General features: G+C 53.3%; 247 protein-coding genes, 3 pseudogenes and 1 riboswitch (2 of these 251 running past the window's edge). Of the genes and pseudogenes, 30 read left to right on the forward strand and 220 right to left on the reverse strand.

Annotated features, from left to right (window positions below):
* Positions 1-843: the 5' portion of a GTP-binding protein gene (locus MKY58_RS16655; RefSeq protein ID WP_339321271.1), read on the reverse strand. It extends 180 nt beyond the left edge of the window; only the first 843 of its 1,023 coding nucleotides appear in the window; the start codon lies at positions 841-843; its stop codon lies beyond the left edge, outside the window.
* 179 nt (positions 844-1,022) lie between these two features.
* Between MKY58_RS16655 and MKY58_RS16660 the strand changes: the two genes are divergently transcribed.
* Positions 1,023-1,538 carry a MogA/MoaB family molybdenum cofactor biosynthesis protein gene (locus MKY58_RS16660; RefSeq protein ID WP_339321272.1) on the forward strand — a complete coding sequence of 172 codons (516 nt, stop codon included), beginning with the start codon at positions 1,023-1,025 and terminating at the stop codon, positions 1,536-1,538.
* Between the two features lie 39 nt (positions 1,539-1,577).
* Here the strand turns inward: MKY58_RS16660 and MKY58_RS16665 are convergent, their stop codons facing one another.
* The 27 genes from MKY58_RS16665 to MKY58_RS16795 form a co-directional block, all read right to left on the reverse strand.
* The gene (locus MKY58_RS16665) at positions 1,578-2,087 is read right to left on the reverse strand and encodes a hypothetical protein (RefSeq protein WP_339321273.1); all 510 of its coding nucleotides are present in this window, start codon (positions 2,085-2,087) and stop codon (positions 1,578-1,580) included.
* Positions 2,088-2,223: 136 nt separating this feature from the next.
* A complete protein-coding gene (locus MKY58_RS16670; RefSeq protein ID WP_339321274.1) occupies positions 2,224-3,216 on the reverse strand; it encodes an acryloyl-CoA reductase in 993 nt (330 codons plus the stop codon).
* A 102-nt stretch (positions 3,217-3,318) separates the two neighbouring features.
* Positions 3,319-4,764, reverse strand: a complete 1,446-nt coding sequence (locus MKY58_RS16675; protein WP_036707051.1) for a nicotinate phosphoribosyltransferase — start codon at positions 4,762-4,764, stop codon at positions 3,319-3,321.
* Positions 4,765-4,903: 139 nt separating this feature from the next.
* A complete protein-coding gene (locus tag MKY58_RS16680; protein WP_036707046.1) occupies positions 4,904-5,698 on the reverse strand; it encodes an NUDIX domain-containing protein in 795 nt (264 codons plus the stop codon).
* 104 nt (positions 5,699-5,802) lie between these two features.
* The gene (locus tag MKY58_RS16685) at positions 5,803-6,204 is read right to left on the reverse strand and encodes a PaaI family thioesterase (RefSeq protein ID WP_339321275.1); all 402 of its coding nucleotides are present in this window, start codon (positions 6,202-6,204) and stop codon (positions 5,803-5,805) included.
* A 35-nt stretch (positions 6,205-6,239) separates the two neighbouring features.
* Positions 6,240-6,701, reverse strand: coding sequence for a GNAT family N-acetyltransferase (locus MKY58_RS16690; RefSeq protein ID WP_339321276.1), 462 nt, complete (start codon positions 6,699-6,701; stop codon positions 6,240-6,242).
* 126 nt (positions 6,702-6,827) lie between these two features.
* Positions 6,828-7,241 carry a YlbF family regulator gene (locus MKY58_RS16695; protein ID WP_052146784.1) on the reverse strand — a complete coding sequence of 138 codons (414 nt, stop codon included), beginning with the start codon at positions 7,239-7,241 and terminating at the stop codon, positions 6,828-6,830.
* A 65-nt stretch (positions 7,242-7,306) separates the two neighbouring features.
* The gene (miaB, locus tag MKY58_RS16700) at positions 7,307-8,869 is read right to left on the reverse strand and encodes a tRNA (N6-isopentenyl adenosine(37)-C2)-methylthiotransferase MiaB (RefSeq protein ID WP_339321277.1); all 1,563 of its coding nucleotides are present in this window, start codon (positions 8,867-8,869) and stop codon (positions 7,307-7,309) included.
* A gap of 245 nt (positions 8,870-9,114) precedes the next feature.
* Positions 9,115-9,687 (reverse strand): phosphate propanoyltransferase, encoded by a 573-nt coding sequence (locus MKY58_RS16705; RefSeq protein WP_212948991.1) that lies wholly within the window; start codon positions 9,685-9,687, stop codon positions 9,115-9,117.
* A gap of 267 nt (positions 9,688-9,954) precedes the next feature.
* Positions 9,955-10,977, reverse strand: a complete 1,023-nt coding sequence (locus tag MKY58_RS16710; protein ID WP_339321278.1) for a dipeptidase — start codon at positions 10,975-10,977, stop codon at positions 9,955-9,957.
* A gap of 150 nt (positions 10,978-11,127) precedes the next feature.
* A complete protein-coding gene (locus MKY58_RS16715; protein WP_006286829.1) occupies positions 11,128-11,388 on the reverse strand; it encodes a stage V sporulation protein S in 261 nt (86 codons plus the stop codon).
* Positions 11,389-11,546: 158 nt separating this feature from the next.
* Positions 11,547-12,341 (reverse strand): TIGR00282 family metallophosphoesterase, encoded by a 795-nt coding sequence (locus MKY58_RS16720; RefSeq protein WP_339325183.1) that lies wholly within the window; start codon positions 12,339-12,341, stop codon positions 11,547-11,549.
* Positions 12,342-12,427: 86 nt separating this feature from the next.
* On the reverse strand, positions 12,428-13,975 hold the full coding sequence (rny, locus tag MKY58_RS16725) for a ribonuclease Y (RefSeq protein WP_197069915.1): 1,548 nt from the start codon (positions 13,973-13,975) through the stop codon (positions 12,428-12,430).
* A 274-nt stretch (positions 13,976-14,249) separates the two neighbouring features.
* Positions 14,250-14,945, reverse strand: a complete 696-nt coding sequence (locus tag MKY58_RS16730) for a RecX family transcriptional regulator (protein ID WP_339325184.1) — start codon at positions 14,943-14,945, stop codon at positions 14,250-14,252.
* 145 nt (positions 14,946-15,090) lie between these two features.
* Complete coding sequence (gene recA, locus MKY58_RS16735; RefSeq protein ID WP_339321279.1) at positions 15,091-16,152, reverse strand: recombinase RecA; 1,062 nt, start codon at positions 16,150-16,152, stop codon at positions 15,091-15,093.
* 242 nt (positions 16,153-16,394) lie between these two features.
* Entirely contained in the window at positions 16,395-17,648 is a 1,254-nt protein-coding gene (locus MKY58_RS16740; protein WP_339321280.1) for a competence/damage-inducible protein A, read from the reverse strand.
* 174 nt (positions 17,649-17,822) lie between these two features.
* The gene (gene pgsA, locus MKY58_RS16745) at positions 17,823-18,410 is read right to left on the reverse strand and encodes a CDP-diacylglycerol--glycerol-3-phosphate 3-phosphatidyltransferase (RefSeq protein ID WP_036707035.1); all 588 of its coding nucleotides are present in this window, start codon (positions 18,408-18,410) and stop codon (positions 17,823-17,825) included.
* 195 nt (positions 18,411-18,605) lie between these two features.
* Complete coding sequence (locus MKY58_RS16750) at positions 18,606-19,097, reverse strand: YajQ family cyclic di-GMP-binding protein (protein WP_036707032.1); 492 nt, start codon at positions 19,095-19,097, stop codon at positions 18,606-18,608.
* Positions 19,098-19,273: 176 nt separating this feature from the next.
* Complete coding sequence (locus MKY58_RS16755) at positions 19,274-19,444, reverse strand: hypothetical protein (RefSeq protein WP_197069909.1); 171 nt, start codon at positions 19,442-19,444, stop codon at positions 19,274-19,276.
* 98 nt (positions 19,445-19,542) lie between these two features.
* The gene (locus MKY58_RS16760; RefSeq protein WP_339321281.1) at positions 19,543-20,673 is read right to left on the reverse strand and encodes a RodZ domain-containing protein; all 1,131 of its coding nucleotides are present in this window, start codon (positions 20,671-20,673) and stop codon (positions 19,543-19,545) included.
* 28 nt (positions 20,674-20,701) lie between these two features.
* Positions 20,702-21,490 carry a DUF3388 domain-containing protein gene (locus MKY58_RS16765; protein WP_339321282.1) on the reverse strand — a complete coding sequence of 263 codons (789 nt, stop codon included), beginning with the start codon at positions 21,488-21,490 and terminating at the stop codon, positions 20,702-20,704.
* 234 nt (positions 21,491-21,724) lie between these two features.
* Complete coding sequence (locus tag MKY58_RS16770) at positions 21,725-21,976, reverse strand: DUF3243 domain-containing protein (protein WP_036707022.1); 252 nt, start codon at positions 21,974-21,976, stop codon at positions 21,725-21,727.
* A 110-nt stretch (positions 21,977-22,086) separates the two neighbouring features.
* Complete coding sequence (gene fabG, locus MKY58_RS16775) at positions 22,087-22,860, reverse strand: 3-oxoacyl-ACP reductase FabG (protein WP_212948982.1); 774 nt, start codon at positions 22,858-22,860, stop codon at positions 22,087-22,089.
* Positions 22,860-24,140, reverse strand: a complete 1,281-nt coding sequence (locus MKY58_RS16780) for a pitrilysin family protein (RefSeq protein WP_339321283.1) — start codon at positions 24,138-24,140, stop codon at positions 22,860-22,862. Before MKY58_RS16780 ends, fabG (MKY58_RS16775) begins: the two co-directional genes overlap by 1 nt.
* A gap of 3 nt (positions 24,141-24,143) precedes the next feature.
* Complete coding sequence (locus tag MKY58_RS16785; protein ID WP_339321284.1) at positions 24,144-25,424, reverse strand: pitrilysin family protein; 1,281 nt, start codon at positions 25,422-25,424, stop codon at positions 24,144-24,146.
* Between the two features lie 133 nt (positions 25,425-25,557).
* On the reverse strand, positions 25,558-26,373 hold the full coding sequence (sleB, locus tag MKY58_RS16790; protein WP_339321285.1) for a spore cortex-lytic enzyme: 816 nt from the start codon (positions 26,371-26,373) through the stop codon (positions 25,558-25,560).
* A gap of 219 nt (positions 26,374-26,592) precedes the next feature.
* Complete coding sequence (locus tag MKY58_RS16795; protein ID WP_339321286.1) at positions 26,593-26,967, reverse strand: helix-turn-helix domain-containing protein; 375 nt, start codon at positions 26,965-26,967, stop codon at positions 26,593-26,595.
* 133 nt (positions 26,968-27,100) lie between these two features.
* On the opposite strand from MKY58_RS16795, the gene MKY58_RS16800 reads away from it, so the two are divergent.
* Together MKY58_RS16800 and MKY58_RS16805 are read left to right on the forward strand one after the other, a co-directional pair.
* The gene (locus MKY58_RS16800; protein ID WP_339321287.1) at positions 27,101-28,366 is read left to right on the forward strand and encodes an MFS transporter; all 1,266 of its coding nucleotides are present in this window, start codon (positions 27,101-27,103) and stop codon (positions 28,364-28,366) included.
* On the forward strand, positions 28,329-29,171 hold the full coding sequence (locus tag MKY58_RS16805; RefSeq protein ID WP_339321288.1) for an aldo/keto reductase: 843 nt from the start codon (positions 28,329-28,331) through the stop codon (positions 29,169-29,171). Before MKY58_RS16800 ends, MKY58_RS16805 begins: the two co-directional genes overlap by 38 nt.
* A 108-nt stretch (positions 29,172-29,279) precedes the next feature.
* On the opposite strand, the gene MKY58_RS16810 is transcribed toward MKY58_RS16805, so the two are convergent.
* From MKY58_RS16810 to sucC, 77 genes are all read right to left on the reverse strand, one after another.
* Positions 29,280-31,934 carry a DNA translocase FtsK gene (locus MKY58_RS16810; RefSeq protein ID WP_339321289.1) on the reverse strand — a complete coding sequence of 885 codons (2,655 nt, stop codon included), beginning with the start codon at positions 31,932-31,934 and terminating at the stop codon, positions 29,280-29,282.
* 77 nt (positions 31,935-32,011) lie between these two features.
* On the reverse strand, positions 32,012-32,230 hold the full coding sequence (locus MKY58_RS16815) for a YlzJ-like family protein (RefSeq protein ID WP_339321290.1): 219 nt from the start codon (positions 32,228-32,230) through the stop codon (positions 32,012-32,014).
* A complete protein-coding gene (locus MKY58_RS16820) occupies positions 32,227-32,955 on the reverse strand; it encodes an ATP-dependent Clp protease proteolytic subunit (protein WP_339325185.1) in 729 nt (242 codons plus the stop codon). Before MKY58_RS16820 ends, MKY58_RS16815 begins: the two co-directional genes overlap by 4 nt.
* 199 nt (positions 32,956-33,154) lie before the next feature.
* Positions 33,155-33,583 carry a CBS domain-containing protein gene (locus MKY58_RS16825; RefSeq protein WP_339321291.1) on the reverse strand — a complete coding sequence of 143 codons (429 nt, stop codon included), beginning with the start codon at positions 33,581-33,583 and terminating at the stop codon, positions 33,155-33,157.
* 281 nt (positions 33,584-33,864) lie between these two features.
* Entirely contained in the window at positions 33,865-35,544 is a 1,680-nt protein-coding gene (locus MKY58_RS16830; RefSeq protein ID WP_212948975.1) for a ribonuclease J, read from the reverse strand.
* 235 nt (positions 35,545-35,779) lie between these two features.
* Positions 35,780-36,667, reverse strand: coding sequence for a 4-hydroxy-tetrahydrodipicolinate synthase (dapA, locus tag MKY58_RS16835; RefSeq protein WP_339321292.1), 888 nt, complete (start codon positions 36,665-36,667; stop codon positions 35,780-35,782).
* A 153-nt stretch (positions 36,668-36,820) separates the two neighbouring features.
* The gene (dapG, locus tag MKY58_RS16840; protein ID WP_339321293.1) at positions 36,821-38,038 is read right to left on the reverse strand and encodes an aspartate kinase; all 1,218 of its coding nucleotides are present in this window, start codon (positions 38,036-38,038) and stop codon (positions 36,821-36,823) included.
* A gap of 440 nt (positions 38,039-38,478) precedes the next feature.
* Complete coding sequence (locus tag MKY58_RS16845) at positions 38,479-39,075, reverse strand: dipicolinate synthase subunit B (RefSeq protein ID WP_036706994.1); 597 nt, start codon at positions 39,073-39,075, stop codon at positions 38,479-38,481.
* Positions 39,072-39,971, reverse strand: a complete 900-nt coding sequence (gene dpsA / locus MKY58_RS16850; RefSeq protein ID WP_339321294.1) for a dipicolinate synthase subunit DpsA — start codon at positions 39,969-39,971, stop codon at positions 39,072-39,074. Before dpsA ends, MKY58_RS16845 begins: the two co-directional genes overlap by 4 nt.
* Before the next feature lie 219 nt (positions 39,972-40,190).
* Positions 40,191-40,634, reverse strand: a complete 444-nt coding sequence (dut, locus tag MKY58_RS16855; RefSeq protein WP_339321295.1) for a dUTP diphosphatase — start codon at positions 40,632-40,634, stop codon at positions 40,191-40,193.
* Positions 40,612-41,880 carry a pitrilysin family protein gene (locus MKY58_RS16860; RefSeq protein ID WP_339321296.1) on the reverse strand — a complete coding sequence of 423 codons (1,269 nt, stop codon included), beginning with the start codon at positions 41,878-41,880 and terminating at the stop codon, positions 40,612-40,614. Before MKY58_RS16860 ends, dut begins: the two co-directional genes overlap by 23 nt.
* A gap of 77 nt (positions 41,881-41,957) precedes the next feature.
* On the reverse strand, positions 41,958-42,944 hold the full coding sequence (locus MKY58_RS16865; RefSeq protein ID WP_339321297.1) for a polysaccharide deacetylase family protein: 987 nt from the start codon (positions 42,942-42,944) through the stop codon (positions 41,958-41,960).
* Between the two features lie 168 nt (positions 42,945-43,112).
* The gene (pnp, locus tag MKY58_RS16870; protein WP_212948960.1) at positions 43,113-45,218 is read right to left on the reverse strand and encodes a polyribonucleotide nucleotidyltransferase; all 2,106 of its coding nucleotides are present in this window, start codon (positions 45,216-45,218) and stop codon (positions 43,113-43,115) included.
* 146 nt (positions 45,219-45,364) lie between these two features.
* Positions 45,365-45,634: a 30S ribosomal protein S15 gene (gene rpsO / locus MKY58_RS16875; RefSeq protein WP_036706983.1), complete on the reverse strand. Its 270-nt coding sequence runs from the start codon at positions 45,632-45,634 to the stop codon at positions 45,365-45,367.
* Between the two features lie 150 nt (positions 45,635-45,784).
* A complete protein-coding gene (locus MKY58_RS16880; RefSeq protein WP_339321298.1) occupies positions 45,785-46,732 on the reverse strand; it encodes a bifunctional riboflavin kinase/FAD synthetase in 948 nt (315 codons plus the stop codon).
* Positions 46,733-46,778: 46 nt separating this feature from the next.
* Positions 46,779-47,696, reverse strand: coding sequence for a tRNA pseudouridine(55) synthase TruB (gene truB, locus MKY58_RS16885; RefSeq protein ID WP_339321299.1), 918 nt, complete (start codon positions 47,694-47,696; stop codon positions 46,779-46,781).
* Positions 47,693-48,670 (reverse strand): bifunctional oligoribonuclease/PAP phosphatase NrnA, encoded by a 978-nt coding sequence (locus tag MKY58_RS16890; protein ID WP_339321300.1) that lies wholly within the window; start codon positions 48,668-48,670, stop codon positions 47,693-47,695. The genes truB and MKY58_RS16890 overlap by 4 nt, the downstream gene beginning before the upstream one ends.
* Before the next feature lie 21 nt (positions 48,671-48,691).
* The gene (gene rbfA / locus MKY58_RS16895; RefSeq protein WP_036706978.1) at positions 48,692-49,045 is read right to left on the reverse strand and encodes a 30S ribosome-binding factor RbfA; all 354 of its coding nucleotides are present in this window, start codon (positions 49,043-49,045) and stop codon (positions 48,692-48,694) included.
* Between the two features lie 18 nt (positions 49,046-49,063).
* Positions 49,064-51,658 (reverse strand): translation initiation factor IF-2, encoded by a 2,595-nt coding sequence (gene infB, locus MKY58_RS16900; RefSeq protein WP_339321301.1) that lies wholly within the window; start codon positions 51,656-51,658, stop codon positions 49,064-49,066.
* A complete protein-coding gene (locus MKY58_RS16905) occupies positions 51,651-51,974 on the reverse strand; it encodes a YlxQ family RNA-binding protein (protein WP_036706976.1) in 324 nt (107 codons plus the stop codon). The genes infB and MKY58_RS16905 overlap by 8 nt, the downstream gene beginning before the upstream one ends.
* Entirely contained in the window at positions 51,967-52,275 is a 309-nt protein-coding gene (locus MKY58_RS16910; protein ID WP_036707201.1) for a YlxR family protein, read from the reverse strand. Before MKY58_RS16910 ends, MKY58_RS16905 begins: the two co-directional genes overlap by 8 nt.
* Positions 52,276-52,312: 37 nt before the next feature.
* Complete coding sequence (gene nusA / locus MKY58_RS16915; protein WP_036706975.1) at positions 52,313-53,410, reverse strand: transcription termination factor NusA; 1,098 nt, start codon at positions 53,408-53,410, stop codon at positions 52,313-52,315.
* Between the two features lie 135 nt (positions 53,411-53,545).
* The gene (rimP, locus tag MKY58_RS16920) at positions 53,546-54,007 is read right to left on the reverse strand and encodes a ribosome maturation factor RimP (protein WP_036706972.1); all 462 of its coding nucleotides are present in this window, start codon (positions 54,005-54,007) and stop codon (positions 53,546-53,548) included.
* A gap of 230 nt (positions 54,008-54,237) precedes the next feature.
* Positions 54,238-58,554, reverse strand: coding sequence for a PolC-type DNA polymerase III (locus MKY58_RS16925; protein WP_339321302.1), 4,317 nt, complete (start codon positions 58,552-58,554; stop codon positions 54,238-54,240).
* A 168-nt stretch (positions 58,555-58,722) separates the two neighbouring features.
* Positions 58,723-60,171: a proline--tRNA ligase gene (proS, locus tag MKY58_RS16930; protein ID WP_339321303.1), complete on the reverse strand. Its 1,449-nt coding sequence runs from the start codon at positions 60,169-60,171 to the stop codon at positions 58,723-58,725.
* A 31-nt stretch (positions 60,172-60,202) separates the two neighbouring features.
* Complete coding sequence (gene rseP / locus MKY58_RS16935) at positions 60,203-61,474, reverse strand: RIP metalloprotease RseP (protein WP_339325186.1); 1,272 nt, start codon at positions 61,472-61,474, stop codon at positions 60,203-60,205.
* Between the two features lie 268 nt (positions 61,475-61,742).
* Positions 61,743-62,882 carry a 1-deoxy-D-xylulose-5-phosphate reductoisomerase gene (locus tag MKY58_RS16940; protein ID WP_339321304.1) on the reverse strand — a complete coding sequence of 380 codons (1,140 nt, stop codon included), beginning with the start codon at positions 62,880-62,882 and terminating at the stop codon, positions 61,743-61,745.
* Between the two features lie 19 nt (positions 62,883-62,901).
* Entirely contained in the window at positions 62,902-63,702 is an 801-nt protein-coding gene (locus MKY58_RS16945) for a phosphatidate cytidylyltransferase (protein WP_339321305.1), read from the reverse strand.
* Positions 63,703-63,725: 23 nt separating this feature from the next.
* Entirely contained in the window at positions 63,726-64,493 is a 768-nt protein-coding gene (locus MKY58_RS16950) for an isoprenyl transferase (protein ID WP_339321306.1), read from the reverse strand.
* A 72-nt stretch (positions 64,494-64,565) separates the two neighbouring features.
* Positions 64,566-65,120: a ribosome recycling factor gene (frr, locus tag MKY58_RS16955; RefSeq protein ID WP_036706962.1), complete on the reverse strand. Its 555-nt coding sequence runs from the start codon at positions 65,118-65,120 to the stop codon at positions 64,566-64,568.
* A complete protein-coding gene (pyrH, locus tag MKY58_RS16960; RefSeq protein ID WP_036706960.1) occupies positions 65,120-65,848 on the reverse strand; it encodes a UMP kinase in 729 nt (242 codons plus the stop codon). The genes frr and pyrH overlap by 1 nt, the downstream gene beginning before the upstream one ends.
* 297 nt (positions 65,849-66,145) lie before the next feature.
* A complete protein-coding gene (tsf, locus tag MKY58_RS16965) occupies positions 66,146-66,796 on the reverse strand; it encodes a translation elongation factor Ts (protein WP_036706956.1) in 651 nt (216 codons plus the stop codon).
* Between the two features lie 166 nt (positions 66,797-66,962).
* A complete protein-coding gene (gene rpsB / locus MKY58_RS16970) occupies positions 66,963-67,661 on the reverse strand; it encodes a 30S ribosomal protein S2 (RefSeq protein ID WP_036706955.1) in 699 nt (232 codons plus the stop codon).
* Between the two features lie 320 nt (positions 67,662-67,981).
* Positions 67,982-68,599 (reverse strand): hypothetical protein, encoded by a 618-nt coding sequence (locus MKY58_RS16975; RefSeq protein ID WP_339321307.1) that lies wholly within the window; start codon positions 68,597-68,599, stop codon positions 67,982-67,984.
* Positions 68,596-69,240, reverse strand: coding sequence for a hypothetical protein (locus tag MKY58_RS16980; protein WP_339321308.1), 645 nt, complete (start codon positions 69,238-69,240; stop codon positions 68,596-68,598). Before MKY58_RS16980 ends, MKY58_RS16975 begins: the two co-directional genes overlap by 4 nt.
* On the reverse strand, positions 69,237-69,548 hold the full coding sequence (locus MKY58_RS16985) for a hypothetical protein (RefSeq protein WP_339325187.1): 312 nt from the start codon (positions 69,546-69,548) through the stop codon (positions 69,237-69,239). The genes MKY58_RS16980 and MKY58_RS16985 overlap by 4 nt, the downstream gene beginning before the upstream one ends.
* A 67-nt stretch (positions 69,549-69,615) precedes the next feature.
* Positions 69,616-71,025 carry a FapA family protein gene (locus MKY58_RS16990; protein ID WP_339321309.1) on the reverse strand — a complete coding sequence of 470 codons (1,410 nt, stop codon included), beginning with the start codon at positions 71,023-71,025 and terminating at the stop codon, positions 69,616-69,618.
* Positions 71,026-71,055: 30 nt separating this feature from the next.
* Positions 71,056-71,844, reverse strand: a complete 789-nt coding sequence (locus MKY58_RS16995; protein WP_036706949.1) for a FliA/WhiG family RNA polymerase sigma factor — start codon at positions 71,842-71,844, stop codon at positions 71,056-71,058.
* 15 nt (positions 71,845-71,859) lie between these two features.
* Positions 71,860-72,273, reverse strand: coding sequence for a hypothetical protein (locus tag MKY58_RS17000; RefSeq protein WP_339321310.1), 414 nt, complete (start codon positions 72,271-72,273; stop codon positions 71,860-71,862).
* Between the two features lie 2 nt (positions 72,274-72,275).
* Positions 72,276-72,773, reverse strand: coding sequence for a chemotaxis protein CheD (locus tag MKY58_RS17005; protein WP_339321311.1), 498 nt, complete (start codon positions 72,771-72,773; stop codon positions 72,276-72,278).
* The gene (locus tag MKY58_RS17010; protein WP_339321312.1) at positions 72,766-73,392 is read right to left on the reverse strand and encodes a chemotaxis protein CheC; all 627 of its coding nucleotides are present in this window, start codon (positions 73,390-73,392) and stop codon (positions 72,766-72,768) included. Before MKY58_RS17010 ends, MKY58_RS17005 begins: the two co-directional genes overlap by 8 nt.
* A gap of 4 nt (positions 73,393-73,396) precedes the next feature.
* Positions 73,397-73,858 (reverse strand): chemotaxis protein CheW, encoded by a 462-nt coding sequence (locus tag MKY58_RS17015; RefSeq protein ID WP_036706945.1) that lies wholly within the window; start codon positions 73,856-73,858, stop codon positions 73,397-73,399.
* A 31-nt stretch (positions 73,859-73,889) separates the two neighbouring features.
* Complete coding sequence (locus MKY58_RS17020; RefSeq protein WP_339321313.1) at positions 73,890-75,977, reverse strand: chemotaxis protein CheA; 2,088 nt, start codon at positions 75,975-75,977, stop codon at positions 73,890-73,892.
* Positions 75,978-76,000: 23 nt separating this feature from the next.
* Positions 76,001-77,344: a chemotaxis response regulator protein-glutamate methylesterase gene (locus tag MKY58_RS17025; protein WP_339321314.1), complete on the reverse strand. Its 1,344-nt coding sequence runs from the start codon at positions 77,342-77,344 to the stop codon at positions 76,001-76,003.
* A 35-nt stretch (positions 77,345-77,379) separates the two neighbouring features.
* Positions 77,380-78,279, reverse strand: a complete 900-nt coding sequence (locus MKY58_RS17030; RefSeq protein WP_339321315.1) for a MinD/ParA family protein — start codon at positions 78,277-78,279, stop codon at positions 77,380-77,382.
* Positions 78,276-79,691, reverse strand: coding sequence for a flagellar biosynthesis protein FlhF (gene flhF / locus MKY58_RS17035; protein WP_339321316.1), 1,416 nt, complete (start codon positions 79,689-79,691; stop codon positions 78,276-78,278). Before flhF ends, MKY58_RS17030 begins: the two co-directional genes overlap by 4 nt.
* Positions 79,688-81,721 (reverse strand): flagellar biosynthesis protein FlhA, encoded by a 2,034-nt coding sequence (gene flhA / locus MKY58_RS17040; RefSeq protein ID WP_036706939.1) that lies wholly within the window; start codon positions 81,719-81,721, stop codon positions 79,688-79,690. Before flhA ends, flhF begins: the two co-directional genes overlap by 4 nt.
* Positions 81,722-81,748: 27 nt before the next feature.
* Positions 81,749-82,837 (reverse strand): flagellar biosynthesis protein FlhB, encoded by a 1,089-nt coding sequence (flhB, locus tag MKY58_RS17045; RefSeq protein WP_339321317.1) that lies wholly within the window; start codon positions 82,835-82,837, stop codon positions 81,749-81,751.
* Positions 82,838-82,860: 23 nt separating this feature from the next.
* Positions 82,861-83,649 (reverse strand): flagellar biosynthetic protein FliR, encoded by a 789-nt coding sequence (gene fliR, locus MKY58_RS17050; protein WP_339321318.1) that lies wholly within the window; start codon positions 83,647-83,649, stop codon positions 82,861-82,863.
* Between the two features lie 13 nt (positions 83,650-83,662).
* Positions 83,663-83,932 (reverse strand): flagellar biosynthesis protein FliQ, encoded by a 270-nt coding sequence (fliQ, locus tag MKY58_RS17055; protein ID WP_212948930.1) that lies wholly within the window; start codon positions 83,930-83,932, stop codon positions 83,663-83,665.
* Between the two features lie 28 nt (positions 83,933-83,960).
* The gene (fliP, locus tag MKY58_RS17060; RefSeq protein WP_339321319.1) at positions 83,961-84,713 is read right to left on the reverse strand and encodes a flagellar type III secretion system pore protein FliP; all 753 of its coding nucleotides are present in this window, start codon (positions 84,711-84,713) and stop codon (positions 83,961-83,963) included.
* A complete protein-coding gene (locus tag MKY58_RS17065; RefSeq protein WP_339321320.1) occupies positions 84,710-85,246 on the reverse strand; it encodes a flagellar biosynthetic protein FliO in 537 nt (178 codons plus the stop codon). Before MKY58_RS17065 ends, fliP begins: the two co-directional genes overlap by 4 nt.
* Positions 85,247-85,252: 6 nt before the next feature.
* Complete coding sequence (locus MKY58_RS17070; protein ID WP_212948929.1) at positions 85,253-85,618, reverse strand: response regulator; 366 nt, start codon at positions 85,616-85,618, stop codon at positions 85,253-85,255.
* Positions 85,619-85,644: 26 nt separating this feature from the next.
* On the reverse strand, positions 85,645-86,910 hold the full coding sequence (gene fliY, locus MKY58_RS17075; RefSeq protein ID WP_339321321.1) for a flagellar motor switch phosphatase FliY: 1,266 nt from the start codon (positions 86,908-86,910) through the stop codon (positions 85,645-85,647).
* On the reverse strand, positions 86,900-87,898 hold the full coding sequence (gene fliM, locus MKY58_RS17080) for a flagellar motor switch protein FliM (protein WP_339321322.1): 999 nt from the start codon (positions 87,896-87,898) through the stop codon (positions 86,900-86,902). Before fliM ends, fliY begins: the two co-directional genes overlap by 11 nt.
* A 63-nt stretch (positions 87,899-87,961) precedes the next feature.
* On the reverse strand, positions 87,962-88,423 hold the full coding sequence (locus tag MKY58_RS17085) for a flagellar basal body-associated FliL family protein (RefSeq protein WP_339321323.1): 462 nt from the start codon (positions 88,421-88,423) through the stop codon (positions 87,962-87,964).
* Positions 88,420-88,644, reverse strand: coding sequence for a flagellar FlbD family protein (locus MKY58_RS17090; RefSeq protein ID WP_036706922.1), 225 nt, complete (start codon positions 88,642-88,644; stop codon positions 88,420-88,422). Before MKY58_RS17090 ends, MKY58_RS17085 begins: the two co-directional genes overlap by 4 nt.
* Positions 88,645-88,702: 58 nt before the next feature.
* A complete protein-coding gene (locus MKY58_RS17095) occupies positions 88,703-89,524 on the reverse strand; it encodes a flagellar hook-basal body complex protein (protein ID WP_212948925.1) in 822 nt (273 codons plus the stop codon).
* Between the two features lie 78 nt (positions 89,525-89,602).
* Positions 89,603-89,986, reverse strand: coding sequence for a TIGR02530 family flagellar biosynthesis protein (locus MKY58_RS17100; RefSeq protein WP_339321324.1), 384 nt, complete (start codon positions 89,984-89,986; stop codon positions 89,603-89,605).
* A complete protein-coding gene (locus MKY58_RS17105; protein WP_339321325.1) occupies positions 89,983-90,546 on the reverse strand; it encodes a flagellar hook capping FlgD N-terminal domain-containing protein in 564 nt (187 codons plus the stop codon). The genes MKY58_RS17100 and MKY58_RS17105 overlap by 4 nt, the downstream gene beginning before the upstream one ends.
* A gap of 20 nt (positions 90,547-90,566) precedes the next feature.
* Complete coding sequence (locus MKY58_RS17110) at positions 90,567-91,883, reverse strand: flagellar hook-length control protein FliK (protein ID WP_339321326.1); 1,317 nt, start codon at positions 91,881-91,883, stop codon at positions 90,567-90,569.
* Between the two features lie 39 nt (positions 91,884-91,922).
* Complete coding sequence (locus MKY58_RS17115) at positions 91,923-92,849, reverse strand: kinesin (protein WP_339321327.1); 927 nt, start codon at positions 92,847-92,849, stop codon at positions 91,923-91,925.
* Positions 92,850-92,895: 46 nt separating this feature from the next.
* Positions 92,896-93,339, reverse strand: coding sequence for a flagellar export protein FliJ (fliJ, locus tag MKY58_RS17120; protein WP_036706910.1), 444 nt, complete (start codon positions 93,337-93,339; stop codon positions 92,896-92,898).
* 9 nt (positions 93,340-93,348) lie between these two features.
* Entirely contained in the window at positions 93,349-94,668 is a 1,320-nt protein-coding gene (gene fliI / locus MKY58_RS17125) for a flagellar protein export ATPase FliI (protein WP_212948921.1), read from the reverse strand.
* Positions 94,655-95,503, reverse strand: a complete 849-nt coding sequence (locus tag MKY58_RS17130; RefSeq protein ID WP_339321328.1) for a FliH/SctL family protein — start codon at positions 95,501-95,503, stop codon at positions 94,655-94,657. The genes fliI and MKY58_RS17130 overlap by 14 nt, the downstream gene beginning before the upstream one ends.
* Positions 95,496-96,512, reverse strand: coding sequence for a flagellar motor switch protein FliG (gene fliG, locus MKY58_RS17135; protein WP_036706899.1), 1,017 nt, complete (start codon positions 96,510-96,512; stop codon positions 95,496-95,498). The genes MKY58_RS17130 and fliG overlap by 8 nt, the downstream gene beginning before the upstream one ends.
* Positions 96,513-96,524: 12 nt before the next feature.
* Positions 96,525-98,105 carry a flagellar basal-body MS-ring/collar protein FliF gene (gene fliF / locus MKY58_RS17140; RefSeq protein WP_339321329.1) on the reverse strand — a complete coding sequence of 527 codons (1,581 nt, stop codon included), beginning with the start codon at positions 98,103-98,105 and terminating at the stop codon, positions 96,525-96,527.
* Between the two features lie 38 nt (positions 98,106-98,143).
* Positions 98,144-98,455, reverse strand: a complete 312-nt coding sequence (gene fliE / locus MKY58_RS17145) for a flagellar hook-basal body complex protein FliE (protein WP_339321330.1) — start codon at positions 98,453-98,455, stop codon at positions 98,144-98,146.
* A gap of 37 nt (positions 98,456-98,492) precedes the next feature.
* Complete coding sequence (gene flgC / locus MKY58_RS17150; RefSeq protein ID WP_339321331.1) at positions 98,493-98,945, reverse strand: flagellar basal body rod protein FlgC; 453 nt, start codon at positions 98,943-98,945, stop codon at positions 98,493-98,495.
* A 6-nt stretch (positions 98,946-98,951) separates the two neighbouring features.
* On the reverse strand, positions 98,952-99,362 hold the full coding sequence (gene flgB / locus MKY58_RS17155; protein ID WP_339321332.1) for a flagellar basal body rod protein FlgB: 411 nt from the start codon (positions 99,360-99,362) through the stop codon (positions 98,952-98,954).
* A 470-nt stretch (positions 99,363-99,832) separates the two neighbouring features.
* The gene (gene hslU, locus MKY58_RS17160; RefSeq protein ID WP_339321333.1) at positions 99,833-101,236 is read right to left on the reverse strand and encodes an ATP-dependent protease ATPase subunit HslU; all 1,404 of its coding nucleotides are present in this window, start codon (positions 101,234-101,236) and stop codon (positions 99,833-99,835) included.
* A 16-nt stretch (positions 101,237-101,252) separates the two neighbouring features.
* Positions 101,253-101,795, reverse strand: coding sequence for an ATP-dependent protease subunit HslV (gene hslV / locus MKY58_RS17165; protein WP_212948919.1), 543 nt, complete (start codon positions 101,793-101,795; stop codon positions 101,253-101,255).
* A gap of 14 nt (positions 101,796-101,809) precedes the next feature.
* Entirely contained in the window at positions 101,810-103,156 is a 1,347-nt protein-coding gene (trmFO, locus tag MKY58_RS17170; protein ID WP_339321334.1) for an FADH(2)-oxidizing methylenetetrahydrofolate--tRNA-(uracil(54)-C(5))-methyltransferase TrmFO, read from the reverse strand.
* A gap of 34 nt (positions 103,157-103,190) precedes the next feature.
* Positions 103,191-105,287, reverse strand: coding sequence for a type I DNA topoisomerase (gene topA, locus MKY58_RS17175; RefSeq protein WP_339321335.1), 2,097 nt, complete (start codon positions 105,285-105,287; stop codon positions 103,191-103,193).
* A gap of 66 nt (positions 105,288-105,353) precedes the next feature.
* Entirely contained in the window at positions 105,354-106,469 is a 1,116-nt protein-coding gene (dprA, locus tag MKY58_RS17180; protein ID WP_339321336.1) for a DNA-processing protein DprA, read from the reverse strand.
* 110 nt (positions 106,470-106,579) lie between these two features.
* Complete coding sequence (gene sucD / locus MKY58_RS17185; protein WP_212948912.1) at positions 106,580-107,509, reverse strand: succinate--CoA ligase subunit alpha; 930 nt, start codon at positions 107,507-107,509, stop codon at positions 106,580-106,582.
* Between the two features lie 36 nt (positions 107,510-107,545).
* On the reverse strand, positions 107,546-108,706 hold the full coding sequence (gene sucC / locus MKY58_RS17190; protein WP_036706887.1) for an ADP-forming succinate--CoA ligase subunit beta: 1,161 nt from the start codon (positions 108,704-108,706) through the stop codon (positions 107,546-107,548).
* A gap of 538 nt (positions 108,707-109,244) precedes the next feature.
* On the opposite strand from sucC, the gene MKY58_RS17195 reads away from it, so the two are divergent.
* On the forward strand, positions 109,245-110,822 hold the full coding sequence (locus tag MKY58_RS17195; RefSeq protein WP_339321337.1) for a YifB family Mg chelatase-like AAA ATPase: 1,578 nt from the start codon (positions 109,245-109,247) through the stop codon (positions 110,820-110,822).
* A gap of 155 nt (positions 110,823-110,977) precedes the next feature.
* Here MKY58_RS17195 and MKY58_RS17200 read toward each other — a convergent pair whose 3' ends face one another.
* The 11 genes and pseudogenes from MKY58_RS17200 to MKY58_RS17250 all read right to left on the reverse strand — a co-directional run bounded on the left by MKY58_RS17200 (position 110,978) and on the right by MKY58_RS17250 (position 119,435).
* Positions 110,978-111,361, reverse strand: coding sequence for a YraN family protein (locus tag MKY58_RS17200; protein ID WP_339321338.1), 384 nt, complete (start codon positions 111,359-111,361; stop codon positions 110,978-110,980).
* Positions 111,346-111,660, reverse strand: a complete 315-nt coding sequence (locus MKY58_RS17205; protein ID WP_339321339.1) for an EscU/YscU/HrcU family type III secretion system export apparatus switch protein — start codon at positions 111,658-111,660, stop codon at positions 111,346-111,348. The genes MKY58_RS17200 and MKY58_RS17205 overlap by 16 nt, the downstream gene beginning before the upstream one ends.
* The gene (locus MKY58_RS17210; protein WP_339321340.1) at positions 111,657-112,478 is read right to left on the reverse strand and encodes a hypothetical protein; all 822 of its coding nucleotides are present in this window, start codon (positions 112,476-112,478) and stop codon (positions 111,657-111,659) included. The genes MKY58_RS17205 and MKY58_RS17210 overlap by 4 nt, the downstream gene beginning before the upstream one ends.
* Before the next feature lie 561 nt (positions 112,479-113,039).
* Positions 113,040-113,243: a hypothetical protein gene (locus MKY58_RS17215; RefSeq protein ID WP_339321341.1), complete on the reverse strand. Its 204-nt coding sequence runs from the start codon at positions 113,241-113,243 to the stop codon at positions 113,040-113,042.
* The gene (locus MKY58_RS17220) at positions 113,237-113,542 is read right to left on the reverse strand and encodes a hypothetical protein (RefSeq protein ID WP_339321342.1); all 306 of its coding nucleotides are present in this window, start codon (positions 113,540-113,542) and stop codon (positions 113,237-113,239) included. Before MKY58_RS17220 ends, MKY58_RS17215 begins: the two co-directional genes overlap by 7 nt.
* 75 nt (positions 113,543-113,617) lie before the next feature.
* Positions 113,618-114,238, reverse strand: a complete 621-nt coding sequence (locus tag MKY58_RS17225) for a ribonuclease HII (RefSeq protein WP_339321343.1) — start codon at positions 114,236-114,238, stop codon at positions 113,618-113,620.
* A 314-nt stretch (positions 114,239-114,552) separates the two neighbouring features.
* Positions 114,553-115,506, reverse strand: a complete 954-nt coding sequence (locus MKY58_RS17230; RefSeq protein WP_339321344.1) for a polysaccharide deacetylase family protein — start codon at positions 115,504-115,506, stop codon at positions 114,553-114,555.
* A gap of 274 nt (positions 115,507-115,780) precedes the next feature.
* Positions 115,781-116,646 (reverse strand): annotated as a pseudogene (gene ylqF, locus MKY58_RS17235) (ribosome biogenesis GTPase YlqF).
* Between the two features lie 49 nt (positions 116,647-116,695).
* A pseudogene (gene lepB, locus MKY58_RS17240) lies at positions 116,696-117,315 on the reverse strand (signal peptidase I).
* Between the two features lie 148 nt (positions 117,316-117,463).
* Positions 117,464-117,808, reverse strand: coding sequence for a 50S ribosomal protein L19 (rplS, locus tag MKY58_RS17245; protein WP_036714491.1), 345 nt, complete (start codon positions 117,806-117,808; stop codon positions 117,464-117,466).
* Positions 117,809-118,090: 282 nt separating this feature from the next.
* Positions 118,091-119,435, reverse strand: a pseudogene (locus MKY58_RS17250) (ISLre2-like element ISTco1 family transposase).
* Positions 119,436-119,778: 343 nt separating this feature from the next.
* Between MKY58_RS17250 and MKY58_RS17255 the strand changes: the two are divergent.
* Together MKY58_RS17255 and MKY58_RS17260 are read left to right on the forward strand one after the other, a co-directional pair.
* Positions 119,779-121,059 carry an MFS transporter gene (locus MKY58_RS17255; protein WP_339321345.1) on the forward strand — a complete coding sequence of 427 codons (1,281 nt, stop codon included), beginning with the start codon at positions 119,779-119,781 and terminating at the stop codon, positions 121,057-121,059.
* 112 nt (positions 121,060-121,171) lie between these two features.
* Positions 121,172-121,723 (forward strand): helix-turn-helix domain-containing protein, encoded by a 552-nt coding sequence (locus tag MKY58_RS17260; RefSeq protein ID WP_212948901.1) that lies wholly within the window; start codon positions 121,172-121,174, stop codon positions 121,721-121,723.
* Between the two features lie 163 nt (positions 121,724-121,886).
* Here MKY58_RS17260 and MKY58_RS17265 read toward each other — a convergent pair whose 3' ends face one another.
* Positions 121,887-122,843: a GNAT family N-acetyltransferase gene (locus MKY58_RS17265; RefSeq protein ID WP_339321346.1), complete on the reverse strand. Its 957-nt coding sequence runs from the start codon at positions 122,841-122,843 to the stop codon at positions 121,887-121,889.
* Between the two features lie 380 nt (positions 122,844-123,223).
* On the opposite strand from MKY58_RS17265, the gene MKY58_RS17270 reads away from it, so the two are divergent.
* Entirely contained in the window at positions 123,224-124,180 is a 957-nt protein-coding gene (locus MKY58_RS17270; protein WP_339321347.1) for a YafY family protein, read from the forward strand.
* Between the two features lie 67 nt (positions 124,181-124,247).
* Here MKY58_RS17270 and MKY58_RS17275 read toward each other — a convergent pair whose 3' ends face one another.
* From MKY58_RS17275 to MKY58_RS17375, 21 genes are all read right to left on the reverse strand, one after another.
* Positions 124,248-125,603 carry a dipeptidase gene (locus tag MKY58_RS17275; RefSeq protein ID WP_212948899.1) on the reverse strand — a complete coding sequence of 452 codons (1,356 nt, stop codon included), beginning with the start codon at positions 125,601-125,603 and terminating at the stop codon, positions 124,248-124,250.
* Between the two features lie 67 nt (positions 125,604-125,670).
* The gene (trmD, locus tag MKY58_RS17280) at positions 125,671-126,417 is read right to left on the reverse strand and encodes a tRNA (guanosine(37)-N1)-methyltransferase TrmD (protein WP_339325188.1); all 747 of its coding nucleotides are present in this window, start codon (positions 126,415-126,417) and stop codon (positions 125,671-125,673) included.
* A 4-nt stretch (positions 126,418-126,421) separates the two neighbouring features.
* Positions 126,422-126,940, reverse strand: coding sequence for a ribosome maturation factor RimM (gene rimM / locus MKY58_RS17285; RefSeq protein WP_339321348.1), 519 nt, complete (start codon positions 126,938-126,940; stop codon positions 126,422-126,424).
* A gap of 278 nt (positions 126,941-127,218) precedes the next feature.
* Positions 127,219-127,449 (reverse strand): KH domain-containing protein, encoded by a 231-nt coding sequence (locus MKY58_RS17290; RefSeq protein ID WP_036714484.1) that lies wholly within the window; start codon positions 127,447-127,449, stop codon positions 127,219-127,221.
* A gap of 22 nt (positions 127,450-127,471) precedes the next feature.
* Positions 127,472-127,744, reverse strand: coding sequence for a 30S ribosomal protein S16 (gene rpsP / locus MKY58_RS17295; protein ID WP_036714483.1), 273 nt, complete (start codon positions 127,742-127,744; stop codon positions 127,472-127,474).
* Between the two features lie 38 nt (positions 127,745-127,782).
* Positions 127,783-129,165 (reverse strand): signal recognition particle protein, encoded by a 1,383-nt coding sequence (ffh, locus tag MKY58_RS17300; RefSeq protein WP_339321349.1) that lies wholly within the window; start codon positions 129,163-129,165, stop codon positions 127,783-127,785.
* A 24-nt stretch (positions 129,166-129,189) separates the two neighbouring features.
* Positions 129,190-129,546 (reverse strand): putative DNA-binding protein, encoded by a 357-nt coding sequence (locus tag MKY58_RS17305; RefSeq protein ID WP_339321350.1) that lies wholly within the window; start codon positions 129,544-129,546, stop codon positions 129,190-129,192.
* 160 nt (positions 129,547-129,706) lie between these two features.
* Positions 129,707-130,354 (reverse strand): hemolysin III family protein, encoded by a 648-nt coding sequence (locus tag MKY58_RS17310; protein WP_339325189.1) that lies wholly within the window; start codon positions 130,352-130,354, stop codon positions 129,707-129,709.
* Between the two features lie 452 nt (positions 130,355-130,806).
* Entirely contained in the window at positions 130,807-131,640 is an 834-nt protein-coding gene (locus tag MKY58_RS17315; RefSeq protein WP_339321351.1) for a hypothetical protein, read from the reverse strand.
* A 304-nt stretch (positions 131,641-131,944) separates the two neighbouring features.
* Positions 131,945-132,949, reverse strand: a complete 1,005-nt coding sequence (gene ftsY / locus MKY58_RS17320) for a signal recognition particle-docking protein FtsY (protein WP_339321352.1) — start codon at positions 132,947-132,949, stop codon at positions 131,945-131,947.
* A 34-nt stretch (positions 132,950-132,983) separates the two neighbouring features.
* The gene (gene smc, locus MKY58_RS17325; protein ID WP_339321353.1) at positions 132,984-136,553 is read right to left on the reverse strand and encodes a chromosome segregation protein SMC; all 3,570 of its coding nucleotides are present in this window, start codon (positions 136,551-136,553) and stop codon (positions 132,984-132,986) included.
* Between the two features lie 156 nt (positions 136,554-136,709).
* Positions 136,710-137,420, reverse strand: a complete 711-nt coding sequence (gene rnc, locus MKY58_RS17330; RefSeq protein ID WP_036714478.1) for a ribonuclease III — start codon at positions 137,418-137,420, stop codon at positions 136,710-136,712.
* A gap of 12 nt (positions 137,421-137,432) precedes the next feature.
* Positions 137,433-138,671: a beta-ketoacyl-ACP synthase II gene (gene fabF / locus MKY58_RS17335; RefSeq protein ID WP_339321354.1), complete on the reverse strand. Its 1,239-nt coding sequence runs from the start codon at positions 138,669-138,671 to the stop codon at positions 137,433-137,435.
* A gap of 133 nt (positions 138,672-138,804) precedes the next feature.
* On the reverse strand, positions 138,805-139,038 hold the full coding sequence (gene acpP / locus MKY58_RS17340) for an acyl carrier protein (RefSeq protein ID WP_019638123.1): 234 nt from the start codon (positions 139,036-139,038) through the stop codon (positions 138,805-138,807).
* 102 nt (positions 139,039-139,140) lie between these two features.
* Entirely contained in the window at positions 139,141-139,890 is a 750-nt protein-coding gene (fabG, locus tag MKY58_RS17345) for a 3-oxoacyl-[acyl-carrier-protein] reductase (protein ID WP_212948892.1), read from the reverse strand.
* Between the two features lie 51 nt (positions 139,891-139,941).
* Positions 139,942-140,865: an ACP S-malonyltransferase gene (gene fabD / locus MKY58_RS17350; RefSeq protein ID WP_339321355.1), complete on the reverse strand. Its 924-nt coding sequence runs from the start codon at positions 140,863-140,865 to the stop codon at positions 139,942-139,944.
* A 146-nt stretch (positions 140,866-141,011) separates the two neighbouring features.
* The gene (locus tag MKY58_RS17355) at positions 141,012-142,001 is read right to left on the reverse strand and encodes a beta-ketoacyl-ACP synthase III (protein WP_339321356.1); all 990 of its coding nucleotides are present in this window, start codon (positions 141,999-142,001) and stop codon (positions 141,012-141,014) included.
* The gene (plsX, locus tag MKY58_RS17360) at positions 141,998-143,008 is read right to left on the reverse strand and encodes a phosphate acyltransferase PlsX (RefSeq protein WP_339321357.1); all 1,011 of its coding nucleotides are present in this window, start codon (positions 143,006-143,008) and stop codon (positions 141,998-142,000) included. The genes MKY58_RS17355 and plsX overlap by 4 nt, the downstream gene beginning before the upstream one ends.
* Before the next feature lies 1 nt (position 143,009).
* Entirely contained in the window at positions 143,010-143,588 is a 579-nt protein-coding gene (gene fapR / locus MKY58_RS17365) for a transcription factor FapR (protein WP_036714465.1), read from the reverse strand.
* Positions 143,589-143,788: 200 nt separating this feature from the next.
* On the reverse strand, positions 143,789-143,962 hold the full coding sequence (gene rpmF / locus MKY58_RS17370) for a 50S ribosomal protein L32 (RefSeq protein ID WP_036645943.1): 174 nt from the start codon (positions 143,960-143,962) through the stop codon (positions 143,789-143,791).
* A 59-nt stretch (positions 143,963-144,021) separates the two neighbouring features.
* Positions 144,022-144,531, reverse strand: coding sequence for a DUF177 domain-containing protein (locus MKY58_RS17375; protein ID WP_339321358.1), 510 nt, complete (start codon positions 144,529-144,531; stop codon positions 144,022-144,024).
* A gap of 203 nt (positions 144,532-144,734) precedes the next feature.
* Here MKY58_RS17375 and MKY58_RS17380 point away from each other — a divergent pair, with 203 nt between their 5' ends.
* The gene (locus tag MKY58_RS17380) at positions 144,735-145,997 is read left to right on the forward strand and encodes a nucleotidyltransferase (protein WP_339321359.1); all 1,263 of its coding nucleotides are present in this window, start codon (positions 144,735-144,737) and stop codon (positions 145,995-145,997) included.
* Here MKY58_RS17380 and MKY58_RS17385 read toward each other — a convergent pair.
* On the reverse strand, positions 145,994-147,052 hold the full coding sequence (locus MKY58_RS17385) for a SepM family pheromone-processing serine protease (protein ID WP_339321360.1): 1,059 nt from the start codon (positions 147,050-147,052) through the stop codon (positions 145,994-145,996). The genes MKY58_RS17380 and MKY58_RS17385 overlap by 4 nt on opposite strands.
* An 83-nt stretch (positions 147,053-147,135) precedes the next feature.
* Between MKY58_RS17385 and MKY58_RS17390 the strand changes: the two genes are divergently transcribed.
* A complete protein-coding gene (locus MKY58_RS17390; RefSeq protein ID WP_339321361.1) occupies positions 147,136-148,353 on the forward strand; it encodes a nucleoside recognition domain-containing protein in 1,218 nt (405 codons plus the stop codon).
* On the opposite strand, the gene coaD is transcribed toward MKY58_RS17390, so the two are convergent.
* Together coaD and rsmD are read right to left on the reverse strand one after the other, a co-directional pair.
* Entirely contained in the window at positions 148,350-148,844 is a 495-nt protein-coding gene (gene coaD / locus MKY58_RS17395; RefSeq protein ID WP_036714462.1) for a pantetheine-phosphate adenylyltransferase, read from the reverse strand. The two genes, MKY58_RS17390 and coaD, sit on opposite strands and share 4 nt — an antisense overlap.
* Positions 148,828-149,442 (reverse strand): 16S rRNA (guanine(966)-N(2))-methyltransferase RsmD, encoded by a 615-nt coding sequence (gene rsmD, locus MKY58_RS17400; protein WP_339321362.1) that lies wholly within the window; start codon positions 149,440-149,442, stop codon positions 148,828-148,830. The genes coaD and rsmD overlap by 17 nt, the downstream gene beginning before the upstream one ends.
* Positions 149,443-149,906: 464 nt before the next feature.
* Between rsmD and MKY58_RS17405 the strand changes: the two genes are divergently transcribed.
* Positions 149,907-150,329, forward strand: a complete 423-nt coding sequence (locus tag MKY58_RS17405) for a hypothetical protein (RefSeq protein ID WP_339321363.1) — start codon at positions 149,907-149,909, stop codon at positions 150,327-150,329.
* A 343-nt stretch (positions 150,330-150,672) separates the two neighbouring features.
* Positions 150,673-151,095, forward strand: a complete 423-nt coding sequence (locus MKY58_RS17410; protein ID WP_339321364.1) for a hypothetical protein — start codon at positions 150,673-150,675, stop codon at positions 151,093-151,095.
* A 43-nt stretch (positions 151,096-151,138) separates the two neighbouring features.
* Here MKY58_RS17410 and MKY58_RS17415 read toward each other — a convergent pair whose 3' ends face one another.
* Positions 151,139-151,471, reverse strand: coding sequence for a YolD-like family protein (locus MKY58_RS17415; protein ID WP_160037334.1), 333 nt, complete (start codon positions 151,469-151,471; stop codon positions 151,139-151,141).
* Between the two features lie 115 nt (positions 151,472-151,586).
* Positions 151,587-151,811 carry a helix-turn-helix transcriptional regulator gene (locus MKY58_RS17420; protein WP_160037333.1) on the reverse strand — a complete coding sequence of 75 codons (225 nt, stop codon included), beginning with the start codon at positions 151,809-151,811 and terminating at the stop codon, positions 151,587-151,589.
* Positions 151,812-151,953: 142 nt separating this feature from the next.
* On the opposite strand from MKY58_RS17420, the gene MKY58_RS17425 reads away from it, so the two are divergent.
* From MKY58_RS17425 to MKY58_RS17435, 3 genes are all read left to right on the forward strand, one after another.
* Positions 151,954-152,358 (forward strand): hypothetical protein, encoded by a 405-nt coding sequence (locus MKY58_RS17425; protein WP_160037332.1) that lies wholly within the window; start codon positions 151,954-151,956, stop codon positions 152,356-152,358.
* A 72-nt stretch (positions 152,359-152,430) separates the two neighbouring features.
* A complete protein-coding gene (locus MKY58_RS17430) occupies positions 152,431-152,766 on the forward strand; it encodes a hypothetical protein (RefSeq protein ID WP_339321365.1) in 336 nt (111 codons plus the stop codon).
* 101 nt (positions 152,767-152,867) lie between these two features.
* Positions 152,868-153,140 carry a hypothetical protein gene (locus MKY58_RS17435; RefSeq protein WP_160037330.1) on the forward strand — a complete coding sequence of 91 codons (273 nt, stop codon included), beginning with the start codon at positions 152,868-152,870 and terminating at the stop codon, positions 153,138-153,140.
* A 450-nt stretch (positions 153,141-153,590) separates the two neighbouring features.
* On the opposite strand, the gene MKY58_RS17440 is transcribed toward MKY58_RS17435, so the two are convergent.
* The 46 genes from MKY58_RS17440 to MKY58_RS17665 form a co-directional block, all read right to left on the reverse strand.
* Positions 153,591-153,869, reverse strand: coding sequence for a holin (locus MKY58_RS17440; RefSeq protein ID WP_339321366.1), 279 nt, complete (start codon positions 153,867-153,869; stop codon positions 153,591-153,593).
* Between the two features lie 17 nt (positions 153,870-153,886).
* Positions 153,887-154,798: an N-acetylmuramoyl-L-alanine amidase gene (locus MKY58_RS17445; RefSeq protein WP_339321367.1), complete on the reverse strand. Its 912-nt coding sequence runs from the start codon at positions 154,796-154,798 to the stop codon at positions 153,887-153,889.
* Positions 154,799-154,815: 17 nt separating this feature from the next.
* Positions 154,816-155,064 carry a hemolysin XhlA family protein gene (locus MKY58_RS17450; RefSeq protein ID WP_339325190.1) on the reverse strand — a complete coding sequence of 83 codons (249 nt, stop codon included), beginning with the start codon at positions 155,062-155,064 and terminating at the stop codon, positions 154,816-154,818.
* A gap of 283 nt (positions 155,065-155,347) precedes the next feature.
* Positions 155,348-155,641 (reverse strand): hypothetical protein, encoded by a 294-nt coding sequence (locus MKY58_RS17455; protein WP_339321368.1) that lies wholly within the window; start codon positions 155,639-155,641, stop codon positions 155,348-155,350.
* A gap of 21 nt (positions 155,642-155,662) precedes the next feature.
* Entirely contained in the window at positions 155,663-157,426 is a 1,764-nt protein-coding gene (locus tag MKY58_RS17460) for a tail fiber protein (RefSeq protein ID WP_339321369.1), read from the reverse strand.
* Positions 157,427-157,439: 13 nt separating this feature from the next.
* On the reverse strand, positions 157,440-158,081 hold the full coding sequence (locus MKY58_RS17465) for a hypothetical protein (RefSeq protein WP_339321370.1): 642 nt from the start codon (positions 158,079-158,081) through the stop codon (positions 157,440-157,442).
* A complete protein-coding gene (locus MKY58_RS17470; protein ID WP_339325191.1) occupies positions 158,074-159,252 on the reverse strand; it encodes a baseplate J/gp47 family protein in 1,179 nt (392 codons plus the stop codon). Before MKY58_RS17470 ends, MKY58_RS17465 begins: the two co-directional genes overlap by 8 nt.
* On the reverse strand, positions 159,242-159,589 hold the full coding sequence (locus tag MKY58_RS17475; protein ID WP_339321371.1) for a DUF2634 domain-containing protein: 348 nt from the start codon (positions 159,587-159,589) through the stop codon (positions 159,242-159,244). Before MKY58_RS17475 ends, MKY58_RS17470 begins: the two co-directional genes overlap by 11 nt.
* Positions 159,586-159,981, reverse strand: a complete 396-nt coding sequence (locus MKY58_RS17480) for a Gp138 family membrane-puncturing spike protein (protein WP_339321372.1) — start codon at positions 159,979-159,981, stop codon at positions 159,586-159,588. The genes MKY58_RS17475 and MKY58_RS17480 overlap by 4 nt, the downstream gene beginning before the upstream one ends.
* The gene (locus tag MKY58_RS17485; protein WP_160037322.1) at positions 159,978-160,766 is read right to left on the reverse strand and encodes a hypothetical protein; all 789 of its coding nucleotides are present in this window, start codon (positions 160,764-160,766) and stop codon (positions 159,978-159,980) included. Before MKY58_RS17485 ends, MKY58_RS17480 begins: the two co-directional genes overlap by 4 nt.
* On the reverse strand, positions 160,759-161,085 hold the full coding sequence (locus MKY58_RS17490) for a hypothetical protein (protein ID WP_160037321.1): 327 nt from the start codon (positions 161,083-161,085) through the stop codon (positions 160,759-160,761). The genes MKY58_RS17485 and MKY58_RS17490 overlap by 8 nt, the downstream gene beginning before the upstream one ends.
* A 10-nt stretch (positions 161,086-161,095) precedes the next feature.
* A complete protein-coding gene (locus MKY58_RS17495) occupies positions 161,096-161,647 on the reverse strand; it encodes a phage baseplate protein (protein ID WP_339321373.1) in 552 nt (183 codons plus the stop codon).
* Complete coding sequence (locus MKY58_RS17500) at positions 161,648-163,846, reverse strand: phage tail tape measure protein (protein WP_339321374.1); 2,199 nt, start codon at positions 163,844-163,846, stop codon at positions 161,648-161,650.
* 43 nt (positions 163,847-163,889) lie between these two features.
* Positions 163,890-164,087, reverse strand: a complete 198-nt coding sequence (locus tag MKY58_RS17505; RefSeq protein WP_160037318.1) for a hypothetical protein — start codon at positions 164,085-164,087, stop codon at positions 163,890-163,892.
* Positions 164,047-164,352 (reverse strand): hypothetical protein, encoded by a 306-nt coding sequence (locus MKY58_RS17510; protein ID WP_339321375.1) that lies wholly within the window; start codon positions 164,350-164,352, stop codon positions 164,047-164,049. Before MKY58_RS17510 ends, MKY58_RS17505 begins: the two co-directional genes overlap by 41 nt.
* A 37-nt stretch (positions 164,353-164,389) precedes the next feature.
* A complete protein-coding gene (locus MKY58_RS17515; RefSeq protein ID WP_160037317.1) occupies positions 164,390-164,776 on the reverse strand; it encodes a phage protein in 387 nt (128 codons plus the stop codon).
* A gap of 14 nt (positions 164,777-164,790) precedes the next feature.
* Positions 164,791-165,792, reverse strand: a complete 1,002-nt coding sequence (locus MKY58_RS17520; protein WP_339321376.1) for a DUF3383 family protein — start codon at positions 165,790-165,792, stop codon at positions 164,791-164,793.
* A gap of 5 nt (positions 165,793-165,797) precedes the next feature.
* Positions 165,798-166,268, reverse strand: a complete 471-nt coding sequence (locus MKY58_RS17525; RefSeq protein WP_339321377.1) for a hypothetical protein — start codon at positions 166,266-166,268, stop codon at positions 165,798-165,800.
* Positions 166,252-166,605, reverse strand: coding sequence for a hypothetical protein (locus MKY58_RS17530; RefSeq protein WP_339321378.1), 354 nt, complete (start codon positions 166,603-166,605; stop codon positions 166,252-166,254). Before MKY58_RS17530 ends, MKY58_RS17525 begins: the two co-directional genes overlap by 17 nt.
* Positions 166,606-166,611: 6 nt before the next feature.
* Positions 166,612-167,088 carry a hypothetical protein gene (locus tag MKY58_RS17535; protein ID WP_160037313.1) on the reverse strand — a complete coding sequence of 159 codons (477 nt, stop codon included), beginning with the start codon at positions 167,086-167,088 and terminating at the stop codon, positions 166,612-166,614.
* A gap of 1 nt (position 167,089) precedes the next feature.
* Complete coding sequence (locus MKY58_RS17540; protein WP_339321379.1) at positions 167,090-167,632, reverse strand: phage gp6-like head-tail connector protein; 543 nt, start codon at positions 167,630-167,632, stop codon at positions 167,090-167,092.
* Positions 167,632-168,018 carry a hypothetical protein gene (locus MKY58_RS17545; protein ID WP_339321380.1) on the reverse strand — a complete coding sequence of 129 codons (387 nt, stop codon included), beginning with the start codon at positions 168,016-168,018 and terminating at the stop codon, positions 167,632-167,634. Before MKY58_RS17545 ends, MKY58_RS17540 begins: the two co-directional genes overlap by 1 nt.
* A gap of 36 nt (positions 168,019-168,054) precedes the next feature.
* Complete coding sequence (locus MKY58_RS17550; RefSeq protein WP_160037311.1) at positions 168,055-169,224, reverse strand: phage major capsid protein; 1,170 nt, start codon at positions 169,222-169,224, stop codon at positions 168,055-168,057.
* Between the two features lie 44 nt (positions 169,225-169,268).
* Entirely contained in the window at positions 169,269-169,862 is a 594-nt protein-coding gene (locus MKY58_RS17555; protein ID WP_339321381.1) for an HK97 family phage prohead protease, read from the reverse strand.
* Position 169,863: 1 nt separating this feature from the next.
* Complete coding sequence (locus tag MKY58_RS17560) at positions 169,864-171,138, reverse strand: phage portal protein (protein ID WP_339321382.1); 1,275 nt, start codon at positions 171,136-171,138, stop codon at positions 169,864-169,866.
* A 20-nt stretch (positions 171,139-171,158) separates the two neighbouring features.
* Positions 171,159-172,952 carry a terminase TerL endonuclease subunit gene (locus tag MKY58_RS17565; RefSeq protein ID WP_339321383.1) on the reverse strand — a complete coding sequence of 598 codons (1,794 nt, stop codon included), beginning with the start codon at positions 172,950-172,952 and terminating at the stop codon, positions 171,159-171,161.
* The gene (locus MKY58_RS17570; protein ID WP_339321384.1) at positions 172,933-173,418 is read right to left on the reverse strand and encodes a phage terminase small subunit P27 family; all 486 of its coding nucleotides are present in this window, start codon (positions 173,416-173,418) and stop codon (positions 172,933-172,935) included. The genes MKY58_RS17565 and MKY58_RS17570 overlap by 20 nt, the downstream gene beginning before the upstream one ends.
* Before the next feature lie 82 nt (positions 173,419-173,500).
* The gene (locus MKY58_RS17575; RefSeq protein WP_339321385.1) at positions 173,501-173,686 is read right to left on the reverse strand and encodes a hypothetical protein; all 186 of its coding nucleotides are present in this window, start codon (positions 173,684-173,686) and stop codon (positions 173,501-173,503) included.
* Positions 173,679-174,038 (reverse strand): HNH endonuclease, encoded by a 360-nt coding sequence (locus tag MKY58_RS17580; RefSeq protein ID WP_339321386.1) that lies wholly within the window; start codon positions 174,036-174,038, stop codon positions 173,679-173,681. The genes MKY58_RS17575 and MKY58_RS17580 overlap by 8 nt, the downstream gene beginning before the upstream one ends.
* A gap of 158 nt (positions 174,039-174,196) precedes the next feature.
* Positions 174,197-174,748 (reverse strand): site-specific integrase, encoded by a 552-nt coding sequence (locus tag MKY58_RS17585; protein ID WP_339321387.1) that lies wholly within the window; start codon positions 174,746-174,748, stop codon positions 174,197-174,199.
* Positions 174,749-175,249: 501 nt separating this feature from the next.
* A complete protein-coding gene (locus tag MKY58_RS17590) occupies positions 175,250-175,642 on the reverse strand; it encodes a hypothetical protein (protein ID WP_339321388.1) in 393 nt (130 codons plus the stop codon).
* 102 nt (positions 175,643-175,744) lie between these two features.
* A complete protein-coding gene (locus tag MKY58_RS17595) occupies positions 175,745-176,005 on the reverse strand; it encodes a hypothetical protein (RefSeq protein ID WP_339321389.1) in 261 nt (86 codons plus the stop codon).
* Positions 176,006-176,040: 35 nt separating this feature from the next.
* Positions 176,041-176,397 (reverse strand): hypothetical protein, encoded by a 357-nt coding sequence (locus tag MKY58_RS17600; protein WP_339321390.1) that lies wholly within the window; start codon positions 176,395-176,397, stop codon positions 176,041-176,043.
* 310 nt (positions 176,398-176,707) lie between these two features.
* On the reverse strand, positions 176,708-177,625 hold the full coding sequence (locus MKY58_RS17605; protein ID WP_339321391.1) for a DUF3102 domain-containing protein: 918 nt from the start codon (positions 177,623-177,625) through the stop codon (positions 176,708-176,710).
* Positions 177,622-179,157 carry a PcfJ domain-containing protein gene (locus MKY58_RS17610; RefSeq protein WP_339321392.1) on the reverse strand — a complete coding sequence of 512 codons (1,536 nt, stop codon included), beginning with the start codon at positions 179,155-179,157 and terminating at the stop codon, positions 177,622-177,624. The genes MKY58_RS17605 and MKY58_RS17610 overlap by 4 nt, the downstream gene beginning before the upstream one ends.
* A gap of 10 nt (positions 179,158-179,167) precedes the next feature.
* Entirely contained in the window at positions 179,168-179,515 is a 348-nt protein-coding gene (locus MKY58_RS17615; RefSeq protein ID WP_310862483.1) for a Cas9 inhibitor AcrIIA9 family protein, read from the reverse strand.
* A complete protein-coding gene (locus MKY58_RS17620) occupies positions 179,499-179,834 on the reverse strand; it encodes a hypothetical protein (RefSeq protein WP_310862482.1) in 336 nt (111 codons plus the stop codon). The genes MKY58_RS17615 and MKY58_RS17620 overlap by 17 nt, the downstream gene beginning before the upstream one ends.
* Positions 179,824-180,009, reverse strand: a complete 186-nt coding sequence (locus MKY58_RS17625; RefSeq protein WP_339321393.1) for a hypothetical protein — start codon at positions 180,007-180,009, stop codon at positions 179,824-179,826. Before MKY58_RS17625 ends, MKY58_RS17620 begins: the two co-directional genes overlap by 11 nt.
* Before the next feature lie 21 nt (positions 180,010-180,030).
* Positions 180,031-180,390, reverse strand: coding sequence for a hypothetical protein (locus tag MKY58_RS17630; protein WP_310862480.1), 360 nt, complete (start codon positions 180,388-180,390; stop codon positions 180,031-180,033).
* Positions 180,383-181,393, reverse strand: a complete 1,011-nt coding sequence (locus MKY58_RS17635) for a DUF4373 domain-containing protein (protein ID WP_310862479.1) — start codon at positions 181,391-181,393, stop codon at positions 180,383-180,385. The genes MKY58_RS17630 and MKY58_RS17635 overlap by 8 nt, the downstream gene beginning before the upstream one ends.
* A 71-nt stretch (positions 181,394-181,464) precedes the next feature.
* Positions 181,465-181,686 (reverse strand): hypothetical protein, encoded by a 222-nt coding sequence (locus MKY58_RS17640; protein WP_339321394.1) that lies wholly within the window; start codon positions 181,684-181,686, stop codon positions 181,465-181,467.
* A gap of 6 nt (positions 181,687-181,692) precedes the next feature.
* The gene (locus tag MKY58_RS17645; RefSeq protein ID WP_236575974.1) at positions 181,693-182,004 is read right to left on the reverse strand and encodes a hypothetical protein; all 312 of its coding nucleotides are present in this window, start codon (positions 182,002-182,004) and stop codon (positions 181,693-181,695) included.
* Positions 182,005-182,133: 129 nt separating this feature from the next.
* A complete protein-coding gene (locus MKY58_RS17650) occupies positions 182,134-182,406 on the reverse strand; it encodes a hypothetical protein (protein ID WP_339321395.1) in 273 nt (90 codons plus the stop codon).
* Between the two features lie 10 nt (positions 182,407-182,416).
* A complete protein-coding gene (locus MKY58_RS17655) occupies positions 182,417-182,932 on the reverse strand; it encodes an XRE family transcriptional regulator (RefSeq protein ID WP_339321396.1) in 516 nt (171 codons plus the stop codon).
* Positions 182,933-183,079: 147 nt separating this feature from the next.
* Positions 183,080-183,268, reverse strand: a complete 189-nt coding sequence (locus tag MKY58_RS17660; protein ID WP_339321397.1) for a helix-turn-helix domain-containing protein — start codon at positions 183,266-183,268, stop codon at positions 183,080-183,082.
* A gap of 44 nt (positions 183,269-183,312) precedes the next feature.
* A complete protein-coding gene (locus MKY58_RS17665; protein ID WP_339321398.1) occupies positions 183,313-183,528 on the reverse strand; it encodes a helix-turn-helix transcriptional regulator in 216 nt (71 codons plus the stop codon).
* A gap of 166 nt (positions 183,529-183,694) precedes the next feature.
* Between MKY58_RS17665 and MKY58_RS17670 the strand changes: the two genes are divergently transcribed.
* From MKY58_RS17670 to MKY58_RS17680, 3 genes are all read left to right on the forward strand, one after another.
* The gene (locus MKY58_RS17670) at positions 183,695-184,318 is read left to right on the forward strand and encodes a helix-turn-helix transcriptional regulator (RefSeq protein ID WP_339321399.1); all 624 of its coding nucleotides are present in this window, start codon (positions 183,695-183,697) and stop codon (positions 184,316-184,318) included.
* A gap of 174 nt (positions 184,319-184,492) precedes the next feature.
* On the forward strand, positions 184,493-184,717 hold the full coding sequence (locus tag MKY58_RS17675; protein WP_160045646.1) for a helix-turn-helix transcriptional regulator: 225 nt from the start codon (positions 184,493-184,495) through the stop codon (positions 184,715-184,717).
* A gap of 605 nt (positions 184,718-185,322) precedes the next feature.
* Entirely contained in the window at positions 185,323-186,504 is a 1,182-nt protein-coding gene (locus MKY58_RS17680; RefSeq protein WP_339321400.1) for a site-specific integrase, read from the forward strand.
* 420 nt (positions 186,505-186,924) lie between these two features.
* On the opposite strand, the gene ribD is transcribed toward MKY58_RS17680, so the two are convergent.
* Both ribD and MKY58_RS17690 read right to left on the reverse strand, forming a co-directional pair.
* Positions 186,925-188,022: a bifunctional diaminohydroxyphosphoribosylaminopyrimidine deaminase/5-amino-6-(5-phosphoribosylamino)uracil reductase RibD gene (ribD, locus tag MKY58_RS17685; RefSeq protein ID WP_339321401.1), complete on the reverse strand. Its 1,098-nt coding sequence runs from the start codon at positions 188,020-188,022 to the stop codon at positions 186,925-186,927.
* An 11-nt stretch (positions 188,023-188,033) separates the two neighbouring features.
* Positions 188,034-188,789, reverse strand: a complete 756-nt coding sequence (locus tag MKY58_RS17690) for a GTP cyclohydrolase II (RefSeq protein WP_339325192.1) — start codon at positions 188,787-188,789, stop codon at positions 188,034-188,036.
* Between the two features lie 183 nt (positions 188,790-188,972).
* Positions 188,973-189,062: riboswitch (cyclic di-GMP riboswitch) on the reverse strand.
* 299 nt (positions 189,063-189,361) lie between these two features.
* Here MKY58_RS17690 and MKY58_RS17695 point away from each other — a divergent pair.
* From MKY58_RS17695 to MKY58_RS17715, 5 genes are all read left to right on the forward strand, one after another.
* Positions 189,362-190,111: a DUF1963 domain-containing protein gene (locus MKY58_RS17695; protein WP_339321402.1), complete on the forward strand. Its 750-nt coding sequence runs from the start codon at positions 189,362-189,364 to the stop codon at positions 190,109-190,111.
* Between the two features lie 72 nt (positions 190,112-190,183).
* On the forward strand, positions 190,184-191,032 hold the full coding sequence (locus MKY58_RS17700) for a prolyl oligopeptidase family serine peptidase (protein ID WP_339321403.1): 849 nt from the start codon (positions 190,184-190,186) through the stop codon (positions 191,030-191,032).
* Positions 191,033-191,229: 197 nt separating this feature from the next.
* The gene (locus tag MKY58_RS17705) at positions 191,230-191,823 is read left to right on the forward strand and encodes a hypothetical protein (protein WP_339321404.1); all 594 of its coding nucleotides are present in this window, start codon (positions 191,230-191,232) and stop codon (positions 191,821-191,823) included.
* 462 nt (positions 191,824-192,285) lie between these two features.
* Positions 192,286-192,483, forward strand: a complete 198-nt coding sequence (locus MKY58_RS17710; RefSeq protein ID WP_339321405.1) for a hypothetical protein — start codon at positions 192,286-192,288, stop codon at positions 192,481-192,483.
* 184 nt (positions 192,484-192,667) lie between these two features.
* The gene (locus tag MKY58_RS17715; protein WP_036711775.1) at positions 192,668-192,994 is read left to right on the forward strand and encodes an SPW repeat protein; all 327 of its coding nucleotides are present in this window, start codon (positions 192,668-192,670) and stop codon (positions 192,992-192,994) included.
* Positions 192,995-193,231: 237 nt separating this feature from the next.
* Here MKY58_RS17715 and MKY58_RS17720 read toward each other — a convergent pair whose 3' ends face one another.
* The 4 genes from MKY58_RS17720 to MKY58_RS17735 all read right to left on the reverse strand — a co-directional run bounded on the left by MKY58_RS17720 (position 193,232) and on the right by MKY58_RS17735 (position 195,453).
* Positions 193,232-193,342 (reverse strand): sporulation protein YjcZ, encoded by a 111-nt coding sequence (locus tag MKY58_RS17720; protein WP_197069988.1) that lies wholly within the window; start codon positions 193,340-193,342, stop codon positions 193,232-193,234.
* 135 nt (positions 193,343-193,477) lie between these two features.
* Positions 193,478-194,278 (reverse strand): glycoside hydrolase family 25 protein, encoded by an 801-nt coding sequence (locus tag MKY58_RS17725; RefSeq protein ID WP_339321406.1) that lies wholly within the window; start codon positions 194,276-194,278, stop codon positions 193,478-193,480.
* A gap of 212 nt (positions 194,279-194,490) precedes the next feature.
* Positions 194,491-194,757: a helix-turn-helix domain-containing protein gene (locus MKY58_RS17730; protein ID WP_339321407.1), complete on the reverse strand. Its 267-nt coding sequence runs from the start codon at positions 194,755-194,757 to the stop codon at positions 194,491-194,493.
* A gap of 105 nt (positions 194,758-194,862) precedes the next feature.
* Complete coding sequence (locus tag MKY58_RS17735) at positions 194,863-195,453, reverse strand: HD domain-containing protein (protein ID WP_339321408.1); 591 nt, start codon at positions 195,451-195,453, stop codon at positions 194,863-194,865.
* Positions 195,454-195,870: 417 nt separating this feature from the next.
* Between MKY58_RS17735 and MKY58_RS17740 the strand changes: the two genes are divergently transcribed.
* A complete protein-coding gene (locus tag MKY58_RS17740) occupies positions 195,871-196,536 on the forward strand; it encodes a tetratricopeptide repeat protein (RefSeq protein WP_339321409.1) in 666 nt (221 codons plus the stop codon).
* A 46-nt stretch (positions 196,537-196,582) separates the two neighbouring features.
* On the opposite strand, the gene MKY58_RS17745 is transcribed toward MKY58_RS17740, so the two are convergent.
* From MKY58_RS17745 to MKY58_RS17760, 4 genes are all read right to left on the reverse strand, one after another.
* Positions 196,583-197,215 (reverse strand): SGNH/GDSL hydrolase family protein, encoded by a 633-nt coding sequence (locus tag MKY58_RS17745; protein WP_339321410.1) that lies wholly within the window; start codon positions 197,213-197,215, stop codon positions 196,583-196,585.
* A 128-nt stretch (positions 197,216-197,343) separates the two neighbouring features.
* Positions 197,344-198,324: a hypothetical protein gene (locus MKY58_RS17750; RefSeq protein ID WP_339321411.1), complete on the reverse strand. Its 981-nt coding sequence runs from the start codon at positions 198,322-198,324 to the stop codon at positions 197,344-197,346.
* 64 nt (positions 198,325-198,388) lie between these two features.
* On the reverse strand, positions 198,389-199,000 hold the full coding sequence (locus MKY58_RS17755) for a sigma-70 family RNA polymerase sigma factor (protein WP_339321412.1): 612 nt from the start codon (positions 198,998-199,000) through the stop codon (positions 198,389-198,391).
* 128 nt (positions 199,001-199,128) lie between these two features.
* Positions 199,129-199,563 (reverse strand): GNAT family N-acetyltransferase, encoded by a 435-nt coding sequence (locus tag MKY58_RS17760; protein ID WP_339321413.1) that lies wholly within the window; start codon positions 199,561-199,563, stop codon positions 199,129-199,131.
* Between the two features lie 238 nt (positions 199,564-199,801).
* On the opposite strand from MKY58_RS17760, the gene MKY58_RS17765 reads away from it, so the two are divergent.
* Positions 199,802-200,998, forward strand: coding sequence for an MFS transporter (locus tag MKY58_RS17765; RefSeq protein WP_339321414.1), 1,197 nt, complete (start codon positions 199,802-199,804; stop codon positions 200,996-200,998).
* Positions 200,999-201,225: 227 nt separating this feature from the next.
* Here the strand turns inward: MKY58_RS17765 and fabF (MKY58_RS17770) are convergent, their stop codons facing one another.
* Positions 201,226-202,464, reverse strand: a complete 1,239-nt coding sequence (fabF, locus tag MKY58_RS17770) for a beta-ketoacyl-ACP synthase II (protein WP_339321415.1) — start codon at positions 202,462-202,464, stop codon at positions 201,226-201,228.
* Between the two features lie 144 nt (positions 202,465-202,608).
* Here fabF (MKY58_RS17770) and MKY58_RS17775 point away from each other — a divergent pair, with 144 nt between their 5' ends.
* Complete coding sequence (locus MKY58_RS17775; protein WP_339321416.1) at positions 202,609-203,454, forward strand: helix-turn-helix transcriptional regulator; 846 nt, start codon at positions 202,609-202,611, stop codon at positions 203,452-203,454.
* Positions 203,455-203,483: 29 nt separating this feature from the next.
* Entirely contained in the window at positions 203,484-203,783 is a 300-nt protein-coding gene (locus tag MKY58_RS17780) for a hypothetical protein (protein WP_339321417.1), read from the forward strand.
* A gap of 117 nt (positions 203,784-203,900) precedes the next feature.
* Here the strand turns inward: MKY58_RS17780 and MKY58_RS17785 are convergent, their stop codons facing one another.
* Both MKY58_RS17785 and rpiA read right to left on the reverse strand, forming a co-directional pair.
* Positions 203,901-204,371, reverse strand: coding sequence for a MarR family transcriptional regulator (locus MKY58_RS17785; RefSeq protein ID WP_339321418.1), 471 nt, complete (start codon positions 204,369-204,371; stop codon positions 203,901-203,903).
* Between the two features lie 69 nt (positions 204,372-204,440).
* Positions 204,441-205,115: a ribose-5-phosphate isomerase RpiA gene (gene rpiA, locus MKY58_RS17790; protein ID WP_339321419.1), complete on the reverse strand. Its 675-nt coding sequence runs from the start codon at positions 205,113-205,115 to the stop codon at positions 204,441-204,443.
* Positions 205,116-205,214: 99 nt separating this feature from the next.
* On the opposite strand from rpiA, the gene MKY58_RS17795 reads away from it, so the two are divergent.
* On the forward strand, positions 205,215-205,412 hold the full coding sequence (locus tag MKY58_RS17795) for a hypothetical protein (protein WP_339321420.1): 198 nt from the start codon (positions 205,215-205,217) through the stop codon (positions 205,410-205,412).
* Positions 205,413-205,430: 18 nt separating this feature from the next.
* Here MKY58_RS17795 and MKY58_RS17800 read toward each other — a convergent pair whose 3' ends face one another.
* The 10 genes from MKY58_RS17800 to MKY58_RS17845 form a co-directional block, all read right to left on the reverse strand.
* On the reverse strand, positions 205,431-206,303 hold the full coding sequence (locus MKY58_RS17800) for a GNAT family N-acetyltransferase (RefSeq protein ID WP_339321421.1): 873 nt from the start codon (positions 206,301-206,303) through the stop codon (positions 205,431-205,433).
* 27 nt (positions 206,304-206,330) lie between these two features.
* Complete coding sequence (locus MKY58_RS17805; RefSeq protein WP_339321422.1) at positions 206,331-206,771, reverse strand: hypothetical protein; 441 nt, start codon at positions 206,769-206,771, stop codon at positions 206,331-206,333.
* A gap of 40 nt (positions 206,772-206,811) precedes the next feature.
* Entirely contained in the window at positions 206,812-207,336 is a 525-nt protein-coding gene (locus MKY58_RS17810) for a GNAT family N-acetyltransferase (RefSeq protein ID WP_339321423.1), read from the reverse strand.
* Between the two features lie 225 nt (positions 207,337-207,561).
* Positions 207,562-208,479 carry an EamA family transporter gene (locus MKY58_RS17815; protein WP_339321424.1) on the reverse strand — a complete coding sequence of 306 codons (918 nt, stop codon included), beginning with the start codon at positions 208,477-208,479 and terminating at the stop codon, positions 207,562-207,564.
* Positions 208,480-208,701: 222 nt separating this feature from the next.
* Positions 208,702-209,271: an anaerobic ribonucleoside-triphosphate reductase activating protein gene (gene nrdG, locus MKY58_RS17820; RefSeq protein ID WP_339325193.1), complete on the reverse strand. Its 570-nt coding sequence runs from the start codon at positions 209,269-209,271 to the stop codon at positions 208,702-208,704.
* A gap of 17 nt (positions 209,272-209,288) precedes the next feature.
* The gene (locus MKY58_RS17825; protein ID WP_339321425.1) at positions 209,289-211,145 is read right to left on the reverse strand and encodes an anaerobic ribonucleoside triphosphate reductase; all 1,857 of its coding nucleotides are present in this window, start codon (positions 211,143-211,145) and stop codon (positions 209,289-209,291) included.
* Positions 211,146-211,267: 122 nt separating this feature from the next.
* Positions 211,268-212,206: a GNAT family N-acetyltransferase gene (locus MKY58_RS17830; protein WP_339321426.1), complete on the reverse strand. Its 939-nt coding sequence runs from the start codon at positions 212,204-212,206 to the stop codon at positions 211,268-211,270.
* A 197-nt stretch (positions 212,207-212,403) separates the two neighbouring features.
* A complete protein-coding gene (locus MKY58_RS17835; RefSeq protein ID WP_339321427.1) occupies positions 212,404-212,865 on the reverse strand; it encodes a DinB family protein in 462 nt (153 codons plus the stop codon).
* A gap of 242 nt (positions 212,866-213,107) precedes the next feature.
* Complete coding sequence (locus MKY58_RS17840) at positions 213,108-213,920, reverse strand: ABC transporter permease subunit (protein ID WP_339321428.1); 813 nt, start codon at positions 213,918-213,920, stop codon at positions 213,108-213,110.
* Position 213,921: 1 nt separating this feature from the next.
* Positions 213,922-214,806 (reverse strand): ABC transporter ATP-binding protein, encoded by an 885-nt coding sequence (locus tag MKY58_RS17845; RefSeq protein ID WP_339321429.1) that lies wholly within the window; start codon positions 214,804-214,806, stop codon positions 213,922-213,924.
* Between the two features lie 167 nt (positions 214,807-214,973).
* Between MKY58_RS17845 and MKY58_RS17850 the strand changes: the two genes are divergently transcribed.
* Both MKY58_RS17850 and MKY58_RS17855 read left to right on the forward strand, forming a co-directional pair.
* Entirely contained in the window at positions 214,974-215,576 is a 603-nt protein-coding gene (locus MKY58_RS17850; RefSeq protein WP_339321430.1) for a TetR/AcrR family transcriptional regulator, read from the forward strand.
* 131 nt (positions 215,577-215,707) lie between these two features.
* A complete protein-coding gene (locus MKY58_RS17855) occupies positions 215,708-217,570 on the forward strand; it encodes an LTA synthase family protein (RefSeq protein WP_339321431.1) in 1,863 nt (620 codons plus the stop codon).
* Between the two features lie 157 nt (positions 217,571-217,727).
* Here MKY58_RS17855 and MKY58_RS17860 read toward each other — a convergent pair whose 3' ends face one another.
* From MKY58_RS17860 to MKY58_RS17895, 8 genes are all read right to left on the reverse strand, one after another.
* Positions 217,728-218,489: a DeoR/GlpR family DNA-binding transcription regulator gene (locus MKY58_RS17860; RefSeq protein ID WP_339321432.1), complete on the reverse strand. Its 762-nt coding sequence runs from the start codon at positions 218,487-218,489 to the stop codon at positions 217,728-217,730.
* Positions 218,490-218,606: 117 nt separating this feature from the next.
* Positions 218,607-219,332 (reverse strand): LUD domain-containing protein, encoded by a 726-nt coding sequence (locus MKY58_RS17865; protein WP_339321433.1) that lies wholly within the window; start codon positions 219,330-219,332, stop codon positions 218,607-218,609.
* Positions 219,333-219,334: 2 nt separating this feature from the next.
* Entirely contained in the window at positions 219,335-220,834 is a 1,500-nt protein-coding gene (locus tag MKY58_RS17870; protein WP_339321434.1) for a LutB/LldF family L-lactate oxidation iron-sulfur protein, read from the reverse strand.
* Positions 220,812-221,561, reverse strand: coding sequence for a (Fe-S)-binding protein (locus MKY58_RS17875; RefSeq protein ID WP_339321435.1), 750 nt, complete (start codon positions 221,559-221,561; stop codon positions 220,812-220,814). The genes MKY58_RS17870 and MKY58_RS17875 overlap by 23 nt, the downstream gene beginning before the upstream one ends.
* A 176-nt stretch (positions 221,562-221,737) precedes the next feature.
* Positions 221,738-223,804 (reverse strand): bifunctional aldolase/short-chain dehydrogenase, encoded by a 2,067-nt coding sequence (locus tag MKY58_RS17880; RefSeq protein WP_339321436.1) that lies wholly within the window; start codon positions 223,802-223,804, stop codon positions 221,738-221,740.
* Between the two features lie 591 nt (positions 223,805-224,395).
* Complete coding sequence (locus MKY58_RS17885) at positions 224,396-225,667, reverse strand: MFS transporter (RefSeq protein ID WP_339321437.1); 1,272 nt, start codon at positions 225,665-225,667, stop codon at positions 224,396-224,398.
* Positions 225,668-225,790: 123 nt separating this feature from the next.
* On the reverse strand, positions 225,791-228,145 hold the full coding sequence (gene helD, locus MKY58_RS17890) for an RNA polymerase recycling motor HelD (RefSeq protein WP_339321438.1): 2,355 nt from the start codon (positions 228,143-228,145) through the stop codon (positions 225,791-225,793).
* A gap of 202 nt (positions 228,146-228,347) precedes the next feature.
* The gene (locus tag MKY58_RS17895; protein ID WP_339321439.1) at positions 228,348-230,165 is read right to left on the reverse strand and encodes an adenine deaminase C-terminal domain-containing protein; all 1,818 of its coding nucleotides are present in this window, start codon (positions 230,163-230,165) and stop codon (positions 228,348-228,350) included.
* Positions 230,166-230,359: 194 nt separating this feature from the next.
* Here MKY58_RS17895 and MKY58_RS17900 point away from each other — a divergent pair, with 194 nt between their 5' ends.
* Positions 230,360-230,686 carry the 5' portion of a D-alanyl-D-alanine carboxypeptidase family protein gene (locus tag MKY58_RS17900; protein ID WP_339321440.1) on the forward strand. 609 nt of this gene lie beyond the right edge of the window, so 327 of the gene's 936 nt are visible here — the first part of the coding sequence; the start codon lies at positions 230,360-230,362; its stop codon lies beyond the right edge, outside the window.

Here is a 230,686-nt window from a genome sequence, read left to right on the forward strand (position 1 = left end):
CAAAACGCCTTTGGCACGGTATACCTCCCGCGGCAGACCTGCCACAAAACGTTCGAACTCCCCGCTGTCCACCGGCCCGCGCAAATAATGGGTATACACCATCACATGGTCGTGATGCGTATGATGATGCCCTGCTGCCGAATGGGAATGATGCTCGTCATCCTCCGCTTCAAGACCGCTCGAAGCTGCCCCATCGGGTTTCTCCGATTCAGGCAGACCCGTTTTGCCGCCAAGCGAGGCCAAGACTTCGGCGACGTCCACCTCGCAGCGGACGGCCGGAAGGATGGGGGCATACCCGTTCCAACGGGAAATGACCGACTCCAGTTCTTCCCGCTCGCCTGCCGTGACGCGGTCCGTTTTATTCAGAATCAGGCAGGAGGCCGCGCGGATCTGTTCTTGCATTAGCCTGAAGGTTTTCCCTTTTTGCTCGCGGTACAGCTCCAGCAAATGAGCCGAATCGACGACGGTCAATACCCCTTTCAAATCGATTTTCATGTATAACGCAGCTTCGGTTACTCCGTCCAAAATCTCCATCGGGTTCGCGATGCCCGTCGCTTCGACGACGATCACGTCGGGATGTTCCCTTTCGATCAGGCCTGCCATCTCCACGCTCAAATCGCCGCGGATCGAGCAGCAAATGCAGCCGCTGAGCATCTCGGTCATCGGGACCCGCTCTTCCACCAGCAGCCCGTCCAGATTGACGTCCCCGATTTCGTTCATGATCACGGCCGGACGTAATCCCCGCTCCTGCCAGTGGTTGACGAGGCGCTGAAGGAACGTCGTTTTCCCGCTTCCCAAAAAACCGGACAATATGTAAATGGGTGTCGTTGTTTGATTTGGCATGTTCGTTTTCCCCTTGCGTTATTGGATTTTGCGTTTTACGCAAAGTGTACTACACGCCGGGGCCGGACCGCAACCGCTTCGAATGTTTTGCACTTTTTGCCGTTCGCGGCCATTTGCAAGTTTGTCCCGAAAGGTCTATCCTAAAAAGACATTCCAAAAAAGAGAGAGGAGAATGGAAGATGAGATCCGTGGACGAACATCGCAGTCAAGCGCCAGACACCGTCTCCTGCATGGTCGTGACCGTATCCGATACGCGCACGCCGGAGACGGACGCAGGGGGAAAGCTGATGAAGTCCCTTTTGGAGGATGCGGGATACCGTGTGGTGCGCTACGAAATCGTCAAAGACGATTATGAAGGCATTCGGGAGCTTATTCATGAAGCGGCGGGAAATCCGGAGGTGGAAGCCGTCCTATTAACGGGCGGAACGGGCATTTCCCCGCGCGACACGACGTACGAGGCGGTAGCCTCGCTGCTCGACAAGAAGCTGCCGGGCTTCGGCGAAATATTCAGGTATCTCAGTTTCACGGAAGATATCGGACCTGCCGCGATTTTAAGCCGCGCGATCGCCGGAACGGTCGGCGGCACCGCCGTGTTTTCCATCCCGGGTTCGACGGGAGCCGTCAAACTCGCTTTGGAGCGGATCATCGTGCCGGAGCTGCGGCATGTCATGCGCGAAATATACAAAAAAAATTAAAAACAAGCCGGGAACGTTGCGTCCCGGCTTGTTTTACGATTAAAAATCCATTCTGTCGATCAGCGAATTGAATATTTCATGAACCTGCGTTTCGTATTGCCCCTTGTTTTTTCCGGAAGACGTATAAATCAAAGCAACCCTGTTATGGCCGTAAATAAGCGTTCTGGACGTCGGGGTTTCCACCCGTTTTTGGTCGCCGTACCAATTTTGAATCCGCGCAATCCGTTCCTTTTCGTCGGTAAACACATGGAGTTTGACATACTGCTGCGGATTTCCCCGGATAAAATACTGGTAGCTGATATTGCCGCGCCCGTCCTCGGCATGCGTGTGATGGGTCAATGGAATGTTCTTCTCGCCGAAAGCAAGCTGCAGCTGATTCAGAAGCTGGCCGTTCAGCCCGCTGCCCTGCGATTGTGCCCGGATGTTGCCTTCGGAATAGGAATCGAAATTATACAGTTTGACTTCTTTTTTGATGACGGTATGCTTGTCGCAGCCGACCGTAACAGCCAGCAGCACGCAAGCGAGCAGCCATGCGAACCGTTTGTTCATGTTGATTCATCCCTTCCCCTGATACCGCTTCAAGCGGAAGACAGCCTAATATGGGCTTAGAATGCCATCATTTCAAACGGTTTATGCAGCATCGGCTGCTGTGAAATCTTAACAAGCGTTAACCTGCGGATCGGCATTATGCCAATCGGATGACCGTTCTTCCCACCGCTTTTCCCTGCAAAATGGACTGCAATACTTCGGGCAATTCTTCAAGCGAAGCTTCCTTAATTCCCGCGCTTAACGCCCTTTCGGGCTTCCATTCTTGACCGAGCTTATTCCAAACACGCGTTCTCCAATCTTTCGGGCAAAACACCGAATCGATGCCCAGCAGCTGTACCCCGCGCAAAATAAAGGGATGCACCGTCGAGTTGAACGCCGTCCCGCCCGTTAATCCGGAAAGCGCGACCGCTCCCCCGTAACGGATGTTTTTTAAAATATCCTCCAGTCCCGGCCCGCCTACCGGATCCACCGCTCCCGCCCATCGTTGTTTGCCGAGCGGGCCGGCGCCCGAACCGGCAACGTCCTCCCGGCCGATGACATCGGCTGCGCCAAGGCGTTTCAACCATGCTTCCTGGCTGGTTTTGCCGGTGCTGGCCGTCACTTCAAAACCGGACCGCGCCAAAATATCGACCGCAAAGCTGCCGACGCCTCCGGTTGCCCCCGTCACAAGCACCGTCCCTGCTTCCGGAGTGACCCCGCAATGCATGAGGCGATCGACCGACAGGGCAGCCGTGAATCCGGCCGTTCCGATTCCCATGGCCTCGCGCAAGCTTAAGCCCGCCGGCAGGGGAAGCAGCCAATCGGCCGGGATGCGGGCATATTCGCTGAACCCGCCGTGATGGGCGGTTCCAAGACCGTAACCGGTGCACAAAACCGGATCTCCTTCGCGAAAATCCGGGTGGCTTGAGCTGACAACCTCGCCGGCCAGGTCGATCCCCGGAATGATCGGATACTCCTTGACGACTTTCCCTTCAGGCACGCTGGCGAGTCCGTCCTTGAAGTTCACTCCTGAATAATGCACTTTCACAAGCACATCGCCTCCCGGAAGAGCGTCCAGGCTCATTTCTTCGATTTGTCCGGCCAGACTTTCGCCGCTGCGCCGGATGACATAGGCTTTAAACGTTTCCATTCGTCTTTCCCTCCTTCAGAAATCGTTTGTCCGTTTGTAAAAAAGATTCGGCAAGGAGCGATCCCGTTCCTTTGCCGAATCTCGATGATCCGAATATTCCGTTTATTCTTCCGTTTGCATGAATTCGGCCATCAGCTTTTGCTTCAGGTCCCAGACTTTTTCGCTCAAATTGACGCGGTAAATTTCCGGATTCAGCTTGCGCAAATATTCCGGCCAAAACAGCTCCATTTGCGCGCGGTGGTAACTGCGGATTTCCTCCAGGGAAGGGAGCTCGTACACCAGCTTGCCGTTTTCGAAAATTTGGTGCAGCATCGGGACGGCCTCGTAGTTTTTGACGTATTTTTGCAAATACGGGTGCTGCGGATTAAACAGCTTCAGCCTGTCGCGCGGCTTTTCTTCGTCCGGGAACACGATGTAGTCCGCTGTCGCTTTGCCGGTGACCCGGTCCACGATGCGGTAGACGTCCTTTTTGCCCGGCGTGGACACCTTTTCCGGGTTGCCCGAAATTTTGATTGTCGGGACCATTTCGCCGTTCACTTCGCGTTCCACGAGCTTGTATACGCCCCCGAGCGCAGGCTGGTCCGCGGCGGTAATGAGCTGGGTGCCGACGCCCCACGTGTCGATGCGGGCTCCCTGCGCCTTCAGGTTCAGAATCGTGTTTTCGTCCAGATCGTTCGAGGCAACGATTTTAATATAGGATAATCCGGCGTCGTCCAGCATTTTGCGGGCTTGGATCGACAAATAGGCCAGGTCCCCGCTGTCGAGGCGGATCGCGGACATTTTTTTGCCGGCGGCTTCAAGCTTTTTGGCCGTCTCGATCGCATGCGGCACGCCGCTTTTTAACGTGTCGAACGTGTCCACGAGCAGCGTCACTTCGTCCGGCATTACCTTCGCGTACGTGTCAAAGGCCTCCTGTTCGGAGGAAAAGCTTTGCACCCACGAATGGGCATGCGTTCCTTTCGTCGGGATGCCGAATTTTTGCCCTGCAAGCATGTTGGAGGTGGCGTGGAACCCCGCAATGTATGCGGCACGAGCGCCCCAGACGGCTGCATCGGCTTCCTGGGCGCGCCGCGTTCCGAACTCGAGCAATATGTCGTCCCCCGCGACCTGCTTCACGCGCGACGCTTTCGTGGCGATCAGCGTCTGGAAGTTCATGAAGTTGAGCAGCGCCGTTTCCACCAGTTGGGTTTCCATGATGGTTCCTTCCACCCGGATGAGCGGCTCGTTCGGGAACACCAGCGCCCCTTCCTTCATGGAATAGATATTCCCGCAGAACCGGAACTGCTTCAGCTCCTCCAAAAACGCGGTGTCGTAGTTTTCTTCCTGCTCCGACAAATATTTAAGGTCTTCGTCCGAAAAACGCAAGTTTGCGATGTAATGAACGATCCTCTCCAGACCGGCGAAGACGGCATACCCGTTGCCGAACGGAAGTTTGCGGAAATACGCTTCGAAAACCGCCTTTTGCTGATGCGACCGGTTCACCCAATGCGCATACATCATATTGATTTGGTACTTGTCTGTATGTAATGCCAGACCTGCTGTTTGCATGCAGGCTTCCTCCTTTGTATTCCAGCCCTGCAGGGTCCATGACTCTTCAAGCCTTCGTTTCTTCTTGTTCCCTATTTTCGTGGGCAGCCCTCAGCGGGCAGCGCCATTGCCGCGAGGTCTGCTTGCCTTTTCCTGCAGCTCACGTGTAGATGGACAACAGCGGCACGTAGTCGGTAAACCGGTACAGCTGTGCCGGACGCTGCGAATATTGGTTCGAACTGAGCGGCTTCCCGTTTTCGTCCCGGACTTCCTCCAAAATCCCTTGCCTGCTGCGGGTAGAGGTGATTTTGCGGATAAAATTCGGTTCGCTGAATTCGGGCACGACGGTCTGGATGACCTGGTAAAGCTCGCTGAGCGTAAACTGCTCGGGCAGGAACTGGCGGGCGATCGTCGAATGCAGCATTTGCTTTTGAATCCGCATGTAAGCGTCCCGGATAATGTCCCGATGGTCGAATGCCAGTTCCAAGTCGCTGAGCGCCTCTTCAATGCCAAACAGCCCCACTTCGCCCGCGTCATCGGCGGCCTGCCTGCTTTCAAGCATCCATTCTTCCACCAAAGCAAAAAAAGCATGGCTGATGATCCAGCCCCGCGGATCCCTTCCCGGCGTGCTGTATACCCCGAGGTATTCCAAATGCCCTCCGTCTACCCCGGTTTCTTCCTTCAATTCCCGCTTGGCCGCATCATAGATCGATTCGCTTTCCCGGCAAAATCCTCCGGGCAAAGCCCACATGCCCGCACACGGCCACGATTTTCGCCTGACCAGCATCACCTTCAGTTCGCGGATCGGCAGCGTTTTGGTCACTGTTTTCCGTTCCCTTTTGGTCAGGGTGAACATGACGATATCCGCCGGCACGCCGTCTGGCGTCCGGTATTTTTTGGCCGAGTAGGCCCGTGCTTCAGGTGAAGTGTCCTGTTCTTTCCGATGTTCGTTCATATCATCACCACATAGAGTATCTTTTTGATACTTTCATTATGATTTACTGATAACAAATGTCAAGTCCCTTTTTGTTCAATGGATGGGTTTACGTGCCCGATAACCTATTTGCGATTCACGATTCGAAAGGTTGCCGTTGCCAGACAGCCCAGCGTCCCTTCGCTGTTATGGATACGCGCTTCGGTCGTCATGGATCTACCCGCGCGGTGAATGACCTTTGCCGTTACGATGAGTTTTCCCGTCTTCATGGCAGACATAAAATGCACGTTGAGGTTTGTCGTGACGCAGCTGTCCTGCTCCGCCGCAGCCGTTGCCGCCATCCCCATCGCCTGGTCCATCAGGGACGTCAGCACGCCTCCATGGATGATGCCCATCGAATTGGTATGATGTTCCTTGGCATCCAAAGCGATCACGATTTTCTCCTCGTCTGCCGATACGAACTCGCAGCCCAAATAAGACCAAAACGTGTTTTCGCCTCTGGCGATCATTTCCTCCAATGCGTTCATCTGTATTCCCCCCATGCTGTCTTGAATGTCCGTTATTATTCCATGCGGAGCATAAGCTCCAGAACGATTTGATCCCGGCACGGAATGCCGTTTTCAAATATTGGCTCAGGATAGTTGTTCACAAAATAGTCCCGCTCTATCCGAATCATCCGGAATCCGCATTTTTGATACAATCCCAGCTGGTTTAAGCTGGAATTCCCGGTCCGTACGATCACCTTTTGATAACCTTGGCCTTGAGCCTGCTCCAAGGCGCTGGCGATCAGCCGTTTGCCAAGCCCTTTCCCCTGCCAATCCGGGTCGACCGCCAAATTCATGATTTCCGCGGAAGCCTGATCCAAAGGCATCAAGCCGCATACGCCGATCAAATTTCCATTCTCCTCGGCCACCGTCCAGCTGGATTTGTCCACATATTTCTCCACCTGGGACCAGTCCGGATCGGCAAGCAGCAACAAAGATGCCGGAAGCTTCTCCCCCGGCCGCGTCGGTCTGATATTCACCTGCCGCCACCTCCCTCATGCATAAAGAATCGCTTACGGCTTATAAAGCCTTAATTAAATCCGATTTTAAAGCCTATATCCTAAAAAAAGGCGCGGATGCATGATCCGCCGCCTTTCTTATCCATCTTACCCGCAGCTTGCAGGAGGTTCGTCCGATCCCGCTTCCACGTTGATTTTCTCCGAAACGGTATCCCGGATGACCGACATGACCAGCTGCAACAGGTAGTTGATGTCGCTTTGGCTTTGCTGGAATTCGACGACGAGCGGGATGCTGTCGATCTCGTCCTGCAGTTCTTCCATTTCCTTTTCGATTTTCGCAACCATTTGCGGATTTTGGAACGATTCGAACGCCACAAGTTCCTTTTGCCGCTTTTTGAGCGTTGCGATCAGCTTTTGCACATGCTCATGATTGCGGATTTTTTCTTCCGCCTTCTGGTACTGTTTGACTTCTTCGCTGCCAGAGATCAGTTCCGCGAGTTCTTTGGCTTTTGCCATAATATCGTCGCGGATGATCAAATCCCTGGTATCGTATGACATCATGCCCAAACTATTGATACGACCCTTTTCTGTCACCTTACATTACCCCTATTCCGTTAAATTGACTCTTAATGAGCGAGTGCAGGAGCTTCGTTTGTTTCTGTCACGATTTCGCCTTTGATGTACCAGGTCATCGCATCGGTTATTTTGACGTTGACGAAGCTGCCTATGAGCTCCTTGCCGCCTTCAAAATGAACCAGCTTGTTGGTGCGGGTCCGTCCGGCCAATACGGAGGCGTTGTTTTTGCTTTCGCCTTCGACCAGAACTTCGACGATCTGTCCGCGCAGGTTTTCGTGGCTCTTGCGGCTGTGCACTTCGATGGCGCGGTTCAGCCGCTGCAGGCGTTCGCTTTTAACCTCCATCGGGACGTTGTCCTCCATGACGGCGGCCGGCGTGCCCTCGCGCGGCGAATAAATGAACGTGTACGCGGAGTCGAATCCGACCTCATTGACAAGCGACAACGTCTCTTCAAACTGCTCTTCGGTTTCGCCCGGGAACCCGACGATGATATCCGTCGTCAGGACGACGCCCGGAACGGCTTCTTTGATTTTCCGGACCAGCTCCAGATAGATTTCCCGGGTGTATTTCCGGCCCATGATTTTGAGGATTTCGTTGCTTCCCGACTGCACCGGCAGATGGATATGCTCCACCAGGTTGCCGCCTTTGCTGAGAACTTCGACCAAATGGTCGTCAAAATCCCGCGGATGGGACGTCGTAAACCGGATGCGCGGAATATCGATTTTGCGGATATCGTCCATCAGGTCGGCGAAGCTGTAGCTGATATCGGTGAAATCCTTGCCATAAGCGTTTACGTTCTGCCCGAGCAGCGTAATTTCCTTAAAGCCTTGGCGGGCCAAATCGCGCACTTCGGCGATGACGTCCTCCGGACGGCGGCTGCGTTCCTTGCCGCGGGTCATCGGCACGATGCAGTACGTGCAGAACTTATCGCATCCGTACATGATGTTGACCCATGCGCGCAGTCCTTCCCGTTTTTTCGGCAGGTTTTCGATGATGTCGCCTTCTTTGGACCAGACCTCGACGACCATCTCCTTGCTGAATAACGCTTCTTTCACCAAATGAGGCAGTCTGTGCAAGTTATGCGTTCCGAAGATGATATCGACGAACCCGTGTTTTTGCATGATGCGGTTGACGACGTTTTCCTCTTGGGACATGCAGCCGCAGACGCCGAGCAGCAGCCCGGGTTTTTCTTTTTTCAGATGTTTCAGATGGCCGAGTTCGCCGAACACCTTGTCCTCCGCATTTTCGCGGATCGCGCAGGTGTTGAGCAAAATGATGTCGGCTTCCTTGCGGTCTTCCGTCGGCGTGTATCCCATTTCCTCCAGCATGCCTTTGATCGTTTCCGAATCATGCTCGTTCATCTGGCAGCCGTACGTATACACGATGTAATGCTTTCCGTTTCCGATCCCGCGAAGCTCCTCGGGCACGGCCGTTTCATACAGAACCTGGACTTCCTCACGGCGGCGCTTCTTGCTTTGTCTATGGTTAGGCTCCGAAATAATATGAATTTCCCGACCTTTGATGCGAATGGTTTTGCCGTGTTCATCCTCTGACAGAACCTTGGCGTCGGAAAAATCAAAATATTTGGAGTAATCCTTCGTTTCCTTGGCCATGCTTTCGATCACTCCTTCAATTCCCTTGGGGACAAACCTTCAAGCCTAAAAGGCATTCCAATAAATTATAGCATGAACATCCATCGTTAGCCACTTTCCTCCAACCAGAAAATCGTAGCTTTTACGAGCTGGCGGGTGCCAAAAACCAAGGTATATGTAGGCAAGACGGTCGGTACGGCTTCGCGAATAAAAAAACGGGAGATGGCTCTCCCGTTTTATCAACCCTATGCATGTAAAGCTGGCAATTAGTCAATGATTTCAGCGGTATCCCCGGTTTTGACGCCGGCCGCGTTTCCTTCATCGGTATCGATATGCATGTCCAGCGCAAAGGAATCGGACACGCGGGCAATGACGTTCTCGAATACGAGACCGCGTTCGCCGCCGACGCGAACCTTCAACATTTGTTTGTCGGCGATTCCCCATTTTTCCGCATCGGATGTATGAAAGTGAATGTGGCGGGCTGCAACGATCACGCCCCGCTCCAGTTCGATTTCGCCTTTAGGGCCTTTCACTTTGATGCCGGGTGTTCCTTCGATGTTGCCCGATTCGCGCACAGGCGCTTTGACGCCGATCGCAAAAGAATCGGTCCGGGAAATTTCGAGCTGGCTGTCTTTGCGGGCAGGGCCCAAAATTCTCACTTTCTCGAACCCGCCTTTCGGCCCCATCACGGCAACCGTTTCATTGGCCGCAAATTGGCCCGGCTGGGACAAAGGTTTAAACTCGGTCAATTGATATCCTTCTCCGAACAGCACCTCGATGTGCTCTTGGGTCAAATGAATATGTCTGGCGGAAACGCCAACAGGTACAGTTTTACTCACGTGGATCACTCCTTATTTTTTCTCTATGATCTGTACGCCAAACCATTATACCTCCATTTACCCAAAAATAAAAAGGCGCTGCCGGTGAAGCAAGCCCCTTCTGCGCCGATTATTTGCGTTTCGCTACAAGATTGTCAAAATATGAAGGGGCCCGCAGCCCTTCCAATTGGCAGGATGCCGGCTTCTTGGGGCAGCTGGACGGACGTTGGATTCTGATGCGGTAAACGCCGAACAGCCCCAACATTTGGCAAACGGACACGTTAACCATTATCCGGCACTTGCGTTATCCCGTTCCGGCAGATGGCTCGTCAAATACGAAAGCGCATTCCCCGACATCCATTTCCGGACCGAGGCTTCGGGAAAATGCCGGGACAGCAGCTCCGCGAATGCAGGGTACTTTCCGGGATGCTCAAGCCCCTCGATCCACGAGTCGATCCCGTCGAAATCGGACCCGAACATCAGGTGGTCATCCCCTCCAAGCGCGCAAATATGCTCGATATGGCGCAGCAGCTCCACCGGTTTGACGGCCCCTTCGCCGCCATCGCGCACGAACCACGGCACAAAGGTCAAACCGATCCGCCCGTTCATGGCGATGATCGCCCGAATCTGGTCATCGTTCAAATTCCGCGGATGCGCACAGACGGCTTTGGCGTTGGAATGGGAAGCGATAAAGGGACGTGCGGTCCGTTCCGCGAGCTCCCAGAATCCGGTTTCGGACAAATGCGAGACATCCAGGAGGAGTCCCGTTTCATTGGCCAATTCAATCAGCTTTTTGCCTTTTTCCGTAAATCCGCCGTTCCTTTGCTCAAGCACGCCGTCCGCCGCCCAATTGGCGTAATTCCAGGTGATGCCGAGAAAACGGACCCCAAGCTCATAACACATCCGGACATAATACAGGTTGCCTTCGAAGCCGTCGGCGCCTTCCACCGACAACAGTCCCCACGGAAGGTGACGGGACCCGCCCGATGCCGCCGTTTTGATCGTTCGGCCAAGCTCCTCCGCGTCCTCCTTCCATTTTAACCACCGGACGCCTTCCCCGGTCCGCATCACTCTCGTTTTAAACGCGTCGATCTGATCCAAAATGAATTCATAACGCGGAATTCCCCAGCTCTCGGGCAAATACATGGCAAAACATTGCAGCATGACTTCCCCTTCCAGCATCCGGTCATACGTTACGTCAAGCTGAGCCCCGTCTTTAAAAGACAATCCGTAGTCCTCTCTCATTTTGCTCAGTACGTCGCAATGAAAATCAATCACCGGAAAAGTCACTTTTGTTAACTCCCTTCTCATGCCTCGCAAGGTCATCTTTTTTCCAAAATGCAAAAAAACCTGTCTATCCCATATAAACTGAATGCCAGCCACGGACGTCGGCTCCTAAATCCCCGGCTTCATTCAGCTTATATCAATAAACAGGTTTCAACAACGTATCGGCGACCGGATTCATCTCGGTTCCACGATGAGCTTTATCGCGGTCCGGTCTTCCCCGTCGATCACGATATCCGTAAAAGCTGGAATGCAGATCAAATCAACACCGCTTGGCGCGACGAATCCCCGGGCGATGGCAACCGCTTTAATGGCTTGGTTTAGCGCCCCCGCTCCGATTGCCTGCAGTTCAGCAGCACCACGTTCACGAAGCACGCCAGCTAGAGCACCGGCAACAGAATTTGGATTGGACTTTGCTGAAACTTTTAATACTTCCATGGTAAGAACCTCCCCTGGGAATGTTGATGGTTAGCTTCCACATAATAGATGTTATTCGTGAGCGGGAAAATAATTCCTTCTTTTTGTCAATTTCCCCTTCAAAAACACATCGATAGTCTCAGGCATCCCATTTCCCATTTCCTAGAGGCTGGTTTGGTTCAGCTCATGATCCATTCGTCTTCGAGCAGCCGGATTTTTTCCATCTTTTTGGCTTTTCCCGTGGAATCGTCAAGCTGCACGAACAGCCCGTGGAACTGCCATTTTCCTTTATCCACCTCAAAGCGGACCGGCAGCTGGGTCTTGAATTTGCGCAAAACAGCTTCCCGCTCCATGCCGAGTATGCCGTCTTTCGGGCCCACCATGCCGGCGTCTGTCAAATAGGCCGTGCCTCCGGGCAAAATCGTATCGTCATTGCTTTGCACATGCGTGTGCGTGCCGACGACAATCGAAGCGCGACCGTCCAGGTGCCATCCCATCGCGATTTTCTCCGACGTCGCTTCGGCGTGAAAATCAACCAGGATGCATTTATGTTTTTTGCGCAGTTGATCGATGATTTCATCGCTTGTACGGAACGGGCAGTCGATCGCCGGCAAAAACGTCCGGCCCTGCAGGTTGACGATGGCAAGCTCTTTCCCGTTCGCCTTAATGACCGCAGCCCCGCGTCCCGGCGTTCCCGGCGGAAAATTCGCCGGACGGATCATGCGCGGTTCGTCATCGATAAAATCGAAAATGTCCTTGTTGTCCCACGTATGGTTGCCCATCGTGATGCCGTGGACGCCCCATTCGAAAAAATCTTTGGCGATCGACTGGGTAATTCCTCGGCCTGATGCGGCGTTTTCGCCGTTGACGATAATGACATGCGGGTTATATTTCGCTTTCAGGGAAGGCAGCGTATCCTTTAATGCCTTTCTGCCCACGCTTCCGACGATGTCCCCTATAAATAAAACGTTAATAACGTTCCCCTCCTTAAGTACAGACCTCCAAACGGGCCTAAAAAGATGAAAAGTGGCCTCTAACGCGGCCACTTTTCCATACATCATTATTTTGCGTATTCAACCGCCCGGGTCTCGCGAATAACGGTAACTTTAATATGCCCCGGATAGTCCAGTTCATTTTCGATCGTTTTCGTGATGTCCCGTGCTAAGCGGAATGCTTCCGCATCATCGATTTTCTCAGGCTGCACCATGACGCGAACCTCGCGTCCGGCTTGAATCGCAAACGATTTTTCGACGCCCTCGAAGGATTCGGAAATTTCCTCCAGCTTCTCCAGACGTTTAATATACGTTTCAAGCGTTTCGCGACGCGCTCCCGGTCTCGCCGCGGAAAGTGCATCCGCCGCGCCGACCAGCATCGCGATGACGGAAGTTGCCTCCACGTCCCCGTGATGGGATGCGATACTGTTGATAACCACCGGATGTTCTTTGTATTTCTTCGCTAGTTCCACGCCGATTTCAACGTGCGATCCTTCCACTTCATGATCCAGCGCTTTTCCGATGTCATGCAACAATCCGGCACGTTTGGCAAGCACGATGTCTTCCCCAAGCTCTCCGGCCATCAGTCCCGTGAGGTAAGCAACCTCCATGGAGTGCTTCAGCACGTTTTGACCGTAGCTGGTACGGAATTTGAGACGGCCCAAAATTTTGATCAAATCCGGATGCAGTCCGTGAACTCCCACCTCGAAGGTCGCCTGTTCGCCGTATTCGCGAATCCGTTCGTCGACCTCTTTGCGTGATTTTTCCACCATTTCTTCGATCCGGGCCGGATGAATTCGGCCATCCGACACGAGTTTTTCCAAGGCAGTGCGCGCAATTTCTCTGCGGATCGGATCGAATCCGGAAAGAATGACGGCTTCAGGCGTATCATCAATAATGAGATCAATACCGGTAAGGGTTTCCAGTGCCCGGATGTTCCGGCCTTCCCGACCGATAATCCGGCCTTTCATTTCCTCGTTAGGCAATGTCACGACAGATACAGTTGTTTCCGCGACATGGTCGGCAGCGCAGCGTTGGATGGCAAGAGTCACGATTTCGCGCGCCTTCTTGTCCGCTTCCTCCTTGGCCTGCTGCTCGATCTCCTTGATCATTTGTGCGGTTTCATGCCTTACTTCCTGTTCCACGTTGTTCAAAATAATGCTTCTGGCATCTTCCATCGTAAGATTGGAGATCCGCTCCAACTCAGCGACCTGAGTTTTATAAATCAAATCAATCTGCTGCTGAGTTTCTTCGATGCGCTTCTCTTTGTTAGCCACTTGTTCTTCTTTGCGTTCCAGCGATTCAATCTTTTTATCCAGCGACTCTTCTTTCTGCAACAATCGTCTTTCTTGCCGTTGAATTTCATTTCGACGCTCACGAGTGTCTTTTTCAGCTTCGGTACGGATTTTGTGGACTTCGTCCTTCGCCTCCAGTACCGTTTCTTTTTTCAGTGCTTCAGCTTCTTTCTTCGCATTTTCGATGATTTGCATCGCAGCATGCTCAGCACTTGAAATTTTAGCTTCTGCAAGAGATTTGCGAATAAAATATCCAATCACGAACCCCAAGAACAATCCGGCAACAACGAGAATGATCCAAAGCCATAGATAAGGCATAATTTCACCTCCTCGTTGGTTCCTCCAAGGTATTCCTTGGGATTTTCTTCAGTTGTCCATTCAACATGTTTCATCATTACACTAATCGCAAATCAACGATTCTAATCTCCCGCAAAAACGGGCATTATCCATATGAATTAGCGTTGCTGAATCTGACAGAAACGAGCCTTTTTTGGAAGGAAAAAGGGTTCTTTTCTATACAAGATTCATATTCATTTTAGTATTTGTGAAAAGATATTGTCAAGAGAGAGGCTTTCATAATATGTTAACATTTGCCTTAATCGAACGCAAAAGGCTCTTCGTTCTCGTCGGCTTCCCCGTCTTCGCGGACCAATTCATTGATCACCTTGCGAACGAGTTCCCCCGAGAATCCCCTGCGCATTAAAAAAGCGCCTGTTTTTCGCTTCTTGTCCATGCATTCGCCGCGGGTCTGCCTCCATTTTTTTCTCCCGACGGCCAGGCAGCTTTCGAACTCCTGCTCTTCGCTGACCTCAGCCAACGCTTCGCTGATCAGAAGGCTGTCGACGCCCTTCTGGCGAAGCTCCTGCTTCACCCAGGCCCTTCCCTTCCTCTGGCTTGAAATGCGCTGCTCGGCCCACTGCTTGGCGTACAGCTCGTCATTAATCAGGCCTTCCCGCTCCAGCCTGTCGAGGGCTTGCTCCGTAACAGCTTGCCCGAAATCCTTCTGCCGCAACCGCTCCGCCAATTCCTTTTTCGTCCGCTGCTTCCGTTCCAAGTATTTTAGCGCCTGGACGTACGCCCGCTGCTTTTCGTTCGCCAGCACGATCTCTTCAAGCTCCTGCTTCGTAAAGATGCTGCCCTTCAGCATCCGGTATTTGATCATCGTGTCTTCATGGATGAGCAGCATGTATTCGCCGAATGAGACTTGGTATTGTCCCCTTTGCTTGGGATGCCGCTCCACCGCGGTGATGACCAAATCCACGCCGTCCGGAAAAAGGCTGATATCCGCCATATCCTGCTGCTCCTGCCGGTACGGCCGATCTTGCCGGTTCCGTATGTCTTCCTGCACGTTCGCTTCCTCCTGCCCTGTTTCGCAATCAAAGAAAAGGCGCTCTGGACGAATCGCCAGGGCGCCTTGGATTGAAGTCAAACTTTATTTATTCAAGCTCTAACAATTCCTGCTCTTCCAGCTGCTCTGCTTCCAGCTCGGTCGCTGATGGAGAAGGCACCACCGTCGTCAGATTGCTTGCTTCCCGAATCTTCTGCTCGATGGTATCGCAAATTTGCGTATTTTCCTTCAAAAACTGCTTCGCATTTTCGCGGCCTTGGCCCAGGCGCTCCCCTTCGAAGGAATACCATGCACCGCTCTTGTTGACGATATCCAATTCCGTGCCGATATCGATGATGCTTCCTTCCTTGGAAATGCCTTCACCGTACATGATGTCGATCTCCGCCTGTTTGAATGGAGGCGCCACCTTGTTCTTGACCACCTTGATCCGGGTACGGTTCCCGACCACGTCATTGCCCATCTTGATGCTTTCTACGCGGCGAACGTCGAGGCGCACCGAAGAGTAGAACTTGAGGGCTCGTCCGCCTGGAGTCGTTTCGGGGTTGCCGAACATGACGCCGACTTTCTCGCGCAACTGGTTAATAAAGATGGCAATCGTCTTCGATTTGGCGATCGCGCCGGACAGCTTGCGCAACGCCTGCGACATCAGGCGGGCCTGCAGGCCGACGTGGGAATCGCCCATCTCGCCTTCGATCTCGGCCTTAGGAACAAGCGCAGCAACCGAGTCTACGACGATAATGTCTACCGCTCCGCTGCGGACGAGCGCTTCGGCGATTTCCAGCGCTTGCTCGCCCGTATCCGGCTGGGATAACAAAAGCTCGTCAATATTTACGCCCAACTTGCTAGCGTAAAGCGGATCCAAAGCATGTTCCGCATCAATAAACGCGGCTTGTCCGCCAGCCTTTTGAACTTCGGCGATGGCATGCAAAGCCACCGTCGTTTTACCGGAAGATTCCGGACCGTATACTTCAATGACGCGGCCTCTTGGAAGTCCGCCGATACCTAATGCTATATCCAAAGCCAGGGAACCGCTGGGAACGACTTCCACCTGCATGTGGGTCGATTCGCCCAATTTCATAATGGACCCTTTACCGAATTGTTTCTCTATCTGACGAAGCGCGATTTCAAGCGCAGCACGACGATCTGACAATAAACTCACATCCTTCACCGTTTATATTGATATCATACCTTGTTTTGGAACGTTTGCCAAGCATTTTTTCGAACATACATTCGTTTTTTTTTTGTTTTCGGCCCATTTCTCCTTTCGGCTGGAAGCCGCGGCCCGGAAAAGAAAAGAACCGCAGCAAATCCTTATTTGCACGGTTCTTCCGTATGCTCGTATTATACCTCTTTTGAACGCCGAAGCACAACTGCCCTTCGAAGGGGAAGGCCTCACTTGGAAATTAATCTCAGCCAGAGCCGGTAAAGCAGCGTCTTGACCGAACGGCCCCGGACGCTCTCCCGGTTGCCGCCCAGCCGCAGTTCAAACACCTCGGTATCTTTCCCCCGCTCCGCAAGGCCGACGTATACCAGGCCGGCAGGTTTGCCTTCGGAATCGCCCGGTCCGGCAACCCCCGTGACCGACAGCCCGAAATCGCTGCCTGTGATCGTCCGCACCTGGTCGGCAAGGGCTTCCGCCACTTCGCGGCTGACCGCCCCCGGAGCCTGATCCCCTTCGAGCAGAGAACGCGGCACACCGAGAAGCTTCTCTTTCATCTCGTTGGAATAACATATGAATCCGCCGAGAAACATCGCCGAGCTGCCCGGGATCGCCGTGATGCTCTCCATCAGCAACCCGCCCGTGCAGCTTTCGGCCGCGCTGAGCGTCAACCCGCGCTCCGACATGATCTCCACGATCTTTTGTTCGATCGGCATGTCCGTGTTTGCGTATATATGCCCCGGAAGGCGCTCTTGAATTTTGGCTTCCATCGCCTCCAGCTTTTTCTCCGCCTCGGCCTCGCTTGCCGCCTTCGTTGAAATCCGCACCGAAACCTCGCCTTCCTTGGCGTAAGGGGCGATGGTCGGATCGCTCTGGGCCTGGATCAGATCAAGCAGCTTATCCTCCAGCAGCGATTCGCCGATGCCGGCAAACTTCAGCATCCTGGAATAAATCGGCATTTCATCCGTCAACGCATGCCGCTGCAGCCATGGTTTCGCCTGCCGGTCGAACATCGGCTTCATTTCTTTTGGCGGACCCGGGAGAACGATGTAAAATTTGCCGTCCTGGGCGATGGCCACTCCGACCGCCAAACCGGTTTCGTTCGGAAGCGGCGTGCTCCCTTCGATGACGAGCGCCTGGCGGCGGTTGTTTTCCGTCATGTCCCGGCCGCGGCTGACGAAAAATTCCTCCACCTGCTCCATCGCCGCAGCATCGATATGCAATTCGCGCCCCAGCACGGCTGCAAGCGCATCTTTGGTAAGGTCATCCTGGGTTGGTCCGATCCCGCCGGTCAGAAGCAGAATGTCCGCCCGCTCCGAAGCCAGCTCGATGGCATGCTGCAGACGCCCCATGTTGTCGCCGACGACCGTTTGGAAATAAACGTCGATCCCCATGGCCGCAAGCTCCCGGGATAAATACTGCGCGTTCGTATTCAAGATTTGTCCCAGCAGCAGTTCAGTTCCTACCGCGATAATTTCCGCTTTCATGCTGTCACTCCTCCTAGAAATCGGCGCATCCAAGACGCCCCGCTTAAAAAAATTTGGCACGATACGGCGAATGTGCCGTATAAAAAAGATATATCCTTCTCCGGGCAACCAGAAACAGCGGAAGTTCTTTCCGTCTGATGAAAGAAAAAGCAATAGGATTGAACCTATTGCCGTTTACGCATTGGATAGCCGAAGCAGATGTTTGTTTTTGACGAAATAATCGATACCCGAATAAATCGTGATCAACGCAGCCGCCCAAGTGGCGATCGTGTCCAGCGGAATGCCGATCAGTTCAAATGGGAAGTTGTTGATGAGCATCAGGATAATGGCAACGATTTGAACAACCGTCTTCGCTTTTCCCCATTTGCTCGCGGCTACGACCGATCCGTCCAAAAGCGCGATCTGGCGCAGCCCGGTCACCGCGAACTCGCGGCTGATGATGACGACCGCAATCCACGAATCGCATTTCCCCATCTCGACGAGGGAGATCAGCACCGCTGCCACAAGGAGTTTATCCGCCAAAGGGTCAAGCAGCTTACCCAGATTCGTAACCATGTTGTTCTTCCGCGCCAAATAACCGTCTATACCGTCCGTGCTGGCCGCCAAAACGAAAATGAATGCAGCGACAAGCTGATTCAAGGGCAGCTCGTAAGAATTCCAGACCAATGGTTTAGGATAGAAGCTGAAATCCACCAAAAGAAACACCATCATGATCGGAATCAAACAAATTCTTGCAATGGTAATACGGTTGGGCAAATTCAATGTGCACCCTCCCCGGATCAAGCAAACTTGATGAATGAATTCAAATGATCGGCACCGAGGTACCGGAAACAGCTATGTAAAAACATCCACATGCACTTCTCCCCAAGTATAATATAACGTTTTATTCCCTGTCAAAAGCCTGAGGGGAGCGCCTTTCGGGGGAACCAACCCCCGGCGCGTTGCCTGCCTGGGAAGTTATTTGAAGTTCGTGAACTGCAAATCAAGCGGAAGATCCGCCTTGCGCAAAAGCTGCATGACAGCCTGCAGATCGTCCTTGCTTTTCCCCGTCACGCGGATTTGGTCGCCTTGGATTTGGCTTTTGACCTTCAGCTTGGAATCGCGGATGAGCACGTTGATTTTTTTGGCGTTCTCCTGGTCGATTCCCTGTTTCAAGCCGATGCGCTGGCGGACCGTCCCCATCGAAGCCGGTTCAATTTTGCCGTAATCCACGTTTTTCAGGGATAGGCCCCGTTTGATCATTTTCGACTGCAAAATGTCAATGACCGACTTGAGCTTGTATTCATCGTCCGAAACGATGACGAGCGCGTCCTTTTCCAGCTTCAGGCTGCTTTTGCTGCCTTTAAAGTCAAAGCGGGTTTCGATTTCTCGTTCCGCCTGGTTGATGGCATTGTTCATTTCCTGCAAATCGAACTTGGAAACGATATCGAATGAATTTTCGGAAGCCATTGCTACACGTCCTTTCTTAAAACTTCATGTCATATTATATGAAAATGTTGCGGACAAGTCTAATGTATTTATGCGAATCTTTGCCGGGCGGCGGATAACACCCCGCCAACATCCCGCGGTCAAATACCAAAAAGACATTCCTTCCGGGGTGCGCCCGAAAGAAATGTCTCCTGCGGCTATGCCTTGTCGCGGTCAGGGACCGGTTGTCTGAACATGTTGAGAATCCCCAGCACGACCCATGCCAGTCCAAAACCCAATATGCCGTACCCCCAAGCGTTGGGAGTCAAATAGTACCCGAGGAGGCTGACAATAACGCCAATACCGGTTACGATCCAGCTGATTGCCATCGTTCCTGCACCTCTTTCATGGGAGATATGAACTTTATGCCAATAGTTCTATTGTCTCCGCGAGGATACGGGCTTATTCGTTTTGAAAGCGGTTCGGATCAATCGTTGCCGGACGCGGAATTCGAATCGCCGCCGTCCGCCGCATTGCCGCTGTCGGCGTTGCCGGTATTGCTGCCGGAAGACTGGTCTCCGGTCGTATTCACGGTGCCGGAATCCACGAGATTCAGCAATATGCGGGATACCGATTTGCCGTCGGTGACCGTCTGCCCGCCCACCGTGATCGTCGTTGCCGGCGAATAGCCGGATTTGATGTACAGGCCTGCCGAATCAAGCGTGAACGACATGGCGTCGCCGCTTTTCGTTTTGCCGAAAGAAAGCTTCTCCCCATGGATGTTTTGGCCTTTGTAGACCTCCACCCAGCTTTCGCCCGACGCTTTGATTTCGACCGTCACCGGAGTTCCGGCAGGAGCGGCCACTTTAAAGATGGTGTCCTTGCCTCTCTTCCGATCCTTTTCAACCGTGACGGCCTGATTTCCCGGAGGGGCAACCGTACCGTTGTCGGTCGTCGTGCCGCCGTTGTCCGTCGTGGCATTGCCGTTATCGGTCGACGTATTGCCGTTATCGGTCGTCGTTCCCGTCCCGTTGTCCGGCGGCGTCGTCTGCTGATTGCCTCCGGCCGTTCCTCCGCCGGTTTCGTTTTGGCCTTTCGCGGTGTTATCTTTGTTTTCACCCGCTTTGTCCTGACCGGCCGGCGGCGTCGTGGTCGTATTGGCGGCCTCGTTTTTCGATGGATCCTGCTGGTTTTGGGTCACCTTGGCCGGATCGACGCCGTTGGACTTCGGATGGGTTGCGCTGCTGGCGTACCAATAGATCACGACGATGATCAAAATCGGAAAAATCCACATCAGCGTCGTGGAAAGCCATTTGACGTTGCGCTCCGATGAACGGCTACTGCTCCGTTTCTGGATCACCGGCTCCATGACCGGTTCGGGTTCGGCCGGCGCCTCCTGCTTATGTCCCTCCAGCAGCAGATCCGGATCCAAGCCCACCGTTTCCGCGTATGTTTTAATGAAGGCCCTCACGTAAAAGCTCCCGGGCAACACCTTATAATCCCCTGCTTCGATGGCCTCCAAATATCTTTTTCTAATTTTCGTCATTTCCTGCACGTCGTCCAGACTCATTCCCTTTTGCAGTCTGGCTTCTCTCAATTGCTGTCCAAGTTCGGACATGCCATCACCTCCTCATCCAAATATAGGTTTATATGTCGTCATTATAAGAACTGGTGAATGTATCGTATATGATTTCCTCGTTCGGATTGTTGCGCAATTCAACGATAATGTCGAAATCGTCGTACGTATATTCGGATTCCTGCACAAAAACATCCGGATGCTCGATCACTTTCGTGCTTGGCATCCGCATAATGTTTTGCAGCAGATTATAATGGCGTTCGTTCGAACGGATCGTGCTGACGATGCCGTCGATGATAAACACGTTGGCCGGATTCATCTCGTCTTCGGAAAGCTGGCTTCGGACCGTCTGCCGGAGCAGCGTCGACGATACGAACGTCCACCGCTTCATGGCGCATACGCTGCCCGCGATGATCGACTCGGTTTTGCCGACGCGCGGCATGCCCCGCAGGCCGATGACCTGATTGCCGCTCCTTTTAAATAATTCACCCAAAAAATCGACGAGTAATCCGAGTTCGTCCCGGGTAAACCGAAACGTTTTGCGGTCATCGGAATCCCGGTCGATGTACCGTCCGTGCCGGACGGCGAGAATGTCGACCAATTTGGGCTCGCGCAGCGCGCAAACCGTAATGTTGTCCACTTTTTTTAGCATCGCCCCCATGAGGCGGATCTTTTCTTCGTCATCGGTTTCAAGCAGCATGCCCCGGGTTTTACCCTCCACGCCGTTGATCGTCAATATGTTTACCTCCAGCATTCCCAGCAGGGACGCGATATCCCCGAGCAGGCCCGGACGGTTTTTATGTATGCGGTATTCCATGTACCACTGTTTCGGTTGTTTCGTTTGATTCTCTTCCACCATGACACCCCATCTGAGCTTTTCCCGCACATTTCGACAAATTCAACTCAAGCCTCGGCCGCTTCCGATCATGCTGCTTCCATGCCGTAATGTCGGGTCACGTTAATGATATATAAAATGCTTGTGAAAAACAAGTTCAATACTGTAACCATTAGAGAAAAAGCCCCCTTACGGGGGCTTCTCGGTGGCAAGGATTCAGATGAGCGATGGTTTGCGTCAAAGCACCCTTCAAACCGATCAGACGTTTTTCTTCGCCAGTTTGATCATCAAGCGCGCAATCGTGCGCCGTTCCTCTTTGTTGCCGACTTCCCATAACTCTTTAAGAGCGCGGTTCGAAGAGTTTTGGGGATCAACTTTCGCATCCAGAAAATCACCGATTTCATACGCAAGGTTGGCGATCGTTTCTTCGCTCATTCCCATCTTTTCGGCTTGGATGACGCGTTCGCCCAGAAACTTTTTCCAGGTATCAAAATTTTTGATTACGGTCATTGATAAGTCCTCCCTTAGCTATGGCGCATGAGATTTAAAATCAACAGTTGTAATATAACCTCAAGAACCATTGCCTATGCAGGGAAGTACGCCATTGGCCGTTAACAGCTTCAGGTAATCCAGCCCCCGTTAGGACTGATCACTTGGCCGTTGATATAACCGGATTCCGGCAGCGCCAGGAAATAGACAAGGGACGAAATTTCATCCGGGGTGGCCAGTCGTCCTGCCGGAATTTCCTCCTCGAGCATCCGCTTCTCTTCCGGGTCCAAATGCCCCAGCATCTCCGTGTTCACCGCGCCGGGCGCGACCGCGTTGACGGTCACTCCCGAAGGCGCAAGCTCTTTGGCCAATGCCTTGGTAAACGCGTTGATGCCTCCTTTGGTCGTGGAATACAGCACTTCGCAGGAGGCCCCGGAAATGCCCCATACCGAAGACATGTTGATGATCCGCCCGTAACGCTGCGAAACCATGTGCGGCATAAACGCCTGCGTGCACAAAAACAATCCTTTCAAATTGACGGCCATGACTTCGTCCCACTGCTCCTCCGTCACGTCCGCAAGCATGCCGTAATGCGAAATGCCGGCGTTGTTGATCAAAATGTCGGGCATCAGCCCGTGGCTTTCCAGCTTATCCTTCATGCGCGAGATCTGGCCTTTGTCCCTGAGGTCCGCCGAAACCGTCAACACTTTGGCGCCGTGCTGCATGCAGCGGCGGGCAACGTCATTGGCCGCTTCATGCGAAGCGCCGTAATGGATGACGACGTTCATCCCCACCTGCGCAAACCGTTCGGCGATGGCCGCTCCGATCCCTCGGCTTGCGCCCGTGACCAGCACCGTCGTGTCGCCGAGCGCTTTGGCCAAGCTCTCCTCTCCCCGACTTTCCATTAAGGATTCACCACGATCGATACCGCCATCTGATTCCAATCCACGTGTTCCTTCAGGCGGTCGTTGACTTCCTGCAGCGTAATGGACTCATACACTTGGACGACGGAGAAAAAATCGCTGCCGCGGAACTGGTAGCGGGTAAATTCATGGGCGATGTTTTCCGGCGAATTGAGCATGCGGAGATATCCGCCGATTTTCTTTTTGCGGGCCCGTTCGAAATCCGATTCCTTAAACCCGTTTTTCAGCACGTTGTCCACTTCCTCGCGGACTCTCGCCAGCAATTTGTCCGGATCCGGCGTGTCACCGCCGACCGCGGAAAATGCATACTGAGGCGAGCTGTTGTACTCATGCGAAAAGCTGTCCGAAATGAGCTCCTCGTCATACAGCTTTTGATATAGCTCCGTGCTTGTGCCAAACAGCAAATCGAGCATCAGCTTCGTCGTCAAATCGCGGCGGAGCAGCTCGCCTCCGGTAAAGCCGACCGTCTTTTCCTTGAAGCCGAACAGGCATTTCGGCATGGATACCGCCAGTTTGGCGACGCGGCGTTTTTCCGCGACCTCCACTTTTTCCGGCTCGAAAATGCGTTCGATTTTCCCCTGCGGTTTGTAATCCTTAGCCGCCTGATTGGCCCGAACCAGCTCGAACACTTCCTTCGGATCAACGCCGCCTACGACGAACAGCAGCATGTTGCTCGGATGGTAAAAAGCATTGTAGCATGTATAAAGCGTTTCTTTCGTAATGGTGCTGATCGATTCCACCGTGCCGGCGATGTCGATATGGACCGGATGGATCTGATACATCGCTTCGATCAGGCCGAAATAGACGCGCCAGTCCGCGTTATCGAGGTACATGTTGATCTCTTGGCCGATGATGCCCTTTTCCTTCTCCACGTTTTGGTCCGTAAAATAAGGATGCTGCACGAAATTGATCAGCGTCTCGAGATTCGTCTTGACGTTTTCGGTGGCGGAAAAAAGATATACCGTCTGGTCAAAGCTTGTGAACGCGTTGGCGGATGCCCCGTTGGAAGCGAAGGTGGCAAAAATGTCCCCCTCCGGCTCCTCGAACATTTTATGCTCCAGGAAGTGGGCGATGCCGTCGGGCACGGAAACCTCTTCCTGTCCTTCCACGCGGAAATGGTTGTCGACCGAGCCGTATTTGGTCGCAAACGTGGCGTATGTTTTTTGGAATCCGGGTTTGGGCAGCACGTACACGTGAAGCCCGTTGTCCATCACTTCCTTGTACAGCGTCTCCTGCAAGTTGTCGAACTGAAGTTTTTCCACCGTTTATTCCTCCTTCTGGCCTTTCAGGAAATAGATCGTATCCAGCTCAAAGGTTTCCGCGGCCGCCTTCACGTCTTCGATCCGGATCGCTTCCACCTGCTGCAGCAGCTCGGCGCGCGACCGATCCTTGCCGGAAAATTGGCGGTTGAAATCGTAGGCGATCATCTCGAAGGCGGAATCGTCGATCTCCAGCAGAAGGTTGCGGATCATCGCTTTGGTTTGGGACATTTCCAATTCGGTGATTTTGCCTGCGCGCATATCTTCCAGCTGCATTTTAATGATCTCCAGCGCCTTTTCGTAATTTTGAATCTCGATGCCGGACTGGATGGTTCCGATGCCTTTGTGCCCGTCATAACGGGAGGACGCATAATACGCCAGGCTCTCTTTTTCCCGGACGTTCATAAACAGCTTGGAGTGCGGGTACCCGCCCAAAATCCCGTTGTACATCAGCGCGGCGGCGTATTGGTCGTCGGCGTATGTAACGGATGTGCGGAGCCCCATGTTCAGTTTGCCTTGGCTGACTTCCATTTTCTCGACGACCGTGCGGACTTCGTCGGCTTTGCGGACCGACTTCTCCTGTTTATAGGACGCCTCGGCCGCGGCGCTCAAATCGAAATGTTTGCCGATCAGCTTTTCGACCTCTTCAAGCGACGTGTCTCCCACGACATACAGATCCAAGCTGGCGTGATCCAGCCATTGGCGGTACGCATCGTAAAGGCTTTGCGGCGTAATGCCTTCCAAATCCTTGCGTTGTCCGAGCGGATGGAGACGGTAAGGCTCGTTCCGGCACATTTCTTCGATACAGCGTTCCGACGCGTACCGGATTTTGTCGTTGACGATCGCTTCCATCTTTTTCCGCACGTTTTCTTTCTCGGCCTGCACGTAGCTGCTGCGGAAACGCCCTTCTTCCAGCACGGGGCGCGTCACCACTTCCCCCAGAAAAGCGAAGGAGGCTTCCAGCAGGCTTTCCTGGCTTTTCACGAACGAATCGTTGATCGTGTCCATGCGGAACTGGACGATCTGATAATTTCCTCTTTTATATACGTCAAAACCGAAACCGGCACCGTACATTTGCTCCAGCTGTTCGCGGATTTGCCGCGTTTCCGGGTAGGAAGCGGTTCCCCGTCTCAGCACGAACGGAGTCAAGGCCGTTCCCGTTACCGTCTCCTCCGCAAGCGGGATTCCCGCGTAAAGCGAGATGGCGAACGTTTTAAAGCGTTTCGACGGCAAAACGTGAATCCGCATTCTGCCTGCGTTTCCATGTTGGAATGCTGTTTTATTCAAGGTCCAAAACTCCTTTAGCCATGAATTTGTCTGTCGATACGAATATGAATATGTTCCATTCTATACCATCCCAAAGTGAAGAAGCAACCGAAGACAAACCCTCCGGTTGCTGTTTTCTGGGCGGCAAAACGGCCTACATGCAGAAGATATGTTGTCCGATGGTTTTAACCTGCGGACGGGACCAGATCCACTTCGAGGTCGCTGTCTTCGGGTTGAAATAATACAGGCATCCCCCCGTCGGATCCCATCCGTTCAAGGCCTGCTGGACGGCTTTGCGCGCCACTTCGTTCGGTGTGAGCCAAATTTGTCCGTCGGCTACCGCCGTAAACGCGCCGGGCTGGAAGATGACACCGTGCACGGTATTCGGGAAGCTCGGAGACTTCACGCGGTTCAAAATGACCGCCGCGACCGCCACTTGCCCTTCGAAAGGTTCGCCGCGGGATTCGCCGTACACCGCGTTGGCCATGATCTTCAGGTCGTTTTCGGACAATCCCATCGTGTTGGCGGAAGCGAGAGGTTCGGATTTGTTGGCGCCGGTGTCGTTTGCGGGCGCTTGGCTCTTACCGGCAGCGGATTCGGACGGTCTCCAATCTTTCGTCGCGTTGTACAGCTTCAGCTTCGTTTTGGCGCCGACCGTGCCGTCGACCTCCATGCCGAATTCGGATTGGAACCATTTGACGGATTTTAACGTCGCCCAGCCGAACTGGCCGTCGATGTTGCCGTTATAGAAACCGAGAAATTTCAAGCGTCCCTGCAGTTCGTAAATATCCTGGCCGGAGGATCCGTATTTCAGCACCGTCGTTCCGAACGTAGGTACCGCCTCTTCGGAAACGGGTTTCGTTTTATCGGATGCGGCCCGGTCCCCCATCAGAGGCTGCGCCCCGGCAATAACCGCCGCTGACAAAAGGACCAGAAGTCCTGACATGATCCACAATTTCTTTTTTTTCATTTAGCAGCTCTACCTTTCTCTTGTGAGTTTGACTAGGATGGCTACGGTTATTATGACAAGAGCCACCATGAACTATGCACATTACAAAAGAAAGGATGTAAACCGTCAGGGCATTTACGTTCAAGCCGTTCCAACGCAAAAAAGCAGCCGGCAATACATTGGAATGTACTGCGGCCGCCAATCGGTTTTTCTTAAGGCCATTCGCGATTTCTTTTTTGGTTACGTGACGGGTTCCCCGGGTCTGTTCAAAACGTTATCCTCAAGAACCAGAAATTTGTCGCCGTATTCGCGAATAATATGCTGTTCCCCCCAAGAGCATAGGGAATCCAATATGTTTTTCAAGCTCCAGCCGTATTCGGTGAGCTCGTATTCGACTTTTGGCGGGACCTGATTATATACGATGCGGTTCACGATCCCGTCCTCCTCCAGTTCCCGGAGCTGTTGAGTCAGCATTTTTTGGGTGATGCCCGGCATGAGCCTGCGCAGATCGCTCGTACGCTTCTTGCCGTAGGTCAAATGGCATAAAATGACGCATTTCCATTTCCCCCCGATGACCTCGAGCGTTGCTTCCACGGAAATGTTGTATTTTTTCATATGGTCCTCCCTCCGTTTCGTCATGGGAACTTTTTAGTACCTATAGCACTTTGAAGTACGTACTGTTCAAAAGATCACTGCCGATTCATAATAGCATATACCGGCCGGGATGACTAGAACAGGAGTGAAAAGAATGCCGCAAGATAACAAAAAAAGCATATTTGCGCTTCTGGCTTTAGCCATCAGCGCATTTGCCATCGGAACGACTGAATTCATCAGCGTAGGCCTGCTGCCCTTGATTGCGGAGGATCTGCATATTTCGCTTACGCTGACCGGTTTGACCGTAACGTTGTATGCCCTCGGAGTCACCTTCGGCGCGCCGGTGCTGACTTCGATGACCATAAAGATGTCGCGCAAAAAGCTTTTGATCGGTATCATGCTCGTGTTTATCGCGGGCAACAGCATGGCCGCATTGGCTAACGGAATCGTCATGCTGCTGGCGGGGCGGATCATCTCCGCGTTTGCCCATGGCGTGTTCATGTCCATCGGCACGACGATTGCCGCCGACCTCGTTCCGGAAAATCGCCGCGCCAGCGCGATTGCCATCCTTTTTTCCGGCTTGACCATCGCCACCGTTACCGGCGTGCCGCTCGGGACGTTTCTCGGGCAGCAGCTGGGATGGCGGGCCGCGTTCATCTCCATCGCCGCGGTCGGCTTGGTCGCGTTGCTCGCTAACCTCGCGCTGATCCCTTCGCATCTTCGGAAGGGCGTCAAAACGCCGGTTCGCGAGCAGCTTAAGCTGTTTGCCAACGGAAGATTGCTGCTGGCTTTTCTGATTACGGCCCTGGGATACGGGGGGACTTTTGCGGTCTTCACTTATTTATCCCCTCTGCTTCACCAAATAACAGGGTTCGCGGAATCCACGACGGCGCTCATTCTGCTGGTGTACGGCATCGCCATCGCCATCGGCAACATGGTCGGCGGGAAAGCGGCCAACCGCAAGCCGTTGTCGGCGCTGCTTGTCATGTTTATTCTGCAGGCTGCGGTTCTGCTGCTGCTTACCTTTACGGCGCCGTTCAAAATCGCGGCTTTGATCACCGTCTTCCTGATGGGCCTGCTTGCATTCATGAACGTACCCGGCTTGCAGTCGTATGTGCTGACGCTTGCCGAACGGTATGTGCCGAAAGCGGTGGACGTCGCCTCGGCGATCAATATCGCCGCGTTTAACGCCGGAATCGCGCTCGGCGCTTATTTGGGCGGACGGGTAATGGATTCGCTCGGCCTTGTCCATACGGGCTGGGTCGGTGCAGTGATGGTTGCGGCCGCCGTTATTCTTACCGGATGGAGTTATATTTTGCAAAGAAAAGAAACAAGCGTTGCAACGCACAATAAAGAAAGATCAACTCGAGGAGGAACACAGGATGACATTGCATCTGCAAAGCACGACAAAGCTTGCTAACGGAGTAGACATGCCTTGGCTTGGCCTCGGCGTTTTTAAAGTGGAGGAAGGCGCGGATCTGATCGCGGCCGTAAAAGCCGCCATCAAACACGGATACCGCAGCATCGACACGGCGGCCATTTACGGGAACGAAAGCGGCGTCGGCCAAGCCATCCGCGAAGCGCTGAAAGAAAACGGCCTTGCCAGAGAAGAACTGTTCGTAACCTCCAAGGTATGGAACCAGGACCAAGGGTACGACGAAACGTTGGCAGCCTTTGACGTAAGCTTGTCCAAACTCGGTCTGGACGTGCTTGACCTGTACCTTATTCACTGGCCGGTTGCAGGCAAGTATAAAGACACGTGGAGAGCCCTGGAAAAGCTGTATAAGGACGGGCGCGTCCGGGCGATCGGCGTCAGCAACTTCCATGTTCACCACCTGCAGGATCTGCTGTCCGCCGCAGAAATCAAGCCGATGGTCGACCAGGTGGAATTCCATCCTTACCTGGCCCAAAACGAGCTGTTGGCCTTTACGAAAGAGCAGGGCATCCAGCTCGAAGCCTGGTCGCCGCTAATGCAGGGCGAACTGTTAAACCAGCCTGTGCTTCAAGAGATTGCCGCGAAGCATAACAAATCCGTCGCACAAACGATTTTGCGTTGGGACCTGCAAAAAGGCGTCGTAACGATTCCGAAATCGATCAAGGAGCATCGCATCATCGAAAATGCTTCGATTTTCGACTTTGAGCTTTCGCCTGAGGATATGGAAAAAATCGACGCCCTGAACCAAAACCGCCGGGTCGGCCCTGACCCGGACAACTTCGATTTTTAAGCCCCAAAAGGAACTATGGGTCTTACTGTATAAAAAAGAAAAAACGTGCTGCCGCGGTATGAAACCGCAGCGGCACGTTTTTTTGTTTACGGAAGACTCGCCGGCTCTTTATGAGCTGATCCGGTTTTGCTGCTGATACTGCTCCAGCGAAACGAGGACCTCGCGTGGTTTGCTTCCTTCATAAGGGCCGATAATGCCCCGGGCTTCCATGGAATCGATCAATCGGGCCGCACGCGTATACCCGACCCTCATTCTGCGCTGCAGCAGCGATACCGAAGCCTGTTTGGCCTCCAGCACGATCTGCACTGCCTGGTCGTACAGCTCGTCCAGCTCTTCGTCCGCTTCGGGCTGCGACTCATCCACTTCGGGGACGATCGATTCGTCGTATTGGGCTTCGCCTTGCTCGCGCACGTAATTGACGATCGTTTCCACTTCCTGGTCGGTCATAAAAGCGCCTTGGACGCGAATCGGTTTCGAAGACCCCATCGGCATGAACAGCATATCGCCCCGGCCCAGCAGCTTTTCCGCTCCGGCCATGTCGAGGATCGTCCGCGAATCCACCTGGGAAGAAACGCCGAAGGCAATCCGCGAAGGAATGTTGGCCTTGATGACCCCCGTGATGACGTCCACCGAAGGCCGCTGGGTGGCGATGATCAGGTGGATGCCGGCTGCGCGAGCCATTTGCGCAAGCCTTGTGATCGCTTCTTCGACGTCATGCGCCGCCACCATCATAAGGTCCGCGAGCTCGTCCACGATGACCACGATGTAAGGAAGCACGGCTGGCAGGTTGTCTTTCATCAGATTGTTGTAACCTTCGATGTTCCGGGTGCCGGATTTGGAAAACAGCTCATACCGTTTCTCCATTTCGACGACGATTTTTTTCAGGGCGAGCGAAGCCCGCTTCGGATCCGTCACCACCGGAGCCATCAAATGCGGGATGCCGTTATACACGTTCAGTTCGACCATCTTCGGATCGACCATCAGGAATTTGACCTCATCCGGTTTGGCTTTATACAAAATGCTCGTAATAATGCCGTTGATGCAGACCGATTTCCCCGAGCCGGTCGCGCCCGCGACCAGCAAATGGGGCATTTTCGCAAGATTGCCGACGATCGTCTGCCCGGAAATGTCCCTGCCGAACGCAATGGACAGCTTGGATTGGGCGTCCTGGAACACCGGCGTTTCCATGACTTCCCGCATCGTGACAAGAGATACCTCGTTATTCGGCACCTCGATGCCGATGGCCGATTTGCCCGGAATCGGCGCTTCCATCCGAATGTCCTTTGCCGCCAGCGCCAGCGCGATATCATCGGTCAGGCTGACGATCCGGCTGACCTTGACGCCGATATCCGGCTGGATTTCGTAACGCGTCACCGCCGGGCCGCGCACGACCTCAAGCACCTTGGCCCGAACGCCGAAGCTCTCAAGCGTCGCCTCCAGCTTGCGGGCCGTTTGCATATAGTCGTTCTGGTCCCCGGCTTTGCCGCCGTTATGCGGTTTGGCCAACAAACGGAACGGCGGAAGCTTGTACGGCTTCGGCGGCGGGGCGGGTGGTTTCGTCTCAAGCGGTTCTGCCGCCTCTTCACCGGCCGGCCCTTGACCAGGTTCCTCTGCGGCTTCCCCGCTCGTTTCAGGGGCGGATGGGATCGGCTGCAGGGCTTCATGTCCGCTTTCGTCCAAAACGGCTTGTACGCCGCCGTCCGGCACGGGTTCATGTTCCTCCCAATCCTCTTCCTCCAAGCTCCCTTCGGATTTCACCTGCTCGAAGAAGTCGCGAATGATGGGCGATGACGTTTCCGCTTCTCCGCGATTCCACGGTTCGGGAGCCGCATCGATTCCGCCATACTCCGGCACATCATCGAAAATCGGCTTTGCCGCGCGGCTGGAATGCCTGCCTACAGGCTCCAATATGTCGCCTCCGTCCAAATCGTCGTCCGGTTCCGGAGCCGCCCCTCCTGCAGCAGGTTTGCCGATTTTGTTGCCAAAAAGCTGGAAAAATACCGGCGCGGACCGTTTCGCCCTCGGCTCTACGAAATCGTCGAGATCGTCATCCTCATCCTCATCCGGCAGCGGGGCATGCCCCCGTTTTCGCGACGGTTTGGCGGAAGACGCGACGGCTTGCGGTTTTTGTGCCGCTATCCGTTTTTGCACGTTGCTTCCCGCTTGAACCATTCGTTTGCGCAAGATCCGCATCAGGTCGACGTACGACAGGTTCGTGATCAGCATGAAGCTGATAATGAACATGACGATGAGCATCAGCTTCGTTCCCGTATTGCCGAACAGCCAAAACAAAACGGCGTATTGGAGCGCACCGGCGTACCCTCCGCTAATATCCTTATTCAGCATGGAACGTTCTTTGGAGCCTGCGGACGACAACAGCGAGCCGTCCAAATCATTATGTATTTGGGTAATGATATGTCCGGCGCTCAGGCCGGGAACATGAGACAGCTTCTTCTCGAGCGAGGCGACGCTGCTCATGAGCGTGAGCGCCAGCACAAGCAAAACGATCCCGCTTTTGCGGGTGCTCCACCGGTTGGGCCATTTTCGCTGAATCATGACGCTGAGACCCACATAAATGCCGATTAAAGGAATGACGAAATAAAACCGTCCAAGCACAAGGCCGAACATTTTAGATAAAGACCACCCTACCGCTGCTTCACCGGACAGGGCAATGACGGATAGGGTGATCAATATGATGCCGTATATTTCGTATTTCAGAACATTGGTCAGCAAGGCCTTCTTCTTTTTTCTCCGTTTAGCCAAGAAATGTCACCCCCGGAACCCCATTATACCATATAATCCCGGTGGGCACCTATGTTCTGTTTTTCGCAAATTTCGCTTTATGTCGCCGGGACATAACGGATAATCTGTCCGGGGGAATATGACGGATTCAAATAGGAATCCAGCGGCCCGTCCAACAACCGGACGATTTGCACCTGGTTATGATCCAGCGGCTTGACTTCCATCAAAATCCCTTTAAACCGCACTTCCGTCGTCTTCGTTTCTTCCCCTTGCTTTTCCCAAACGGCTTCCAGCGGCATGACGGTATGGAGCGTCATTGCGTGATCCCCTCCGTTTCGCCGGCTCGCTTGCGTTCGTCGATCAACTGGTTCAGCTTCATGATCGCCTGCCCGATGCCGCCGACCTCGTCCATCAAACCGTATTTCACCGCATCGATCCCGCCGACCGGCGTCCCGACGTCCCGGTTCAGCTCGCCGGTGCGGAACATGAGCTCCTTGAACTGCGATTCCGTGATCCGCGAATGGGACGTAACGAACCGAACGACGCGCTCCTGCATTTTTTCCATGTATTCGAACGTTTGCGGGACGCCGATGACCAGTCCGTTCAAGCGGATCGGGTGAATCGTCATCGTCGCGCTTTCGGCGATGATCGAATACGTGGATGATACGGCGATCGGAACGCCGATGCTGTGCCCTCCGCCGACGACGACCGTCACCGTCGGTTTGGTCAGCGAGGCGATCATTTCGGCGATGGCCAGCCCGGCTTCGACGTCGCCGCCGACCGTATTCAAAATAATGAGGAGCCCGTCGATGTTTTTGTTTTGCTCGGCCGCGACGAGCGTAGGGATGATATGCTCGTATTTCGTCGTTTTATTTTGCGGCGGCAAAACCATATGTCCCTCGATCTGACCGACGATGGTCAAGCAAAATATGTTGGATTCGTTTGCGGTAGGTACATTCATCTGGCCAAGCTGCTGCACGGCCTCAATCGCTGCTTTCGTTGGGTTTTCCGGCTGCTGCTCCGGCGCGGCCGGTTCCTCCATACGGTAATGACCTGTTTCATTCGCCATGTTTGTATTCCCCATCCTTTCACGTCAAAGGTGCGTTCATTCTGTTTAGTATGGCGGGCCGAACCCGGGTATTATTCCTTTTTGCCCCTGAAAAATATAACGGACGCCTAGCTCCCGTTCCGCCAAACGTCAAAAAAGCACCCGCCTGAACGGGTGCTTTCTCCCTGGAACCTTAATGAAGCTGCTGCTGTTCGGAAATTTCGCTGAGCGCTTCTCCCGCTTCATTGATATGAATGTTGATGGTAGCCAGGTCGCCGATGGCGCAAATGCCGACGATTTCCCCGTTTTCGACGACCGGGATGCGGCGGATTTGGTGATCGGCCATCATGCGTGCGCATTCATGGGCGTCGGTATCGGGAGAACAGGTCACGACGTCTTTCGTCATGCACTCGTGGCAATGTACGCTGTCCGGATCTTTGCCTGCGGCCACGCATTTCAGCACGATGTCGCGGTCGGTGATCATGCCTACAATTTTTTTGCCTTCGCATACCGGAAGCGATCCGCAATTGATATCGCGCATCATTTTTGCGGCGGCAGTTGCCGTATCATGCGGAGCGCATGTTTGAACATCCGTTGTCATACATTCGCGAACTAAAGTCATTGTTATTGATCCTCCTCATGGGAAATTCCCCCGTATTGTTCCCCATCTGGAATCCCGGTTATTCAAAAGACGAAGCAAAAAAGCGCAGCTTCCGGTTGATCGGAAAACTGCGCTTTGATTATCGGTGTTTTTCCTATGGCATGCAAGAGAAGCCTCGTCCATAACTTAGCCTGCATATGAGGAAAACAGATGAGTGAATGTGGCCAATATGGGGTCAAGTGACGAACACGGTAAAAGATAGTGCTGGTATATCAAGCATTTGCCACTTCATGTTTGCAACATTACACTTCCATAATGATCGGTAAGATCATAGGTCTGCGGCGGGTTTGTTCGTACAGGAACCGTCCCAGCGCATCCTTGACTCCCGTTTTGAGGGAAGCCCACTCGTTCACATTCTCGCTCATCAGCTTCTGCAGCGTGCTCGAGACGATCCGGTTCGCTTCGTCAAGCAAGCCTTCGGATTCGCGTACATACACGAAACCTCTGGAAATAATGTCCGGTCCGGACATGATCGTGCCGTCCTGTTTGCTGAGCGTAACGACAACGACCAGAATGCCGTCCTGGGAAAGCAGCTTGCGGTCCCGCAGGACGATGTTGCCTACGTCGCCGACGCCCAGTCCGTCGATGAGCACGTTGCCGGCCGTGACTTTACCGGCTTTGCGCGCCATGCCGTTCTGAATTTCCACCACTTCACCGATATCGGTGATAAAGATGTTGTCGGGATCGACTCCCACTGATTCCGCCAGGAGCGCATGCTTGCGCTGCATTCTGTACTCCCCGTGGATCGGAAGGAAAAATTTCGGTTTCATCAGGTTCAGCATGAGCTTCAGTTCTTCCTGGCTGCCGTGTCCGGAAACGTGAACGCCGGAGTTCGAGCCGCTGTAAATGACCTCGGCGCCTAAACGGAAGAGTTCGTCGATCGTCCGGCCGACGTATTTCTCGTTGCCGGGAACCGGCGTTGCAGCGATGATAACGGTATCACCCGGCAAAATATCGACCTTGCGATGGGTAGAACGGGCCATGCGGGTCAGCGCCGACATCGGTTCGCCTTGGCTGCCCGTGCACAATACGACGACGCGGTCGGCGGCCATCTTGTTCACTTCTTCCGGTTCGATCAGCATGCCGTCCGGCATGTGGAGATAGCCGAGCTCGGCGGCGATCGACACGACGTTGACCATGCTTCGTCCGATCACCGTAATTTTGCGGCCCGTCGATTCCGCGGCGTTGACGACCTGCTGGATCCGGTGAACGTTGGATGCAAACGTGGCGATCACGACGCGTTGGGACGCTTTCCGGAAAATATCCTCAAGCACGAGGCCGACGTTTTTCTCCGATGGCGTAAAGCCCGGTTTTTCGGCATTGGTGCTGTCGGACAGCAGCGCGAGAACGCCTTCTTCGCCAATGGCAGCCATCCGCTGCAGGTTGGCATACTGGCCGTTTACCGGCGTATGGTCGAATTTAAAGTCGCCCGTATGAACGACATTGCCCTCCGGCGTCGCGATGCAAATGCCGACGGAATCCGGAATGCTGTGGTTCGTTCTGAAGAACGTCGCTTTCAGCGTTGAGCCGAGCTGCACCACCGAATCCTCATGGATCAAAATCCGTTTCGTTTCGCCGAGCAGATTGGCTTCCTTCAGCTTGTTCTCGACGAGTCCGAGCGTCAGCTTCGTTCCGTATACCGGAACATTCAAATGTTTGAGGACGTAAGGCAAACCGCCGATGTGATCCTCGTGTCCGTGAGTGAGCAAAATGCCTCTCACTTTGTCGCGGTTTTCCGTCAAGTAGCTGATATCGGGGATGACGATATCGATGCCAAGCATGTCCTCTTCGGGAAATTTCAAGCCTGCATCAACAACAACGATATCATTCGCGTATTGAATGACATACATGTTTTTCCCGATTTCACCGACGCCGCCCAATGCAAATATCGTCAATTTATCGTTATTATTTTTTTTAGACAAATGAATCTAAACCTCCTATGGTGTTGGACGTCGTACCATTTTATAGTATTTTAATTTCAAAAATATACCGCACCCAGTCACTTGACCTCATTATACATGATAAAAAACGCAAAACACAAGTCACCCTCCACGTAAGTGTTAACGTTCCCCAAAAATAAAGCCTCTATTTGCACAAAAAACAGCGCCCGAACGGGCGCTGTCATCGTTTTTTTCGTATTGTTGACGTCGATAAAAATCAAGCCTGCAAAGAAGCTACAAGATTGCGGAGAAACGCGGCTTCGGATTCGCTGGGGTCGACGAGCGGCAAGCGTACGCCGCCAACGGGACGGCCGAGCAGATTCAGGGCATATTTCAATGCAGAAGGATTCGGCACCGGATGCGGGCATTCGAAAAGCCCCTTGAAAACAGGGAACAACTTCTGATGCAGCTTCGCCGCTTCGGCTGACTCTCCGTTCAAATACGCTTGAATCATGTCCTTCATGGACGCGCCGATCAAATGGCTGGCCACGCTCACAATCCCGTAAGCGCCAACCGCGATGGCCGGCAGCGTCACGGAATCGTCGCCCGAATAAACCTTGAAATGTTCGGGGGCGGCCGAGGCGATGAGCGTCACCTGCTCAAGAGAGGCGCATTCTTTCGTGCCGACGACGTTAGGAATCTGGGCGAGGCGGAGGGTCGTCTCGACCGAAAGGCTCGTTACGGTTCGTCCCGGCACATTGTAAAGAATGACCGGCAGGCTCGTGCCGCGAGCGATGGCCTCGAAATGGCGGTACAACCCTTCCTGGTTCGGCTTGTTGTAATAAGGCACGACCAGCAGCGCCGCGTCAACGCCCAATTTTTCGGCCTTCCGGGTCAGCTGGACGGAATGCTCCGTATTGTTGCTGCCCGTCCCGGCGATGATTTTGCAGCGCCCTTTGGCATGCTCCACCGCGAAAGCAAACAGCTCCAGCTTCTCTTCATCGCTTAACGTCGGGGACTCGCCCGTCGTGCCGCAGATGACGAGGGAATCCGATTTTTGCTCTTCGATCAAATATTCAATCATGTTTGACGTTTCCGACCAGTTGATGTTTCCCTGCTCGTCAAACGGCGTGATCATGGCCGTTATCAATCTTCCGAAATCCACTTGTATAACCTCCTCAAACGATGGAACGCGCTCTTGCAAGCCGTCTTTTATGAGATTTCCAATGAATATGCAGGCTAGGCGGCTCTGCGGTATGGAAGATCCGTTGATCAAAACGTTTCTCCCTTAACCGCTAGGCCGCTTCTTAAGTAAAAGTTATCTATGAAGTTCGAATTTGGTATGAAGAGCACGCAATGCCTGCACCATGTCTTCTTTTTTCACGAGCACCCAGATGGTCGTGTTCGAATCGGCCGATTGCAGGATTTGAATGTTCTGTTCGCTTAACGATTCGACGATTTTGGCCATGATTCCCGGAACACCGTTGATTCCCCCGCCGATAACCGAAACTTTGGCACAGCCGGACAACGCCTTGGGCTCGAATCCAAGCTCCCGGAGAACCGTCAACGCCCGATCCGAATCGAAGTCAAACACCGTATAGACCGCCCCGGTTGGGGTAACATTAATAAAGTCCACGCTGATGGAATTTTCCGCCATCGCTTTAAATACCTGAAGCTGAAGATTATGGCCTCCGCCTTCGCAATCGACCGTAATTTGCGTCACGTTGCTTACATAGGCGATCCCGGTCACGTAACGGTCCATAAAGCCCAGCTGAACGTCCTTGAAACCCTCCGGCTGAGTCACCAGCGTCCCTTCATCCTCGGAAAACGTAGACCGCACCCGAACGGGGATATGGGCCTGCATGGCGATTTCAACGGCCCGGGGGTGAATCACTTTGGCGCCGTACTGCGCCATGTTGCAAATTTCAGCGTAGCTTACGACGGGCAGCGGTTTGGCGTCTTCGACGATTCTCGGGTCCGCAGTCAAAATGCCGTTGACGTCCGTATAGATGTCAACGATTTCCGCATGAAGCGCAGCGCCGAGAGCCGTAGCCGACGTATCGCTTCCGCCTCTCCCCAAGGTCGTAAAGTCGCCGGACTCCGCCTGTCCCTGAAAACCGGTCACGATAACCACCTGATGCGTCTCCAGCTCGGAAATCACCCGTTCCGGACGCACGTCCTTGATCCGGGCATTGCCGAATTGATCGTCCGTGACGAATCCGGCCTGCGCCCCCGTCAGCACGATTGCACGAATGCCTTCGGACTCGAGCAGGCTGCAAAGCGTAGCCGCGGAGATGATTTCACCGCAGCACAGCAGTAAATCCCTTTCGCGCGCAGGCAGCGCATCGCCATTCTGGGCAACCCAGTCAAGGAGCGTGTCCGTAGCGTAAGGCTCACCTCGGCGTCCCATTGCGGACACAACGACAACGAGCTGGTATCCAGCATTCAGCTCGCGTTTGACGTGGCCAATGACAAGCTCTCTTGCCTGCGGCGTCGACAGCGACGTACCGCCAAATTTTTGTACTAAAATACTCATTTCCATTCCTCCATACGACTAAGAACGCGCGGAACGTTTGGCTGCAGCAATCTCGTCTTTCGGACAGCACTGTTTAGAGTCGCACCCTCACGGAATTATCGTTGCATCGATTGGAGGTTTTGTTGCCCGCGACAAGATCACGGCGCAAACGCCCTGCAAAAACGTCCGGCTTCCTGCGGCATGGGTCGCAGGCGGATAAGGGCAGGAAGCGGGGCGGCTGCGCGCCAAATTCCCGTCGCTTCCTCCAAAATTACGCGTCTTCAAGTTCATAGTCTCTCTTAAGTTCGACAATTACAGATTTAATGTGACCGCAAACGACAGGAATGCGGGCACAAGCGGCCGTTGCATGGACGGATCCTTTCGGACGGATTCAGCGCCCCGGATCGCCATGCGGCAGCCTTCGAAATAAAATGGTGAAGCCATACGGGATGTTCGGCGGTTTAGGCCGAGAACACCCGTTGAAGGATCATGGGCTGAAGCTGTTTTCCTTCCAGCGCTGCGTAGCAGGCTTCGGGAATCAAATCCATCTGGGCCACAAGCGAATTCGGCTTCTGAAAAGGATTATCCTGGCCAAACGGAACAAAATAAATGTTTTTCGTAATTAAAAGCTTGGCGATGTTGGACGCATTCAGTCCAAGCCCGTCATTGGTCGAAATCGCGAGCACAAGCGGTCGCTGGTTCCTCATCTGGGCCTTGGCGGCCATAAGCACCGGACTGTCCGTCATCGCGTTTGCCAGCTTGCTCGTCGTATTTCCGGTGCAAGGGGCGATGACCAGCACATCCAGCAATTTGGACGGCCCCAGCGGCTCCGCTTCGACAATCGTCGTAATGATGTCATTGCCCGTAATGTCTTTTAATTGCTGAAGCCAATTTTGAGCCGTTCCGAAACGTGTATCCGTTACCTGCACCGAACCCGACGCGATCGGCACCACGTTCGCGCCGGCTTCCACGAACCGCTTCACCTGCGGCATGATTTCCTCAAGCGTGCAGTGTGATCCCGTAACTGCATAACCTACCGTTTTACCCTGCCAATTCATTGTCCATCCCCCCGAGTCTTGAACTCATCCGAAATCAACTGTACCAACGTGTTCGCGATAATCGAACCAGCCGTTTTGGGAGCCACGATTCCAGGGAGCCCGGGGGCAAGCAGCGCCTTGATCCCCCGCTTCTCCGCATACCGGAAATCGCATCCTCCGGGAGCGGAAGCAAGGTCAACAATGACGGCGCTTTGGGGCATTCTAGACAGGATTTGTGCTGTGACTATCATAGTCGGAATCGTATTAAAAATCAAGTCGATGTTGCGCACGTGATCCGCCAAATCCCTTGTCAGAAAAGGCTCCCAGCCCATCACCTCCGCCCGGGCGACGTCCTTTTCGCTGCGGACTCCCACTTTTACTTTCGCTCCCAGACCCTGCAGGCTTTTCGCCATCGTAAACCCGGTCCTGCCCAGTCCAAGCACCATGCAGTTCGATCCATGTATCGTAAAATCCGTATTCTGAATAGCCATCACCAGAGCGCCTTCGGATGTCGGAATGGAATTGCTGATCGCGACCTCATCCCGGTCCAGCAGCTCGATCAACTTGATCTCGTGATGAGCGCACAAGCTTCGCAGATAAGGTTTGGCCATGCCGGTGTATACTTTGCACCCTCTGCGGAGCGCGGCCATATGCTCATCCTGCAGCTTTAGCGACTCGTTCGAGAACTGCGTATGGATGATGCCGTTGTCATCACAGCCCACGACAGGAAGGACCAGCACATCCGCAGCAGCGAGCAGCTCAGCCGTCAGATGATCCCTGGTCACTCCCTGGAGTTTTTCCTTCAGATTGTCAAAACCGACGACGCTGACGGTGGCATCCATCTCCGAACATTTGCGGATCACCTCGATCTGCCGCGCATCCCCGCCTAGGAATACGATTTGGACTCCTGTCAGCATAAGGATGTCACTCCTTTCAAAAAACACTGTTATGGAACATCTTATGCCGCAGCCTATCATTCGGTGAGAACGCGGAGGAAATAACCCCGAAACCCGGGGCGGTTGCAGTGCTTTGGCCTTTTGGTCAGCGGTTTTCGGAGGGACCCGAAAAACGGGATTGAACGCAAAAAAATCCGCCGTCACTTCGCTTTCGGCGAACATGCGGCGGATCTTGGTTTGTTATTTGCCCGTGTGGCCGAATCCTCCGGCACCGCGAACGGTCTCGGACAAACGTTCCACTTGTTCGAGACGGATCGGCGGAACCTCCTGGAATACCATTTGGGCGATCCGTTCGTTCCGGGCGATTTCAAAAGGCTCCTGTCCCAAGTTAATGAGCAGCACCTTCACTTCCCCGCGGTAATCCGCGTCGATCGTTCCCGGCGTATTCAGGCAAGTGATGCCGTGTTTCAAGGCGAGTCCGCTGCGCGGACGGATTTGGGCTTCCAGCCCTTCCGGCATCGCTAAGGCAAATCCTGTCGGAATCAGCTTGCGCTCCCCCGGATGGAGCACGACAGGTTCCTCGACGGCGGCATGCAGGTCGTAACCTGAAGCGCCCGAGGACATTTTTTCCGGAAGTTTCACGTCGTCATGTCCCGGAAGCTTATGAATTTGAACGTAATGCAACCAAATCATCCCTTCTTAATCCAGCGATAGCTTTGTCCGATGCTCCGACCATGGCCAGCGCAAAAGGCACGCCGAACATTCTGTCCAGCACGTCGTCGATATCCTTCATGCCGACATGCTCTATTTTATCAATCATTTCGTCCAGGGAATAGTGCTTGCCGAGCATCAATTCGTTTTTGCCGAGACGGTTCATCCGGCTGCCCGTTCCCTCCAGGCTCAAAATCAGGCTGCCCTTCAGCTGTTCCTTGCCTTTCCGGAGCTCGTCTTCCGTAATGCCGTTTTGCGCAACGTCCGCAAGCACCTCTTTGGTCAGATCAAGCACGTCCTTGGTCTGTTTCGGCGCGGTGCCCGCATATACCGTAAACAAGCCGCTGTCCTCATTGGAGCTGTGGTACGAATAAACGGAATAAGCAAGCCCCCGCTTTTCGCGGATTTCCTGGAACAGCCTCGAGCTCATGCCCCCGCCGATCGTATTGTTCAGCAAAATCATCGCGTACTGCAGCGGGTCATGGATCGAACATCCCGGCAGCGACAGGCAGATGTGGTTCTGCTCGGTTTTCTTTTTATGGAACAGAACATCGCTGTGGAACCCCGGCGACGCAATTTCCTTCACCCGGCGTTTGTTCCCGAAATGGCCGAAATGGCGCTCCAGCAGCTCCACGACGCCGTCATTGATGTTGCCGGCCACGCTGATGACCGTATTTTCGACCGTGTAATGCTCCTCCATGTACGCCCGCAGCTCCGCCGGTCCCATCGGGTCAAGCTGCTGCTTCGTGCCCAGAATCGGGTAAGCCAGCGGATGTTCCCCGTAAACGGCTTTTGCCATCAAATCATGCACCAGATCATCCGGCGTGTCTTCGTACATCGAAATTTCCTCAAGAATGACGTTTTTCTCCTTGGCCAGTTCGCCTTCATCCAAAACGGACCGGAAAAACATGTCCGAAAGGACGTCCACGGCGATCGGCAAATGCTCATCCAGCACTTTGGCGTAATAACATGTATACTCCTTCGACGTAAACGCGTTAACGTTGCCGCCGATGGCATCGAATTGCTCCGCTATGTCTTTGGCGTCGAAACGCTCCGTCCCTTTAAAGAGCATATGCTCGATAAAATGCGATACGCCGTTATTATCGGGTGTTTCATGACGCGAACCCGTTTTTACCCAGATCCCAAAAGAAACCGACCGACAGGTCGGGATTTTCTCCATGACTACTCTGAGGCCGTTGGTAAGCTTTATTTTTTTCACGCGGCTAGGCCCTCCTAAAATAATATCAATCACTGCCTTCAACGCATCCCCTATCCTACCAAAAAACGACGCCCCGCTCAACCGCTTTGCGGAACAATGCGTTCGGGCGAAAGCGTCTGGCTCACCGTTCCCGGGATCAGCCCCTTGGCTTTGATGCCCCGGATCATACCCCGAAGCGCCTTGGACGACGAAGACGTCGGATGCATCAAAATAAGGGAACCTGCCTCCGCTTTCTTCGATATTTTGCTTACGACCGATTCCGGGGAAGGATTCCTCCAGTCGACCGTATCGAGCGTCCATAGGACGGTTTTCAGGCCGAGGCCTGCGGCGATACGCACCGTTTGCTGATTAAAATCCCCCGACGGCGGGGCAAACCATTTATTGTCGACGCCCAGGGTTTCCTTCAGGAGCTTTTGCGTTTTGCTGATCTCCATCGTGGCCCGGTATTCGCTCAACTGGCTCATGTTCGGATGGGTGTACGCATGGTTTTCAAGCTCGTGTCCGCGTTTTTGGATTTCCTTGGCCAGCTCGGGATTTTTTTTCAGCCAGCTTCCATCAAAAAAGAAGGTAGCCTTTACCTTCTCCTCGTCTAAAATATCCAGCATCGGCACGATAAATTCATTCCCCCAAGCCACATTGATCATCAGCGCGACCATCGGCTTGTTCGGATTTCCCCGGTAAATCGGCTCCGCCCCCAAATCGTCCAGGCTGACCTTCGGAGGGATTTGGCGATACACGTATGTAAACGGCTTGGACGTCCCCGCCGCTTTTGCCTGCTTATAGGTTGCATCCACATCGATTTCTAATCCATTATAACCGGGAATCGCCTTCCATACACGGTCCACAACCGCGTCGACGGGCTGGATCCTCGTCTGCTCCCGCTTTTCCAGAAGCTCCTTGTAGAGCGGATCCTGCGCCTGATCTACCGCCGGGACCCCCGTCGCACGAACCTCCGCCGCCTGATGCCTGGCTTCCCTGATATAATCGCCGACGACGCCGGTCTGCGCGACCCCTACGACGACGGCAAAACAAGCCATCAATACCGCGCCCTTTCTTCCATTCATACCCCCGCTCATCTCCCTTACCCGCTTTGTCCCATCATATGAGCAAGTCCAGCCGATTATGAATGGAGGAAAAGAAGACCCGGGCCCTTCCATCCCCGAAAAAAAAAAGAGCCAGAAGTGGTTACGTTCTGCCTCTTTCGCAAGACCTTCCCGGTCTCTTTTAGATTGTTAAGCTTTTTGCGGTTTGGATTCCGCAGTCAAAACTGCCTTGCGGGACAGGTTAATCCGGCCCTGCTGGTCGATCTCCGTCACTTTCACGGTAATCGAATCCCCGATCGCCACGACGTCTTCAACCTTCGCGACGCGTTCGGTGGACAATTGGGAAATGTGAACGAGACCTTCCTTGTTCGGCAAAATTTCCACGAATGCCCCGAATTTCTCGATCCGTTTGACGGTGCCGACGTAAATTTCGCCGACCTGTACCTCGCGGACGATGCCTTCGATGATGGAACGCGCTTTTTGGTTCATTTCTTCGTTCGACGAAGCGATGAAGACGCGGCCATCCTGTTCGATATCGATTTTCACGCCGGTTTCTTCGATGATTTTGTTGATGATTTTGCCGCCTGCGCCGATGACGTCGCGGATTTTGTCCGGATTGATGTTCATGACGATAATTTTAGGCGCATATGGGGACAGCGTTTCCCTTGGCTTCTGGATCGCTTCCATCATTTTGCTCAGGATGAACATCCGGCCTTCTCTTGCTTGCTTCAAAGCGTCCTGCAAAATCTGGCGGTCGATGCCGTCGATTTTAATGTCCATTTGGATGGCGGTAACGCCTTCCGCGGTTCCGGCCACTTTGAAGTCCATATCGCCCAGATGGTCTTCCATGCCCTGGATATCGGTCAAAATGGAGACATGTTCCCCGTCTTTAATCAGACCCATGGCCACCCCGGCAACCGGCGCTTTAATCGGCACTCCCGCGTCCATCATGGCCAGCGTGCTTGCGCAAATGCTTGCCTGGGAAGTGGAGCCGTTGGATTCCAGCACCTCGGACACAAGACGGATCGTGTACGGAAACTCGGTTTCGGAAGGAATGACCTTCGACAGCGCTCTTTCGCCAAGCGCGCCATGGCCGATTTCGCGGCGTCCCGGAGCGCGGAGCGGACGGGCTTCGCCTACGCTGAACGGCGGGAAGTTGTAATGGTGCATAAAGCGTTTCGATTCCTGCAGGTCGATGCCGTCCAGGATTTGCACGTCGCCGAGCGCACCAAGCGTACATACGCTAAGCGCCTGCGTTTGGCCCCGTGTAAACAGGCCCGTTCCGTGCGTGCGAGGCAAAATGCCCGTATCGCATTCAATCGGACGGATTTCATCCAGCTTGCGGCCGTCAGGACGAACCTTATCATGCGTGATCAGGCGTCTGACTTCTTCCTTGACGATATCGTGCAACACTTCTTTGACGTCGCTCAAAAGCTCAGGCGTCTCTATGTATTGCTGTTCAAAGTAAGCCACCGTTTCATCGTTAATGGCGTCAATCGCATCTTGGCGGGCATGCTTTTCGGCAATGCGAACGGCTTCGACCAAACGGGCTGCCGCATATTCGCGGACCTGCTTGTTGACTTCGGCGTCCACCGTGTGCAGCTTGACTTCCATCTTCGGCTTGCCGGCTTTGGCCACCAGTTCCTCGATGACCTCGACGATTTTTTTGATTTCCTCATGACCGAACATGATCGCTTCGAGCATGACTTCTTCAGGCACTTCGTTGGCTTCGGCTTCCACCATCATAATGGCGTCTTTGGTCCCTGACACGACCACGTAAATGTCGCTGATTTCCTGCTGGGCGATCGTCGGGTTGATAATGAACTCCCCGTCCACGCGGCCAACGATAACTCCGCCGATCGGTCCGTTAAACGGCACGTCGGAAATGCTCAGCGCGGCCGAGGTACCGATCATCGCGGCGATTTCCGGAGAGCAGTCCTGATCGACGCTCATGACGAGATTAAGGACTTGTACATCATTACGGAATCCTTCAGGGAACAGCGGACGGATCGGACGGTCCGTAAGACGGCTGGCAAGAATCGCCTTTTCGCTCGGACGCCCTTCGCGTTTGATGAAACCTCCCGGAATTTTGCCGACGGCATACAATCTTTCCTCATAGTTTACGGTCAGCGGAAAAAAATCCAAATCTTTAGGTTCACTGGAAGCAGTCACAGTACAAAGCACGGCGGTTTCCCCATAACGGACCATCACTGCGGCGTTGGCCTGCTTGGCGAGTCGACCGGTTTCCAAAACGAGGGGTCTTCCGCCCAACTGCATTTCGACACGACTTTCCATGAAATCCCTCCTTTTCAATACACATTATTCCCAGGTTTGGGTTAATTCATATAAGGCCTGCATAAAAAGCAACCCGGTTGCTCCGCTGTCACTCCGAAAAGGACAACGGTGAACAACCAGGCTGCTTTAAGTAGACCATACGGATATTAACGACGCAATCCGAGTTTTTCAATCAGCGCGCTGTAACGTTTAACATCTTTGTTTTTCAAGTATGCCAACAGCTTACGGCGTTGACCGACCATTTTCAGCAGTCCGCGGCGGGAATGATGATCTTTCTTGTGCGTGCGCAAGTGATCAGTCAGGTTCGTAATGTTCTCCGTAAGGATAGCAATTTGCACCTCTGGGGATCCTGTATCGGATTCATGAGTTTTGTGCTCTTCGATCAGTTGTTGTTTGCGTTCTTGAGTCAATGCCATCCTGTTCACCTCCTTAAGTAAATAATCGCCGTTAGCCTCGTTACCGTCGGTGAGATCGTGTAACCAAGCCAAGGTTATTGCCGCTGTTCCCAGCGACGTTTATCAGTATAACATACATGGGCGGCAAAAGTAAATGTTCTCCATGTCCGATTATTTGGACAGGCTCAAAATCTTTCCGGCCGTTTCGGCGTCGGACCGGATTTGAGCGATCAGCTCCTGGATGGAAGGGAATTTCCGTTCCGGCCGGATATAGGACACCAGATCTACGACCATCTGCTCGCCGTAGATGTCCCGGTCAAAATCCAGGAGATGAACCTCAAAGCTTGGCGCGGCAACGTTCTCTTGGAACGTCGGTTTGACTCCCAAATTCATCACGCCGGGGATCCACTCGCCTTCAACGAATGAACGGACCGCGTACACGCCTTTGGCCGGCACGACGTATTGGTCGAGCAGGCGCAAATTGGCCGTCGGAAATCCGATCGTCCGGCCCCGCTTGTCCCCGTCGATGACGACGCCCCGCAGCCGGTACGGCCTCCCGAGCAGCCGGTTCGCTTGTTCCAGATCTCCGCCGTGCAGCGCTTTGCGGATCTCCGAGCTGCTCACCTTCCCGCCTCCTTGCTCGAAAGGCGGAATGATCTCGACGCTCATTTTTCCTTGCCCGAGCTCGCGCAGCATTTCCGCGTCCCCCGCGCCTTTGTGGCCGAACCGGAAATCGAAGCCGACGATCGCCGTCCGCACCCCGAGCGACAACAGCATGCCCTCGGCGAATTCCTGCGGGCTCAGCTTGGAGAAGGCTTCGCTGAACTCCACGACGTACAAGACATCCACGCCCAGCCCTGCGAGCAGTTCCTGCTTTTCCGGCAGCGGCGTCAAGCTGCCCTCGTAGTTGCCTTTTTTCATGACGTCCTTCGGATGGGGATGAAAGGTCATGACCGCGCTCGGAACGCCCTCCTGCCGTGCCAGCCGGACGGCGGAACCGATCACGCTTGCATGCCCCTGGTGCACGCCGTCGAACTGTCCGATCGCCACGATTTGCGGACCCGCATGCTCCCGAAGGATGCCGGCGGACAAGGGATAGGTTAAATGTATAGTCTTCACAGCACTTCTCACCTGCAATTCGATTAGAAATATCCGTTACAGCCGCTTATGCCTCCGGCAAAAACACCTTTACCGGGGCAATGGCGCCTGATTCTTCCTGCTTTTCAAAGATCCCGAGAAAAACGCCTGCGCTGTCGTAAAGACGAATACAGCCGGAAGTCTGCACTTCCGGGGAAACGGCCCTGCCGGAGAGCCTCTGGCCCTGCAGCGCCGCGGCAGCCTTCTCGTCCGCTACGGTGTGCGCCGGCAAATGTCTGACGGCATGGTCGATCTGAATCAGATGTTCCTGCAGCCTTCCCTCCTGCATCAGGCGCTCCACCTCTTCCAGCGTCAAGCATGCCGAGGCGGGAATTCCCGCGGACATCGTTCTCGTCAGCCGAACCATCGTCGCAGGCAAACCAAGCGCCTTGCCGATATCCACGCAAAGCGTACGGATATACGTTCCTTTGGAGCAAAGCGCCCTGAAGGAAATATCGAGATACGGCCCCTGCCATTCATGGCCTTTCATTTCAATTTCGTAAATGGTCACTTCCCGGCTTTTGCGCTCCACCGTTTTGCCTTCGCGCGCCAGTTCATAAAGCCTTTTGCCGTCCACTTTAACGGCGGAATACATCGGCGGAACTTGGGAGATGGTGCCCCGAAACGACCGCAGCACGTTCTCTGCCTCCTCCGGCGTGACCGTGACCCGGTCGACCTTTTCCGTCACGTTGCCGGTCAGGTCTTCGGTGTCGGTGGCCAGTCCAAGCCTTAACGTCGCTTCGTATTCCTTCGGAAGCTCCTGCATGTATTCGACGACTCTCGTCGCCCTGCCAAGGCAGAGCGGGAGTACGCCCGTCACTTCCGGATCGAGCGTGCCGGTATGGCCGATCCGCTTCATCTTCAAAATGCGCCGCGTCTTCGCTACGACATCATGGGAAGTCATCCCTGCCGGCTTGTGAACGGCCAATATGCCTTCAAGATTCATAACAATGATTTCACCCGTTCTATTACCTGTTCAATGGAGCTGTCCAGGGAAGCTTCAAGCCTGCAGCCTGCGGCGCGAACATGGCCTCCGCCCCCGAAGCTTTGGGCCAGCGCGGCAACGTCGACTTTTCCTGCCGAACGAAGACTGACTTTTACGGCCTGGTCATGGATCACTTTAAATAAAATGCCGACTTCGACCCCCTGGATGTTCCGGGGATAGTTGACGATCCCTTCCAAATCTTCGTTTGCCGCTCCCGCTTCCTTCATATGCTCCGGAGTGACGTAAACCCAGCAAATTTTCCCGTCGGGCGTCATCTCCATCGTGCTGAGCGCCTTCACAAGCACTTTCATTTGCGGCAGCGTCATCGATTCCAACAAGGTTTCGCATAATTCGGGCCCGTTCACGCCGTAGCCGAGCAGTTCCGAAGCAATGCTCATCACCCGCGGCGACGTATTGGAGTAACGAAAACCGCCCGTATCCGTCAAAAGTCCGGTATAGATGGCGGATGCGATATCGGTTGTCCACTTGAATCCGAAAACGTCGATGAGGTCATGCAATATCTCGGCAGTCGCGGCGGCATCCGGTTTCACGAGAGCCGCGCTCCCGTAACCGTTGTTGGTCGGATGGTGGTCAATATTCAGGATCAAAGCATCTTCTTCAAAATATCGGGCCGTCTGTCCCACCCTGGCAAAATCAGCGCAGTCCACGCAAACGACATGCTTGAAGGTACGGTCAAGCGGCTGCTCCTCCATGTTCACGATTTGGTCTGCCAGCAGCAAGAAACGCATCCGCTCCGGGATCGGGCCCTCATTGATCAGAGTGAATTTTTTGCCCAGACATGAGAGAAGCCAGCCCACGGCTACGGTGGAACTGACTGCATCTCCATCTGGCTGAATATGCGACACTACTAAATAATCATCATGCTCCAGCAGAAACTGCTTCGCCTGCTCAAGCGACTGTTCATAGGTCTGCATAGCCTTCTCCTTTAAACTGTATTAGTTCGAATCGTTTTTGCTGATCTCTCCCAGCAGCTTTTCGATATGGCTGCCGTAAGCAATGGATTCATCGAACTTGAAAATAAGCTCGGGAATGTGACGAAGGCGAATCCGCTTGCCGAGCTCGGAGCGGAGAAAACCGTTGGCTTTCTCCAGAGCTTTCAGCGAGTTTTCTTTCTGTTCTTCGTCTCCCAGCACGCTGAGGTAAACCTTCGCTTGGGATAAATCATTGGTTACGTCCACGCCGGTCACGGTCAGGAAACCGATGCGGGGGTCCTTCAATTCACTTTGGATGAGCTGGCTCAGTTCCTTTTTGATCTGTTCTCCAACCCGTCCTACACGTATTTTGGCCATAGCTGTTCACCTCTTTACCTACTTGCGCTCGACAGCCTCCATGACGAATGCTTCGATAACGTCTCCTTCTTTAAGGTCATTATAGCCCTGAAGGGTAATTCCGCATTCATACCCCTGATTTACTTCCTTGGCATCGTCCTTGAAGCGCTTGAGCGTATCGATCTTGCCTTCGTGAACGACGATGCCTTCACGGATCAGGCGCACTTCCGCGTTGCGGACGATTTTGCCCTGGGTAACCATGCAGCCGGCGATCGTGCCGACTTTGCTGATTTTAAACAGGTTGCGGACCTCGGCATGACCGACGACCACTTCTTTATATTCCGGATCAAGCATGCCCTTCATGGCTTGCTCGATTTCTTCGATGACGTTGTAGATGACGCGGTGCAGACGAATGTCGACCTTCTCCTGCTCTGCCGTTGCGCCCGCTTGAGGATCCGGACGAACGTTGAAGCCGATCACGATCGCGTTCGAGGCGGCCGCCAGAATAATGTCCGATTCGGTAATGGCGCCCACACCGCTGTGAATGATTTTCACGCGTACGCCTTCCACTTCGATTTTCGCCAAGGAGCCTTTCAGAGCCTCGACCGAACCCTGCACGTCGCCCTTGATGATGACGTTCAGGTCTTTGATTTCGCCGTCTTTAATGTGCTGGAACAAATCGTCGAGCGTCACGCGCACATTGCTGCCGAGATCCGACTGGCGCTGGGTGATCGCGCGTTTTTCGGCGATGGAGCGTGCTTTCCGCTCGTCCTCGAAGACCATGAACGGATCGCCGGCTTGCGGAACTTCGGTCAGGCCGGTAATTTCGACCGGCGTGGATGGACCGGCTTCCTTCAGACGGCGGCCTTTGTCGTTTACCATCGCCCGAACGCGTCCGAAGCAGTTGCCCGCTACAAAAGCGTCCCCGATCTTCAGCGTGCCGTGCTGAACCAAAATGCGGGCTACGGGACCGCGGCCTTTATCCAGCTCGGCCTCGATGACGGCACCGCGCGCGCGTTTGTCCGGATTTGCTTTATATTCGTTGACCTCGGCTACCAGCAGGATCATTTCGAGAAGATCTTCCAGGCCGATTTTTTGCTTCGCCGAAACGTTGACGAAAATCGTGTCTCCGCCCCATTCTTCCGGCACAAGACCGTATTCGGTCAGCTCTTGCTTCACTTTGTCCGGGTTTGCCGACGGTTTGTCGATTTTGTTCACGGCTACGATAATCGGCAGTTCGGCCGCTTTGGCGTGGTTGATGGCTTCGACGGTTTGCGGCATGACGCCGTCGTCGGCTGCCACCACGATAATCGTGATGTCCGTGATTTGGGCGCCGCGTGCCCGCATGGCCGTAAAGGCTTCGTGGCCCGGGGTATCCAGGAACGTGATCTTTTTGTTGTTGATCTCCACCTGGTAGGCACCGATATGCTGCGTGATGCCGCCTGCTTCGCCGCCGGTAACGTTCGTGGAACGGATGGCGTCGAGCAAGGTCGTTTTGCCGTGGTCGACGTGACCCATGATCGTCACGACCGGCGGACGGGTTCTCAGATCCGCAGGATCGTCATTTTCCTCCAGCGTCTCGAAGCGGTCGTCTTCGACGACGATTTTGACCTCGACCTCTACGCCGAATTCGCCGGCAAGAAGCTGGATCGTCTCAATATCGAGTTCTTGGTTGATGGCAGCCATGACGCCCATAAGCATCAGCTTCTTGATGACTTCCGATGCGTCCTTATGAAGCAGTTTGGCCGTTTCGCCTACCGTCATCGTGCCGCGCACGATGATTTTTTTCGGCGTGTTGTCGATTTTCTCGCGAGGAGGCTGGTTCTGCTGATATCTTCCCTTGTTGTTTTTCCCGCCGCGGTTGTTGCCCCGGTTAAAGCCGGATTTTCCGTCTTCAAACCGTTTGTTTCCGCCGCCTTTGCCGCGATTTGGAGTACGGGCTCCTCCTCCGCGGTTGTCGTTTCTCGAGAAGTTGTCATCCGTAGTTCCACGCTCTTGGGTTGGGCGCGGGTTCGTTTGCTGCGGACGGTTTTGGTTTTGGTTCTGGTTCTGGCGTTGGCCGCCGGATTGCTGGCCGCCGCCTTGGCTCCGGTTGCCTCCTTGGCCTGCGCTTTGATTGCGTCCGCCTTGGGAAGAACCTTGACTGCGGTTGCCTGTACCCTGGCTGCGTCCGCCTCCGTTATGTTGTCCTTGCGTTCTGCCGTTATTCTGGCCTCCCTGGTTCGAGTGGCCTTGACGGGAGTCCTGCCCGCCTTGGGTTCGCTGGGAACCGTTTTGAGTGGTTTGATTTGATTTATTATTCATACTTACCTGCTTTTCCTGTTGTTTTTGGGATTGGCCCTGGCCTGCCGGCCGGCCCCCCTGATTTTTCTCTGCCCGATTGTCGTTTTTTATGGAAGAAGTATTAACTGTCGTAAGAGTTTCCCCGCTTTCTCTTTTCGCAGCGGCATTCGATTTGATATCTCGAAAAAATTGTTCCACTTTTGCGACCGAATCATTCTCCATCACGCTCATATGGTTGTTAACGGGAATGTTCAGCCGCTTTAAAATGGTAATAATTTCTTTGCTGCTCATATTTAATGATTTTGCATATTCGTATACACGCAGTTTGTCTTTACTGTCTTGTTTACTCAATATACTCCACCTCCGACATTATCTCCAAGCTTTTGGAGATCATTTCTGCGAATCCTTGATCCGTAATTGCGAGCACAACTCTTTCGGGTTTCCCGATGCTTGCGCCCAAACTTTCGCGGTCAAATCCGATCACCAGAGGGATGTTGTACGTTCCGCATTTGTCGCGGAACTTTTTCTGTGTATTTGCTGAGGCGTCTCCCGCAAGGATAACTAGCTTTGCTTCCGAAGAACGTATCGCTTTCAGCACAATCTCGTCGCCTGTCAGCATCTTCCCCGCACGCATGGCAAGACCGAGTCGGGAGAAAAATTTATTCATCGGCCGTGCTTTCCTTGACCGCCAGAAACTCGTCCTCCACCGAAATGAAATCTTCGGCAAGCTGCTCGTATATTTCCGGCTTGACGTGGTGCTTCAGGGCACGGTCCAGCGACTTGTTTTTTTGTGCCAGCTTGAAGCAGGAAACTTTACCGCAAAGGTAGGCCCCTCGCCCCGACTTCTTGCCGGTCAGGTCGATCAGCACCTCGTCGTCGGGAGTCTTCACAATGCGGATCAGTTCTTTTTTCGGCATCATTTCCTGGCACGCCACGCATTTGCGCAGCGGCACTTTTCTTTGCTTGATCATGGCGCAGCCCCCCCCCGTCAATGTCGTTCTGCGGTCAATCGACGGAGACGGAATCCTGATGCATTTCGACCGAAGAAGTTTTCGGTCTGCCGAATTCCTGTTCCGCCTGACTTTCGCTCTTGATGTCGATTTTCCAGCCTGTCAGCTTGGCGGCCAAACGGGCATTTTGGCCCTTGATGCCGATCGCCAGGGAAAGCTGGTAGTCAGGCACGATGACGCGTGCCATCTTCTCTTCCTCGAACACGATCACTTCCAGAACCTTCGATGGGCTAAGCGCGTTAGCCACATATTCCTCAACCTGTTCGGAGTAGCGAACGATGTCGATTTTCTCCCCGCGCAGCTCATTGACAATGGTCTGCACGCGGAGGCCTTTTGGCCCGACGCAGGAGCCGACCGGATCGACTTCCGGGTTGCGGGAGTAGACCGCGATCTTGGAACGGAAGCCGGCTTCCCGGGCCACGGAGCGGATTTCGACCACGCCGTCGAAAATTTCGGGCACTTCGAGCTCGAACAAGCGCTTGAGGAGACCCGGATGCGTACGGGACAACATGATTTGCGGTCCCTTCGTCGTGTTTTCCACCTTGGTGATGTATGCCTTGATCCGGTCGCCGTGCTTAAACTTTTCGTTCGGCATCAACTCGCTGAGCGGAAGCACCGCTTCGATTTTGCCCAGATCTACATAGAAGTTGCGGAGATCCTGGCGCTGCACCGTACCGGTCACGATATCCTCTTCTTTATCCACAAACGCGTTGTAAATCAAGCCGCGCTCCGCTTCGCGGATGCGCTGAGTGACGACCTGCTTCGCCGTTTGCGCGGCGATGCGGCCGAAATCGCGAGGCGTAACCTCGATCTCCGCGATATCGTCGATTTGGAAATGCGGGTTGATCTCCCTAGCCGCCGGCAGGGAAATTTCGGTGCGCGGATCCAGCACCTCTTCCACGACCAGCTTGCGGGCATACACCTTGATGACACCCGAATTGCGGTTCATATCCACGCGCACGTTCTGCGCGGTGTTAAAATTGCGTTTGTAGCTGGAGATCAGCGCGGCTTCAATCGCTTCAAACAGAATATCCTTGCTGATTCCCTTTTCTCTTTCCAGTTCATTCATTGCTTCGATAAAATCCATACTCATTGGAAATCAGTTCCCCCTTTCATGACATGCACCCAAGCGTAAACGGCTTCGCCGTCTATGACAGGTGAAGTTTGCGTTTCGCGACGTAAAACCCAGGAATCCGCGTTTCGAGTAAGCGGTGTCCATTCCTGGACTTTAAAAAATAATGGCCAGTCTGGCGCTGGCAACTTTTGCGTACGGGATGGTGTGCTGCTTCTTTCCCGCGGAGATGACAAGCTCGTCGTTCTCGAACGAAAGAAGCCGGCCTTCGAATTCCTTCTGGCCGTCAACCGCCTCGTACACGGTCACAAAAACATCTTTGCCGACGGCTTTAGCCACGTCTTCGCTTTTTTTCAGCGGACGCTCGGCGCCAGGGGAGGATACCTCCAGAAAATACGCGGTGGGAATCGGATCGTTCTCATCCAGCTTCTGGCTCAGGTATTCGCTGATCATGCCGCAGTCATCGATGTCAATGCCGCCTTCCTTGTCGACATAGACGCGCAGGAAGTAATTGCTGCCTTCCTTCACGTATTCCACGTCGACAAGCTCAAAGTTATGCTCATCCAGGTAAGGCTGGACCATTTCTTCTACAATTCCCTTGATCTTCGGTGTGCTCAAAGATTATTACCTCCAAGACTTTCAATATCCTATATACCAAAGAGTAAAGAGTGGGTCGCCCCACTCTTTAAACAACGGTTTTATCTCCATGATTGCCAAAAAAATTATAACATAGTCTGGCAACACTGACAAGTATCGCTCCTTGACTGCTTCCAGTCGCAGCAAGGGGTGCGCGTCCTAAGTCAAGTTGTCAAGGGCGGATAAAAAAACGGATATATCGGTTTGGGGCTTTAGAACAACGAGAGCTGGTTGCTTTCCGGCAGGCCGCGGAAGCAGCCCATCTGGGTCAGCAGCTCGATAATGGATTTACTTGCCTTCGACTTCTGCTGGAAGTCTTCGATCGACAGAAACTCGCCCTGCTCGCGGGCGGCGGCGATGTTTCGCGCCGCGTTTTCCCCGATCCCCTGCATCGCCGAAAACGGCGGGATCAAGGAATCTCCGTCCACGATAAACCGCGTGGCTTCCGAGCGATACAGATCCAGGTTCTTGAAGGTGAATCCGCGCGCGGTCATTTCGAGCGCCATTTCAAGCACCGGAAGCATGCTTTTCTCTTTGGTCGTAGCCTGGAAGCCTTTTTGCTCGATTTCTTCGATTTGGCGGTAAATCGCCTCGTAACCTTGGCAGCAAAGCTCGATGTCGAAATCCTCGGCACGGACCGAAAAATACGTAGCGTAATATTCGATCGGATAATACAGTTTGAAATACGCGGTCCGGACCGCTGAAATAACATATGCGGCCGCGTGTGCCTTCGGGAACATGTACTGGATTTTGAGGCATGAATCGATGTACCATTGCGGCACTTTGCATCGCTTCATTTCCTCGATCCATTCCGGCGTCAAGCCCTTGCCCTTACGGACGCTTTCCGTAATTTTAAAGGCGAGGCTGGCGTCCATGCCGGCTTTGTAGATCAAGTAGAGCATGATATCGTCGCGGCAGCCGATCACCGTTTTGATGTTGCAGGTGCCGTTTTTGATCAGCTCCTGGGCGTTTCCGAGCCATACACCCGTCCCGTGGGACAGGCCCGAAATTTGCAGCAAGTCCGCAAAGGACGAAGGCTTCGATTCGATCAGCATCTGGCGGACGAACTTCGTTCCCATTTCCGGCACGCCGTACGTGGCAACCGGGGTCCGGATCTGTTCCGGCGTGACCCCAAGCGCCTCGGTCGAGTTGAACATGCTCATGACCTTCGGATCATTCATCGGGATGGTGGTCGGATCGACCCCCGTCAAATCCTGCAGCATCCGCATCATGGTCGGATCGTCGTGCCCCAGAATATCGAGCTTCAGCAGGTTCGCGTCAAAAGCGTGGTAATCGAAATGGGTCGTTTTCCATTCCGCGCTCGTATCGTCCGCCGGATATTGGACCGGAGTAATATCTTCCACTTCCATGTAATCCGGAACGACGACAATCCCGCCGGGGTGCTGGCCGGTGCTGCGCTTCACGCCGGTACAGCCGGATGCAAGGCGGCTCAGCTCGGCGCCGCGCCAGCTTTTATGATGGTCTTCCTCGTATTTTTTCGCGTAGCCGAACGCCGTTTTCTCCGCGACGGTACCGATCGTTCCCGCCCGGAACACGCATTTTTCGCCGAAAATTTCCTTCGTGTAGTTATGCGCATGCGGCTGGTATTCGCCCGAAAAGTTCAAGTCGATATCGGGAACCTTGTCGCCTTTGAAGCCAAGGAAGGTTTCGAACGGAATGTCCTGCCCTTCGCCCTTCAGCATCTGCCCGCATTTCGGGCATTCCTTGTCCGGAAGGTCGAAGCCGCTCGGCACGCTGCCGTCCAGGAACCATTCGCTGTATTTGCAGGCTTCGTTCCGGCAAATATAATGTGCAGGGAGCGGATTTACCTCCGAAATGCCGAGGAACGTGGCGACGACGGAGGAACCGACGGAACCCCGCGAGCCGACCAGATATCCGTCCCGGTTCGATTTTTTTACGAGCCGTTCGGAAATCAGATAGTTAGCGGAAAAGCCGTATTTGATGATCGGCTCGAGCTCTTTCTCCAGCCGGGCCACGACGACTTCCGGCAGGTCGTCCCCGTAAATCGACCGGGCCGTTTCGTAGCAGGTATTCCGGATCTCCTCGTCCGCGCCTTCGATGATCGGCGTAAAAAGCTTGTCCGGGAACAGCTCGATTTCTTCGAACCGGTCGGCCAATTCATTGGTGTTTTTTACGACGACCTCAAAGGCCTTGTCTTTGCCCAGAAACTCGAATTCTTCCAGCATTTCATCCGTCGTGCGCAGGTGCGCGTCCGGCTTGCGGATATCCTTCAGCGGGCTGAACCCCGTGATGCCGTGGATCGTAATGTCGCGGTACAGCTTGTCCCGCGGCTCGAGGTAATGCACGTTGCCGGTGGCGATGACGGGTTTGTTCATCTTTTCGCCGATATCGCAGATCGTCTTCAGCGCCGCTTTCAGCTCGGCCGGGCTTCCGACCAGCCCTTTGTCGACAAGGTGCATATACATCGTCAGCGGCTGAATTTCCAGTACGTCGTAAAATTCGGCCACTTCCATCGCTTCTTCGACCGTCTTGTTCAGCACCGTTTCGAAAAATTCGCCTTTTTCGCAGCCGGAGATGACAAGCAGCCCTTCCCGAAGCTCGACAAGCTTGGATTTCGGTATGCATGGAACCCGCATGAAATATTCGGTATGCGACAACGAAATCAGCTTAAACAGATTTTTTTTGCCGATCGGGTTCAGCGCATAAATGCCGCAGTGGAACGGACGGGTATTGGACAGATCCTTGCCGACATAATCGTTCAGCCGGTCGAGCATCGTCAGCCCTTTGATTTTTTCCGCATCGGCCAACAATCCGTTCAAAATGCCGGCCAACGCCACCGTATCGTCAATCGCCCGGTGATGGCTTTCGAGGAGCACCTTGTATTTATCCGCCAGCGTATTCAACCGGTGGTTTTTCATTCCCGGATGCAGCAAGCGGGCAAGCTCCAGCGTATCGAGCGCCGGATTGTCCAGCAGCGGCATGCCGTATTCTTTTAACGAAGCCTGGATGAAACCCACGTCAAATCGGGCATTATGCGCAACCAGGACCGCGTCGCCGACGAATTCGACGAATTCCTTCAGGACGGGCTCCAGGTCGGGCGCATCTTTAACCATTTCATCCGTAATGTTCGTGAGCTGCTGGATATGGTACGGAATTTTTTCGTGCGGGTTGACGAACGTGGCGTACCGGCCGATTTCCTTGCCTTCATGCATTTTGACCGCGGCAAGCTCGGTAATCTTGCTGTTCGTGATCGACAAGCCGGTGGTCTCGATATCGAATACGACGTACGTCGCGGACTTCAGCTCGATCGGTTTCGGTTGCATGACGACGGGAACGGAATCGTTGACCACGTTGGCTTCGACGCCGTAAATCATTTTGATGCCGTTCTTTTTCGCCGCCTTGGCCGCGTCCGGAAAGCTTTGCACTCCCCCGTGGTCGGTAATCGCGATCGCCTTATGCCCCCATTTGGCCGCCGTTTTGATATATTGGTCGACGGGCGTCACCGCATCCATCGTGCTCATGGTCGAATGCAGGTGAAATTCTACGCGTTTCTCGGAAGCGGTATCCTTCCGTGCGGGAGGTGCTTGGACCTCGACCAAATCGGAAGGGATCATCACCAGCTCAGGCACCTGCATGAACCGGTCGTATTCCACCCGTCCGCGCGCTCTCACCCATTTGCCGTTGGAGAGCAGGCTCAAAACCTTCAAATCCTCTTTGGTTTTCGCAAACATCTTCATCTGCAGCGAATCGGTAAAGTCCGTCAGGTTGAACATAAACAGCGTGCTGCCGTTGCGGAGCTCCTTGCTGTCCAGGCCGAAGATGGTTCCCTGGATCGTAATCTTTTTCTCCTCGTCCTGAATCTCCTGGATCGGCACAGGCTGCTCCTTAATGTCGTAACCGACCTGCAGGCGGACTTCTTCTCCGTCATCTTCGATCTCGCGCGCTTCGGCTTCCATGCTCGTGATCATCTTTTGGATGACTTCAAGCTCCTCGGCCCGCTTTTTCTGCTCGAATTCTTCGTACGCCTCCCGGTTCGTTTCCCCGACCTGAACCTTTACCCTGAGCGGGAGCGCAAAATATTGCTGATAAAAACGGATGATGGCCTGGTCGATCTGTTTTTTGCGCGCCAGTTCAAGCGAAGTGGAATCCGACATCGTTACGAGGAGCATGTCCCCGTCCAGCTCATGCCCGGCTCTCGCCATCCATCCGTTGACCGACGGAATTTCCCTGTGAACCCATTCCAAGAACAGATTCCAATACGTATCGACGATTTCCCCGTGACCAACTGCAGGACCGTATTTAAAGATAAACGTGATTTTGGCGATATGCTGCATTTTTTCCCTAAGCTTCAGGCAAAAGTTACGGTATACCTCCGCAGGCACAAGCGTTTCCTTGACGATCGATATGATCCATTCCTTATTGCTTCGGCTCGTTTCGACCTGCTCGATATAACCGTCCAAAAAATAAGGGTCGACCAATCCGGGGGGGATTTCGCCCTGCTTCATCAGAAGCTCGAACCGTTTTCTTTTTTCGCCAGTCTTGTCCAATGCTCTCTTCCCCCTTGCTCCACTGCTAAAAATGAAAAGCTTCTGAATCCAGTCATATCAACCGGGTTCGCAAACACCGGACCTATTTCTGGGCAGAAGCTCCTCAACGTCTATTCCTGAAACAACCGCTCCGCCGCCGGCTTGGGCGGCAAAGCACATGATGCCGGCTTAATAAGCTCTGGCAAAAACGACCGTATGTTTGGCCGGTTGTCCGCAAACGAGGCACGTATGCTTTTCTTCGGAAGGGTTAAACGGAATGTTCCGGCTTGTCGCGCCGGTTTCTTCCTTCACCTTGCTTTCGCATGCTTCCGATCCGCACCAGCCGGCCAGCGTAAACCCGCGTTTTTCTTCCATGCTCGCCTTCATTTCATCCAGCGTGTTCACGGAATAAAAATGGTCGGCCATGAACTGCTTGGCGCGTTCGAACATTTCGCGCTGCACCTGATCCAGCATCGCTTGAACCTCTTCCACGAGGTTGGCCTGCTGAACCACTTTTTTCTCGCCGCTAATCCGCGACACAAGCACGCAGACGCCGTTTTCCATGTCGCGCGGACCGATCTCGAGCCGCACCGGCACCCCGCGCATTTCATACTCGTTGAATTTCCAGCCCGGGCGAACGTCGTTCCGGTCATCGACGCGCACGCGAATGCCGGCTTTCTTCAACTCGGCGAACAGCTCGTCCGTGCGTCCCACGACGGCGTCCCACGTTTTCGGCGGGCCGATCGGAATCATGATGACTTGGGTCGGAGCCACTTTCGGCGGCAGCGCAAGTCCCCGGTCATCCCCGTGCACCATGATCATCGAACCGATCAGGCGCGTGCTCGTCCCCCAAGAAGTGGTATGCACGTATTCCTGTTTGTTTTCGCGGCTCAAATATTGAATATCGAAAGCAACCGCAAAGTTCGTTCCAAGATAATGCGACGTTCCCGCCTGCACGGCGCGTCCGTCCTTCATCATCGCTTCGATGGAGAACGTATCGACCGCGCCCGCAAATTTCTCGGACGGCGTTTTTTGGCCGGTGATGACCGGAATCGCCAAAAATTCCTCCACGAAGCTGCGGTATACTTCGAGCATTTTCATCGTTTCCTCGCGGGCTTCCTCTTCCGTCTCATGGGCGGTGTGGCCTTCCTGCCACAGAAACTCGCTCGTGCGCAAGAAAGGCAGCGTGCGTTTTTCCCATCTGACCACGTTGGCCCACTGGTTGATCAGCACGGGCAGGTCGCGATAGGATTGAATCCATTTCGAATACATGTGGCCAAACATCGTTTCGGAGGTCGGGCGGATCGCCAGCCGCTCCTCGAGCTTGTCGCCGCCGGCTTCGGTTACCCAAGGCAGCTCCGGATTAAAGCCCTCGACATGCTCTTTTTCTTTTTGGAAAAAGCTCTCCGGAATGAACAGCGGGAAATAGGCGTTGCGGTGGCCCGTTTCTTTGAAACGCCGGTCCATCTCTTGTTGGATATGCTCCCAAATTTCGTAACCGTCCGGGCGGAACACGATGCATCCGCGCACAGGCGAGTAATCCATAAGATCCGCTTTTTTAATCACGTCGATGTACCAGCGCGAGAAGTCTTCCCCCTGCGGCGTTATCTCGGTCACAAATTGTTTATCGTTTGACATAAAAATGGACTTCCTCCCAATGTATCGTCAATTATCCGTTGATTAAACGCAAGATGTCATTATAAGTTACAACAATCATTAACAGGAACAGCATCGCAAATCCGACGAAATGCACCATGCCTTCCCGGCTCGGATCGATCGGCTTCCCGCGGACGGCTTCCACGCCAAGAAACACGAGACGGCTTCCGTCCATGGCCGGAATCGGCAGCAGGTTGAAAATGCCCAGATACAAACTCAATATCGCAGCCCATTGCGTGAGCTGGGCGATTCCTTGCTTGGCAATCTGGCCCGTTATCTCAAAGGTCCCTACCGGTCCGCTGATATCGTTCATATTGAACTGTTTGATCAACTTGCCGAAACCCTGGAAAATGATTTTGGTCCCATTAACCATGGCGGAACCTGCTCCGGTAAAGGTCTCTCCAATGCCGGCCTTGCGCGTAGGGAGTGCGGGGGTGATACCGATTTTTCCTCCCTCTTGCCCTTCCATCGCCCGAGGGGTCAGCGTCACATTGAACACCTCGTCGCCGCGGCGGATGGTCCACTTCATCGGCTTGCCTTCGGACTTGGCCGTCATATCGATCATTTTCTCATAATCCGTGCCGATGCTGACGCCGTCGATCGTTTCGACGATGTCGCCTTTTTTCAAATGGGCTTCATCCGCCGGCATTCCTTTCGAAACGTCCCCGATCACGATGTACGTCGGATTTTCGACCGGAATGCCGGCCATTTGAAGATGGACTCCGAACAAGATAAAAGCTAGGATAAAGTTCATCAGCGGGCCAGCAAAGATGGACATCGCCCGCTGCCCGACCGTTTTGCTCGCGAACTGCCGGTCCCTTGGGGCAATTTGCGTTTCCTGGGACTTGGCGACGAGCATCGTCTGCGGATGGATCGGATATTGCTGGATTTCTCCATCCACGTTCAGGCGGATTTTCAGGCTGTCGGTCAAATCGATGAACTCCACTTCGCCGCGGATGACGTTTTTGCGGTTATCCAGCTGATCCAGATAAATCTTTTTTACTTCCCCGTCCTTGACCCGCACGGCAACCGTTTGTCCCGGGTGGATCTCCACGAGCTCCGGATCTTCGCCCGCCATCCGGGCATATCCGCCGAACGGAAGCAAACGAAGCGTAAATTGGGTTTCCCCCCGTTTATAAGAAAACAGTTTCGGACCGAAACCGATCGCAAACTCCCGAACCAGTATGCCTGCACGTTTGGCGAAATAAAAATGCCCCCACTCGTGCACGGTGACAATGACGAAAAACATGAGCACCGTCAAAAAAACTACCTGCACCATTTCCAATTCGTCGCATCCCCCTTTATTGTCTGAGACCGAAGCTTCATAATCCGCGAATCGGCAAGCCATGCCGACCCCCATAGAATGAATGATGGTCCGTAACCGGCCGTTCCGGCCTTTCTGCCCTGCAGCCTCGCTGCTAAGGCTCGTCTCGATTCAGTCTATATAGATTATCATTATTCTCCGGACCCGCACAAGAGAATCACTTTTGAGCCATTTTTTAGATAAGGGAGAAGAGTGGATTCTTGCGGTTTATGCCCGCGTTCCCCGAATGTCAGAGCTTGGCTGCAGCCTCCCGGGTACGCTTGTCGCACGCTTCGATTTCCGCAAGCTCTGGTTCTGGAATGTTGTGATGCCGATCAAGCACTCTTTCGATGATATCCTCAATTTGCAAAAATGAAATCTCTTTGCGCAAAAACCGCGCAACCGCCACCTCGTTGGCGGCATTAAATGCGGTTGTGGCTGTACCACCCATTTTACCACATTCATATGCCAGTCTTAAACAAGGGAAGCGTTCGAAGTCCATTTCGCGGAATTGAAGTTTGCCGACCTCGGCCAGCGAGAGCGGGCGCGACGGCGATTCCCACCGCTCCGGGTACGTAAGGGCATACTGGATCGGAACCCTCATGTCCGGATTGCCGAGCTGGGCAATGATGCTGGTGTCGCGAAACTCCACAAAGGAATGGATGATGCTTTCGGGATGCAGAAGCACGTTGATTTGCTCGTAGGGCAAGCCAAACAGCCAGTGCGCCTCGATCACTTCCAGCCCTTTGTTGACCATCGTCGCGGAATCGATCGTAATTTTGGCCCCCATCGACCAATTCGGATGCTTAAGCGCATCCTCCACCGTCACGTGTTTCAGCTCATCGCGCGTCCGGTCCCGGAAAGAACCGCCGGAAGCCGTCAGCGTAATGGATGCCAAATCCTTGGGGTTTTCCCCGTTCAAGCATTGGAAAATGGCGGAATGCTCGCTGTCGATCGGGAGCAGCTTCACGCCTTTTTCCCGTGCGCGCGCCGTCACGATATGGCCGGCCGTCACTAGCGTTTCCTTATTGGCCAGCCCGATCGTTTTTCCGGCTTCGATCGCCGCAAGCGTCGAAGGGAGCCCCAGGCTCCCCATGACGGCCGTGACCACGATATCGGCATCGGTCCCAGCGGCGATTTCGATCAGCCCTTGGTCCCCGTAAAACACTTCCGTGCCGGCCGGAACCTCGGCTTTGATTTGTTCGGCAAGCTCACGCGTAGCCACCGAAACTTTCCGCGGTTTGAATCGCCGCGCCTGCTCCAGCAGCAGGGCGATGTTCCCTCCCGCAGCCAAACCTTCGATTTGAAAATGCTCCGAATGCTTTGCCGCCACATCCAGCGTCTGCGTTCCAATCGAGCCCGTGGAGCCGAGCACGCTAATTTTTTTCATATCGAAACCTTCTCTCGTTTTAATAAGGCATCAGCATCACGATATGTACGAACGGAAAGACGATAATCCAGCTGTCGCAGCGGTCCAAAATGCCTCCGTGCCCCGGCAGCAGACTGCCGGAATCTTTGATGCCGTATACGCGCTTATAAGCGGATTGAATCAGATCGCCCAGTTGTCCCGTCACGGCGCAAGCCAGTCCGATCGCCACGGCGCGTCCGAACGTCAGGATCCCCCCGGAAAAGAGGGAAAACGCCGCAGCCGCGATCATGGAAATGACGACGCCGCCGAGAGCTCCTTCAATCGTTTTGTTCGGGCTGATGGCCGGCCAAAGCTTGTTTTTGCCGATCCATTTCCCGACGAAATAAGCTCCTGCATCGCTCGCCCAAATCGAAACGAGCAGCAGGAACGTCCAAAACAGTCCATGCCCGTCCGGCGCGCCCCGGGAGCCGGCGATATAGGAAAATCCGACCCCGATGTATACCGCGCCCAGAAACAGCATGGCCGCCTGTTGTATTGCGATTTTATTTTTCGTTATGACCGTGACCAGCATGAACAGGAACAAAAGCAGCCAAATGAAGTGATCCCATGACAGCGGAAAATCGATGCCAAGCGGTTTCCACGGAAAAACGAACAAAAGCACGCCCAGATATCCCAGCCATGCCGTACCGCCAAAAGGAGAAACCTTGGTCATGCGCACGAATTCATAATATCCGATCATGGCCATCGCCAGCACGATCAGATGGTACGGCAGCCCCCCGATCAGGCATAATCCCAAAAAGACAACTCCAGCAATGATTCCGGTAATCAGTCGTTGTTTCAACGATAATCCATCCTCCATATGGCTTAAGTCAAGCCGCCGTATCTCCGCGTTCTGCGCGAATACTCGGCAACCGCTTCGTATAAATAATGTTCATTAAAATCAGGCCAATAGATATCGGTGAACCACATTTCGCTATATGCCATTTGCCAGAGCATAAAGTTGCTGATCCGCATCTCCCCGCTGGTACGGATGATTAAATCCGGATCGGGCAGCCCGCTGGAAAGCAAATGCCGATCCACCAATTCCGGCGTAATGTCATCCGGGTTCAGCGCACCAGCTTCGATTTTCCGCGCCAATTCGCGCATGCAGTCGGTAATTTCCTTCCGGCTGCCGTAATTGAGCGCGAAGTTCAGCACCAGCCCGTCATTGCCTTCGGTGCGGCGGACGGCTTCTTCCATGGCGCTGATGGTGTAGGACGGCAGTCCTTCGCGGTCGCCCATCATCCGGACCTGCACGTTTTTTTCCACCAATTCATCCAGCTCGAGGGCCAGGAATTCCTGCGGCAAGCGCATCAGAAAATCGACCTCGTCCTTCGGACGTTTCCAATTTTCCGTCGAAAAGGCATACAGCGTCAAATATTTGATCCCCAGCTTATCCGCTGCAATCGTCGTCCGTTTGACGGCTTTCATCCCGTTTTGATGCCCGATGATACGCGGAAGCCCTTGGCGTTTCGCCCAGCGTCCGTTACCGTCCATGATGATGGCGACATGCTCAGGAACATTGTCTATTGATCGTTCCGGCGACTGTACTTTGGATTCCCGTGTCCACCACGATCGAACTCGTTTGATCATTCTAGTTCCTCCATGCGGGTTTCTGCAAAAAAAGACATAAACCCCACCATAAAAGGAGGGGCCGAAAGTCTCTTATACTTCCATGATCTCTTTTTCTTTAGCTACGAGCACTTTGTCGACTTCCGCGATAAATTTATCCGTCGTTTTCTGGATGTCATCCTGGTGACGGCGGGATTCATCTTCAGATATATCGGTTTTTTCCATTTTTTTAATGTCGTCATTCGCATCGCGGCGGATATTGCGGATGGCCACCTTCGCTTCTTCGCCGAATTTTTTGGTCATTTTCACCAGTTCCATGCGGCGTTCTTCCGTCAGCGGAGGAATGACCAAACGAATCGTGTTCCCGTCGTTTGCAGGCGTCAGCCCGAGATCGGATTTCAGGATGGCTCTTTCGATGTCGGCCAGCGAGGATTTATCCCACGGCTGGATCAACAGCGTCCGGGAATCCGGCGTATTGATGTTGGCCAGCTGGTTCAGCGGAGTCATCGTCCCGTAGTATTCAACCTGTACCCGGTCCAGAAGGGCCGGAGCGGCGCGTCCAGCGCGCAGCGTTGCCAAATCTCTTTTCAAAGCGGAGATCGCCTTTTCCATGCGTTCTTCCGCATGTTTTTTTACTGTTTGAGGCATTAATCTACACTCCCTTTAACGATCGTTCCGATTTTTTCGCCTTGAACGACCCGTTTAATGTTTCCTTGCTCGGTAATCGCAAATACGATAAGCGGAATGTTGTTGTCCATGCAGAGGGAAGATGCCGTGGAATCCATCACGCCCAAGTTTTTGTTCAGTACGTCCAAATACGTCAGCTGCTCATACTTCTCTGCCGTGCTGTCTTTGAAAGGATCAGCGGAATAGACGCCGTCCACTTTGTTTTTGGCCATCAGAATGACCTCGGCTTCAATTTCAGCTGCACGAAGCGCGGCTGTCGTATCCGTCGAGAAGAACGGGTTGCCTGTGCCCGCCGCAAAAATGACGACGCGTCCTTTTTCCAGATGGCGGATCGCTCTGCGGCGAATGTACGGCTCGGCGATCTGCTGCATGGCGATCGAAGTTTGCACGCGCGTCGGAACGTCGATCTGTTCCAAGGCGTCCTGCAGCGCCAGCGAGTTCATCACCGTGGCCAGCATGCCCATGTAGTCCGCCGTTGCACGGTCGATGCCGCTGGAACTGCCGGCGATTCCGCGCCAAATGTTCCCGCCGCCGCAAACGATCGCGACTTGAACGCCCAGCTCCACAACTTCCTTCACTTGTTCAGCGATGGATGCGATCGTCGCCGCATCGATACCATATCCGTTTTGGCCCGCGAGGGATTCCCCGCTGACTTTCAAGACAACTCGTTTAAAAATTGGCTCTTTCAAAATGTTTACCCTCCACTTTAAGACAGCACCTGTCTGGTGCCCGTTTAGAAAACCGACTTTGCTTCCCGCTCCGCGGGGGCGGAGCTACCAGAACTGATGTCATGCTCATACTCAAAAGAAAAACTTCCGATGCCGGCTGTAGCGGCCTGGCAGCGGATGTTTTTCTTACGAGATCAGGCGGCATTCCACGCAAAGCTGCTGTTTTTCTGATCTCTGAAAAAAGAGGGAACACTGGCGTGTTCCGCTCTTCATCCCGCAATATTCATCAAAGGCGCGTCAACCGCGCATGTTACTTGCTTAGTTTTTAACTTGCGCCATAACTTCTTCAACGAAGTTATCTACTTTTTTCTCCATGCCTTCGCCCAGCTCGTAACGAACGAAGCGGCGGATCGAGATGTTTTCGCCGATCGTGCTGATTTTTTCTTTCAGCAGCGTAGCGACTGTTTTGTCCGGATCTTTAATGAACGGCTGTTCCAACAGGCAGAACTCTTCGAAGTATTTGCCGATGCGGCCTTCAACCATTTTTTCAACGATTTTTTCTGGTTTGCCTTCATTCAGGGCTTGGGCTTTCAGGATCTCTTTTTCCTTTTCGATCTCTTCGGCCGGCACTTCTTCGCGAGCTACGTAACGCGGGCTGGAAGCCGCGATGTGCATAGCGATGTCGCGCGCAAACTCTTTGAATTGATCCGTTTTGCCGACGAAGTCGGTTTCGCAGTTGATTTCGACGAGGACGCCGATGCGGCCGCCGCCGTGGATGTAAGATTCAACGACGCCTTCCGTCGCTACGCGACCCGCTTTGTTCGCTGCCGCTGCGAGGCCTTTTTCGCGAAGGAGTTCGACCGCTTTCGTAATGTCACCGTTTGCTTCTTCCAGCGCTTTTTTGCAATCCAGCATACCTGCGCCTGTTTTTTCACGAAGCTCTTTTACCGCACTAGCACTTACTGCCATAGGATTTTTCCCTCCAAAAGTTAATTCGTTGATTTTTTGGACGATATAAGAAGAGTATTCACCGTTGCCATCTTCCTTATATCTTAAAAAAAGGGCAGTGAGAGGTTATACACCTACCAACCACCCTTTTCATTTAATTCATGTCAATTGCTTGCTTCTGCTGATCTTAGGCAGTTGTTTCTTCGCCTTGATGAGCTTCCACCACGGCGTCGGCCATTTTGCCAGTCAACAGTTTAACGGCACGGATCGCGTCGTCATTACCAGGGATGACGTAGTCGATTTCGTCCGGATCGCAGTTCGTGTCGACGATGCCAACGATTGGGATACCCAATTTGCGTGCTTCGGCAACAGCGATGCGCTCTTTGCGAGGATCGATGATGAACAGGGCGCTAGGAAGGCCTTTCATGTTCTTGATCCCGCCCAGGAATTTTTCAAGACGATCTTTCTCTTTGCGGAGAATGATGACTTCTTTTTTAGGCAGAACGGCAAAAGTACCGTCTTCTTCCCACTTCTCGAGCTCTTTCAAACGGTTGATACGTTTTTGGATCGTTTCGAAGTTAGTCAAAGTTCCGCCGAGCCAACGTTGGTTGATGTAGTACATGCCGCAACGTTCCGCTTCTTCTTTCACGGAGTCTTGAGCTTGTTTTTTCGTGCCGACGAACAGAATCGTTCCGTTCTCTTCAGCGACGCTCTTAACGAAGTTAAAAGCTTCCTCGACCTTTTTCACAGTTTTCTGCAGGTCGATAATGTAAATACCGTTTCTTTCGGTGAAGATATATTTATCCATTTTCGGGTTCCAACGACGAGTTTGGTGTCCGAAGTGAACGCCAGCTTCAAGAAGCTGTTTCATGGAAATGACTGCCATCTTCACGCACCTCCTAAATTTGGTTTTTTTGTGTCCTCCGCTGTTTTCATTTTCCGTCAAGACTTTCCATCAGGAAAGCACCCTTTACGAAATCCGACAGCGTGTGTTTTAACACCGTCAATTAATATACCATAAGTGAATGCCCGATGCAACGCCTATTCGCGGGATTTTCGCCGCGGAGGGAATCGTCCTGCAAAGCCGCGCCATTAGCGTATTATGAGCCCTCGCTTGAACGACCTCTCAAAGCCGGTTACCGTTAGGTGCGGCAGGCTCACTGCCCCCCGGATACAGCAAAAAACCGTCAGGCTGCGCCTTATACGTCAGCGAGGCGGTTTTGTCGTAATTTTGGCGATGATGCTGTCAAACTCCTCGCCTTTAGCAAATTCATACGTGCCTGAGCGGATTTTCGTGCTCATTTTCCGTCCCCTGCCCGTTTCGACGAAAGCGGCCGCATCCGAAATCACCCCTGATTTTTTCAGCTTGTCGGCGACATCGGTTAAATTGCTTCCGCTGGCGATTTTGACGGAAATGAGCGGAGCCTCGGGCGTTTTCGGCTTGTTTATGCCGTCTGCGGCTGCATTGGCGGCAGGCTGGCCGGATGCCTTCGAAGCCGGGGCTGCCGGTTTTTCGGGCGTCTTGGGCGCTTCGGCCCTTTGGCTGGCTTCGGGCGCTTTTACAGGACTTCCTTGCGGTTTCGCGCTTTTGTCCATCATCTGCCGTTTCCATTCTTCTTCGGTCATCCGCTTGTCGTCCGCTTCAACCAATTTGAGCCCCAACGCTTCGGCTTGTTCCTGCAGCTGCTCTTTTGTCGGTTTCACAACCTCCGAAGCCTGCGGCACGACGTTCGCCCCGGTTCCCGCGTTCATAAGCTGCAAAAGAAGAGCGCCGACCAGCAGCCCGCTGCCGAGTCCGATCATAAAGGAACGATTTTTGATCACAGCGACCCCTCCCGTTTCGCCAGTTGCAGAATCAGCGTCACTTCGCCTTTTTGCATGCCCGTGAACTTCGCGATGGCTTCGATCGATTTGCCTTGGGCGTGAAGCTCGAACAGCTCGGGGTAACGTTCCCGGATGGACGGCTCCTTCGTCTCTTCTTCGGTAGCCGTATCCTGCACGGATTGGTCCCCGAGGATCTGCGTCTCCGCGGCGGCCGCCCCTTCCCGTTCAGCAAGTACCGCCGACGCCGCTTGGCGGTCTCTTTGCTCGATGTCGGAGAGGCGCGCTTCATGCGACGCATTTTGCTGCTCGAGCTGCAGCAACCGCTGCCTCATCTCGTTCAGCTGTTCCTGATGCGCAAGCTGCTTGGAGGTGATGTCCTGCTTCATTTGGCCGATCAATTCCACCAGCTCTTCGTTTTCTCTTTCGATATCCGCCATGTACTGCTCCAGGGTTGCTTCCACTTCCCGGACCATTTGCTCCTTGTCCGCCGATTTCCCGACTTGCCGTTTAGGCAGCATGAGAGCATAGACAATGGCGGCAGCGCCTAAAATAACGACAATCATCCACGGTTCCAAAGCTTTTTTCTCCTTTAAATACGTTTTTCGCCACGGCCCGGCTGTCGGGTCCGATTTCTTCGTCAAAGGGAAACATCCAGACGGTGCCCTTTATAAGGATGTTCCGCATCCTTGTGCCCACCCGTCTCCTCGGGCTTGGACGCCCGGCGTGAAGAATCTTTCTGGCCCGAAGGGTGGCGCTTGCCTTCGTCCCGCACCGCGGCATTCGCCGTTTCGTCCACTCCCGCGCTTTTCTGCCGGAGCTCTTGGGCCTCCTTTTGCTGCTGCCCCGCCAAAAATTCTTGCTCCTGCGAGGTCCGATGATGAATATCGTTTTGTATTCTGCCCGCTTCCGTCGTTCGGGGGATGGCAATTTGCATCTCTACCGATTTCATACTCACGAACATTCACCTGCCTGCAAAAATCGCTATTTGTTATGCATCCCGCAAGCCGTCATCTCCGTCATACGTAAGGGACCATCGTGATGTCGCCCTCGTGGAAATAAAAGGATACCCTTTCGACAGGGTCCTTGATAAATCTCGTATACCTTCCGATCACGATTTTGGAACCGCCGTAAATTCTTTTGACGATATCCACCCGGGCTCTGACGGTTTCTTCCAGCGTTTTTTCGATCTCCAAAATCCGCCCCTTGACTTCCTCCTGCTCCCGCTGCGTCGACTTTTTGGTCGCGCTTAGCTTCACCCGGAGCGCCATTTTGTCTGAAGACAACTGTCCCGTCGATGCCAGCTGGTTAAGCAGGTGGAGCGCCTTGTCCGCCTTGTCAAGCGCTTCCATGAGCTGTCTCGAACGCTGGCGAAGTTCCGCAAGTTCGTTTCGGAGCTCGGGCTGCACCCCGACTTCGATCGAGGTTGTCGTCGACATGCTGTTGCCGATGGTCCGGGCGGTTACCCGTTCCCCCGCCTGGATGCTGCCGCCGACGATCAGGCCTTTCGTTCCGTTGCAGATGATGTTTTTGCCGGCCCGGATATTCGAATGCATGATGCTTTGGGAGACGATGACGTCTTCGCCCGCAATGACGTTGCCGTCCTGGATGAACGAGCTTTTGACGTTTTTGCCCGCCCGGACGCATCCTTTGTTGTATCCGATAATTCCGCTCGTAATTTCAATCGATCCTTCCGCCTCCAGCTCGGCGCCTTCGACCCCGCCCACGACACGGATATCGCCGGCGGCTTTTACCCGAAACCCCGTCAGCACGTTGCCCCGAACGACGACGGTGCCGACAAAATCGATGTTGCCTACGCTGTAGTCCACGTCGCCGTTGACCTCATACACCGGGAACACGTTGATCTTGCCTTTATCCGTCGTCGTGACCAGCCCGTCGATGGCTGCATACATCGATGTTCCTTCAGGATCGAGAACCACGTTTTTGCCTACTTTAAAATAGGCTTCCTTCCCGGGCTTGAACGGGATCGGTTCCCCGGTGACCGCAATGCCGGGTTTTCCCGGCTCCGGCGGGATCCTCCTGGCAATGAGCTGCCCTTTGATGACGTTGTTCAGGCTCAGCAGCTCTTTGAAATCCACCTTGCCGTCCTCGGTTTCCAGCGGCCGAGGCTGATGCTCGTCCTTAAGCTTGAACGCATATTCGATATATCCGTCCTTGCCGCTGACCGGCTGCTCCCCCATCGCCACGGGCGTGCGGTTGAACATATACTCTTCGGGATGGCTCGCGATCCGGCTGATGACCCCTTTTTCAATCCCGAACTGAACCTGGTGGCTCCGCAAAAACAGCATCAAATCGTCTTCCGTGCATTTGAAGTTTTCATCACGTTTCGAGAATTGGATGTAGGCGACGCTTTTGTCATCGGAAAACGTGACGTTTAGATAGCTGTCCAACCCTAATTGAGCTGTCAATCCTTTTCCTCCCTTCCATTTCTACAGCGGTTAATCGTTTTGCATCAGCAATTCCCGATGTTTTTCGAGCGTTCCGCGCAGCCTTAGAATGGCCTTGGAATGCAGTTGAGAAATTCTCGAAGGCGAAAGCGACATCACCTCGGCAATCTCGCTGAGGGATAAATCTTCGTAATATAATAATGATACAACGGTTCGCTCTTTTTCGGTAAGCTTTTCCAACCCTTTGATGAGCGATTCCTTCAAAAAAAATTCGTTGACCTTGTAATCAGGGTTTTTGGCTTTGTCGTCCACCATGACGGACAATCTCGTTTCGGATTCTTCCTCCCTGATCGGATCCTCAAGTGAGCAAAGTGACATCACCGCCACTTCCTGAAGCATATGTTGGAACTCTTTTTCCGAGACGTTCAGGTAATCGCTCATTTCAGCATCCGTTACGGACCGGAGATGTTTCTGTTCCAGCTGCTGGTACGCATCTTCGATTTTTTTCGCCTTTTCGCGGACGGAACGGGGAACCCAGTCGCCCTGGCGGAGCGAATCGAGAATCGCCCCCCTGACGCGGAAGGATGCGTACGTTTCGAACTGAAGCCCGCGTTTGTAATCGAACTTGTCGACCGCGTCGATGAGGCCCATCACGCCGTTGCTGGCCAGATCGTCCTTGGAAACGTTTTTCGGGAGCCCGATCGCCAGCCTGCTGGACACGTAGTCCACGATATGCAGATAGTTTTCGATCAACCTTTTTTTAGCTTCCAGGTTCCCTCTTTCTTTCCACTCTTCCCAAAGTCCGGCATGGTTCAGATGTGAAGTTTTTCGCTCGCTCAACTACCCTCACCCTCCTTAATTTTCTGTCAGGTGACGAACTGCCTTGGCCAATTCTTCAGGATCCTTTTTCGAGACCAATTTTGGCGGATTGAGTGGAGTAAAACCGGCATCCCCTCCTTGGGGCGGGTCGGTTTTTGGCTTCAACAGCTCATTCAGCTCGTCACTCTCGTCGGGAGTCGTCAAGTCCAAACGCGTACCGGTCTGCGCGTCTTCAGCCTTCCAGTCATTGAATTCCGATTCAGCCTGCGGGACGCTGACCATCGTCCATGCCCACCGGAGCACGAACGCAAGCGCAAACCATGCGGCAAACGATACCACCGCGCGAATCAAGCTTGTCATGAACAAATTATTGTTCATCAGGGAAAACAACAGGGTCAAAACCAATCCTATAACGCCGAATACCAGATTAAATCGCAGATTTCCTTTCATGGCTACATTTCCTTTACACCTGTTTGTACACTGCGGATAAGCAATATGCCCGTGCCGGCATCCATTTCGATGGTGCGCCCGTAATTGCCGCCAGTGTCTTCTGCTATAAGCGGGATGCGAAGCTCCGCCAATTTGGCTTTGCAGGACTCCACGTTCCTCGGTCCGATCCTCATGGTGTCCCCGGCGCCGGCAAACGCGAACATCTGCGAACCCCCGGCCATTTTGGCGACGATCCGCGAAGGAGAAGCGCCAAGCTCCAGGAGCTTGGCTAGCAGCGCGGGCAGCGCCGTGTCCGCGTATTTCGCGACGTTCAGCTGCCCCTCGCGGGCGATGTCCGAAGAGGGCAGCATCACGTGCACCATGCCGGCCAATTTGAGCTGGGGATCATACATCGTAAGGCCGACGCATGAGCCCAGGCCGACCGTCCGGATGATTCCCGAATGCTGCACCACGTTTAGGTCGGCCATGCCTACTTTCACAATGCTTTGCTCTTCAATCATGATCCATTGGTACTCCCAGGGATTTAAAGATCTTGGCGAATGAATCCGGATCGGGAATCAGGAAAAACTGGCCCTCCACCTCGTGGTCGCCTTCAAGGAACGTCGTATCGATCAACAGGGCATCGTCCCCCATATGCCCGAACTGCAGCAGGCCGAAGCTGAGGATCGCGCCCGCCATATCCATCGCCAGCGCCGGAACGGTGGGGTACATGCTGAGTTTCGTGAAATCCGCCAGCGAAGACAAATAAGAGCCTGCCAAAATGTTGCCGATTTCGCAGAGAGCGGACTGCTCCATTTCGTTGAACATGCCGTCCGTTTCGGGAGGAAAGCCGACCAGCCGATTCAGCAGGCTTTTGGCGGCCTCAGGGCTTAATATGAAAAACAGATTCCCCGGAGCCTCCCCTTCGACGCGGAGGAAGATAGCAACGACGACCTGCTCGGCCCCTCCGACCTTCTCCGAAATTTCTTCGAAAGGAAGCAGCTGCACCTTGGGCACGGCCATGTCCACGGGTTTGTTCAGGAGGCGGGACAAAGCGGTGGCGGCGTTCCCCGCGCCGATGTTCCCGACCTCCCGCAGGACATCCATTTTGAACTCCTTGAAATGTTTAAAGACCTCCACGGGACTATTCCTCTAAACTTTCCAATTGAATGATTTCGTTTTTGTTCAGCACTTCGGACAGATTCAGCATGATGAGCAGGCGGTCGTCGCCGATTTTGGCCACGCCGTCCAAATATTTCGCTTTGATGCCGCCGACGACCTCAGGCGGGGTTTCGATTTTGTCCTTGTGCAGATCGATGACGTCGTTGGCGGAATCGACGATAAAGCCGACCTCCATCTCGTTTACGGCCACGATGATGATCCGGGTCTGGTCGGTATATTCGGTTTCTTCCAGGCCGAAACGCCCGCGAAGATCGATGACCGGAATGACCACGCCGCGAAGATTGATTACGCCTCTGACAAACGCGTACGTTTTGGGAACCCGGGTGATCGGAAGCATGCGCTCGATCGTTTGGACCTTGTCCACTTCGATGCCGTATTCTTCGCTGCCGAGTTTAAAGACGATGACTTTGATTTCTTCTCCCATGAAAAAAACCTCCTTTTATACGTTGCCGGGATTACTTGATGAACACGTTCGGATCGAGAATGAGCGCGACCTGCCCGTCGCCCAGGATCGTGGCGCCCGAAATGCCTTTGATCGGCGGCAAATATTTGCCGAGGCTTTTCAGGACGATTTCGTTTTGCCCGATAAATTGGTCGATGGCCAACGCAGCCAAGCGCTCCCCTTTATGGATCACGATGATTTCCGTTTCTTCCTCTTCGTTTTCGTCAAAATCCTTGATATTGAAAATGCGGCTTAGCGATATTAACGGAATGAGCGATCCGCGGAACTCTACCATTTTATTGCCGTGCACGGCGCGGATCTGCCCTTTTTTGACGATGCCGGTTTCGACGATCGACGACAGCGGGATCGCGTATTTCTCCGAACCCATTTTCACCAGCATCGCCGCGATGATCGACAAGGTCAGCGGGAGCTGTACCGAGAAATTGGTGCCTTTGCCCGGCGTGGAATAGATCGTGACCTGTCCGCCGAGCGACGTGATTTTGGCCTTGACGACGTCAAGCCCGACCCCGCGTCCGGAAACGTCCGAAATTTTTTCGGCCGTGCTGAAGCCCGGAGCGAACAAAAGCTGATGCACTTCCTCATCGGACATGCCCGCCGCCTGTTCCTCCGTCACGACGCCTTTCTTGAGCGCCGTCTTCAGCACCTTGTCGCGGTAAATGCCGCGTCCGTCTTCTTCGATTTCGATAAAAACATGGTTGCCGCTGTGAAAAGCCCGCAGGTGCACCGTGCCCGTTTCCGGCTTGCCCGCGCTGATCCGGTCGGCCACCGGCTCAATTCCGTGGTCGACGGCATTGCGCAGCAGGTGCACCAGCGGATCGCCGATCTCGTCGATGACGGTCCGGTCCAGCTCCGTGTCGGCGCCTGTGATGATCAAATCGACCTTTTTGTCGAGCGATTTGGCCAAATCGCGAACCATGCGCGGGAAGCGGTTGAAGACCGTGTCGACCGGGACCATGCGCAGCTTCATGACGATATCCTGCAGATCGGAGCTGACACGGGTCATATGCTCTACCGTTTCCGTCAGCGCATGGTTCTGGATCTCGCTGGCAAGCTGTTCCAGGCGAACGCGGTCTATCAATAATTCGCTGAATAAATTCATAAGCACATCCAGCCGCTCGATGTCGACGCGGATGGTACGGGTCGGCACGGCGCCTCCCGTTTTGGCCGGGGTTTTGGCAGCCGGGGCCGCCTTCTCGGAACCCTGCTCGGGTTTGGCCGCGGGAGCTTCCTGCCCCTTCTCGGCGGCCGGGGGCGCAGCGACGGCGGCCGCAGCTTCCTGCGAAGCGGCGCCGATCTCGCTCATTTGCTGCAACGTTTCCGCGTCAAGCTCCGTCACGTCGGCTTTTTCGATCTCCGAAATGCCGATAATTTGCCGCTGAAGCTCGGCGGGATCTTTGGTCGTTATGTAATAAAGGGAGAAGCTGAAATCAAACTTTTCCTGCTCGATGTCCTGGGTGGACGGAAAGGACTTGACGACCTCACCCGATCTCTCCAGCAATTCGAACACCATGTAAGCCCTGACCGCTTTCAGCTGGCAGTTCTCGCGGATATGGACGTCGATGTAAAGCACGCGGTGCCCCGCTTCGATGGATTGGTTCAGAACGGCATACTGGAATTCGTCCAGCTTAAGGGCCGTATTGACGTCGGAGGCGCGGGCTTCGCTCGGCGCGTTTGCCCCTTGCGGCTTGGCGGACGGGTCTTCCCCTCTGACGATCGCCTGAAGGGCGGACACGATCGCGGATACGTCGGCTTTTCCTTCCCCGCCTTCGGTAATGTCCTGCACCATCGATTCCAAAGCGTCCAAGCCTTTGAACAGCGTATCGAAAATAAAATCCTGCATGGCCAGCTTTTCGTTGCGGACCAGATCGAGCACGTTTTCCATCTGGTGGGTCAGCGCGGCGAGATCCTCGAAGCCCATCGTCGCGGCCATCCCTTTCAAGGTGTGCGCCGAACGGAAAATCACTTGCACGATCGAGAGATCGCTTGGGCTGCTTTCGAGAAGCAGCATATTTTCGTTCAGTGATTGCAGATGATCATTGGACTCATCAATAAACATGGATAAGTATTGGTTCATGTCCATTGCGAGACACCTCCTTTATAAGTTCACTTCCCGTGGCCCACGGCACGGACCACGCCGGCCGCAATGTCCTGCAGGGGCAAAACGTGGCTCACGCAATCAAGCTCGACGGCCGAACGCGGCATGCCGTAGACGACGCACGTTTCTTCGCTTTCGGCAAACGTGCTTTTGACGCCCGCATCATAGAGCCGTTTCATCATTTTCGCCCCGTCGCTGCCCATTCCCGTCATCAGCACCACATGGCGCTCCAAGGAAGCAAGCGGCAGCAGCGATTCGAATAGAACGTCCACCGACGGCTTGTGGCCGTTCAGCGGCTTGTCATCGGACAACGACGTTATAAAGCTGCCGTCGGCGTCCCTGACGATTCTTAAATGCTTCCCGCCGGGAGCGATGTAGGCCGAACCCGCTTGCAGCTTCATGCCGTCCTCCGCCTCCATGACCTCGAGCGGGCTGAAGGAATTCAACCGCTGTGCAAGGGAGCGGGTAAAATTCGGCGGCATGTGCTGGACGATGACGACCGGAGCGGGTAGATCGGCCGGGATATGCTCCAGCACCTCTTTCAGCGCTCTCGGGCCGCCGGTAGAGCATCCGATGGCGACGATGTCGTTAAAGGCAGGCCGCACTTCGTTGCGTTTTTCGTCGCGCAGTTCGTGACGCTTTTCGTTACGCTTTTCGCGGCGTTCCTCGAGCGGGGCCGAAGCCGCGATATATTCCCGCGCTGCCGCAGTCTCGGCCACTTTGACGGGAGGCGGCGCTTCGGGCTTCGCTTTATTCGGCTCCTTGATCCTCCGCCCGGTTTTCTCAAGCGGGGGCTCTTGTTTCACGGCAGGAGGCAGCGGCCGCTTAAGCGGCCCGGAGGCAGCCTTTTTTGACTCGGCAACAGCTCCTCCCGGAGCGGTGTACGGCCGCAGCGTTTCCTTCTGCAGGCGCCGCTTCTCTTCCTCGGCTTCAAAGGCAGCCCTTCTTTCCTTGGCGGCCATGGCCGCCTTCAACTGCTCCAGAAGCGCATCCCCGACCTGCCCGATGTCCTGGGAATACGTCAGGGAAGGTTTGCGTATAAAATCAAACGCTCCGGATTCGAGCGCCTTAATCGTTTCCTTCATGCCTTCTTCATTGATGCCGGACAGCATGATGACGGGCATCGGTTGCTTGGCCATGATCAGCTTCAAGGCTTCGAGGCCGTTCATTTCGGGCATTTCCACATCCATCGTCACGATGTCCGGCTTCAGCCCGACGGCTTTCTCCACGGCTTCACGCCCGTTTACAGCCGTGTCCACGACCTGAAACGCGGGATCCTTTTCGATCAGATCCGAAAAAATTTTACGCATAAATGCCGAGTCATCAACAACTAGGACTTTATATGGCGCCATGCCATTTCCACCCCTTGTTCCTTTTTACAGAAGAATCATTTTGTTCGACGAAGCCACTTTTGCATAAATCCTTTGATTCCTGTCAAGGCGCCCGGTTCCGGGGAAGCAGGGACTGACGCGTACAGCCTGGCGATCCGCTGTATTTCGCGCGCCGCTGCGCAGCCCGGAAAAGCCATGGAAAAAGGAACTTGCTTTTTTACTGCCTGCACAACATGGGAGTCATCGCTTATGTATCCAAGCAGCGGAACGTCCACGTTCAAAAACTTTTGCGCCGCTACCCTGATTTTGTCCGCCGTCTGAGCGGCTTCTTTTTCATCGCTTGCACGGTTGACGATCAGCTTGAACGTCGTGCCGCGCTCCCTGGAGCTGACTACCTTGATCAGCGCGTAGGCGTCCGTGATCGATGTCGGCTCCGGCGTCGTTACGACGATGCATTCGTCCGCCGATTGGATAAAATTGAAGTTTTCCTGGGATAAACCGGCGCCGGTATCGAAAATGACGTAATCCATCCCGTCCGCAACCGTTTCGATCTGCTGCATGAAGTAATTCAGATCGCTTTGCGACAAGGAGAACAAATCGCTCAAACCTGAACCCCCTGCAATCAGCGACAGGGATCCCGGACCTCGTTCGATGATTTCATCGATCCGTTTCTCGCGCCGCAGCAAATGATACAGGTTATATTTGGCGGACATCCCCATCAGTACGTCGATGTTAGCCATCCCGATATCGGCGTCGAACACCAGCACCCGCTTGCCCATGGACTGCAGCGCCAAGGCGAAATTAAGCGTAAAGTTGGACTTTCCGACGCCTCCTTTTCCGCTTGTCACGGTGATCAGCCTGGCTCCCTGCCGCGGCTGCTCGCCGCTCGCCAGGGCAGCGCGTTCGCGTTCGCGCATCATGACCAAATTTCTCAGCGTTTGTGCCTGATCCGTCATGCGCCTTCTTCTCCCAGCAGCAGATCGCTAAGCAGCTTTTCCCCGGGCAGGAGCAGGTCATCCGGAACGTTTTGTCCGTTGGTCATGTAGGATAGGCGGAAAGGAAATTCCTTCAGCAAATTCAAGATGGGGCCGTAGCTTCCGGTCTCGTCCAATTTGGTGAAAATGACCTTGTCCAAGCCGTATTTGCTAAAATGCTCGGCGATCTTTTTCATGTCTTGGCTTTTGGAAGTCAAGCTGAGGACAAGGTACGTCTCGCTGCGTTCCACCGGCGGCAGGAGGCTTTGCAGTTCGGAAACGAGCAGCTCGTTGCGGTAGTTGCGCCCGGCCGTATCCATCAGAATAAGATCGCAATAGTCCAGACGCTCCATGGCCCGCTGCATGTCCCCCGGAGACTGCACCACCTCCAGCGGAACGTTCAGGATCGATGCATAGGTCCGCAGCTGCTCGACCGCGGAAATGCGGTACGTATCGGACGTAATGAATCCGACCTTGCGATGGTAGCGGAAGAGTTGTTCGGCAGCGAGTTTGGCGATCGTCGTCGTTTTCCCGACCCCCGTCGGGCCGGCGACATAGACCATTTTGGTTCTGGGAGCGATGCCTCCGCCGAAACGTTCCGCCAAAAACCCCTTGATGCGATCGCGGATAAACGACTCCATGTCCGCGTCGCTTAAGCTCCGGCCCTTCTCCTCCCAATGCTCAAAAGCATCGCCGATCCATTCCTGGATAAGCGAGGCTTCGATATCCTGCCGGAACAACCGGTCCTGGAGTTTTTCCAGCACGTTCGGAAGCGTGCGCTGCATGGCGGACTGGCGCGAGATTTTGGCCATCCAGGACTTCATTTCGCGCAGCTCCTCCAGAAGCTTGTCTTCGGCCGCGGATCTTCCCTTTTCATCCAAGGCGCGTTCCGGCATCAGGGCAGGCTGCACGCGGGGCGGAGCAATGGGCGGCGCTTCCGGCTGCGGCGATGGCATGATCCCAACGGCCGGCGGGCGCCCGTCTTTGCCCGTTTCCGCGGCTTTAGCCGCAGGCGGCGCGATGCTTTCGTTTGCCGCGGCTTGTTCCGCGAACGTCTCCGGATGCCCCGCATCCGCTGCTTTCAACGCAGCCGGTTGGCTCTGCGGCGTCCCTGCGCCCGAAGTCATTTCCGCCGTTTTTTGGTAAGCTTTGGGCACCGCTTGTTTCGGAACGGCGAGGGAAGGTGACGCCGGGGAAGGCTGGGCTTTGGCAGGTTTCTGCGCCTCCTCTTCGACGGCCGCGACGACTTCGATTTTCTTTTGTTTGAACATGCCTAGAAAGCCGCCGATTTTCGTTTCCTTCGTGCTCAGGATCACGGCGTCGCTGCCGAGGTCATGGCGGATCTGGAGCATCGCTTCGGGCATCGTATCGACCAGATAACGCTTCACTCTCATAAATTCACCACTCCGACACTTTGAATTTCAACATTTGGCTCCAGCTCGCTGTAAGATAGTACCGGAATATCCTGCATGGTCCGCTCGATCACTTGCCGCAAATACATGCGGATCGTGGGCGACGTCAGGAGAATGGGCTGCTGCCCGGATTGCAGCAGGCGGTTGACCTGCTCGCTGAGCTTTTGGAACACCGTCTGGGTCGATACCGGATCCAGCGCCAAATAGCTGCCCTGATCGGATTGCTGCACGCTTTCGGCGATTTTTTTCTCCAGCGTCGGGCCGACCGTAATGACCTTGAGCGTCTCCCCTTCCTGGGAGAACTGCTGGGTAATCTGCCTGGAGAGGGCTTGCCTTACGTATTCCGTAAGCACGTCCGGATCTTTGGTGTATTGCCCGTAATCCGCCAAGGTTTCGAAAATGGTGACGAGATCGCGGATGGAAACTTTTTCGCGAAGCAGCTTCGCCAGCACCTTCTGGACGTCCCCGATCGCCAGCACGTTCGGAATCAGCTCGTCGACAAGCACCGGATAATTTTCGCGCAAATTGTCGACCAGTGTTTTGGTTTCCTGGCGTCCAAGCAGCTCATGCGCATGTTTCTTGATGAGCTCGGTCAAATGCGTGGCGACGACGGAAGGCGGATCCACCACGGTATACCCCGACAATTCCGCCCTTTCTTTCGTCGCCTCGTCGATCCAAAGGGCCGGAAGGCCAAAGGCCGGTTCCTGCGTCTCAATACCCGATATGCTTTCGTCTTCATACCCGGGACTCATAGCCAAATAGTGATTAAGTAATAGTTCACCGCCGCCGACGCTATTCCCTTTAATTTTGATGACATATTCATTCGGTTTTAGTTGAATATTGTCGCGAATGCGGATGACCGGCACGACAAGTCCTAACTCCAAAGCGCACTGCCTGCGGATCATGATGATCCGGTCGAGCAGGTCGCCGCCCTGCTGGACGTCCGCAAGCGGGATCAGGCCGTAACCGAATTCGAATTCGATCGGGTCGACCTGCAGCAAATTGATGACACTTTCGGGACTTCGGACCTCTTCGATTTGCTGTTCCTCCTCCTGCTGCTCCACTTCGATTTGCTTGCGCTCCATGTTTTTCTGCATCCGGTAGGCCGCATACAGCAGGATGGCCGCTAGCGGCAATGTCGTAATGATATGTATAGGCGTAAAAAAGCCGAGCATGGCAACCGTGCCGCCTACGATGTACAGCAGTTTCGGATAAGACATCAGCTGCTGCGTCAAATCGCTGGCAAGATTGCCCTCCGATGAGGAACGGGTCACGATCAAACCGGATGCCGTCGAAATGAGCAGCGCCGGAATTTGGGAGACCAGGCCGTCGCCGATGGTCAGTACCGAATAGGTGGACAAAGCATCTTTGAAATCCATTCCGTTTATCGACATCCCGATGATGAAACCGCCGACCAGGTTGATGATGAGAATGATGATGCTGGCGATGGCATCGCCTTTGACGAATTTGGTGGCACCGTCCATCGCTCCGTAGTAGTCGGCTTCGCGTTCGACCTTTTGACGGCGCTCCCGCGCCTGCTGCTCGTTGATGAGCCCTGCGTTCAGATCGGCATCGATGCTCATCTGCTTGCCGGGCATCGCATCAAGCGTAAAACGCGCGGCCACCTCGGCAACCCGTTCCGAACCTTTCGTAATGACGATAAATTGAACGACGACGAGGATCAGGAAGACGATGAACCCGACGGCGATTTGTCCATTGGCGATCCAGCTGCCGAATGTGGATACCACGGTTCCGGCAAACCCTTCGGACAGGATCAGTTTCGTCGTCGAAATGTTCAGCGCAAGCCTGAACAACGTCGTAATCAGCAAAAGGGAAGGAAATATCGAAAATTGCAGCGCTTCCTTCGTGTTCATCGCTACCAGCAAAATGAGCAGGGCAAGCGAGATGTTGATGACGAGCAGAACGTCCAAAAGCCATGTCGGGATCGGAAGAATCATCATGAGAACGATGCCGATGACACCTAGTAATACCGTAATTTCCTTTGCTTTCAATGGCTTCACTGCCTCCGATCCCTGAGTTTATTTAACCTTGCCTTTAAGTTTGTATACATATGCCAAAACTTCAGCCACGGCCTGAAACAAATCGGCGGGAATGGAATCCCCGATCTCCGCTCTGTGGAACAGGGCCCGGGCGAGAGGTTTGTTTTCCATGGTTATGACGCCGTGTTCTTTGGCTATTTCCTTCATCCGCAAAGCCACGAAATCCTGGCCTTTGGCGATGATTTGCGGAGCTTCCATTTTGGAACCCTCGTATTTCAGGGCGACGGCGAAGTGCGTCGGGTTGGTAATGACGACATCCGCCTTGGGGACCTCCTGCATCATGCGCTGCATCGCCATCCGGCGCTGACGCTCCCTGATCTTCCCTTTGATCAGCGGGTCGCCCTCCATTTTTTTGTATTCGTCCTTGATGTCCTGCTTGGACATGCGGATGCTTTTTTCGAATTCGTAACGTTGGTACAAATAGTCCAGTATCGACATCGCAAACAAGACGGCGCCGATTTTCAGCCCCAGATTCATCGTCAGGCTGGCGACAAAATGAAAGGTTTGCTCGATGTTCGTCTCCGACAACCTGCCGATCTTCGGCAAGGCGCCGGACAACGTCTGGTAAACGAGCAGCCCGATTACGGTAACTTTAAAAATCGATTTCAAGCATTCCACAAGCGACCTGACCGAAAAAATATTTTTAAACCCTTTGATCGGATCCAGCTTGCTGAATTTGGGTTTGAGCATCTCGCCCGTCAACATGAATCCGACTTGGGCCACATTGGCGACGAGAGCCAGCACGATCGTTATTGAAAACATCGGCGCCATCAAGATGAGAATCTGAATGGAATACTCCATCGCCAGGTTCATCACGTTTCCGATCGAAATGCCGGTTTGGAGACGGTGCAAAAACACGTCCTTGAACAGCCCTACCAGCCGTTCCTTATAAAATCCGCCGAACATCAACAAGCTTAAAAAGGAGGCAAGCAGCACCACCGAGCCGGAAACTTCCTGGCTTTTGGCGACTTGGCCCTTTTTACGGGTATCCTGGCGTTTTTTAGGCGTTGCTTTTTCGGTTTTTTCGCCGGCGAACAACTGCAAATCGAGCCGATATCTGTAGGACACTCCAGTCGCTCCTTTATTCCTGCTTAGGTCGGCTTGCGCCCCATCAGCCCCAGCAGATTTTGCATCGATTCGAACATGATCCCGAACAAATCGCCGAACAAATACGAAAAGCTGGGCACGATCAGCAGCAGCACAATCAAGCCGACAATCACTTTAAGCTGCATCCCGATCACAAATACGTTAAACTGCGGAGCGGTCCGGGCCAAAAAACCGAGTCCCACGTCCGTCAAAAACAACGCGGTAACGATCGGCGCCGACATCTGAAAGGCCAGCACAAACGATTGGCCGAAGGTTTTAACCAAAAAATCGGATATGCTTCCGTTGTAAAGCTTCATAAAAAAATCGTTGGACAGCGGTACCCAGTCGTAACTCCGTATGATCCCGTCGATCAAGTAATGATGCCCGTTCATCGCAAGAAACAATAAAAGGGCGAACATGTATTTAAAGTTTCCGAGAACCGGTGCCGATGCCCCGGTCATCGGGTCGATGACGTTGGCGATGCCGAATCCGATCTGTATGTCGATAAACGCGCCGGCGGTCTGAATGACGACGAACAGCAGATACGCGACGAACCCCAGCACCAAGCCGATAAGGATTTCGCGGATGATGAGCAGCACGTAAGTCAGGTCGGCCGGCAGCTCATGATGGACGCCGTACGTGAGAAATACGAGAACGGACAGGAAAAAGGACATGCCAATTTTGAAAACGTTAGGGACTCCCCTGGAAGACAGCACAGGCGCTACAACAAAAAAAGAGGTGATTCGACAAAAAATAAGCATGAAAACCGGCAAGCTATTCAGCAGCATGTTCATAGTTCGCTACCGCCTAACCGATATACTTATATAAGTTGTCGAAGATGTTATAGGTGAAATCGACAAGCGTCGTTAAAATCCAAGGCCCGAACAGCAGGAGCGCCAGCAGCACCGCCACGATTTTAGGAATGAACGCGAGGGTCTGCTCCTGGATTTGGGTCGTCGCCTGGAATATGCTCACGATCAAGCCGACGATCAGCCCCAGCAGCAGCATCGGCGCGCTTACCTTCAGCACGGTATATACTGCTTGTCCCGCAAGGCCGATAATAAAATCAGAATTCATGGCCGGCCTCCTTCGCCTTTCTCATCCATCATGTATTAAAACTCAACAGCAGCGACTTGACGACCAGGTACCATCCGTCCACCAGCACGAACAGCAATATTTTGAACGGCAGCGAAATCATGACCGGCGGGAGCATCATCATCCCCATGGCCATTAAGGTGCTTGACACGACGATATCGATGATCAAAAACGGAATGAATATCATGAATCCCATTTGAAACGCCGTTTTCAGCTCGCTGATCGCAAAGGCCGGCACCATGACGGTGAGCGGGATATCCTTGTACGTTTTGGGTTTTTCCGTTTTGGTGTATTTCATGAACAGCAGCAGATCTTTTTCCCTCGTTTGCGAAAACATAAACTTTTTCATCGGCTCCGCCGCTTTTTCCAGCGCCTGCGTTTGGGTAATTTCGCCTTTCAGATACGGCTGCAGGGCAACGTCGTTGATCGATGAAAACGTTGGTGTCATCACAAACAGCGTCAAAAACAGCGCCAGGCCGACAAGCACCTGATTGGGCGGCATTTGCTGCGTGCCAAGCGACGTTCTCACGAACCCCAGCACAACCACGATCCGGGTAAAGCTTGTCATCAGCACCAGCAGCGCCGGCGCGATGCTGATGACAGTGACCAGAAGCAAAATCGACAATGAGCTGGTGCTCGGTTTTCCTCCTGAATCGCCTACCTGGATATCGATATTGGGAATGGGATCGGCGAATGCCGCCGTCAAGGCCAGCAAACTGATAACCGATAAAACGATGAAAGCTAGCAAAACCTTCTTTTTCATGGATCCCTCAACCGATCTGTAGTATTGTCTTCGCGGAGAAGCTCCTCCATCTTTTCCTTTCGGCTGGACATTTTTCGCAGCTTCTCGTCGAAGACTTCGTGAAAAGAGGATGAATCCTCGAGTGTAATCTCTTCCGACAACGTCCCTTGCTTGCGGAACCTGGAGGCCAGCTTTTCAAGCACCGGGGAAAACGCGCCCGCCCGGGCGCCCGCTTCCTGCTCGAATGCCTCCATGATCAGCTTCACTTCTTCCGGATCCGTAATCTTGTCGACCAGGCGAATGTCCTCGCCTACGCCGACCAGATACAGGCTGCTGCCGATTTCAATGATCTGAAGGGATTTGTTCGGTCCAAGTCCGACGGCTCCCAAGGTCCGAACCGCTCGGCTGGTGAACCATGTTTTGTTTTTTCTTCCGAGAAAACGGATCAAAAGCACGATGAGTGCGACGATGACCGCCAGAACAACGATGACGTACACCAGATTAAGCGCATAATTTCCCGGGTTTTGGGGCGTTTGCATATCGGCGCTGAACATGGAAGATTAAACGCCCAACGTTTTATTGATCGCTTCGATCACGCGGTCCGTTTGGAACGGCTTCACGATGAAGTCCTTGGCCCCGGCCTGGATCGCGTCGATGACCATCGCCTGTTGGCCCATGGCGGAACACATGATGACCTTCGCGCTTGGATCCAGCTTCTTGATTTCCTTCAGGGCTGCGATGCCGTCCATTTCAGGCATGGTGATATCCATCGTAATCAGGTCCGGGCGAAGTTCCTTGAATTTTTCGATCGCTTGCGCCCCGTCCTGCGCTTCTCCGACGACCTCGAAACCATTTTTAGTCAAAATATCACGGATCATCATTCTCATAAATGCTGCATCATCCACGATAAGAATACGGTTTGCCATTGATTAAAAATCCTCCCTAAATTTTGCTATTGTAATTTTTGTATTCGGTCCCATTGGCTGAGAATATCTGTGACGCGTACGCCAAAGTTCTCATCGATGACAACGACTTCGCCTTTGGCGATCAGCTTGTTGTTTACGAGAATATCCACCGGCTCGCCCGCAAGCTTGTCCAGTTCGATGATCGAACCTTGGGACATTTCCAAGATATCCTTAATTTGCTTCTGGGTCCTTCCTAATTCTACGGTGACCTTCAGAGGAATGTCCATCAATAAGTTCAAATTATTTTGATCGACCGGGCCATAGGCCGGGGATTGCAAATTCGAAAACTGCACGGGCTGCACGTTTACGTTCCGGTTATACGGCGTGCCGTAATGCTGAGGCATTCCGTACGGCGGCATCTGCGGGTTCTGCTCATAGCCGGGCATCGGCTGGCCTGCGGCCGGGTAGTCTCCCGGGTAACCCGGAGGCTGCTGGCTTGGGGCCTGTTGCGGCTGCGGCATCGACTGCTGCTGCGGCGGCTGGGCCGGCGTCGGCTGCGGGCTCGGAGCCGGCTTTTCGGGAGCCTGGGCCGCTGCGGCCGTTTCCTCAATGAGCTGCTCGACGGAATCGGCGCCGTGAATCAAAATATTCACCATGTCCTTGGCGAATCGGACGGGCAGCAGCTGCATGATCGTCGAGTCGATCAAATCCCCGATTCGGAGCCGGAACGAGATTTTGATCAGCGTCTCGTCCGCGGGAAGGCTGCTGACGCCGTCCCCGCTGGCCACGTCCAAAATATCGATCCCCGGCGGCGAGATGTTCACGAAACGGTTGAAAATCGTGGACATCGAGGTTGCGGACGAACCCATCATCTGGTTCATCGCTTCCTGAACCGCGCTTATATGTATTTCGTTCAGCTCTTGATCTTCGGGGTTCCCTTCGCCGCCAAGCATCAGGTCGGCAATGACTTGGGCGTCGCGCGTTTTGATGACCAGCGAATTGATCCCTTCGAATCCGTCGACATACGTCACGTGAACGGCGACATGCGGTTTGGGAAATTCGGATTCAAACTGCTCGCGCGTGATGATGGACACTTTCGGCGTCGTGATGTCCACTTTTTTGCCGAGAAGCGTGGAAAGAGCCGTCGCGGCGCTGCCGAACGTGATGTTTCCGATCTCGCCGAGCGCGTCCTGTTCCAGCGGCGTCAAATAATCGTCCACCGTCATCGTGCCCGATCCTTTGGAATAATCCGATTCGGACTGCTTAAGCAAAGCGTCTATCTCTTCTTGCGACAAATATTCGTTACTCGTCAAATTCCTCAACTCCTTCGCTGACAATTTCGTCGATTTGAACCGCTACCCGATCCTTCAGCGTTCCCGGGCTTCCGATGAACTTCAGGCGGTCCCCTACCCGGATCGACAGGCCGGTGCCCACCGCTTTGTTGAGGCTGATGACATCCCCGACGCTGAGGCTCAGGAATTCGGATACGGAAATGTGGCTCGTGCCGAGTTCGGCCACGATATTCAGCTTCGCCTGACTGATCCGGTACTTGAGCGATTCGGCTTCTTCAGGGATGCTTGATTTTTTCTCCGAAACGAACCATTGGTGCGCCGAAAGCTTGGACATGATCGGTTCAAGCACGACATGCGGTATGCAGAGGTTGATCATTCCCGTCGTATCCCCGATTTTGGTGCTCAGCGATATAAGCGCGATCGTTTCGTTCGGAGACACGATTTGCATGAATTGCGGATTCGTTTCCATCGCTTCCATCCGGGGCGAGATATCCAGCACGGTTTTCCAGGCCTCAGCGAGGCTGTCGAAAGCCCGGCTGAAAATCCTCTCCATGATGGTTGTCTCAATCTCCGTCAGGGTATTGATCTTCGTGGGCGCATTGCCTACTCCGCCCAGCAAACGATCCAGCATCGCGTACGCAACGTTGGGGTGAACCTCGAGCACCATTCTTCCTTCCAACGGCTCGGCTTCGAAAATGTTCAAAATCGTCATTTTAGGAATCGACCGGATAAATTCGTCATAAGGAAGCTGCTCGACCTGTACGACGCTAATTTGCACGAAAGTGCGCAGCTGTGCCGAAAAATACGTCGTCAGGTAACGGGCAAAGTTTTCATGGATGCGCGTGAGGCTCCGGATATGGTCTTTGGAAAAGCGGACCGCCCGTTTGAAGTCATAGGACCGGACTTTTTTCTGGTTATCCTCTTTTTTCAGTTCCTCCGCATCCATTTCGCCGGACGAAAGCGCGGCAAGCAGGGCGTCGATCTCATTTTGCGATAATACGTCAACCAATCATCTCACCCCCTTAAAGGATTGTCTTGGGTTCTCTACAGCATGTTAGGGAGAATCCTTCGTTTAGATCGGCGTTACCAGGTAATCTGTGATTTCGATCTGATTCAATTTCCCTTCAGTCAGGGTCTTATTGATCAGATTGATCAATTTTGCGCTTAATTGGTCCTTGCCGTCCGAGCCCTTTAATTCTTCCGGCTTGGTGTCTGCAAGGGTTTTGATAATAATCGGTTTGATTTTAAACTCCTTGATCTTGTCGAATGCTTCTTTGGATTTCTTATCGTTCAATTGGAACGCAAAATTCATCAATACGATATAATCCTGATCTGCAAGATTGGTTTTGATATCTTTGATTTCAGACGTCATTTCCACGAGTTCATCCGCTGATAATTTTTTCCCCTCGGCCGCCGGAGCCGCAGCATTCGAATTGGAGTCTTTTCCGAATTGAGGCGCTAGCAAAACAGCAGCAACCACGATCAGTGTTATCGCCAGAAGTATGGTAATCAGCCAGGGCAGCATTTTTTTCATGAGTTTTCCTCCATTTGTTGCACTTTGATTGTGGCATTGTGAACGCCGATTTCCTGATTGTATTGTTTCACCAAGGAAATGACCTCAGCTGCTTTTTCCAAAACGATCATGCGTTTGCCTGTGACCAACGTAATATAGGTGTCTGGCGTTTCTTCCACTGTTTCGATAAGCAAAGCGTTCAGCCATATTGGTGAGCCGTTTAACCGGGTAACAGAAATCATAGCAGAGCCTCCTATGGAAATTCGGGAGAGGCGGCCCCTCTCCCGCTACGATCATTTACTAACGTTTCAGATTGACGACCTCTTGAAGAACCTCGTCGGACGTTGTAATAATCCGCGAGTTGGCCTGGAAGCCGCGCTGAGCCACGATCATTTCCGTGAACTCGCTCGTCAGGTCCACGTTGGACATCTCAAGCTGCCCGGCGATGACCGCGCCCGTGCCCTTCGTGGCGTCATTGGCGTCGGCCGGGAAGTCGACCAGTCCGTCTTCCTTGGCGTTCAGCGTCATCCGGAACAGGTTCCCGCCGATTTTCTCCAAGCCTTCCGGGTTGGGCACTTTGCCCACGCCGATCTTCGTTCCGTTGTCCGTCGTTCCGTCATCGAGCTTCTGGATGATCGTTCCATCCTGAGAGATTGAAAAAGAGACCGTGTTACTTTGCAGCTTGATCGGCGCTCCGTCGGTATCGCACACAAACAGGCCATCCGAAGTAACGAGCTGCTGCAAAGCATCAATATGAAAATCGCCAGCCCGGGTCAAAAAAGGCGGGTCCTGCGCCGGATCCAGCTTCACAAGAAAAAATCCGTCCCCATCGATGCGCAAATCCGTTGGATTATTCGTCATCATGGCACTGCCGCCCAGATGCATCGTATCGATGGAACCAACGGATACGCCAAGGCCGATTTGTTTGGCATTCACGCCGCCATGAACAGAGTCTTCCGGGGCCGTAATACCTGCAACGGTCTGGCTTATGACATCCTTAAACATGACCCGTCCGGATTTGAAGCCGATCGTATTCACGTTTGCGATGTTGTTGCCGATGACGTCAAGCTTGGTCTGGAACCCCCGCATGCCTGATACGCCGGAATACATGGATCTCATCATAGTTTTATTCCTCCCTCGTCATGTAAGGACCGCGTCTGTCGGTCAGCGGTCCACTGGCTTCCTGTCGGGCCAGCCAGATTAAGATATAACGATCGCGCTGTCGATCTGCGTAAACACGTTGTCCTTCATCGAATTTCCGTCGATCGCCGTCACGACCGTCCGGTTTGCCACATTGACGATCAGCGCCATGTCTTGCAGCAAGATGAGCGATTCCTTGCTTCCTTTAGCTGCCGCTTTGTCAACGGCATCTTGAATTTTGGCCAACTGGTCTCCCTGCAGTTCAATGCCTCTTTGCTCCAGCCGCTTGGCCGCATGATTGCTGAATTTCAGCAGCTCATGTTGGAATAGCCGGTCAAACGAGGTTGTTGGCGTTTCCCGCTGCAAGCTTCGCTGAGCGGCGTTTTTGACTGCGGGATACATCTTGGAAGGATACAGCTGCCCGATGGTTATGCGTTCATTCATGCCGATTCACCGCTTCCGGTTGCGTCGGTATTCGAATCAGCGCCAGCAGGTTCCGCACCTTTCGGATCATCTGCGGGAGGCGTTTGATCCGGCGCCGGATGTTCCTCGGTTTTGGGCGCTTCTTTGATTTCAATGACCTTGTCCAACGGGATCGCCAGCGAACCAACGGACGCGTACTGAACGCCGTCTTTCACGATGATGGAGTCCACGACGCCCGATTTCATCTCGCTTTTGCTTTCGCCGCCCTTGTCCTTGTTCGCGTCGTCGATCCAGCTGATCTCCTTGCCGATCAGGCCGGAGACGTTGCCCAGGGACTGGCTCATCGCATTCAGCTGTTTGGAAATGTTGATCAGCTGCTCTACCGAAGTAAACTGGGCCATCTGCGCGATGAACTCTTTGTCCTCCATCGGCTGCATCGGATCCTGGTTTTGCAGCTGCTTGATCAGAATGCTCAAAAACTGGTCCTTTCCCAGCTCCTGCTTTTTGTTGCTCGCTCTTGCGACGTTTTCAGCCGAATAATTAGGCCATACATTCGGTGTGGAGAAAATTTCCGAAGCCATTTGTTTTCACCTCCGTCTGGCTAAGCTTTTGCCGTAAACATGTTGCCGCCGTCCGCTTGTTCCTGGGCTGCCAGCCACTCGCTAAGCTCTTCCCCCAGTTCCGCGATTTTGATCGCGTCGTCGGTAGGCGTTTCCTTCTCCTTGGAGCGGCGGTTGGACTGCTGCTGACCTGCTCCCGGCTGGCGTCCGCCGTCCTGGTACATTTGCGATTGCGGCGACGGGTTCTGGGTTACGACCAGCTTTTCAACCTGCACGCCTTGCGTTTGCAGCGTCGAACGAAGCTGGCTCATCTGTTGTTCCAGCAGATCCTTTGTGGCCGCATGCTCGGTCGAAAATTGCGCGATCAGCTGGCCGTTTTGCATCGTCAGCTTGACGTCCACTTGGCCCAGGCGCTCCGGATAAAGCGTGATTCTTGCCTCCGAAATTCCTTGCTGCTTCACGAATTCCAGATTTTTGACGACAAATCCGCTCATCTCTTCCGAAAATTTTTCGACCGGTACCGGTGCCGCGGCTTTCGCCGAAGCGTTGATGCCGTGTCGCAATGCCAGCTGGCCGGCCGTTACCGTATGCTGCGTAGCAAACGGGTCGTTAGGCTGCTCTTGGCGGTCCCCGGCAGCCGTCTGCTCGCTGCCCTCGCTGCCTGCAGGCTGTACGCCTTTAAACAAAGCGCCGATATGAGGTTCGAGCGCGGCATTTTTGCTCTGGGCCGCAAACGTCTGTGCCTCGAGCGGCTTCGATGGCGCCGCCTGCCCGTTGTTGATCAGCTCCTGGAACGACTGGAGAAGCTGAAGCGCCTGATGCTGCGCCTTGCCTGACGCCCCTTGCCGTTTTTGCAGCAGGGAGGCGAGCTGCTCCATCCCGTCCTGCACGACAAATCGAATCGTCGCCGGACTTTCGGAAAGAGGGCCCGTCAGCGCATCCGCGTTTTCCGCCTGCGCCGCGTTCCCCGCCGAATTGGTCTGGTTCAGCAGGTTTTGAACTTGCTGCAGCCAGCCTTGAAGCGCCGCAAGCAGCTCGGGATCGGCCGCAACCGCCTCGTCCAGCTTGTCCATGTCGGCGGTCAGGCTTTGCAGCAGGTCCAGAACGCCTTGCTCATCGCCGCCTGCTTCTTCGCCGGTTGCGCCCATCCCCGCCAGTTGGAGGAGGCCTTCGAGCAGCGTGCCCGCATTTACGATCGCGGCGCTTGGCTGCGGGGCATCCCCCGTCATCATTTGCGCCAGCGATTGGTTGAATACGCCCGCAACGGCCCCCGTTCCCGCCGCCTGCTTACCGCCGGCAGCCGCTGTTTTTCCGCTTGGGGAGTTTCCGGCGGCCACGTTTTGAAAAACGAGACTCATATGATTTCACCTCCTTTCACGAACCGAAAAGGGCTGATCTTACTTGATCATCAATTTGTTCAAGATGACGGCCGCCGTTTTGGGATCCTTGGCGTTCATCGCGTCCAGTATGCCGGAACGGGTCGAGTCGGCCACCTCGTTCAAAATTTTCAATACTTTGTCGGGCGATATTTTATAGGTCGCAAGGAGGAGCTCCGCTGCGCTTTTGGCAGGCATGCTCGCAAAGGTTTGGCTGATTTGCGTTTTGTCCAGGCCGCTCGACGCGCTGGTTTTTTCCTCCGCCGCATCCTTGCTGATCCGGGATTGCAGCGCCGCGATCGCCAAATCGCTCGAAGAAACGGCATCCTTCAGTTTCATCGATACATCCGCCGCAATCTTCGGGTCCATCTTGGCCAGGATTGCCGTCCGGCTGTCGGTTTTCATGCTGCTGAGGAGCAATACCATTTCTTCGGTCGTCATGTTCTGCATGATCGGCGCGGCTTTGCTCGGGCTCATGTCGGCGTACATCTTGGCCAAATCCTTGATTTGCTTTTCATAGGGATCGGCGTTTTCCGGATTTGCGCCCTGCGCTGCGGTTTCCGCGTTTTGCGCCGATTCCAGCTGGTCCTGCAGGCTTTTCACTTTCTGTTCCTGCTCGGCTTTTTCTTCCTTGGCCTTTTGCAGATCAGCCTCTTTGGCCGCCAGTTTGTTTTTAAGCTCGTCGATCGTCGCGTTAGCGCTTTTGACCTGATCTTTCGCGTTTTGAAGCTTTGTTTTTTCAGGGTCTTTGACGGGTTCGGGAACCCAGTTTTTGACGACCGGGATTTTATCCGCAATGCCCAGCACGCTGTTTCGAACATCGACGTTAAAAAGCGTAAGCAGCACGCCGATCAGCACGACCGTAAAAATGATCGGGATCATGAAAAACAGAAACTTTTCAAACCCTCCCGCAGACTCTTTCTCTATATCAAAATCTTTATCTGCCAAAATCAATCCACCCCCGAGGCCACAGCATCGTTTCGATTCGTTCCATCTATCTCGCTCTCATGGCGAACCTGACTGTTGCCATTTCATCCAGTTCGTTCTGTTCCCTCAGGAGCATGGTTTGCTGGAAGGAACTTTTAGCCTTATCCCGCGCTTTGAGCCAGACCTGTTCATCCAGCATTTTGCGGGTCAGCTGATGTTTTTTCATTTGGACATTGCTGTCCGCCCGCTCGACGTCGGAATATTTTTTGGCGATGCATTGCTGCAAATGGTCGGCATACATTTGGAACTCGCGTATTTTCGCTACCGGCGCCCGCCGTTCGGCAGCCTCCTGGAGCTGTTTCGCCATCCGTTCCCTGCTTTCAAGCAGCTCTTCAAGAGATTTCTTTTCTTCCTGCAATCTTCCGATCGCGCTGGATAGCATCCATTCAGCTTGTGTTTTTTCATTGGTTTTCAAATCCACGATTTTCTGGAACGCATACTGAAATTTCATCCCTTAAGGTCATCTCCTTGAAAATTCGGAAATCAAACGCTCCTGCACCTGCTCCAGCGTTACTTTCTCGTCCACCTTCTGCTTGGTGAAGTCCCATATCTGCTGGATATAATCGATCGACTCGTCGATTTGTTCGTTGGAACCTCGTTGGTAGGCGCCGATGTTGATCAGATCCTCCGAGTCCTTATAAACGGCCATCAGCCTTTTTAAATTGTCCGCCGCTTCGATCTGCTCTTTCGGCGCGATATCCTTCATCACCCGGCTGATGCTCGCGAGCACGTCGATGGCGGGAAAATGCCCCTTATTGGCGATGTTGCGGTTAAGCACGATATGGCCGTCCAAAATCCCCCGGACCGCATCGGCAATCGGTTCGTTCATGTCGTCGCCGTCGACCAGAACGGTATAAAAGGCCGTAATCGAACCCGTCGGTCCCGTTCCGGCCCGTTCGAGCAGTTTCGGCAAACTGGCGAAGACGGAAGGCGTGTAGCCTCTCATCGCCGGCGGTTCGCCGACGGCCAGGCCCACCTCGCGCTGCGCCATGGCATAGCGGGTTACCGAGTCCATCATCAGCATGACGTTCATTCCCCGGTCGCGAAAATATTCCGCGATGGTCGTCGCGATCAGGGCGCCTTTGATCCTGACAAGCGCCGGCTGATCCGACGTCGCGACGACGACAACCGAACGCTGCAGCCCCTCCGGCCCCAGGTCCCTTTCGATAAAGTCCAAAACCTCGCGTCCCCGTTCCCCGATTAAGGCGATCACGTTGACGTCCGCGTCCGTGTTGCGGGCAATCATGCCCATCAGCGTGCTTTTGCCGACGCCGGAGCCGGCGAAAATGCCGACCCTCTGCCCTTTGCCGATCGTAAGCAATCCGTCGATTGCCCTCACTCCGATGCTGATCGGTTCCTTGACCCTTGGTCGGGTCAAAGGATTGGACGGCTCGTTGTACGTCGAACTGTACGGCATCCGGGTCGGGATCAGCGATCCATCGAGCGGTTGCCCGAGCCCGTCGAGAACTTTGCCAAGCAGCTCGGAGCCGACCTGAACGCTAAGCGGCTTGCCCGTTCCCACAACGTCGCAGCCCGGACCGATGGAATGGAGCTCCCCCAGCGGCATCAGCAACACCTTGTTGTCCCGGAAGCCGACGACCTCGGCCTGCAGCGGTTTAGAGCTTTTCGTCGGATATATGTAGCAGACATCGCCGACGCTGGCGTCCGGTCCTTCCGATTCGACCATCAACCCGATCACCTGGGTGACTTTGCCGTTGATTCTGACCGGGTCCAAATTCCGCAGATGTTCCTTGTATCGTTCGCTGCTAAGCATCTTCATCTTGGTTGCTCCGCTCCTCGTCATCCAGCGCGATCCGAATCAGTTCCTTTTTGATTTCGGTCAGCTGCGTATCGATTCTCGCGTCGATGCTGCCGAAGGACGAGCGAATGACGCAGCCCTGGTCGTGAACCGTCGAATCCGGCAAAATTTGAAGCTCCGCCTGGGAGTCGATCGCGGCCGCAAGCTCTTCCCTTGCAGCCTGAACGAAAGCGAAATGTTTCGGCGCCACGCAAAGCGTGATGACGCCCTGCTCCCGTTTGCGCGATAAATTGTTTTTGATCAGTTCGATCACGTAGTCCGGTTCGAGCGTCAGCTGTTTGTCGATCACTTTCTCGGCGATGGCGCAGCTGAGTTCGACCAGAAACGGCTCGGCCTCCTGAATGATCTGTTCTTTCATTAAATAAGCTTGCTTCAGCACCGTCTGCGCTTCGTCCATCATCCGGCCGATTTGGTCCCGAAGATCCGCCATCGCCTTCTCCGAGCCTTCCCGGTACCCTGTGTCGTAACCTTCGGATTTGAGCGCTTCGACCAAATGTTCGTCCTGAAGCCTGCGCTCCTGCCACCAGCTGTCGATCTGCCCGCTTGCTTCCGCCAGCATGCGCTCCGCTTCCTCCGAAGCCTCGCGCAGCTGCCGTTCGGCGAACTCGCGGGCATCCTCGAGCATCTCCTTGCTGAGCCGCTTCGCTTCTTCATCCGCTTCGATTTTCCTGATCTCTTCGGACGCTTTTTCTTCCATCGGAGAAGCTTCCGATTGCGGAACGTAACGATGCCCGAGGTCCAGCTTTTTCAGCGCTTCGACCGGAATGTATTGGGAAGATTTGATTAGATTAGACAATAATGTCATCTCCTCCGCCGCGAGCTATGATGATCTCACCGGCTTCTTCCAGTCTGCGGATCGTGCTTACGATGCGGGTCTGCGCTTCTTCGACGTCACGCAGCCGCACCGGACCCATGTATTCCATTTCTTCTTTGAAGGTCTCCGCCATCCGCTTGGACATGTTGCGGAAAATGACGTCGCGCACCTCTTCGCTCGCCACCTTGAGGGCAAGCTGCAGGTCCGAGTTTTCGACGTCGCGGATGATCCGCTGAATGGAACGGTTGTCCACGTTGACGATATCCTCGAACACGAACATCCGTTTTTTGATTTCTTCGGCCAGCTCCGGATCCTGGATTTCCAGGGAGTCGAGGATGGTCCGTTCCGTGCCGCGGTCGACGCCGTTCAAAATTTGGACGATCGACTCGATGCCGCCGGCGTTCGTGTAATCCTGCGTGACTGTAGCCGAGAGCTTCTGTTCCAAAACCCGCTCCACTTGCGCAATGACTTCCGGCGACGTGCTGTCCATGACGGCGATTCTCCTTGCCACGTCGGCCTGCTTTTCTTGCGGCAGGGACGACAAGATGGCAGCCGCCTGTTCGAACTGCAGATAGGACAGCACAAGCGCGATCGTCTGCGCGTTTTCGTTTTGAATGAAGTTCAAAATCTGGTTCGGATCCGCTTTGCGCGCAAAATCAAAAGGTCTGACCTGCAGCGTCGCCGTCAGGCGGTTGATGACCTCGATCGCTTTTTGCGGGCCGAGCGCCTTCTCCAAAATTTCCTTGGCGTAGTTGATGCCGCCTTGGGATATATATTCCTGAGCGAGACAGATTTGGTGGAACTCCGACAGGATCATGTCTTTTTCCACGCTGTCCACTTTCCGTACGTTTGCAATTTCCAAAGTTAGCTGCTCGATCTCTTCATCCCTTAAATGCTTGAAGATTTGAGCCGAGACTTCCGGCCCGAGCGTAATCAGCAGGATCGCCGCTTTTTGCCTCCCGCTGAGCCCCTGGCTGTTTGGTTTTACCAAGTCATTTCACCTCTATTCGTCAGCGAGCCATGTACGCAGCAGATTGACAAATTCCTCCGGCTTTTTCTTTGCCAGCGTTTCAAGCTGCTTCCGCACCTGGCTTTCGTTCGTCACGCTTTCCAAGCTGATGGACGGAAACTCTGTCGGAGCCGGCAGCGGAAGATCCTCTTCCAGTTCTTCGTTCTGTTTGCGACGGCGGAAAATCAGGAACGCGCCTCCCGCAAGCAGAGCAAGCGCGGCGAGACCGATGCCCCACAGAACTCCTTTGGAAAGATGCAAGCCTTTCGCCGGGGTCTGTTCCTCGCCAAAAGGTTGCGAATAAACCGAAACTTTTTTGGCCAGATCTGCGTCTGTATATGTAGAGCCCGAATCCGCAAGGGATGCCCTGACGATGTTCACCAAAATGTTTTGAATGGCATCTTTCGTTTGCTGATCCACCGTTTTTTGTCCGGTAGGCGGTTCAACGGCTACATTAATGGTTAAATCTTTAACGGTATAAGGACTCGAGACGATATCCTTCGTAATCCGGTTCACTTCGTAATTGATCGTTTTGGACAAATCTTCGGAAGTGACGTCGCCAGAGGACGCGTCTCCCGGATAGGACGGCACCTGCGTTTGGCCGGTTCCTGCCACGCCGCCTTCGGGGCTGCTTTTGCCCGTATAGTTTTTCGATATTTCCTGCACGCTGATTTCAATGCCCTTCATGTTTTCGGCATCGACCGGCGTGACCAGGTTTTCCTTGCTCTGAACCTTGTCGAAATTCAGCTTCGACACAACCAGCACGTCGACTTTGTTCGGACCCATAAACTGGCCCAGGAACTGCTTGACGTTTTGGCGCACCTCGTTTTCGAATTTCTTCTGCAGCGCGAAGTTTTCTTCTACCGAGCTGCTCAGCGTTCCTTGCCCGCCTCTGGCGGACGGAAGAAGCTCCGTGTTGCTTTCGCCTTCCATCATCGTGATGTTTTCGATCGGAAGATTCGGCACCGCCGTTTTGACGAGGTTGAAATATCCGTCGATCGTCGACTGGTTCGGATGGTAACCCGGTTTGAAGGTCAACACGACGGATGCGTTGCCTTTTTCCTGGTCGTCCATTCCTGCAAAGACGCTTTCCTTTGGCAGAGTGACGAGCACCTTCGCGTTGGAAATGCCGTTCATTTGCTTGAGAAGCTGTTCGACTTCGCCGTTCAAAGCGTTGTTATACTTTACGTTAAACTCGCTGTCCGTCGTTCCGATCGAAGAGGAATTGTCGAAAGCGCGGAATCCGATCGAACCGTTTTGGATGATGCCTTGGGAGCCGACATCCACCTTGATGCGGGCAGCCTGCGCGCTGGGCACCGAGATCGTTTTCCCGTCGGGACCGAGCTTGTACGGAATGTTGTTCGTGTCCAGATAATTCATGATGCCTGCGGAATCGCTGGCGTTCAAATCCTTGAAGGCGACCTCGTATTCCGTTTTGGAAAGCTGAATGGTCAATACCACGATGGCAATGACGATTAATGCGAGTGTTGAAATAAAAATGGTTTTCTGTTTCTTGCTGAACTGATTCCAATATTGGACGACTCTGTCCTTATATTGGGCGATTCTTTCATTCACAACGTCACCCACCCTACCCGAATCTTAGCCATTTACGATTAGATTTGCGTGCGCATGATTTCCTGATAGGCCTCGATGACCTTATTGCGGACTTGGGACGCAAGCTGCAGGCTCAGCAGCGCTTTTTCCGAGGAAATCATGACTTGGTCCACATCCACTTGCCCGAGCATGAATTTCGTGCTCATGTCCTTGGACGTTTTTTCCTGGTCTGCGATTTGGCTGATGGCATTTTCCAGGTATGTACCGAACTTGCTAAGCGATTCCGCCGGCGTATCTTTTCCGCCCGGGGTGCTTTCCTGAAGTTTAAGCGGTTGTACGTTGAGCGTGTTGAACATGGTGTTCTGTATCATCAATGTCCCTCCTTAATGCATTTATGGTTCTATGGAACTACCGGCCGATTTCCAAAGCCTTCATAATCATCGCTTTCGAGGCGTTTAACGCCGTTACGTTCGCATTGTACGCGTGCGACGCCGAAATAAGGTCCACCATTTCCTTGGTGAGGTCCACGTTAGGCATGTACACATACCCTTCTGCATCCGCGTCCGGATGGCTCGGATTATAAACAGGCTTGAAAGGGGTCTGGTCCTCTTGGATCGCATTGACCTTCACTCCCCGAGCCGAGCTCCCCTCCCCATTCAATTGTGCTTGCAGCATATTCTCGAATTTCGACTCATTCGGCGCTAAAACGACCATCTTGCGCCGGTAAGGCACGGCTTTTCCGTTGACGACGGATGCCCTGGTCGTTTCCGCATTGGCGATATTCGAAGAAATGACATCCATTCTGAGGCGCTGCGCCGTCAGGCCGGATGCACTGATGCCAAAACTGCTGTTCAAATTCATCTATTCTTATCTCCCTTCTACCGCTACGCGCATCATTTTGATTTGTTCATTGATTTGCTGGATGTAAGAATTGTACTGAATTTGGTTTGCCGCCAGATTCGCCATTTCGCTGTCGACATCGACATTGTTCCGGTTATTGTTCATCGCGGTGGACCGATCCGTGGTGACGACCGGCTCCGGGATCGAATTGGCAGGTCCTATGACAAAATGCCGGGGATCCGTTACTTTGCCGCGCAACCGAGGCATCGCACCGCCGTTCATTTCCTGCTGCAGCAAATTTTCGAACGACACGTCCGAGCGCTTGAAATAAGGCGTCTCCTCGTTCGCGATGTTGTTGGAAATGACATTTTGCCGGATGTTAGCCGCACGCAATCCAGCCTCCATAAGCCGAAAGCTGGTGCTGTTCAACAAATCCATGTTCTGCCCCCCTTTTTTACAGATCTTACATATATGAAATTTTCTACTTCGTCCTCCGAAATCCTGTTTTTTTCGACAAAACCAATCAAAATAAACAAGATTTTTGGGACTTAAGTAGAAAAAATTACTAACTTGTCGTATATCCTAAGTTTCTTAGAGATTGGGATTTATTACAATAAGAAAAAAGCCCTATCTTTTGACTAAAAGAGGGGCTTTTTTCTTAATTTGAGTCGAAATATTTGTAATTCTGCTCCATATAAGGGATTAGAGGTTTAGGACAACCTTGCGCATCGCCAGTTTTCGCCAAAAACGAGGCGAATTAGTCCCGGATTTTCCGATTTGCGAAAGTATGATTTTTCAAAAAGATTTCATATTTTCCCGATCCGTTACTAAACGACCGGTTTTAGCGACAAAAACCCGATCAGAATATAAGCCTTTAAGGCTTCCGATCGGGTTACCTATGTCTATGATCACAAAATATACTGGCTGAGATCGCGGTCCTGCGCGATACCGGCGAGTTTCTCCCGCACATACTCCGGCGTGATCGTCATGTGCTCCAGCGTCAGCTCCGGCGCTTCAAACGAAAGATCCTCCAGCAGCTTCTCCAGGATGGTGTGCAGCCTGCGCGCGCCGATATTTTCCATGTTTTCGTTCACGGTTGCGGCAATTTTGGCAATCTCCCGGATGGCTTCGGGCGAAAAGTCGATTTCGAGGTTTTCCGTCTTCAGCAAATCCTTGTATTGCTTCGTAATCGCGTTTTTCGGTTCCGTCAAAATCGACACGAAATCATCCAGCGACAGGCTGTTCAATTCGACACGGATCGGGAAACGTCCCTGCAATTCCGGAATCAAATCGGACGGTTTGGCGATATGGAAAGCGCCGGCCGCAATAAACAGGATGAAATCGGTCTTTACGGGGCCGTATTTGGTCATGACGGTGGAACCTTCGACGATGGGAAGGATATCCCTCTGCACCCCTTCCCTGGACACGTCAGGGCCGCTTCCTTTGCCCTGGCTGGCCACCTTGTCGATCTCATCGATAAAAATGATGCCGGATTGCTCTGCCCGGGACACCGACTCGGCGATGACGTCGTCCATGTCGATCAGCTTCGTCGCTTCTTCCTGAATCAGCACCTTGCGCGCTTCCTTGATCGTAAGCTTCCGTTTTTTCGTTCGTTTCGGGAGCAGGCTGCCGAACATTTCCTGGATGTTCATGCCCATTTGATCGTTGCCTTGGCCGGCAAGCATATCCATCATCGTCGGCGTCGTATCCTCCACGTCGATTTCGATCAGGTCGTCCTCCATACTGCCGGACAGCAGCTTGAATTTGACCTGGCGCCGTCTTTCGGCGATCGAGCCTTCAAGCTCCTGGTCTTCGTCCTGGTCCTGCGGCTCGTTGTTCCCGTTCCCGAACAGCATTTCGAACGGATTGCGCTGGCCTTTGTTTTTCGCGTTCCTTGGCACGAGGATTTTGACGATGCGTTCGTTGGCAAGCTCCTCCGCGCGGTCTTTGACCTTTTCCATCCGCTCGCCTTTGACCATCCGGATCGACGTTTCGATCAAATCGCGGACCATGGACTCCACGTCGCGGCCGACGTAGCCGACCTCGGTAAACTTCGTGGCCTCGATTTTGACGAACGGCGCGTTGACGAGTTTGGCCAAACGTCTGGCGATTTCCGTTTTGCCCACGCCGGTCGGCCCGATCATCAAAATGTTTTTCGGAACGATTTCGTCGCGGTCCTCGTCGGGAAGAAGACTGCGGCGGTACCGGTTGCGAAGGGCGACGGCTACGGATTTTTTGGCTTGTTTCTGCCCGACGATATATTTATCCAATTCGGCGACAATCTGTCTTGGCGTCATGTTCTGATTCACCATGTTCATCCCCCTGTCCTTACAGCTCTTCCACGATGATATTCCCGTTCGTGTAGACGCAAATTTCGGAAGCGATTTTCAGCGCCTCGCGCGCGATGTCTTTCGCTTCGAGATCCTGCGCATGACGTTTCAGCGCCCGGGCGGCCGACAGCGCAAAGCTGCCCCCCGACCCGATCGCGATGACGTCGTCGTCAGGCTCGATGATTTCTCCGCCTCCGGAGATCAGCAGCATGCCGCTCTTGTCCATGACGATCATCAAGGCTTCGAGCTTGCGGAGGACGCGGTCAGATCTCCAGTCCTTGGCAAGCTCCACCGCCGCGCGCTGCAGATTGCCGTGATGCTCCTCCAGTTTGCCTTCGAACTTTTCGAAAAGGGTAATGGCATCCGCCACGGATCCGGCGAAGCCGGCCACGACCTGCCCTCTGTAGAGCCGCCGTACCTTTTTGGCCGTTTGCTTCATGATCATGTTCTCGCCGAACGTCACTTGCCCGTCGCCGGCGATGGCCGCCTTCCCGTTGTGACGCACGGCACAAATCGTCGTTGCGTGAAATGACATCTCCATGTCCGTCAAGCCTCCTACTCTATGCTTCCTGCCCCTGCTTTCGAGGCGCCGTATTCTTTGACGAATTCGGCAATGCTGGCGAGCGCCCGGTTGGCAAGCGCCTCGTTTTTCTCTTTTTTATTGCGGATTTTTTGGCCCAGTGCCGGCAGCAAACCGAAGTTCGCATTCATCGGCTGGAAATGCTTCGGATCGGCATTCGTGACGTAATGCGCCATGCTGCCGATCGTACTGGTTTCGGGTAGAACGACGAGCTCCTCGCCTTTGGCCTTTCTGGCGGCGTTAATGCCCGCTATAAGCCCCGATGCGGCCGACTCGACATATCCTTCCACTCCGGTCATTTGCCCGGCAAAAAACAGATTCTCGTTCGTCTTAAGCTGATATGTAGGCTTAAGCAGGCGCGGCGAATTGATGAACGTGTTGCGGTGCATGACGCCATAGCGGACGAATTCGGCATTTTCGAGTCCCGGAATCATGGAGAACACCCGTTTTTGCTCGCCCCATTTCAGGTGGGTCTGGAACCCTACGAGGTTGTACAGCGTTCCCGCCGCGTTGTCCTGGCGCAGCTGCACGACCGCGTACGGAAGTTCGCCCGTATGAGGATTCACCAGGCCGACGGGCTTCATCGGACCGAACAAAGCCGTCTGTTTACCGCGTTTCATCATCACTTCGATCGGCATGCAGCCCTCGAAATAAACTTCTTTCTCGAATTCCTTCAGCTGCGCGACTTCGGCCGAAACGAGCGCATCGTAAAACGCGTTGAACTCTTCTTCGGTCATCGGGCAGTTCAAATAGGCGGCTTCGCCTTTGTCGTAGCGGGAAGCCAGGTACACTTTGCTCATATCGATGGAATCTTTTTCGACGATCGGCGCTGCCGCATCGTAAAAATAAAAATACTCCTCGCCCATGAGCGCTTTAATTTCGGCAGAGAGAGCAGGGGATGTCAGAGGGCCTGTCGCGATGACGACGATCCCCTCTTCAGGTATATGCTGTATTTCTTCGTTTACGACCTCGATCAGCGGATGGTTGTGCAGAATGTTCGTAATATCGCCGGAAAAACCGTCCCGGTCCACCGCCAACGCGCCTCCGGCGGGAACCGCGTTTTTGTCCGCCGATTTCAAAATGATCGAATCCAGCATCCGCATTTCTTCTTTAAGCACGCCGACCGCGTTGGTCAAACCGTTGGCCCGAAGGGAATTCGTGCAGACGAGTTCGGCGAACTTGTCCGTATGGTGGGCGGGCGTTTTGACGACGGGACGCATTTCATATAATTTCACGGGTACGCCCCGGCTCGCGATCTGCCAGGCAGCTTCGCTGCCTGCCAGACCCGCGCCGATGACGGTCACCTGTTTTGCTTCGGTCAATTTCATTACCTCCTACTATGCATACAACATGCTGTTAGACTGTGTCTTCATCGTTTTCTTCGATTTCCTGGGTGTGATCGCAGGAGGTGCATTGCAGCCGGGCTCCCTGCTTGTTCCGCTTTTCCACCATCCACGAGCCGCATTTCGGGCAAGGAACGCTGGAAGGACGGTCCCAGGACACGAAATCGCATTCCGGATAACGGTCGCAGCCGTAAAAGATGCGCCCTTTTTTGCTGCGGCGTTCCACGACGTGGCCTTCCTTGCATTTCGGACAAGTCACGCCGATATCCTTGACGATCGGTTTCGTGTTCCGGCAATCCGGGAACCCCGAGCATGCCAGAAACTTTCCGAACCGACCCAGTTTGTAAACCATCGGCCTGCCGCATTTGTCGCAGATTTCGTCGGAAACCTCGTCTTCGATTTCGATTTCCTTCATTTCCTCCTCGGCGACTTCCAGGCGTTTTTCGAAGGATTCGTAAAATTCCTTCAGTACCTTCACCCAATCCTCGGCGCCTTCCTCCACATGGTCCAGATCTTCTTCCATATGAGCGGTAAACTCCGCATCGAGAATTTCAGGGAAAAACTGTTCCATTTGCTCGATGACCAGCTCTCCCAGCTCGGTGGGAACGAATTTCTTGTCTTCGATCGCCACGTAACCCCGCTTCTGAATCGTTTCCAGCGTCGGGGCATACGTACTCGGCCGTCCGATTCCAAGCTCCTCCATCGTGCGCACGAGACGCGCTTCCGTATACCGCGGCGGAGGCTGGGTGAAATGCTGCTTCGGCTCGATGTCTTCCTTCTTCAGCTTATCTCCCGGCGTCAGCTCGGGCAGGAATTTCTCTTCTTCAGTCGTGCCGTCGTCGTTTCCTTCGACATACACCTTCATGAAGCCCGGAAAACGCACCTTGGAGCCGGATGCGCGGAATACGGCCGTTCCGGCGGCGATATCCACCGACAGCGTATCGAGAACCGCGGAAGCCATCTGGCTCGCCACGAAGCGCTCCCAAATCAGCTTATACAGCCTGAACTGGTCGCGGCTCATGAACGCCTTGACGGATTCGGGATCGCGGAGCACCGAGGTCGGGCGGATCGCTTCGTGCGCATCCTGCGCGTTTGCCGCCTTTTTCGAATATTCGCGCGGGGTTTCCGGCACGAAATCGCCGCCGAATTTTTCGCCGATGTAACCTTTAGCTTCTTCCTGCGCGGACGCGGCAATTCGCGTCGAGTCGGTACGCATGTAAGTAATCAAACCGACGGTGCCTTCCTTGCCGAGTTCGACCCCTTCGTACAGCTGCTGGGCGACGGACATCGTTTTGGCCGCGCGGAAGTTCAGCTTGCGGGCCGCTTCCTGCTGAAGGGAGCTTGTCGTAAACGGCGGCGACGGATGCCGCTGGCGTTCCTTTTCTTTGACCTCGGCCACCTTGAAGGTAGCCCCTTTGATGGCCTTCAGAACCTCCTGGACGTCTTCTTCCTTCGAAAGCTCCTTCTTTTGCCCTTCAAGCTGATGGAATTTCGCTTCGAACACCGAGCTGCCCTTGGCAAGCTTGGCGGTGATGGACCAGTATTCCTCAGGAACGAAAGCGTTGATTTCGTTTTCGCGGTCCAGGATGATTTTGACGGCGACAGATTGGACCCGCCCCGCGGACAATCCCTTTTTGACTTTCTTCCATAATAATGGGCTGATCTTGTAGCCTACCAGACGGTCCAAAATCCGCCTCGCCTGCTGGGCGTTGACCAAATCCATGTTGATTTTGCGCGGCGTTTTGAACGCGTCCTTCACGGCCTGCTTCGTAATTTCGTTGAATACGACCCGGCAGTTTTCCGTATCGTCCAGTTCAAGCGCATGCGCCAAATGCCAGGCAATCGCTTCCCCCTCGCGATCGGGGTCGGCTGCGAGATAAACCTTTTTGACCTTTTTGCTGGCGTCCTTCAGCTCTTTGAGCACGGAACCTTTTCCGCGGATCGTAATGTACTTCGGATTGAACTCGTTTTCTATTTCAACTCCGATTTGGCTTTTTGGCAAATCGCGAACATGGCCCATGGAAGCCTTTACGATAAATTTGCTGCCTAAATATTTGCCGATCGTTTTCGCCTTGGCGGGCGATTCCACGATCACCAGTGAATCAGCCATCGGCTCATCCTCCTCTCCTACAGTCAAAAGTTTCGCTTGATTTTCTGCGTTTCAAACGTTCAATGTTCAGATGATCTTATATATAGCACCAGGTAATTGGGTAATCTGCTTTTTTATGATTAAAGATAACAGAACTGAATGCAAATGTCCAAAATCCCATCGGCTTCGTAGCAGCAGTTCGTCCAGCGTGAACGGCCCCTGCTCCAGTATATGGTATAGTTGCAGCTCGTCGGTTGTCAAATGGCCCGTTCCGCTCGCGGCCTCTTTTACCTGGCGTTCCCTATTGTATGTATTCTCGTGCCGGTTTGGCAACCATGAATCATATTCCTCGAGAACGTCGTCCGCGCTGCAGGCCATTTTGGCCCCCTGCCGTATCAGGTTTAAAGCCCCCCTGCTTTTCGGGGAATTCGCCTGGCCCGGCACGGCAAAAACGTCGCGCCCCGCATCCAGCGCCGCGTCCGCCGTAATAAGCGATCCGCTCCGTTCATCCGCCTCCACCACGATCGTGCCCAGCGACAAGCCGGCAATGATGCGGTTCCGCTGCGGAAACAATCCCGGATGAGGTCTTGTCCCAGGAGGATATTCCGTCACGATCAATCCGCGATCGCCGATTCTGGCAAAAAGCGATTTGTTTTCCGGCGGATAAACGATATCGATGCCCGTCGCGATGACCGCAACCGTCCTGCCTCCGCATAATAACGCAGCTTCGTGGCAAATGCTGTCGATTCCTCTGGCGAGCCCGCTGACGACGGCCAGTCCCGCTTCGCATAATCCCTGCGCCAGCTCCGCCCCCATTTTCCGCCCGTATGCCGTCGGAACCCTTGTTCCGACCATGGCAACAGACGGCACATGGAGCAGCCGGAGATCCCCTTTTCCGTAAAGCACGTGCGGAGGATCGGGGCTTTCCTTCAGCAGCGCCGGATAGTGTCCATCCAAAATGGTGACCACGCGGGTGCCCGCATCCCTTTCTTTTTCTTCCCGTTTCCGCAAAATATAGTCGGCCGTGAGCTCTTTTGCCAACCGCTCCGACAGGCCGGCGGAAAAACCGCATTTTTCCCAATCCCTACTATTAAAATGGATCATCTCTTCCGTCAGCATACCTTCCGACAGGATTCGTGCGATGCTTTTTCTGCCCAGCCCTTTGAATTCATGCAGACCGATCAGCAGCCAGCGCTTATTCATCATGATTCACCTCAGGCAACGAATTGAAATGCAAAAAAAGCAACCCTTTATTCCCCCTGGAGGAAATAAAAGGTTGCTTACCTTTGATCCTATAATAACCCAAATGCGGATTAGTGTGTCAAGCATTTATCCAGCAGGCCGCGTTCCTTCAAAACGTCGACCAGCGTGGAGCCCATTTCGGAAGGCGTCGGAGCGACTTTGATGCCGCACTCTTCCATTTTGGCGATTTTTTCTTTCGCCGTGCCTTTGCCGCCGGAAATGATGGCGCCTGCATGGCCCATGCGTTTTCCCGGAGGAGCGGTAACGCCGCCGATAAAGCCGACGACAGGTTTCGTCATGTTGTCGCGGATCCATTCCGCGGCTTCCTCTTCGGCCGTGCCGCCGATTTCGCCGATCATGATGACTGCATAAGTATTCGGATCTTCGTTAAAACGCTTCAGCACGTCGATGAATTCCGTGCCTTTGACCGGGTCGCCGCCGATGCCCACCGCCGTGGATTGGCCGATGCCACGGGTCGTCAGCTGATGGACGGCCTCGTACGTCAACGTTCCGCTGCGGGATACGACGCCTACATGGCCAGGCGTATGGATGTAGCCGGGCATGATGCCGATTTTGCATTCGCCGGGCGTGATGACGCCAGGGCAGTTCGGTCCGATCAGGACGGTCTTTTTGCCTTCCATGTAACGGGCAACCTTGACCATGTCAAGCACCGGAATGCCTTCGGTGATGCAGATGACGAGCTCCATTTCGGCTTCAACCGCTTCCATGATGGAATCCGCGGCAAATGCCGGCGGTACGTAAATAACGCTCGCCGTGGCGCCTGTAGCCGCTTTGGCTTCGGCAACCGTATTGAACACGGGCAGGCTGACGGACGTTCCGTTTTCAAGCTCGATGTCGACGGTTGTGCCGCCTTTGCCCGGGGAAGTGCCCCCCACCATTTGCGTTCCGTAATCAAGGGCTCCTTTTGCATGGAAAAGGGCGGTTTTCCCGGTGATGCCCTGGGTAATCACTTTTGTATTTTTATCGACCAAAATACTCACGATTCGTTCACATCCCCTAATCTTATTTAAAGGTCCTTATTTTACGAGCGAGACGATTTTTTGCGCGCCGTCGGCCATGGAATCGGCTGGAACGATGTTCAAGCCGGATTCGGCCAAAATCTTCTTGCCGAGATCCACGTTGGTGCCTTCCAGGCGCACGACCAGCGGACGGGTCAAACCAAGCTGTTTCGCCGCTTCGACCACGCCTTCGGCGATGACGTCGCAACGCATGATGCCGCCGAAAATGTTGACGAAAATGCCTTTGACCTGCTCGTCGGAGAGAATGATTTTGAACGCTTCCGTTACTTTCTCGGTGGTTGCGCCGCCCCCAACGTCAAGGAAGTTGGCAGGGTCGCCGCCGTAGTATTTGATGATATCCATCGTTGCCATGGCAAGGCCCGCGCCGTTAACCATGCAGCCGATGTTGCCGTCAAGGGCGATGTAGCTCAGGTCGTATTTGGATGCTTCGATTTCTTTTTCGTTTTCTTCGTCCAGATCGCGGAGCTCCTGAATGTCCTTGTGGCGGAACAATGCGTTGGAGTCAAAGTTCAGTTTGGCGTCCAGCGCCATGACGTTGCCGTCACCCGTCACAACCAGCGGGTTGATCTCCGCGATCGAGCAGTCTTTATCCACGAAAGCCGTATAAAGGGCCATCATAAATTGAACGGCTTTGTTTACCAATTCTTTCGGAATGTTGATGGCATAAGCAAGTCTGCGGGCTTGGAAAACCTGCAGTCCTACGGCCGGATCAACAACTTCCTTGAAAATTTTCTCCGGAGTTTTCGCAGCCACTTCTTCGATCTCCGTGCCGCCTTCCTCCGATCCCATCATCACGACGCGTCCCGTTGCGCGGTCGACGACGACGCCCACGTAATATTCCTTCCGGATATCGCAGCCTTCTTCGATGAGAAGACGTTTTACTTCCTTCCCTTCCGGACCTGTCTGATGCGTAACGAGAACCTTGCCGAGGATTTCTTCGGCGTAGGCGCGGACTTCGTCCAGATTTTTCGCTACCTTGACGCCGCCTGCCTTACCGCGTCCGCCCGCATGGATTTGGGCCTTGACGACCGTGACCTGGCTGCCAAGCTCTTTCGCCGCTTCGACGGCTTCTTCCACCGTATAAGCGACCTTTCCGTTCGGAACGGTAACCCCATACTGCTTCAATACCTGTTTTCCTTGATATTCATGGATATTCATTTACGGAATCCTCCTATCAACATGACTGCTACAAGGCGGGCTTTTCTCTTGGAAAATAATATAAACCCAAGCTATTGTACCACGTTTTTAAAACGCTTACCTTAAGAAACTGAGGGAATATCGACAGCTTTTTGATATCGGTTTAATCCGTTTGAGAGAATATTTGGGATTTTTTTCCATAATTATTCGTTTTGTTGTTCTCCGGCTCCGGATTTTGCTTGTCTACTCCAACCGGGCCTGAAAAATCGACACTTTTAGACCGGCCGGCCGCTCCCCTTAGGCCTCAGCGCTTTTCCCTCGCTTCCCGGCTTATATTACCACAACATTTGGAAAATATTAATCCTTTGGCAGCTTTTGCAATGACGTTCCCGAAGGATATCCGCAGTTCCCCTAAACAGCAGCCTTGACTTTTCCCTGCCGCAAAATTACAATTTGATCAATATCGATGTTCGAAAATAAGGAAGCACCTTTTTTCGACAGACACGTCGCTGCATTTGGGCAGTAGAACCGATCTGTTTGGAAAGGGTGCTTTTGTCGTATGTACGGAAAAATGTACAGTGCATGTTTATACGGAATTGATGGGGTTCTGATCCAGGTTGAGGTCGATATTTCGAACGGTCTTCCCCAAACGTCGATCATCGGCTTGCCCGACTCGGCCATTCGCGAGGCGGTGGAACGCGTTCGGGCGGGAATCAAAAACTGCGGGTTCACCTTCCCCTTGCAGCGTACGACCATCAACCTGGCGCCGGCCGATTTGCGCAAGGAAGGCTCCGCCTTCGACCTGGCCATCGCCCTCGGTATTTTGTGCACCAGCGGTCAGCTCGTCCTTCCCGGAGACGAAAAGCTTCTCATGATCGGGGAAATGGCGCTGGACGGAAGCCTGCGGCCGGTGACGGGCGTATTGTCGATGGTTGACCGGGCCAAACGCGAGGGATTTACCGCCGTCCTGCTCCCCAAGGATAACGCCGCCGAAGCATCCCTCATCGAAAACATGAATATTTATGCACTCAACCATTTGAAAGAGCTCTTCGCTCTCGGGGAAAAGGAGGCCGGGCTGGCGGCCGCGAGTCCGCTGCGGATTTCGTCTTTGGCGGGCCTGCGGTTTGTTTCCAGCCATCCGCCCGGGCAAGAAACGCATCAAGCCGAAGATTATGCGGACGTTCTCGGACAGCATCACGTGAAACGGGCATTAACGATCGCGGCGGCAGGCATGCATAACATCATGCTGATCGGTCCGCCGGGAACGGGTAAAACGATGCTGATCAAACGCCTGCCCACTATTCTCCCGCCCATGACGGAGCAGGAGGCTCTGGAGACGACCAAAATTTTCAGCGCCGCGGGAAAACTGAAGGAACCGGCGGCAGGCCTGCTGCGGACCCGGCCGTTCCGTTCCCCGCATCATACGATTTCGACCGGCGGTTTGATCGGCGGCGGAACGATACCGAAGCCGGGGGAGGTCAGCCTGGCGCATCGCGGCATCCTGTTTCTGGACGAACTGCCCGAGTTTAACCGGCAGGTGCTGGAGGTGCTGCGGCAGCCGCTGGAGGACAAATGCGTGACGATCAGCCGGGCAAGGGCGGTCCATACCTTCCCGGCAAGATTCATGCTGGCCGCATCGATGAACCCTTGCCCGTGCGGGTATTGGGGCAGCGAGCACCCCGGTCATCCGTGCACATGCAGTCCGGCAAGAATCGCGCATTACCGCTCCAAAATTTCCGGCCCGCTGCTGGACCGGATCGATCTGCAGGTCGACGTGCCGAGGCCCAGGGAATGGACGAAAGAAAAGTTCAGCCTGTCCTCCGCGGACATGCGTGCGCAAGTGCTGGAAGCGCATGAAAGGCAAGTAAGGCGTTACCGAATGCTCCAGATGAACTGGAACAGCGAGCTTAGCGGCACAGCGCTCCGGCGGTTCACGAAGCTCGATCCGGATACGGCCGACATGCTTCATCGGACGATCGAGGCCTTGGGACTGAGCATGCGCGCCTATGACCGGATTTTAAAGCTTTCCCGGACGATCGCCGATCTGGACGGAAAGGAAAACATCCTCTCCTCCCATGTCGCGGAGGCGATCCAGTACCGGAACCTGGACCGGCCCCAAACCGAAACGCCGGTGTAGAAAAAAGACTTCCTGAAATGCGTTTCAGGAAGTCTTTTTAGGCTGGAATCCATTCTTCGAATCAGAATTCGAAAAATGTTTGGCCGAAGTCCATTTGATGTTGCACGGCACGGTGTTCCTTGTTTTCTGATTGGAATTTCGAAGATAAGCCTCCTTTAAAAAGCCCCTTCAATATGCTGAAGCGAGACGACGTTCCGCGCCGCATCCATTTCGATGGCAATGACGTCGAACCGCAAATCCCGATCCTCAAACCGTTTATAGTGCAGGTACGTTGACGCAATGCCGCGAACCTGCCGGATTTTGCGGTAATCCACCGATTCGGCGGCGGTGCCGTAACGGCTGCCGCTCCGGCTTCGAACCTCCACGATGACCAGCAAACGCCCGAGCTCGGCGACAATATCGATTTCCCCGCTGCGGCAGCGCCAATTGCGGTCTCGTATGGCATAACCTTGGGCCGCCAGATAAACGCATGCAGCCTGCTCGGCCGCCGCTCCTTTTTCGCGGCGGTTATCCTTTTCCCTTTTTATCCGTTCAGCCATTCCTTCTCCTTTTCCCGTGCCAAGCGGTCTGTCCGGTAAATATAGCTCAGCACCTCCGCCACAAGCTGGTAAAGCTCGGGAGGAATTTGCTGGTCCAGGTCCAGCTTGGACAGCACCTCCACCAGCGCGGCATCCTCCTGGACGGGAACGCCGTGCTCTTTGGCTTTTTCCAGAATCGCCTCGGCCACTTTGCCCCGGCCTTTGGCCGCCACTACGGGCGCCGCGGCTTCATCCGGCGTATATTTCAAAGCCACCGCCTTTTTCACCGTATAAGGCGGCTCTTGTCCTTTTGCGTTCATACCCGGTAATCCACCCCTCTGTAGCTTTGGGGCACGTATTCGCTGACCGTCGCTTTCGCCTGCATGGCGGACGGCGAAGCCGGTTCCTTTTCGGGCAGGGGCTCCGCCTTTAAGCTCAGCAGCTGATATCCAATCGACTCGATGGCGCCGGCAATTTCATCCCTGTGGTTTTCCAGCAGCTCTCCGGCCCATTCGTGCCGGTTATGCACTTTTAAGGAAACGATCCGGTCGACGACTTGCACGTCCACGAGCGTCTGTCCAAGATGTTTCATCTGCAGGTCGAACCATAAACGGCAGTTGGACGCATCCAGCTCGCCTTTGGCCCCCCGGCGGGATTGGATCTGGATGGATGCCGTCTCCTGCCCGTCCGGCCCGTTCAGCGGCAGCAGAAGCGTTACTTGGGCGAACGGGGCCGTACGGTCCGTATTCAATAGCAGCTGCTGGCCCGTCAAATGCGAAACGAGCTGCTGCGCCGCTTCTTTGAGCTGCGGCGGCGTGTCGTCGTGATTCACCAGCTGAAGCAAAATGCCCTTCAGCGTGTCGTGCTGCGTGCCCGGGCCCTGCAAGGCATGCTCGGCGCGAACCCCGGCCGTTTCCGCGGCCGGGATCTGCGCGGCTGCCGGTTGTATGCCGGCAGCCGCCGGGCGGGCCTGCTGCCCTTGCGCGGCCGGACCTTCGTCCGCGGCCGCAGGCTGCTGCGGGCCCGCTCCGCCCGCGTGCACCGCCGCTGCACCCTGGCCCATGGCCGGTGCAGGGGCTTCCGGCCGCGCGCTCTGCGCCGCGGCCGCCGTTTGCGCGGGCGGCATCGCCCCGCGCACGCCCTGCTGCTCGTGCTCCGCACCGAGCAGCTTCAGAAGCCGCCCGACCCACGGCTCCGCGCCGGGGGTCTGGGGCGGCTTCGCCTCTGGCGCCGCCGGGCCGCCAGAGGCCGCCTGCGCCCCGGCTCTTGCGGCGGCGCCGCTCCCCCCGGCACGCCTGCCTGCGGCGCCGCGCTACGCCGCTGCCCTGGAGCCCGGCCAGGGCAGGCGCGGCGCGCAGCTGCAGCAGCACCTGCTGCAGCTTGTCCAGCAGCGGCTGCAGCCCGCGATCCGCGGCATGGAGGGCACCCGCCTTTGCGGCAGCTGCTCCTGGTTCCTGCCCGGCTGCGCCTTCTTTCGCCGGAGAAGCGATCCCTTGCTGCGGCTCCGTTTCCTTGGCGGCGGCCATGCCGTTAGCCCCGGACAGCGCAGCCTGATCAAGCGCCATGCGGCGTCCCCGCTCCCGCCGCAGGTTTCGTTTGTCCGGACGAAGCAAGCGCCCCTTCCAGCTGCGCTTCGAGCGCCGAGAGCAGTTCGTGAAGCCGGCGCGCCAAAACCGCCTGCTGTAAGCCGCGGACGCTTTCATGCGGTCACGGGCAGGCCACGCTGCAGCGCGATCGCAGCGGCCTGAATCCATTCCGCCGTTGGCACGGACGCCGGCTTTTGCTGCAGCATCCGGCCGAACAGCTCCGCGTTTTCCTTCGTCAATGGAACCCCGCTTGATTGCATCGCTTGAATCATCGTCCGGTTTTCTTCCGTGTCCGCAAGCTCGAGCGCATTCAGCACGTCGGCAACCGATTTCGCGGCAGCGAGGCATTGGGCGAGCCGGACAACGGCTTCAATACGAGCATGCCTCCGGCTGCAGGCGGCTGCACTTGCAGGAGCGTCGCCTGCCCCTCCTGCAGCGGCGTCTCAAGCATCGCCCTCACCTTGACCCCTTGAATCTGCACGACGGCCTCCTGGCCGTCCTCCGAGACGCTGAGCACCATGCCTCTGACCACCTGGCCTGTTTTCATCTCGAGCTGCTTGGCATCCCCCGTCTTGGCGTCGCCGAGCATGCCGCGAATCAACGAACCGATATTCACGCCTCTTCCTCCTTCAGTCGTACGAACCCTTTTTTCTATATATCGGCGCCAGCCTTCCGGCTGTGAAGAAACGCCCTAAAACAAGGTTTCCTGCACGACCTCCAGGTTTTTCAAAAAGCTGCGCCGGTGCATCGGCGTCGGCCCCAGGGCAAGAATCTGCTCGCGGTGAAGTTTGGTGGCGTAACCTTTATGTATCGCGATTCCGTATTCGGGATATTTCGCTTCCCATTCCCCTTTGCAAAGTAGGTCCCGCGTCACTTTGGCGACAATCGATGCCGCCGCGATGGATTGGCTGCTGGCGTCCCCTTTGATCATGGATAGCTGCGGCAGGTCGACGTCCACCTTCTCGGCGTCGATGAACAATACGTCCGGCGCCACGGACAATCCGAGAACCGCCCTTTTCATCGCCAGCCTGGCCGCCTGCTTGATGTTGATGCGGTCGATCGTCTCGGCATCCGCATAGCCTACCGACACGTCCACAGCTTGATCCAGGATTTGTTCGTACAGCGCCTCGCGTTTTTTCTCGCTCAGCTTTTTGGAATCGTCCACGCCTTCCAGCACCAGCCCGGCCGGAAGAATGACGGCCGCGGCGACCACGTCCCCGAACAAACAACCGCGCCCTACTTCATCAATGCCGGCGATATATCGATAGGATTGTTCCCAATATTCTTTTTCATGCTTCAACAAGTCCGTCATGCTGTTCCTCCCTGCTCCCATAGGCGGCCAGGGTTCCCTGTCCGCTCAAGCTTCGCTCTCCACATTATACTGGATTCGGCGCGGAGCTGCATGGCTTTCCCGTTATTTTCCGTTCAGTCCTCGGCAATCCGCAGATGGATGCCCTGCGGGTTCGGCGGTTTCTGCTGCGAAGCGGCCGGTTTTCCCTGACCCCTCTTTGCCGCCGGCGTTTGTTTTCCCCCGGGAACCGCCCCCCGCTTCATCACTTCAATCAGGCGTTCCGGATCATTGTCCGCGCCCCCTGCATTTATGCGGTATCCGTTGAGCCCCCTGGTCTATTGATGCCCGAAAGCACCGTGAAGGATACCCGCATATCCAGGTCCTTGCATATCCGAAGCAATGAGGGCGAAAACACGCCGTAAGGGAAGGCGATGACATGCATTTCGTTGCCGATTTTCTCGCGCAGCACGGCATTGGCTTTTTCCAGATCCCGCCGCACCCGGGCGGCATATTCCTCTTGCGTCTCCTTGCGGCCAAGCTGTTTGCTGTAAGCCCGGCCCCCTTAAAATCGCTTTGGACCGTTTCCCTGCGGCATCCAGCGGCGCATACTGATGCGAGTCGAAGGAGTGGCTGTAAAAGTCGACGCCGCTGGCGTGCATTTCCTGCACCTGCTTCCAGCTCAGCTTCGGAATCCCGGCATGCTGCGGATGATCGATCGTGCCGACGATCAGGAAGCTCGTCGCAGGGACCCGGTACTTGAGCAAGAGCGGGTAGACGTACTCGTAAAACGACTCGTACCCGTCATCGAAAGTCATGAGCACCGCGTTCGGGGGCACGGATTTGCCATGCAAAACAAAATCCGCGTATTGCTTCATCGTGATCCATTGGAAGCCATTCTCTTTCATCAGGATCAACTGACGTTCAAACTTGGCGGCATTCAAGCTCTGCTTGTTTTTTTGACCGGGCGTCACCTCGTGGTACATTAACGCAATCACCTTATCGCGGTAATAAACCTTAGCCGGATGTTCTTGTTGAAAAGAGGTATCCCGAAGCGGCGCCGGAATGCCGCCGCCCCCGGGCTCCTCCTGAATAGGCCCCGTCCCGATTCCCGTTTTGGCTGCCGCATTGAGCGCTTGACCGTTCACTCCTGCCGGCGTAACCGCCGTCATCCTCGGCGCAGGCTGCACGAACCCTCCCTCAACAGCTGCCTGCCCTCCCATCGGCAGGGAGCTTGCCGCACCGATGAGCACCGCAACCGCTCCTGCCGTCACCAGCCGTTTCCGCTTCAATCGCCTCTCCCCTTGCGCCTTAGTTTCGCTTGTTCCCGTAAACCCCTGAGATCCCCGGCAGCCCTTGCCCTTTTTTCCTGGCGTTTGATCGCTGCTGATATTTTTATATTCAAAGTCCGCTAGAAAAAGTCGCCCGGCATCCTGGCGTACGGGAACGAAACCTTGGCTTCGCGGAAACGACCGCGGCAAAAAAAGAGCCGGCTGGTGGCTCTCTCCTTGAAACACAAAAAAGCCGCCTTCCGGCGGCTGGATCGATTTCAATATGCTATCAAGATCAATAAGGCGATTCAAGGGAAAAGCGGCCCATTTTGCCTGCGCGAAGCTCCCTCAGCAGCGTCTTGGAAGCCTTCTCCAGATCGACCCTTCCCCGCTCACCAAGCAGCCGCGTTTGCGGCCGACCGCTTCCATGATGGCCACGATTTCATCGCTGTCATCCGGGTTATGCGGAGTGTTTTCGTCAAGCTCAAAGCGTTCCCGGAACGCGTCCCAGTAGTATCTGACCAAATATTGCACGGCGAAAAAAGCGATATCCTCGGCGTTCAGGATCTCCTCTTTGATCGCTCCCGTGACGGCCAGTTTGTAACCGACGTTCTGGTCCTCGAATTTCGGCCATAAAATGCCCGGCGTATCCAACAGCTCGATTTCGCCGCCCACCTTGATCCACTGCTGGCCTTTCGTTACGCCCGGACGGTCGCCCGTCGCCGCGATGCTGCGCCCGGCAAGCCGGTTGATCAGCGTCGATTTGCCGACGTTCGGAATGCCGACGATCAGCGCCCGGATCGCCCGCGGATTCATGCCTTTGGCGATTTGTTTGTCGATCTTTTCCTTCAAAAGCAGCTTCAGCTGGCCCGGAATGTCCTTGACCCCGGTTCCGCTGGAAGCGTCCACCGGAAATGCCGCATGCCCCTGCTCCTTGAAATAAAGCTGCCATTCCTTCGTGACCGCGGCATCCGCCAAATCCGCCTTGTTCATAATGATCAGCCGCGGCTTGCCCTGCAATATTTCATCGATCATCGGATTGCGGCTGGACAGCGGAAGACGGGCATCGATCAATTCGATGACCACGTCGATCAGCTTCAGCTTTTCCTGTATTTGGCGGCGCGCTCTTGTCATATGACCTGGAAACCATTGAATCGTCACCGTCATCACCTCATTTTTGCCTTAACCAGCCGCTTGTAGGTAGATGGTTTTAATGTTTGATCAATTGGATGTCCTTGATCGGCCAGAAAATCAAATCCGCGCGTCCGACGATATCGCTAAGCGGCACGTATCCGATCATCCGGCTGTCCGTGCTGTCGGAACGGTTGTCGCCCATCACGAACACATGGCCTTCCGGAACTTTCCCGTCCGGGAACGCGGTGTTCGGAAAATCCTTGTCGTTATACAGTTTGCCCTCTTTGTGGCTTTCTTCAATCGCGCCCTGTATGTAAGTTTCGTTGACGGCTTGCCGTTTACCGTTACCGTATCCCCTTCGACCTTTACCGTATCGCCCGCAACGGCGATGACCCGCTTAATGAAATCCTTGCCTTCGGAAGGAACGTGGAACACAATGACTTCTCCGCGCTGCGGCTTCCGGATGTCGTATAAAATTTCATTGACGATCAGCCGTTCTCCCGTATGGAAATTCGGCTTCATCGAAGGCCCGTCCACAATAAACGGTTTAAAGAGAAGCCAGCGGATGAGAGCTACCAGAATTAAAGCAATGACGATCGCTTTTAACCATTCCACAACTTCATTTTTCGCTTTTTTGGGTGGTTTCTGATCCCGCTCCTGCAATTCCACCCCGTCGCTCTGAATGTCCTGCTGCATACGTCACCGTCCTCTCCTCGCATCATTTTCATGAGCTTGCCGCATTTTCATTTTTTGCCGAAAAGAAAAGCTCCTATACGGAGCCGTAACATTTCTTATCCTAAAACGAAAAGGGCTTGAAATCAAGCCCTTTACGCTGCACCGCATATTAACGGCGAATTTCTTTAATTCTCGCTGCTTTACCGCGAAGTTCACGAAGATAATAAAGCTTCGCACGACGCACTTTACCACGGCGAGCCACTTCGATTTTATCGATTTTTGGCGAGTTGATCGGGAAAGTTCTTTCCACGCCAACACCGTAAGAAATTTTACGAACCGTAAAAGTCTCACTGATTCCGCCACCGCGACGTTTAATAACAACACCTTCGAACAGCTGGATACGTTCGCGAGATCCCTCGATAACCTTTACGTACACTTTCAAAGTGTCTCCAGGACGAAAACTTGGGATATCTTTACGAAGCTGTTCTTGAGTGATCGCTTGTAGGATATTCATCTAGGACTCCCTCCTTCCGTACAGGTGTTCTTGCCTCTTCCGGAAAACCCTTCGTCTTCCTTCATCATCCGCAGCGGACCACCGTATTCCACACAACAGCGTTAATTGTATCATCTGCTAAGATCCCGGTTTGCAACCATGAATTGAACAAGGTCAGTGTCAAGCTAGCGTGGGCAGTCATTTAAGATGCCTGGAACGCGAACCCCGAAGGAACCTCTTCCTTGTAAGCGCTTTGCTTCGTTCTTTCATCAAACACAAGTGATTTGTCAGAATTTTTTGCCGTTATCCGCGAAGTGCTTTGAGTGCCATACCCGTTGTGCTGCTTTGCTTCGGTCCTTGCAGCATGCGAATCATTCCAGCGATACAACCCTTGATATTGCGTCACGTTCTTGAGCAATTGCCGCATGTTTATCGACTGCTGCGGCGTTGCCTGCTTACTCGCTTGTCCTTCAACCGTTCTTACCACCGTGCCCGCTTCTTGAATCCTCATCATCGTCCTCAGCATCGCCCTGACGCCTCGCTCACTCCAACTGTACCCGCCACGCTTCGTCCGCTTGGCGAATATACGCATCTGCGATTCCGCGCTTCCCATCGGGCGCATGCCGCTTGTGTCGATCCCCTTCGCCTGGAGTGTTTTTCGGTAGTCGTCCAAATGCTTCTCATGCCGCTTTAGAAATCTTTTATACGGCTTCCAATCCTTCCGGTTCTCTTCCGCTATCTCTTGCTCCGACACGCCTTCCAGGACCGCCATAAGCGCGGCTGCATCCTGTTTGGCCAAAGACCGTCTCACGGTCTCCCACACCTGCGGCAAATGACCAACAAAGCGTTTCAAATCACGCGCCACATGAAAGCGGTCCAGCATGTACAGACATTGGTGAAAGTAGGATGTACATTCCCCGATCCACGCCGCGCCGTCTCCGTTCACCACAAGCCACGTGTTCTCGTCGATTTCGTAACGCTCCACCAGAAAGTCCCCGAACCCTTCCCAGAAGTCGCCGCCGCTCGTATGCAGGTAATGCTGTTTGTTCTTCAGCTGTACCCGCTTGCCGTTCTTCTCCCAGCCTTCGTGTACGACTGCAATTGCGTTCTCCATCCCGCGCTTTTTGCTCCGCTGCAGCTTCGTGTACAGCCCATCCACTTCCACGAACAGCACGCGGGCAGCGCGCCGTTTCACCGCTGGCATCGGCTGTTGCGCACGCTCCATCAGTTTTTCCCTGATCGCTTGGTGGCTCAGCACATTGTAGCCCAAAAGCTGCTCCAGCCGCTTTGCGCTGTCCCGGTACGACGGTCCTTGGCTTGCGAATGCGATTGCTGTCTCTTCCAAATGCGGACTGACTTTCCCGCGCCCTTCGAATTGCAACAGCTGATCCAGCAGATACACGTGTTTGCCGCTTCTACGGTCACAGTACAATCTCCGCTTAAAGCGCACATTCCCGAACACTGTGTTGACGCTTGTTTCACGCTCGTCCTTTACTCGATAACGCTCTCGGTCCCGTTGCTCCAGGATCTGCTGATCCAGCGCCTCCAGCACCTGCTTCATCGCACGAGCGAATTCCTCCTGCATTTTCCGGAAAATCCATTGCTCAATCTCTTTCATCGTCGGCATTATTGTGGTAAAGTGGCTCACAGGAGCTTCCTCCTTCTTGGTGTGTTGTGCGTCAAACATCACTTTACCAAGGGAGAAGCTCTTTTTCTATATCCGCTTTTTCCAATTCCTACACCCACAGAGATTTTACACTATCTTGAACAAGCTTCGGCCGGTTTCCCCTCGTGTCCAAACCTACGCGGGTTTTTCGTGTTACGAACGCTTCATCTAAGCATATTGATTTCCAACAAAGCCTTTAGAATCAATCATTAAAAAAATTTTGACGTTCTTTCAAAAACCTCTTGAAATTATCTTGAATATAAATAAAATAAATCTAACGTTAAAATTATTTTATCGTCAATAATTTTTGAATGGAGTTGTGGACATGAGTGAAACGGTTTTGGTTCAATCGCTCCCCCGGCAGGGGATTCGGGCGTTAAGCGCTCACCGCTCTTACCTGGTCATGATGGCTGCAAAAATCATTTCGCGTTTTGGGGATTCGGTCGATTCCATCGCGTACAGCTGGATGGTTTACATGCTGACAGGGTCCGAAGTGCTCATGGGCACGCTGTTTGCGGTCAATTTTATCCCGGGGATCGCCTTCAGCCCTTTTACGGGCGTTTTGGTTGACCGCTGGTCCAAAAAACACATCGTCATCATCGCCGGCACCGGACGGGGAGTCATGGTATCGTTGACCGCGCTGCTGTATTTTACCGGCCTTCTCGAGCCTTGGCATTTATTTGCCGTGACGCTGATCAACTCCACTTTCGAATGTTTTTCGACGCCTGCGGAGATGTCGCTTGTTCCCCGTCTTTTGCCCAAAGAATTGCTTTTGACCGGAAATTCGCTGACCTCTTCCGCCTCCCGGACCGCCGAGCTTGGAGGGATGGCCGCCGCAGGCGGGCTCATTGCCCTGGTCGGCATTTCCGGCACGATGGTCGTCGATGCCGCCACTTTTTTGATCGAAGCCCTGCTGTTTTTCTTCGTGCGGCCGCAGCCGGATGCCCGACAGGCGGACGAAGAAACCGGGGATGCCGCAGCAACGGCCAAAAGCTCTTATTGGAAGCAGTTTGTTTCCGGCCTGCGATTCGTTAAGCAAAAACCGCTCATTCTGATGACCATGCTGGCCGGCGCGTTCGTGAACCTGTGCCTTTGTCCTTGGAACGTGCTGCAGCCCGTCTATGTGAAAGAAGTGCTCCGCTCCGGCCCCTTCGGTCTCAGCCTGCTCGGCATTACGCTCGTCGTCGGCATGATCCTCAGCGGTTTATGGATCAGCCAAAAAGGCTCGCGTTACAAAAAAAGCTCCCTCATCGTATTTGGCTTTCTGCTGCTTGGGGCGGCCTACAGCCTTCTGTACGTTCCGCCTTTGTTTGCCCATAACCCGCTGTATGCGGCCGCCCTGTTCAGCTTCGGCATGGGTTTTGCCATTTCGTTCGTCAACACGCCGATGTCAACGTATACGATGGAGGTTACGCCGCAGCATATGCTTGGGCGCGTCGGAGCGTTGTCCAGCATGATCGTCACGTGCATGATCCCTCTGGGCGGCGTCATCGCCGGCTTTGCGGGCACTCTGCTGAGCGCCAACGTGGTGTTTCTCGTGTTCGGGCTGATGATGATCGTTCCCGGACTGCTGCTTCTGAGCCAGAAAAGCTTCATGAGCATCTAAATCGCCGGAGGCAAACAAACATTCTTTGTGCTTTATCCCTTCGGGCGATATAATAGGCTTATTGACAAAATGCTCTGATCGTAAAAGCAGGAAATAATGAGGTGCGATTGTATTGGAAACGAAGGAACTGAGCACGATTGAGGAAATACGGATTTACTCCGACCCTTACCGAATGAAAATATTAAGCCATTTCCAGCGGATGGATCACCCGGCGACCATCAAAGAAATTGCCGACGACATGGGCGAAGTGCCCGCGAAGGTCTATTATCACGCCAAAAAGCTGGAAAGCATCGGGATGATTCACGTGGTAAGTACGAAAGAAATCAACGGCATAAACGCCAAATATTACGAGGCATTCAAAGGGGCGGTACGGATCAAACGCGACGACGGCGCCGACGAAGCCGCAAAAAAGATCTTTATCTCGGAAACGCAAAAGCTCCTTTCGGATTTGTACGAAGAAAACAAGCAAAGATTTTTGAAAGCCCAAAGCATGGATCAGCCCCATGGCAATTTGACGCATTCCGAAGTGTACCTGACCGAAGAGGAAGCGAAGGAATTTTTCGAAAAAATCAATCGTTTCGTGGAAGAGCATCATAAACGCAAACATGAGGGCCAAGAAAAATACGATATTTTTACGACGATTACCAAATGGACGGACGATTAAACGGGTACATCCCCGCACGCGCTTCGATTCCTTGGGAATGGCGGGTTTCGTTTTCCCATGCGGCCGTGCGGGTAGGTCTGACCCGAAGCCTTAATGCGAAAAAACCTCGGCTGGCATGCCGAGGTTTTTTTGTGTTCCGGGCGTTGACGCCTGCCCGAATCGATTACTTCAAATCTTTTTTGGCAAGGTCATAACCCTTCCATACCGTAAATCCGAGCTTGGCGTAAAAATCGATTAATCCGGTCCAGTCGATGACCAGGTTTTTGACGCCGCGGCTTGCGAGTTCGGCAACGCCGTCCTTGACGATCGCCAGCCCATAGCCTTTTCCGCGGAAACGGTCGTCCACGCCAAGCGGTCCGATGCCGCCTAGCGGGCTCTCAAACAGCGGGGCCCAATACGTGTTTTGGGCAATCAGCGGAGATTGATCGTCATTGACCCTGCAAAAGCCGATCATTTCGCCGTCCTTAAACAATCCGACAAACTCGCGCCCCGTACCGCCGCGTTCCCAATACGTTTCCGCTTCGTAAAGCCAGCGGCCGGGGAAGCAGCGTTTGAAAAAGCGCAGCATTTCGTCCCGGTCCCCGGCTTCGAGCAGACGGGCGTAAGCCCCGTCAACATACTGCTGGCGTCCTTCGTGTTCGCCCGATGTATTCACCAAGTCATATACGTCGTACAGCACTTCATAGCCTTTGCGCGCAAACCAGGTTTTGGCATCGGGCAGCTCATGGGGAATTCCCGGGAAGTAATGCCAAGGATCCCGTCCGACATAAGCCAGCTGGGCGCCTGCGTCACGGAGCGCCTGCTCCGCCTGTTCCAGCAAACGGCTGCCGACGCCTTGCCCTCTGACATCGCTGCGGACTAGAATCGCCTGAATCCAGCCTCCGCCGTCGCCAAGCTTCATGCTGCGCTGCTCTTCCTGCCATATTTTCGCAATGACGAAACCTGCTAGACGGCCCTCGTCATCGACCGCCAGCTTAGAGCCGGCTGCGTAAACGTTTTGATCCTGGAACGTATTTTGGCGCATGAGCTGCTCGCGCATCGGAAAAAGCCCGCCAAGCTCCCGATTCCAAAGCTCGCACATGGCAGCCAGCCAATCCTTATGCAGCGGAATGATATTCACATGAAGTCCCCCCGGAAAAGTAGAATAAATATTTCAAAATTACGATCAAAATATAAAATTTTATTTCATAATGTGATTATATTTTAAATTCGCTTTCGCTTCAACCTTTACCGGAAATAAACCGCTGGATCCGTCACCAGGTCGAGCCTCCCTTTGGAAACGTATGAATCAAAAAGAAGCATCGCAGGAAACCTTATTCCCGCCATCGACCAGCTCCTTTGGTTTATTTGAACGATGGTTTGGTGCAGCGTCCCTCTGGACGTTGACTTCCGTTTAGCCCATAATAGTGACAAGGATTGTCATGATTTAATCATAAATGTACTATGCAAAGGGCGGGATAACACAAGCCGTTTCCGATCCTGCTCGAATGGAGAGATGTTATGTCCAAATCGAAACGACTCATGGAGCTCATGATGGCGGTCAACCGGAAACGCAGCTTTACCGTCAAGGAGCTTGCCTCGGAATTCAACGTGTCGCCCCGAACGATATTGCGCGACCTTCAGGAGCTGAGCGAGCTTGGCGTGCCCCTTTATTCGGAGGTTGGTCCCCACGGCGGCTACCGATTGCTGAACCAGCGAATGCTCCCTCCGATCGCTTTCACCGAAGAGGAAGCGGTGTCGGTGTTTTTTGCCGTTCATGCGTTACGCCATTATTCCTCGCTGCCGTTTGAAGCGGAATCTTCTGCCGCGCTGCAAAAATTTTACCGTTTTATGCCGGAGGACACGCGGGAGCGGATCGATCAGATGAAACATCGGGTCGATTTTGTCACGCCAAAAAGACAAGCGTCCTCCCCTTTCCTGGGCATTCTGCTGAACGCCGCGGTTCGCCAGCAGGTATTAACGATCGATTATGCCTCCAGGCAAAGGCAATCGCAGCGCGACATCCAGCCGATCGGCATCAACACGAGGAACGGTTTTTGGTACTGTCCCGCCTATTGTTTCAATAGCCATAGTTTTCGCGTGTTTCGCTGCGACCGGATCAAGTCTGCCGTTCCTTCGGCAAGACCCCCCGAAAATCTACGGCATATCCATCTGGAAAACTACCATCCCTCGACACATACCAGCCCGGATCAAGTTCCCGTGTACGCCGAACTAACGATGGCAGGGGTTCAAATCTGCGAGGCCGAGGTGTGGAGCGAGAGCCTGCTTCATGTCCGGGAGGACGGCAGCGGCTGGCTTGAAGGCCGCGTTCCGAGCAGCGACCTTCCTTATTTCGCGAAATTCATCGTCGGGTTGGGTGATGAAGCGACGTTGAAACATAGCCCTGAACTGCTACAGGAGATCCGCCAGGTCGTTGCAAACCTGATAAATAAATATGGACAGACCAAGCTTCAATGATTCAAATGAAAAACAGCCTGGCTGCAAAGGTTTCCTTTGCGGCCAGGCTGTTTGGCTTGTCACGTGGTTACACTCTTCTCAGGAAATCAACGATGGTCAGCAGACCCAAATCGAAGTTTTCGAGATTGAAATGTTCGTTCGGCGCATGAAGATTTTCGTCCGGAAGGCCAAAGCCCATGCACACGACTGGAGCTTCAAGAACGCGCGAGAACGTTTCGACGATCGGAATCGATCCGCCGTCGCGGGTAAAGACAGGGCGCGTGCCGTATACATGCTCATAGGCGTCGGCCGCTTTTTGCAGCACGGGCGTGGAAGGATCGATCGTAAACGGATTGCCTTTTTCCATTGGGGTCACGACGATCTTAGCGCCGGTCGGCACATGGCTGTAAAGATGTTTCTCGATTTTGTCGAGAATGTCCTGCGGATCCTGATGACCAACGAGGCGGCAGGTAATTTTCGCATGCGCTTCCTTCGGAATGACCGTTTTGCTGCCTTCCCCTTGGAAGCCGCCGTAAACGCCGTTCAGCTCCAGCGTTGGGCGCGCTCCGGTTCTTTCGGCAAAGGTGAATCCTTCTTCCCCGAACAGGGCGTCCAGACCCAGATCCTGCTTGAGCTTTTCTTCGTCCACGTTTTGTTTTTTGAATTCTTCGCGATCCTCCGGCGTCAACTCCAGCACGCCTTTGTAAAATCCTTCGACGCTGACCCGTCCCTTTTCGTCATGCAGGGAGTCCAGCAAGCTGACCATGGCATGCAGCGCATTCGGAACGCCCCCGCCGTACGAACCCGAATGCAGGTCGGTATTGGCGGTGTGGAGGGCCACTTCGAGGGAGCAAAGCCCGCGCAAGCCCACGCAAATGGCAGGTTTTCCTTTTTCGAGCAGGGAAGTATCGGAAATAAGCACCATATCCGCTTTCAACAGATCCTGATTCTCCTCGAGGAACGTCGGCAGGTTCGGGCTGGATACTTCTTCTTCGCCTTCAACGCAAAATTTGATGTTCACGGGCAGCTGCTTTTCCTGTGCCAGAATCGCTTCGACCGCTTTGATATGTAGGAATAATTGGCCTTTATCGTCCGTCGCTCCTCTGGCGAACAGTTTGCCGTCGCGAATATCCGGCTCGAACGGCGGCGTTTGCCACAGGTTCAGCGGATCGACCGGCTGCACGTCATAATGGCCGTATACGAGAACCGTCGGTTTGCCTTCGGCATGCAGATGATCGGCATACACGATCGGATGTCCTTTGGTTTCATGAATTGTAACGTTTTCAAGCCCGGCCCGGGTCATCGTCTCGGCAAGCCACTCGGCAGCACGCTTCACATCCGGTTTATGTTCGGACAAAGCCGAAATGCTCGGAATGGACAACCATTCCTTCAATTCGCCCAAATGTTTGTCTCTATTGCCCTGGAAATAATTTTTGTAATCCATGGAGATCCTCCTTCGAAAGATAAGATGATTTGAGCCCCGTCTTTGATGAAGCAAGCGGGAAACCGGCCTATCGGCCGCTTTCTCGCTCGTTCTGCAGCCGTTTAAGGATTTGCCGGTCCTGATCGGTAAGTTCGACCTTGTCCAGCAGGTCCGGACGGCGCTCCAGCGTTCGTTTCAAGGCCTGCTCGCGGCGCCACAGTTCAATGTTGGCATGGTGTCCGCTTAGAAGAATATCGGGCACCTTCCAGCCTCTGAACTCGGCGGGACGGGTATAATGCGGATATTCGAGCAGTCCCGTGCTGAACGAGTCGGTTACGGCCGAGGTTTCGTTGCCCAGCACTCCCGGCAGCAGACGCACGATCGAGTCGATGGCTACCATGGCCGGAAGCTCCCCGCCGGTCAGCACATAGTCGCCAATTGACAACTCGTCCGTCACCAGATGCTCGCGGATCCGTTCATCATACCCTTCGTAATGTCCGCAAATAAAAATAAGATGCTCCTCCTTGGCAAACTCCTCCGCCTTGCGCTGCGTAAAGGTGTCGCCTTGCGGGCACATCAAAATAATGCGGGGAGTCGTGGACGTCCGGGACACCAAATCCTCCACGGCCGAAAAAATCGGCTCCGGCTTCAGCACCATGCCTCCCCCGCCCCCGTACGGCGTATCATCCACCGTCCCGTGTTTGCTGTTGGAATACTCGCGGAAGTTGATCGCATTCAAGCTGACGATGCCTTTCTCCTGCGCTTTTCCGAGTATGCTCGAGCGGAATACGCCGTCCATCATTTCCGGGAACAATGTCAGCACATCGACCTTCATCATATTACAGCAGCCCTTCCATCAAATGAACGACCACTTTCCGGTCTTTGACGTTCACGTCCAGAACGACGTCATCGATGTACGGAATCAGGATGCTTTTTCCCTCTTTCGGCTTCACGACCCATACGTCGTTGGCTCCCGGCGTAAGAATTTCCGTAATGACGCCCAGCTCCTGTCCTTCATCCGTCATGACGTGACAGCCGATGATTTCATGGAAATAAAACTCGTCTTCCGGCAGCTCGACCAAATCCTCGCCGTTGACTTTCAGCATGCTGCCCTTAAATTTTTCAACGTCGTTGATATTATCGTACTCTTCCAGCTTCACGATGTACATATTCTTATGGAATCTCGAGGATTCGACCGTGACGGGCAAGGGCGCTTTCCCGTCCGGCGGGACGATCAACAGCTCGCTGCCTTTGGCAAAACGGACTTCGGGAAAATCCGTGTGCGACAATACCTTGATCTCGCCTTTGATCCCGTGGGTGTTTACGATCTTGCCTACGTTTAACATGGTTTGCGGCATACTTTCCTCCTGCATTCATTGCTGTTTCCGGTCCCGTAGACCGGAGCCAAAAACGCCGTTTTGGCGCCTTCGAAAAATGAAACCGAATATTTAAACAAATAACCGCCGCTTGCCCGGCGGCATTTGCTTCCATCCTATATAATACCGCGGATAAGGCATAATTCCTTCTTGAACGGCAAATTTCCGGCTCTCCTGCCTATTTTGCTCCGCCGGAAACATATCGATCCGATCATTCGAAAAAAAGGGCTAGGAAATGCATCCTAGCCCCCTTCGTACCTTTAAGATATAATATCCACGGTTACGCGTTTATCCATTTTGACTGCTGCGGAAGTGACGACCGTGCGGAACGCCTTGGCGATCCGGCCCTGCTTGCCGATGACCTTCCCTACATCGTCCGGATGCACGGTCAGTTCATAGACAATCAGGTGATCCTTCTCCACCGTTCTCACGGTCACATCTTCGGGATGATCCACTAAAGCCTTAGCAATGACTCCGACTAATTCTTCCATAGATAACCCTCACCATCAGTCATTATTTCTGTTGCTTCAGCTCATGGAACTTCTTCAACACGCCCGCTTTGCTCAGCAAGTTGCGAACCGTATCGGATGCTTGCGCACCATTTTGGAGCCATGCAAGAGCTTTATCTTCATCGATTTTTACTTCAGCCGGTTGTTGTACCGGGTTGTAGTAACCGATTTCTTCGATAAAACGGCCGTCACGCGGGGAACGGGAATCCGATACCACGATGCGGTAGAAAGGAGCTTTATGAGCACCCATGCGTTTCAGACGAATACGTACTGCCACGAAATTCACCTCCTTCAACAAAATATATATCTTTCAGATTAACGGAACGGGAACCGAAGTCCGCCTTTGCCGGCCAATCCTTTTAACTGTTTCAAGGCCTTGCCTTTAGGACCTTTCGGCCCCATCATATCCGAGAACTGTTTCATCATCCGGCGCATCTCGTCGAACTGCTTGATCAGCCGGTTCACCTCGGCGAGCGACGTTCCGCTGCCCGTGGCAATCCGCTTGCGGCGGTTGTGGTTGATGATGTCCGGATTCTGTTTCTCTTCTTTCGTCATCGAGAACACGATGGCTTCGATGCGGCCCATCTGTTTCTCGTCGACCTTCAAGTCTTTCACCTGCTTCAGCTTGCCCATGCCGGGAATCATGTCCATGATCTGGTCGATCGGTCCAAGCTTCTTCACTTGCTCCATCTGCTCCAGGAAATCGTCGAAGGTAAATTCGGCGTTGCGCATTTTGCGCTCCATTTCCTTGGCTTTTTCAGCGTCGATGTTGGACTGCGCCTTTTCGATCAGCGACAGCATATCGCCCATGCCGAGAATCCGCGAAGCCATCCGCTCCGGATGGAAAGGCTCAAGCGCGTCGACTTTTTCGCCCAGCGCGGCGAATTTGATCGGGCAGCCGGTCACCGCCTTGACGGACAACGCGGCACCGCCGCGCGTATCGCCGTCCAGCTTGGTCAGGACCACGCCCGTCAGTTCGAGCTGCTTGTTAAACGTGTCCGCCACATTGACGGCATCCTGCCCCGTCATGGCGTCGACGACGAGCAGCACTTCGTCCGGCTTGATTTCGGCGTGGATTTGCCGCAGCTCTTCCATCAACTCTTCGTCGACGTGAAGACGGCCGGCGGTATCGACGATCAAATAATCATGGCCGTTGTCCTTGGCATGCTGCAAGCCCTGCTTCGCGATTTCCACCGGGCTTGTCTTGTCTCCGAGCGAAAATACCGGCACTTGGATCTGTTCTCCCAGTACCTGGAGCTGCTTGATTGCCGCCGGGCGATAAATATCGCCTGCAACGAGCAGCGGACGGTGGTTTTGCTTTTGCAGCATTTTGGCCAGCTTGCCGGAAGTCGTCGTTTTACCGGCACCCTGCAAACCGACCATCATGATCACGGTTGGAGGCTTGTTGGCTTTCGCCAGTTTCGCCTGGCTTCCGCCCATCAGCTCGGTAAGCTCTTTATTGACGATGTCAATGATCACCATGCCCGGAGTGAAGCTTTGCATCACTTCCGTGCCGACGGCTTTCTCCTTCACCTTGGCTACGAAATCCTTGACGACTTTAAAGTTGACGTCCGCTTCCAAAAGGGCCAGACGCACTTCGCGCATCGCTTCGTTTACGTCGTCCTCGGTGACCTTCCCTTTGCCGCGCAGCTTGCTGAATACGTTCTGCAGCCTGCTGGTCAATCCTTCAAATGCCATGAACCGCCACCTCCTTCATTTGATTTATTCCCATGCTTCCAATTGATCCACTAGATCATTAATGTTCGTTTTATCGCTCTGCGCCATCGCGCTGGCATTCACCAACTCGCGCAGCTTCTCTAAATCCTGTAGGCGCCGTTCGTGCTTCTTGAGCAGCCCGAGCTTTTCCTCATACTGCTCCAGCACCTGCTCGGCCCGTTTAATATGTTCATATACCGCCTGCCTGCTGATCTCGAATTCGGCGGCGATTTCCCCGAGGGAAAAATCATCGTGAAAGTAATATTTAAGGAACGTCTGCTGCTTTTCCGTCAGCAAAAGTTCATAGAAGTCAAACAACAGATTGATCCGGTTCGTTTTCTCGAGCCGATTCTCCTGACTCATTTAGGGGCACTCCCTTCGTCAAGGAAAAACACTTTACACTTCATTAACGTTCATTATCATACAAAAAACGAAGAAAGATGTCAAGCATTATTCCTTGTCATCCTCCGATCTTTTTCCCATCGGCCCCCCAACCGGCTCGAACCTCTTGCTATCAAGCGTTTTACGACCAGGGGAGCAAATAAACCAGCACGGCGAAAAAGTGGACGATGCTGCCGCCTAGCACGAATAAATGCCAAATGGCATGATGGAACGGGAACCCGCGCCAGACGTAAAATATCGTTCCGAGCGTATAAAGCACGCCCCCGACCGCGAGCAAAATGATTCCGCCGGACGCCACGGCTGCCGTAAGGGGCCCCCAGGCAACGACGACCATCCAGCCCATCATCAGATAAAATATCGTCGACATAAATAAAAAGCGTTTCGTGAAATAAGCTTTGAAAATGCAGCCCAACACGGCGATCCCCCACACGATCCCGAACAAGGTCCAGCCCAGCGGTCCGCGGATCGCCACCAACATAAACGGCGTGTACGTGCCGGCGATAAACAAGTAGATGGAAGAGTGGTCGAAAATTTCGAACAGGTCTTTGATTTTTCCTTCCTTAAAGCTGTGCACCAGGGTGGAATTCAAATACAAAATCAGCATCGTCGTGCCGTAAACGGAAAAACTGACGATATGCCAAGCCGTTCCCTTCATCGTCGAAAAGACGATCAGAACGATTAAAGCGGCTACGCTAAGCAGCGCGCCGATGCCGTGGGTAATGGCATTGGCCACTTCTTCCCGCCGGCTGTAGGTATATGTGTTCGCCATAAACAACCCTCTCATGGTTTCTTTACTTATCATTATAACCTTCCCTCCTCTGCCATTTCCACTTTTGCGGGGTCCCGGCCGTCCTCAGCTGTTCCAATGGAAGGTTCAAAGGGGAAAATGGCTATAAAAAAACGATGAAAAGATGTGTATATATTGCTGTATCTTTAGGTGCTGCAGCTGCCTGATGCCAAAAACATCATGTTCGAGCGAACCGCAAGAAAGGATTCTTTTATGTACCGGTTTTCGCCTAAGCCTAAGCCTGTTAAAGCTTATGAAAATACCCCCGCAGGTGTGCCTGTACGCCGGCCGCGCCAGAGAACGCGGCTCCCGCTTCGGCTTCGCGAGGTGTAACCCTTTTTTATAAGTGAACGAAAAACGAAAACGGCAATCCGCCGGAATGAATTCCGGTGACCGCCGTTTTCGGATATGGGCGAAACAAGCCTCGGATGGGTTCATTTTTGGTCCAAATTTACTTCCATCTCCAGTTCCTTCAGAAAGGTAACAGGTGTCATTCGTTTCGTCATCGCGCTAAGCGCCGCTTTTTTGTCCACTGCCGGGAATACCAATTGGTAGCGATATACGCCCTTGTCAACTCCGATCAACTCCTTGCGCAGCTGATTAAGAGATTTTCCGTTTTGTACAAGCCAGATCGGAACCGTTTGAACGGAAGCCGCTTCTCCCTTGGCCGTCACGTTCAGAACCGTCTTATCTTTTCCGTATTCCACGCTCGTTATGGCCACGGTGCCGATTTTACCTTGATCGAGTACGATCGGATATTTTCCCTTCAATGGAACCGTCACGTTCGCTTTTTGTGCCGATTGAAGGGAGTTGTCGTCGTAATTGCCTCCTACATACGGTTTGAGCTTCAGCGTTTTCGGGTTTCCTTTTAATGCCGCCACCTGCTCCGTATACACCCGGTCTAAGCTGCCGTCCTGCTTTTGGCGCCATTGCTCTTTGGCTTGAATCCGTTCGTAAATCCGTCCGTTGGTATCGATGACCAGAATATTCATCGCCATAATATTTTTGTCGATCTCTTTGTCGATGTTTTCCGGAACGATCCGCGAAAGGGAAAATTCCGTTGCATTCGAACCGGCCTTCAGCGATTCCAGCGTAAACGCCGCTCCCCCATATTGTTTCTCGATTCCGGGGTTCAGGGAGAAGCCGGTGCCGGAAACGGGTGCATTCTGGGCAGGTTGGGCGTTTGTTGCGGCATGCAGGACGGATCCGTTCACGGCTCCTCCAAGCAGCAGCGCTGTCGTTAATACGGCAATGGTCGTTTTTTTCATTATGGTTGCCTCCTCATGGGTATAAAGCTTTTGATTTCATGAATTTGTGATAGAAAAACGCAACTTTCAGTATTTGAAAGTTTCCCGGGATGATGCGTTTGTCTTATGCTTTATAGGCGAACGAGAAGGCGGTCCGGTTCAAAGTTATTCCAAATAAATGATATAAAGTCAAAAGATTTCTCGCTTCATCAAAAAAGACTTTGCGACGGAAGCGGTTTTCCCCGAAACCCGGACCTTCCATGGCAAAGCCTTTTTTTATGTTACTATCTGGGTAATAAGCTTAGTTGGCTATGTCGCTTAACTTTTAATCATTAGCTGTTTCGGTCTCGTCGCCTTGCTCCTGAATCAGTCCGGCAAAAAGCGCATGGACGAACTGCTCGGAATCAAACGGCTGCAGATCCTCCATTTTTTCGCCGAGGCCGACGAATTTGACCGGCAGGTTCAGCTCCTGGCGAATCGCTACGACGATGCCGCCTTTGGCAGTGCCGTCCAGCTTCGTCAGCACCAAGCCGGTGACGCCGCTTTTTTCGCCGAAAAGCTTCGCTTGGTTGAGCGCGTTTTGCCCGGTCGTCGCATCCAGTACCATCAGCACTTCATGCGGCGCTCCCGGAATTTCCCGCTGAATGACGCGGAAAATTTTATTCAGCTCTTCCATCAGGTTCGTTTTGTTCTGCAAACGTCCTGCCGTATCGCAAATGAGGACATCCGCCTGCCGCTGCTTGGCGGCCTGCACGGCATCGAACATGACGGCGGCAGGGTCCGATCCGGCATGCTGCTTGATGACTTCCACGCCGGCGCGTTCCCCCCATACTTCAAGCTGCTCGATGGCCCCGGCACGGAACGTGTCGCCTGCGGCCAGGATCACTTTTTTCCCTTCCTGCTTAAAACGGTGGGCCAGCTTGCCGATCGTCGTCGTTTTGCCGACGCCGTTGACGCCGACGAACAAAATGACGGTGATGCCGTCCGGGTTCATGCGAATGGCGTTATCGTCGTCTCCGCGCAGCAGCTCCATCAGCTTTTGCGACAAAATCGGCTGCAGCTCGGATGCGTCTTCGATCCGCTGTTTCTTCACCTCGGCGCGCAGATCGTCGATGAGCTCCATGACCGTATTGACGCCGACGTCGGCCCCGATCAAAATCTCTTCGAGCTCCTCGTAAAATTCCTCGTCGATTTTTTTGCGGCGAATCATCAGGTCCGCCACTTTCTCGACAAATCCCTTGCGGGTTTTTTCCAGGCCGTCGCGGAATTTGCTTGTCACCGCCTCGGTTTTGCTGGAAATGCTTTCTTTCAGCTTTTTGAAAAAGCTCATATGTCTCCTCCATCTCTGTCGTCATTGCCTGATGTCAGGCGATCTCGGCTTCATCGTTTTCGAGGCGGACGGATACCAGCTTGGATACCCCGCCTTCCTCCATCGTTACGCCGTACAGCACGTCGGCTTCTTCCATCGTGCCTTTGCGGTGCGTCACGACGATAAACTGCGTTTGTTCGGAAAACTCGCGCAAATATTGGGCAAAACGAACGACGTTCGCTTCGTCGAGCGCCGCTTCCACTTCGTCGAGCACGCAAAACGGCACCGGTTTGACCTGCAAAATGGCAAACAGCAGCGCCATGGCGGTCAACGCTCGTTCGCCGCCGGAAAGCAGCTGCAGGTTTTGCAGCTTTTTGCCCGGAGGCTGCGCGACGATGTCGATGCCCGTTTCCAGCAGATGCTCGGGATCCAGCAGCACGAGGTCTGCCCGGCCGCCGCCGAACAGCTTGACGAACACCGTGCCGAATTCGTGCCGGATGGCATCGAAGGTCTGCTTGAACCGCTTGGACATCTCATCGTCCATTTCCCGGATGACCTCGTACAGGGTCGTTTTGGCCTCGACCAGATCGGCCTTTTGCTCGCTGAGGAACTGATACCGTTCGTTGACGCGCTGATATTCCTCGATGGCGCCCAAGTTGACGTCACCGAGCGCCGCAATGCCGCGCTTCAATTCGCGGACCTCGGCCTGCACGGCAGGCACGTCTTCCGGAACCGGATATCTCGCTTTGGCCAGCTCATAGCTAAGCTCATAGTCCTCGCTCAGCTTTTTGAGGATATTCTCCAATTCGACGTCAAGCCGGTTCACGCCGATTTCCGTTTGCCGCAGCTGGTCTTCCACCGCCTTCAGGCGCGTCCGCTGCTCCTTCGTTTCGCTTTCGTCCTGTTCCAGCTTTTTCGAAAGCTGCATCCGGGCCGCACGCTTGAAATCCAGCTGCTCGGATGCCTGCTCCTTCTTCAGCTTGTAGCGGTTCAGGTCCTCGATTTGCTGGATCGATTCCTTGGCGTTGTTTTCGAGATCCGCCTCGATCGATGCCAGCAGCGTCTTCGATTGGCGCAGCTCCTTATCGTGGGAGTTGAATTCGTTTTGCATCCGGCGGAGCTGTTCCTCAAGCGAGAAACATTCCTGGTCCAGCTTGCCTTCCCGGACTTTGAGCTGGGTCAGCTGGGTCTGGAGCTCCTCCTTGGCCGATTCGCTGGCTTTGCGGGCAAATTCGGCAGCCTGGATCGCCTGATGCGTCGCCTTTTCTTCCTCCTCCAGCTGCGCGAGCTTTTTGACGGCTTCATCGCGCGCTTTCTGCAGCAGTTCGTTTTCTTCATTGAAGCCGGTTCGCTCCTGGCCGGCCAGCTGCACCTGCTCCAGCACATGCCGAAGCTCATGCTCCAACTGCTTCAGGTCGCCGGAGAGGTTCTGCTCTTCGATCCGCTTTTCGTCGCCGGTTTGGCGAAGCTTATCCAGCTTCTCCTGCGTTTCGGCCAGCTGGTTTTTCACGTCCTGGATGCTTTGGGTCAGCTTGCGCAGCTGATTTTCCGTATCTAATATTTCCTGGTCCAGCTGTTCGAGCTGGCGTTTGCGGCCGAGCAGGTTGTTGTTTTTCTTGTGCTGGCTGCCGCCCGTCATCGAACCGCCGGCATTCACGACGTCGCCTTCCAGCGTTACGACCCGATAGCGGTATTGGCAGCGGGCAGCGATTTTGTTGGCTACTTCCAGGCTTTCCGCCAGAATGACATTGCCGAGCAGGCTGCCGACGATCGGGGCATATCTGTCCTCGTATCGGATCAGGTCGGCCGCAATGCCGACAAATCCCTCCACGCCTTCGATCATGGACCGGTCGCCGGAGGAAATGTTCCGCGCGCGGATGACGTCGAGCGGCAGGAACGTCGCCCGTCCGAGCTGCCGCTGCTTCAGGAATGCGATCGCTTGGCGGGACACCGCCTCGTTATCCATGACCACATGCTGCAGCGACGCGCCCAGCGCCGTTTCAACCGCAAGCTCCAGCCGTTCCGGTACGCGGATGAGGTCGGCGACGGCCCCGTGTACGCCATGCAGCACCGATTTGCGCGCAGCCTTCAGCACTTCCTTGACGCCCAACATAAAGCCGTCAAAATCATCGGCCATTTCCTTCATCGTGTCCCGGCGCGAAATTTGCGCTTCGCGCTTCTGCTCCCACTTCCGCAGCATGCTTTGGCTTTCATCCAGCAGCCGCTGAAGCGATTGGTACCGTTCGCTTTCGGTAATGTAACTGCCGCGAAGATCCCGAATCTCTTGCCCGATTTTTTCGATTGCCTGGTCGAGCTGCTGCTTGCGGCCCATCAGTTCTTCCTTTTTGCCTTCCCATTTGCCCGTTTCCTCGTCGGCGCGGCTCATGCGGCGGGCCAAAGCTTCCTGCTGCTGGTCCGCATAACGGATTTCGTTGCGCGCCTGAGCCATTTGGTTCATCAGCTCGAGCAAGTTGCCTTTCAGGCTCTCCTCCTGCTGCTGGCTGATTCCCCCGGTCAAGCCGGCCAGCTTGGACTCTTCGTTCGAAAGCTGCTCGCGCAGCTGCTTCAATTCGTCCTGCGATGCTTCCAGCTTCGTTTTCAGCAGTTCAATTTCCGCCTTGCGGTCCTCGAAACGCTCATCTCCGCTGCTCAGCGTATTCAAAAGCTGCTCCCGATTCGCTTCCAGGTTCCGCTTGCGCTCCCGCAGCACTTCCGCATATCCTTCGCTTTTCTCATAGGCCTCGCTGTACTGCAGAAGCTCGCCTTGCAGCGTTTCGACTTCCGACTCCAGCTTGCGCAGCGCCGCCCGGTCGCTTTCCAGCTTGGCATCATGCGCGGACACGACCGTGGACAGCTGAAGCTGCTCCTCCTGCAGCACCTTCAGCTTCGCGTTGGCTTCGCTCCAGGCGGCGTGGATCTGCTCGATTTGGTGCACGTACAGCGAAATTTCCTTCGTTTTGAGCTGCTCGCGCAGCTGTTTATAGTGGATGGCCTTTTCGGACTGTTCCTTGAGCGGCCCGATCTGGTCTTCTAGTTCCGTAACCAAGTCGTGAATGCGGAGCAGATTTTGCTCGGTTTCATCGAGCTTGCGGACCGCATCTTTTTTTCGCGATTTATATTTGACGATACCGGAAGCCTCTTCGAAAATCCCTCTGCGGTCCTCGGACCTTGTGCTCAAGATTTCTTCTATCCGGCCTTGTCCGATAATGGAGTACGCTTCTTTGCCGATGCCGGTATCCATGAACAACTCGGTGATGTCCTTCAGCCGGCACGATTGCCTGTTGATAAAATATTCGCTGTCTCCGCTCCGGTGTACCCGGCGCGTCACCGTTACCTCGTTAAAATCAAGAGGCAGGGCATGGTCCTCATTATCGAGGGTCAGCGACACTTCGCCGAAATTGACCGCCTTACGCGCGTCGCTTCCCGCAAAGATAATGTCCTCCATTTTGCCTCCGCGCAGCGATTTGGCGCTTTGTTCCCCAAGAACCCAGCGGATGCCGTCGGAAATGTTGCTTTTGCCGCTGCCGTTCGGACCTACGACCGCCGTGATGCCGCGGACAAATTCCATTTCGGTTTTGTCGGCAAACGATTTAAAACCCGCTAATTCAATCCGCTTCAAAAACATATAATCCAAATCACCTCTAAACCTTATAATACCATAACCCCACGCCTCATTGGGAGCTCGGCCGGCCTTCAACGAAGAAAGAGCAAAAAGCAGTCTGAAGGCTACTGCCGTTCATCATGTGCGACTGCTCTTTGCTCTTTGTTTGTCCTTGAATACTTACAGGGAGCCGTCCGTTCCCGCGAGCTTCAGCTGCTTCAGGGCGACTGCCGCAGCCTGCTGCTCGGCTTCTTTCTTGGAGCGGCCCGTTCCTCTTCCTACGCGCTCATTTCCCATATATACCTCGGAGACAAACTCACGTTCATGCGCCGGACCCCGTTCTTCTACGATCCGGTATTCCAAAGCGCCCATATTATGATGCTGCGTCAATTCCTGCAGCTCCGTCTTGAAATCGCTCATATGGAGATTGCCCCCGGATTCGACTTGGGGAAAAACGTAGGTCTGCAAAAACGAACGGGCCGCTTCCAGGCCCTGATCGAGATAAAGGGCGCCGACAAACGATTCGAAAACGTCCGCGAGCAAAGCCGGGCGGGTGCGCCCGCCGGTCAGCTCTTCCCCTTTTCCGAGCAGCACGTACTGCCCGAATTCCAAACTTTCCGCAAACTTCACGAGCGACGGCTCGCAGACGATGGCCGCGCGCAGCTTTGTCAGTTCACCTTCGGGACGGTTCGGAAAAAGCCGGTACAGATATTCGGATACCGTCAGCTCCAGCACGGCATCGCCCAGAAATTCAAGGCGTTCGTTATCCTGCTGCTGGCTGAAGCGGTGTTCGTTGACATAAGAAGCGTGGGTAAAGGCCTGTTTCAGCAGCAGCCGATTGTGAAATTGGATTTGAAGTTTCTGCTGTAACTGCTTCAGATCTCCACTCAACAAATCGTCCCCTTACTCATCGAATTTTTTAAGAATGATCGTGGCATTATGGCCGCCAAAACCAAAAGAGTTGGACATGACGACGTCCAGCTTCGCGTCGCGGGCATGATTCGGAACGTAATCCAGATCGCATTCCGGATCCTGATTTTCCAAATTGATCGTTGGCGCGATTTTTTGATGTTCGAGCGACAATCCGCAAATAACCGCTTCGACGCCGCCGGCCGCGCCCAGCAGATGGCCGGTCATCGATTTCGTCGAGCTGACCGCTACCTTGGCAGCATGGTCGCCCAGCGCCTTTTTGATCGCGATCGTTTCGGAACGGTCGCCGACAGGCGTTGAGGTCCCGTGGGCGTTAATGTAGTCGACCGCCTCGGGGTCAAGCCCGGCGTCGCGCAGCGCCATCGTCATGCAGCGTGCAGGCCCGTCCGGATCCGGCTCGGTAATGTGGTAAGCATCGCCGCTCAGGCCGTAGCCGACAACCTCGGCGATAATGCGCGCGCCGCGTTTTTGGGCATGCTCTAGCGATTCCAGAACCAGAATGCCGGCCCCCTCGCCCATGACGAACCCGTCGCGGCCCGTGTCAAACGGACGGCTCGCTTTTTCCGGCTCGTCATTGCGCGTGGACATCGCGCGCATCGCGCAAAATCCGGCCATCCCCGTCGGACGGATCGTCGCTTCGGCACCGCCGCAGATCATGACGTCCGCGTCGCCGCGCTGGATGAGCTTAAACGAATCGCCGATGGCATGCGAACCGGTGGCGCAAGCCGTGACCGGCGTCGTATTCGGCCCCTTCGCCCCGAGCATGATGGACAATTGGCCGGAAGCCATGTTGGCGATCATCATCGGGATGAAAAACGGGCTAACGCGTTTCGGCCCCTTTTCGAGCAGAATGTTGTGCTGGTCTTCCCAAGTTCCGAGACCGCCGATGCCGGACCCGATGGACACGCCGACGCGATTCGCATCCGCATCCTTCGCGATGTCCAGCCCGCTGTGCTGAAGCGCCGCTTTTCCGGCCGCTACCGCAAACTGGACGAAGCGGTCCATTTTGCGGGCTTCCTTCTTGTCCATGAAGTCTTCGGGATTAAAATCCTTGACCGAAGCCGCAATTTGCGTAGGATATTCGCTGACGTCGAAAGATTCGATCCTCGAAACCCCCGATTTGCCCGCCATCAAGTTATTCCAAAACGTGTCCAGGTCATGGCCGAGTGCCGTCACAACGCCCATCCCGGTTATAACCACTCTATGCTTCAAGTACGTTCACCTCTATATCGATTGCACGGACGATAGAAGCCCGTCCGGTGCAAATATTCATGTCCATTCGCATTTCACTTTCAAAATGAGGAGAAGTCCCGCCTGTATAGCAGTACGGGACTTATCAAATGACTTAGGTATGAGATTGTATGTAATTTACAACTTCACCTACGGTCGTAATTTTCTCTGCGTCTTCATCAGAGATTTCCAGATCGAATTCGTCTTCCAATTCCATGACGAGTTCAACAACGTCGAGAGAATCAGCACCAAGATCATCTTTAAAAGATGCTTCCAGTGTTACCTCAGCTTCGTCAGCACCCAAACGATCCACGACGATGCGCTTTACACGCTCCAATACATCGGACATCCGGTTCACCTCCTCCTTGGTATTATACGAGAAAAGTTTTCAAAATGCCAGAGGCTATGAAAACGGTTCTCTTTTTGGCCGTCTAGCCTGTTTTTGCGGGCGTTACATATACATGCCGCCGTCTACATGAAGAGTTTGTCCTGTCATATAGGATGCCCCTTCGGAGGCCAGGAAAACCACAACCTTGGCAATTTCCTCCGGCCGGCCGAGACGGGCGAGCGGAATATCCCGAATCATTTTGTCTCTCAGTTCATCCGAAAGCTCGCGGGTCATATCGGTGTCGATAAATCCCGGAGCCACGCAGTTCACCGTAATGCCGCGCGAAGCAAGCTCCCGCGCCGATGACTTGGTCAGGCCGATGACGCCGGCTTTCGCCGCCACGTAGTTAGCCTGCCCCGCGTTGCCGAGCACGCCGACGACCGAAGAGATGTTGATGATCCGGCCGTAGCGCTGTTTCATCATCGGACGGCTGGCGGATTTGAGGCAGTTGAACACGCCTTTGAGATTGGTTTCGATCACTTGGTCGAATTCTTCCTCTTTCATGCGCATGATCAGGTTGTCTCTCGTAATTCCCGCGTTGTTTACCAGGATGTCGATCCGGCCGAATACGTTCGTTACCTCTTTGATAAGGTTCTCGGCCTGGTCCGATTGCCCGACGTTGGCCTGAACGGCGAACGCCTCGACGCCCAGCTGCTTGATCTCATCGACGACCGCCTGCGCGGCGGCTTCGCTGCCCGAATAGTTGACGGCAACGTTCGCTCCGGCTTCGGCAAGCGCAAGCGCGATGCTGCGGCCGATCCCGCGGGATGCGCCGGTAACGAGCGCGGCTTGTCCCTGCAATGGTTTGGACATGCGAATTCTCCTTTCTTCTTAGTATACGGGCATTTCTTTCATCCCGTATTTTTAGAAGCTTGCGGATAGACTTTCAAGCGTATTGATGTTGATCAGCTTCACGGTCTTGTCCATTTTTTTGACGAGCCCCGTCAGCACGTTGCCCGGTCCGATCTCGACGAACGTGTCGACGCCTTCGGCGATCAGGTAAGCCACCGTGTCTTCCCAAAGGACGGGAGAATACACCTGCTCGACGAGAAGCTCCCGGATCCGGTCCGCATTTTCGGCCGGACGGGCCGTTACGTTGGCAACGACCGGAACGGCGGGTTCGCTGAACGCGGCCTCCTCAAGCTTCGCCGCCAACTTCTGCGCCGCTTCCTTCATCAGGGAGGAATGGAACGGTCCGCTGACTTCGAGCGGGATCGCCCGTTTGCCCCCGGCTTCCTTCACGCGTTCCCCAACGGCGGCAACGCCTTCTTTGGTGCCGGAAACGACGATTTGTCCCGGGCAGTTGATGTTGGCCATTTCCACCAGATGGCCTTCCTCCGTGACGTTGCGGCACAGCTGCTCCAGAGCCGAACGGTCCGCGCCGAGCACGGCCGCCATGGCACCTTGTCCCCCGGGAACGGCCGCCTCCATGAATTCGCCGCGGGCACGCACGATTTTCACCGCGTCTTGGAAGACAAGAACTCCGGCAGCGACAAGCGCGCTGTATTCGCCCAAACTATGGCCGGCGACGTAATCGGGCTCGATTCCTTTCTCGCGGAGCGCCGTTAATGCGGCGATGCTCGCCGTCAGCAAAGCCGGCTGCGTATTAAACGTCTTCTTCAATTCGCCGTCCGGGCCTTCGAACATGAGCTTCGAAAGCTGAAATCCCAGCGCGCGGTCCGCGCTGTCGATAATTTCGCGCGAGGCGGCATGCGCCTCGTAAAAGTCTTTGCCCATTCCGACGGACTGGGCTCCTTGTCCAGGAAATACAAATGCCGTTTTACCCATCTTTTGCGCTCCTCCCACTAACTTGTGTTGCCTTGCGGGCGCCGGCCGTGTTTTCCCTTAAAGCAACGGCCGGCGGCAGCTTCGGCCTACGTAATGAAACGGGGTCGCGGGATCATCCGGCGTCCCCTAAATCGTTGCAAGGGCGATTACCATATCAGAACGGAAGCTCCCCAAGTGAGGCCGCCCCCGAAACCGACCATCAGCACGCAGTCGCCTTCCTTCATCCGGCCCTGCTCTGCCGCTTCGACGAGCGCGAGCGGAATCGACGCCGCCGAAGTGTTCGCGTATTTATCCACGTTAATGACGACCTTGTCCTCCGAAAGCTCCAGGCGCTCCATCGCGGATTGGATGATGCGGATGTTGGCCTGGTGAGGCACGAACAGGTCGATATCCTCTTTCGTTTTGCCCGCTTTTTTCAGCACGTCCTCGGTAGCGGTGTTCATGACGCGGACGGCAAACTTGAAGACTTCCCGGCCGTTCATGTAGATATAATGCTTTTTGCCTTCCAACGTTTCGACCGATGCCGGCAATCGGGAACCGCCCGCTTCCAGCTTAAGCAAGGTGCCTCCGGCTCCTTCGGCGCCCAGGTCGAAGGATTGGAACCCGCGGCCCGCGGGAACTTCGCCGAGAATGACGGCGCCCGCCCCGTCGCCGAACAGGACGCATGTGTTGCGATCCGTATAGTCGGTGATCCGGGAGAGGCAGTCCGCGCCGATGACGAGGGCGTTGTTGTACATGCCCGTGCCGATGAAATTGCTGGCCGTCGCCAGCCCGTACACGAACCCGGAGCAGGCTGCGGACAAATCGAAGGCGGCTGCCTTTTTCGCTCCAAGCTTATCCTGCAAAACGCACGCCGTGGACGGGAAGAACGTATCCGGCGTGATCGTCGCCACGATGATCAGGTCCAGCTGATCCGCCGTCATTCCGGCAGACTCCAGCGCTTTTACCGCCGCTTCATAACAAAGATCGGACGTCGCCTGGTCTTCGGCCGCGATATGGCGCTCGCGGATCCCCGTGCGGGATACGATCCATTCGTCGTTGGTGTCCACCATTTTTTCCAGGTCGGCGTTTGTCAAAATCTTCTCGGGCACGTACTTTCCCGTGCCGATGATACCTACTGGCCGCAATGTGTTCATATCGTCACTCTCTTCCCGCTAATTTCGTTTGAAATGCTTTCTACCAGCTTGTTCTGAATGGCAATCCGGGCTTGGCGGACCGCATTTTTGATCGCGTTTCCGTCGGCCGAGCCGTGGCTTTTCACGATCAACCCGCTCAAGCCGAGCAGCGGAGCGCCGCCATGTTCCTTGTAGTCCAGCTTTTCCTTCAACCCGCGCATTTGGGGCATGAGGAGTGCTGCTCCCAGCTTGCTTTTGAGGTTGGCCGTGAACTGTTCCTTCAGCAGTTTGAACATCGCTCCCGCCGTGCCTTCGACGGCCTTAAGCAAAATGTTGCCCGCAAAGCCGTCGCAAACGAGAACGTCGCAGGTGCCCATCATGATGTCGCGGGCCTCCACGTTGCCGACGAAATGGATCGGCATCTGCTCCAGCAGCGGAAACGTCTGCTTCGTCAGCTCGTTCCCCTTGCCGGGTTCGGTGCCGACGTTCAGAAGGCCGACGCGCGGCCGTTCGACGCCCATCACCTTCTGCCTGTACAGGCTACCCATCAGCGCGTATTGCGCGAGATGCTCGGGCTTCGCATCCATATTGGCGCCCAAATCCAGCGCCAGGACGCCGGCTCCGTCCAGCGTCGGTATCATCGGCGCGAGGGCCGGCCGCTCGATGCCTTCCATCCTTCCGACGATCAGAAGCCCCGTCGTCATCAGAGCGCCGGTGTTGCCGGCCGAAATCATTGCGTCGGCTTCTTTTTCCTTGAGCATGCGTCCGGCCACGACCATGGAAGCATCCTTTTTGCGCCGAACCGCTTTAACCGGCTCATCCTCCGGACCGATCACTTCGCCCGCATGGCGGACGCCCAGATTGGAAGGGAGCTGGCCGCCGTTTTTATGAAGCAGCGCTTGAATTTTCGATTCGTCCCCCACCAATACGATTTCCGTATCTTTCCATTCGGCAGCAGCGGCCAAAGCTCCTTCGACGTTGCATTCGGGAGCGTTGTCGCCTCCCATGGCGTCAATGGCGATCCGCATACTACATTCCTCCTTCAATATGATCTTCCCCTGTTGAGCGATAAATGACGAAATTGCCTTGGAACACCATTTCTTCGCCGACGTAGGTAAACACTTCGACCTTGGCTTTTCCCCTGTGTCCGTTCATCGATCTGACGTAAGCTTTGGCGATGCACTTCTCGCCTAAATGCACCTGCCGCAAAAAGCGAATGTCCGCCGAGGCCGTCAGCGCGATTTCGTCGTTGATCAGGGCTACCGCCAATGAGTTCGCCTGGGCGAAGACGTAATGTCCGCGGGCAATATGCGTCCGTGAAAAGACATGCTCTTCCCGGATTTCGAATATGGAGATGCCGCTCTTGTCCAGCTGCAGATCCACAACATCGCCGACAACCTCATCCAGCGGAAGCGAACGCACCTGGTCGTAGGAATGCTCGGCCATCTGCTTCATGCGCTCCCTCAGTTCGGGGATGCCAAGCTCCATTCGGTCGAGGCGGATCGTTTGGATGCTGACCTTCAGCTCGCGGGTCAATTCGCGGTCCGTCACAAACGGGTTTTCTTCAATGATTTTCAATAACTGCTGATGTCGCTGTTTCTTGGGCAACCGTTCGATCAGAGGCACCTCCTTAGCATCTTGTAAAATCCGGCGTTAACTCCTGTTATAAAAACGAATTCCGTATCAAATTCGTCCGATCGTTTTAGAACCTGGTACTAAAACAGTATATAGCATGGCAAGCCAAAAAGGAAGAGGAGACAAAAAAAATAGCACCTCACCATAGATGAAGTACTACTTGATTTGCCGCATTACTGCGAAATGATTTCTCTAGATTTATACGTTCCGCACACTTTGCATACGTGGTGAGCAAGCTTCAATTCTCCGCATTGTTCACATTTCACCATGCCTGGCACTGCCAGTTTAAAGTGAGTACGACGTTTGTCACGACGTGTTTTGGACGTTCTCCGTTGAGGTACTGCCATGTTCCCACCTCCTTATTTCAATCAACCGGGGGCCGCAGCCTCCGGTAATGCTTGCATACTCATTTGAAAAAATCTTTTAGCGCCGCAAGCCGCGGATCGACCGCTTCCGTATCGCAGTCGCAGGTTCCTTCATTCAAGTCCGTTCCGCAATTCGGGCACAGGCCCTTGCAATCTTCTTTGCAAACTGCGGTCATCGGAATATGAAGCACGAATGATTCCTCCACGTACGGAACAAGATCCACCGTGTCATCGTCCACGTAAATGGTATCGTCATCTTCATCCTGAATCTCTTCAGTCGACTTCATAAGCTTGAACCGCTCGTGGAATGGAATGTTCAGATGCTGATGCACGGGTTTCAAGCAGCGGGAGCATGCCATGTCCAGCTCGATCGTAAGCTTTCCTTGCACATCCACCGCATCCTGTCCGACATAAGTGGCCTCCAGCTCCGCCAAAAGCGGCCGGGGCGCTCTTATATCGCCAAGTCCTTGAACTAAACGGCTTACATCCACTTGCTGTCGGACCTGCAGCGGCTCACTGCCGGCTGCCATTTTTCTAAATTGAAAGTGCATGAACATCACTCCAAACAAACAAAAATTATTATACCGATATCTTCGAAGCTTTGTCAATAGTTTGACCTTTACTTTGCTTTTTTTGGCGTTGCGGTCAAACGCCAAATCCAGAACGGCTCCATCACGGTTATTGTTGCAGGGTTGGCAGGCTTTTATGTTATATTGGATAAAAATCTAACCACGCGGATGGAGTTGAAATCGCCTTGACTGCCGTCGGAATCATCGTCGAATACAACCCGTTGCATAACGGTCATGTCCATCATTACAACGAAGCGAAGAGGCTTTCCGGCGCGGAACATGCCGTCGCGGTGCTGAGCGGCCCCTTCCTTCAGCGCGGCGAACCGGGAATCGTCAGCAAATTCGCCCGCGCCGAGATGGCGCTGGCCATGGGGGCCGATCTCGTCATCGAGCTGCCTGCCGCCTATGCGGTGCAGCCGGCGGAATGGTTCGCTTACGGCGCCGTTTCCCTCCTTCATGCCACGGGCGTCGTGGACAGCCTCTGCTTCGGGACGGAAAGCGGCTCCCTCGACCTGCTGCTCCCCCTCGCCCGCGCGTTGTCGGAAGAAAGCCAAGAGCTTCGGGAGCGGATCGCATGCCATCTAGGGGAGGGAATGAATTATCCTGCCGCCTACAGCAGGGCGGCCGCCGAGGCCGTGGGACTCCCGCGGGAGAAAAGCGACGTTCTCCGGATCATCCAGCAGCCGAACCATACGCTCGGGCTGCATTATCTCATCGCGCTGAACCGCCTGGACAGCCCCATCCGGCCGCTCACCATTCCGAGGATCCATGCCGATTACCACGATCAGCAGCCCTCCCACGCGGCCATCGCCAGCGCGACGGCCGTGCGGAAGATGATCCTCGAGCAGGGAGTGGCCGCGGTCCGGCCCTACGTGCCCGAAACCACGTTTCGCATTCTCGACCGGGAATTCCGCGAAGGCCGGGGCCCCGTCACCTGGAATTCCTTCCGCGGGGCGCTCATGCATATCCTCCTCACCAGCTCCCCGGAAAACCTCGCCGAGTATCACGAGGTCACGGAAGGGCTGGAGCACCGTCTGCGCAGGGCCGTCTTTAGCCTGAAAGAGCCGGACGTGGACGAGCTGCTGAAAGCGCTCAAAACGAAACGGTACACGCATACGAAGCTGCAGCGGATGCTCGCCCAGATCTTGCTGCGCCACACGAAGCGGGAGATGTCGCCCGAGGCGCTGGCCAAGGGACCGGGGTATTTGCGCGTGCTCGGCTTTAACGGCAACGGGCAGCGGCTGCTGAAGCAAATGAAGAAGACGGCCGCCCTTCCGGTCATCGTCAAGCCGTCTTCGTTCGAGCACCCTCAGCTCACGCTCGATCTCCGCGCCTCTGCGGCCTACGCCAACGCTTTCCCGCATCCAGATACGCAAAGCATGTTCAGGGATTATCTGGAGGCGCCGATCCGTTATACGCCCGGGAATGAAACGGGCGCATTGCCTTAAGATTTAACCCGGAGGTTCTCCATGTAAGCGATGGCATCCTCCAGCTTCTCTACCGGCACAAGCTTCATGCCGGTTTTTATTTTGTCCGCTTTCGCTTTGGCTTCCGCGTAATTGTCCTTCGGAACGAAAAAGATTTCCGCGTGTTTCCGGTCGGCCGCGACGATTTTATGCTGCACGCCTCCGATCGGGCCTACGTTCCCTTCCTTGTCGATCGTCCCCGTCCCGGCAACCTGGTAACCTTTGGTCAAATCGCCGTCCGTCAGCTGGTTGTAGATTTCCATCGTGAACATCAGTCCGGCGGACGGTCCCCCGACGCGGGTATTTTGGAAATTCACCTGGAGCCCCGGATCTTTGGAGACGACTTTTTGCATGGTCGCGATCGTTACGCCGAGCCCCGGGCGGGTCCGGTTCGTGTCCTTGTCCTTGAGTTCGATCAGCTTCACTTTTTCCTCCAGCGTTTTGCCGTCCCGAATCAATTTGACCGTGACCTGGTCGCCTACCTTTTTCGTTTTCAGCAGGTTGGTCAATGTCGCATTGTCGGTCACCGGCTTCCCGTCGACTTCGGAAAGGCGGTCGCCCGGCTTGAAATGTTTCCGGGCTTCGTCCCCTTCCGGCGTCGAAAAAATAAACAAATACTGCGGAACGATGCTGTACGGGACGTTCGCTTCGTGGTACGCCGCTTCCATCGCCGAAGATTGCGAATCACTCATCAAATACACCTGCTCGGCGGCATATTCGTCTTCGCTCCGGTCGCCCAGCCTTGCCTCCTTTTTGTCGATTTCCGCATTCGGGTTAAACGCTGAAACCACCAACATGACAAGGTTGGCATAACTCGCCGATACCGTCGTCATCATGAAAGCCCCTTTTTCGTCGGGATCCCCTTTTTGCACGGCAAGCATCGGCTTGACCTCATCTGCGCTTCCCGGCTGATAAATGATGTACGGCGTCGGCATGTATACCGTGACGTAAACCAGCAGGGCCACCGCAAAAATATAGAGGATCAGGCGGGACGCTTCCCGCTTTTTCGTGCGCTGCATGTTATTCGCTTCTCTCATTCCATCCTGCTCCCCTGGTCTTATGGTTGTCTTACCCGCATAGATTGGGTACTAGCTATGTTTACTCAGAAGAGGTGAAAATCATGAAAAAAAAGGCCCCTCTCCGCTTCACTCCCGCTGCCGCCACGCTGGCGCTCGGCGCGGGGGCGCTTGCGCTGGTGGCTGCCATCGTCAGTTCCCCATCGCCGACCTTTCAGGCCTCCCTGCAGGGTCTCAAATTATGGTGGCAGATCGTTTTCCCGGCGCTGCTCCCTTTTCTCGTTTTGTCCGAAATATTGACTGCTTACGGTTTTATTCACGCTTTGGGCACATGGCTCGAGCCGTTGATGAAACGGCTGTTCAAGCTTCCCGGCGTCGGCGGGTGGGTTCTTGCCATGGGCATGACCACCGGTTTTCCGGGAGGCGCCCAGGCCGCCAAACAGCTGTACGACCAAGGGGATCTCAGCGGTCCGGATGCCGGCAAATTGGCCGCCCTTTCCCATTTTTGCAATCCGATGCTGATTCTGGTCGTCATCGCGACCGGGCTGATGCATGAACCTGCGGCAGGATATGTCGTGCTGGCCGTGCATTGGCTCGCCGGACTGCTCGCCTATCTCCTGATCGGCCGCAGAGGCACTGGTAAAGACGCCGCTTTGCAGGCTGCAGAAAAGCCGGATGGCGGCAAAAACAAACCTTCCATGCTGAGCCGCTCCCTGCACGCCGCCAAAGCGGCCCATGCCAAAGACGGCCGCGGATTCGGCAGGCTGCTGGGCGATTCGGTGACGAATGCCGTTCAAACCTTGATGATGGTCGGCGGGTATATCATTATTTTTGCGGTCGTCATCCAAATCGCCGGCCGGTTTCTCCCTCCCGGCCTTCCATCTTATTGGCTGTCCGGAGCGTTCGAGGTTCATCTCGGCACGAACGATGCGAGCACGGCCGCTTTCGCCGCCGAACGGCTGCAGTGGTCCGTCATATCCGCCCTGCTTGGCTTCAGCGGCATCAGCGCCCTGCTGCAGTCGATGTCGGTGCTGAGAAAAGCCGGCATGCGCTGGTTTCCCTTTGCGCTTGTCCGCTTGCTGCACGGCGCGCTTGCTTTTGCGGCTGCTTGGCTCGTTTGGCCGCTCGTCCGCTATTTCCCGAAAAACGCGGATCACGCATTCCTTGGCAGCGAAGCGATCTCGTCCGATTGGAGCGCCTATTTTTCCCTATGGAAAGCCGTGCCGCAGCTGCTGCAGTGGCAAGGGGCGCTGCTGGCGGCAATGATCGCCTGCTCGCTGTTGTTCAAGCTGCTTCATCCTTCCCGCAAACATACGGGTTAACCGCGCTGCTTCCGCTTTAGCGCTTCCTCCACCTCGGGCGGAACCAGATCCTTCACGTCCCCGTGATAGGCGGCGATTTCTTTGACGATGCTCGAGCTTAAATAGGAATATTTCGGATTCGTCATCATGAAGACCGTTTCGGCATCCGGATTCAGCTTATGGTTGGCGGACGCCATTTGGAGCTCGTATTCGAAATCCGTCACGGAGCGCACCCCGCGCACGATGGCCTGCGCATTCCGCAGGCGCACGTAATTGGCCGTCAAGTCCTGGAAGCTGTCTACCTGCACATTGGGTAGATGCGTAGTAACCCGCCGGATCAAATCCATCCGTTCTTCAATCGAAAACAGCGGCTGCTTGCTCCGGTTGATCAGCACGGCCACGACCAGCTCGTCAAATTGCCTTGCCGCGCGCTGAATAATGTCCAGATGCCCCATCGTCACCGGATCGAAGCTTCCGGGATATACTGCGATACGTTTATTCGTCGAACCCATGCTCGGCCTCCTTAGCGGCTTCGCTCTCGGGCGAGGCCGCTTTATTTCCGTCGTATTTGTAAATGGAAACTGCCGTTTCCCCGTATGTCGCATGCCGGACGCAGGCGAACGGACCGAACTCTGCCGGGTATTCGTAACCCGATTCATGCTCGAGAACGATCGTCGCCCCGCTTGCCAGCATGTTTTTTTCATGCATCGTTTCCATGAGCTTGTCCCCGTTTTTCATCCGGTACGGCGGGTCCAAAAACACGACGTCCAGCACGACTCCCCTCTTTTCAAGCGCTTTAAGCGCGCGTTCCGCCTCATTGCGGTAGACCTCGGCCTGCCCCTCGAGCTTCGTTGCCTTCAGGTTGGCGCGGACCGTTTCGATGCTTTTTTGGTCCATGTCGATAAAAATCGCCTTTTCCATGCCCCTGCTCAGCGCTTCGATGGCCAGTCCCCCCGTTCCCGCAAACAAATCGAGGGCGACTCCCCCGTCAAAAAAAGGACCGATCATGCTGAAAATCGCTTCCTTCACCTTATCCGTCGTCGGACGCGTCCCCATGCCCGGAACCGCCTTCAGCGGTCTTCCTTTGGCGCTTCCTGATACTACTCTCATGTTGCTTCACCCATTTTCGTCAATCAGAATATTTGTCTAATGCTGCTCATTTCTGACGATATCGTACCATAATCACCCCAAATTTGAAAAACGAAGACCTCGGACAATTTTTTTTGGCAAGGGATGTATAAACCGGGGATTACGGGGAATGCTTTAACTATCGACATCAATGAATGTCGTAGACAACCGCGGAAAGCTTACGTTTCCCCATAAGCTCTTCGTCCGGTTTCTCCTCTCCCATGAAAGGGCGTCCCGAAAGGGGCGCCCGATTTTATTTGCTAAAAACCCTTATATATCAAGCGTTTCAGGAAAATCGTTTTGGGACAACCCACTGAATTGTCCACCTGTTGTCCACCAAATAATCCAAAAAGCACTTTACTATTCCTTAATATCACACTTTTATTGTGGTTAAATTTTCCTATCCTTGATAAACTGTTATTGATTTTACATAGGGAGGTCAAATTATGGGGATTTTCGACAAAATGAAAGCCGATCTTAAACAAGCAACTGCGGATGGAAAAGCCATTGGTGCTGGCAAGGCGGTCATGCTCGAATATATAGGCGGACATCCAAAAGTAAAGGCCGGGCGAGTCACATTTACCAAAGGGGACGAACCATATACTCTCTTGGTCTCAGGAAACAAGATCACTGTCACTAAAATGGAGTGGGATGAAAAAGGAAAGCGTAGTGCTGGCAAAGCAGCTGCTGGTGCAATTGTAGGCGGGGTCCTTACGGGCGGTATAGGTTTGCTTGCTGGCGCAGCGATCGGCGGGAGAAGGAAGGATAATTCCCTTGCTGTAATATCTTTTACCGACGGTCCATTTGAAGGTACTATTTACTGCCGCTGCGGTCAGAAGGAATATCAAAAACTTGCCGCTTTACTTTGATACGTAAAAAGCCCACCGACCAATTAGGTTAGTGGGCTTTTTTCTAAATATTCGCCTGAATGATATCATCAAATTTTATCCAATCCCAATCGTCGTCGTAACGCAATTTTATTTCCTTCGTCAATTTGTACACCATGGTGGCGATCATTTCCAGGTGCGCGAATTCTTCTGCACATTGTGGTTATCGTTTATAATTCTTACGAGTAACTTCCTTATTATATGTTAGTCCATATGAAATCAATTAAACGTAATTTGTTAGAAATTAATTGGGGCGAATTTTATTGTGGTTAAATTTTCCTATCCTTGATAAACTGTAATTGATTTTATATAGGGAGGTCAAACCATGGGGATTTTCGACAAAATGAAAGCTGATCTTAAACAAGCAACTGCGGATGGAAAAGCCATTGGTGCTGGCAAGGCGGTCATGCTCGAATATATAGGCGGACATCCAAAAGTAAAGGCCGGGCGAGTCACATTTACCAAAGGGGACGAACCATATACTCTCTTGGTCTCAGGAAACAAGATCACTGTCACTAAAATGGAGTGGGATGAAAAAGGAAAGCATAGTGCTGGCAAAGCAGCTGCTGGTGCAATTGTAGGCGGGGTTCTTACGGGCGGTATAGGTTTGCTTGCTGGCGCAGCGATCGGCGGGAGAAGGAAGGATAATTCCCTTGCTGTAATATCTTTTACCGACGGTCCATTTGAAGGTACTATTTACTGCCGCTGCGATCAGAAGGAATATCAAAAACTTGCCGCTTTACTTTGATACGTAAAAAGCCCACCGACCAATTAGGTTAGTGGGCTTTTTTCTAAATATTCGCCTGAATGATATCATCAAATTTTATCCAATCCCAATCGTCGTCGTAACGCAATTTTATTTCCTTTCGAAACATGTTGATCACGGTGACAAATCCGGTCGCCTGTTTATCCTCATATGGGTCATAAAGTTCCAGAGTCACCGGAACATGTCGGTTAAAAGAATCCTGTAGCGCCTGGCCGATCTGCTGCCATTCCTGCTCGTCGATCACCGGCTTAGGGCGCGGATCCTTGTGGATCATATATTGGTTGTACGCTTCCCGGTGTTCCGGCAAAATCATCCGAGACGACTCAAATAGCCCGTTTCCTTCCAGTTTTGATGCCATATAGCGACCTCCATTCAGGAACATTTGTTCTTATTATATACAAACATGCGTTCGATATTCAATAAAAAAATCCTAACTGCATTTCTGAGTACAAAAAAAATACCACTTTGGCTACTTATGCCTCGGTGGTATTTTGGGCGTCTGGGATATGTTCGAGCAAATCATTTGGCTGGACTCCAAAATAATTACACAGCCGATCCAGTACTTCTAAAGACACGTACTCTCCTTTTTCAAACTTCGCCAGCGTTGACGGCCCTATTCCGACCGCCCCACGTAAATCTGTCTTTTTCATATCTCTATCGATCAGCAGCTTAAACAACGGCTTATAAGTAAATGCCATACAATCACACCTTTCTGTATTCCATGTACATAATATAAGATAAAAAGTACATAAAAGCAAATATTTTGTTTGACATAATGTTTTCAATATAGTATATTAAGTACAGGAAGTGAAACATAATAACAAATGGAGGTAATCGAAAATGAAGAAGGTCATGGTAAGAGCTTGGGAAATCGCAAAGGCGGCAGTTGCTAAATTTGGAGGCAAAGCAAAGGAATACTTCTCCCAGGCTCTCACCATGGCGTGGAAGGAGGTGAAAGCAGTAAAGAAGAAGTTTGAACTTGAATTAAAGGCAGACACCAAGAAGACAAAGACATGGGTCGCTGAGATTACGGGTACTCATCCGGTTTACAAACTGGCCAGAAAATTCCTCAACAAGGATTGGGATAACGAGTACGGCGAGAAGGTTTTTCGCCTCAATGACGGGTTTTACGAATTTTTCAACGGCAAGCGCAAGCAGTTGTTTCAAGTCGTGGATGGTGAGTACGTAGAAGTGGATTTGGACAGAGTCCTAGTAGCAGTACAAGAAGAAAGCCGCTCGGTATAAGCGGCTCGGGCGGGAAAAACTTCTCACGGCCTTCCCGCCCTCCATTATAACAAAAATCGGAGGATGATGAGAATGTCTAAAGTAAATGTGTATGAAAATGAACTTGCACAAGGTCCCGTAATTGCCAGGGTGGAATACAACTCCCGTCTTGATTTTTGGAATGGAAGCGATTGGACGGATGGCGGTCTGGGGACGCACCTTGGTATCACGAAACTCCGCGATGGCCGCTACGTCCTGATCCATGGAACTCAATGGGAGGGGCAAAGTGATTGGGCGGAGGTCGTGTCGGATGAACGAGCATTACAGGCTATTTTGAGCACTGGCAACGATCATTTGCTCGATGATAAACGATTTAAGCCGCTCAGAGAGTTGGCCGAGAGACAACTGGTAAAAGAGTTAGAGCATTAATTACACAAGCGCATCGGAGGGGTCTCCATTTCCTTCGATGCGTAGATTTAAATTCAAAAAACTGATAGAGTAGGATTATATTAACTACGGAGGTACTACCGATGGGGAGATTATCGATAAGCCAAAGATTGCGTAAGGCAAGTAAACCCGAACTCAAGCAAAAGATCGCCGTAGATTGGTCGGCTGAATGGCAAACAGAATATGAAACTCATGTGAGAAATTTCGAAAAAGCAATCCGTGACAAGGACTTTGACCTTTTGGTGCGAACCCTTGGATGGTTAAAGGCTGATGGAAAAAAGAGATTTGACGCACTTCCACGCGTCCTGTCTGCTCTTGCAGAAGAACATAAAGTTGAATTAGAGGAAGATAACTAAGTATGAACGGACGGTATACGAAGGAATGCGCATATTGTGGGATTGAATTTAAGACTGATACCCAGCATCAACGATATTGCAGACCAACGCATAAGACATACGATTATCGTAGACGTCGGGTGCTCAACGCCGAAAAGCCAATTTGTCCGAAATGCGGAAAGCCCTGGAAGGAGCCAGACATTAAAAGGGGAACAAAGCCGAGTTATTGCGCAGATTGCCAGGAGTATTTTTCCGAAAATTATGAAAAAAAACGCCTGCGGAGTTAGACCCACGGGCGTTTTTTTGTAATCAATTTTAACCCAGCGCTTGTATAAAAAGCGACAGCGCGGCGGTGCTTCCGATCCGCGCAATTTAATAATAAATCATTTGGGACAATATGTAAATATACCAAAACAAAAAAAGAACCCTGCCAAGCAGGGTCTTCGCCTTATAATCCCAAGCGCTTGGGAATTACTCTTTTGTTCCGCCATTCCGCTTATTAAACGCCAGCTCAAACAGCCCCGTGGCCGATAGCCCGGCGATTCCACCGGCCCAAAGCCGGAGCACCAGCCCCAGGTCCGTAAACGGGAATGACGCCGCGCCAACAACCAGACCGACCACCAGCCCGATCACCGGCACGATGTTTTTCGGCACGTTGACCGTACTCTTGACCAGTTGGACCAAAGCCAGCACGAACACGGCCAGCACCGATGCAAACGTCAAAACGCTATCCAATACTTGATTTTCCATGATTAATATCCCCTCTCTTATTCTTCCGGAATCCCCGCGGCGCGCCGCAGGTAATTCGCCAGATTGTGGTAATGTGTTTTCCCAGCAGAGTCGCCGAACTGGTGAGCAGCAAACCATGCCGGCTGCAGCCAGCGAAAAATGATCTCCTGCGCGTTGCTCTTGGGCAGCTTGGTGAGCGGCTGGGCCGCTTTGCCCGGCTCCAGCGGAATCCCCGCGGCCACCCGAAGGTTATCGGCCAGGTTGTGGAAATGCGTCTTACCTACGGCATCCCCGGCCTCATGGGATGCATACCATGCCGGGGATACATAATTATCGATCAGCGATTGCGCGATGTTTGCAGGCAGCGGCTTAAAGTCCGGCGCGATGATCGGCGCCGCCATCTCGGCAGCCACGTCCATGATCAAATCTTTGAGCGTCTTTTTGCCAGCAAGCAGAGCCTGTTCGCAGTCCGCTTTCCGGGCTGGATCAAGCTGCTTGTGGCTGGCGATGTGCGTCGATGGGTTTTTGCCCCACTTGTCGCAGCAATACGCCAGGTACCAAACGAAGCGTTTGTAAGCCTCCCCGAAATTGATCTTGCCGCCGTAACAAAGCTCGATACCAAGGGCGGCATCGTTGGCGTCGTAGCCGAAACGTTCGTTGTCCGTCTTAACGTTGTAAAGCACGTGCCATGCTCTTTCCGCCGAATCGGGTCCGGTTCCCGTCGGAATGATCTCCAAAATCTTTGTGTCGTCAATGAACACTTGCGCGGACGCTGATCGGTCCGTTAGGTTATTGAAATACGTGTAATGGTTATCGGCCGACGCCCCCGGATTTCCCGTGTCATGGGCAACAAAAAAGGCCGGGCTGCCGGTTTTGAGCCGGAGTCCTGGCCGCGTGTTGTGCCGCACGTTGATGTAACGGCGCTCGATTTTGTATTTGGTTTTGTCCAAAATGCTCCACCTCCCTTTTATTTAAGTCCTCCGGAGAGGATAAACCCGGCGATTGCCAAAATAATAGCCCCGGCAAATGTTCGCCAGAGCCATTTCTGGTTATCTTCGATTTTGTCGAGCCTGTGGTGCGCCGATTTTGCCGAGGATAGCGCCTCTACCGCTGTCTCGTTGGCAGCTATCGCCCTATCCAATTTCTCGTCCATGTTATCCACTTTCGTTTCAACCCTTGTCATCCGCTGAAGCATTTCTGTCTGTACCCCATCCATCTCATTCACCACCTTCAAAAAGTAATGCCCCCGGATCGCTCCGAGGGCAAAATAAAAACGCCTATGCGGCGTTAATTTTTTAATATTTATTTTGATCCGCCGGAGCTGCTAGATCAGGCCGAAGCACATATGCGTAAGCGAGCACTTTTTCCCGATCATCTGACTGCATTGGATATGTTGATACTACCTGATCAATTGTACCTTCTCCATCGTTCACGCGTGTAATGCATGCATTCGCTACAACCCTCACTTGAAAGTCTTTAAGCATTAGTATTCACCCCCCTCACGAAAACATAATTTCTGCCATCGTCATTTCAAGATCCGAAACCCTGCTCTTAAGCTTTTCATTTTCAGCTTTTAATTCTTCATATCCCGGCTGACGGTTCATTTGATCGATTTCGTTTTTCAATTCAGCATCGAAAACAAAATCAGTCCCGTCCCAACGATAATACCTACCTAGAATATTGTCTGGTAGATATCTACCATCACCAAGCTCGATTTCGGTATATCCTTCGTATGGAAATTCGATTACGTCCTTAACAATGTCTCCTTGAAGCTTCAGGTACCACTTTTTCATAATTCAATCACCTCTTTATAACTAATTGAACAGCACAACAATTTTCTTTCTTTCGCCTGCAGCTCCGGTCTCTTTTGCATAACCTGCCAAGAATGCGTCACCGAGCATTGCTATTTTATCGTTTTTGTAAGCAACTTTTTCTAAGCCATATAATTCTAAATATCGACCTCCTGTTCCCGCACCTACGAACAGACTTCTATTATCCGGGGAAAAGGCAAGTGCCAATTTCGTACTTTTACTAATGTCTGGTAACATTCCAAGTAAGCTGAGTATCCCTTTGCTATGCTTATAGACCCAAACTTTATCGGAGTCTTGTGAAGTGATTGCATAGAAGTTACCATCCGCCGAAACTGCTGTGTAGATAGTATCATTTATTGTGATAGGCGGCTGTTTTACATTTATTTTCGTTATAATTCCATCATTCAACTGATAACTAAACAAAAAAACACCGTTATTATCTGCAACACCTATCAAATAGCCATCATTTGTGAATTTATATCTGGGATATGATCCCCCAGTAGGTTCAACTGGTAGATTCACAAAGGAATCTCCGTTAATTTTATATACTGTTAAGGTTTCCCCTACAGCATAATACCTACCATCTGGTGAAAGCGCCCCGCCAGTTCTAATATCGCTTGGTATAATGCTTGGATTTGGAAGTTTAGTCAGTGTATCGCCATTGCGTCTGTACGCCAGTACAAATGTATTCCCTGCTAATACAACAATATCGTTTGTAGCATCTACGCTATATATAAATGAACTTCCCGGTGGCATTACTGAAGGATCTGGAAGTTTTGTCAAAGAGTCCCCATTACGTTTGAACGCTCCGAAATTACTACTAGCATCTCTACCACCAGCAACATATAGATATAATCCATCGGGTGACCATGCCATGGACTCAATGTACTTTGGCCAAGATATGGTGAACGATAATAGGCTGTACTGTTCTGTCCCAGGTGTTCGTTTATACATTTTTATTGACGCCTTATGAAGGGCTATAGCTACGTAACTACTATCAGGAGAAACGGCTATGGCCGTCACGTTAGATGAAGGCTCTGGAATATTCAATTTATTCATTGCAGTCATAACGCGGACCGGGTCATACGCATTTATAGCTCCGCCATACATTACATCTACGAACTGCTGACCACTTATTGTAATATCGCCGGAGCTATCGGCTAAAAAATCCATTCCTACCTTTCTAAATGAATATGGCTTTCCTGCTTTCAATTCTGCTGGAGATCCATCCTGTTTTTTTAGTGGTGTTGCTTCCAAGCCATTAATTGATATCGTTGGATTTGCGCCAGAATCAACATGCGGCACGATTGTAATGCCGAATCCTTCACGTAGACTGGTTGGTGCTGGATCAAGTGTAACCTTATAGGCGGTAGGCGTGCCAGTAGTTGCAGCATATCCAGGTTGCCGCACGTAATCCGCTTTAATTAATGCATCCTTCTCATCGGCATATTTCGTAGCGTCATGTACGGCCTTTTCCGTCGCTGCTCGGTCCTCGCGATCCCCGTCAATTGCATTAGAAAGCTGTACGATTCCTTTTTGCGTCAGGGTAGCATCCGGCACCTTCACCCCGGCCACGGCTTCATCGACATATTGTTTGTCTGCTGCCTTGTTCCGCAGCTCCTCAATGGCTTTAAAAGTCCGGTTCAAAAGCCAGTTCCACCAGCCAGCAGGAGGCCTGTCCTCCACGTCCCAACCTGCTTGCTTTTTGGAGTCTGGCGGTTCGATGCCTTCAGCGTGCCACTCGGGCAGTTTCTCTGTAAATGCCATCGCGTGTTCCCTCCTATATTGGCAATGTGTAGTCATGACCCGGTACGTATACTTCGCCCAACGTGCCGCCCGTGCTCATATCAGGATCGGCCAGTCCGGTCGGTCCTGTCTCCAAAGCTCCATATTTTGAAGACAATTGAAAGGTTCCGGCCAGCTCGATTTGGGCAACCCGCACACCGGCAGCCACCGTCTTTTGTATGATCTGTCCAAACTGCATAGGCGACATGCCGACCTCATTCAGCCGCTTAATAGGCACCCGAATAAGGGAGATTGCGGCGGGCTCCGGGTCGACGGGGTCATTAAACTTGGGCTTGATACGGATATCGCTGTAATCGCAGTTCAGGGCCAGCGCCAGAACCCGGATAATGGTGTTAATGTCGGTTTGTGATAGGTTCCGGGCAATTTTGGATTTCAGCAGAACCCGGTAAATCTCGTCCGTGGCCGCGCCGCGCGGCTGGACGATGTTTTGCCCGATCATATCAAGGGTGGTCCCCTTGGCCTTATCGATGCTGCGCCATTCACGGACGGTTTCCAGCGTGTCCCCGACTTCTTTCAGCTGGCCGTATAGAATACCAATCAACTTTCCAATGTTCGAATCCGGGTCTTTATTGAAAACGTCCATGAACCGCCCGAGCATATCCTTCATGCTAAACATGACTGGACACCTCAATGTGGCCCGCTGTCGTTTGCGCAACCTGGTACGGAGCAATTTCAACGTTCTGGCTCTGCATGTTTTGAGAGCTGCTGCCGACCGTGAGAGCGACGTCTTCTACGCCATCCACTGAATATACGGCGCTGATCAGACGGGTAAATACAACCGGCGCGCCCATGGACAAGCCATTGTAATAACTGCCTGCGGCGTCTTCGCCGCCGATATACCGGATAATGGCGTTCCGGATCAAGTCGTCCCCGTCAGCTGGATATCGGTCGTTTTTATTGACCTCAACACGGACATAGATAGGTACCTCTTCGGCGCGGCTGAATTTAATCGTGTGCGGGTACCCGCCCAAATCTAATACCTCTTTGCTGATATCGCCATAGGTTTCGATGCCGCCGGACTGCTTAGCAAAGATCGTCTCGGCCACCTCCTGATCGTCCCCGCCCAAGACGTAAACTTGTATGGACTTCGGCGGCCGCCCGGCCGCGTCAACCTCCATTGTCTTATTATCGATTACGTCCGCCGCCCGAACCTTTTCCAATCGCAGCAGCGCCCCCCGAATAGCATCAAGAGATGCCGATCCACCCCCGGCTACAGACAATTCAAAGCGAGAACGAAACTCCGGGTCCGTCTCTTTCTCACGGCCTCCGGTGATCCGCTCGGGGTTGGTGACGGCTGTCACATCCGGATTAGGGTTGACGACAACGTTGACCAGTCCGGCGGCCACATTCCCGGATTGTCCCGGTTCAATAGCTTCAACCTTAACCAGCACCATCCCATCGGGCCCGATCGTAAAATCCTCCAATGTCTCGTATTGGATTCCGGATTCGGTACCTACACGAAAACCAGCCGCCTCCGAATGGCCCGGTGTGCCGGAAATTTTCACGACGCCCGAGGCGTATTGATCTAAAACACGAGTAATCCCGACATAAGGCCCGAGCCTGTCGAGGTTATTTCCGGTGGCCGTTGGGATGTACGCACTATTATATACGTCCTCAGCAACGGCCCAAATTTTGGCCAAAAACCAAGCGAAAATGCGCAGCATAATGCCGAGGAATGATCTTTCTGAAGTGTTTATCTGTTCTCCATAAACTTCCCTTGCTTTGTCCTCAGCCTCCGAAAAAAGATCGTCGAACCGTCTTCGTTGAAATCCTTTTTCAGTCAGCACCAATCTTCACCTCACTTTGAATCCCCTCTCCGTCCGCTTTGGTAGCGACAAAGGAGACTTCCATCGCCCGAGACTTTTCATCCGGGTTAAACACAATCTCGTTTACACTGGAAATGCGTTCTTCCTGAAGCAATCCCCGGTTAATTTCATCCCGCATCTGCTCTTCGCTCAAATGCTTCCCGAGAAACAGGCTGAAATCAATCCCCATTTCCGGATTCAGAAACCATTCCCCGGTATTTGTCCCCAAAGCAATGTCACAACATTGTGCCAGCTCCTCGTCGCCGTCGATCATCTCCAAATCGCCGCTGCTATTAAAGACAATATCCCCGTCAATCAACTTGAAAGATTGCATCCGAGCACCCCCAATACAACTGCGTCGTTAACATCATGTTGTCGGCCTGTGCTTGCTGCGGCCACCGATCCATTCAAAGCGTTTTTGATTTCCCGATCGGCACAGACTACAAAGACCACATCGCCTTGTTTTAAGAGCGGCTTGTATACTTGCGGCTCTCCTCCGTTGACGGATAATCGATGCGCAAGGACTTGGGCGCCCTGAATTATCGCCGGCATGTCGGAAGTTGTTCGGATCAATGGCTGAACGTCCGCCGCGCACTTCCCGGAATCAAAGTTAATGACTTTGCACAAAAAGCCCACATGCAAGTCGCTGAAAATCTTGGCTTTGAAGGATTCGAAAATCGTGGACATGCTGCCCGCAGGGTCGGTTCTCATAAAATCGCCTCCACTTCCGTAACGAAATCCCCCGTTCGGCTGAAGGTATGCGAGCCGCTGCGGACGTGCGTCCGGCCCGTAAACTGCGAATATTCTAGGTCAATGACCGATGCCGTAGTAACCCGGTGCTGTAGCTGCATTTTGATATTGAATCCTTTCGTTCCCCCGTCTTCGAATCGGCCCGGGGTACCGATCAGGCCCGTATCCTTGTTCAGCTTAAAGACTGCATCACCGCCACGCCTCAAATTCCGGATATAGAGCTTATTTTTGTTGATATAAACGGATGTCCCGCAATCCTTGCAAACCTTCGCAATGATTTCCGTTACCTTGCCTTTGGCCGTATATCCCTCCTGGTATCGGTAATCCTGGTTAAGCTCCATTTGAGCAATCGGGAGGCCGATGTACCCGGCCATTTGCTTGATGATTTGGCTCGCCAGTGTCCCTTTGGCATAAGCGATTTCCTTGACCTCGCGTTTGGATAGGTCTTCGCTGTCCAAAACGTTGATTACCGTGATCTTGTCTACGCCTTCCCATGTCGTGGATACCTTAGAAATATAGCCATGCAGCAGCAGGCCGACATCGCCTTTATAACCAGCGTTCAGCATCATCACCGCACCACGCTTAATGTTATTTATGGTTTTATCGGACAAGTTCCAGATTTTGATTTCAGATTCGTTGGGCAGCGGATCGTTATCAAACGGTACTTTGCCTTCGATGTTGTAATGTTCGCTCGAAAACTTCATATTGGCTGTCATAACCTCGACCACGCGGCCAAAATTATCCATCGTCATCACCTTCGATCACATACAAAAAGACGCTCTCATTGAGCGTCCGCCAATTTACTTCGCTTTCATTTTCCGATTCATCATATGGCACGATCGGCACTTTCGGGTATCGATTGTCCTGGTTGTCATAAAACAAGGGCTGCCCGTAGATCAACTTTTCTCCGGTCGCAAGTATCTCGCCGTTTTTTTCAAGATTGACGGTGAAGAAGTCAAATTCTTCGTTGTAATGAACTTCAAAGGTGAACATTTCATCGGCCAGCGAAATATCGAACCGGTACGGGATTAAATCTTTTTCGATTTCAATATATTCGTAATCCATTCATCCCCACCTAATCAGCCGCCCAAGGGCTGCCCTTCTTAAATTTCACTTTTTTGACTGGCTCCTTTTTAGTTGTTGATTTTTTCTTGGTGGTCGACTTCTTCTTTTTGTCTTTCGTCTTCGTGCTCTTGGTTTTCTTTTTTGATTTGGTTTGCTTGACACCGCTATTAACGATCTTGGCCGCCTGTGCCTTCACAGGGGCAGGTAACTTGCTTACATAAGAGGATTGAGCAACACGCACTTCGGTAAGTGTAAACGAAAAAGTAAAGCCATCAGCGGTCTGATATGTGCGCTCCGTGGAAAGACCGCTAATCAACCCGCTGAAGGCCATCCGTCCGATGTACTTTACAATTTTTCCGGTATCGGACGCATGGACAAGATAGGCATGAATTTCAGCAGCTTTGCTCCCCGTTACCATGCCATTTAAGGCCAGCGTGCGCGCTTTACGTTGCACATGGTCTGTCATGTCGATGTCTTTTTCCACCGGTTGACTCGTGATGTCCACATCAAAATTAGGCGATTCCTTTTCTACCCAAATGTATTTGCCATCAATTGTCGCCAACTAGATCACCTCCGGTTCAGGCAGACCCATACGGCGAATCGCCTCTTCGATGACTTGCTGTATGACTGTTCGTACCTCCTGAGACACATCAGACGCCACCGTAGCGCTCGAAGCGTCTGCCCGCAGATCGATATTTACCTTGATTTCCATAGACCCGGCAGCATGTCCTGTGGCCGCTCTCGCGGGGGCCAAGGTCGCTTTTGCGGGAGCTGTGCTTGCGGATGTCGTGATTTCATCGGCCAAGCCAGCGGATGCCGCCGATACGCGGTCCTGTGTGCCATCGATACCTTTCGCCAAACCTTCGCCGGTGTAAAAGCCCAGCTCCATCATGACTCTGGACGGCGAGTGGATCCCGAGGATGCCCTTTACTTTTTCCGTGATACTATTGCCGATCTCTTTCATTTTGTCGACGACGGCGTTCGCCATGGAGCTGATCCCGTTTACCATTCCCTCTATGATGTTCCGGCCAATGTCAAAGAGATTGATGCCTTTGAGGAATCCGATGATCCGATTCCAGATTTCTGTGATTTTATTCCAGATGCCCGTTACAGTATTGGAAATGCTGTTTTTGATACCATCCCATATCGCTTTCAGCCGATCCGATATATTTGTAAATATCGACATCGTGAACGCCTTGATCTGGTCCCAATACTTGATGACGAGGGCCACGACCCAAACGATCGGCCCGCCGAGCACAATCAGAATTGTCGGTCCCCAGGTTCGGAAAAAGTCAACGATGCTGTTAAAAATATTGACGACCCAAGCCTTAAAGGCATTCCACACGTTGACCAACCAGGTACTTACTGAGCCCCAATTTTTAAATATCAGGATAATTCCCGCGATTGCTGCACCGATAGCCACGGCCAAAGCGATAAATGGCAGCCATGGGGCCATAAGCGCCCAAGAAGCAACGACGGAAGCCCATAGCGATGCGATCCATGGCCACATCAACGTACCGACAAGTACAGCGAGGACAACAACCAGCGGAGCAAGTGCTGGACCGATCACATCAATGTTTTTGACGAAAAATTCAACCGCGTCGGTAACGATCGATATCCCTTTGGCAAGTCCATCTACCAAATCGCCCCCTACCTTTGTAAGTTCTGGCCCGGCCTTTTCAAGCCATTCCGAAAACCGAGTCAAGTAAGGGAGCAGCTTTTCGCCAATAGGAATCAGCAAATTCGTCTGGAGCTGCCTACCGATCCGGGCGGCGGCTTCCCCGGGCGTATTAAACTTGATCTGATTCAGCTCGCCCATCTTATCCTTGGTCATGTCGAACTGACTGCGAACGGTACCCATGGCAGTAATCGTTTTTACTTCAAGGTCTTCAAACTGCGATCCCATCAAGGCGACGCCGATCGTATTTCGGTCCACAGGATCCTCAATGTCGGCAATCATTTGCATGATTTGCTGGAATGCCTGCTTCGCCTGCGGCCCTCCTGCGGCAAATGTATGCATCATTTGATCCGCATTCAGGCCCAGCATCTGGAAGGCCTCCACCGTCGATTTACTGCCGTCCTTCGCCCTGATATTAAATTCCTTCACCGCGTCTCCAACCTTGTCCAGGTTAAATGCGCCGTTTTCTGAACCGACAGCCAAAGTATCAAACATCTCTTCAGCCGAAAAGCCCAAGGATTGAAACTGGTTTGCGTACTCGTTGACGGTATCCAGCATTTCGCCCGAAAAATCCAGTCCTTTCTCCTTGCCTTGTGCGATCAAATTAAAGGACTGGTCACTGGTGATGCCAAACTGCTTCATCAACGTGTTGGCCGTTTTGACCGATTCGGGGATCTCGAAGCCGAACGCATCTCGCATAAGGAGCGCGTTTTTCGTGGTGTTTTCTAGCTCCTTGCCCTGCTGCTTGGTGATCTGGCTGGTAGTTGCAATGGCACTCCCCAGGTCCTGCCACGACTCGCCGAAATTTTGATTGTATAATTCGGTGGCGATGGCTCTTGTAGCCTCCATCTGCTCATTGGTGGCTCCCGTTGCCATCTGGACCTGAGCCATGGATTTTTGAAAGTCTGCCGCCGCACCAATAGACGCAGCGCCAAATTGCCCCATGGCGATCCCTGCAGCTGCTCCGAGGGCAAACACCGTGTTTTGTAAGGAATCCACTTGATTTTGGGCTCTTCTCAGGGCGCTATCACCAATTTTGAAGCCCACGGCAAACATAAGATTCCCTATGACGCCACCGGCCATAGCTGCATCACCTCACCATAAAAAAAGAGCGCCACTCGGGCGCTCACTTCTTGTTTTTAGCCTTATTCATTTCGCGTTGCTGCTGCTTGATATGGATATCCAGGGCAGCGTTCGCCTCTGCGATATCGTCGTCATCCATTTGATTCAGATCGGAGTATGAGATATTCATTTCCGATAGCAGCAGCCGCCAATAACGCCAGTTATTCTTGGCCCTCTTCTGGGCCTCCTTCTTGCTGATCATCTTCTCCCTCCCGATCCTGGCCGGTAATGAAGGCATATGCGGCATTGATGACTTCAGAGTATTCAGAGTATTCCTCGAAGCTTTCAATTTTCAGTTTAGGTGCGACAATAACATGCTTCAGCACTTCCTCGGCAAGCCGCTCTTCGAGCACAACGCCGTGTTTATTTTTACAGGCATCGTTAATTTTAGATACCATCCGAACACCTGGATGCTGGAAAGTGTACTCCTTACCCGCTTTAGATTTGTAGTTTTTTTGTTTGAACATAATGATTCATCTCCCTATCATGATTTGTATTGGATTTTTAATTGACTTTGTGATCAAGCATTTGGATTTCGTATTCCCGATCCTCCGCTTCGTTCCCGTAAGTCCGTGTCGCTGGCTTTTTGATAAATGCCCGGGTGCATGTGATACTTTCTTTGGGTTCGCCATTGTAAATGACAGATACGGGGACCTCTTGGCCCGTTACGGCCAATTTATCCAAATAGGCGACCTGCGGACTCGTCGGGAGCAGCGTAATCGTCAACGTTGCCAGAGGATTGTTTACCTTGCTGGTAACAACATCTCCCTGGGCGCCAACTTTGGCCGTCTTGTTATCCTCGTCCTTCTCCCATTCGGCCAAGTCCTCGGAAAACCCCGTAATAAATACGCCGCCTACGGTTACAGTCAGGTCCATTGGATCGTATTGCATGGTTTTTCATCTCCTTACAGCTTAATTAAGCCTTTGATTTTGGTTTTATGGATGGCTCCGGCCAGTTCAAAGGTAAATGTCCCGCCGTTGTATTCACGTTTTTCGCGGTCCGCCGGATCCACCTGCGACCTCGATTTAAAATCGGTGCTATACAGCGGCAAGTTGTCGTCGTCGTGTGCAATCATGCCGTTCAAATCAGCACGATTAAGGACCGTTTTGACCTCGCTTTCAATTTGAGCAATGCCGTTGTTGTCATAGCTAACCTTATCGCTGCGGTTAAACAGTTTCTGCACCGCAAAGTTAATGGACTGCACCAAGTAATCCTGCGACTGGATAATGTCGATGTACTCGCCCGAGACGGTTTTCCCTTCACTCGTCACGTTGTCCCCGGCCTTGGTCACGTAGGTGTTGGCATTCATCGCATGGATTTGTTCCAACTCCGTCTTGCTCAGTTCCAGCGGTTTGATGCCGTTGAGCGTCTTAAATTTCCATGTCAGGCTGCCTGCTGGCGCCGATCCTGCCCGTCCGATCCATGCCGCCTCCGGATAGTTCGATGTATCCTCGTGATACATCATCACGGTGCGTTTGTAATTCTTTGCATGGATTTTCCCCAGGTCTTCCAAGCTGCTGGTGCTTGCAAAAAACAACCGTGAATCGTCCGCATCGACTGCATCAGCAATCGCTGTGATATTCGCAAGCGTGCTGCTGGTAGACACCGCATAGTACCAGTCTTTGTTGAAAATCGTCGGCAAAAAGTCCGTGATAACGTCACCCGTTTTATAAAGCATAACGGCGATTGATTCCGGAGAGTGGTCGCCTTGATTAAACAAAGCAAATGCGGCCTTGTATACCTCTGTATTTGTGGCATGGTCTTCCTTTACCGCTTCCAGATCGGAGTACACTTTATAATCCTGGCCGTTCGCGCTCGAACCGATGATCAGCGGTTTCCCCATGCCGATGATCGGCGTGGGGCGCTGAATGTCAATCACGACGGATACGTCATTGATATTGCTCAAAGCGTTCATTCCCTTCTGAGATTTACTTTTTCGATTGGTATAAGCTCCTGTTCGGTCGTATCCGTTGTCCGTAGCTCCACATCAAAGCCCATACGGCGTTCCCACTCAACCCCGATGGTGATGTCCCGGTTATCGACATTGCCAATAGAGGATACAATCACATCCAAATCTTTCAGGGCCTGCCGGCCGGTTGTTTTAAACCAATCCCGGGCCAACAATGCGTTGGTCGTGCTGGTTACATTGTCATCGGCATACGACAAAAAGGAGACGGTAAATTTCACCGTCTCCTGAAGGAGCTGCTTTCCGTTGTGTTGGGTCTTTAATATACTTTGACCTGGCACCCCGTCGGATATGCTGTACGTCAAAAATGCAGTCTTGGGCATGTCTCCGCCGCCGTTCATGTTGATCACCGGCAATTGCAGGGCTTCTTTCAACCCTTGGACCCACGTTTTCCGGATTTCATTGTACGGGATCATTGGAAACCACCTTTTTCAGTACATATTTCTTGATGTCGCTGTAGTCTCGTAATGCCGGATCGTCGACAATGTACTGGCTACCTTGATATTCAATCAAATCCCCGCCAGCATGCTCCGACAACGTATAAAGGGCTTTGTCCTCTGCGGTGTACTTTCCCCCTTCCGCCTGCGTAAGCTTGGCATCGAGCGGCTGAATATGCCCTTGCAGGGTGATCCGCTCCGGATCAGATGGGATTGGATCACCATATTCGTCATACCTTTTTGTCTCCCCGGGACGCACGAGGATATATGGGCGAAAATACTTTCGCATCATCCCCGCAAATTGGAATTGCCGCAAAATCGCTCACCCCTTCCGAACGACAATGAATTTAAGCGAGTCCCGCAGCTTCTTTTCCTGGGCAACGAGAATTTTGTTGCTCCCTTTACGTCGCGCATAGATCGGGTTGAGTGGCGGCTGCCTGATTTTATCGAAGTTTTGGATCATTTTTTGCAGCCCGGTTTGACCCACTTTTTCGAGCAAACCTCGGGCCGTTTCATTCTTCAGTACAATTTCGTTCACTCCGGCTTTGACCAACTTGGATATAGCGGCCTGGGCTTTCCGTTTCCCGCCTCCGATCGGAGACCGCGCCGGTATCCCGGCTTTAGCGGAACCAAATTCGTGGATAGCTGCGATCATGGCCGTTTCGGCATCGCCGGAAGCTCCGATATGCACTTCATATTTGGTCAGTTCTTCGAGCTTCTTCAGGATATCCGGCAAATAGGTAAGCTCTGTGACCTCGACATTTGCCCTTCTCGCCCTTCTTCTTGTCGCACGAGGCATATCATACCCACCGCCCTACAAATGGCGATATTAGAGCTTCCACAGCGCCAGGAAGCCGCCCATCTTCTCCTGCATCCGCATAAGTGATACTGATATCTCCTACCCGCTCCGAACGAATGCTAGGATCACGCAATCCTTGCTGGGCAAGGAGCAAGCAGGCAAGTTCTAACGGCTCCGGAAGGGTCCTTGGTTCCTCCTCTGTGGCATCGCCTGGAAGCACGTACCCCCCGATGTAGCTGACCTGGATATTGTGTTCCCCCTGGGGCCATCCTTCAGCACGGAACAAACGGCCGTCATCCAGTACCTCAAAATCCCAATCGCTTGGCAATTCGACGCTGTAGATCGGATAGTTACGCAAATTGAGATATTTTGAGTTTGAATGCCCGCTGACCCGTTCCGAGTACCGTTGCTTTTTGAAATGCCGCTTACAATAATTTTCGATAGTGGAGGATGCTGACGCAATTTGAAGTGTCAGCATGTCATCCCCCCAAACATCAGCTTGTGGACCAAGTATTCCTTTTAAACGGTCCAGTGTGGTCAGCATTACTTGCCGCCTCCCTGCGCAGCTTCAAGCGCAGCGACACGGGTAACCAGCTCGTTCCACTGCTCTTCCGTTGGAAATCCGGGGTCGCCTTTAGGACCGGTTGCCCCCTTCGCTCCGGGTTCACCCTTTTCCCCTTTCGGGCCTGCTTCACCAGCTGGCCCTGAAAGAGAGGAAATCCATTCTTCTTCCGTACCATCGAAGCCATGTTTCACAGCAATTTCATACGCTGATAATCCGGCTGGCCCTTCCGGTCCAGTTACGCCCTCACCGCTAAGAGGGAGCTCTTTCCCATCCTTTGTGATTTTTCCTTCCCCTTCCAAGGCAAGCTCCCCTTGGATCACCCAGCGTTGGCCACCGGGTTCCTTGTAGTTTTTTGTCAAGTACATGCTATCCCTCCAATCCTGGGGCAACGCCCCACGCTCTTAGGCAATGGTGATCTGTCCGTAAACGACCGCATCCAAATCAAATGCCCGCACGTCCTCGCGCTGAATGGCGCGGACATCCGTCGAGTTCCGGGCAAACGACTTACCGCCGACATTCGTCGAAGCGATGGAATACTGCTGACGATCAAACAAGACGACGGCTTCTTTCAGGTCGCCGATAATCATCGGGGCAAGTTTGGTAGTTGTCCCTGTGGTCGGCAACCAACGATTGGCCAGAACCACGATCGGTTTGCCTTTATACATCTTTTGGGTCGGATTCTGTGGGTTTGGCTGGAGCAGGTCGCGGCCGTCGCTATCCTTCTGCGTGTCGAGCCAGTGGAAACCATCCTGATTCGTCAAAATGATCGCGCCCAGGCTGATACTTGGGTCCAGGTCCACATTCAAAATCCGTTTGATATCGTCGAGACCGTTCAGTTGCACCTTGGTTTTCGTATCCAGCAATGCCAGGATCAATTTATTCCGCGTTACGACGGATTTTTTGGCAATCCATTTGGAAATGTAGGCCATCAAGTTCTGATCCGTGTCGTTCAGCAAGCTGTTACTGATCGGCATAATGCCTCCCCGGTCCTTGATGTCAAACTTCACCGGCGAAAACTTTGGATTATCCATATCATCGAGGTCGGTCAGTTCCGTGATCTCGACAAATGGCGTAATATCCGCGTTCTTCTCAATCACGCGGGAGCCGCTACGTGTGGAGACAGGCTCAACCGTGACATACGATTCAAGCGAAATATATTGCCGCTTGAGTTCGTGAATCATAGTGTTGATATCTTGCGGGACGATCAAGCCGCCGTCTTCGTCAACGCCTTCTTGCATGCCACGTGTTTCTTCAATGGTTCTTTCCTCGATCAATGTACGTTCTTCCGCATTCAGCTGTTTATTGCGAAGTGTTTTCAAGAAGGCGCTGCGGTATTGTGCATCCTTGTCAGCAGGATCATCCGCCCGTTTTTCTGGCTCACTCACCGGCGTAGTGACTCCCGGCGTGTCCGTGTCCCGGATTTCAGCAAGCAGGTCAATTTGGCTTCGAAGCTCCTTGGCAGTATCCTTCGCTGCTCTCGCCTCGTCAAGTTTCCCTTCAGCAGCAAGACTCCGGGCCTCCTCCAATTTTGCCGCCAGTCTTTGGCGCAGTTCACGTTCTTTTTCGTCCATCTTGAACCTCCATAAATGATATTTTGGGAAATAAAAAAGACCAGTCAGCCGATAGCCAACAAGTCAAGTTCAAGTAACAGTCTTTCTTTTTCCATTTTCCTTTGTTCTTTCGTTTGGATTCCCAAACCTTCAAGGTTTCGCTGGCTGGCTTCGCTATCAGGGTAGGCTGGAAACGGGGTTGGAGAGACCTCAAATAAATCCACTTCCAACAAGGTACGCTCGTATACGTCTTCATCCTTCAAATACTGCCAGGCGTCTTTGCGTACTCTGAATCCAAAGCTCATACCGTCTACGTCGCCACGCTGTACCGATTCATAAGCATCTTTTCCCCATGTGTTATTCGGCAAGTCAACTTCAAATCGGAGACCAGTATTGTCTTCATACAGGCGAAGGGTACCGTTTTTAGTCGATCCCAAGACAAAATCGGAACGGTGATTCCATAAGGCCTTAATCGTGTTCTCCTGCAGGCTGCGCAGGAAAGCGCCTTTGGCCACTCGCTCATAGAATTCACCCCAAATCAAATGACTCCGTTGGTTGAACTTCACGACATATCCGGCAAGCCCCAGGGAATCGCTCTCCTCCTCCCCACTCCTTACTTCAATGGTATCGGCATGCAGATAACGGATTTCTTTCTCCAAGTTATTCACCCCCTTTCTCAGATTTCAGGCCCGCTTTTAGTGCTTGATACTGGTCCATTTTCTCCAGGCTGACATAGTTCAAGCTGACAAAGTGCCGGTCTCCCATTTCCCCGATATTGTCGCGTTCCTCCAGTTCGCGCACCTCGTTAATCGAATACACGCCCATCGCAATCATTTCTTTGTAATAGGCCGCCCGGCTGGTACTATCGCCTCGGAGCTCGCCGGCGACATTGAATTTCGTGTAAAATCTCCGTCGCTCCAGCTCTGTGAACAGCTTGTAGTCACATTCCTGTTCCCAATTCGTCATGATCGGCTGCAGCGTGCTTTTCACGTATTCAAGGGATTGGTTTTCCATATTTGAGAACTTAACATCCGTCAGTCCAAGCTTATAGCCGGGAACCTTGTAAATCTTGGCGACTTCCGCGATGCCGAATTTACTTGTTTCAATGAACTGCGCATCATTAAGCGGCATTCCCAAATTCTGATACTCCATTCCAGCATCCAAAATTGCGATCCTATGCGCGTTGTTCAGACCTGAGTTCGCCTTTTGCCATTCATCACGGGCCTTCTCTCTCGCAGGCTTGTCCAAGGTCGCTCCGGCGGGCAATTTGAGTATGCCGCGGGTTGCAGTACCATTCGAATAAAATGAGCCCAGGAATTTCCGCTGCGCCTGCTGAACACCGAGCTCTTCGCGGATAACTGCAATTGGCGTTATCCCTTTCAGGCCGCTTTTGCTTATGGCCTTAAAATGCAATATGTCCGTGTGTTTGATCTTCCGCAGCTCGCCGCTCGGTAATGTCGTCACGTACCATACTTCCCCCGTGACGTTATCCACGTGGACATCCGTCTTAGATGGGTCGAGCGGCCACAGTGCTTTCGGTCTGCCGTTGTTCGGCCCGCTGGTTTCCCATTCAATGTTTGCGTATCCATTGCCCCAAACCGTGACATGTACCTGCATAAGCTCCTTGAACGTATAGGCGCTCATATAAGGATTCGACCGCACCCCAAGTAAACGAGTGACGGGATGGGAGTCGTCTTTCTCAATGCCATTCCCCCGCCGTTTGAAGACCTGCAGCGGAAGTTTGCCGATGTCGCCGCCTAATATGGAAGCACATGTATAGACGTTACTGTTCAGAAGCGCCTTATCATTCGTGATCCGCTCCCCGCTTGAGGTATTCGAGACCCCGAAAAGATCCAGCAGCCATTGCTTTGGATTTAACAGCGAATCACCGTCAGACCGGCGTTCCAGCCAGCGGCGGAAGACACTCTTTCTCATAGGTTTATCACCCCCTTCCGTTAGAATGAGAAGTCATCGTCCATAATATGGGCGTTCAAATCAATGCGGCCGTCGCCAACCATAGCCCGGACAAGCGCGTTAATGACTGCGGCGATCAGGTCGATACGTTGGCTATCGTCTTTGTGTTTTTTGCTCAGTTTGATGTTCCCATTATTGTCGATGATCTCAACTGCATTTGATAGGCACCATGTCAGAAGTGGGCTTCCATCATGGACGACAAGACCTTTCAGCACCAATTCACGGAAAAACTTTGTCGGCTCGGATAGCGTCTGCACGCCTTGACGGATCTCCACTCGCTCATATCCTTGCTGTTCCAGCTGCTGTGTGAAATGAGTGGCATTATAGGGGTCGTAGCAAATTTCCTGTACGAACCATTGATGATCCTGCTCCATTTTCTCCATGTAGGATTGGATAAAGCTGTAATCCACGACTTCGCCAGGGGTAAGCGTACACCATCCCTCTTTTGCCCAATGACGATAGGGTACGCGGTCGCTGTGTTCGTGTTGTTTCGCGCGCTCAGAAGGCATGAATCCATGGGCAGTCACAGCAAAGCGGCCTTCCGGCAGCCGGAACACGTAACCAACGGCCGTTAAATCCGTGGTTTTTGACAAGTCCAAACCACTCCACGTTTGATAACCCTTAACCAATTCAAAAAAGTCCTCTCGCGGCATGGCAAGGGACTTCCATTTGTTCATATGGTTAGTGGACATGTACTTGTTCTCACTGTCTTTTTGCCATTGATTCACCCGTTTGGTCAACCATTCGCGGATTTTTTCGGGATTACCGGCCCCAAACGCTTCGTCATGCTCCACTTGAATCTGGCGGCGCAACTCCTGAGCATATGCGTTATCTTCCTGAAGAACCGGATTAGCTTTCACCCACGTCTGATGGTCATGCGGATCGTCGTCCGGATCCAGTTCCCGAATCATCGCGAAATAGCTTTCCTGCATCGGCACTTCGCCGCGCAGCATCTTGCATAAGTAATCGTATTCCTTTTTACACGGGCTGTTTTCAGCATCCTTTCCGGCGGTACTGATAATCTGCATCAGCGACTGCAGCCGTTTACCAAATCCAGAATAGGACACATCTAGAATTTCGGACGTCGGGTGTGCGTGGTATTCGTCGATTACAACGAGACACGGCGCGCCGGAGTCTTTATTTTTGGTGTCCTTACTTAGTGGTTTGAGCGACCCACCGCGTTTTGCGTGCTCGATATAGCCCCTGAGAATGCGCAAGCGCTTCGAAATATCCGGACTATTTATACCCATTTCACGGGCGTCGCCCCAAACACGTTTGGCCTGACCTTTATCGACAGCCGCACAATCCACCTCCGGACTGTGTTCATACTTCCGAAGCTCAGGCTGACCTGGCGGATAGATGCAATCCGCGCACATGCCGTACAGGGCCAGCCCGCTCATCTCAGTTGACTTTACATTTCCACGGGCTCGCAAATGGAAGGCTTTACGGAAGCGACGTTGCCCCGTCTCCATATGGACCCATCCATAAACGCAACCCATGTCAAATTTTTGAAAGGGTAATAATTCGATGAGTTGCCCGCTAAACACGCCGCGCACATGACGGCAACAGCGTTCGAACCATTCGAAGACCCGGTCGGCCCGGCTTTCGTCAAATACATAAGGGAAATCAGGCGTTGCTTGACGTTGCAGGTCATCCAGGTGTCGTTGACAAGCTAGGCGCTCCATCTCACAGCTCGGCCGAATTCTCATAACAATTTCGGCAGCGTATCGGTGTGTCGGATGGAGGTCGTCCCAATTAATCGAAGAGGTCTGCATTCGGATCAGTTTCCCCGTCGGCTTGTCGCTTCGCAAGGCGCGCCCGCGACTCGGCATTTAAACCAAGCTTGTTAGAATAGGCTAGGGCGATGTTCGCGTATCGTTGCGACATCTGCACGTAAGCGTTAGGAACCTGCACGCCGGATTTATTGGTTTCCGTATATCCAAATTCATCAATAAGCCTGCTCGCCTCCTGGACCTTCGAAACGGCGTCGCAATAAATGCCCAGGACATCTTCGTCAACCTTGTCCAGTACCCCAAACTCTTCCATATCCTTGACCGTCTTCCGCCAGATTTTACGAGCAGAATCATCCAGCCAATCAGGAATACGAAGCTTAAGCTTCTTCTTTCTCTCAAATTTTTTAGCAGCTTCCTCTCGGGCCGCCACTTCTTTTTTGGTCCAGTTCTTCCCGCCGCCTTTTTTTCCGACCCTCATATGATCGAAGTTGATCACTGGATTCGCCACATTTTAGACCTCCTTTTCCCCGATTTCATCACGGGGACTTTTTTTCGCATTTGAGGGGGCCGCGGTCTACAGTGACTCGCTTTTATTTTTCTGACCCCTGGGGGGCCTCCTGCAGCCCAAGTTCCTTCTCGATTGAATTGCATAATACCTCGACTCTTTCAAAGATAGCTGCTTTCTCATAAGCGTTTAAGCAATCGCAAGTCGCAAGCTTAATCAGCTGGTCGAGGTAGCTAATCTTCATAGACACATTCCAATCGAAATCATCCATTTCCAAAACCTCCATCTTCTCTAGCCGTCTTGGCATCGTGGCATGGTTTGCATAAAGCCTGCCAGTTACTGCGATCCCAGAATAATTTTTGATCGCCTTTATGTGGTACGACGTGGTCCACTACTGACGATGCAGTCACCCGATCGTTCCTGTAGCACGCCACACATAACGGGTTCTCCAACAGGAAAGCTGCACGCTCACGCCTCCATAATCGCCCATACCCGCGCTTTGCGGACGACCCTCGGTTACGGTCATACCCTCTTGCTAGAGGCGCATGAACAGAGCAATAACCTTCCCTCGTGAGCTCTCTGCATCCAGGCTTCTTGCACGGTTTATTCGGACGCAAACTCACCCGATACCTCCCCTTTCAGTTGTCCAATTTATGTCAGAATGAATTACTCATATTACAGGTTTTGTTAAACTCAGGACATGCTTGAGAACCCAGGCGTGACATGGGCTTGTTTTGCTTTCAGAAACTGAATTTCACGTATGCCAGATATGTGGAACTGGCTATTTTCTGCGGTGTCTTTTTAGAGCCATATCCATCGTATCCTGAGCCATGCCAATATAACGAAGAGTTTCCTGTTGTGATGAATGGTTAAAGTAATTCATCAGCAAGGCAATGTCCTTATTCGTTGTTTTGTTGTAGAAGATGTACCCGAACGTTTTTCGAAGTGAGTGGCAGCCGAGCTCCGAGATCCCAAACTCATCACCTATTGCACGGATGATCTTGTAGGCCATCTCGCGAGTGATTGGCCTATTTAACCCTTCTCTGCTTTTAATCAGGAATTCGTTCGGAGGCTTCCCCTCGATATACGGAGCAAGCTTCTCTTTCAGTTCCGAAGTGATCAATATTCGCTTTTGCTTGCTCGTCTTCTTCTCGCGTATGGAAATATGTGAGCCGGTTACGTCTCTGACCCGAAGTCTCAAAATGTCGCTGATTCGTAATCCTGTATCTATACCAATTAGGAACATGATGTAGTTTCGGTAATTCGTACCTTCCAGGTAATCCATAATATCCTGCAGGAGTTCCGGATCACGAATGGGCTGCACAAGATTCATTTCTGCTTATCACCCACTTTAGGCATGGAGCCTTTAGCGCACATATTGCTTGGTTTGGAGCAATACTGAGCAGATGCTTCCCATTTGCCCCAAACGCACCCCCGACACTTCAGCGGCTGCCTAACCATTGGTTTCTTTTGTTTCACAACGTACTCAGCACCTCCACCTTCAAAAAAATACCGCCCATAAAGGACGGTTGTGACAGAAATCATATGAAATAAGGCCTTGTAGGAATCGAACCTACGTTACCGGAAGGCCATGAGAATGCCCGTATTTATATGCCGCCCGGGCGGAGCGACTTCGGGGCATCTAACCCCTCCTCACGCCGCACCCTTGACGATTAACGTCTAAGGTCATGTGACCCACAGCACGGCCGAGCATCTACAGCGATAAGGGGCAGTAGACTTTTCCCAGGCAAGATTTTCCTTGCCTGAGTCCACTGTATCCCCTAACCGCCGTCAGCTCGCCGTCAAGATTCCTTCGACTTTCCCTCAGTTTTTTTTAGATGATCCCCCACAATTTTAGGCTATCGGCAATAGCTGCGATCCCCTTATCAATGTAACGATCGACCGTGCTATTGCTCATGCAGCCACTGTAAAACATAACGGTATCCGTGTATCTTCTGAGTTTAAAAAATCTGTGCTCAATGACCCTTTTTATTTGGTCGTCTTGGATCAAGTTTAAAGCTAGTTCAATGATTTCGACTTCATCTTTTTTAGCCTGGTAAACCTTTTGCATTTGCTCCGGCAGATTGGATTTTCGGGAAAATGCTAGTACCATTTGCTTGTCTTTCACGTAGTTTTCGAGTAATTTCCGAGTTTTCAGCTTGTCTGTTTCGGTTACGGACGGCCAGAGTTCCCCTTGCTCTCCCGTCATTACTGCTTGCAACAACATTCCCCTCATCCCCTCATTATTTGGTATAATAATGAAGGAACATGTGTTTGAATCCACCGAGAGACGGCCAAATCACTGCGGTGGATTCATTTTTATGTTACGTCATTCCTCCTGGTAAAAACCTTTGTCCTTATCCCAGCAATTTGCACTTGTATAGTTCAAGGCCAACGTCGATAAATCAATATCCATTTCACCATCGCCCGTCGCGTGTGCAATCTCCTCGTCAGTAAAACCTGCAGCCAGTAAAACCTGCAAATTTTCATCCGTTCGCGCTGCAAGCACATATTCCAGTTCGCCTAATCCGGCGGACCACTCTATGACTTCTAATGAGTTGATCGCTTTTATTTTCGCTGTATCCTTCATTTGTATATTCCCTCCTGGTATGGATAGGCTAAGCCTTAATCAATAACTACTTCTGGCCCATCAAGCATCCAATATTTTGTTACATGATCGCTGCAAAAAGCTTCGTCTAAAACGGCTTGTATCCGGTCATAATGCTCTTGTTTCAAGCAGTCATACGCCCGTTCATCCCAATCTTCATACATGTCTTGGTATTGATCTTCAATAAACGACTTGACCATCTGCTTAGCACTCGGTTTCCATTCTTGAGGCACCGCAACATACCATGTAAGTTCTACAAGGTCTTCGCCATCTTCAATCATTTGGCGCAGCTCGCTAGGCGTTACTGTAAAGTGAGCATCCTCAAAACTGAGTAGGGTATCATGTGGCAATTCAGATAATTTAACTTTAGACATTTTCAATCGCTCCTTTGTGGACAGAGGCAGGGTTATGCCTCTTTCCGTTAATTCTCTTTGATATAAGGCCTATATCCAAAAACCCAGGCAAACCCTCGTCCTTTTCGTCCGGGATCCTCAATGATGTAAGCGAGCCCTTTTCTGACAAACCCATCCGGCTTGACTCGGATTTGTCCGTATCTCGTTCTGACCGTCTGGTGTTGTGCTATTTCGGCAGCCGGACATACAACAAGATTTAGGCGCTCGATCCGGCAACCGGATCGGATTAAGGGATCGAGCGCATTTTCGATCATCTGCACGGCCTTGGGGTTCATTTAACCTTTTCTCCCATGCGATTGAGCAAGCCGGCTGCAGCGTTGCGATACTTTTCATACTCCTCCGGCACATTGGTTTTGATTTCATGAAGGACAGATAGGAGATTGCTGAAATTATTCGTGACCGCCTCGAAGTACACCGCGAACTTTGCCAGAGCCTTATTATCACTTCGTTTTACTTTCTCTCGCAGCTGCTCCAGTTCTTTTTCAACTGCCTCCGGAACCTTCTCGATGATTTCCTTGGCAGGAATGTCGATCGGTTTCGCCTTCAGCTGCTTTTCAAGCTCCTTGATTTTCTTGTTTGAGTCTACAAGTGAAGCCTGGGCCTTGTTCAGCTCTTCCTGCAACTTGGCGGCTTGTTCATCATTGCCGGATGCCGTTGCTGCCTCGATTTCTGCTTTATATCGTTCGGCCAGCTCGTAATTCATTGCGTTCTGCTGCTGCATTTCGGACAAGCTTCGTTCAAGCTTCTCACGTTCAAGGCGCTCGTACTCCGCTTGCTCATTCGCCTTTTGTAACTGCTTTTCCAAAGCCTTCTTTTCCTTGATGACTTCTTTCAGCTCTCTTGTCGATAACTCCGTGACATTGTTTTCTTGTACAAACTGTTCTCGTTCTTCCGCTGGAATGGACAGCAGCTGCACCGCTTGGGTGTATGACAAATTTGCAAGCGCTTGGGAATTCGCGTACTCTTCGGATACTTTCATGAAGTTGATCGCCGTAGACTGACTATAATTCACGTTGTTTTTGAGCCACGTTCCCCATTCCCCATGCGGTACCAGTTCTTTGGCTTCTTTCAGCCTCGTGCCAATATCGATAGCAGACTGCAATACATATTGTCTCGCTTGTTGGTCGATCGAACGAATCTCTGCGGCAATAACATCGGCTGTGCGCTGGATGGTCATTTGTGTGGTCATACGGCAATTCCTACCTTTATTTTATTTTTCTTGGGTTTTATCTTCTGAGCGATAAATCGTTTTACCAGCAATTCTATTTCTGGTGTCATATCACAATTGTCATATCCTCGACATTGGACGACATATTCCCCTCGTACCTCCATTGTGTAAAAAGGCACTTCTGGATTGCTTTTCTTTCGAACAAAAAAAATGTTTGTTCTTCCTTCTGCGTATGAGTTGGAATATCCGCCAACGCAATGTAACAGGTGTTTTCCTTCTTCAAACAATTCGATCGATGACCGGGCTGGTCTTATCAGATAACCATTCCATTCAAAACTGAACTTTTCAAGGTCAGGCAGACGCCGGGTTATCTTCTCGTTTAGTTGCTTATCATTCTTCATTTTGATCCGACGTGTAAGCTTTAGGTGTGCCTCGTGCAAATCGTTAGGAAATAAGTTGTGCTCTTCTTTCAGATTAATTCCGAGTTCCTCACATTGTTTTCTATAATCACGCCAATCCGTAAGGATTGTAGTCGATTTTGTGTAATGCCCTTTTCGTAGCTGTTTAAGAAAATACTTGATTATTTTCTTCTCCGGTGCCCATGTCAAAGCAATCTTGTAATAATCCTCATACATTGAATATCTAAGATCGGCAAAGATAAAGGCTTCAGTAATGCTTATTGGAAGACCCTTCTTTCTTGCAAGCTGGTAATAACGCAAATGGTGTGGTTCGAAAGGAAGGCCTGAAGCTCGTGCCTCTTTGATATCTTGCTTAGTGATACGGAGAACCTTGGTCAGTGTCTTGCCATTCCAGTTAATAGCACCATGCGTTGGAGAGTTATAAAGCTTCGCCCATATCATCCCTTGCATTCCGGCTTTAGTTAGATACTCCACACATGGATATCGGGCTGCCAGGTCAAAAAAACAAACCATATCCGAAACGTACTTCTTGTTTTCGTATTCCACGTACTGTTCCCACGTTGAATATTCGAAAGGCGTTCCTTTAACAGCACGGCGTATATTTGAATCCGATCTGAACTTTTCCCAACGACTGAAACCGCTGAAATAGCGATCAAAAGCTGATGAAACGCTTTTGTTTGGAACTTTGCTCCAAGTGTTGAAATAGTAGCTCCGGCCTGGTTCAAAAAGATATAGGTGGCTGCAATTATATTGCGTCTCCACTTCCTTGAAGTCGCCGCTATAGTCGCGAATCACATGAATGATTCTCGCAGTAATAGCCTTGGGATTGACTTTTGACTTTTCATACCAAACCAGAACAGCCTTATCCACCATATATTTGCGGCTCACTCCGGCCGCACGTACTTGGCAAGAAGAATTGCAATGCGGACATTTCACAGGTTCTAACTGTTTGTGCTTCAAACGATTTACAGTACGGTGTTGCTTATTGCAGTAGGTGCAGTATGCGAATTGAACACCAGCCACCGTTTTTACAAACAGGTACCGGCTCGATTTAAGAACCGTTTCATTGACATATCTAACAAGAGATTTGCTAATTTGGGTCGGGAAGTGTGCCGAGAACTCCTGCCAATCCATTTCTTTCACCTCACAGAAGATCTTCTAGTTTTACGTCAAAATTTGGCTTTTCCGGCTCCGGAGAATGCTGCTCCGGCTTGAACGGAGCCGGTTCGCCCTGCATCCCAAAATATTTTAAAACAATCGCAAAACCTTCCGTATCCGTGAGCATGGCCATGCCGTTATGCTGTTTTTTTCTGGCCTCATTCTTCATAGCTTCCAAACTCTTCGCAATCGTTTTATCCGCGTCAAGAACCTTTTCAGCGCTATCCGGGTTAGCTTCGATATGTTTGATCAGAAACTCACCGATCACCTGGATGTATGGATTGGTCTTGTTTTTCTCGATTTCGGCTCGTAGCTTATTAATTGCTTCCTGCATCCGTATCCCCCCTCATAATTTCATGTTTGTACAGATGATCCTTTAGCAGATCGTACGATACAGTCCGATCATAGAGCGGAATGAAGCGATGTTTATTATCATCCGTGCCCGAGCCCGCAGCGGCGGCGTACCGGAATGCAGATGGATACTCTCGGCCGCTTTCAAGGATCGGAACGCCCAACTCTTTACAGCGCGTCTTAGTCAGCAGCACCGCGAAAGGATACGGTTTGGCTGTCCAGCGGTCTGAACGCGGGATATAATATGGCAACCCTGACTCCAACACTTCAGTTTTCGTATACCATCCCTTTTTATTGGGCATGCAATGATTCCTCCTTCATCCAATTTCCAAGACGTTGACCAAACTCCTGAATGCCGCCATCGATCTCTTCCGGATCCAAACCACGAAATTCAGACTCGAGCTCCTCGCGAGTAGGAATATGTCCAGTAGCCAACGTTCGAGATTTTAGATATTCGAAAACGGTCCATCTATTCATCAAGAAAACCTCCGTTCTCGGTCAACTCGTTTTTTCAAAATTTCTTACACCGTCGCCACGGCGGAAGCCTAATATCTTGGCCTCCTGTGCATCCACCTTAGTCATGTCAATTTCCTCGATAAACCGTGCCCAAAACGGAACGTAGCGAAATTGACTTTTTTCAGCAGCGTTATAAACATAAGCTGCGGGGCTTTCCCTGTATTGCACCGGGCATCCGACCTGTTTGCAGCGTGTGTATGGCAGCAGAATATCCGCAATCGGAGCTGGCCTTGTCCATCTTCCATCCCACACCCATTCACCATTGATTTCGACTTGAAAGGGTATCAAGCAAGGCTTTCCGCTATCTTGTGCTTGAACCTTGTTAAGCCAGAGCTTACGCATGACTTCTCCCACCCTTGTTGGTGCTCATTTCCTTAGCCATACGCATCATCTCTTCGAATTCGGCATCAGATATCTCAGGCTCCGATGACGGGGCTGCCATTGAAATTTGTGGCTTTTTACTTGTTCCAATTGGTACGACTTTTGATGAATTCGTTTTTTTCTTCATTGCCAGTACAAGCCTTGGAAACTGCTTGCGAAATTTCTCAGCGCTCAAAACATTGCTTTTCCAAAAGTCATCGTTTACAACCCAATCCATAACCGATCGGATTAAATCCTTATCTGACTGCTTGTCCAGCTCTACCAGTTTTCTAAAGTCATCAGCCCAGGTTTGAAGGTTCGTCTTCCCGGTTAAATGCTGCAGCCCCTCTCTGGCCGCCATTTCGTCAATTTTGTTTTTAAAATACACGGCCATTTTGTAATAGGTGTTTTCTGGACCATACTTATCCTTGTTATCCTTTTGAGGAGGATGATTGTCCTGAACTGCTGAAGGCGGTTCGGGACTCATCTTTTTATTTTCTTTTTTATTTCCTTTACTTTCCTTTCCTTTACTTTCCTTTCCTTGCATTGCATTTGCATTGCTTTGGTCATGCATTTGCATAGGCTGTGCATTTTCGCTGGCTTTGCCAGACTCCGACTTTTCCTTATCCCATCTAGCTTTTGCAGCTGCTGACCTCTTAGCCCTTACTTCTTCCCTTTGGGCCATCCGGCGAATTAGCGAATTACTCCAGAAGAACTTTCCATCGGATTCAAACAGGTGAAATTCGTTAATACAATCTGCAACAAATTCTTCAATTTTTGAGCAATCCGCCTGCAACTGTAATGCAAATGCATTAAATGCGTATTTGGATTGCATGTCCAATTTATATCCATCCGAATCCCGCATCATTTCAATGATCATCCAATACCATCCATAACCTTCTGCCCCATATACACCGCGCATTGCAGATATCTTGGGATCATGGCGGGCATTAGAGTCGTGCGAAAAATAATAAGCTTCCTTCATCTTGCCAGCTCACCACCTTTTTTTGCCCCGTTTGTGGTATAATGAAAAAAAATATTGAGTAAAATTGTTGATCACGCTGGCAGGCGTGGTCTCTTTTTTTTGGGAGTGAGCTCGAAAGATTCAATAACTTCGGCCGGATCGCATTTCAACAATTGAGCTCTCAGCGCCTTGATTTCATTAATAATTGCCGTGGTAGCTGGGTCGCCGTCAATCAACATGGAATACAAACGACAAAGCCTCTTACGCAAGCTGCGGCGCATAATATCACGCTGTGCGAACACATCTTTCTTCATGTGTGTTCAGACCTCCCCGAATCGCATTTGCATGGCCTGAAACGCCAAGCGTTTGTTATTTGAATCAAGAAAGTCCATGTCCGATAAATTTACTTTATGCCGTTCGTTGAACAAGTGCAGGGCAAGCTGAAGCATGAACTTCTCGGAATGACTCCATGGCTGCGCCTGGCGCTTCAGTGCATCGACTTTTATGATCCGATTGTTAACGTCGATGTACTTTGTGGTGCAGACACTTTTGAGCCTTGGCTGATTCAAAAACAAATGCAACGTGCCCCGCCAGTAACGGTCTTTCATTAGATCTGCTGGGATTGTGCTCACCTGTATGCCTCCTTTATGTAAATATGATGCGTTTAGCCGCATCTTCCGACGCCAGACAGGAGTAAGGTTATGATACTGTCCGACGCCGGAAGACAGGGCTAAATGCCCTTGTCATCGGGGGAAGAGCCTTCATGCTGTTCCCTCCTTGCCTTCCCGAAAAACATCAGCTAAAATAAAGGAAATGAGGCTCTTGAAACGGGTTCTCAATTTAAGCGCTCGGCCTGCACGCCGGGCGTTTTTCATTTCCTTTCCGGCCAAATCAATCATCATGTTCAAATAGGCTGCTGCATTTTGAGTATTGCCGCCGATCATTTTTTCTGGATGCTTCTGGATCAGCTTCAGGTTATGCTTCGCGTTTCTGCCAGCTTCGATTGCTTGCTTTACCAAATCCTCTCTGGACATTCAAAATCCCTCATTTCAAGTATTTTTTGGACTTCAGGTACGCCCTGTGCTCCTTCCAAACTCCCATCCACGAAAAACAATATTCCTTACAGAGAATTGCGACGTAATGTGTTAATGCGGTAATTGCCTCGACGCATTCCATCAATGTAAGCTTTATTTGCTTTATGTCTGCTTCGGCCAATTGTTCCTTTGTCTTCGTAATTGGTGCTCTCTGCAACGAGTCCAATGCTTCTTGAATTTCTTCTAAGGTTTTTATATGTACGCTTGATTTATGAAGGTCCACATTGTTCAGCCAGGGCACAGACGCGCCTTGTGTTACCTCCCCGGCAGCAGCAATGTAGAGTTGCCCGTCATCGTAATGCCTCGTCGTCGATGCCATGACTTCCTTAGTGGGTTTCCTTGTCCCCTTTACAATCTTTCCGATCAGTGAGGCGTCGACGTGAGCAGCGGCGCCAGCCGCCCCGCGTGTCTCCCCTTTTCTTTTGAGCACTTCATCAAGTGCTGTGCCAAATTGTCCAATTGCCATTTAAATTTCATCTCCTTTGTCCGTTTTATGGGATGAAGTCGGACAAGGGATTGTTGTAATATTTAGTTGTGAGCAACGCATTCCCCAAACATCATCCCCACGCCGCCTGCAGCTGGTACCGCTCTGGCGGTTTTTTTCATTAGTGTTTTAAGCTTGGATAAGATTCTCCTGTTCGGACTGTGCCATCCAGTCCAAAAGGGTTTCTTTCCGAAAAAAAATGCGATTGCGGACGCGGATTGCAGGGATCTCCCTGCGGCGAACCATATCATAAATGAGCCAAGCCGATACGCCTAAAAACTGAGCAGCCTCTTGCACGTTTAATGTTTGTCGTTCCATCTTTAAATTCTCCTTTCAGTTTTGCTATTTTAGCAAAATCGAAATCAAAAAAAATTTTCAATTTTGCATTTAAGCTTAGTTGCTAGAATTGGAAGATGAATGGCCTTTAACTGATAATGCCCGTCCTCATATTTCATATAGGTCGAAGCATTCTTCAAGCCCATAGCTTCAGCCATATCTTGCAGTGACAGTCCAAGCATTTGTCTACGCACTTTTACATAATCCAAATTTAAAGAACGTACTCCGTTTTGATTATTCATATCACACCACCTATCATTTTTGCTGTTTTAGCAAAATCCTTGTCTATAATATACTTTGCCAAAACAGCAAAGTCAATCACTTTTTTTGTTGTTTTAGCAAAAACATTTTTTCTATTTTGGAAAAATGATATGATATTATCGCCGAATCTAAGAAAGGGTGTATAACATGTCTGTTGTTGGGGACCGAATTAAAAATTTGAGGGAACTTGCTGGTCTAACTCAACTCGACCTAGCAAACAGAATCGGAATAAACAATAGTGTTTTATCTAGAATTGAAGCTGGCAAGCGATCAGTTGAAGATCATGAAATGAATAAATTCGCCGACTTTTTTGATGTTGATACAGATTATTTATTGGGAAGGACCATAACGAAGAAAAAGAATCAGAGTACAGAAAATAATCAAGGTGAGAACGTCTTTCGCGGGGATAGGGTCGCATTATGGAGAAAAAAAAGAAATCTAACCCAAGAAGAGCTTGGGAAACTGGTTAATGTAACCAAAGTCTCTATATCGGGTTATGAATCTGGAAATCGTTCACCTGATACAGAGACGCTTCAAAAGCTCGCAGAAGTATTTAATGTTTCTACGGACTATCTACTCGGAAGAACCGACAATCCAAATAGTCCTGACTCAGATGGTTCAGGTTCACCCGATATTAAAGATATAAAAATCCAACGGAAAATGGAGTTCTTTAAAAAACTCGAAAATGACCTTGGGCTAGACCTCTCCGATCCTGAGGTTCAAAAAAAGCTCAAGCGAGCAGCAAAAATCATTTTCTCCGAGGAAGATTGATTTAACCTCTTGAGCAAAATTTATCAAATCATATTCAGTTAGATCCCCCAACACATTTTGTAATCGTTCAGTTAATCCTGCTTCCATGAATGTCACCTTCCGAGATGGAATTATTATCAATCTTAACACGGGAACAAGTGTTCGTAAATAAATAATATTAAGGAGAGCAACGCGATGCGGTATGAACCGGATCGTTGTCGCCTCCAGCAGCTGTACAAGGAAACCGGGATCAACCAACGCATGCTGCATATCATCACCGGTATTCCCGAGAGCCAACTTTCCGACTATGCGAACAATCGTACAACAATGGGCTATGCTACCGCAGTCACCATAAGCAAGGCTATGAAATTACCTAATTGTGAATTGTTGTACACCTGGAAAATTGTTGATGCTGACTGAGGCGCGGAGGACTTTCCTCCCGATCCGGTTGGGACTTCAAGATTTCTTGAAGTTCCTACCGCTGCTCTCTGGTATTTTCTATTATACAGCGCGACCAACAAATAATTTGTCGTTTGATGTCGTTTGTTGGATGCAACTTAGGGGGGTTGAAATGCAGAGTTTCCTTATCTGTAGCGGCTTCTTCCGGATATTTCAATTTCAGAATTATCGACAAACTGTACTTTTACGACTCCATTCGCGCTCCGAAGGTGTTTCACTCGGTTCTTATTTACTATCGTGGACTTGTCGAAATGCTCGAACCCATACCGCTTTAGGGCCGAAGAAATATCCCTCAGAGTCAACAGCGGGGCATATGACCCGGTGGCAGTATGATACAAAGGCAGCAGGTCCGCCGACTTTCTGGGTCGGAATACCGTTATATAGTTTACTTCAAATAATGAGAAAACTTGAAAATCTGTATCTTCGCCGGTCCGATCGGTTGCTTTTACTCCAATAATCTTCATGCTATCTCCTTATACCTGATGTTTATGTTAATTATCGTAGAGGCTGTTAGATAAAAAATCATGTTGTAAAAAATGACATCCTTAGGAACGGAGGTTTTTTCTATGGCAAGCATACGTAAGAGGGGACAAAATTCATGGCTGTTGGTCGTAGAACTCGGATATGATGCCAACGGAAAAAGAATCCAACGAACAAAGACGGTAAGAGTCGAGGATCAAGTGTTGCTTCGAGCTCCCAAGCGTCTTCAAGAATACCTTAATACCGAATTAACCAAATTTCAGATTAAAGTAGAGTCGGGGGTATATATTAATCCCGGGAAAATGACCTTTGAGGCATTTGTTGAGGAATGGAAGAAGAACTTCGTCTATACAGAGCTTGAAGAAAAGACTATCGACAGTTATATATTCCATACGGAAAAGCGAATAACCCCCTATTTCGGGCATATGTTTATGGACCAAATTAAAACAATGCATATTCTCGCTTTTTTGGACACGCTTAGAAAGCCTGATGCACGATTGGACGGGAAAGGCCCCCTTAAATCAGCAACTATCGTCTATAATTTTCGCGTACTAAAGAGTATTTTTACGAAGGCAGCCGAATGGAAAGTGATTACGGATAACCCCATGGCCGGAGTAAAAAAACCCAAAGAAGACGATGTGAAAGAAATGGAGGTATACGATGAGAGCGAAATAAAGCAGCTTTTTAGAGCTCTTGAGTATGAACCTATCCAAACCAGGGTCATGGTCACTCTGGCCGTTACAACGGGAATGAGACGCGGAGAAATGGCAGGATTGGAATGGAGTAGGATAGACTTTGACTCAGGTCATATTTATGTGTCTCAATCATTGCCAAAATTAAAAGATGGACAACCCGTTCTAAAGGCTCCCAAGAACAAAAAACCACGAAGGATCGCAATGCCTGAAACCCTTAAAACAGAACTTGAACTTTTATATCAAGCCCGTGAGTCCGAATTATCTGAAATCGATGATCAATGGGCCGACGGGAAATATTCGTTTGTGTTTTGTCATCCCGACGGAAGACCGTATGAACCTGGTTGGTTCACAAAGAAATGGATCGACTTCCATCGGAGATATAATTTAAAGCCTATTCGTCTTCATGACTTGCGGCATACCTCGGTTTCCTGGATGATATACAAAAAGGTTCATTCTGAGGTCATAGCAAAGCGCGTGGGCCATTCAAACATCAAAATGTTGGAAATATACGGCCACATATTCGACTCGGTAGATCAGGCAGCTGCGTCCGTCTTCGACGATATTAAGAAATAGTTGTCTACGGGATTTGTCCACCGATTGTCCACCAAATTCGCAAATGTCCACCATTTTTGTCCACATCAGACCGTATAAATAACTGAAAAAACCCAATAATATCAAGGGATTCCTATCCAAACCCTAGCCATTCTTTCTCCTCTCCCATGAAAGGGCGTCCCGAAAGGGGCGCCCGATTTTATTTCTAAAACACCTTTTAATTTGTTGTTGTTCCTTCCGCAATGTTCATCTTCATTTTCCGGTCTTGATCCATTTTTCGCTTAATCCCCCTCACCGCCGTTCATTCCGAAGAGAAAAAAAATGACGGCCATGGCGGCTCGTCATTGTCAATGTAAGAAAATTTATTAAATATTAAAATACTAGACCTAAAAAGGGGGCGTTAGCGCCAATACCCGTTCGGAGACCTGGACCCTTCATGCATCAGCCGTACTTCGGATACGCCGTGATGCAAAGATCATCTCCGATTTGCCGGACGGAGTGAATCCGCACGTTCAACGCTTCATCCATCGTTTCCAAATCCGGACCGCCGTATGGCGTGAGGGAACCGCGTCCTCCCAAAACTTTGGGTGCGATGTAAATCAACCATTTGTCAATAAGGTTGGCGCGAAGGAATGAGGCGTTGACTTCGCTGCCGCCCTCGACAAGCAGGTCGGTAATTCCCTTTTCGTATAACATTTCCGATAATCGCCGGAGGTCCAGCCCGAGCCGGGTCGAAGGAACGAAAAGAATCTCCAGCCCTTTTTGCTTCAGCCTGTTGACTTTCTCCGGATCCGCATCCTCCTTCGTGGCGATCCATGTCTTAGCCGCCGTGCAGTCGGTTATATGGGCATCCTCGGGCAACCGCAAATTGGAATCCAGGATGACCCGTACAGGGTTTTTCCCCTTTTCCGGCAGTCTGGTAGTCAGGCGGGGATTATCAGCCAGCACCGTGTTGATGCCGACCAAGATGGCATCGACTTCGTTTCGCAGCCGATGCACCTCCTGGCGCGCTTCCTCGCCCGTAACCCACTTCGAATGGCCCGAAGATGCAGCTAACTTCCCGTCCAGCGTCATGGCGACCTTGGAAATTATGAACGGCCGACGTTTGGTCATATTATGGACGAATCGTTCGTTAAGTCTTTTGGCTTCCGCTTCCAACACGCCCACTTCGACTTCAATCCCTTTATCTCGGAGCAGTTGAATCCCCCGTCCGGCGACCATCGGATTCGGATCCTGCATAGCCACCACAACGCGCGTTACTCCGGAGCTGGCAACCAGCTCTGCGCAGGGAGGCGTTTTTCCGTAATGGGAGCAGGGCTCAAGAGTCACGTAAAGCGTTGCACCGTTGGTGTGTCCTTCCGCCATACGGAACGCGTGTACCTCCGCATGGGGTTCTCCGGCTTTTCGGTGAAAGCCGACGCCGACAACTTGTCCGTCCTTCACAATGATCGCGCCGACGACGGGATTGGGGTTCGTTTTTCCGCTTGCGGTGGCCGCCAGGTCCAGCGCAAGCTTCATATAATGTTGATCCGGGTTCATGCGGGGCCTCCTTAGCCGAGCTTGACAGTTTCGCTCAGGGGATTGTAAATATGGCCCGATTTTTCGATTTTCGTTGCCAAATATCGGGTATTATGTTTCGATACATCGCCCCAAATCGATACATGATGATCGGATGCAAGCCCTTTTTCCCGCAATGATTGCAATTTGCGCGGATTGTTCGTAATGAGGCTTACCGGTTTCTGCCGCAATGCCTGAAGAACCTGTATCGCCTCGTCATAGGACCGCAGATCATCCGGAAAGCCCAAAGCGTGATTGGCTTCTACCGTATCGTATCCCTCTTCCTGCAGCAGATAAGCCAACGATTTGGAGAAAAGCCCGATTCCGCGTCCTTCGTGATTGGCCAAATAAAAGAGAGCCCCGCTGCCGTTGTCGACGATCATGTTCATGGATCGGCGCAGCTGGTACCCGCAATCGCATCGTTTGCTTCCAAAGATGTCCCCGGTATGGCAAATGCTGTGCATCCGAATCAACGCATGCTCCGCGTTGGCAAAATCACCGTAAACAAGCACGGATGATTGCTGGTATGAGGCAAGATCTGCAAACGGCAGGGTATCGAGAACATCTTCCACCTGAAATGAAGCGCTCTCTGTTTTTAACCAAGTATACCAGTTGAATGTAACCTCCCGCTCCTCCAATTGTACCGGGAGCCGGACAGGACCGACAAGCGCGAGATCGGGACCTTCTGGCAGTTTAACAAGCGTTATTTTGTCCTTCAATAATCGACTAACCTGGTTTGGAATCACAATCATCCATCTCCTTTGTATTATCGTTTGTTTTGAGGCTTGCTGACTGACACCGGCTACGACAACACCTTAACGAGAACTGCTCCCCCCTTTATGTAGAACTGATAAAAAACACCGTACTTTAATAGAAAACACAAAAAGCCCCCGTCTATGCGCGTGAAGAAATAGACGGAGGCCTCCGTCGTATTCGGTAACTGGCTGGCATAGCGGATGGGATCCGCCTTAGCCCCTGTAGCTTTGCGTCGCCACTTTTCAGTGGGTTTGCCATTATCGTACGATGTCGTATCATATAGAACTTCCGCGATTCTTGCAGGAAAAGCGGAAGGAAAAACCTGTGATTTTGAGAAAAAAGGGAAATATTCGTTTTTTATGTAACTACACTATGAATATAAATGACAAATTTAATAAATGCAACGAAAAGATTGAAGCGGCAACCGGGTAATTCAAGTTCCGGATACGCATCGGCCGCCCGTTTGCGGCCTTGCTGCCGCTCGGCTAAAATACTCGTAGGTTTGGTTTCCTCATACGAGAAAAAGAAATGATACATGATTATTAAACCGAGGGGGAAAATCACGATGCAATTTCTTGACGGCAACAACGGGTGGACCCCGGAATTTTTGGAATACCTCGAAAAAACGGCCAAGCCGTCGGTGAAGCTGAAACTCACGAAAGAAACCGTACGGATGACCGACAGCAAGGTGGGAGGAACGCCTTGGCTTCCGCCCCAATCCGCATGGCCCCGGGATGAAGACGGGAACGACTACCTGTTCGTCGCCCAAATCAATTGGGCGCAAATGCCGCCTCTGGAAGGGTTCCCTGCCCGCGGATTGACGAGTTTTTTTGTGAAGCAGGACGATACGTTCGGTCTTTTTGACCAATCCTACCGCATCCTTCATGCCGAAGAAGCGGCCCAAACGGAGGAAATCGATCCTTACCGCCCGGAAAATCCCGACTTGTACAGTCCGGTTTTGGGCGGGCCTTACAAGCTGACCGGAAACCTTGAGAAGCAGTACATCCCGCTAGTGGATCGGACTTCCGAAAGGGTGGATCTGCCCTCATTCGACCGGGACAAAACCGCCTACTCGAAATATTGGGATTTGGCGGATTCCAGCGGGTCGCGCATCGGAGGGTACCCTTACTTTGCGCAGGAAGATCCTAGGCCGGAAGGGGATTGGGAGCTTCTTCTTCAGTTGGACATCGAAGGGGACGACCAGCAGTACTATGTCTCTTGGGGGGATTCCGGCGTCGGCAATTTTTTTATCCGCCGCGAGGATTTGGCCCGATTGGATTTTTCGAACGTGTATTATACCTGGGACTGCCTGTAGTCTTTGGTGGCCGCACTTGAAATCCGAACATGCAGCAATAAGGACAAGCAAACGAAAAGGCAGCTGATCTCCATGATGATTCATATGACATACCGCTCCGGCGAATATAAGGTAAAGGGTTATCTCTCCCTTCCGTATGGATACAAAATCGAACCGGAAACGCTGGAAGCGCATGTCCGGAAAATATACGGCGGGCAGCGGCTTCCCATGACCGTCATCGCGAACAACGCCAAGCGGGAGCGGCTGGATATCCATGAACGGAAATGGCCCGTTCTTGTTTATTGCCGCGGCGGCATCGGCCGGGTCGGGCAGGTCAAAACCGAATGGCTCGAGCGTTTTTCGCAAAGCGGTTTTATCGTTTTTGCCCCGGTTTACCGGGGGACGCAAGGCGGCGAAGGGCGGGACGAATTCGGCGGCGCCGACCTGGAGGACGTTCCCGCGGCGTGCCGGCTCCTTGCCGAACTTCCGTTCGTCGATCCGACACGGATAGCGGCCATGGGTTTTTCCCGGGGCTCCGTAAACGCCGCGTCCGCGGCTGCGGACACGGATTTCATCTCGCAGCTCGTCCTCTGGGGCGGCGTCTCGGATCTCGCCCAAACGTACGAGGAGCGGGTGGATTTGCGGAGGATGTTAAAACGGGTCGTCGGCCATCCGCGCAAAATTCCCTCGGCTTACGAAGCACGCTCCCCTCTCCACATGGCAGAGCGCATCCGCTGTCCGGTCCTCATCGTTCACGGAAGCGAAGATCAACAGGTGGACCCCGGGCACGGCATCCGCATGTACGAACGGCTTCAGGCCCTGGGCAAAGACGCCGAGCTGCATTGGTACGAAGGATACGGCCATCACATGCCTTACGAAATGCACATGCACGCGATCAACCGGATGTTCGACTGGATCCGGAAACACCAAACCCGGCCGTGAACCGTGCCGCGCCGTCGGCGCAAACGTCGACGCGACCCGGCATGTTCCATGCTTAAACGACGAAAGCGGACCCGAAGCAGATTAAAGAATTGTAACGTCTTTTTGTCATCATTGTCATAAATGGGGATTCTATTCCATTCTCGTCGAGGTTCTGATAGACTTCATTTGTATCATGCTTTAGAGAAAGGGGGATGAAGTTGAAGCCCAGATCGCCTTTTAAGGTTGTATGCATGATGATGGCGGCGTGCTTCCTGCTGGCTTCCTGTTCAAGGAACTCCGAGCCGGCCAAGGTTGGCGTCGCGCAAAAAAAGGATGTCTGGTCCCAAGCTGAAGTCACCCGCGAGAACATCAAGCTTGTCCTTGAAAAGCCCTTAGACGAAGGCGCCATCCCGGCGGCGCAAATCAAAGACATCCAGCTCCAGGGAGCCAACAACAAGACGGTCACGGTCGACTTCAAACATGAATCGCCGGATCCGGACCGATTGATGAGCGATGCGGCGGCTACGCTGATTTCATACAGCGGCATCTTGCTCGAGAACAAAGGCATCGGAACGGTTGAGGTCTGCTTGTACGGAAATCCGGAGCCCGCAAACGGCAAAAACGTTACCAAGGAAACGGTTTGCCTCGCGATCAACCGCGAGGATTTGCAAAAAGGGCAGGACGCCTTTACAACCCCGGTGAACGATTACGCCCTGGTTTTCAGGCACGCAAGCTGGTACAAAATTCACCCTCAACTATATAAGTCGCTTCTTCACAAAGACCGGTTAAAAACGAGAGCTTACCTGAAATAAGGTTCGAAACGGAAAACGGATATGCCCCAGGGCATATCCGTTTTTTCGCTGCGGACAAACGGCCTGTCGATCACAAAAAAAGCGGCCCCGGCGATCCGCATCGTCAGGGCCCAATCCGAACTATATATCAAAGGGGGGTTATATATATAAATATACAGAATGGCGCGTCCTGAAACATGAAAACAACCTTATGCGATCATTAAATTGTAATAAAATCAGCTAAAACGTTAGTCCCTCCGGCAGACAGACCGCGCCAACCTCCGCCTGCGCCCATTTTTTCCGGGCGATGATCACGGGTTCCAGACCATGCATAGGCTGTAATAAATCGCAAACTTACAGGAGGAATGCATGTGTCTTACACCCCTTACGCTCCATCCTCTTCCTATTATCCATATCCTTACCCGTATCCGTACCCCTATTACCCCTACCCTTATCCCTACTCGTTCCCATGGTGGTTATACTATGGCGGCTATCACGGTTATCCAGGGTATCATGGTTCTCCCGGACATCATGGCTCCCCAGGACATCACGGCTCTCCCGGATACGGCGGTCATGGAGGATACGGCGGCGGCCATCGCGGCGGGACGTCGAAAGGCGGAGGGCGGCGCGCCAAATCATAAGTCCAAAGGAAGGAAGGCGGCCTGGAGCCGCCTCCCTTGATCCGCAAATCCCTTCTCCTCCGGCGGGAGCGGATCCGGCCGAATCGCGGTTTATCGAGCGGGAACGCCAAAATTTTTCGCGCGGTCATGACTTTCGTTACATCTTTAGTAATGATCGCTTTTTTGCTGCATATGATTTTTACGTACCCTCGTGTTGGCATCGATTATAAACGGAGGTGTGTTGGATGAAGCTAAGAAGCGTCGATAATACCATTGTGGCCCTCATCGGGATCTGGTTTATCATTGCGCCGTGGATTGCGGGTTATTCCGATGACAAAGGAGCGTTATGGACGAGTGTCATTGTCGGGGCCGTTCAATTGATCGCTTCCTTGTGGGCTTTTTCCGGGTCCGGATGGGGCTCCTGGCAAAACTGGATTTCCCTGCTTGCCGGCGTTTGGTTTATCGTTTTTCCGTTTGTTTACACCGTCGAGTCCAATGTCATGTGGAGCAGCATCATTTTGGGAGCGGTAACCGTCCTTCTCAATTTGATCACCCTGTCTGCCAAGGATTGACGGCAGGTCCAGCGTTGCAGGCTTAAAGTTACGTCGTTAGGCCAACAGGGGCGTCCTTCACCTGTGTTCCGCGCAAGGTTTCACCGTGACGAAAGCGCAGGTCCCGTACGAAAACGGGGCCTGCGCTTTTTTTCCATGCCGGCCGCTTATGTAAAATCGCCTGAAAGCAGGCTCCCCATCAAGCCGCATTCAGGCGATCTTTCCGGCATTAGCGATCCGCTGAAGAAATCAAGCCGATTACAGCCAGCAAGAGCGCAAAATAATAACCAGCAAAATAAAGAGAACCAAAATGGCACCTGTAGAAGCGAAAGGATTGTAACAACCTACTCCGCCAACAACTCCGCTCATTCCATTCCCTCCTTCCATCTAACATACTCTAAAGTATGTGGCCTGCCTGGCTTTTGGCATAGACTCCTCCCCAATTCAGGCTGCGCGGGAGCCTAATTTCAAGGGCAAATGCCTGTCTTATCTTATCCCTCCTGTTTACTTATTCTCGGACACGGCATATTTGGCCAAAATCGCGCCCAGCGTGCCGATATCGAGCGGATCTTCCGCTTGCCATTCCGGGCTGATCCCTGCATGCTTGATTAGCCACTGCCGGCCTGCTTCCTTCCATTCCGGCGCGTCCGGCCTTTTTCCCTGATCGTTCCGGTTGTACGCGGCCATCAGATCCGCCTCGCTTCCTTTATATTCGTTCAAGTCTACATCTCCGTTGATCCCCGGCACGCGGCCTTTGTTCGTATATTGGATAAACTCCCACGAAGTAAAGCCGCCTTTATCCGCAGGGACCCCGCTGTTGTAGTAAGCGTACCATAGCGGAACGTTTCCCAGCGTGCCGTCCAGGGAAGTGTCGATGAAATCGGGGTACGTGTAGATCATAAGCGTTCTGCCGGTGCGCAGCTTGAATCGGGTTACCCATTCGCGCACGATGGCCGTGATGTTCGCCCGGGTCCCGCCTTCTTTCGTTTCGACGTCAAGGGCCAGCGGCAGCTTGAACGAGCTTAAGCCCCCGGCGCTTTCGACGGTCTGAACGAAATGTTCCAGCTCCGCGTTGACGTCGGCCACATTGCGGGCCCGGGTAAAGTGATAGGCGCCCGTCAACAGGCCGGCCGACCGAGCGCCTTGCGAGTTGACCCTGAACCGGTCGTCCACCAGCTTCGGCCCTTCCGTCGCTTTCAAAAATGCGAAAGAAAACCCTGCGCTTCTAACCCGTTTCCAATCGATGACACCCTGCCAATGCGATACGTCGATCCCTTTGGCATGATTGCCGTTTCGGCTTTGCACAGCAACACCTCCGCGTTGGTCTGCAGACCGCCCGGTCTGCGCGTATATATAATTATGTGTGCTCCCATTCCCCCGTTTGGACGTTTCCTCGCCGAATCCGGAAATTGGATCCGTGCCCTTTTCGCGAATCCCGGGCGAAAAGCAGGGCTTGAAGCATAGAAAAAGAAGCCCTTAAATAAAGGCTTCTTTCCCCAAGAAGTATACGCATTCGTTTAATAACGGAACGTTCCTTTGGAGCGTCCCCGTTGGTCTATTAATCCGGAATCCCCTTGCTCTCGGTACTTCCTCATCCATACCTTCAAACGCCCGATGTCGGCAATTCCCAACGCTTCGGCGACCTCTTTTTTCGTCATTCCTTGAAGACGCATGTCCACAGCCTTCTTCTTGGTATCCAAACTGTAAGAACAGAAAGTCTGTCCCTTTTTGGCCATCCGTATCACCTCAACTACTTTATCGGCGGATGGCCTGTTTTTTTTCATTATTATCACGCAAATAGTTCTAAAGACCCTTGTTTATATTGGAAATCAAATACATTTTCCTTGTTTTTGTCTATTGAATCGTTCTCTGGAATTATGACTTCGGATTCATGGCAGCAAATACCCTTGCTCGACCGCATCATGGATCAGTCCGGCGACGAAAGCATGCAGCTCCGGCATTTCCCGTTCAAGAAAACGGATCCGTTCAAACACGCGTCCGGACGTCACCCGGTGCTCGCGCCAGGCCTTGCCTTCCGTATAATAATTGTGCAGCAGCGGCTGTATGCGGTCCATCGCTGCGGCATAACGCGCTTCAGCCGTTTCCCTCCGTTCGAATTCAAGCCAAAGCCCCATCATTTCGGCCGATTGGTCGGGCGGCAGCAACCCGAAAATCCGAACTGCAGCCTGCCGCTCCCGTTCGAATTGATCCTCATGCCCTTGTACATCATATGCAAACGTATCTCCTGCATCGATTTCCACGATGTCGTGGATGAGCAGCATTTTCATGACCCGCAGCACGTCGAGCTTTTCGGACCCTCGATGCTCTTCAAGCAGCCAGGCCATCAACGCGATATGCCAGCTATGTTCCGCATCGTTTTCATGCCGTGCCGCATCCATCAAATAGGTTTGGCGAAAAATCGTCTTCAGTTTGTCGACCTCGCGAATAAACGCGATTTGCCGGCTTAATCGGTCGTTCAATCGAACCGCCCCCCGTTGTTACTCTATTGAATGATCCACCGTTTAGTATATATCGCAGCGGGTTTCGAAAACAGGCCGATTCGATTTCTGCAACGGGAAAAAAGCGTCCGTTCGGGCCATAATCATCATTTGGGAGCATTTCGCATTCGCCGTCCCCGGATAATTTCATCGCAAAATGTAGAATAATCTGGAAAAAGAGGCTATTATTTTATACGGAGCCGTTACACGACCGAATTCGATTGAAAAGGCGGGTTTTGATGAAATCGACATATGCCTTGGATCCGGAGTTGCCGCTTTCCCTTGAAGACAACTCATTATGGATCAGAGAATTGGCGGAGCCATTGACGAATACAAACCGCGCGGAACATCGCTTCCGGGCGTTACGGTCGGTCGACATCGAACTTATGGAGGTTATATATGGGCAAAATTTTAGGTTTTGTGCTGTTATGGAGATTGCTGGGAAACCCTTTCCTGGCCATCCTTGTCCTGCTGGTCATCGTCTATTTGCTGGACCGGCGTTTTGTCGGCATCCTTCCGAGCGTGACCAAACCGTTTAAACGGATGGGGCAAATCTCCAAACTCCGCACCCAAATCGGCATGAACCCAAGCGACGTGTCTTCGAAACATGAGCTGGCCAGGCTGTTGATCGAACGAAAAAAAGACAGCGAGGCGTTGAAACTGCTGGAATCGATCCAAGCGCAATCGGAAGATTCGGCCGAATTTTGGGATGACCTCGGGACCGTTTGTTTGCGGCAGGGCAAAATCGCGGAGGGGGAAACTTCCATTCTGAGGGCGCTGGAGCTGAATCCGCGCGTCAAATACGGGCAGCCTTACCTTCGTTTGGCCGACGTCTACAAAAACAGCGACCGGGATAAGGCGATGGATTACGTACGCCGGTTTCAGGAAATCCATTCTTCATCCTGCGAAGGTTATTACCTGCTCGGCATGATGTACAAGTCGCTTGACCGGAAGGAAGAGGCGAAGGAAGCTTTTCAGGAAGCAATCGACATATACCGCTCCCTTCCGAAATACAAGAAACGCCAGGAACGAAAATGGGCCGTACTTAGCATGATAAAAAAATAATCAAAAAACAGACCTCGGAAAGGTCTGTTTTTCATTGGACGCAACATCAGCCCAGCGGATGGTACCCAAGCCGGTGCAAATGTTCGGCAATCACTTTGTAGCCTCTTCCGTTCGGATGAAGATGGTCGAAAGACAAAAGCTCCCTTTCCCGTCCGTAAAAGGAAGAAAATATGTTGGCCGCGGCATACCCGCTTCCCCAATAACCGCCCAGGTAGCCGTTAAATTGCTGAACCCATTGCGTGGCTGCCCCCACCTGGGGGTAGGGGTTATAGAGACCGACCGCCCGAACGATGTACGGCGTTCTGCTGCCGGATTTCAGCTGGTAGATCGACTGCATGATGCCGGAAAAATTGGACTCGCACTGCGACAACGCCTTGTTGAAATGCGAGGCCGCCTGATGGGAAGGCGCGCTTTTCGCCGCCCGGATCAAATCGTTGCCTCCGATCGATACCGTGATGATTTGCGCGTCCTTTAACGAGCTGCGCAGCCTCGGGTTGCGCCTCACGTTGTCGTACAATTCCGAGGAGGTCAGCCCGTTGATTCCCCAATTTTCATAGACCACCGGTTCCCCGATTTTCTGCTGCGCCAATCTCCGGTATACCGGCGCAAATCCGTTTCCGGGCATCGCGCCGAAACCGACCGTCAGCGAGTCGCCGATCGCCGTGTATGAAATCGCCACAACCTTCGCCTCCTTCCCGTTTCCTCGTACTTCATCATTGTATGTGCCGGGAAGGGGCGTTGAAAGGGACAATATCCGGGGACAGGGAAAAGATCTCGCGAAAATCGGCGCAGGCCCAAACGCCAGGTTTATTTGACTTGCTTCAGCTGCTCGAAAAACCGGTTCATGGCCGGGGCGGAGGAACTTGAGTGCTCCCCTCCCGCTTCCCCGCCGCGAACGTACAGGCCGGCCCGTTGCCGCAGCGTCTGGAAATATCCGTCTTGTCCCGCCGCTTCCCGTTTCATGGCAAGGAGCAGCTCATCCCAATGGACCGGACCGGAATAGGACATCCGGTCAGGGTACTTTTCCGCCAAAGCCGTCGCTGTCTCCAGCGGGCTGCCGCGGGCAATCGTTAAGGCGATGTACGCGCCGATGAACCGGTGCGACGGATCGTTTTCAAGCGATTTGTGAAAGGAAGCCGCTGCCTCATCCCATTTTTGTTGTCTCATGAAAGCGATGGCTCGCGTTCCGTCCCTATAGCCGGTATCCTCCGACGTATCCAGCGCCGCCGCAAGTTCGTCGTACCGGCGATATTCGTCCCAATCGGCCTGATCGAACGCTTGCTGGGCCAACATGTCGTAGTACCAGGCGGTGGGATGCAGTTTCACCAGCTGCCGCAAAAGCCGGGTTTGCTCCGCCAGCAGGCTCTCTTCCGCCTCCTCCGCTCCTTTCCCCTGCAGCATCATGGTTCCCTGCAGCAGCCTGATGATCATATGCAAGCTATGGGCATCGTCGGGATTTTTGCGGTAATCCGCCCGATACAACGCTTCCGCCTTTTTCAAGTCCCCGCTGAGAAGCGTCCTGTCGGCCTCCGTCATCTTCCGCGCTTTCAAATAAAAAAACGGCAGACGGTCCGTCAAGCGTTCGTCCAAACGGTATCCGCCGCTGCGGGTCAGCATCCGGCCTTCCGCATCGTAAGCCGCGACGTCCCAGGTCATCTGGTTGTCCGTATTGGCATATCCGAGCAGGGACAACGGATCAATCGTCAGCTGGCCGCTGCCTTCGGAAAATCCGCTGATCCCCGTATATTCATAATAAAGATCATCCGCCTGGATCCGGACCTCGGGCACCGATATTCCCCGGCGGACGACGTGGCTCGTCGAACCCGACTTCAGCTTTATTCCGACGCTGAGGTTATAATACGCCGCTCCCTGAACCGGCTCCCAGGCAAAGGCAATGGTGTTGTCCTTGACGATCCTTCTCCAACGTTTGTTTTAAATAGGCGCGCCCTCGGGCAAGCCTCGCTTTGACCGTGTTCTTGCTCACCTGCAGGTGATCGGCGATTTCGGCAACGCCCATCTCCTGAAAATAATAAAGCGTAATGACCTCGCGGTATTTATAGCTTAGACGGTGCACCGCTTTCGTGAGGCTGCCGCTCCTCCACCGCTGCACAAGCCTTTCCTCGGGCCCCGGCTCCTCTTCTTTCGCCAGCCGCCCGTCCACGTAGGCGGACGGAAACAGATGCCGGAAACTCCAGGTTCGCTGCTTCATGCGGCAGCGGTTGACGACGATGCGAAGCAGCCAGCTTTTGAGCTTCGTATCGTCGCGCAGCTGCCCGATCCGTTCAAAGGCCGCGATAAAGCTGTCCTGCACCGCTTCCTCCGCTTCCTGCCGATCCCGGAGCAGCAAGCAGGCGGTACGCAGCAAATCGTCGCCGTACTGCTGCATCAGCAGCACGAGCGCTTCTTCATCCTTCCGTTTTAAACCCGCTATGATATCCAGTCCGTGTTCCTCCCCCCTTGCCATTAATGATGCGTCCCGGAGCGGATTGGTTGCATGTTTCCGAAAAAAATGCGCCGCATCCGATTCCCTGCATGAAATGCAAAAACCGGCTCCCCAAGAGGAACCGGTTATGTTACACCATCCGAACCAAATTATTCTTCTTCGGGCTCATCCTCGACCTCGAATACGCAGCGGAAGCGCTCCGTACCGGGATACTGCTCGCCCAGGCTGTGCACGATAAAGCCGATGTTCCGGTAAAAATCGACGGCCTCCTCATCCGTTTCGGCGATCACCCGCTCCGGCTTTTCCTTCGTCATGGCCTCCAAAATCATCCCTCTGCCATACCCCAGGCCCCGATTTTCGGGAATGACGGAAATGTGGCGAATCACGAGGTCATTCCCCGATTTTTCGTATCCGATCATCCCGACGAGCAGTTCGCCGTCTTCATAGCCGTACAGCTGCCAGGCGTCATTGCTTTCATAGGCTTGGACGGCCTCCTCGACCGACCGGTCATCCGGAAACACCGCGTAGGAAAACAGTTCGGCCACCTGCGGTTTGCGTATGTATGATTTAATGTTCAACAGCATGTTCAAAACCTCCACATCATCCACTTCATCTTTCAATTCATTGAGTTACTTTAACCCGCCGCGGCAAAAATTTCAACTTTAACATACTGAAAATTCTCCCGGTTCCCGAAAACGATAAGCTTCAGGCATGAATGCGATGCTGGACCGATATTGAAAACAGCTTGCAAACAGGCGTACACTGGGTTAAGAAAACAATTGATTCGTTTTCAACTTTTTTCATGGAAAGAGGCTTTGCAGCATGAGTTATATCCAGCATGGCACGTCCGCATTCCGCAAAACGAGTTTGGCCCTCTTCGCGGGAGGTTTTAACACGTTCGCCATCCTCTATTATACCCAGCCGTTGATGCCCGAGTTCTCCAGGGAATTCGGCATTTCCCCGGTGAGGGCCAGCCTGTCTCTGTCGCTGACGACGCTGGTGCTGGCGTTCAGCATGATCGTCGTCGGCTCCCTCAGCGAATCTTGGGGCCGCAAGCCGGTAATGACGGTCGCCATGATTGCCGCGTCCGTTCTGACGCTTGCCACGGCATTCGCGCCCAATTTTCATACGCTGCTCGTCTTCCGCATCGTACTCGGAGCCGTGTTGGCCGGCCTTCCCGCCATCGCCATGGCCTATCTGGGCGAAGAGATCGCCCCTGGCAGCCTCGGGGCCGTCATGGGACTGTACATTAGCGGCAACTCCATCGGCGGCATGGGCGGCCGCGTCATTACCGGCGCATTGACGGATCTGTGGGATTGGCGCATCGCCATCGCCGCCATCGGGTTGCTCGGGTTGGCATTCAGCCTGGTTTTTCTGTTTCTGCTTCCGCCGTCTCGCCATTTCGAAGCCCGCCCGCTGCGCTTCAAATCGCTGCTTCGTTCGCTTGGAAGCCAGTTCAAAGATCCCGGCCTCCTCATTCTATACGCGCTTGGCTTTTTGCTTATGGGAAGCTTCGTTTCGCTATACAATTATATCGGTTACCAACTGATCGCTCCGCCTTATTCCCTCAGCCAGACGCTGGTCGGATTTATTTTTGTCGTTTATATCGCGGGAACCTTCAGCTCCACCTGGATGGGGAAAATGGCCGACGCGCACGGCAGGCCGCTCATGTTATGGATGGGGCTGGCCGTTTTTCTTTGCGGAGCGCTGCTGACGCTTAGTCCGCTGCTGGTCATAAAAATCGGCGGCATCATCATGTTCACCTTCGGATTTTTCGGTTCGCATTCGATCGCCAGCTCCTGGATCGGCATCCGGGCCAAACGCGGAAAAGCGCAGGCCTCTTCGCTTTATTTGTTTTTTTATTACGCGGGTTCGAGCGTCGGGGGGACGCTTGGCGGCACGTTCTGGGGCGCGTACGGTTGGCATGGCGTGGTGGACATGATCGCGGGTTTCCTCGTCACCGCCCTGTGTCTGTCTTTGCTGCTTGCCCGCCTTCATCGCCGCCAATCCGCCGCCTAAGTTTCCGTTATGCTATGATTTTCGGCGCGAAAAAGCCGGGTAGAAAAGGGGACCGCCCGCTCTACCCGGCTTTTTGTTCACATCATGTTAAAAGAGGACAAGTTATCGCGGCAACCTTGTCATCCTTTCCATGCGAAACCGCTGCTGTTCAGCAGAAAAAAATGCAAATCCGGTCACCTAACATCCGGCCAGGGCTGCTCCGTAGAAACGGCGCCTGCCTTTTTGGTTTAGGGCGCGAATTTCTCGAGCACGATGACGGCATTATGGCCGCCAAAACCGAAGGAATTGGATATGCCGACGCGCACGTCCTTCCTCCGGGCTTCGTTCGGCACGAAATCCAAATCGCATTCCGGATCGGCCGTTTCCTGGTTGATCGTCGGCGGGATGCGGCCGTCCCGGATCATTTGCACCAGCGCGATCGCTTCCACGCCGCCGGCGGCCCCGAACATATGGCCGATCATCGATTTGTTGGCGGTTACCGGGATCCGGTAAGCCTCTTCCCCGAACAGCCGCTTGATGGCCGCCACCTCGGACCGGTCTCCGACCTGCGTGCTCGTTGCATGCGCGCTGATGACGTCGACGTTGGCCGGCTCGACGCCGGCCTCCTGAAGCGCAAGCTTCATCGCCAGATAAGCCCCTTTCCCCTCGGGATGGGAAGCCACCACATGGTAGGCATCGGAGGTCGCGCCGTAGCCGGTCACTTCCGCATAGATTTGCGCGCCGCGCCGCTGCGCGTGGGATAAGCTCTCCAGCACCAAAATGCCGGCGCCTTCCGCCATGACAAACCCGTCGCGCCCGGCGTCGAACGGCCTGCTGGCACGGGCCGGATCGCCATCCCATCCGGACAGCGCGGTCGCGTTGCCGAATCCGGCCATCGAAATTTCCGAAATCGCCGCCTCGGCGCCGCCGGCCAGAATTACATCGGCTCCGCCAGCCCGAATCAGCCGGAACGCTTCCCCGATGGCCGTGTTGCCGATCGAACAAGCCGTCACGGGCGACAGGGTTGGCCCCTCTGCTCCCGTGCGAATGCTGATCATCGCCGCCGCCATATTGGAGATCATCATCGGCACCAGCAGCGGACTGACGCGGGAAACGCCGCGCGTACGAAGAACCTCCGCCTGTTCCATCAAAGTCGAAATGCCGCCGATGCCGGAGCCGACATAAACGCCCATTCGTTCCTTATTCACCTGATCAAGCTTAAGGCCCGCATCCTGAATCGCATCTTCGGCGGCGGCAAGCGCAAACTGGCAAAAGCGGTCCATGCGCCGCGCTTCTTTCCTGCCGAAACGGGCATCGGCGTCAAAATCGCGCACCACGCCCGCCAGCGAAGTTTTCATAACGGACGTATCCCAGGCATCGACCTTGGTAATCCCGGATGTTCCTTGCAGCAGCCCGTTCCAAAAAGACGGCACGTCATTGCCCAGCGGCGAGACCAGCCCTGCTCCCGTAATAACGACTCTTTCCATATCCTGATTCCTCCCTGTGCAATCTTTATGGAAATATCTTTTCACAGGTGTTATCCTATTACAAGTTGTTGTTTATCCTAGTATAATGAATACTATGCATGTACTTTGGATCGCTTGGCCGTGCAACAAGAGAGGAGGAACGCCATGAATCGCGATACCCGCCTTAAGGCGCTGTCGGCCTTCCTGACCGAGCAGCGCGCCAAAATCCAGCCCGAAACGGTCGGATTGCCGGCCGGCGGAAGGCGGCGCACCCCCGGGCTGCGCAGGGAGGAAGTCGCCCAATTGGCCGGCGTCAGCAGCACCTGGTATACATGGCTGGAGCAGGGCCGGGACATCAACGTTTCGTCGTCGGTGCTCGACTGCATCGCCGCCGCCCTGCGCCTGACGCCCGACGAACGCAAGTATCTGTTCGCCTTGGCCATGGAAGCCCCCTCAAGCTCCATAACGACGCAGCAGGAGGAGCCCAAGATCAGCCCTGCGCTGCAAAAAATGGTGGACGAGCTGCATTACTGCCCGACCATCATCTCCGACCGCCACTGCCAGATCGTCGGCTGGAACCGGGCGGCCTCTTACGTCTTCCTTGCCTTCGAGCGCATTTCCGCCGAGCAGCGGAACATGATCCGGCTGCTGTTTACCCGGAAGGAATTCCGGCGGCTGGCGGTGAACTGGGAGCATTTTGTCATGGGATTTCTTTCGATTTTCCGTTCCTATTACGGCCAGTACGTGGAAGACGCCTGGTACGAGCAGTTTTTGCACGAAATGGAGCAGGTCGATCCGGAATTTTTGCCCTTATGGAAGCATAGCCAGGTCAGCAGCGCGCCCGAGGTCGTCATCGAATTCCGGCATGCCAAAATGGGGAAAATGCTGTTTGACCTGACCTCGCTTCAAGTGCAAGGCAGCGCCGACCTCCGCTGCAGCGTATATACGCCTGCCGCCGGCTCCTCGACGGAAGCCAAGCTGAAGCGGCTGATGAACCAATCGGCGGATTGACGCAAATGATAAGCTGGGGATGATGAACGATGGCTTTTGGCATAAACCGCAAGGAACTGGACGCGTGGAAAAAGGCGGTCAGCCGCGGCGAAATCGCGTTTTTGACCCATTATTGGCTCGATCCGCGTTTCCCCGGCATGACGACCGTGACCAAAGTGGGCTGCTCGGACCTGGAAAGGCTCCGAGCATGGTGCGAGGCGCATGATCTGCCCTCCCGGTACATCCACAACCGGAATCCTTTTCCTCATTTTGATTTGATCGGTCCGAAGCAGAAAGAAGTTTTAATCGAGGAAAAGCTTTGGGAACATTTGGAGCGCTTCAACCTGTAAAGGCGTTCGAAGCCGCTGACTCACCAGCGTTTTTTCCTTTCCATTCAACGAAAAACGGCCCGCCGTCCGCTGTCCGATACGCGGCGACGGGCCGTCTTTTGACGTCCGACAATGGGATTATGATTTTTGGCGTCCGGCTTTGTAGCTCTCTTCGGCAGCATGCCCCAGCTTCTTCAAAAGCTCGACGGCCTGCTTTTTCTCGTCTTCATTAAGCCCTTCGACCGCATGGACGAGCACCTCTTGGTGGCTTGGGAAAATCGACCCGAAGAAAGCGCGCCCTTCGTCCGTCAAATCCGCGAAAATGACGCGGCGGTCATCCGGCGAGGCTCTGCGCACAAGCAGGTTTTTTTTCTGCAGCTTATCGGCTACATAAGTAATGTTTCCGCTGGAAATCAGCACTTTCTCGCCGATCTTTTGCAAAGGCTGCGGGCCTTTGTGATACAAAAGATCAAGCACGCCAAATTCGGTGGTATTCAGGCCATGGCTTTGGATATCGCGCGAGGAATGGGCTACGACCGAATTATAAGCGCGTGCGAGTACGATAAATAATTCCAGGGACAATTCGTCATTGTTCATTTTGTCTGCCATACGAGAAACCTCCAAAACTACTATCTTAATATAAAGATAGTGGAAACCCGCGCAATTGTCAATGGCCTGCTATTTTTCGGGCGTCATCACCGTTACGGTGCCGTCCTGATGCCCGATCACGGCCCGGGCTGCGAGTCCGATAAACAGGCCGTTATCCACGACGCCAGGCAGCGCGAGCAGCTGCGCATGCAGCTCCGCCGGATGTTCGATCACGCCAAAACGGCAATCGGCAATGTAGTTGCCGTTGTCCGTGATGAACAGGCGCTCGCCGTCGGTTCGGAGCATCGGCTTTGCGCCCAGCTTTTCCAGCGCAGCCATCGTCCATTCATTCGCAAAAGGAACGATTTCGACCGGCAGCGGAAAGCTCCCGAGCTTGTCCACGAACTTGCTTTCGTCCGCGATAATAATCAATTCCTTGCTGTGGTACGCAACGATTTTTTCCCGCAGCAGCGCGCCTCCGCCGCCTTTGATCAGGTGAAGCTCCCGGTCGAGCTCATCGGCGCCGTCGATCGTCAGATCCAGCCCTGCGATTTGGTCGAAAGGAACCAGCGGAATCCCCTCTTCCTGCGCCAGCTTTTCCGAAGCCTTGGAGGTGGCTACCGCTTGAATGCTTAACCCTGCCCGGACGCGTTCCCCGATTTTACGGATGGCCCAATAAGCCGTCGAACCCGTTCCAAGCCCGATCCGCATCCCGTCTTCCACATATTCCACCGCTTTTTCGGCGGCCAGCTGTTTCAAATTCATGTTCCCACGCTCCTCAAACGAGATTCATTTCCTTTTCCGGTCCGTCACGGTTCTTGTGATATAATCAGGCATTAGATGACAATCTTTGGAGGTACCGACATGAGAACCGAAAATCAAATCAAATCCAAAATCAATGAACTTACGCTGCAAAAAAAATCGCTGATGTCCCGCATCGAGTCCGCCGAACAAGGGTCTCCGGCGCATGCGTCGCTGAACGCGCAGCTGCTTCGGCTGGAGGATATGATCAGCATGCTGGAATGGGTGCTGTACGAACCGAGCGGCAGTTACCATATGTAGCCCCCGATTCGGCCTTTGTCAATCCGCTGCCTCCGTCCCCTTAAAGCCGTACACGACCGAATCCGCCGCCGGGCGGTACCCGATGTTCATGTAAATCCGGTTGGAAACCGGATTGCTTAGATCCGTATACAGCGATGCAAACCGCCCCGGGCCGCTCAATAGGCTTCGGGTCAAGGCGGCGACGCAAGAGCTTGCATAACCCCGGCCGCGGAGCGGGCGGGGCGTGAATACCATGTTGATCACCGCCCCGTTTGCGGTCGGGCGCGTCTTTTGCGCCATTGAAACCGGCCCGCCGTGATCCCAAACGTAAATCGCTTTGTTGGCGATCCCACGTGCGGCCATTTGTTCGGCGGCATCCCGGCTGATGCTTTCCAGCGCTTCTTCGCAAAAGGCCTCGATCCATCCGGCAATCAGCGGCGCCTCCCCAGGCGCGGCCAAACGGAAGCCTCCCGGACGGACCGGGACCTCCTCGACTTGGGTGCAGCGATAAATCCTCTGATCCATCAAAGTGACGGATTCCAGGCCCGTCTGCCGCTGCCATGCTTTCGCAAAAGCGTCCGCGGCATGGCGAACGGCTACGATGCTTGGGATATGTACATCCTTTCGGCGGTGCAGATGCTCTGCGGCAGCCGCGCAGCAAGCTTCCAGCTTTCCCGCCGGCATGCCTTCAGGCACCCCGAGGATCAGATGGGATTGCGTCTTCATCATGACGAGCAGCGGCTTGTCCCCTTCGTCGACCGAGGCAAGAAAATACGGCCCTTCCGCCTTCTCCTCGAGGACAAGCCTGGACAACACGCCAAGAGGGAGATTGTTCACCGCTTCCTGCTCCATGAGTACCGCCTCCACATGTGCGCGGAAGGCGGACGGGTCCGTAAAATGGCGGAATTGCATTTTTAGGTCTCCCCTTTTGGTTGCTTCTTACCGGTTCGCGTTCGCGGGTGAACCCCGCAGTCCCTGCTCAAGCCGGTCCAAGGCCCGGCCTTCCTCGTCGTTCATCACGGCATCGCGGCTTGCCCTGACCTCGATCATCTCCGCCTTGGACGCCAGATCGGAGCAGGTATGCTCCATGATTTGCACGGCGTGGTCCAGCTTCAGTTCGCCGACCGTGCCGTGAACCCGGCTTAAACGGACTTTTACCGTTCCTTCGGCTTCGCGATAGGCCGCTTCAAGCAGCGTTGCCGCGTTGGCCGCTTCCCCGGCCGCAGACTGGCGCTCCACCAACACAGTATAGGACGATACGGCAGGTATGGTCCCCTTCTTTTCCTTCTGCTCCGCGATAAGTTTGGAATTTCTCCAGGCAAGGAAGCCGGCCCCGGCGAGAATCAGTATTCCTAATGCATATCCGATATAAACAATCAAGTCTTCACCTTCATCCGTTTCTTTTCGGCTTGCCTGCCGGTTACAGCTTTTTCAGCATATGGATATCCTCGGGCTCGAGTTCGAACAGTTCTTCATCCACCTGGTCGGCGATTCGGCCGCCGTTGGCCATATAAAAATGAACGGCGGATTCGGTTTCCGTCGAAGAAATGTACAAATAGGACGCTCCGCGCTTGCGCGCCTCGTTGGCAAGCTCCTCCATCAGCTTCGTTCCGATGCCTTGCCTGCGGTACGCGCGGCTGACATACATCAAATCCACCTGCAGCCGGTCCAATTGTTCGCCGCGGAACCGGTGCCCAAGCACGCCGAATCCGACAAGGGTGTCCCCGGCAAAAGCGCCGTAAGCCGCGCCTCCGCTACAGAGCTCGGTCTCAAAACGTTCGATCATTTCCCGCGTGTGTTCCTCGTCCCAGGGCGGGCATTCATGCCCGGCAGGAAGGGCCTCCAGCACGCCGTCCTTCATTTTATAGATGCTTCCGATCGTTTCCGATCTGTCGATTTGCCGAATCAAACCCGATTCATGAAGCTGCAGTTCTCTAATGACCATGATTTGCTTCCTCCAATGCTTATTTAGATGATCCCTCCTTTTCCTTCCGTTAGTTTGGAAATGCGATGATTTTTTTTGGAATGACCGTACATCCTCCTTTTTTCTCTCATTATACAAAAAAACGGCCCGCGGCTGAACCAGCCGGAGCCAAAAATAAAAGAAGAATGTCTACACTTATACATTACCCTCCGCGGCGGCCGTTAATCGGGCCTCGGCAAGCCGGGTTCACAAATTCGCCGCGGATTTCTGGGTTTCGTACAGAGGCGGCGTTTTTTTCCTGGAAAACCGGATTTGCGGAATGGCAATCCCGATAAAAATAAGCACGATGCCGAACCATTGCAGGGCGCTTACGTGTTCATGCACGAGAAGAACCGAAGCCACGACGGCCGCCGGCAGCTCGGCGGCGCCAAGAATCGCTCCGGTTCCCGAGCCGACCTTCGGCATGCCGATCGCAAAAAACACGACGGGGATCAAAATGCCGAGGAATCCCAGCGCGACGCCGTATTTCCATAACCCGTCGCCCAGCGCCCCATCCCACAAAAACGAAGGCGAAAATACCGACAAAACGATGACGCCGGAGCCCGTCGTCATAAAGAAGCTTTTATTGAAGGCGGGAACCTTCGTTTCGACGCGTCCGCTGACGAACATGTACAGCGCAAACGTAAAGGCCGACAGCAGTCCGAAGATCACGCCCGTCATGTCGAGCGCTCCGCTGCTGGACCCGATGACCCCGCCGGCGAGCAGCGTTCCGGCGATCAGAACGATGATGGAAGCGATCTTGCTTTTGCTCGGAAAACGGCGGTCCGCAGCGGCTTCCAGCAGCACGCCGATCCAGGTGAATTGGAATAAAAGCACGACGGCGATCGAGGCAGGCAGCCGTTCGACGGCTTTACCGTAAAACACCGACGTGCCGCTCATGGTGATGCCGACGGCCAGCAGCGTCAGCCACTGCTTCGGCGACAGTTTTTTGCGCGAAAACAGAAGCATGAGAATGAGCAAAAACGTCCAGCCGAACACGTATTGCCCGCCCAGCATCTGGCTGACCGTAAAGCCCTCCTTCATGCCGAGCTTCATGATGGATGACAGCACCCCGTAGCTGATCGCCCCGATCAATATCAGCAGCGAATATTTGAATTTGTTCATGCATATAGTCCCCCTTTGATGCAGCCTTCCGCAACAACCAAAAGCCCCCCGTCATGGATAGACAGGGGGCGAACGAAACCGGCGGGTTCAAACCGCCGTTAAAATTTCGCCACTCGCGAACGAATCGGAGTTTAAGACAGGTGCTGCGTGTCATGTTTAAGTTAAGTATCCTGGTGCTTTCAAGAATGAATATTAAAACATTCTTCCGGGGGCGTCAATGAGTTACGTTACCAGAATAAAGGATGTCCCGGCAGGCGGATCCAGCGGGTAGATCTCTTTCCAACCTCCGCGGCTCCGTTCCCAAATCCGCTGGTTTCGGCTCCCTCTGAACGGAACGGACAAATCCCGCTGCCGAAGGTCGAAACGTCCGTCGACCAGCACGTCGCAGCAGGCAAGAAGTTCACGTTTATGGCGGTCGCCGCTTGCAAGCAGCTCTTCGAGCGTATAGCCGGTATACGCCCAAATGTGCTTCCCTTGGCGCCGCAGCTCCCGGGCGGCCAGGCTCATCCCCCGCGCCTGCAGGAACGGGTCGCCTCCCGACAGCGTGATGTCCGTCAGCGGGTTGCCCGCGGCTTCGCGTACGAGCTCGGCAACGCTCCACCGCCCGCCGCTGCGCAAACGCCAGGATTCCGGGTTATGGCAGCCCGGGCAGCGGTGCGGACAGCCCGCGCAAAAAATGACGGTGCGAAGCCCCTCCCCGTCCACGACGCTGTCATGAATAACGTCCATGATCCATACGTATTCCGCCGGGTTTGGAAGAACGGCCGAGGAGTCATTCGGATGTTTGCCCATCTCTCGCGTCACGCTCCTTATCTCCCGTGTTTCAGGCGGTCGGCTTCCTCCGCCCGTTTGGCCGAATTCCATTTGTCCATGTCGCCTACCAGATAGCCGGTAATCCGCCGAATCCGTTCGACCTGGACGCCGTCGCATGCCGGGCAGCGATCGTCGATGATGCCGCTGAATCCGCATGTTTTACAGCGGTCGACCGGGTGGTTGATCGAACCGTAGCCGATCCGGTTGTCCGCCATGCACCGCACGATCCGATCCAGCGCGGCCGTGTTGTGAATGACCGATCCGTCCACTTCGACGTACGTAATGTGACCCGCGTTGCAGAGCTCGTGATACGGCGCTTCCAAGCGGATTTTATCCGCCGCCTTGATCGGAAAATAAACGGGAATATGGAACGAATTCGTGTAATAATCCCGGTCGGTAACGCCGGGTATGGCGCCGAACGCGATCCGGTCCTTTTTCACGAATTTCCCCGACAAACCTTCCGCGGGAGTCGCGATCAGCGTAAAATTCAAGCCGCTGTCCTTCGTTTCGCGGTCCATCCGTTCACGCATGCGGCGGATGATCCGAAGCCCCTGCCGCTGAACCTCCTCGCTTTGTCCGTGATGGCGGCCGAAAAGCGCCGTCAAAGCTTCGGCCAAGCCGATGAAACCGACGCTGAGCGTCCCCTGCTTCAGCACGCCGCCAAGCCGGTCGTGAGGCTGAAGATGCTCCCCGCCCCTCCATACGCCCTGCGAATATAAAAAACGGAAATTCCCGGCCTGCCGGCCCGCCTGGTACCGGAAGCGCTCATGAAGCTGGCGTACCGCCACGTCCATCGCTTCGTCAAGCCGGCGGTCAAACTCTTCCGGATCTGCGGACAAAAGGGCAAGTTTGACCAGATTGATCGACGTAAACGACAAATTGCCGCGGCCGATGGCGGTTTCCTCCCCGTTCACGTTTCCCATCACGCGCGTCCGGCAGCCCATGTAGCAGACTTCGCTTTCCTTCGTTCCCCGGTCGTAAGCTTTGTTGAACGGCGAATCAAGAAACGCGAAGTTCGGGAACAGCCGGCGGGCGGTCGTTTCCAGCGCGAGCCGGTACAAGTCGTAGTTCGGATCTCCCGGATGAAAGTTCACTCCTGACTTCACCTTGAAGATCTGGATCGGAAAAATCGGCGTTTCTCCGTGCCCGAGACCCCGCTGGGTCGCCAGCAGCAGCTGTTTGATCAGCATTCTGCCGCATTCGGACGTGTCCGTCCCGTAATTTACCGATATGAAGGGAACCTGGCCGCCGCCCCGCGAATGCATCGAATTGGCATTGTGGATGAACGCCTCGCAGGCCTGGTACACATCCCGTTCGGTCATGCTCCAAGCTTCGCGCTCCCGGTCGAAATCGTCTTGGAGCGGCAGCTCCCGCAGCAAGCGGAGCTTTTTCTCGAAGGTTTTGCGCACGTACGGCGCAAGGTCAGCGTCAAACATCGGGAAAGCTTGTCCGCCGTGCTGCTGATTCTGGTTGGCCTGCAAAATGATCGAGGCAAGCGCCATGGCGCTTTTGATGTCCTGCGGCTCGCGCATATGGCCATGGCCGGTATTGAACCCGCCCCGGAGCAGCTTGCCGAGCGGAATCTGGCAGCAGGTCGTCGTTCCCGAGGCATAAAAATCAAGATCATGCGGGTAAATCAAATTTTGTTCGATCGCTTCCTTGACCTCCGGCGACAATAACTGTTCGGCAGCGTACATTTTGGCGCTTTCGCTGGCAAATTTGCTCATCAGCCCCATGGGCGACTTTCCGTCCACGTTCGCGTTTTCCTGAAGCAAATCCGGGTTGCCGTCTTGCAGCATATCGTCAAAGGAACGCCAGAGACGCTCGGCCGGATCCTGGATGAGATCATTCATTTCCACTTCCTCCTTAAGGCGCAAAATGGGATGGCTAATCCACCCGACACCATATATAGTATTTAATTCGAAAATCAAACACTATATCTATTGTCACACCCCGGAGAAAAGCTATTTCTGCTTTACCGGTCAAACGTCATCGCCGGCCAAAACAGGGGGCCCGGCATAAAGCCCAACCGATGGCATAACGATTCGAGCGGATGGCCGTGCGCAATTCGGGCGCGGAGCATCGGCTCCCCGCGATGTGCCAAAACGGTCAAAGCCCGCCTCAGCATGTTTGTCGCAACCCCTTTGCCTCTAAAACCCGGCCTTACGGCCAGCGCTTCGATCACCGGACAGCCCTCCGAGTACCCGATCAAACAAACGCCGATCAAAGCATGCGTTGCACGGTCATACGCTGCGCCCGAGGCTTCCAGCACGGCTTCCGGGCTTTGGGCGGCAAATTCCCGAAGCCGAAGCAGCGTCTCCGGAAAAGACACGGCGCCTCTCTCTCCGCTCTCCCCGCCCTGGGCATGCTTAAACAAAAACAGCCCGGCTTCGCGCTCCAGCTTCAGCCTCGTTTCCCCGGAATCGCACGCGGTTTCCGCCCGGCGCCAAATCATCTCGGGATGCTCGCCTTCGAATACGGCCGTCGGACGCCGCATCCACCGGAATCTGCACGGGTCCGGCCGAAAGCCGGCCCGAATATAATCATCGGCGTCGCCGTCCGGCACCTCCATTGCCTGAATCGGCAGCCCGTTGCCGCCTTGCCGCCGCAATGTTTGCGCGATCAGCCGAATTACCTCGGCCCCCCCTCCAAAAGGCGGAACCGTAAAAAAATACCGGAATGCCCAAGGCGACAGGGCCAACCCGCCGACAACGGTTTGATCTTTTACGAGCCAAAAAGGCTCATCGCCCCCGGAGAGGAAATTTTCCTTCTCCCGGCATCGGAAGGCGATCGTCGCCTGATGATAATAAACATGAACGTACCGCTCCCATTCCGGGGCATCCGCCCGGCATAAATGAAGCGACTCCGTCAGCTTGAGCGTAGACGCCTTTTTCAGCCATGTCTCGCGATCCATACCAAGCGAACCTCCTTCTGCCTTCCGAAAGAAAGCTTCCCTACTAGATTACGTTCCGCATGACCGGTTTCATGCCATTTGGCCGCCGGACCCTCTAAATCTTTGCCGCCGGTTCGCCTGAAAACGGCAAAAGGGCCGCACCCTTGTTTGTCTCGATTGGAGACCAAGGATGCAGCCCTCGCTATGTAACAACAGCATCATGCGAAACTCGCTAAATATGTATGGATTTGAGCCATGTGATGGCGGTCATGTTCGAAAAAATCAAGCAAATATTCGTCCACCGACAGCTTATCTTCATGTTTATGGCCGAATTCGGATTCCGGAATGCCCTCGATGACCTCGACCAGCTGCCTGCGCGCTTCCACGGTTTGCCGGATCAAATCCTGCTTGCTCTGGGTCAGCCCGTAAGCCGCGGCGTCGCGGTTGAACTCGTTGAAATCGAGCGGCTTCAGCGTCATCGGCCGATGCTCCGCCATGGGCCGTATCGCATTTTCCAGAAAATACCTGTCCCACAGCATCATATGGCTGATGATGTCGCGCGGCGACCATTTGCCTTCCGCGACCGGCCCCGCCCACTGCTCTTCGCTCAAACGCTCCAGCGATTCGGCGAACCCGATCAGCTCGGCAAAAGCTTCCAGTTTCTCCTGCTTCGTATTCATCGAATATCCCCCTGTCAAAAGAAAGAAATGGTTGATTCCCTTCCTGATCATACCATTGAATCCGGAACCAAGCAAGAACGTTTGTTTGGTTTCGGACGTGCGAAAGGCTAATGATGGCAGAGATGGCCGTAAAATATCGGGGATAACGGGAAAGCGGGCGCACCGTATCGCAAGATCCGAATGGAACGCCTCCGACGCCGACGCCCGCGTCTCCTTTCCCGTGCTTCATCCCCCGTTCGGAATTACAGCAGCAAATTTCTTTTTCTGAACCAAACGATCCCGGCCGCAAAACCGGCGAAGCCGACCGCCAGCAAAATAAGGACCACCGGCGTCCAATGAAGCGTTCCATTGACGATGTCCGCGGTGTCAATTAAAGAAAACAAGGAAACATGCTGCATCCAGGAAAGCTTGTCGCTGATTTTGCCCGCCAAATTCAAGCTGAAAAACCCGAATACGATGAACCCGGAGATGCCAAGCGCCCTTTTTTCGTCATTCGCAACCGCGGACACCAAAAAGCTGATGCCGCAAACCGCAAAAAACAGCAGGAACGCGCCCAGATTCAGCAGCAAAAACCTTCCGGAGTCGAGCTCGCTGACATCCCCGATAAACCAGGCATACCCGCCGTATCCGGCAAGCGTCGTAACAAGCGAAATGATGAATAATCCCGTCAGCAGGACGACGGCCTGCGTAAGAGCCACCTTGATCCGGGTCGTGGGCGCGGCCAGCAGGTAGGCCATCGAGCCTTGATCGACGAGACGGGCCATCAGTTGGGTGGACGTGGTGATGCTGAAAATGGACAAGATCAGCACGAACAGCAGCCCGTAATATTCGCCGGAAATAAACGACTCGACGCTGCCGAACCCGTTTTCCAGGCTGAACGCCTTGCTTAGTCCCTCCGGCATCGACGCGATGAGCGCATTGAGGTTTTCCGATTGCATGGCCATGCTCGGGTAAACCCAAAACATAAGCAAAATATAAAAAGCCGAACCAAACGCGTAACTCGTCATCGTCTGCAGATGATTTTTGAGCATTTGCCCATACAGCGCAGCGTTCATGTCATTTGCCTCCCGTCCGGTCGTAATAATCCATAAAAATGTCCTCCAGGTTTTGCGAAGCCACGTCGATGCTGCGGATCCGGTATTTCGCCGTTTCCTGGACGAACCGGTTATAATCCCCCTGTACCGCGACGCGCACCCGGTTATCTTTGCAGGATTCGATTTTCAGGCCGCTGGCAAGGAACGCATCCCGGTCCCCGGCATCCTCGAAGGAGACCTCGAATAGCTTCCGCTGCTCGGCCTGGAGTTCATGGATGTTTTTTACGGCGATAAGCTTCCCGTCCTTGATTATGGCCGCCCGGTCGCAAGTCCGCTCGATTTCCGGAAAGCTGTGCGAGGACATCAAAAACGTCGTCCCTTTGGCCTTTTCCTCCAGAACAAGCTCGATGAACACCCTTTGCATCAGCGGATCCAGGCCTGAGGTCGGTTCGTCTAATACGATCACCTCAGGTTCATGCATAAAAGCGGCCACGATGCCTACCTTCTGCTTCATGCCCTTGGACATCTTCCGGATCGGCGTGCGGTCATCGAACTGCAGCCGCTCCACGAGCTCGGCCCTGCGCTTCGGATCAACCCCGCCGCGCAGCTTCGCCATGAAATCCAGAAAGGTTTTCCCCGTCATACCCTCCATAAAGGCAATTTCTCCGGGCAAATATCCGACCAGCTTTTGAAATTTCCCTTGATCTTTCCACGTATCAAGATCCCGTATCCGCACGGTTCCCTGTGCCGGTTTCATAAAACCCATGATGTGGCGGATCGTCGTGGATTTGCCGGCCCCGTTCGGACCGAGAAAGCCGAACACTTCCCCTTTTTCCACGGTGAAAGAAATATCGAATATCCCTTTCCCCCCTGGAAATATCTTCGTTACATGTGACACCGTAAGCATAGCCAGCGCCTCCCGCTCGGGAATAAAATTATGAAATATTATATCCCGAATATTTCATAACCAGATCATACGCCGGAAAGATATTCCCGTCAATAGAGTTATGAAATATTTATGTGTTATAATTTCATTATTAGCGGCGAAAGCCGGAAAATGGAGCTGATACAAACGTGAACGGCTTTGAACGCAGAGCACAGCAGATTAAAAACCGCATTAAAGAGACGGCATTAAAGATGCTCGCCTCCTGCAGCCCCAAGCAAATCCGCATCGCGGACATCGCCGGGGAAGCCGGCGTTTCGCAGGTAACGATCTACAATTATTTCGGCAGCAAGGAAGCCCTCATCCGCGAGGTATTCCGGGACTACGTCCAAAGCACCGTAGATGAATTCGAATCCGTCGTCCGCGCGAACGTCTCGTTGAAGGAAAAGATCGAATACATCGTTTTGCAAAAGAAAAATAACACCCATACCCTCCACCCTTCCGTCTTGGCGGAGTTGGTGCAGGAGGACCCGGAAATCCAGGAGCTCGTCCGCAAAAATTACGAGGAGCGGAGTTTGCCGCTCATGGCGGAACTGGTCGGCAAAGCGAAAGCAAACGGGGAGATTTCCGAAGGCATATCGGTCGAAACGGTCATTTTGTATTTGAACATGCTTTACGATTCTTCCGCGCGCATGCTCGAATCGACGCAAAACAGCGAGGATCTGGACAAACTCGTCGAGGAAATGGTGCACGTGTTTTTTTATGGCATATGTGGTCCCAAGTCCCAAAATTGATTAACAGAACGTAAATTGTATGTTAATTTAGTATTTTCATCGTGTAAAAAAACTTATATAGTATTGGTTAACAAGGAGTCAGGAAAAAATTAACAAACTCCAGGAAAGGAGCCGGAATGATAGACTTTTCCATGCGATCATCAAAACCAAAAACGCCCGTCGTCGGGATTTTCATTCTTTTGCTGCTGAAGCTTATGCTTTTGCGCTATTTTTTCTTCCACGAGATCATGTGGAGCCGGATCGCGGCCGATGCCGCTTCGCTGCTGGTTCTTCTGTCCTTGCTGGAGCTCATCGTCCCTTCCAAAGCGAAAGGGATCGTGTACTGGATCTTCAATGTGCTGTGCTCGCTGATCTTTTTTGCCTCGGCGGTGTATTTCCAGCATTTCAACACCGTTCCGACTTATACAGCCCTTTCCGAGCTGAAGCAGGTCGGCGGGATCAAGGACAGCGTGCAGTCGACCATCCAAACGGCGAACTACCTCTTTTTTGCCGATATCGTCGTCATCACGCTGGTTTGGATCGCCGGCAAGCTGATGGGACGAAAGCCAAGCATGTCCGCTCCTTTGCGCAAAAGATGGCCGGCGATCGTCGGCGTGGTCGCCCTTGCCGCGACGGCATGGTTTATCGTCAAAGACCGGGGCATCACGAACGAAGTGCTCCAAGCGGAGCATCTCGGTTTTTTTAATTACCAGGTAGCCGCAGGGCTCAAAGCCAAGGAAGAAGCCGTCGCCGTCGCTTCCGGCAATATCAAGGATACGGTCAAGAAAATCGAATCGAAGGAAGCCATGTTCAAATACCAGGACGATCCGCAAGCGCAGCCGAAATTTTTCGGGGCCGCCAAAGGCAAAAACGTCATCGTCATTCAGATGGAGGCTTTCCAAAACTTCCCGATCCATCTGTCTCTGAACGGCCAGGAGCTGACGCCGGTGCTGAACGGTCTTTCCAAGGACGGCTTCTATTTCTCGCGGGTATTCCAGCAGATCGGCCAAGGCAACACCTCCGATGCGGAATTCATGAGCAACACCTCGATTTATCCGACGGCGGCCGTGGCCATGTCGACGGGTTACGGCGACCGCGTGCTTCCAAGCATGCCGCGCCTGCTCGAAAAAAGAAATTACGAATCGGCCACGTTCCATGTGAACGACGTCAAGTTCTGGGACCGGGACAAGCTGTACCCGGCCTTGAAGTTTACCCATTACTACGACAAGCCGTATTATAAAAACGACCATTTTAACGAATTTGGCGCTTCGGACGAGGAATTGTACAAATTCGGCATCCAAACGCTCTCCAAGCTTCATCGGGAGAAAAAACCTTTTTACGCGCAGTTCGTGACGGTGTCCAGCCATTTTCCGTTCAACGTGCCCGAGGACCGGGTGAAAATCGGCATCCCGGATGCCTTGAAAGGGACGCAGCTCGGCAATTACTTGGCTGCCGTCAATTACACGGATTACGCGATCGGAACCTTGATCGACCAATTGAAACAAAATGGCATGTGGGACGACACCGTCCTGGTCATCTACGGCGATCATTTCGGCCTGCAGCCGCAGGATAACGATCCGGCGATGATCAGCCAGGCGCTTGGCATCAAATACGATCCGCGCGTCACCCGGTTCAACATCCCGCTCCTGATCCACGTGCCCGGCGTGCAGGGACAGGAATTGAAGCAGGTCGGGGGGCAGGTGGACATCTTGCCGACGCTCGCCAACCTCCTCGGCATCTCGCTGAAGGAAGAAAACTTTACCGCGTTCGGCCACGATTTGCTGAACATCAACCATAACATCGTCGGCAGCCGGTATTATTTGCCGACGGGTTCCTTCTTTAACGACGACATTTTGTACGTCCCAGGCAAAACGTTCGAGGACGGCAGCGCGACCGATTTGGATACGCTTGAACCCGTCGCCGATTTCGCCAAGTACAAACCAGATTACGACTATAACCTGTCGCAAATGAAATTGTCCGACGAATACGTCAAGCTGCTGCCGAAACGGGAATAACGGCGATGCGTTCCTTTCCTTTTTTAGGGCAGCGCAAAAAACACGGGCATCCGATTTGAAGGATGCCCGTGTTTTTTGATGGAAGCCGGGCTGCGCGAAGAACGCCCAACAGGCGCTTTTTACGCAGCCTTTCGTTTATATGCAATCCATGAACCGCTTACTCCGCGACGATCAGCTCGATCCCTTTTTCCCGCAGAAGCTTGGCATCGGCGCTTTCGATCTGGCTGTCCGTAATGACCGCATCGATCTCTTCCCATCCGGCCACATGCGTAAAAGCCTGCACGCCGATTTTGCTGGCGTCGGCCAATAAATACACGCTGGCGGCCTGCTTAATCAGCTTATGCTTGACCATGGCCTGCAGTTCGTTCGATTCGCTGATGCCCCGCTCCGGGTGCACCCCTTTGCACGAAACGAACGCTTTTTCGACGTAATAGGCCTCCAGGCTGCGCTCAGCCATCGGTCCGACATATGAAAGGGATCTTGCCGCCAAAATGCCGCCGGTCGAGATCACCTCGATTTTTTCCTTCGACGATAGCTCCAACGCTACCTTGATCGAATTCGTCAGCACCGTCAGCGGAACATCCGGCAGGATCGATGCCATGTACCATGCCGTCGAGCTGGCGTCCAGCGCGATCCGGTCATGCGGTTCGATCCGGGCGACAGCCGCTCTGGCGATGCGCTTTTTCTCTTCCTGGTGCATGACTTCCCGCTCGAAATACGGGGTTTCGGCCTGTGTCTCCTTGACGCTCACCGCCCCGCCGTGGCTGCGCCGAAGCTTGCCCTGCTGCTCCAGACGGTCCAAATCGCGGCGGATCGTTTCTTCCGTGACCCCGCACAGCTCGCTGAGCTCGGATACCCGGATGCTGCCTCTTTCGTTGACGAGGCTTACGATTTTATCGTATCTTTCCGCAACTAACATAGCTACCCTCTTTCATCGCCGGCCTTCCCGCCAGCCAGAATCACAACTTGGAATGTTCATGAAAACAAAACCTATTATACCAAATCTCAGGATGCAGGCGCATGTCCCGCTACCGGTCTATCCGACGATCAGCGCATAGGCCGCACCCGGGCCGTGCACGCCGATCGTGAGGTCGTTTTCGATGTCCGACGACCGGCTTGGTCCGGAAATAAAATGGACTCCGGCAGGGAAACGTTCGGCCGGGATACTTGCGACTCGGCTCATCGCCTCGCCGAGCCGGGTGTACATGCGTTCCGCCGGGATCACGGCAATAAGCACGTTCGGCAGCAGCGATACCGAGCGGCCTTTGTCCGCAGAGGACGCAACGACGATCGTGCCGGTATAAGCCACCGCATGATCCGCGAGGACGATGCCCACGTCCGCCTGCTCGCAAATGTTCAGGGAGCCTTCGGGATCCCGGCCGTTCCAGGCGTGATGCGAAAGCTCGGGCAGGACGCTCTCCAGCTGCAGGCTTGCCAGCTCCGGCAGGTTTTGCCGGATCGTCGACCGCGCCTGCCGCTCTTTGGCGATGCGGGCGATGACCTCAGGCACGCCCGACATGGACGCGATTCGCTCGGGATAACCGCCCGCAGCCCGCCAATTGTCCATAAAACGACCGATTTTCTCTTCGGTCCCCAGCTCATAGGAGGACCAAAAATCCGGCGCCCCCCGGTACGGATGCACCGGAGCCGGACCGGCGGCCGGTCTTCCCAGCCTGTTTGCGATGTTGCCGATAAACCGCTTTTCCGCCTCCCGCGATTCGCGGTCTAATCGGGCAAGAAATTCCGGATCGGATTTGGCCATGTTTAATGCCCTCCCTTCGCCCGCGACTGAACGATCTTTTCCATGCGGGACTTCATTTCATCCGTCATCGGCTTGAACGACTTTTCGGCCTCCGCCGTCACTTTCGTCCACTGCTCCCGGAACGATTTTTTAGGCAGCGCCGGAATATGGCGGTACGCCGTCCAGCCGCCGAGCGGGCCGATCCTGGATTTGATGACTCCGCCGCGAACCAGCAGCTTTTGGCCCAGCTGCCCTGCTTTTACCGCCCTCTCGAACCAGGCGTGGCTGCCCATCAGCATTTTGAAGCCTCTCATCGCCATTTTTTCGCCGGGCGCGGTCACTCCTCGTTCCACTTTCCGGTTGCGCAGGTATACGAGCATGTCGTGAAGCGGGATTTTGACGGGACAGGCTTCGTAACAGGCGCCGCACAGGCTGGACGCATTGGCGATGTCGTGCCACTCCTCCGCATTTTTGTTCAGCGCCGGAGTCAGCACCGCGCCGATCGGGCCGCTGTACGTTCCCGGATAAGAGTGGCCTCCGATATGCCGGTACACCGGGCAAGCGTTCAAGCAGGCGCCGCAGCGGATGCAGTTGAGCAGCTCCTGGAAATCCGGGTCCCCGAGCTGCAGCGACCTGCCGTTGTCGACGATGATGACATGCATCTCCTCCGGTCCGTCCCCGTCCTCCGTCCGCTTGGGTCCCGTAATGCCGGACATGTACATGGTCATTTTCTGGCCGGTGGCCGATCTCGGCAGCAGCGTGGCCATCACCTCCAGATCGTCCCATGTCGGAATCAACCGTTCCATGCCCATCAGCGTGATCTGGATTTTAGGCACCGTACTGACCATGCGGGCATTGCCTTCATTCTCGAAAATGACGACCGTCCCCGTCTCGGCGATGCCGAAATTGCAGCCCGTCAGCCCGATGTCCGCCTCAAGGAATTTGTCGCGCAGCTTGCGTCTCGCAAAACCTGCAAGCACCTGCGTCTCGGGCGGCAGCGTCTCCCCGGCTTCCTTCGACAGCAGCTCCGCGATTTGGCGGCGGTTTTTGTGAATGGCCGGGATAATGATATGGGAAGGCGGTTCGTTGGCCAGCTGGATGATGTATTCGCCCAAATCGCTTTCGATCGACTCGATGCCGATTTGTTCGAAAGCCTCGTTGATGTGGACCTCCTCGGACACCATCGACTTCGATTTGACGACCGATTTCGCGCCCCGGTGCTTCACGATGTCCATGGCGATCCGTGCCGCATCCTTCCCCTCCGGCGCAAAATGCACGTGAACGCCTTGGGCGCGGGCGTTTTCGATGAAACGGCTCAAATAATAATCCAGATGGGCAACCGTGTGGGCCCGGATTTGCCGGCCGCGCTCCCGCCACTCCTCCCAGTTGCCGTGTTCGGCCGTCGCCGCTTTTTTGCCGTTTTTCAGCCTTTCCGTCGTAAATTTGACGGCATCGATCAGAAATTCATCTTGAAGAGCGGTTCTCGCGCGCTCCTTGACGTTAGACCCCTGCGGTTTGCTCACGGTTCCTCACCCCTTCGTACAGCAGTTCGGCCAGATGCATCACGCGGACCGGCTTGCCCTGAAATTTCAGGTTGCCGCCGATGTTCAGCAGGCAGCCCATGTCCAGGCCGACGAGCACCTCGGCTTCCGTCTCCAGAACATGCTGGCTTTTTTCTTCGACCATCGCCCCGGAAATTTCGCTCATCTTGACGGCAAACGTCCCGCCAAAACCGCAGCAGTCTTCGGCATAAGGAAGCGGAACGTATTCCATGCCTTCGACATGGCTCATCAGCTCCATCGGCTCGTCCTTGATCCCCAGCAGACGCGTGCCGTGGCAGGAAGGATGGTAGGTCACCTTATGCGGAAAATACGCCCCGACATCCGTCACACCCAGGACCTGGACGAGGAATTGGGTAAATTCGTACGTCTTTTCTTGAAGCCGGCGGCTTTTTTCAAGCAGCGCGGCGTCGTGTTCGAACAGCTTCGGATAATAATGATGGATCATGCCCGTGCAGGAGCCTGAAGGCGCAATCACGAAATCGCTGTCGTCAAACGCTTCCAAAATCGTTTTGGCCGAAGCTCTTGCTTCGTCCCAATAACCGCTGTTGAAGGCCGGCTGGCCGCAGCAGGTCTGCACCTTCGGAAAATCCAGCCTGACGCCGTAGCGGGCAAGCAGCTGCGTCATCGCTTCGCCGATCGGCGGAAACAGCGCATCGCTGATGCAGGTAATAAAAAGCGACACTTTCATCCTAGCATTCTCCTCCTTTGCGCTAAGCGCAACATTCGAGCCGGCCCATGGCCCGGATAGAAAATCAATCCCCACATGCCCGAGACGAGGCGTGTACGGCGCTCTTTTCGGACATGGCGGGGATTGCGTTGTTCATGGGATCATAAGATAATCGTGAGCCAGGCGCAAACCGGGAATCAGCGCGTGAACGCGGCAGGCACCCCGCCGTCGATCGTCAGCATGCAGCCCGTCGTTTTTTCGGCTTTCGACGACGCGAAGAAGGCGATGCCTTCCGCCACGTCCTTCGGATAAATATTGACGAGCAGCGTCGTTCTCTTCCGGTAATGCTCTTCCAGCTGGTCCGGTTCGATGCCGTAAGCCGCGGCGCGCTCGTTGCGCCAGTTCGAATTCCAGATCGCGGAGCCCTGCAGGATCGCGTCCGGCAAAATCGTGTTGACGCGGATGCCGTGCTCCCCGCCCTCGGCGGCGATGCAGCGTGCCAGATGCGCTTCAAGCGCTTTGACCGAGCTGTAGGCCGTCACGTTTTTGCCTGCGTAAACGGAGTTTTTCGAGCCGACGAAAATCATGCTGCCGCCGAGCCCCTGCTCTTTCATTTGCTTGAACGCTTCGCGTGCCACAAGGAAATACCCCGTGCCCAGCACGTTCATATTCAGGTTCCATTCCTTGAGCGACGTTTCGTCGAACGGGCTCGAAGTCGCCAGCCCCGCATTGTTGACGATAATATCCACGCCGCCGTATGCCAGCGCCGTTTCGCCCAGCGCCGCGATCACCATTTCTTCGCTGGTGACGTCCATTTTTACGGCTTTGGCCCGTCCTTCGCCATACTGCGCGTTGATTTCGGCCGCAACCTTCTCGGCTCCTTCAAGATTGAGGTCGGCCAAAACGACGTGAGCCCCTTCGGAAACGAGGCGCCGCGCCGTTTCGCTGCCGATGCCGCCAGCGCCCCCGGTGATGAAGGCGACTTTGCGGGAAAATTCCGCTTCGGCGGGAGCCAACGTCAGCTTATACAGCTCAAGCGGCCAATATTCCACGTTATAGGATTCGTTTTCGTTCAGCGACACGAACTCGCCCAGCGCCGTTGCGCCTTTCATGACGGCAATCGCGCGGTGGTACAGCGCGCCGCTGACGCCGGCCATCGCCACGCTTTTTCCCGTGTTCACCATGCCGATCCCCGGGATGAGGATTACGCGCGGAGCCGCTTCGAACATGACGTCGCCTTCGTGTTTGTTCCGTTCGAAATAAGCTTTATATTCCTCTTTATAGGCTTCGATTCCGCTGCGAACGGCCTCCTTCAGTCCGGCTGCCCCGGTGGACGGCGCCCATTCGACGTACAGCGGAACGCGTTTCGTATGCACCAGATGGTCCGGGCAAGCTGCGCCGACTTGGGAAAGCTCCTTGGCGTTTTTGCTGTTGACGAACTGGAGCACGTCGTCCCCGTCATCGTACGTGCAGATCATTTTTTTGCCGTCGCTGACCGCGCCGCGAATGACCGGCATCACTTCCGCGAGGATGGCTTTGCGCTCCTCTTCCGGCAGCGTCTCTGCTTGGCGTCCGCCAAACACCCGATCCTCTTGAATCCGTTCGTTGATGTAGCTTTCGGCTTTTTGAATCATCGCGATCGTTTGGTTGTAGCACGCTTCCGACGTTTCGCCCCAAGTGACGAGGCCGTGTTTTTCCATCAGCACGAGCTGGGCGTTCGGGTTGTTTTTGACGCCTTCGGCGATCATTTTCGATAACGTGAAGCCCGGACGGATGTACGGCACCCACACGAAGGTATCCCCGTAAATTTCTTTCGCGATTTCTTTGCCGTTATCCGCGCAGCACAGGCTGATGATGGCGTCCGGATGGGTATGGTCCACGTGCGGGTAAGGCAGAAACGCGTGCAGCAGCGTTTCGATCGAAGCTCTCGGATGTTTGCTGTCGATCATGCAGTGGGACAAATATGCGACCATTTCTTCGTCCGGCATTTCGTCGCGTTCGATCAGCGGCCGGATATCCTCAAGCCGAAGTCCGGTAAAATGCTGGGCTTTCATCGTCGCCAGGTCGGAGCCGCTGCCCTTCACCCACATGACCTCCACGTCGCGGCCGCGAAAATCCTTTTCCACCGTTTTCAGCGAGGTATTGCCGCCTCCCCAGTTGCATACGCTCCGGTCGCTGCCGATCAGGTTGGAGCGGTATACGAGCTCTTCCACGCCCGCTTTATGTTTGGATGCTTCTGCGTTATTCCAAAGACTTTGAACCATGAATGATGCCTCCCGTACCGAATTGTTTTGTTTTCATTTGTTTATGTTTGAATTGACTTGATTATAACAGATGGTGTTTGTTTTGGCACCCATTTTTTTGTTCTTTTATTTGATTCATTCGCATAAACCGCAAAAACAAAAAAAGACGGAAACCGGAATGCGGTTGCGTCTTTGAATGATTGGCAGCAGATCTATGAACATAAACCCGATCCGAAAATGTAATCCGAAACTGCATCCGAACCGCAAAAAAGCCCCAAAATATCATTTTGGGGCCGTTCCCATCGAACCGGATGTCCCTCCCTTGGAACGACGGGAGCCCGACCATCGTATGGGGCCGCGGAAAGAGTGCTGAAGCGATGCATCATTCGTCCGTATCGGCATGGGATACCGCGTTGCACGGGTGCGTTTTCGTAGTTCCGCCGGTTGTCGTCCATGACGCGGGCCGGCTCCCGGCCAAGGTTAGGGCGGCGTTCCACGGCCGCTTGAAACGCCAAGCCGCGGAACAAATGGCGCAAGGGACGGGGACATCACTATATTGTATAAGGCGGCGCCTGAAGACATGACTATCTTTTTGCGTTTTTTTCGCAGAGCTTACCTGGCCTTGGCCCGTTTTACGGCCATGCCTGCGGGAGGCTTGAATTTGCTTTCCGTCGGGGTATCCGTCTTATTTTCCTCCGGTTTGACCGCAAACAGCGTCAGCAATCCCCCGACCGCGCCCACCGCAGCCATGACGCCGAACAAAACCCAATGGTTTGTTTTCATGAGGAGGGAAACCGCCGGCGGGCCCAAGGACACCCCGATGAAACGCATGCTGCTGTAGAGGGACGTAATGGTTCCGCGCTGCTTCTCGTCGATGCCTTCGGTGATCAGCGCATCCATGCACGGCAGGACCGTGCCGATTCCGGCTCCGCATAACGAAAAAAACGCGACGACGAAAATGATTTGGGCGCTGAAGCCGGTAATGACCAGGCATATGGTCAGTACGGCCATGCCGCAGAATCCCGTCCATTTCATCCGCTTCTTGTTTTTCCCGATGACTTTGCCGGCCACAAACGACGCAAGGCAAAGCACCGCAAGCGGAATCGCGAGCACCAGCCCTTTGATGACGCCGCCCAGTCCGTATTTGCTTTCAAGCGTTTCGGATAAATAAAACAGGACGCCGAACAAAATGAACATGCTGATGCCGCCGACCGCAAAAATGGCGTACAGCCATCTTCCTTTTTCGCGCAAAATGGCCTTCGTATCGCGAAGGAAGCTGCCGATCGAATGATCATCATCATCCTTCTTTTTAGGCGGTTTGACGAAAAACAGAACCATCAGCAATGAAATCACGCATAAGACCGGGATGCTCAGAAACGGCAAATACCAGATCACGCTAGCCAAAGCCGCTCCCAGGATGGGGCTCAGTACTTTGCCGAAGGTATTGGAAGTTTCGATGATCCCCAGGCTTTTGCTGACGTCGTCCTCTTCCTTGAACATGTCTCCGACGAGCGGCAGCACGATCGGAAAAGCTCCGGCCGCTCCGATGCCCTGAAGGAAACGGCCGCCAAGGATAATCCAATAAGCCGCGAGCCCCTCCGTCATCCAAGCTGCCACTCCGGAAAGCGCTCCACCGACAGCGGCAATGATCAAACTGGGGATGATGACGGTTTTCCGGCCGTAGCGGTCGGATAAATAACCCGCGATCGGAATCAGAAGGATGGCAACCACCGCGTAGACGGTAATCAGCATGCTGACCTGGAACGGACCGACATGGAGCTGCTGCGAAATTTGCGGCAAAATGGGAATCAGCATGGAGTTGCCGAGGGTCATGATTAAAGGAATGGAGGCTAAGGCCGCCAAGTCCCATTTTTTGTCTTCCATGACTAAACCACCTTTTATGTTCGGTTAACAACTCGTTATATTGTGGTTTCTTTTGTCCGGAACTATGCAAAACCGCCGCCCCAAGCGGCAAACGCTGGGACGGCGGCATTTCGGTCAGCCTGTTTATGTTTCGACGACGTATTTATCCGGGTCCGCGTCCTGAATAAAGCGGCAAGGCTCGCCCAGGCTGAACATGCGGAGCTGATGCATCGCCCGCGTGCAGGCGGTATAAAACAGTTTGCGCTCGGATTCCCGGCTGTAGGAGTCCGCCGAGGCGTCATAGATGACCACCGCGTCGAATTCCACGCCTTTGGCCAAATAGGACGGAATCACGAGGGTCCCGGTGACGAACGACGGCGTCGTCTTGGCGATTTTTTTCAGCGGAAGACGCTCTTTCAAAGCCTCGTAGACCTGCTCGCATTCCTCGGCCGTTTTGCATATGATCGCCGTATGCTCGTAGCCTTGGCTGTTCAGGTTTTGGATATGCTCGACGATGGCGCGATGCAGCTCTTCCCTGCCGCCCGCCAGATGCAGCCGGGGTTTTTCCCCATGCCGGTTGAAAGGAATGATCGATTCGCCCCCAGGCATCATGCTCCGCGTGAAATCGACGATTTCAAGCGTCGAACGGTAGCTTCGCGTCAGGGAGATGACCTCGGTCGACTCCTCCCCGTACAGCTTTTTGAGCGATTCCAAGCTGCCTTCAAGCGCATCGGTATGCGCATAGATCCCCTGGTTCAGGTCTCCGAGCGCCGTCATCCGCGCACGCGGGAAAATCCGCTTGACGTATTCCAGCTGGAACGGGGAGTAATCCTGCACTTCATCGATGAAAACATGGCGGATGACGTTGTTGGTTTGGAACCCCTTCAGAAGATCCTGCAAATACAGATACGGGGTTACGTCTTCATAAGGAAGCCTTCCTTCGTTCATCTCCCCGACCGTCTGCCTGCCGATTTCCTCATATTCTTCCGGGAGCTTGCCGTCCGCGCTGATGCTCATAAACAAGTCCCGGTTCTGGCACAGCTCCTGATACATCGCCTTCACGTCCACGAACCGCATCCGTTTGATCCATTTCCGCACCGGTTTCAGCCACTCGTTGACGACCATTTTCGCAAGCAGGCTGCGTTCGCGGTCAAAGTCGTCGAAGGTTTCGCTTTTGGCCCCTTGCTTACGGCGGACGCGCGTATATGCCTTCTGGTATTCGTCGGGGTCAAGCAGCTGAATTTGTTCGTCGACCCAAGGCTCCTTCCGTTCCTGCTTAGCGAACTGCGCAAGCTCCTTCAGCAGCCAATCCTTGAGCAGTTCCACGCGGTTGGCAAGACGTACGCTCGGGTCGAAGCCGTAAAACTTCTCCTGCATCGCCTGCTCGGAAACGATCAGACGGCCTTTGAACCGGACCGGCTTGAATTTCATTCCGCTTAGCTCCAAGCGGTCCTTGTATCTCTGTATCGTTTCGAGGAACGCCGTAGACGATTTGTATGCGATCGACGCGCGTTTGACCTTCAGCCACGGACCTTCCTCGGCCTTCAAAATCGTCTCCATCTGCGAAAAGACGTCCTCCAGGTCGAAATCCCGGCCGAGCCGATGCTCCAGATAAGCCTGGAAGGTGGTCTGCAGCATGTTGTCCTCCCCAAGTTCGGGCAGCACGGTCGAAACGTAGCTGTTGAACATCGGGTTCGGGGAAAACAGGATCACCTGATCCGCTTTTAGCGATTCCCGGTATTTATACAATAAATAGGCGACCCTTTGGAGCGCGGCCGAGGTCTTTCCGCTTCCGGCGGCTCCCTGAACGATAAGCATCCGGCTTTTGTCGTTGCGGATCACCGCGTTTTGCTCCTTCTGGATCGTTGCCACGATGCTTTTCATCTGGTTGTCGGAAGAATGGCTGAGCACCTGCTGCAGCAGCTCGTCTCCGATGGTGACGCCGGTGTCGAACATGACCTTAATGCGTCCGTCGCGGATAACGAACTGGCGTTTAAGCTCCATTCGGCCGCTGATTTCCCCGCTTGGCGTCTCGTAGGAAGCCGGGCCGGGCGCCCAGTCGTAATAGAGGCTGGATACCGGGGCGCGCCAGTCGTACACGAGGAACGTTTCCTGATCGTCGTCAAGGAACGAGGCGATGCCGAGATAGATTTTTTCCGTTCGCGTTTGTCCTTCTTCCTTAAAATCGATCCGTCCGAAATACGGCGATTTGACGAGCAGCCGCAGCTTCTTCAGCGTTTCCGAAGCCTGCAGGTGCGCCCGTTCGCGCTCGGACAACACTTGGGATTGCTGACGCAAGCTGGTGGACGTTTCTCCCAGATCGTCGGAACTGCTGAAATTGACCCGGACTTCGTCCCAGAAATCCTTGCGCAGCTCGACGACATCGCCCCGGACGACGCCCACGTCGGCCTCAAGCGCTTCTTTGCGGACGGCGATTTTCCGGGTAACCGAATCGACCCGCCGTTGTTCGTCCTGCCAATCCTGATCGTTCAAGTCCATGCCTGTCTTCATCCCCTTTATATATTTGACAATATCTTTCCCATATGTTATAATGAAAAAGCAATCTCTGTGCATATTGCCCCATTTGTAGGGCCGTATGTTCTATTTTATCAAGAACCATCATGAAAATCAAACGTTTAAGGGGAGCCGATGGGCTCCCCTTTTTGAATGGCCGGAATCGATTCAACTCCGCTTTCAGCGGTTACAGGAACAAAGGCACGATATCGATGCCTTCCGCCGAAATTCGCACCAAGCCTTTATCCGACAAGCGAATTTCCGGGATGACCACCAGCGCCAGCAAAGACAAGGTCATAAACGCATTGTTCAGCGGGCACCCCGCCTGAAGGAGCGCTTGGCTGATCGCCTCGGACTCGCGGGCGACCGTTTCGAACGGCTTGTCCGACATAATGCCCCCTACCGTTAGCGGAAACTCCGTTACGCCTTCTTCGGTCCACATGACCACGCCGCCTTGCATTTCCGCGACCCGGTTGCCTGCGCGCGCCATCAACTCGTCGTCATTGCCGATGACCGTCAAGTTATGGCTGTCATGGGCAACCGTCATCGCAATCGCTGCCGGCTTCACGAACCCGATGCCTTTCACGATGCCCAGCGCGTGCCCGCCGCCTTTGCCATGGCGTTCAAACACCGCCATCTTGCACAGGTCGTCTTTCGGGTCGGGCAGCGCCTTTCCGTTTTTCACGTTCACCTTTACATGCCGCTCCAGGGTGTCCACATGGTTTTCGACGACTTCGATCGCCCGAGCCACGGCTATTCCGTCGGCGACAGGCGCCGCAATGGCAAAATCGCTTGCCGTCAGCGTCCGGTTCAGCTTGACGGTATGAAATGCCGTCGCGGGAAGCTTATAGCGTTCCCAATCCGCGGTCATTCGGCCGTTCTCCGCCACGACCTGCCCCGCGGCAATCGTCATCGTCACGTTGACGTCCGCCAAATTCCCGTCCAGCAGGATAATGTCGGCATAGGCTCCCGGAATGATCGCCCCGATGTCCCGTGACAAACCGAATCTTTCGGCCGTGTTGATCGTGGCCATTTGGAAAGCCGTCACAGGTTTCACGCCTTGCGATATCGCATGCCGGACGACGAAGTTCATGTGACCTTCGTTCATCAGCGACTCGGAGCTGCGGTCATCGGTAACCAGGATCATCCGCCGCGTGTCCAAACCGCCTTCGGTATGCGCTTTGATCGTTGCGGCCACGTCATGCCAAGCCGACCCTTGGCGCATTTTCGCATACATGCCGAGCCGGACGCGTTCGATGACGTCTTCGGCGGTCACGCATTCGTGGTCGCCGTTCACCCCGCTGGCCGCGTATACCGGCAGACGCCAATCGTCCGATTTCCATGTGAAATGCCCGTCGGCGAATTTTCCCGCGGCCAGTGTCGCCTGGATCTCCCCGATCATCTTATCGTCGCCGTACACGACGCCCGGGAAATTCATCACTTCGCCGAGGCCGATCATGTCGTCTCCCCAGCCCAGCGCTTCGGCAACCTCTTCCGGCCCGATGAAAGCCCCCGTCGTTTCGAGGCCCGGATGCGTCGAAGGAACGCAGGACGCGACCTGCATATATGCCGCAAGCGGAGTGGATCTCGCTTCCTCCAGCATAAACCGGAGCCCGTCCAGTCCCAGCACGTTGGATATTTCATGGGCATCGAAAAAACCGCCGGTCGTGCCAAGCGGCAGCACCGCCCGGGCAAACTCCGTCGCCGTCATTTGCGTGCTTTCGATATGGCAGTGGCCGTCAAGCAAACCCGGCGCCGCATATCTGCCTCCGCCGTCGATGACCTTCGTTTCTTCGCCGATCGTGTGGCTGACGTCCCGGCCTACGTATACGATGCGGGCGCCTCTTGCCGCGATCGACATGCCCGGAAGGATCTCGCCCGATACGACGTTCACCAAACGAACGTTTTGAATGACCAAAGTCGCTTTCAGATCGCCGCGGGCGGCGGCCACCAGCTCCGGCACGCATTCCGCGAAAGGGCGTCTTCCCCATGCTGTCTTTTTCAAAGTAAACCCTCCATTTCTCTTTAACCAAACCTCAATCCATCGTAACGACCAATTCTCATCATCATACATCCGCCCGGAAGCAAAAATCAATTCTTTAAAATTCTTAAGATTTTCTTAGCCGGTGCTTAAACTGTCGCGGATAAGATGGAAATAATAAATTTGTGAAATACATAGTTAAGCGGGGTAGAGTGAAAATGAAGGTTATTCGTAAGAGAAAAAAGAAAAAACACGTGCTTGCGCTGTCGCTGCTGTTTTTGGCGGCGCTGGCCGCTTCGGCGTCATCCATTCGGTTTCCTACGTTCAAAATCGACGCATCCGCGTCCGTGCTTATGGATGTGAAGACCGGAAAGGTATATTATGAACATAACGCATCGGCGGCACTGCCGCCTGCAAGCATGTCGAAAATGATGACGGAACTGCTGGTGCTGAAAAACATCAAGGAAGGGCGCCATTCCTGGAACGAAACCGTCACGGCCAGCCGGTATGCCGCCAACGTGACCGGGGCGGAGGTCGGACTTAAG

It is taken from the genome of Paenibacillus sp. FSL W8-0194 (assembly GCF_037969745.1).
Classification (GTDB): domain Bacteria; phylum Bacillota; class Bacilli; order Paenibacillales; family Paenibacillaceae; genus Paenibacillus_AQ; species Paenibacillus_AQ cookii.

Coding starts and splice junctions, on each gene's coding strand:
- MKY58_RS16660 (WP_339321272.1), top strand. CDS start 1,023: ATGAGATCCGTGGACGAACATCGCAGTCAAGCGCCAGACACCGTCTCC.
- MKY58_RS16665 (WP_339321273.1), bottom strand. CDS start 2,087: ATGAACAAACGGTTCGCATGGCTGCTCGCTTGCGTGCTGCTGGCTGTT.
- MKY58_RS16670 (WP_339321274.1), bottom strand. CDS start 3,216: ATGGAAACGTTTAAAGCCTATGTCATCCGGCGCAGCGGCGAAAGTCTG.
- MKY58_RS16675 (WP_036707051.1), bottom strand. CDS start 4,764: ATGCAAACAGCAGGTCTGGCATTACATACAGACAAGTACCAAATCAAT.
- MKY58_RS16680 (WP_036707046.1), bottom strand. CDS start 5,698: ATGAACGAACATCGGAAAGAACAGGACACTTCACCTGAAGCACGGGCC.
- MKY58_RS16685 (WP_339321275.1), bottom strand. CDS start 6,204: ATGAACGCATTGGAGGAAATGATCGCCAGAGGCGAAAACACGTTTTGG.
- MKY58_RS16695 (WP_052146784.1), bottom strand. CDS start 7,241: ATGATGTCATACGATACCAGGGATTTGATCATCCGCGACGATATTATG.
- miaB (WP_339321277.1), bottom strand. CDS start 8,869: ATGGCCAAGGAAACGAAGGATTACTCCAAATATTTTGATTTTTCCGAC.
- MKY58_RS16710 (WP_339321278.1), bottom strand. CDS start 10,977: ATGAGAAGGGAGTTAACAAAAGTGACTTTTCCGGTGATTGATTTTCAT.
- MKY58_RS16715 (WP_006286829.1), bottom strand. CDS start 11,388: ATGGAAGTATTAAAAGTTTCAGCAAAGTCCAATCCAAATTCTGTTGCC.
- MKY58_RS16730 (WP_339325184.1), bottom strand. CDS start 14,945: ATGGCGGATATCAGCCTTTTTCCGGACGGCGTGGATTTGGTCATCACC.
- MKY58_RS16740 (WP_339321280.1), bottom strand. CDS start 17,648: ATGAAAGCGGAAATTATCGCGGTAGGAACTGAACTGCTGCTGGGACAA.
- MKY58_RS16750 (WP_036707032.1), bottom strand. CDS start 19,097: ATGGCTTCCGAAAATTCATTCGATATCGTTTCCAAGTTCGATTTGCAG.
- MKY58_RS16755 (WP_197069909.1), bottom strand. CDS start 19,444: ATGGCAATCAGCTGGATCGTAACCGGTATTGGCGTTATTGTCAGCCTC.
- MKY58_RS16760 (WP_339321281.1), bottom strand. CDS start 20,673: ATGTCCGAACTTGGACAGCAATTGAGAGAAGCCAGACTGCAAAAGGGA.
- MKY58_RS16765 (WP_339321282.1), bottom strand. CDS start 21,490: ATGGTGGAAGAGAATCAAACGAAACAACCGAAACAGTGGTACATGGAA.
- MKY58_RS16770 (WP_036707022.1), bottom strand. CDS start 21,976: ATGACCGTAATCAAAAATTTTGATACCTGGAAAAAGTTTCTGGGCGAA.
- fabG (WP_212948982.1), bottom strand. CDS start 22,860: ATGGAAAGTCGGGGAGAGGAGAGCTTGGCCAAAGCGCTCGGCGACACG.
- sleB (WP_339321285.1), bottom strand. CDS start 26,373: ATGAAAAAAAAGAAATTGTGGATCATGTCAGGACTTCTGGTCCTTTTG.
- MKY58_RS16795 (WP_339321286.1), bottom strand. CDS start 26,967: ATGAAAAAATACAACATTTCCGTGGAAGCAACGCTCGAGGTCATCGGG.
- MKY58_RS16800 (WP_339321287.1), top strand. CDS start 27,101: ATGCCGCAAGATAACAAAAAAAGCATATTTGCGCTTCTGGCTTTAGCC.
- MKY58_RS16805 (WP_339321288.1), top strand. CDS start 28,329: ATGACATTGCATCTGCAAAGCACGACAAAGCTTGCTAACGGAGTAGAC.
- MKY58_RS16815 (WP_339321290.1), bottom strand. CDS start 32,230: ATGACGCTCCATACCGTCATGCCGCTGGAAGCCGTTTGGGAAAAGCAA.
- MKY58_RS16820 (WP_339325185.1), bottom strand. CDS start 32,955: ATGGAGGAACCGGCCGCGCCGGAGCAGCAGCCGGAAAACCCAACGAAA.
- MKY58_RS16825 (WP_339321291.1), bottom strand. CDS start 33,583: ATGACTTTAGTTCGCGAATGTATGACAACGGATGTTCAAACATGCGCT.
- dapG (WP_339321293.1), bottom strand. CDS start 38,038: ATGAGTATTTTAGTACAAAAATTTGGCGGTACGTCGCTGTCGACGCCG.
- MKY58_RS16845 (WP_036706994.1), bottom strand. CDS start 39,075: ATGAATTGGCAGGGTAAAACGGTAGGTTATGCAGTTACGGGATCACAC.
- dpsA (WP_339321294.1), bottom strand. CDS start 39,971: ATGCTGACAGGAGTCCAAATCGTATTCCTAGGCGGGGATGCGCGGCAG.
- MKY58_RS16865 (WP_339321297.1), bottom strand. CDS start 42,944: ATGAATGGAAGAAAGGGCGCGGTATTGATGGCTTGTTTTGCCGTCGTC.
- pnp (WP_212948960.1), bottom strand. CDS start 45,218: ATGGAAAGTCGTGTCGAAATGCAGTTGGGCGGAAGACCCCTCGTTTTG.
- rpsO (WP_036706983.1), bottom strand. CDS start 45,634: ATGGCATTGACTCAAGAACGCAAACAACAACTGATCGAAGAGCACAAA.
- truB (WP_339321299.1), bottom strand. CDS start 47,696: ATGAATCTTGAAGGCATATTGGCCGTTCACAAGCCGGCAGGGATGACT.
- MKY58_RS16890 (WP_339321300.1), bottom strand. CDS start 48,670: ATGCAGACCTATGAACAGTCGCTTGAGCAGGCGAAGCAGTTTCTGCTG.
- rbfA (WP_036706978.1), bottom strand. CDS start 49,045: ATGGCCAAAATACGTGTAGGACGGGTTGGAGAACAGATCAAAAAGGAA.
- MKY58_RS16905 (WP_036706976.1), bottom strand. CDS start 51,974: ATGAATAAATTTTTCTCCCGACTCGGTCTTGCCATGCGTGCGGGGAAG.
- nusA (WP_036706975.1), bottom strand. CDS start 53,410: ATGAGTATGGATTTTATCGAAGCAATGAATGAACTGGAAAGAGAAAAG.
- proS (WP_339321303.1), bottom strand. CDS start 60,171: ATGTCAAACGATAAACAATTTGTGACCGAGATAACGCCGCAGGGGGAA.
- MKY58_RS16940 (WP_339321304.1), bottom strand. CDS start 62,882: ATGAAAAAAATTAGCGTGCTCGGCTCCACGGGCTCGATTGGAACGCAG.
- MKY58_RS16950 (WP_339321306.1), bottom strand. CDS start 64,493: ATGATCAAACGAGTTCGATCGTGGTGGACACGGGAATCCAAAGTACAG.
- frr (WP_036706962.1), bottom strand. CDS start 65,120: ATGCCTCAAACAGTAAAAAAACATGCGGAAGAACGCATGGAAAAGGCG.
- tsf (WP_036706956.1), bottom strand. CDS start 66,796: ATGGCAGTAAGTGCTAGTGCGGTAAAAGAGCTTCGTGAAAAAACAGGC.
- rpsB (WP_036706955.1), bottom strand. CDS start 67,661: ATGGCAGTCATTTCCATGAAACAGCTTCTTGAAGCTGGCGTTCACTTC.
- MKY58_RS16985 (WP_339325187.1), bottom strand. CDS start 69,548: ATGAAATCGGTAGAGATGCAAATTGCCATCCCCCGAACGACGGAAGCG.
- MKY58_RS17000 (WP_339321310.1), bottom strand. CDS start 72,273: ATGAAAGGAAATCTGCGATTTAATCTGGTATTCGGCGTTATAGGATTG.
- MKY58_RS17005 (WP_339321311.1), bottom strand. CDS start 72,773: ATGATTGAAGAGCAAAGCATTGTGAAAGTAGGCATGGCCGACCTAAAC.
- MKY58_RS17015 (WP_036706945.1), bottom strand. CDS start 73,858: ATGGGAGAAGAAATCAAAGTCATCGTCTTTAAACTCGGCAGCGAAGAA.
- MKY58_RS17020 (WP_339321313.1), bottom strand. CDS start 75,977: ATGGACATGAACCAATACTTATCCATGTTTATTGATGAGTCCAATGAT.
- MKY58_RS17025 (WP_339321314.1), bottom strand. CDS start 77,344: ATGGCGCCATATAAAGTCCTAGTTGTTGATGACTCGGCATTTATGCGT.
- MKY58_RS17030 (WP_339321315.1), bottom strand. CDS start 78,279: ATGACGGATCAGGCACAAACGCTGAGAAATTTGGTCATGATGCGCGAA.
- flhF (WP_339321316.1), bottom strand. CDS start 79,691: ATGAGAGTGAAGCGTTATCTGGTCGATACGATGCCCGAAGCGATGCTC.
- fliR (WP_339321318.1), bottom strand. CDS start 83,649: ATGAACATGCTGCTGAATAGCTTGCCGGTTTTCATGCTTATTTTTTGT.
- fliQ (WP_212948930.1), bottom strand. CDS start 83,932: ATGAATTCTGATTTTATTATCGGCCTTGCGGGACAAGCAGTATATACC.
- fliP (WP_339321319.1), bottom strand. CDS start 84,713: ATGAAAAAGAAGGTTTTGCTAGCTTTCATCGTTTTATCGGTTATCAGT.
- MKY58_RS17065 (WP_339321320.1), bottom strand. CDS start 85,246: ATGTTCAGCGCCGATATGCAAACGCCCCAAAACCCGGGAAATTATGCG.
- MKY58_RS17070 (WP_212948929.1), bottom strand. CDS start 85,618: ATGGCAAACCGTATTCTTATCGTGGATGATGCAGCATTTATGAGAATG.
- MKY58_RS17085 (WP_339321323.1), bottom strand. CDS start 88,423: ATGAAAAAAATGCTGCCCTGGCTGATTACCATACTTCTGGCGATAACA.
- MKY58_RS17090 (WP_036706922.1), bottom strand. CDS start 88,644: ATGATTTCTGTTACCCGGTTAAACGGCTCACCAATATGGCTGAACGCT.
- MKY58_RS17095 (WP_212948925.1), bottom strand. CDS start 89,524: ATGATGAGATCCATGTATTCCGGCGTATCAGGCATGCGGGGGTTCCAG.
- MKY58_RS17100 (WP_339321324.1), bottom strand. CDS start 89,986: ATGAATGAACGCATAACCATCGGGCAGCTGTATCCTTCCAAGATGTAT.
- MKY58_RS17105 (WP_339321325.1), bottom strand. CDS start 90,546: ATGGCTTCGGAAATTTTCTCCACACCGAATGTATGGCCTAATTATTCG.
- MKY58_RS17110 (WP_339321326.1), bottom strand. CDS start 91,883: ATGAGTCTCGTTTTTCAAAACGTGGCCGCCGGAAACTCCCCAAGCGGA.
- fliJ (WP_036706910.1), bottom strand. CDS start 93,339: ATGAAATTTCAGTATGCGTTCCAGAAAATCGTGGATTTGAAAACCAAT.
- fliI (WP_212948921.1), bottom strand. CDS start 94,668: ATGAAGATGCTTAGCAGCGAACGATACAAGGAACATCTGCGGAATTTG.
- fliE (WP_339321330.1), bottom strand. CDS start 98,455: ATGATACAGAACACCATGTTCAACACGCTCAACGTACAACCGCTTAAA.
- flgC (WP_339321331.1), bottom strand. CDS start 98,945: ATGAATTTGAACAGCAGTTTTGGCATCAGTGCATCCGGCCTGACGGCG.
- flgB (WP_339321332.1), bottom strand. CDS start 99,362: ATGGATTTGTTGAACAGCACCAGCTTTCGGCTTATGGAGGCTGGATTG.
- hslU (WP_339321333.1), bottom strand. CDS start 101,236: ATGGTGAATCAGAACATGACGCCAAGACAGATTGTCGCCGAATTGGAT.
- hslV (WP_212948919.1), bottom strand. CDS start 101,795: ATGGAGATGTCATTTCACGCAACGACGATTTGTGCCGTGCGTCACAAC.
- topA (WP_339321335.1), bottom strand. CDS start 105,287: ATGGCTGATTCACTGGTGATCGTGGAATCGCCCGCCAAGGCGAAAACG.
- dprA (WP_339321336.1), bottom strand. CDS start 106,469: ATGAATAAGCGCTGGCTGCTGATCGGTCTGCATGAATTCAAAGGGCTG.
- sucC (WP_036706887.1), bottom strand. CDS start 108,706: ATGAATATCCATGAATATCAAGGAAAACAGGTATTGAAGCAGTATGGG.
- MKY58_RS17195 (WP_339321337.1), top strand. CDS start 109,245: ATGTACGGAAAAATGTACAGTGCATGTTTATACGGAATTGATGGGGTT.
- MKY58_RS17200 (WP_339321338.1), bottom strand. CDS start 111,361: ATGGCTGAACGGATAAAAAGGGAAAAGGATAACCGCCGCGAAAAAGGA.
- MKY58_RS17205 (WP_339321339.1), bottom strand. CDS start 111,660: ATGAACGCAAAAGGACAAGAGCCGCCTTATACGGTGAAAAAGGCGGTG.
- MKY58_RS17225 (WP_339321343.1), bottom strand. CDS start 114,238: ATGACGGACTTGTTGAAGCATGAAAAAGAATATTGGGAACAATCCTAT.
- rplS (WP_036714491.1), bottom strand. CDS start 117,808: ATGAATATCCTACAAGCGATCACTCAAGAACAGCTTCGTAAAGATATC.
- MKY58_RS17255 (WP_339321345.1), top strand. CDS start 119,779: ATGAGTGAAACGGTTTTGGTTCAATCGCTCCCCCGGCAGGGGATTCGG.
- MKY58_RS17270 (WP_339321347.1), top strand. CDS start 123,224: ATGTCCAAATCGAAACGACTCATGGAGCTCATGATGGCGGTCAACCGG.
- MKY58_RS17275 (WP_212948899.1), bottom strand. CDS start 125,603: ATGGATTACAAAAATTATTTCCAGGGCAATAGAGACAAACATTTGGGC.
- trmD (WP_339325188.1), bottom strand. CDS start 126,417: ATGAAGGTCGATGTGCTGACATTGTTCCCGGAAATGATGGACGGCGTA.
- rimM (WP_339321348.1), bottom strand. CDS start 126,940: ATGCCGCAAACCATGTTAAACGTAGGCAAGATCGTAAACACCCACGGG.
- MKY58_RS17290 (WP_036714484.1), bottom strand. CDS start 127,449: ATGGAAGAATTAGTCGGAGTCATTGCTAAGGCTTTAGTGGATCATCCC.
- ffh (WP_339321349.1), bottom strand. CDS start 129,165: ATGGCATTTGAAGGATTGACCAGCAGGCTGCAGAACGTATTCAGCAAG.
- MKY58_RS17305 (WP_339321350.1), bottom strand. CDS start 129,546: ATGAGTCAGGAGAATCGGCTCGAGAAAACGAACCGGATCAATCTGTTG.
- MKY58_RS17310 (WP_339325189.1), bottom strand. CDS start 130,354: ATGGCGAACACATATACCTACAGCCGGCGGGAAGAAGTGGCCAATGCC.
- MKY58_RS17315 (WP_339321351.1), bottom strand. CDS start 131,640: ATGAAAAAAACGACCATTGCCGTATTAACGACAGCGCTGCTGCTTGGA.
- ftsY (WP_339321352.1), bottom strand. CDS start 132,949: ATGAGCTTTTTCAAAAAGCTGAAAGAAAGCATTTCCAGCAAAACCGAG.
- smc (WP_339321353.1), bottom strand. CDS start 136,553: ATGTTTTTGAAGCGGATTGAATTAGCGGGTTTTAAATCGTTTGCCGAC.
- acpP (WP_019638123.1), bottom strand. CDS start 139,038: ATGTCCGATGTATTGGAGCGTGTAAAGCGCATCGTCGTGGATCGTTTG.
- fabG (WP_212948892.1), bottom strand. CDS start 139,890: ATGTCCAAACCATTGCAGGGACAAGCCGCGCTCGTTACCGGCGCATCC.
- fabD (WP_339321355.1), bottom strand. CDS start 140,865: ATGGGTAAAACGGCATTTGTATTTCCTGGACAAGGAGCCCAGTCCGTC.
- MKY58_RS17355 (WP_339321356.1), bottom strand. CDS start 142,001: ATGAACACATTGCGGCCAGTAGGTATCATCGGCACGGGAAAGTACGTG.
- plsX (WP_339321357.1), bottom strand. CDS start 143,008: ATGCGGATCGCCATTGACGCCATGGGAGGCGACAACGCTCCCGAATGC.
- rpmF (WP_036645943.1), bottom strand. CDS start 143,962: ATGGCAGTACCTCAACGGAGAACGTCCAAAACACGTCGTGACAAACGT.
- MKY58_RS17375 (WP_339321358.1), bottom strand. CDS start 144,531: ATGCACTTTCAATTTAGAAAAATGGCAGCCGGCAGTGAGCCGCTGCAG.
- MKY58_RS17385 (WP_339321360.1), bottom strand. CDS start 147,052: ATGAGAGAAGCGAATAACATGCAGCGCACGAAAAAGCGGGAAGCGTCC.
- MKY58_RS17390 (WP_339321361.1), top strand. CDS start 147,136: ATGAAAAAAAAGGCCCCTCTCCGCTTCACTCCCGCTGCCGCCACGCTG.
- coaD (WP_036714462.1), bottom strand. CDS start 148,844: ATGGGTTCGACGAATAAACGTATCGCAGTATATCCCGGAAGCTTCGAT.
- rsmD (WP_339321362.1), bottom strand. CDS start 149,442: ATGAGAGTAGTATCAGGAAGCGCCAAAGGAAGACCGCTGAAGGCGGTT.
- MKY58_RS17405 (WP_339321363.1), top strand. CDS start 149,907: ATGGGGATTTTCGACAAAATGAAAGCCGATCTTAAACAAGCAACTGCG.
- MKY58_RS17410 (WP_339321364.1), top strand. CDS start 150,673: ATGGGGATTTTCGACAAAATGAAAGCTGATCTTAAACAAGCAACTGCG.
- MKY58_RS17415 (WP_160037334.1), bottom strand. CDS start 151,471: ATGGCATCAAAACTGGAAGGAAACGGGCTATTTGAGTCGTCTCGGATG.
- MKY58_RS17420 (WP_160037333.1), bottom strand. CDS start 151,811: ATGGCATTTACTTATAAGCCGTTGTTTAAGCTGCTGATCGATAGAGAT.
- MKY58_RS17425 (WP_160037332.1), top strand. CDS start 151,954: ATGAAGAAGGTCATGGTAAGAGCTTGGGAAATCGCAAAGGCGGCAGTT.
- MKY58_RS17430 (WP_339321365.1), top strand. CDS start 152,431: ATGTCTAAAGTAAATGTGTATGAAAATGAACTTGCACAAGGTCCCGTA.
- MKY58_RS17435 (WP_160037330.1), top strand. CDS start 152,868: ATGGGGAGATTATCGATAAGCCAAAGATTGCGTAAGGCAAGTAAACCC.
- MKY58_RS17440 (WP_339321366.1), bottom strand. CDS start 153,869: ATGGAAAATCAAGTATTGGATAGCGTTTTGACGTTTGCATCGGTGCTG.
- MKY58_RS17450 (WP_339325190.1), bottom strand. CDS start 155,064: ATGGATGGGGTACAGACAGAAATGCTTCAGCGGATGACAAGGGTTGAA.
- MKY58_RS17455 (WP_339321368.1), bottom strand. CDS start 155,641: ATGAAAAAGTGGTACCTGAAGCTTCAAGGAGACATTGTTAAGGACGTA.
- MKY58_RS17460 (WP_339321369.1), bottom strand. CDS start 157,426: ATGGCATTTACAGAGAAACTGCCCGAGTGGCACGCTGAAGGCATCGAA.
- MKY58_RS17465 (WP_339321370.1), bottom strand. CDS start 158,081: ATGTTTAGCATGAAGGATATGCTCGGGCGGTTCATGGACGTTTTCAAT.
- MKY58_RS17480 (WP_339321372.1), bottom strand. CDS start 159,981: ATGAGAACCGACCCTGCGGGCAGCATGTCCACGATTTTCGAATCCTTC.
- MKY58_RS17485 (WP_160037322.1), bottom strand. CDS start 160,766: ATGGATAATTTTGGCCGCGTGGTCGAGGTTATGACAGCCAATATGAAG.
- MKY58_RS17490 (WP_160037321.1), bottom strand. CDS start 161,085: ATGGATTACGAATATATTGAAATCGAAAAAGATTTAATCCCGTACCGG.
- MKY58_RS17500 (WP_339321374.1), bottom strand. CDS start 163,846: ATGGCCGGTGGCGTCATAGGGAATCTTATGTTTGCCGTGGGCTTCAAA.
- MKY58_RS17505 (WP_160037318.1), bottom strand. CDS start 164,087: ATGATCAGCAAGAAGGAGGCCCAGAAGAGGGCCAAGAATAACTGGCGT.
- MKY58_RS17510 (WP_339321375.1), bottom strand. CDS start 164,352: ATGTTCAAACAAAAAAACTACAAATCTAAAGCGGGTAAGGAGTACACT.
- MKY58_RS17515 (WP_160037317.1), bottom strand. CDS start 164,776: ATGCAATACGATCCAATGGACCTGACTGTAACCGTAGGCGGCGTATTT.
- MKY58_RS17525 (WP_339321377.1), bottom strand. CDS start 166,268: ATGATCCCGTACAATGAAATCCGGAAAACGTGGGTCCAAGGGTTGAAA.
- MKY58_RS17535 (WP_160037313.1), bottom strand. CDS start 167,088: ATGCCTCGTGCGACAAGAAGAAGGGCGAGAAGGGCAAATGTCGAGGTC.
- MKY58_RS17540 (WP_339321379.1), bottom strand. CDS start 167,632: ATGCTGACCACACTGGACCGTTTAAAAGGAATACTTGGTCCACAAGCT.
- MKY58_RS17545 (WP_339321380.1), bottom strand. CDS start 168,018: ATGTACTTGACAAAAAACTACAAGGAACCCGGTGGCCAACGCTGGGTG.
- MKY58_RS17550 (WP_160037311.1), bottom strand. CDS start 169,224: ATGGACGAAAAAGAACGTGAACTGCGCCAAAGACTGGCGGCAAAATTG.
- MKY58_RS17560 (WP_339321382.1), bottom strand. CDS start 171,138: ATGAGAAAGAGTGTCTTCCGCCGCTGGCTGGAACGCCGGTCTGACGGT.
- MKY58_RS17565 (WP_339321383.1), bottom strand. CDS start 172,952: ATGCAGACCTCTTCGATTAATTGGGACGACCTCCATCCGACACACCGA.
- MKY58_RS17575 (WP_339321385.1), bottom strand. CDS start 173,686: ATGGATGATTTCGATTGGAATGTGTCTATGAAGATTAGCTACCTCGAC.
- MKY58_RS17585 (WP_339321387.1), bottom strand. CDS start 174,748: ATGAATCTTGTGCAGCCCATTCGTGATCCGGAACTCCTGCAGGATATT.
- MKY58_RS17590 (WP_339321388.1), bottom strand. CDS start 175,642: ATGTTGTTGCAAGCAGTAATGACGGGAGAGCAAGGGGAACTCTGGCCG.
- MKY58_RS17595 (WP_339321389.1), bottom strand. CDS start 176,005: ATGAAGGATACAGCGAAAATAAAAGCGATCAACTCATTAGAAGTCATA.
- MKY58_RS17600 (WP_339321390.1), bottom strand. CDS start 176,397: ATGTCTAAAGTTAAATTATCTGAATTGCCACATGATACCCTACTCAGT.
- MKY58_RS17605 (WP_339321391.1), bottom strand. CDS start 177,625: ATGACCACACAAATGACCATCCAGCGCACAGCCGATGTTATTGCCGCA.
- MKY58_RS17610 (WP_339321392.1), bottom strand. CDS start 179,157: ATGGATTGGCAGGAGTTCTCGGCACACTTCCCGACCCAAATTAGCAAA.
- MKY58_RS17615 (WP_310862483.1), bottom strand. CDS start 179,515: ATGCAGGAAGCAATTAATAAGCTACGAGCCGAAATCGAGAAAAACAAG.
- MKY58_RS17620 (WP_310862482.1), bottom strand. CDS start 179,834: ATGCCCAATAAAAAGGGATGGTATACGAAAACTGAAGTGTTGGAGTCA.
- MKY58_RS17625 (WP_339321393.1), bottom strand. CDS start 180,009: ATGAATAGATGGACCGTTTTCGAATATCTAAAATCTCGAACGTTGGCT.
- MKY58_RS17630 (WP_310862480.1), bottom strand. CDS start 180,390: ATGCGTAAGCTCTGGCTTAACAAGGTTCAAGCACAAGATAGCGGAAAG.
- MKY58_RS17635 (WP_310862479.1), bottom strand. CDS start 181,393: ATGAAGGAAGCTTATTATTTTTCGCACGACTCTAATGCCCGCCATGAT.
- MKY58_RS17640 (WP_339321394.1), bottom strand. CDS start 181,686: ATGAAGAAAGATGTGTTCGCACAGCGTGATATTATGCGCCGCAGCTTG.
- MKY58_RS17650 (WP_339321395.1), bottom strand. CDS start 182,406: ATGTCCAGAGAGGATTTGGTAAAGCAAGCAATCGAAGCTGGCAGAAAC.
- MKY58_RS17655 (WP_339321396.1), bottom strand. CDS start 182,932: ATGGCAATTGGACAATTTGGCACAGCACTTGATGAAGTGCTCAAAAGA.
- MKY58_RS17660 (WP_339321397.1), bottom strand. CDS start 183,268: ATGGAACGACAAACATTAAACGTGCAAGAGGCTGCTCAGTTTTTAGGC.
- MKY58_RS17665 (WP_339321398.1), bottom strand. CDS start 183,528: ATGAATAATCAAAACGGAGTACGTTCTTTAAATTTGGATTATGTAAAA.
- MKY58_RS17670 (WP_339321399.1), top strand. CDS start 183,695: ATGTCTGTTGTTGGGGACCGAATTAAAAATTTGAGGGAACTTGCTGGT.
- MKY58_RS17675 (WP_160045646.1), top strand. CDS start 184,493: ATGCGGTATGAACCGGATCGTTGTCGCCTCCAGCAGCTGTACAAGGAA.
- MKY58_RS17680 (WP_339321400.1), top strand. CDS start 185,323: ATGGCAAGCATACGTAAGAGGGGACAAAATTCATGGCTGTTGGTCGTA.
- ribD (WP_339321401.1), bottom strand. CDS start 188,022: ATGAACCCGGATCAACATTATATGAAGCTTGCGCTGGACCTGGCGGCC.
- MKY58_RS17695 (WP_339321402.1), top strand. CDS start 189,362: ATGCAATTTCTTGACGGCAACAACGGGTGGACCCCGGAATTTTTGGAA.
- MKY58_RS17700 (WP_339321403.1), top strand. CDS start 190,184: ATGATGATTCATATGACATACCGCTCCGGCGAATATAAGGTAAAGGGT.
- MKY58_RS17710 (WP_339321405.1), top strand. CDS start 192,286: ATGGCGGCTATCACGGTTATCCAGGGTATCATGGTTCTCCCGGACATC.
- MKY58_RS17715 (WP_036711775.1), top strand. CDS start 192,668: ATGAAGCTAAGAAGCGTCGATAATACCATTGTGGCCCTCATCGGGATC.
- MKY58_RS17720 (WP_197069988.1), bottom strand. CDS start 193,342: ATGAGCGGAGTTGTTGGCGGAGTAGGTTGTTACAATCCTTTCGCTTCT.
- MKY58_RS17730 (WP_339321407.1), bottom strand. CDS start 194,757: ATGAAAAAAAACAGGCCATCCGCCGATAAAGTAGTTGAGGTGATACGG.
- MKY58_RS17740 (WP_339321409.1), top strand. CDS start 195,871: ATGGGCAAAATTTTAGGTTTTGTGCTGTTATGGAGATTGCTGGGAAAC.
- MKY58_RS17755 (WP_339321412.1), bottom strand. CDS start 199,000: ATGGCAAGGGGGGAGGAACACGGACTGGATATCATAGCGGGTTTAAAA.
- MKY58_RS17760 (WP_339321413.1), bottom strand. CDS start 199,563: ATGCTGTTGAACATTAAATCATACATACGCAAACCGCAGGTGGCCGAA.
- MKY58_RS17765 (WP_339321414.1), top strand. CDS start 199,802: ATGAGTTATATCCAGCATGGCACGTCCGCATTCCGCAAAACGAGTTTG.
- fabF (WP_339321415.1), bottom strand. CDS start 202,464: ATGGAAAGAGTCGTTATTACGGGAGCAGGGCTGGTCTCGCCGCTGGGC.
- MKY58_RS17775 (WP_339321416.1), top strand. CDS start 202,609: ATGAATCGCGATACCCGCCTTAAGGCGCTGTCGGCCTTCCTGACCGAG.
- MKY58_RS17780 (WP_339321417.1), top strand. CDS start 203,484: ATGGCTTTTGGCATAAACCGCAAGGAACTGGACGCGTGGAAAAAGGCG.
- MKY58_RS17785 (WP_339321418.1), bottom strand. CDS start 204,371: ATGGCAGACAAAATGAACAATGACGAATTGTCCCTGGAATTATTTATC.
- rpiA (WP_339321419.1), bottom strand. CDS start 205,115: ATGAATTTGAAACAGCTGGCCGCCGAAAAAGCGGTGGAATATGTGGAA.
- MKY58_RS17795 (WP_339321420.1), top strand. CDS start 205,215: ATGAGAACCGAAAATCAAATCAAATCCAAAATCAATGAACTTACGCTG.
- MKY58_RS17800 (WP_339321421.1), bottom strand. CDS start 206,303: ATGCAATTCCGCCATTTTACGGACCCGTCCGCCTTCCGCGCACATGTG.
- MKY58_RS17810 (WP_339321423.1), bottom strand. CDS start 207,336: ATGGTCATTAGAGAACTGCAGCTTCATGAATCGGGTTTGATTCGGCAA.
- MKY58_RS17815 (WP_339321424.1), bottom strand. CDS start 208,479: ATGAACAAATTCAAATATTCGCTGCTGATATTGATCGGGGCGATCAGC.
- nrdG (WP_339325193.1), bottom strand. CDS start 209,271: ATGGGCAAACATCCGAATGACTCCTCGGCCGTTCTTCCAAACCCGGCG.
- MKY58_RS17825 (WP_339321425.1), bottom strand. CDS start 211,145: ATGAATGATCTCATCCAGGATCCGGCCGAGCGTCTCTGGCGTTCCTTT.
- MKY58_RS17830 (WP_339321426.1), bottom strand. CDS start 212,206: ATGGATCGCGAGACATGGCTGAAAAAGGCGTCTACGCTCAAGCTGACG.
- MKY58_RS17835 (WP_339321427.1), bottom strand. CDS start 212,865: ATGAATACGAAGCAGGAGAAACTGGAAGCTTTTGCCGAGCTGATCGGG.
- MKY58_RS17840 (WP_339321428.1), bottom strand. CDS start 213,920: ATGAACGCTGCGCTGTATGGGCAAATGCTCAAAAATCATCTGCAGACG.
- MKY58_RS17845 (WP_339321429.1), bottom strand. CDS start 214,806: ATGCTTACGGTGTCACATGTAACGAAGATATTTCCAGGGGGGAAAGGG.
- MKY58_RS17855 (WP_339321431.1), top strand. CDS start 215,708: ATGCGATCATCAAAACCAAAAACGCCCGTCGTCGGGATTTTCATTCTT.
- MKY58_RS17860 (WP_339321432.1), bottom strand. CDS start 218,489: ATGTTAGTTGCGGAAAGATACGATAAAATCGTAAGCCTCGTCAACGAA.
- MKY58_RS17865 (WP_339321433.1), bottom strand. CDS start 219,332: ATGGCCAAATCCGATCCGGAATTTCTTGCCCGATTAGACCGCGAATCG.
- MKY58_RS17875 (WP_339321435.1), bottom strand. CDS start 221,561: ATGAAAGTGTCGCTTTTTATTACCTGCATCAGCGATGCGCTGTTTCCG.
- MKY58_RS17880 (WP_339321436.1), bottom strand. CDS start 223,804: ATGGTTCAAAGTCTTTGGAATAACGCAGAAGCATCCAAACATAAAGCG.
- MKY58_RS17885 (WP_339321437.1), bottom strand. CDS start 225,667: ATGGAAGACAAAAAATGGGACTTGGCGGCCTTAGCCTCCATTCCTTTA.
- helD (WP_339321438.1), bottom strand. CDS start 228,145: ATGGACTTGAACGATCAGGATTGGCAGGACGAACAACGGCGGGTCGAT.